The sequence below is a fragment of the Bacillus sp. ISO11 genome (assembly GCF_003458115.1).
GTDB classification, from domain to species: domain Bacteria; phylum Bacillota; class Bacilli; order Bacillales; family Bacillaceae_G; genus Bacillus_A; species Bacillus_A cereus.
The window spans coordinates 1-230,686 of record NZ_QXCO01000003.1; the positions used below are offsets into that span (position 1 = coordinate 1).

Consider the following 230,686-nt stretch of genomic DNA (forward strand, 5'->3'; position numbering starts at 1 on the left):
GTTCATACACTTCTACCAAATCGATACGGAATTTTCTGATTTTAAAACTAATATGAAATAAAGGAGAATAAAAAGAAAAACTATTATCAATCTATCAATTGAAAATAATACTTAGCAAGCATTTATCATCTTAATTCCAGGTGTATTCGTTTTGCTTCAAAATAAAGAACTTGAATAAATTTTTTCGTATCAATACGAGCAGGTAATGTTGGTTCATTATTCAATTCTGTCATCTTTCTCCTTACGGTAGTAAAATCAAAAAATCTAGAAGCATAATTTTCGAACTTCGGGTTTAAAAAATCAGTAAGTCCAAGGGATGCTAAATGGTTTAATGATTGATAAATTGCTCTCCGAATCCGTTGTTTGGAAGCTTCTATGAACCTTTTTAATTCGGCATCTTCAGCTGAATCCCCAAGTTTTTTTTGAGCCAAATTCATAAAAATCTCTTTTAGTGAGGGAAAGCCTTGTTCCAACGTGTTATCTTGTTCATATTTATATAAATAATCTAGCATATCCATTAAATCTTTACTTCCACTTTCACTGGCTATTCCTAATTCAGACAAAAGAAAATGAATGGAATTTTGAAAATGATTAAAAGTATTTAAATGTTTTTCATTACGGTATTTTTCTTGTGCACTTGAATTACTATCCAATTTTAGTACCATATTAAGCGATTCTTGAATGTTTTTTATCGATTTTTCCAAACGAATTCGTTCAATGACTTTCCGAACAACTGTTAATACTTCAATCCGGTTAATTGGCTTAATAATATAGTATTCAACACCAAGCGAATAAGCTTCAGCAATTAATTCTTTTGATTCTACTTGAGAGACCATGATGATTTTCCCTTTAAACGAAGGTTTTATTTGACGGATTGTTTTTATTCCATCTTGAATCGGCATTAACAAATCGATAAATAAAATGTCTATATTTTTAAGGATTAGCATTTGTTGCTCTAAAGATAAACCATCCTCAGCTTCTCCTATAACCTCCCCAAGATCTTCATCCTCGATAATTTGAGCCAACATTGAGCGAACCGCTTTTTCATCATCTACTATATAAAAATACATAGAATCACCCTTTCGAAATTATATGATCAATCCCTAATCTAATTATAAAAATTGATCCTTTTCCTTCGGTTCTGTCCTCAAGCGTAACATCACCTTCAAATTGTTCGACCATTTCTTTAACATACGATAATCCGATACCTGTCGATGGGTTGCCTAAATCATCATATTTAGAAGTAAACCCAGGCTCAAAAATTGAATCTTTATATTTTGAAGAAATACCAGGACCATTATCGCCTATTTGAAATTCAACAAAATGGTGGTCTTTATTAATGTCAATTGTGATGGTTCCCATACCTTGGATAGCTTCTACAGCGTTTGTAACGATATTATTTATAATAGATAAGATTGTGTAAATATGATAATGAGGATGCACACCATCAATTTTATACAAAAATTGGATGTCTTTCTCTAGCAAGCGTGCATATTTCGTATTTGCCCGTATAATGATATTTACTAGTTCATGTACAGACATATAATCTGTAAAACTTTCATCGGAAATTAGTTTTGAAAGTCCCGCAAAAATACGTTGGTTATCCTTTTTAACGTCATGGACCTCACCAGCAATTTGTAATGCCTGTTGCCTTAAATCCCCAAACTGAAAATCCATCTGTTTGTGCTCAAAAGAGTCTAAGGTTTTATATAAATCATAGGATTTTTTTGTTATATTCTCAGCATCTTGTAATGTTTTTTTTAAATGAACAGCATCTTCATATAAATTAGAGATAAGCATGAGCATGTGTTCATTTTGTTTCTTTATGTGTCTCTCCCTTGATTGCGCTTCATACAATTTCATCATATTGAAAAAGCTTAGAACTATAAAACTATGGGAACATGCGATAACAATAATCTCATTTATTGCCTCGGATGTGATTGATGTTTTTAATACGAAATATTGAATCATTAATTCCACACAGTCTGACAGTATTTCAATCATGCAACCAATAAAACCAATCATTAGTGGTTGATGATAAAAACGTTTGATTTTTGCTAAATGAAAGAGATACGAATAAGTAAAATAAAAGAAAAAACTAGGATAGTGAGTATGAAAAGCGGCTAGCCAATCCATATTTCCCTTTATAATGACATCCATTGAGATACGAAATACTACCACGACTATCGCTGTTAAAAAACCCGGTAAAAATGCTGGAATTCGTCGAAACAATAACAAAAAAAAGAAAAATGTTGGTGCGCCAAAGCTCATTCTAAATGTTTCATTTAAAGGAAATGACTTTATTTCACCTACTAAGGGTACTGTAAGTATCATTAAAACGAGAATATAGATGTCTTTTTTTACTAAATTACTAAGATTCAAAATAATCACTTCTCACTTTCGCCTAACAGTCAGTATACAAACCTATTTGCATTAATACAATACTTACTCTATTTTTTTCAAAAACTGATAAATAAGATATAAACGAAAGCATTATAGATTGTGAGTATTCATTACACCCTTCTACTTTAGAAAGATACTTTATAACTCAAAAATGTTCAGACACAATATAAGGTCTGAACACTTTTGGACTCGCTCTAACACCAAAATATCTGTGCTCCTTTTTAAAATATACTTAAATCCCATTCTTTTGCAATATGTTCTAACAACATAATTCCTGGTAAACTATTCCCATATTCATCAATGGCTGGTCCGTAAATACCAATACCACATCCATCTTGGAACGATAAATCCTTCCTAGATTTTGAGGGAACAAGTGTCATAATTCCGCCGGATACCCCACTCTTAGCTGGTAATCCAATGAAAGCAGCAAATTTTCCAGAAGCATTGTACATTCCACAAGTTAGCATTAAAGCTTTTGTTAACCTAGCTACTTCTTTAGGGAGCACTTGTTCTTTGCGAATAGGATGATATCCATCATGTGCTAGTATAAGCCCTATTAAGGCAATATCTTCTGTATTTATTTCAATCGAACATTGTTTTAGGTAAACCTCTAGTGTCTCCTCCACATCTGATTCTAGAAAACCATTCTCCTTTAAATAGTATGCTAATGCTCTATTACGATGAGCCGTTTCCCATTCTGATTGAAATACTATTTCATTAATAGCGGGACGCTTCTCTATCATTTTTTCAATTAATACGTATAGAGATTCTAATTTTTCTTGCACCGATGTCCCTGGCAAAAGTGAAGCTATCGTAATCGCTCCAGCATTGATCATAGGATTAAAAGGTTTTCCTGGTTTATGTATCTCTAAACGAATAATTGAATTAAAGGCATCTCCAGTTGGCTCTACGTCAACTCGTTCTAATACATAAGAAATACCGCGACTTAAACAAGCGGCTATAAAACCGATTACTTTTGATATACTTTGTAATGTGAAAGGTATCTCCCAATCTCCTGATTTTATCATTGTTCCATCTGGCTTTACTATACAAATACCTAACTGCGATACATTTATTTCCCCCAGAGCGGGAATATAACTGGCGCTTCGTCCCTTAGCTGCATACGCTCGATAATGAGCTACCCATTGATCTAAGCAAACTTTTTCTTGACCCTCAACTTGAACGCTAGAATCCTTTATCATTTAATCATATTCCCCCGTACTATTAACTTTATATAGAATGATTTTTTCTTTACTATAATCAATAATATTTGCACTAGAACCAAGAAAAATATTCAGACATATTGCAGTCTGAATATCCTTCTTATTACACACTTTTCTTTTTTGAAGTTTTCTCATAACTATCCCAACATTCAATATTTTCAAGCCCTTTAATGTTTTCTTTATAAAAAATAGGATCTTTACCAGCTTTTTTCTGGTTTATATAATCTTGTAACGCCGCAAATGCTACTTTTGAAAGTAAGGTAATAGCAATTAAATTAATAATAACCATAAAGCCCATAAATAAGTCCGCTAAATCCCATACAATTTGAATCTTTGCAACAGAACCAAATACAATCATAGCCAACACACTTATTCTGTATATCATTAACCACACTTTACTTGTATGTAAGAAGCGAATATTTGTTTCACCATAATAATAGTTGCCAATTAACGCACCAAATCCAAATAAAAAAACAAAGATAGCAAGACAACCCGATGCCCAAGGACCTATGTGTTCACTTAATGCTGCTTGTGTAAGTGCAATACCATTTAACCCCGGTTGTTTATATGCATCAGACAGCAAAATAATAAAGGCAGTGCTAGTACAAATGATCAGTGTATCCGTTAATACACCAAATGCTTGAATCAGTCCTTGTTTCACCGGATGACTTGTTGTTGCTGTTGCGGCAACGTTTGGTGCACTTCCCATACCAGCTTCATTTGAAAATAAACCACGTTTAACTCCATTCATAAGTGCTGCACCAATTGAACCGCCTGCTATTTGTTGAAAACCAAATGCGTTTTGAACAATAAGAGAAAGAACTTCCGGCATTTTTGATATGTTGGTAACTACAACAAATAATGCAACTCCAATGTATAATACTGCTAAAAATACCACCTTGTATTCAGCCATTTTTGCAATACGTTGTACACCACCAAAAATAATCGCAGCGAAAGCAATAGCCATGATTATCCCAACTGTTAGACGATCTGTACCAAATGAGTTTTGAAAAGCAATTGTAACTGTATTTGATTGTACTGAATTGAATACAAGACCAAAAGTAATTGTGATTAAAATAGAGAATAATACTCCCATCCAACGTTTATTCAACCCTTTTTCCATATAATAGGATGGACCACCGCGGAAACCAGTTTTATCTTTTACTTTATATATCTGTGCTAATGTGCTTTCGACAAAACTGGAGGCCGAGCTAATAATAGAAATAATCCACATCCAAAATACAGCTCCAGGACCACCTAATGCAATTGCAATCGCAATTCCTGTGATATTCCCTGTTCCAACGCGGGCTGCCATACCAATACAAAACGCTTGAAAAGGAGAGATTTGATCTTTAGAACCACTTTTCCCCTCCATTAATACACGGACCATCTCTTTTAACATTCGAAACTGTACAAAATTCAATTTAAATGTAAAATAAATTCCGCAAATAACAAGCATAATAATTAACAATTTAGACCATAAAAAATCATTTGTTGATCCGACTAACTCTACAAAAAATCTTTCCATATTATCACTCCATACCAAAAATTTATCTATCATAATCTATATAAAATCACCTATATTCCTTGGCATAAATACCTCATTCATATTCAAATACAACAAGGATAAAAATTTTCTATATTAATAGAATTGGCCTGTTTAAACAAACATCGCAACACGCAACCGCAAAACTGAATTTTCTAAAAACTTACCATTTATACACACGATGCTCTATCCCCTTCTGCAAAACTAATATTCTTATCCACTAATGTTGTTGTACTATTATGTTTGTTTCGTTTACCGGTGATTTACATTTAAATCATAATAATCTATAGTGATTAACTGGTTTTTTGTTAATTTTCTTAAGAACATGGAAATATCTCCTTTCTTACTACTAATCTCAAAAATAGGCTAGGTAAAAATTTCACAAAAAATCTATAAAGCGCTTTCAATCTTTAACTAAGAGAAGCTTGTCTTTAATTTATAATTAAAAGTACAGAATGTTACGAAAAAGTACAGGTTTTTATAAAAATAAAAAATATTTTAAGATTTTTCATCTAAAAAAACAGTGAGATTTTGTGAATTTTATACAGTATCCAAACGTCGCAGATTTTGTTCTATCTATCCTTTGACAAGCCTCTATTTTCTTCATAAAAACATGCATATTTTTTCTCTTTTAGAAGTTCATATAAAGTATTTGAAATCAAGAATCAACGGGATATTATAAGAATATTTAAAAAATAAAACATTTAATTTATTTATGGTATCATACAAAAAACATTTGTTTTCTCAATTAATCCCCCTAGTTGGATTCGTCTATATTGCACATATTTACAACATGAAAGACACTAAGAAAAAAGGATTTTGTTGAAGGGATGAAACATTACAAAACTCTTATTTAGGACCTTATGTCATCCTCTTTTCTAGCAATATCGAGTTATCCCAAAAACGTATATTTACTAACATAGATTACAGGTGGTGTATTGTGAAAGAAATAGTATTTGTTCAAAATAAAAAAAGACTCCTTATGAAATTCGAATTTTTAAAAAAGGATTTAGTACTTACCATTTCACTGATACTAGCAATTGTAAGCTGCTTAATACATTCGCCAAAGATCGAATATATTAACTTTGAAGTGTTAATTAGCTTATTTAATCTAATGGTGGCCATTAAGGCCTTGGAACAGCTAAAGATATTAGACAAACTTGCCGTTGCGATTTTAAATAAATGCAATAACAGCAGGTCAATATCTATTATTCTAATTTTGTTATGCTTTATTTGCTCCATGTTTGTAACAAATGATGTTGCTCTCCTCACTTTTGTACCAATAACACTTGTCATTAGTAAAAAAACACAAATGAACATGATGGATACAATCATCCTGCAGACAATTGCGGCAAACATCGGTAGTAGCTTGATGCCTATGGGAAACCCACAAAATTTATACCTATATTCTTACTATGGAATTAAGCTCATCCCATTTTTAGGTTCAATCCTGCTTTTAGCTGTACTTGGAATTAGTTTGTTATTTATATTTACTCAAAAACTTCAAAAAACAGATTTGAAAATAGAACTACCTGTTATTACCGTGAAAAATCGAAAAAAAGCTACCGTCTGGATTTTGATACTTATTACTATCATTGCATCTATTTTTGGTGTTATTAATTATTACATTGCGCTAATAGTCACACTGATAGCAGCATTTACGTTAGATAGAAACTTACTATTTAAGATCGATTACTTTCTTCTAATAACCTTTGTCTGTTTTTTTATTTTTATCGGAAACATTTCCCATTCCGATGCACTGGGGACATTTGCTCGCGCTAATTTAAGAGGAGATACTTCAGTCTTCTTTAGTTCCATATTTTTGAGTCAATTGATTAGCAATTTTCCTACTTCAATTCTTCTATCAAACTTTACTTCTGATTGGAAAGCTTTATTACTAGGAGTAAATATTGGAGGGCTTGGAACAATTATCGCATCTTTAGCCAGTGTAATCTCCTATAAACTATTCATTCAGGCCAATGTTAAAGAGAGTAAGGCGTATTTAATTAAATTTAGCATTTACAACTTTGCATTTTTAATCATACTTACATGTATACAATACTTTATCTTTAAATTTCTAAAAATTTTTTAAAAAATTGATTCCTTTAGAAAAACCCAAATTTCTCAGCATTAAATTGAGAAATTTGGGTTTTAATATAGGTATGTTTAAAGAGCTACAACAAAGTTACCATCAATTTAATATTTTGAGATGTTCTCACAGTGAAAATCTTTTAGCTTTTACGTTGTTTATTAGATTTCAGTTCATTTTTGAAGTCTTCTTCACAAAATCCTTAATGTCCCTCAATTTTTTCCCGCTAATATTATCTTTGATGGTTGAATCTAGTTCAATTTCTAATTTTGCAAATGCTGCTCCTACACAATTATAGATACTTAATCCCTCTATACTCTTTCAAGCGGTAATCCATTCCGATAGAAATTACAAATGACAAAATTTATCCGTTTTTCCTACTTGCTAAATTCAGCAAGTAAAATGTTTTTAAAAACTTCTGGGTTATTAAGGTTTAAACTGTTCGAATTGATAGCGAGTGTATGTTTACCTCCAAGTGTTCCACCAGCAAAAGTGGAAAACCCTGGAACGGCCCCCCTGTGTCCCCATACCGAGACACCGTTCGGAAGCTTAATTTCAAGTATTCCAAGACCATATCCGGTTCCCTCTCTATTTGTAGGAACTGTAGTAAGCATTTGTTTTAACTGCTGTTCCTTCAGTAATTTGCCACCTAGTAAGCAAGAGAAGAATTTGTTTAAGTCGTCAGCAGTAGAAATCACATCTCCATCCGAGCTACCTGGGTTAATATAAGTAACATCTTTTAGCTCACTCGCTCCGTCTAGTTGCAAATAGCCACGGGCATGCTTGGTGCCTGGAATCACGCTTGAATTACCAGGTAGAAATGTATTTGACAAATCAAGCGGTTCAATAATCCGATTTTCAACCTCTTCCGCATAGCTGTTTCCTGTTACTTTTTCAATAAGGATTCCTAGTATTACATATCCTGTATTTGAATAAGACCAACCCTTTCCTGGGGCAAAGTCTGGGGGAAGTGAAATCCCCATCTTTACAAATTCTTCAGCCGTATACGATTTTTTTATATCCGTAATATCAAAGTCTTTTGAATTTATATAGTCAGCAATACCACTTGTATGATTCAATATTTGCCGGATCGTAATCTGGTTACCATCATATCCATTTCCTTGAATAACACCAGGTAACCATTTTTCAATGGAGTCGTCTAGATTCAAACGGTTCTCTCCAGATAATTGAAGTAGAACTGTTGCAATGAACGTTTTCGTCACACTGCCAATGCGAAAGCGAAAATCTGCTTTCATTGGTTTCTTAGTTTTCAGATCCGCTACCCCAGCTGTATAACTCCAAGTTTTACCCCCCTTAGAAATTTTAGCGAGTATTCCCGGGTATCCAAGTTGCAGTTCATCTCGCATTGCTTTCTTAACGGAAGTACGATCGCTTTGCGTACTTGTTTGTAACGAACTAGATACATTTTGCGTAGATTCTGCTTTTACAACTGATGTTGGTGTTATGTATAACAGGGAACTTCCACCTATTAAAAGTGCTAGACTTGCACATGTAATTTTACTGCGTGTTTTCATAAAAAATTCCTCTTTTCTATTTAAATTGTATTGATGGCTGATAGCTGTCTCATATACTAATCACACAGCTATCAACTCTCCCAATGATAAAAGTCAACACTGAATTTGCAATCAACGTACTAATCATTATTTTCACAAACACCATTGTGTTCTAACAATCTCTAAATCACTCTTTTTCCACATACATATTAACCATAGAAATTACTTCTTTTCCTTAAAACACTCTTGTTACTGATTATTTGTTTTATATGTAGGCCGTACTTGTTCCCCCCTTCATGCCTCCTTATATTTTTATCCTACACAATGAAAATCTCTTTTTTCTTACCTATTCCTTACAAATTCCTTACATACAAAATCACTTCTACAATAGGATTGAAGTAGCATCTGTGCCCGAAAGCGCAAAAAACACCGATGCTTTTCGCTTCAGTGTTTTTGCGCTTTACATATTGTAAGATTCGTTTTACTCTTAACAGGTTAAACTGCTGATTTTTTCTAATGCGATTATTCTTCTTGTTATATAAAACAAATTTCATTGTGTTATATGACACACTATGAAATTTGTCATTACGGCACATGATTCTAAATTTATTGATGTACTTGAGATGGACTCACTTTTTGAATTTGAACAAGTATATCAAACGCTTTACCTAATGATATATCAACAGTTTTTGGTATATCAGGCCCTTCGGTAGTTATTCCAGCGAAAATTGGATGTTGTTCGTTTAACCAAGTTTTTGTCACGCCGTTCGCCTTACGTAAATCAATAAAAAATTGATCTTTTTTGACCTGTCCAAAAATGTAGTTATAACTGTTTGGATCATCCGATTTTAATGTTCCATAGGGGCCAAATTCACCATTGCTATTCTTCACATTGTATTGTCCTTCATAAACTGACGTTCCAATAGATACGTACCGTTTTCCGTAATATTCTGCTAAATGCTGCCCTGCTACTTTAGGGTATATAAAAGAAAGCATATTTGTTTTCGAAACGTGTCCATTATGTCCCCATACAATGGTTTTTCCTAAATGTTCTTCAGTCCACTTCGCATTTTCATACAATGCAATATCATGTTTCAAATAAAAATCCGCTGGTTTATCAGGAGGTGTCGCTAACATTGTAGTAAACTGTTCAATAATACGAGCATTTTGCTTTATCCATACGAACTCTTTAGATTTCCCATTTAAATGACTTTTATTTTCCTCTAATAAAGCACTAATTTGTTTAGCATCTAAAACATACTTTTCTTTTTCTTCTTTCGTAAGGCTTTCAAAAGTATTCATATCCTTTGTTACAGGAATAAGCCCTTTTATCTTCTCTTCTACTCTAGGCAACAGTTTTGAATTGTTCGCTTTAATATATTCTATTATATTATTATAAACATTTTCGTTTACTGATTGAATGTCCATCCCGATGACACGTACTTTCGATTTATGTTTTGGATTAGCATTATATTGCCGAATCCAATCAAGTAAATCTAGCATTTCTTTCGTCTTAAATACAGGTGTTAGATGTTGGTTTGGGTTTCCCTTACCAGTAAGAACATATCGATCAAGTTCCAAGGCCCTGTCCCATCCCTCTTCTAAAACTAGATTGGTAAAGCCCTTTTCAGATACTAAATACTTAACAATGCGGTGTTTCATCGTAAAAACTTCATGAGCCCCATGCGTAGCTTCACCTAAACCTACAATTGAAGCTGAACCTACCATATCCTTAAGTGGTTTCAAATCATTAAGAGATGCAGTTGGATTAGTTGTTTTTAAAGGCTTTGCATGTGCTTCTAACCATTTCGCTATTTGATTTGTATTATAGGGAGCTGTAACAGAAACCTCTGTTTTCGAATCTGCATAAGTATTTCCTACAAAATGAGTCATTGTTATAGCAGAAGCAACAATTGCAATAATTATTTTCTTTTTCATAAAAAACCTCCTGAAATATTTACTTATAGCTTTTTGACATACTCTGCCAACTTCCGTTTAAAACATTCATTTTCTTATTACTGTTAAGATACATTTATTCTAGTTCCTAAAACTCACTTATTTCTTAATAGGTTCTTAAGAAATTCTTAATTCACTTATACAAATATAAAACTAAATAAGCTTCAATTCATTGTATTGTAAATTCCTCATTGCATAACATTATAATGTGCAGATATCCGTTATAAATGATGTTATCTAAAGTATTCAATTTCAGTATGTATTATTAACGTAGTTAATATATGGTTAATATGAAGTTCCAAATTTTGATTGTTTGTAGTCTCTTTATCATAGAGTTAATTTAGGGGTTATTTTTTGTTCACTTCATTTTTTTCGGCACTCTGCATCTAGACGGTATACCCATTGGCCACAGTTAGACTATTTCAAATCAAAAAAAATAGATTACCTGCACACTAAAGAGTATAGCGCACAGGTAATCTAGTTGTTTTTGAGATTAATAAAAACCTAATTTATCTTTTGAATTCTTCCATCAATAATAGACTGAATTGGTTCTTTTGATTTTTTTATATAATCTACTAATGCTTCAAAATCAGTTGGTCCTGTTTCAGCATCTTTACCGTTTTTAAAGGATACAAATCCATCTCCCCCTGAAGCTAGAAATGCGTTAGCAACGACGCTGTAAGTTTTAGAAGGAATAATTTCTTCTCCATTCGTTAAGCGAATACTTGTTACTTTTTCTCCATTGGGCTTGTTCGCATCCCAAGTGTATTGGATTCCTGAAATTTGAAGCATTCTTGTTATGTCTTTTTGCCATTGTTGATTTAAAATATCACGAATGTCTTGACCTGTTAAATTTACTTTTATTAATTGATTTCCGAATGGTTGAATACCATATATCTCTCCCCATGTAATATCACCAGCATCTAAGTCATTACGAATACCACCAGGATTCATAAGTGCAATTTGGGATTGCATTGTTGCACGCTGGGCATCAGCAACTAAATTTCCAAGAGTAGATTCACCAGCCGTATTGAGTTTGCGATCTAGTGGCGCAATAGACTTACCTACAACTTCATTAACAAGAGGTGCGATTTTTGCTTGATATTTCTCCATCTTCTTCTTTATTTTTTTATCAGGCTCTATGCCTTCATGATAAGTTGTAACAATTTCTGCTTTTTTCTCAACAATATCTTGTGTTTTACGATCAATCTTTACATCAACATCAGCAAAAGCCATACCATATGAATTTGCTTGTACGACAAGTTTATTATTAACAGTTCCATTTACATAAGTGTGGCTATGGCCACCAAAAATAACATCGACTTCTGGATCAGTCTCATTTGCTAATCGGACGATATCACCATTTGTTACGCCGTTCCCATCTGTTATACCTCCGTTATGTGCAAGAACAACGATAGATTTAACGCCTAGTTTTTTTAATTGCTTTACGGATTTGTTAATAGCTTCAACTTCATCTGTAATTTCTACATTCTTTAGCATAGTAGGCATAACAAGGTTAGGAACATCCGTTGTTACGACTCCGATAAATCCAACAGGAACTCCTTGTACCTTTTTTATAGTGAATGGTGGTAAAAATAAACGACCGGTGGATTTATTATAGAAATTTGCAGCAACATATGGGAATTTTGCTCCTTTAAAATTCCCTGTTTTCTCATGGTATCCACCATAAATAAGGCGGTTCATTTCTTCAACACCTTCATCAAATTCATGATTCCCTATCGTTCCAACATCGAATTTCAAATCATTTAGAAATTCAATCGTAGGTTCGTCTTGTAATAATGCTGAAACAGGAGTACTTGCTCCAACAACATCTCCAGCATGTACCTTTAATGTATTCGGATTTTGTTTTTCACGATCACGTAAATAAGCCCCTAAGTACTCAATTCCCCCTGCATCTTTATTGTTAATTTTTTTTACAGTGTCTAGTTGCCCATGAAAATCGTTAATACCGAGCATTTGTACATCTATGTAGCGGTTTGATTCTGTACTTGCTTGGGCTGAAGGCATAGCAAATACACTAGTAAAAGTAACTGTACTTAATGCTAAAGCAACTGGAATAATTTTTTTCAACATAAAATTTCTCTCCCCTAATTAAAATCTGACATAATACGATGTTATTTTAATATATTAAGAGAATTATTTCTATAAAAATTCAACTAATTATAAAAATTAATAAGATTTTATTGTTTTCTGACAAAACATTTCTTTATTTTGAGGATTATTCAAAATATTATCTTGATAGTAATATAACAATACTTCTAAGAAATCTAAAAAACTCTAATCAATATATTTTAGCTGTTAAGAAGAGTATTCAATCCAAAATTAATGGAGATTTATCAACCTAACATCTCAATATCACCATTAAAAAGATGCTCCTGGATTTATCCAAGAGCATCTTTTATAAAGCTTTATTTTTTACTTGTTTATAATTTATTAATTAACAATTATATAGTTGTAATTAGTCCTTTAAAAATGATAGGAGTGCTTCATTAAATTCTTTGGCATGCGTTGCATTTAGCCCATGTGGACCACCCTTTATTAACGTTACTTTAGAATTAGGAATTGCTTCATGTGTTAATTTCCCACTATATTCATAGGGTACAGTTGCATCAGAATCACCGTGAATAATAAGAGTAGGTATATTAAACTTCTCCAAGTCTTTTCTAAAATCTGTCTTACTAAAGGCGGTAATACAATCAAGTGTTCCTTTAGGTGATGCACTGGCTGCAATATCCCAATTATATAAACGGAATGGCTCACTAACTAAATCTGTTCGATTACCAGCCGCGAAAAATCCCTTAGTAAATTCATCAAGAAATGCAAGGCGGTCATTAATCACACCACTTTTGAACGCTTCAATTGTTGCATCATCTAATGCCCCTTCAGGATGATCCTCTGATTTGTATAAATATGGAGGTACTGCTCCAGCAAAAACAGCCTTTTCAATACGATCTGTTCCATACGTACTAATATACCGGGCTACTTCGCCTCCACCCATAGAAAAACCAACAAGTGTGACATTTTGAAGCTCTAAATGTTCTAATAGTTGATGTAAATCAGAAGTAAAGGTATCATATTCATACCCTTCCCACGGCTGAGATGATTTTCCAAATCCTCGACGATCATATGTTATAACTCTGTATCCAGCCTCAACAAGAGCGGGAACTTGGTATTCCCAAGATCGACCACTTAACGGCCAACCATGAATTAGTACAACTGGTTTTCCTGTGCCATAATCCTCATAATATATCTCAATTGGTTCTTGATTTTCGGTTCCTACAGTAATTTTAGCCATGCTTCTACCTCCAAAAAATATTCTAATATGTATCCTTTTCTTCAATAATCCGGATGAATGTCATAACCTATTCATGCACGTTTATGTTGTGAACTCTAAGTATGAAACTCTATTATTCCAAAGAATTCATTTTCTCCTTTTGGAACAATCCCCCCTCTAATACCTTTTTCATCATAAAATAATTACTGAACATTACTCCTATTCAATTGTAATAACAAAAATAGGTGACTATCAATATTGTTCTATCTATAGGATGTATAGGTAAAACCAATCTATTTTATAGTGAAAACAACTATAGTTACGACCTATACGAATTATAGATAATTTAGAATTGATTAACGAATCAGTTTTCAAATACTATAAAATTGTATAGCACTTCATGTTCTGTGAATGCTGCTATAACCAATATTATTGGTCAGCTTAGTTATAAACGAAGAAACTTATGATAGTATTCGACTATTTAAACTTTCTTCGATTACTTAATTTTTAGGAGGAATACATAATGACTGATCTCTATTCTCGTATTAACAAAGATGATGCTGTCGTGCTTTTAGTAGATCATCAAACTGGTCTTATGTCCGGACTAGTACGTGACTATGGTGTTGATGAATTCAAGAACAATGTTTTAGCTCTTGCTCATACTGCTAAGTTTTTTGATTTACCAGTTATTTTAACAACAAGTTTCGAAAACGGGCCTAATGGACCTTTAATGCAAGAATTGGTTGATCTCTTTCCTCATGCACCAAAAATAGCTCGACCTGGACAAATTAACGCATGGGATAATGATGATTTTGTAAAAGTAATCGAAGAAACTGGAAAAAAACAACTTATCATCGCAGGCGTAGTTACGGACGTTTGTGTTGCTTTCCCGGCACTTTCCGCTATAAAAGCTGGATATGAAGTATTTGCTGTTACGGATGCTTCAGGAACTTTCAGTAAACAAGTTGCAGATGCTGCCAATACTCGTATGGCACATAGTGGTGTGCAACTTATGAACTGGTTTAGCGTAGCTTGCGAATTACAACGCGATTGGCGCAACGATGTCGAAGGTTTTGGCAATTTGCTTGCTAGCAATCTTCCAGGCTATCAAAATATAATTGGAAGCTATAGGGGAGCTCAGCGAGATCTTAGTAAACAAAATGCATAAAGTGAAACTTTAATCAGTGGGGGTTTTGTTCATCCCCCACTGATTATTAGTTGAACCAATCGGGCTTTTACAGGCAGTTGATCCCCCACCTAACTTCTTTGCTTCCGCTGAATTTTGAGGTGGGGGTCTTACTGCCCGTTAATGCGGGATAAATGTATTTCAAAGAAATAGCTTTAAATCACTTTCAAAAAAATGGATAGTATACATTTAGTGCTGATTAAATCAGCACTCTCTTTTAATTTAAAAGGTATAGCAAAAATTTTATTTTTACGATTACAATTTTAAACAATTAAAAAAGGAGCGTTTTATTATGGGTAATTTAGAATTGTTAAATCCGGAGAACAGTGCATTAATTTTGATTGATTTTCAACCTCAAATGACTTTTGGAGTTGCAAGTATTGATAGACAAACATTGATTAATAACGTTATGCTACTTGCTAAATCAGCAAAAACTTTTAACGTACCTACTATTCTTACTACAGTTGAGACACGCAGCTTTTCTGGTTATTTTTGGCCACAAATTCTTGATATATTCCCAAACCATGAAATTATAGAACGCAGTTCAATGAACTCTTGGGAAGATCCAAAATTTGTTGAAGCAGTTAAAGCAACAGGTAGAAAGAAATTAATATTTGCAGCACTTTGGACTGAAGTTTGCCTTGCATTCCCTGTGCTTGAAGCAATGAAAGCTGGCTATGAAGTGTATGCAGTTGATGATGCTTCAGGTGGTACTAGTCTGACAGCACATAACGCTGCTATGCGTCGTGTAGAACAAGCTGGTGCAATTCCAGTGACAGCAATTCAAGTTTTACTTGAATACCAACGTGACTGGGCACACAAAGACACTTATGATGCTGTAATGGAAATTGTAAAGGAGCACACTGGCGCTTATGGTCAAGGAGTAGAATACGCATATACTATGGTGCACGGCGCGCTTCCAAGCAGGAAAATATGAAACAAGAAGGAGTAGCTGTCGAAGAGACTTATACAGGGAACACGATGGATGCTGCTGATCCAGTAACAACGATTGTTACATGGGAAATTCAACAAGGTAAAGAAAAACAGTTTGAAACATGGAGACATGAAATCGAAGCTGCCGCTACTAAATTCCCAGGGCATTTAGGTGTAAATCTAATAGTCCCAAATAACGAATCGAGAGAGTATACTGTTATTTTTCGCTTTGATACGTATGAGCATCTACGTGCTTGGCAAGAATCAGACATTCGCCGGGATTTGTTAAAAACGGCAGAACAATTTCAAGTTACTAATCCGAGTTACAAAACTGAAAGTAGTTTGGCTTATTGGTTTGTTACTCCGAAAACGCCAGTTCCACCGCCAAAATGGAAAATGTCTATCGTTACCCTTTTGGGTGTATGGCCTCTTAGCATGTTAGTTCCTAAAGTGATAGGACCTATTATAAAACATATGAATCCTATTATATCGGCCTTTTTTGTTTCAGTATGTATAGTGTCCTTGCTATCATGGGTAGTCATGCCGATTTTCGGTAAATTATTTCATCCATGGTTACAAAATAATAGAAAGTAGACGAGGTGTGAACATGAATTTACCGGATATGATCTTATATAACGGAAAAATTACTACCCTTGACCCTTCTCAGCCTGAGGTATCTGCTATCGCCATAACTGATGGTTTAGTCACTGCAGTAGGTGGAGATGAGCTTCTTAATAGTGCCACGGAAAAAACAAAGAAAATAGACCTTAAAAGAAAGAGAGCTATTCCAGGCCTGAATGACTCTCATATACACGTTATTCGTGGTGGTCTGCATTATAATATGGAATTACGTTGGGAAGGCGTGCCATCACTTTTTATTGCTCTAGAAATGCTCAAAGAACAGGCAAGGCGTACACCTGCTCCTCAGTGGGTAAGGGTAGTTGGAGGTTGGTCTGAATTTCAATTTAAAGAGAGACGGTTGCCAACTTTGGAAGAAATTAATGCCGTTTCTGAAGACACTCCTGTATTTGTGCTACATCTTTACGATAGAGCACTTGTAAATCGTGCTGGGCTGCATGCACTGGGATATACAAAAGATACACCAGACCCTCCAGGCTGCTTAATTGAGCGGGATAAACGAGGTAATCCAACGGGCCTTTTAATTGCGAATCCTAACGCTTCTATTCTTTATTCAAGTTTGGGTAAAGCACCAGCACTTAATTTTGACGACCAGATTAATTCAACTCGCCATTTTATGCGCGAATTAAATAGATTAGGTATTACAAGTGCTATTGACGCAGGTGGTGGATTCCAAAATTATCCTGATGATTACAAAGTTGTTGAACATTTAGCCGAGAAGGAACAATTAACTTTGCGTATTGCTTATAATCTATTTACGCAGAATCCAAATCATGAATATGAAGACTTTGCTTCATGGGCAAAAATTGTTTCTCCAGGTCAAGGAACTGATAAGTATAAAATGAATGGTGCCGGAGAGATGTTAGTATTCTCAGCAGCCGATTTTGAAAAATTTCAAATGCCACGGCCTGAACTAGCTACGATGATGGAAGCTGACTTAAAGAAAGTAATTTCTCTATTGGTGGAAAACCGTTGGCCCTTCCGTTTACATGCAACTTATGATGAGTCAATCACACGTTTCTTAAATGTATTCGAGGAAGTTAACAGTGAAATTCCTTTTAATGGTCTACGATGGTGGTTTGATCATGCAGAAACAATCTCAGATCGTAGCATGGAACGTGTTAAGGCTTTAAATGGCGGTATTGCCATCCAAGACCGCATGGCTTTTCAAGGTGAATACTTTGTTGATTTATACGGAAAGGAAGCTGCAAAGCGTACTCCTCCGATTTATCGTATGTTAGACCTTGGTATACCTGTTGGCGCCGGTAGTGATGCAACTAGAGTTTCCAGCTATAACCCTTGGGTCGCTCTTTATTGGATGGTTGCCGGAAAAACCATTGGTGGACTTTCGATATACGATGAAAAAAATAAACTGGATAGAAAAGTAGCCCTGGAATTATATTCAAAAGGAAGTGCGTGGTTCTCTGGTGATGAAGGTAAAAAAGGAACCCTTGCAGTAGGTCAGTTTGCTGATCTTGCTGTATTGTCTGCTGACTACTTTACTGTGCCAGAAGAAGAAATCAAAAACCTTGAATCATTACTCACAATTATGGGCGGACAGGTTGTGTATGGAAATGATGAATTTAAAAATTTATCACCTGAATTGCCGCCAGCATCACCTGACTGGTCACCGACGGGAGTTTATGGTTATGGCGGTGCTAACCTAGCCAACACTATACTTTCTCACGATGCCCATGATAACAAGTTACATAGTTGCAGTAACCCTCTCCATCAACACACTCATACCGTAATAGGAAAAGATGGAACTAAATGGGGTATTGGTTGTACTTGCTTTGCTTTCTAAATCAAAACCACCGGTATAATGCCGGTGGTTTTCTTTCTGCAATAAGGATATGTAGATTCGAAATAGCATTGTATATCTCTATTGGAATCTATTACTATTTAATAGGACAAAAGAGTTGATAGCTTAAACTTGATTTGTTTTTTACATCCTTCTCTCCTTGCAAAGCCTACCCCTTTCCCTTAAGTAAAAGTCAAAAATCAATCACACCACACATATAAAGCCACTGCCCTTTGACTTTAATATTTGCTTTATCTTAAGACTTATAGATTTTTTCAAATTTCACACTAGAATCATTATTATTTCTATTACACTGATACTTTTTGCGAATCATTTAACTTCTGCATAAAGATGCGTGCAGCAAAACTTAAAAATTTATCATCAAAGTGAATAAGATTAATATCTTGACTTGGTGTTGGATCAGTAATACGAACTATGCTCAAAGTATCATTATTAACAAAGTTAACCAGTGAACGAGGTATTATGGCAACCCCATGTCCATTGTATACAAGGCTCAATAGAGAAATAGAAGATTTTGTTTCTATATTTGCTTCAGATAAAGATAACCCTAAACTCTCACAATATATTTTAATAGATTCACGACAACTACATGAAACCATTATTCTACTGAGCCCTACTAATTCTCGAAAAGAAACAAATGATTTTTCATTCAAAGGATGATTTTTTGGAATGACAAGGACGAGCTCTTCACTATACAAAAGGGTGTTTGTTAATGTGTCTGGAATTTGAGCACTACGTGTAATCCCGAAATCAATATTTTTGTCAACGATTTGATTTACAGCAACTTCAGATTCTATAATCTTTACTACGATGTTGGGATAATGTTGTTGAAACTTCATAATATAAGGTGTTAAATAAGTGAGATCCTCTAATAAACCTCCTATAGTAATTACACCTCTTTTTACACCCTTTAATTCAAAAATTTCATTATAAACGTCATCAAATTGTTGCATGATAAATTTTCCTTTATCAAATAGCAGCTTACCCGCTTCTGTCATTTTGATACCTCTTCCAACTCGATGAAACAAAGGTGTATCAAGTTCACCTTCTAACACACGGATTTGTTGACTTAAAGTCGGCTGTGAAACACCTAGAACTTCCGCAGCTTTAGTAAAACTATTATTATTACAAACTTGAATAAAATACTCTAAATGACGTAATTCCATTCTTGATACCCACTCTCCGCTTTATGAAAGATTTATAATGAAAAGGACGATATGTATACGTTAATATAACAACTTTATTCCCTACTGTACTAATTGAAATTATACGATTTATTCATTTTGTATTATAATACATTTACTACCACTTATTAATTTTTCCTCCTATTTATTTAATTTATATTTAATTAGGATATTACTAATTCGAGATATATTTCTAAAATTTTATAATTCTAGTGCATAATACCCTAATTTTTTCAACTTTTCGATTATCATTTTTTTCTCAATATAGTTCAAACCACCAAATATATGCCGAATCGCCTCTTTATGCTGAGGAAAAATACTATCCATTAACTGAATACCATCTGAAGTAATTGACGCATACGTGACACGGCGGTCTTTTGGACATGGTTTTCGTATTAAGAACCTCTTCTTTTCCAACTTATCCACTACATACGTGATACTACTACTTGCAAGTAATATTTTCACTCCAATTTTTTGTATAGGCTGATCGCCTTTACTATATAGTAGCTCAAGCACTGCAAATTCAGTTGGATTAAGTCCATAACTTTTTATATCCTCTTCAATACGCTTAGTAATTGCCTGTGCTGCCCTTGATAATGTAACAAATAACTTTAAAGATAAGCTCTCATCATTAATCACACTCATAATTACCAATCCTTTACAAGTTATCTTGAATTCGAGATTTATTATATTATCGTCGAAATATTATGTCAATAATTCATTTTTAGTTTTATTAAGCCCCTTATCATTTATTTCTCAACATAAGACATATGGAATTAGAAGAAAAAAATTGTTAATATATAAGTATCTCAATTACGTTATTTCTTTTAAAGAGAGCTTGTATTCTAACGCAAGTTCTCTTTTTTTATATTCTAAATTGAATCCGGACAAAGTTCACATATTGAGTCTGCCCATGTATATGATATAGTTTTTAAACAAAGATTAGAGCCCTCCTACAAGAAGGAGAGCTCTAATCTTTCATATGAATTTTCACCTTTTTTATTATTGCGGAGACATCAAAACTTTAACTTGATGGGGATATGGCACTACCCCCTCGCCATCAAGCTAAGATTTTGAGACACCCCCATAACGAAATTTTTCCCTTTACAGTTATTTGTGAAAATTTAGCCTCTATATAAAAAAGACCACTCCTTACAATAAAAGAAGTGATATTCCTAAATTATATATTTCATTAAAATCAAACTATTATAATATGGTTCCATTCAGCCATCCGTTTATAGCAATAAGGTCCATCAATACATGTAATTCTGTACCTATTAAAGCAGAAATAAAAATAATTTTTAATGAAGAGCTCTGTTTATAAGTAAACAGTTTCATTAATCTAGGTATTGTTTTAAGACCTATCATAATTAGTAAAGTCAAAACTAAAGCGCAAGCTAGTCCACCTATGAAACTCTCATCTACCGCTCCTCCTGGTATAAGCGGTACCTTTCCAATGAACATGCTTATAGCATCTGGAATCGCCATACCGAAAAATAAAGTTGTGATATTTAAATGTTTTTTATATACTAATCCTACAGTTGCGGTAACTACTGTATGTCCTATAACGCCTGCCATATGAATCCTCCGTAATATTTATATTATTTTTTAGTTAGTTTTCACCTTTTTTGGGGCTTATTATTTTATAATTGATAACGCTTCTAAAAACTGTGAATTATCTTTTCTACTCTCAATAATTTTTTGAAATTCTTTCTCCACTTGTACTGAGTTTTTATCCTCGGTATCAACAACTCCATGATTATTTCCATAAACTTTGTTAAGTTCAAAAATTCCCATATAGGTTTCTTGTATAGGAATTTGATTAAACATAGAATTATTGACAATTAAAATACACTGTTCATAATTCGAGTTACGATAATGCCCAAACCAAGTATTACTATCATATTTTACCGGTATTTCTTTGTCAGCAATTACTACTCTTTTTATATTTTTACTTTTTTCACCCGCGAATAACACAGCATTATCATTTGTTATTTTAGGCATAGACTTTATTGGATCTGAAATCGGTGTAAAATGATCTTCTCCCTCTCGTAATATCCCTTTTTTTATTACGGCTTCACCTGTTTTTTGATCCATAATAAATACTGATTCTCCATTATATTGTGCTGTTTTAACTTCATATAAATCGATAGACTTAATTTCACTTTTGTTTTCACTTCGTATATCTTGTAAAGCCTGTTTATCTCCTAACATCAAAATTCCATTTCTTGGTTCTTTAGGCGTAAACGCCAAGTATAAACCAAATAAGAGGGCTCCAATCATACATAGGTTAATGATTTTTCTCATTTCTAATCTCCTTAGAATTATTGTTTAAAAATGGTTTAACTAGTTAAGATAATTGCTGCAAATCATATATACGTATACCGTTTCTTTAATTCGTATTTGCTCCTTATATAGAATAATTGTTTTATGGAATTTTACATATTCATTTACCTTTCATTTGTATTACATTTATGTAAGGTAAAATTATTAGCAAACTACAATTATCGGGATAGCATCCTACTATTTGTATGAGCAACTGATCGCGATCCTACTCTGTTCGGCTACTATGGTTCAAATGCATCAATTACTTCTTATGAAAAGAAACAAGAACTGAGTGAATATAAGGTCATATATAGATTAAAGATTATTTTCTTCTTATTTATCAAGCCATACAGAAAAACACCTAATAGCAATCAAAGGTGTTAATTCGCCTGTTCAATCTCCTATAATAAAACGGACGAAAATCTCATCTGTATGAGAGGAAAACAATCTTTGATATATTAGGTGTCGTTTTACAATTGTACCAAGTCTAATAATTAAGCGGATTAATTAGATTTAAAAAAAGATTTCTTTTTCTTTACTCGTAATAAGTCACCTGTCCATCCTTTGAATCGCATATACATATACATCCCCCCTGTTGTGAAAATAATAAATAAGAGAGCGATTAAATAGCTATATTTCCATTCTAGTTCAGGCATGTATTTAAAATTCATACCCCATAATGCTCCTAAGGCTGTCAAAGGCGTACTCACAGCAGTTAATACAGTAAGGGCTTTCATAATTTCATTCCCACGATGAGAAGAAACAACTTCTTGCAAATGAATCATCGTGTCTAATTCTTCTTGGTACTCTTTAACGAGTTGTAATCCACGCTCTAATTTTACGCTTGTTTGTTTATAACAAAGGGTGTTTGTTAGTTTTTCTAACCAAGCTTCTTTTAGGCCTTGTAACACTTCTTGTATTAAGCGAAACACGTGTGTGTTCATAAATAATTCATGACGAATATGATAAATCCTTTCTAAAACTGCTATGTTATTATGATGATAAAAATCCCATAATACATTTCTGAAATTGTTTTCAAAGTAGTCAACCTTTCGCAAATAATGAGATATAAACATTGATAAGATAGCACATAATCCTTCAGCGGAATTATTACAATTTTTTGTACCCATAGGGAAATTATGTATTAATTTTTGGAAATCCTCTTCCTCTTTTTCCTGAACTGTTATCAGTATTCCATGAGCTACGAAATAATGAAGAAATTTTTGAATTTTGGCGTCCTTTTTATCTTGATCATATAAAAACGAACCATATACACAAGTTTGACTTGGTGATAACGTATAAACATATAATCCATTTTCACAAGGAGAACTTATTTTCTTTACAAATTGAGAGAAATAAGATGTTACATCATGAGGGATTATAGAAGAAAGTTTTTCAAGCTCACTAGTTTTCACATGATACCAACTCCATTTCGGCATTTTTATGCATTCCATATTATTCTTCCTTTCTAAATAGTTTTATGTTTAATCGAATCATAACCGTAATATGACATTTGTATGTAGGTATTCATGTCTTGGAGGAAAAGTTTTTAGATCATCTAAATTACAAAATAAATGACATAGGAGGCCTTATTCTTTTAAAAGGAAGACCCCCTATATATTAATTATTTTTATTCTCAATTTTAAACATTTCCTCTATACAATCACTTTTTATCTTTTCTTATAAAGAATTTATTATATGTGGAAAAGAAGTTACATAATTTGGCACGTCTATTCAACGCACTCCATTTCAGTCGTTATTATAATTTGGATTCATATGCAGATTGATTAGTGATGTCGTCAAATACTTGACTCCCAATAATGTAGTATCCATGAAGTGCAGCCTCTTTCGAAGCGTCTACCATACGGAAAGAAGAAATTTCACTTTGCATTTTTTTAATTCGTTTTTTGTGGAGATCTACTATTCCTCCTGTCCAAATAATAGTATCATACTGGTCTAACTTAAATTGTTCTTGTAATACACGCATGATGTCTTGGAAATGTGTATCCAACTCTTTTTGAATTAAAATATCCACCTGACTTGTCTCATAATTTTCTTCTTTATCTCCATATCCTTTTTCTAATATTTTTGGCATGTCGTTAATATGCAATTGATTACTTTCACCCACATGATTCTGCAGGATATTCTTAATATTTTTCAAAGGCTTGCTACATCCTAGTTCCGTCTCATAATGATTTAAAATGACATTCTGTTTCATATCTGTCATTTCTAATGTACGAAATCCACCATCAATAATTAAGATGCGATCTCGTTCTTGAATGATTCCCTCTTTTAAGAAATAGGCATGTAAAGCGATTGGTTGCTGAAGAATCAAAGCATTTTCCACCGTAATATGAATAAATTTCCCATCAATTTGTACGGAAGTTTCTTTTTTTAGTGCACGTTGTAATTGCTCATGCTGACTACCAAAACAAGTAACGGGAAGCCCGGTAACAACTAAAGGTAACACGACATTTTCTTTATAATCCTTTGCAATGCAACCAAATATTTGTTGTTTAAATCGTTCGCTTTCATAATAATTTTCTATTTCTTCTTCAAATGGAGGAAGAAATGAAGCGTCAGATTGATGTGCTTCATTTCCCATGTAGTATGCAAAGTCTAAGTCTATAAAACTTACCTTTGTTAAATCTTCACTTTCAGCATGATTAGGTACAGGAGCTAGTGTGGCAGCTTCACTCTTAATCGTCACCTCAGAATCTACATCCTGTCGATATGCCCGCTTAGTAAAACCAATTCCTACATCAATTGCATACAGAGATTTCATACTTTTTTCCTCACTTTCTCTTTTTAGAATTAAATCTAAGCACTCTCTTCTTTCCCTTCTTTCACATATTTCTTTTCATTTTCCGTTTTTTCTCCGTCTAGGTTCTTACTATTTTGTTTTATTTCATTATCCTTTTCATCTTTTTTCTTTTTGTTATTTTCGTTTTTTGTTAAATCTTTAATAGTAGAAATGACAACTGGTGTGGCTGTAAGCAGTTGTGGTAATGTTTGTTTTGCAACATTAGCTGCAGTTACAGAAAATTGTTTACTTGTCTCGGTTACCTTCTCTAATGTTTCCTTTATGTTTCCTTCTTGTAGTTTGTCTTTTACGCTTTTTCCTTTTGTTTGTATTGCTTTCCGATTTTCTTTTTTTAACAGAGATACCATGACTCCGGTCGTAATCCCAATCACAGCATATTTAAATATTGTATGTTTCATTTTTCTCACCCTTCTCTACTTTTATTTTCTTCCATGCTACAACCTAAAATAATTAACTTATCTATTTATTAGATATTGCAATCTATTAGAGAGAATGATAGTTTTGCGGCTGCCTATCACTCGCCGTTAGTGTTTCATCTGTTACTAGAAGTAAAATTCTCCCTTGATCTAGTTTTTCTTCATATAAGTTAGCTTCCTCCTTCGACAACCCCATTTCCTCCATTTGATTTCGGAGCTCGTCCCCTTTTTTGGAGAAAAAATTGATAATACTTGTGCCCAACCCTTGTTCTTTTACTCCAATCGTATTTGTGTTTGTATCATCCGCAATTCTTTTTGTTATATGTTTTTCATGTGTTAAGACGTAAATGTCATCTTGGCGAATCCCTTGCAATTCTAGCTCTTTTACTTTCATAACTACTTCCTGTTCATTTTGATATTCATAAACCACCGGTTTTCTTTCATTCTTATGCATCGTATTTTTCCTCCCTTAGATTTTTTATTTTCTTATTTAGTTGTTATGTAATATGTAATACACCTATTTTAAAGATGTTAAACCTAAATTTTCAAAAAACTTCACATAATAGGTTATTAATGTTTTTGAATATCAAGGAAATGTCACGAGCACTTTGCTTTGATAAAAGCGCTACAAATAACGATTTGTTTGGAAGGCAAGCCCATTGTTTTATAGAAATCATAGAAAAATAAAAAAGCACTCCTTTTCAAAGAGTGCCTTTACAAAACATATAACCTAATAAAAATATTTCTATTTTGATTACAGAAAGAAAGTCTTTATTAAAACATATAGTTGCTAATTTAATTGCGATCTGCCTTGCACCCAAGCAGCAATATCATTTATAACATACTCAGGTATATTAGCAGGACTATAATATTCATCCGGCTTACTTATTTCCCCATCGCCCTCTGTAAAGAAATGATTTAACTTTGGATATAGTCGATAATCAACGTTATTTCGTTCTTTTAATTGTTCTTTCCAAAGAGGAATTTCGATTTTTGATTGAACTTGATAGTCTCTTTCCCCTTGAATAATAAGAAGCGGTGTCTTTTGTTCCTTTGACATTTCTGCTGCTTTAATTTTCCGAATAGAATCCCAAAATACTGCTGATCCTAAGTAAAAATCTTTTGGAGGATTCTGACCAGAGAAATTTGGATCATTTAATAATTCAAATTGCGATTTGTAGAATTTATATTGCTCCTGGTTCATTGCTCCAATAGAAAAAAGATACTCAAATTGATCTAAAACAACGTCTTGAATCGTACGAGCTGGCCCACCCATTACAATTGCCCCAGCAATATTTTGATTTTGGTCTTTTTCAATCATTTTCGGAAGCATCATTCCACCTTGACTATGACCAAGAATATATATTTGATTTTTATTTATTAGAGGCTCATTTTTAAGAAATTGAGTTACAAGAAGAGCATCATCTGTTGTCTCTTTATCAACTGTATAGAAGGGACTGAATTGTGTTTTCAGCCCATGTTCATACGTTCGTTTATTATAGCGAAGGACAGCAATTCCCTTCGATGCAAGACCTTCAGCTAAATCGCGAAATGGTTTTAAAGCAAACGCTGTTTCATCCTGATCAGTTGCTCCTGATCCTTGAACAAGAATAACCGCTGGAAAAGGACCATTTCCTTTTGGAACCGACAATGTTCCTGGTAATGGAAATGCACCACTTCCAACTACTACTTCTTTATCAACAAATGATTCAGGCTTACTATATGATGGACGCTCAGCAACAGGACTAAACGACATGCTTAGTTGAAAATCGTCTATTTTTCCAGATGGATCTAGTTTAATTAGTAAAGGTACAGTCATTTTTTCAAAAACTAATTGAATCTCCACATTTGTATGAACAGGATTTGTCTCTTTTTGTGTAACCTCTCCAATTTCTATAAAAGAACCTGCTTGTAATTGAACTGGCAGTCCCTCCCAATAGCTCTTCAACCATTCTTCGGATATTATTTTCTGTAATGACCTTGAGGTTAAATCAAATGCAGATTTATAATCTTCACTATTCATATGGCGAATAAATGAAAGAGTAGTAGATATAACAGGATTTTCATCATCACTATTGTCTATTTTTTTTATATTTGTGTTTACTTCCTTTAATTTTGAAATAAATTGGTGGTTAAATGGATTATTATATGTATTAGGATATAAATTTGTTTTCAAAATTTCCGTATTCCGTGCCTTATACAAATTTGAAGAACTCTTAAAATTTTCAGGTGAAATTACTTCCTCCGCATATGAGACTGAGGGAATTGCTATTGTAAAAATTGCACTGATAAGTAATAACTTATTACTTATTCTTCTTTTCTTACCCATACTTATTGATTCTCCCTTCAAAATTTAAAATTTCTAATACAATATGCCAACTATAAGGAAAATAAAAATTACCAAAGAGATTAATAATCTATTTTACGATCCCCCTCTCAAGTTAAAAATCTATCATTAACAAACTTCAATAAAAAACGCCTTCCCCCTCTTTTTTTATTGTTGGATTTTCCAATGACCTAGAAGCACAGCACGAAATTACATGTAACCGACCCATGAGATTCTCTGTTTCAAAAGAAAAAAGCACCCCACTAGATGCTTTCTTTAATTGTTCTCACTATCATTTATTCAGGTAATTCTCTTATTACTATAAGATAAATTCATTCTATTTCCTAAACCTCACTTATTTCTTAATTCACTCATACCAATATAAAACCTAATAACCTACCATCAAAAAATAAAGAAAACAGGTTATTTGGCTATTCATTTCGTAAACTTAATGCTCAAACTAGTTTTTTTCACAAAGTTAAACTTTATTAAGAAAAACTTAAAGAATTTCCCTCTATATTCATAAGAACTTTTTTCTATACTCAAAAATGTAAATAGACAAAAGGAGAAACAATCATGAAGAAATTTGTAATTTGCATACTAGGAATAGGCCTCCCTATATACTTACTACCTTTCATATTACGTGGAGATTTAGACAGATTTAATCCGATTGCTGAAGAAAAAAATGTATATGCCGTTGCGAAAGGATATGGTGTTCCAGATTATCATCATAAAGGAAAAGCTATGTACTCACTAAAAGCTGTTGACGAATTAAGTAATGAAAAAGAATATACAGTTGGAACGAACACGCCTAATGATTTTATAAGAAAAACTTACTTAAAAATTCATGTGAAAGGAAAATATGTGTATTCTTACGATATTATTTCTAAAGAGGATATTCCGGAGAAAATAAGGGGACAATTGGAGATAGCAAATAAATAAAAGAGCCAATTCATACGATTTGGCTCTTTATTCTCTCTCCCATCTACCGTTTGGATAATTCTTTCGGTAGATTTATTAAATTCGTTATCATTGTTCCAATAACCATTGTTCAATTACTTTTACTGTTTCATCTCGTTGTGCTTTTGCCGTAATTAAACTCGCATTATCACCTTTTTGCTCACCATACATGCCAAAATGAGCATGATTTCCCCCTTTTATCATGTGCATAGTTGTATTCTTTGACATGAACTTTTTATTGTTCTCTATTTTTTCTACAGTTGCTAAAGCATCTACTTCCCCATAAATTGATAACATCGGAATCGATTTTGTAGAAAAGTCATCTGCAGGATACGAACCTAAGAAAATAATCCCGTCTACCTTGTCTTCATGTTGGAAGGCATACTTAGAAATCATAGCTCCTCCCATTGAATGCCCTGCAACATACCATTTTTGAACTTCCGGATACTTTTCAATTACACTGTCTACCTCATTTATTCCAAGTATCGCTAAATTTAATGGTAACTTAGGCATTACTACAAAGTGCCCATCTTTTGCAAGCGCTTCTCCTAAGTAACTATAAGCCTCAGCTTCTACTTTAGCTCCTTGATAAAAAATAACCCCTACTTTCGCATCTTTCGCTCCAAAAACGATATTATCTTCATCTTTTTTATCATCTACTAACGACAAAGCCTCTTTCGTCGGTTTATAAGTAAACTGAGACCAAGTCAAAAAAGTAAAACTTCCTATAATTAAAATAGCTAGTAAAGAGTACAGCATAATTTTTATCCATTTCTTCACAAAGATGACCTCCATAAGATGTATATATTCCATATTTCGGATTATCATTAACACACATAAAAACTCGAGCATTTTTATTGTGCTCAAGTTTTTAGTTCCGTCTTTAATTTATACTATAAATTGTCCAAGATAAATATGTAGCAAATGCAGACCATAAAAAATATGGTATTAGCAACCATGTCGATACTTTAGATAATTTGGAAGAAACCGCTATGAGAAGTAACGTAGTAATAGCGACAAGTAAACAATCTACTGTTGCTAAAAACAAATTCTTTTGGCTAAATTGAAAATAGCTGAACGCTTGATTGAATATATAATTTAAAAGGAATAAAAACCAAAATGTTTTTGGCTTGAATCCATAGTTGTTGTAAATAATTGCAACTGATAATGCAATAAGTCCAAATAATACAGCCCATATCATTCCGATTGTCATACCAGGAGGTGTCCAAGACGGCTTTTCTAACGCATCATACCAAGTACGATCAATAGGGAATAAAACACTAGAAACATAAAACAAACCATATGTTAGTAAAAATACTATAATACTAGATTTTTTCATAAACATTCTCCTTTTTACTAGAAGATTATAGAAACTTTATATGATTAGTATGCCCTTGTAATGGATAAAATTCTAATATTTAAATTCCAAATACATATTTTTTAACCTATTTTATACAAATTCTTTCATACTTTTATATGCACAAAGGGCTCTCTCTCGTGCTGCCTTATGATCAACAATCGGATAAGGATATGTATCCCCAAGCTTTATATTGGCCTTTTGTAAAATATGCGCAGGCGCTTCCCATGGTTTATGTATATATTTATTCGGTATATCGCTTAATTCTGGTACCCATCTTCTTATATACTCTCCATTTTTATCAAACTTTTCTCCTTGTGTGATGGGGTTAAAAATACGAAAGTACGGTGATGCATCTGCCCCACTTCCAGCAACCCATTGCCATCCCATTGTATTATTTGCAATATCAGCATCTAGTAGTGTATCCATAAACCATTTTGCTCCTTCTTGCCATGGAATTAACAAATGCTTTACAAGAAAAGAGGCTACAGCCATTCTTGCCCGATTATGCATAAAACCTGTTTGCCAAAGCTCCCGCATTCCCGCATCAATAAACGGATAACCAGTTTCACCCTTCTGCCATACGCTTAATAACTCCTCTTCCTTATCCCACGGGAAATTTTCAAAGCTCTTATTAAGAGGTTTAGATACTGTAAATGGATAATGATATAGTAAATAATAAGAAAACTCTCGCCAAATTAATTGACGTATAAAGCTATTAACTTGTTTTTCAAAAAGACTACATTGTCTTTCGGTACTTTTATTTATTAAGTAATGAAACATTAGCTTTACTGATATTTGACCAAATGAAAGATACGGTGCCAACATCGAATGGACATTTTGATCTGGAAAATCTCTTCCTTCACTATAAGAGGCTAATTTGCTAGAGAAAAATTTCTTGAATGTTTTATATGCCCCTTCTTCTGTCGGATCCCATATTGCTTCCATATGAGATGTCCACGGTATAGTCGGCAACAAGTGTAATTCTGAAACAGATAAGCTTGCTGGTAAAGAGTTTCCCCACTTTATACTCTGCACTCTGCTAATAGGTTTAGGTATTACCTGCTTTTGAAATGCATTGTAAAAAGGCGTAAACACCTTATATTCAGTGTTATCCTTCTTTTTTATAATCCACGGTTCTAATAATAAATGCGAATTAAATTCCTTACAAATAATACCTTTATCTTCTAATATCATTTTCATTTTTTGATTAGATTTTAACCTGTCTGGATCATAACAACTATTCCAATATACAGCCGTTATATCTAATTGTTTTATGAGAGAAAGTATTTCTTCCTGTGTATTTCCTTTGCGGATTATTAAAGTAGAGCCCAATGCCTTAAGTTGCTTTTGGACATCCATTATAGCATGGCGTAACCACCACTTTGCCGCACTTCCTATTGAAAAAGTTTCATCTTGTACATATACCGGAAGAACCTCCCCGGACTGAACAGCCTCAAATAGAGCTGGGTTATCATATAAACGAAAATCTTTTTGAAACATAACGATAATTTTGTTTTGCATGGCTATCCCCTCTTACTCTTAAAACATAATAGATTCTTTATGTGAATAATCCTCTTTTTTACTTTTGCATTATTATATTAATAATTCTTTGTAATCGTAAACAAACGTTTCCATAGTTATTGGACTTCTATCTAGTAAATTCGATAAATCTGATGTGACTTTTTTAGCTAACCCTAATTTTGCAGTTGTATATATTCCAATCATAACCCAAATAAAGTCACTGTTAAGTCCCTTTTGAATCATTCTTTTTCTAAATTTAAATATACTTGGATTTGTATAAGTAATATCTTTATTTATTATTTTTGAAATAATAGCAGCAACTTCATAATATGTTAATGCCTCATTTCCCGTTAAAGAATAAGCTTTAAATTCATGTCCCTCTTCGGTTAATATTTTAGCTGCAACTTCTCCAATATCCCGTACATCTATAAAACTTGTTTCCCCTTTACCAGCAGGTACTTCAATTATTTTTTTATTTCTTAATTCATCACCATGTTGTGATAATAAATTTTGCATAAAAAAACTCGGTCTTAGGAATGTGTAAGGGATCCCAGAAGCCTTTATCATAGCTTCAATTTTAGCATGAGGTACTATCGGATTTTTTTCTACACCTAATAAAGATAAAAATACAATGTGTTTTATACCTATTTCTTTTGCGGCATCTACAACAGGCTGGAAATACTTTTTTGCATCAGCTAGATGTGGTGGTCTTATTAGAAAGATTTTAGTAACACCTGTTAAAGCCGCCTTTACAGATGAAGGATTTTCAAAATCAAAATACACTCCTTCAGTTTCTCTACTGCGCGTTGTGACTTTGAAAGTAGCATTTCTTTTTATTAGGCATTTTACAACCTCTTTTCCTACATTCCCTGTAGCACCTGTTACTAAAATCATTTTAATCACCCTTTATTTTTTTGTAAATTTTGAATCATACTTTGCAAAACTCGAACTGTATTTTCTACTTCCTCTTTAGGAATACTAGCTGTAGCATTTTTTATAACTTCATCGCTTACATTTTCTATCTCCTGTATTAATGTCTTAGCTTCATCTGTTAAAAATATTAAATGTGACCGTTTATCTTTAGGATTATGTTTTATAAGAATCCATTCTTTTTGCAATAATCTTTGTATAATCCCGGTTACTGTTGGACGGTCTGCTAAGAGCCTTTCAGCAATCATAGCTGGGGTGGTTCCATTTGGATAAAGAGATATATCCTTTAACACAGACCATTGCTGAGCTGTTATTTTATATTCTTTTAATTGATTTGATAATTCTGTTTTCGTCATTATACTTACCTTGTGTAATAAATAGCCTAAATTATTCATATAACCCCCAATATAGTTAGCACACTAATTATATAGTTAGTATACTAACTATAATGTGTAATTACAAACTTCAATTAATAGTTTATATATAAAAGATATATCAAATTCTTATTTTGTACTATTTCATATTATATTTAAAATCTTCTTTAATCCTGTTTTGCATGTATTGTACACTCTATATACAAAGGTTATTCCTTGCTGTTACTTTAAATAAGCATTTACAATTGTATCTAGCATAGGTATTTCTTATTGTCCGATTAGTCATATTTATTCTTAATTCTGCAAAATAAAAAAGAAAATGGAGCGAAAGATGAAAAAACAATTTGATAAACAATCAAACTTAAATACATTTATTGATTCAACAATCCTATGGACTTTTCAAAACCAAAATGCTATAAATACACTTTTGAATGAAGGTAAGCTTATAGCCAATCCTATTTTTGTTAGTAAAGAAGATTGCAAAGCATATAAATACATTGTAAGACACATGAAACAGAAAGGTATTGACTTTACTATAGATTTCCCCATTTGGGCATGGCATTCATGCAATGGTTACCAAAAGAAGCCTACTATTATTTATAAATGCTTTATTTAAGCATTTATATTAGTTACATAATGAAAATTCTTAAATAGTTTTTAAACATTTTTTAAAAGTTGTAATTCTACATGTATCGTAAGACTATTTCCATGACTTTCAGCCCATACTTTACCCTCATGCAATTCAATTGTGCGCTTTACAATTGCTAAACCAATTCCGGATCCATGTATTTGACTCGACCGTGATTTATCAACTCGATAAAACTTCTCAAACATCTTGCTTAATTCTTGTGCTTCAAGATGATCTGTTTTATTTGTAATACAAATAAATGCCTTATCTTCTTCTTTTTTTAGTTCCACTATTACTGTTGAATTTGAAAAACTATATTTTTCAGTATTAGATAGTAAATTATCAAATACACGCACCAGTTTTTCTATATCTGCCCATACCCAAATATCCTTATTAATGATATTTAGTTTAACAATTAATTGCTGTTTTTCAAAAATCGGGATATACTCTCCTACTAGCTGACCTAACAAATTGCCCAATTCTACTTTTTCTTTTCTCAACTTAACATCAGGTAAAGATAATTTTGTGTATTCAAACAATTCATTAATGAGAGTTTTTAATTTTAATGTTAAATTATACGTATTTTGAATATACATTTCTAATTCTTCTTTATTTCGATATTGTTTTTCATTTACTAATGCTAAATATCCAATAATAGACGTTAAAGGGGTACGCAAATCATGAGAAATATTGGTAATAAATTCACTTTTACCTTTCTCAATTGCTCTCTCTTTCTCAAAACGCTCCCTTAATTGACTAGCCATCCAATTAATATTATAAGCTAAAGAAGATAATTCATCTTTTCCTTTAACACGTATGGAATGTTTCCAATCTTTTTTTACAATCTTTTGAATACCTCGTTCAATTTCTTTAATGTATCTTGTAATAGGGATCATAAACAGCAAAAATAAAAGGATGAAAATTAATATACTGCTCACCAAAGCAAGTAATAAATTTTGATTATATTGAGTTGGTGAGATTGTTTTATTCGAATTTGGAGATTGTACCATTACATATCCAATTCCATCTTGAAATGAAACTGGTGAAACAAACAATATGAACTTCTCAAACAAAGGATTTCTGACGTTTGGTGTAACATTTAATTTCTCCTGTAATAATTCCTGTGGGAGATTATCCTGCAATTGAAAATTATGTGAACGATAGATAATATGGCCTTTATAATCTAATACTAAAAACCTTAAATTTTCATTCTTCTTTTGGATAGATTGAATCATCGGTATAACTTGTTCTATATGCCCAGATTCCAAATTACGCTTTTGTATATCATTAGTTATCCCTATCGCTATTTCCCTTATTTCGGCTTCTTTTTCAATCTGTTGATTATAAGAAAGTAGATTTGCACTTTTCATTGCTATGAGAAAAAAAGTAACAACCGCAACGATGAAACAGAGCAAAAAAATTAAAATAAGCTTTATATTTAAGCGTGTAGAAAAGAATATATTATCCCTTAATTTCGTACGATCGATCATACTCTATAGCCAACTCCCCATACTGTTTTTAAATAAACAGGCTGACGAGGGTTTTCTTCAATTTTTTCCCGTATTTTAGTAATATGAACCATGACTGTATTATCTGATTTATAAAATGAATCTTCCCAGACCATCTCGTATATTTTTTCTACACTAAAAACCTTTCCTTTATTTCTCACTAATAAAGAAAGTATGTCAAATTCCTTTGGAGTTAACCTTACTTCTTCATTTCTAATGAAAACTTGTCTTGTCTCCTCGTCTACCTTAAGATGGCCTATTTCATGAATAAATTGTTTTACTTCTTCTGTTTGATAAACACGATATCTTCGTAATTGAGATTTAATTCTTGCCATTAATTCAAGTGGATTAAACGGTTTGGTAATGTAGTCTTCTGCCCCACTCATTAATCCCTGGATCTTATCTATATCCTCATCTTTAGCTGACAAAAAAATTATAGGCATTTGATACTGTTCTCTTATTTTTAAACAAGCCTCTATGCCATCCATTTTCGGTAACATAATATCTAAAATGATTAAATCAATTGTTGTATTTCTTAAAGTTTCTAAAGCTTCTATAGCATCCGATGCATCTATAATTTCATACCCTTCATTTTTTAAATAAATGGATACGATTTTTCTTATCTCTATATCATCATCTACAATCAAAATTTTTTCTTTCTGCATCATATTTTCTTCCTCTCTGACATCTCGTTCTATGCTGTAGTATTATACATTTAGTTTTACCTTACACGTATAAAGTGAAACTTTAATCAGCCCTCACCAATCGGTCTTTTACGGGAATCCCGCCCCCCACCTAACTTCTTTGCTTCCACTTAATTTTGAGATGTGGGTCTTACTACCCGTTAATGCGTGATAATACACTTTGCTTTTTTAAACATATTGAAGAAACCATCTGTTTTGCAAGTTGATTTGAACTGGGTAAAATAGCCCCCTACGATCCGAGGCCGCTTCACATACTCTTACATAAAACAAATAACATTCATAAATTCCTCTCCAATGTTAATTTAGAACATACAATCAATCTACTGAAAAAATCTTAATTTTCACCCTACAAAAATATTAAGATTTCTTAACATTGAATGGAGAATTTACATATTAAAAATGGACAGTTCCCTATACTATTAGACCTGTCCAAATTAACGTTTTTAATTTATGAATTAAAATATTATACTTTTCTTTATTTTATAATATCTGTCACTATAAACATTGATTTTCTATCTCTCTAAGTACATCATTTCCAATATTATCTATCTTTTCATTTTTTATAGTGTTATATAAACTCTGTAAAACTTTTAACTCTGTTCTTAAATGTAAAATGACACTAGATAATATATATAACTTAGCTACACTCTCTTTTCCACACTTCTCTTCATATACTTTTTGAAGGGTAGTAAGATATAACGTCAGTTGAGAAATTTTAGTTTTTAGCTGTTCTAGAATTAATTCTTCTTCCCCATATTGTGCAAAAAGTAGCGCTTCATATATAGGACGATGCATATCCTCTTTCTTTATCATTTGCTCTAATAATAAATGTTCAAATTCTTGTTTACCACTTTTAGTAATACCGTAAATAGTCCGTTCAGGACGTTGTTCATTACGAATAATATCAACAACCTCTATAAAACCCTTCTTTTCAAGTTGCTCAAATGTATAATATAAAGAGCCTTTAGTAATTTTTATATAATATTTCATTTCACTATTTTTTAAAAGTTGCTGGACTTCATACGGATGCCTATTTTTCTCCATAAGAAGACCCAGCATAAAAAGCTTTGTATTCATAACTCTCCACTCCTTAATAACCTATACCAATAGTATAAGCTAAAAATAAGTAAAGAATCTTTTTGTTTTATAAAATTTATAACTTCAAATTCACTTTATTATCCTTTGTACCAGCTTTGACATTCCCCATAAATAATATTGCCATAAACGAAACGATAATTGGAATTAAAGCTAATAGAAAAACAGTAGTAATGGAAGATGACATAGCAGCTATAACCTTTTCAAGAATAAAAGTAGGTATACTGGACCTTACATCTGAGCGAAATATTGCACTCGGATCACCTAGATTATTTAACATGCTGGAACCATGTTCTATTCCCTTAAAAGCATCCTTTAAGTTAGCTGTAAAGGTACTATTTTGAATGGAGCCAAAAATCGTTACTCCAATTGTCATACCTAGTGAACGAAAGAATGAATTTGTTGAAGTAGCTGAACCACGGAATCTCGGTTCCATATTATGAATAGAAACTGTGGGAAGCAAAGAGAACGAAAATCCAACTCCAAACCCCGTTATAATCATGTATATCGTTAAAAGTACACGGCTTGTTTGTGGATCCATCGTTCCTAACAAATACATACCTATCCCAAAGGATATTATAGATAATAACATCAAGTTGCGGTAACTAATTTTCGTTTGAAATATTCCACCAATTGCACTACCTACTACAGAACCTAACATCATTGGGGTTAAAATTAATCCAGCATTAGTTGCTGTTCCACCATATACAGCCTGAACAAAAATAGGAATAAATACTGTTAAAATAACAAATGTTGCTCCATAGAAAAACGTAATAATTTGTGATATTGCAAACTCCTTACGCTTAAACATCCAAAATGATATTATCGGATCTTTCACTTTTCTTTCTACCAATAGGAAGCCAACAAAAAATACAATAAACGATGCAAATAACCCAATGATTTGTATCGAATCCCACTTAAATTCTTTTCCTCCCAATTCTAAAGCGAACATTAAGCTAATTACTGCTATGACGAGTGTTATCGCCCCCCACCAATCAATATTTTGCTTAGTAGGTGGATTATTTTCTTTATAAGCTTTTAAAATAAAAATTAATGACATTAGACCAATTGGAATATTGACGTAAAAAATCCAATGCCAACTTATATTTTCTGTTATATACGCACCTAATAAAGGCCCTAATACACTTGAAGAACCAAATACGGCCCCTAATAACCCAGTCATTTTCCCTCTTTTTTCAATAGGAAAAATATCAAATACAATGGTAAAGGCGATTGGCATCAGTGCCCCCCCACCTATACCTTGAATTGCACGATAAATACTTAGCTGAACAATACTTTGCGCAGTACCACATAATGCAGAACCAATTAAGAAGATTAATAAACCAAAAATATAAAACCTCTTTCTACCATACATATCAGATAATTTCCCGAAAATAGGCATACCCGCCATAACTGCAACCATATAAGCAGAAGTAACCCAGATGAATTTATCCAATCCACCCAAATCTGAGACAATTGTACCAATTGAAGTGGCAACAATTGTATTATCCATTGCAGCCATTAAAATACCTAGCATTAACCCAGCTATCACTAAGCGTAAGTTGCTCTCTTTTGCAACCATACCTCTTTCCTCCTTTTTTCACACTCAACAAAATAAATAGTCTAATTAAACTATATACTCATTATAGTCTAATTAGACTATTTTTCAATAAATCATTAAAAAAAAAATAAATCCCCCCAAATATATTGGAGAGATTATAATTGTAGAATTGCTTCCTATATAAAGTAATTAAAACCGTAAAAACTATTACTTTTTTATACTACCTTGATTTTGCATACATGTAGCTTACTCATTTAGTTTTGGTCTAGTTTGTAAATATAAATTCAAATCCGGACTTGAACCGTTAATAATTATATCTCGAACAATTTTAGAAAACACCATACTATATACTAATCCATTATCTCCATACGCATAGATAAAGTGACAATTTGGAAACTCTTCATACATTCCAATTATAGGTAAACCATCATGAGTACCACCATAAAAAGCACTTAAATAAAATTCAGGTTCAACTGTTATATTGGGAAAGAGCTTATTAAATTCATTTACTAATTTCTCTTTTTTATGGATTAATTTTGAATCTCTTTCTTGAGCAATGTTTGTATCTTCATCTAACCCACCTATAATAATCCTGTTATCTGCAGTAGTTCTCATATAAATATATGGTCTCGCAGTTTCCCAAATGAGAGTACGTTTATACCAAGAAGATAAATCTTCTATAGGATTAGTAACAACTGCATATGAGCTAATCAGTGTAGCGTTCTTTTCCTTTTTAAATTCTAACCCTTCATATCCTGCAGCCACAATTACTTTATTGGCAGTAATAGAATTGCCCCCCTTTGTATAAAAGATAGCACATTCTTTCTCTAACTTTTTGCCAACAATCTCTGTATCTTCATAAATTTGAACTCCTTTATTAGAAGCTTGTTCTAATAAACTATGTGTAAATTTATAAGGATTTATTTCACCATCATTATACGTATAAATAGCTGCACGTTTTTTAAATGGATATCTCTGTCCAATTTGTTCCTCTGATAGCCAAGTCGCTTTAAAATCATGCTTATGTAAATAATACAGTTCTTTTTCTAATTTCTTTATATCCTCTTCATAACTTGCATAATATAAACTGTCACGTCGTTTAAAATCAGAGCAATAAGGCAAGTTTTGATCAGCATATTCAATATCATTAATAGCTTGTTCACATAATTTCATATGCTTAACTGCATACTCTTCTCCAAATGTATTTACAAGTTCAAAAAACATCTTGTCACCTAAATATTGAATAAGTGCTGTATTTGTAAGGTTACTCCCGTGTCCTACCTTTCTTTTATCAACGACAACAATATTTAAATCTGATTCACTCAAATAGTATGCTGATTGAGCACCTGAACTTCCTGCTCCTATTATTAGTACGTCACATTTTATATCTTCTTCCAACCGAGGATAAGAAGGTGTATTAGAAAAAGTTGTGTTCCAATATAATTTCCCTTTCTGTAAATCCATTTAAAGTGCACCGTCCTAAATAAAATAGTTATATCCCCATCTGTATCTCCAAATCATTCTTACTATATACTTCTTATCAAATTTATTTTTGCTACCATTAGATTATTAATGCAATATTTTGTTCACCCATATATGGTATTAAACTAAGCTTATAAAAAGTTAATAGTATATATATTATTTATTTTCATTTAGAAATTTAAGAACTTGGTTAAAAGCTTCTTCACCTGCTGGAGTGTTCATTTTAAATTGAAATTCATGTGCTAACTCGCCAGAGATATTTTTATCAAAGAAAAGTGTATCTACAGATACTCCTTTATTTTGTAAAGTAGAAGCTAATGCTTTACCTTGCTCTTCAAATGATGCAGTATTTCCATCTGTGATGAACGTTGGTGGGTAATCTTTTGTAACGTGTTTATAAATAGAGGCGATTTCCATTTCAGGTAATGTTTCAAATTTCTTTTTCCCAAAGTAAGCCCAGCCAGTAGTACGCATAAAGTCTTGCACTTCTTTGGATGTTTCCATTTTAGCTAATGCAGGCATATTATACGGGCCGCAAAATAGCAATATACCTTTAATTGTAGAAGGAGCAACAACAGCGTCAATCCCGGTTAATTTCGCATAATCTGGAGATGTTTGAATAGTAACAAATTGTCCAGATATTTGCGCTCCCGCAGAATCTCCTGCAAAATATAGGTCATCTAGTTTTACATTATATTTCTTTGCATTTGCTTTTATATATTCATAAGCCTCACCAAGTTGTAGTACTGGTGTAGGATACTTTCTTTTAGGAGCAAGAGCGTAATTTATATTTATCACTGTATAACCACGAGCAGCTAATTCTACTGCATAACCAGTAATGTCTGATTTATCTCCACCTACAAATCCACCCCCGTGCACCCAAAAAATAACAGGTGTTTTCCCTATAAAATTTTTGGGATAAATAATGTCTAATGTACCATCAGGAAATTTAGAATTATAATTGATATCTTTAACAATTCGTGTCTCTTTTAGAGCGTTTTTATAATTATTAGATTGAACAAACATTCCACCTTCAAATGCTTTTTTTATGAGAAACGCTTTCGGAATAGGTGAAACATTCCAAAAAACAACCCCCGCAATAATCAATCCGAAAACAATAAAAAGAGTTAGCAACATTCTTTTTTTCCATATCACTTTAGGTTTTAACTGTTTTATTCTCATAATTAAAGAATCTCCATTCTTTTTAGTAATAATCTTGAAATAAATCACAACATAAATTTTTATTTTCCGCCTGCTAATCCGTCCTTAAAATTTTATGCAAAAAGTTATATATTTTTATTATGTACATATTAGGTATCTCCTATAAAACACATTAAAAATTCAAACAAAAAGAGCAAAAGATCCCCATTTATAGAAGATTTCTTTTGCTCTTTGTAAAGGACACAAGTCCAAATAAAAGTTGCTTATCTATCGATAACTTACACATAAAAATCCATTTGTTTCAGTACTTTATTAGCAGAAACTTTAACAACCGTTTCTTTTTCACCCGTTCTATCAATTATGAAACCATGAACTTCAATATCAGAAGGTACTAATGGATGATGACGGATCATATCTATACTCTTTTCAATATTTTCACTAACATTTTTTTGTCCACTCAGCCATTGATTAAGGCTACCACTTGAAAATTCAGGCATGCAATTTTTAAAGAGATAGTCTAATTCTATATTATCTTTTATGAAATCACGTTGAGTTTGTAGATTAACTGAAGAAGTTTTTTTATCCTCTATTCCGACAACAAAAATTTCTTTAACATTTTCTTGATAAATAGCAATAATAATAGATCTCATTATATCTCCATAAGGATGTACAATTACAGAATCATAGCTGTGTATAGTCAACATGTTTTCTTGTTGAATGTTAGTTACTTGTTGGATACTAGGCTCTATTCCGTGTTCAATGTCTGTTAATAATAAAACTTTTTTATTCTTTGAATTCATATGGAGCACCCTTTCTTCATTATTGTATTTATGAAACTTTTAAGCTAGTAACAATAATAATTGTTACCAGTTTTTCCAGCTTCCCTCTGGATCAACACTTGCAAGTCTAACCCATCCATTTTGAACTTTTTCTCGAAATGTGAAATCATTATTTAACAAACGTTCTATATATTCAATAGGTGCTTGAATGACAATTAGTAAACGAAGTGGTGAATGATACGTCTCACTATCTGACTGCATAACGGATTGCCAAGGTAAGCCTGGCAACAGGTCACTAGCATTCCCTTGCATAACACCGAGACCCGCCGTTACGGTTTGGGTTGTTTTATTTCCACTACCATAATAGTGAGGAGCTACAGTTGATGCGTAATATTGTAGATTTATCCACTGCGCAACTGTTCCTGGTCCTGCAATAATATTAGCTAATATATCTCCACTTTCATCCTGTTTCCAATCATAATTATGAAGGAAAGCCCTACCTTCTAAGTCACAATCTTGAGTTAATTCACGCTTTCCGATAATAAAAGATGCATTACGCGCTAATCCCCATTCTGGACGTATTTCACTCCAATCTTCTGCAAATCGATGCGCCTCTTTACTCGGATTTTTTATTTTCGTTTTAAAATTAGGTAATTGCGTTAAACGTTCTCTATTTGCATGTTGGCTCACATTTGGCATAATCGTCTCGATACAATCAAACGCTTCTTGCGCAGTTTTCGAAAGTTCTGGGACGTAAATCCATTCCAATTCGTCCACTGTTGTTTTATGTTCAGCTGCTGCAAAAATGGTATCCTCAGGAATGTTAATGCCTTCAGCAGACAACGCCTCTCTTACTTCTGGAAGATTACATAAAGTAGCGAAAACTCTTGCATTGAATCCCCCTGCTGCGCCTCCACAAGCACCACACTCAAGTGCTGCCGCATAAGGATTGTTCGTACTTTGACTACTATGTCCACACATTACAACTAAAGGAGCAAATTTTTCTGTCAGTCCCACCATTTTTAAAGTTTGACGCACATAGTTCACTTTTTCTTCTTTCGTAAAACCGATAGGTATCTCACCTTTTGTGTCATGAACATAATTAAGCGAGAATGTTGTATCAGGTTTTTGTAACATAGTTTTACGAAGTTTACGAATGAAACCACCAACTCCTCTTGGGACAAAGCTTCTTGTCACCATCTGTAGACCAAGTAAAGGACCACTTAACTCAGGTAGCGCCATACTTGTCAGTACGTTCTGTTTCATCGTTTTAAATGTATAACGCACCGAACTGCCTACCCTCTTACGTTGCTCATAAGATTTAAATTCATTTTCATCTGTAAGCTCTTTTATTTGATGCTTCGGTTTCAGTATAACTGGCAAAGAAGGATGGCTGTCATTACTACCTAGTTCACTAGTCGCAATTGGTAACCCAAAGAAACCAGCTATTCCAAACGTTTCAAACGGACCTAGTTTTTCTAAGTGGCGACGAAACGGTTCTGAACGTACATCAATACAAAATGCTAATTGAGCTAATACACGCTTTTTATCATTGGTTGCACATTGTTTAGAAGCAATCTTCTCTCTTAATTGCTCTGCATGCGTTTGTTCCCAAGCTTCCAGCCAAAGTTTCCTGCGAATATTTTCATCAAAACGATATGCAAATGCTAACAATTCGCTTTGTTCAGCTGCAGACATTTGTGACCATTCCCGTGTTGAAATATTCCCCCAATAGATCCAAGAAGCTATAAGTGGGACGATCGAAACTTTTTTCTCAACCTTTTGATTTTTTAAAGGTAAATAAGGTTTTGCAATAGCCAGCTCCATAGAAATTCGAACTGCTAAATATTCTATTAAAAGCCCCTGTTCCTGAATTGATTGTTGTGAGCGCCATCGTATCATTCCTGCCCACCCAGGTAAAGAAAGTAAGTGCCCTTCAAGATAAGCTTGTATGTTAGATTCAGAAATTCCTAGTTCAAATAACGCTCTCGCTAAAGCTACTTCGGCATCTTGTGGCCAATCTTTTAAAACTTTACGCTCATTTTTACTGAGCGCTGGATCAAATGTAATAAGGTGTTGCCATGCACGATAAAAACCTTTCTCTCGATTTGGCATCGTCCAACTTGATCCGGAGTCATCAAGATATAATTTACACCATTTAATGATATGATAATTAAGAATATCAGATAGGTTTTCACTATTTTGATTCTCTATAAGCGAACTTATTGGCTGCATAACAGAGGCTTTCATACTCCCTGTATTTATATAACTCATTTCGTCTGCCAGTTTATTTAATTCTGGCGATGATAATAGACTAGAAGGTAATTTTTCTAACTTTAAAGCCGCTTGGCAAAATCCCTCTACTTTCTCTCGCGGAATATGAAAAGATTGTGAATCCAGCCAACGAGACAAACTACTTTGTAAAAATGATTCCTCAATCTCACCTTTCGCTTTTGCCGAATGAATCATGGAAGTACTAGGATACATATCCACATTACGAGCTTCTTTTAGCCAATTTGCGACTTGTTCAAATGATTGCTTTTCAAGTCCCATCCAAGGGTGGTGAGCTGCAAACGTAGAGATAGGCCAAAGTGGTGCAATAACTCGGCTAGCAGATGCAACTAAATCATTTATATTATTTTCTTGCATATCAATGTTTGTATCTTTCTTTAATATTGACGATATGCTCATCACGAATTACCTCCCTTTGATACATAATGTTTCAGATAGCTTGGGTGACTTTCTACTGATTTTCTTCTCGCCTCACCTACTCGAACTAACCAAAGATAAAGTACAGCGAATAAAGTAGAAGATTGATGACGAGTAACGAAAGTACTAGTAACACTACTAAATAGTAAAATACATATAACAAAGATAACGGCTGGAGCTGAAGGTTGAACACTTTGATAAATATCAGTATGCAACCATTTATAAAGAGAATTATGAACGGTAAAGTAAATGAGAGAAAATCCAATCAAAACAATTACGCCAGCAATTCGTCCCATTCTTCCCTCTCCAAAAACAACAAGCTGTTTCCATGAAAAGTATAGTGACCAGCCTAAGATTAACGCACTAACTAGTTGATACCCCTCTCCAGAAGTCATAAACCAGAAAGTAATTGCTATAAATAATCCTAAAACACGCCCGACTATAATCCATAAATTGGACATCTTTTCATTAGACTGATTCACTACCCCAAAACGTTGCACTGAAGAACCAGCTTGTAAAAACAGTGTAGCTTTAAACAAACCATGTAAAATTAAATGAATAACAGCCGCTAAATAGGCGCCTAATGCACATTGAATAAGCATAAATCCCATTTGTGCAATAGTTGAACCTACTAGCTGACGTTTATAATCAACTTGGACTAAACTAATTCCTGTACCTATCAAGACAGAAATACTAGAGAAAATAAGTAAAATGATTTGTGCAATATCATCATGAAAAAGAGGTGAAAATCTAGTTAACATGATACCGCCAGCATTTACTAAACCCGCATGCATAATAGCAGAAACAGGAGTTGGAGCAACAGCGGACTCAATTAACCATCTTTGAAAAGGCCATTGTGCTGCTGGAATCATCACCGCTAATATAATTAATAAGTTAATTCCTGTTCTCTCCAATGTTCCATGTAGCGCTACATTTTCATTCGTTAAAACTGATGTTAATTGCCACTGTCCAGTTACTTGAAAAAGCCAAATGATAGCTGATAGCAACGCAATCCAACTTATTGTAAATAAATAGCCAGAGATTTTAGTTGCTTCACTAACTACTTTCCACCCTTTATTTAGCCCTATGAGTAGAACCAATCCTATAAGCGTTGCTCCCCAACAAATGATCATGAAACGAAGATCGTCACTTAACCATGCAACCGAAGATACACCTGTAGTAAATGTAAAAAGTGCAAAGTATTTTCGATATGAGCGGTCTCCCATTAAGTAACGTACAGAAAAACGCTGAATGATTAAACCAATTGTAAGAACAAAGAAAGCCATTAACCAAGCTAAAGTATCTAGATGCCAAGGCCCCACAACTCTATCTCCATTGTTATTAACAAGTGCGAGTAAAGAAATCAATGAAGGCAAAGCAGCGATACCAATATGGATATGAACAAAACGTAAAGGCATCCTTGCATGTAAAAACAATAATCCACTTAGCCAAGAAGCACTAAGCGCCATAAAAAATAATGTTAACAGTGTTGATGAACTCAGCGAAATTAACATGTTAAATACTCCCTTCTAAGCGAAAATAACCTATAAAAATTCCTTTTAATTAAGATAATTTTTTAAATTTCAATTTTCATTCACTCTTTTTAGTGCATCGTTTTTTCCCATAAAAAAAACCGACAACTTCCATAATTCAATGATTTTATATCATCATTGAATTATGGAGATTGTCGGTTTCCCTTCAACTAACTTCAATAAAGTTTTTTGAAGAGCTCCCATTTTATAGAGGATAATAATGTATGTATTACTCCTGTTAAAAAGAAATGTATATTTCTGATCTCCTAGATTATGCAATCAATATATCAATTTATGTTATACGCTATCTTTTAATTAAGAAACTTTTTCATTTAGTCAATATTACATATTAAAAAAATGCTAAAGCCTTAATTATAGCAAGCTGTTAAAATGAGCATCTATCAATTTTTTAAAACAATTATAAGATAAACCATATTAAGCAGTTTGTCAATTTATTTATCCGTTTTTTAAGAGTTATTAGAATTAAGATTTATTATACCTAAATAACTTCAAGTTTTTAATTATTAGCCTGTTAATAAAGTGCAAAACTTGTAGGTTTCTTAATCCTTCCACTAACCTTAAGGTATTTTTAAAATTTCTCCTCAAGATTATGAAGCAATTTAAAAATCATTACTCGTTCGCCTGTACGGGAGCTTATATCCGTATGAAAGCTCTTCACTTTCTCTCCAGTTAATTCTAGTATAATCTCTTTCAGATCATCAATTCCAGATTCAACTAGCTCCGAACGATTTTTCTTTATCGTTAACATACCGTCTTTTGTTTCGCAAACACTATATTCAGCCGGCGTTAAAACACCTTGTAAATTTACGATAATCATATCCCGTAATATATCTGTCTTAACGGATATAGACCCGCGTCCTAGGTAGTCCTTTTCCCAGTGAGTAATTGCTTTGCTTATCTCTGATTCAATAGAGCCTTTTGAGCTTTTCATCTATGTATCCTCCTTCAATAAAATAAATTTACAATAACAATATAATAATCCGGATTAATTTTATTTTCAATTCCTAAGTAGAAATTATAGCAATTACAAAAAAGAACTCTTATAAAGTGAAACTTTAATCAGCCCTCACCAATCGGACTTTTATGGGCAGTTGATCCCCTACCTAACTTCTTTGCTTTCTCTGAATTTTGAGGTAGGGGTCTTACTACCCATTAAAGTGGGATAAATTTACGAGTCCTTTTTATATTGTTTCAATCAATCTTTTAATTGTTGTAGGTGGATTTTTTCATGTCTCCTTTAATATCTTTACAAAATACAGTTAAGTGCATAAACAAAAAGAAAAGCAAATGACCTTAATTATTAGATCACTTGCTTTTCTTCCATCATATACTTTCTAAACAACTCTATAAACCATTCTAATTACTTGCCTTACTTTCAAGTTTTTGAGTTGCCACTTTTTTAGGCATGAAACATGCAAAGATTAATGCTACGAAAGATAAAAATAACATGAATAGATACGCATCGCTTGAGCCGAAAATAGAGGATAATTTCGCTAGTTGAATAGCTGTAATGTTTCCATTTTCTAAAGATAACTCTGAAGCGTGTGAAGTTGCTTGAGTTGTATATATAGTAATAACAACAGCTGTTCCAATAGCACCAGCTAATTGACGAACCGTATTATTTACGGCTGAACCATGTGAACCTAATTCTCTAGGTAAAGCATTTAGTCCTGCTGTATTTAAAGGCATTGAAATGAAACTTAACCCAATCCGTAAAAGAATAGTACGCACCATTACATACATATACGTTGTGGATTCAGTTAAATCAATTACCCCCCACATCGAAATAATGATAAATACTAACCCTGTAATAAAGAGTGGTTTTGCTCCGTATTTATCATACATTTTACCTGTAATTGGTGATAAGAATGCATTAATGACCGCTCCAGGTAATAGAAGTAAACCTGATTCAAATGCAGTAAATCCTCTTCCGTTTTGTAAGTAAATCGGTAAAAGAATTAAATCAGCATACATAATCATCGTGATAAGTACATTGATCACTGATGTAAGAGTAAAAATTTTATACTTAAATACGGATAAATTTAATAATGGATCGTTAGACTTTATTTGACGTAAGCAAAATAGCGTTGTAACAAGTACCCCGGTAATAATTGTCGTAATAACAATCGGGTGATCCCATCCCTTACTTCCTGCACTACTGAATCCAAATAAAACACAACCAAAGCCAATCGTTGATAAAATGACACTTACAATATCCAATCTTGCTTTTGTCGTATCTGCAACGTTCATTAAATATTTTAGCGCAAGAATAATGACGATGAATACAAATGGAGCTAATCCAATAAATAACCATCTCCATGATACATATTCAATGATAAAACCAGATAACGTTGGAGCAATGGCTGGCGCAAAAATCATAGCAAAGCCGATAGTTCCCATAACACTCCCGCGCTTTTCACTAGGATATAAATATAAAATAACTGTCATCATGAGCGGCATAATAATTCCTGCCCCAATTGCTTGAATCATTCTTCCTGTTAATAACATGCCAAAATTGATGGCACCGGCACATAGTAATGTTCCGATCAATAAAAAAATCATTGAGCTAATAAATAATTGCCTCGTTGTAAAACGTTTCATTAAAAATGCCGTAATTGGCACTAAAACACCGTTTACGAGCATAAAACCTGTTGCTAACCATTGTACAGTTGTAGCTGTAACATCAAATACTTCCATTAATTTACTCATTGCCACATTAAGTAACGTCTGGTTTAATGTTGATAAAAAACATCCAGCAATTAGTACAAGTAATAAAATTTTCTTATTTTTTTCTGTTATTCCCTTCTCCATTTGTAAACTCCCTTTTTCTATAGTTGCATTATCGACACAGTGTCGATAAAATTCATAGTAACAAAGATACATATTCCTGACCATGAACAATTTTGTTAAAAATGTTCATTAATCGACATTGAAAATATGCTATGTCGAGAAAGTCAAAGAAAAATCTATAAAGGAGTTTCAAAATGTCTACATCTAAAAAAGAGGATCCTCGTACACTTCGTTCAAGAGAAATGTTTAAAAATGCCGTCTATTCCCTTTTACAAGAGGAATCCACTATTTCAAATTTAACAGTCCAGAAAATTGCAAACGAAGCTGGATTAAATCGGACAACATTTTACTTACACTATCAAGATATTCAGGATTTACTCATGCAACTCACTGATGAAATTTTAAACGAACTTTCTAATAAAATTACCGCTTTAATACACGTAAGCAATTTATCAGAAAAACAACAGCTAACACAATTGCTTGATTATTTATATATTCATCGAAATTATTTATCTGTTTTATTTAATATGAATCATTTTGAGGAACAATTATTTCTATTAATAAAGAAATTAGTAGAAACGCGCAGAAATAATAGTGAGACAGAGCTACCCGAAGATTATGTTGCCATTGAGATTAAAACCGCTTCATTGGTAGGAATCATTATGTGGTGGATAAAAAACGGACTTCATTTTAGTTCAGATTATATTACAAACCAAATTTATTTCATGTACAGAGGACAATGATTGCAGGCTATTTACTAATAGAATGAGGTTAGAGCATATGAGCCCTATTTCGCTACGGAGAAAAACGCGAATTTCGTACGCTAAGAGAATTTGACTAAAAAAAGTGCCCCTCGATTGTTAGACTTTGTTTAGCAATCAGGGTGCACTTCACATGTAATATAAGCTTTTTATCTGTTGGCAGTTTGTTTGATCAATTCACTTTTACTATCTCTTTGCAGCATAATTCTCCCCACCGCTATAAGAATGGTAATAATTGAAGTGCAAAGAAGAATATTCATATCGTGTGATAGATTTCCCCCACCAAAAATTATTGTTTGATATCCGTCAGCTACATAAGTTCCAGGGAAAAGAGAACCGACAATTTGGTAAAAATTGGATAGCAACACTTTTGGAACAATTACTCCATAAGTAACTAATTGTACTGACAGCGATATGATATTAAACATCATACCAGCAGGACCAAATAGAACGATAAACATTTGCGTTACGCTTAAAAAAGAGAAAAAGACAAGAGTTTGGAAGATCCATGTTTCAAACAAGCTTGTATTCAATTTAACATTAAATAAGGTCATTAATAATAACGTGATAATAGCTAAAATAACAGATACGACAATGTTAATAACTTGTCTTGATAAAAATATAGACCATTTTCCGTGCGTGTTTTTTAATATTGTTGCAACAATATTAAGATTTAAACTCATAAGCATCGCTCCAACCCATGAAGCAAGAACAATTAAAAATGGAATCATGGTTGCTGCAAAGCCATCTGTATTGTTTGTTTTTTCGACAGATGATTGCACAGAATCAATGTTTAATGAACTCATAGCTTTCGTAATGTTTTCTGATAACTTTTGGACCAATTCTTCTGACGGCATCACTGTACTTAGTTCGTTAGATAGGTTAGATGAAATAAGCTTTTGTTTATACGCATATACATTTTTATTAACTGTTTGCGTAATATCCTTTGCCGCGCCTTCCATAATCTGTTTTGCCAAAGATGAGTTTGCTTGATTGATGAAATAGTTAATCTCTGTAGTATTATTTTCTTTCAATAGACTTGAGAAATTTGCAGGAATTTGAATAACCATATCTAAGTTCCTGTTATCCATATCTTTTTGGGCGTGCGTTACCGAGCTATAGCTTTTAACTTTAAAGGGTAGATTTTCCTTCAAGCTTTTTTCAATATCGGTTCCCATTTGATTATCTTCATTAACTAATCCGACTTTTAATTGGTTTACCCGATCCGTAACACCATCGTATGCAGTCATCCACACACAAAAGAAAATTAACAGAAAGGCAAATGCTGTTGCAATTCCAATGAATGTTGGAGGGAATTTAAAGAAATTTTTTAAAGTTTTCATTGTCGTACTCCTTGTTGTTTCATTATAGCAAGTACTTACTTGCATTAGGTACAAAAAAAGACCTAGGGAGTTAGCCCCCTAGAAAATAGTTGGACACTATGTTTTAAAAAAATCTCTTTTGAATTGGAAAATAAATTGTCACCAAAGCGTGAGTTAGAAAGAAAGTAACCGAAATTCATCCAAATAAAGTTCATCGCCTGAGCTTCCATATCAGTTTCAATAAGCTTTCCCTTTTCTCTCATCTCAATGAAATATGAAACCAAATTATCTTTTAATTGTTTAGGAATTAATGCAATTTTTTCTTTGAGCTCTGGGAACATTTCAGCTTCCTGAAAACTAATCAAAATTAAATCCTTTAACTTTTCTATATATGCAAGATATCCTTCTGCAATAGATAGCAAGTCATCTTCAAGATTCCAAGTCATCTCTCCAGGCATTAATTTATTCAATTCCATATCACGCGATAAAGATTCGACAGCTTTTTCCATAATATTCTTTTTGCTTCCGAAATTCCGAAAGATCGTTACTTCGTTTACGCCCGCTAATTCCGAAATCGAGCGAGTCGTCGTTCCCTTATAGCCATGAGTGCGAAATAGTTCTAAAAAAGCCTCAATAATACGTTCTGATGTATTTGTCATTTCATTCACGTTTCATCCAACTTTCACATAATCTTTATCCAAACCCGAATGCAAGTCGTTACTTGCACAAGTAGAATAAACCTTTTTGATCAAAAAGTCAACTTTATAAAAAAAGCCGATTTCTTTATTGTATAGGAAATCGTCTTTTGGCTTAATTATTGATTTAGTAATAAAAACACCTTTTTAAAATAACTATGTTTATACTATAGACGTTGATCTTTTTGGAAGTTTAGACGAAAATGATCCTCGTCATTATATACCCCAAATTCATACCCTTGCTCTTTATAAAATTTAATAATTTCAGGAAGAGCTTGTAATGTTTGCGCCTTTTCATGCATTAATACAACTTCAACTTCTTCTGTTGTCTGTTTCTTTACATTTTCGATAATCTGAATGGGATTATCTTTTAATTTCCAATCATTTGAATCTATCGTCCAATCCCAAACTTTTATTCCTGCTTCTACGATTTTGTTACGAATGTCCTCGCCCTTTAATCCTGGTGCAGATCCATATGGGGGACGGACTAGTTTAGGAGTTGTACCCGTAATATTATGAATAAGAGCTAACGTTTCTTTCATCTCCGTTACAAATTGTCCTTTTTTGTATAGCTTATCACTATTATGTGTCATACTATGAGCACCAATATAATGTCCTTCTTTTACCGCTCGTTTTACGTTTTCCTGAAAACCTGTATTTTGTAAATTGCTACCTTGCATAAAAAATGTCGCAGCAACATGTTGCTCTTTTAGTACATCTAAAAATTTCCCAGTTAGTTCGCTAGGACCGTCATCGAATGTTAAATACACAACTTTTCCTACCGGTTTTCCATCAGGTCTTTTCTGTTTTGCTGGTGATGTTTCCTTTTTCTTTTCTTGTTGTTGCGTGTTAACTTGATTACTACTTTCGTTAGCTATTCCCTTCGCTGGGATAGAGTTCCATTTTCCAATTAAAAAGAAGGTGAAAAAGGTCGTTGCTAAAACAACTCCTAGAGATATTATTACCTTAGTTAGTCGACTTGTTTTTTTCTTACTTTGTGATTCTTTCATTATTTTTCGATCCTTTCCCTATTAATTTTTATATTCATTATTTATACAGCTGAGCATTAACTCCAGCTGATGTTTACAATAAATAGATTAATAGAGGAAGGTGAAGATAAAATGCAGATAATGTCGAATTTAGTTAAAGAATAACGTATGGCATCCACTCTTTAAAAAATATTTGTTTCTCTACTACAGTTAAATTTGAAAACTGGATATACATCCAAAATAAAAGATACTACTCTTTCTAAACAATATTTTTATATCAAGATAACAACATACTGGTATAAAGATAAAATACAAAGATAGCCGTACTATTGAAATTCTATTATAATTTTGTAATTGGAATTCATTTGAACCAAATGAAGAACTAGAAGAAATATTATTATGTGGAGGTGCCCCGATGAACCTTGTAATTAGAGAGTTAGAAACAAATGATTTAGATAATCTCCCGGAGATTGATGACAGTTTTATAGTGAATGCTCGGTTAATTCTTTCTCTTTCCAAAGGAAATAAACGTATAGAATATACAGTAGAAGACGTTCCAAGTTATGAAAAAAGTTATTTACAAAATCAAGATGATAATGAAGAACTGGCTTACAATGAATATATAAATAAACCTAATCAAGTCATTTACATAGCACTGTTACATAACCAAATCATTGGATTAATGGTATTGAAAAAGAATTGGAACCACTATGCTTACATAGAAGATATAACGGTAGATAAAAAATATCGTACACTCGGAGTTGGTAAAAGATTAGTTGATCAAGCAAAGCAGTGGGCAAAAAAAGGAAATATGCCAGGTATCATGCTTGAAACGCAAAATAATAATGTCGCAGCATGTAAATTTTATGAAAAATGTGGATTTGTAATTGGTGGGTTTGATTTTCTTGTTTATAAAGGTTTGGATAAGACAAGTGATGAAGTTGCAATTTATTGGTATATACATTTCAAATGATAATAGTTTATAACGTAAAAAACTCAAAATAAAACCCCAATTTCTCTATACTAAAATCGAGAAATTGGGGTTAAGTTATTTAAAACAAATAACTAATTAATAATCCTGCTGACAACAAGAAGCCGAAAATCGTATTTGTCATCGCTGTTGATTTCATTGCGATGCGCATATATCCAGGATCCTTTGCCCCTTTTTGGAAACTTTGAATCGCAGAAATTGGCTTTCTCAAACCTAGGAACATAACTAATGCCCAAGGGCTTATATAACCCATTAATACAATTACGGCAATCCATAAATACGCAATGAAAAAGGCTACCGCTAGTGTTACCACAGCTTTTTCTCTCCCAAGGAGGATTACTAATGTCTTTCTTCCACCTTTAATATCTTCTTCGATATCTCGGATGTTATTTGACATATTGATTGCACCTACTAAAATTCCAATTGGAATGGAAATCAATACACTTTCAATCGTTACAGTATTCGTTTGAATAAAGAAAGCAATGAGTACAAAACATGTCCCCATTAACAACCCAGAAACTAATTCTCCAAACGGAGTGTACGCAATTGGTAGTGGACCACCTGTATATAAATAGCCAACTGCCATCCCAATTAAACCAATAACCACTAACCACCAACTACTATTCATACAAATATAAATGCCAATAAAAGCTGCTACTACATACAATAAAAGCGCAACTGTTAACACATTTTTTGGCTTCAATCCATGACGGACAATTCCACCACCGATGCCAACGGATTCAGCGGTATCTAATCCACGTTTGAAATCATAGTACTCATTAAATAAGTTCGTTGCTATTTGCAATGCTAAACATGCAAGCATCATCGCAATAAATAACAGCCAATCAATTTTAGCAACATAAAGTGATGCCACTGTCCCTAAAATTACAGGAGAAAACGTCGCCGTTAACGTATGCGGGCGCGTCATCTTCCATATTAATTTAGCGGAACTAATTTCTTTTTCTGTCCCCATAACTCTGTTCAATCTCCCTACATTTTAAGTATAAATTACTAGCAGTATCTTTCTATCTATTTCCTGCCACGCATCCATTCATTATATCAATAAATGATTATCCTTTCTAACAAATCAACTTTTAATAAAGTAAAAATTATAAAATGAAACTTTAATCAGTAAGAGTTTTGGCATCCCGACTGATTATTAGTACATATGAATTGGGCTTTTATGGGCAGCCCCCCCTCCCATTTAAAATAGGATAAAAAAGAAAGCAAATTACTTCCAAACAACACCTCGCCTCTCATATTCCATTCTGTATTCAACGGCAGCCGCAATTTTAGGGCTTGCGAATCTTTCCGTGATCCAAAGCCCCAAATCAACTCCTGAAGTGACTCCTCTTGCAGTGATAACATCCCCTTGATCCGCAATTCTGTAATGAAGAAGCTCTGCCCCGTATTCACTCATTTCATCCTGTGCCAAATAGTGCATCGTTGCCTTTCGACCGTTCAATATACCAGAGGCAGCTAATAGCATACCTCCTGTACACACACCAGCAACGATTGTTCCTGCATTGTGCATCTCGCTAATCATTTTAGTCAAAGTTCCAAGCTCTGCTTGCTTTCGTGCCCCATGCTCTGCTTTATGATTCCAGCCACCACCAGGTACAATTAACAAATCTGGACGATTCTCCATTCGTAAAAAATCATGTAGTTTAACTGTAACTCCAAACGAGGTAATAACTTCCTGCTTTTGTTCACTCGAAACGAATTCAACTATAAATGGAGCCCCTTCTTCTATAGCTCTTTTCAGTACCTCAAACGGTGCGAAAGAGACAAGTTCTCCGAAACCATCAAACAATACTATTTGTATTTTCATTTTTAGAACACATCCTATGGTTTCTTATTTGAGTCCCAGACTAGGAGAATACATGTTATGTACAAGTTAATAATGAAGATAGTCTTTCTCCCCTCACTCTATAAACTTCCAAATGTTCTTCTAATTCCCTCTCATCACTTATTACACCTAGCGTTTTCTTCACAAAATTCCAATTCAAACTACCGGATAACCATAACAAGGAAGAAAATCTCTTATAATCATTTGGTGTTAAAATATTATGGGCCTTATACCCTACTAAAAATGAACTAGCAACCTTCGAACACACCTCATGAGACTGTACTCCTTCTGTTCGAGAATACCATTTTATTAAAAAGGCTAGTCCTTCAATGCGGTCAACATAACTAATAGATTCAAAATCCACAATTCCTTTTACCTTTTGACTTGAGCCCCATAAAACATTCAAAGGATTTAAATCTGTTTGTACGATAAATTCTAGTTCACTCGTATATGCGCACTCTATATGATATTTAGCAAGATCTATATACTCCCGCAATTCCTTACATGCGCTTGCCCTACTTTCTAACATATTAATAAACTCAACATACCCATCCAAATGAGATATCTTTTGAAAAATCGAGCTTTGAAATGCGCAAGAAATATCATGAATCTTTCTTGCTTCCTTTCCGAAGGCTTCTACAATGTTTTCTGTGCAATGCGTAATATGTTCTCCCTCAATCCAATTAGACAATACAAATCGGTATTGTTCATCATTCCAAGCGACAAGTGTAAATGGCTCTCCTGCCCTATTCTTGTTTATCTGCATAAAAGGAATTTCATGTTCGCGTAAATAATAGGTAAACCGTACTTGCTCTATCAGTTGTTCGTTTGATAACGCCCCAAAGGCTGGATTGATTGTTCGCTTGCTATTTATAAATCTTGCGGAATATCGCTTTCCATTTACCATTATTTTATAATGCAGATCCGTATTCCACCTATCCTTATACAATTCTTCTTCCACTGCTAGTGAATGAATTTCTTTAAAATAATTTATTAATATGTCTTTTATTATGTGTTTCATTCTATTCTCCTTTCATGCAAAAATTACAGTAGCCTTCTATCTATATAGATGAAAGAAGGCTACTAAATCTTTTTTTAAATTTAGATATTTCATAATGAATGTATTATTGATTAAATAATACATTTGTTTAATACAAGTACTCCGTAAGAAAAATTAACCGTCATAATGTAATTAACAAAGTGAGGATTTTCATTTAAATTTTATAAAACTCAAATGTATTCTTTTCTAAACATATTGTTTCATCAGAAGTTTTGATAATGATATCAAAACGCTGACTATACGAATGCATAAATACTTCATATTGAATCCGTCGTTCTTCATGAGACTGCCTTAAATAACTTATATCCGCTCCCCTTTCAGCTATATCCCGGCTTGATCTTCTCATTAGTTCCGTTTCGCCATCTGTATAAAAATAAATTTTCAAATCAAATAAATCAGGGTTAATAAATGCGGCACTCATTCCCTCCACAATCGTTACTTTATTTTTCGAAGAAATTAACTTACTTTTCATATAATGCGTATCTATCGTATAAAAATCTAGCCCAGCTCTAACCATCTGAATATCTCTTTCTAAAGCTGCCAAATGGTGTGCCGCTGGATGACAAGCTGTCATTTTATAACGATGATTTTCATTTTGATATGTATAGTGAATCACTGCATGCTTACGGATATCTGAACTGACAATGTAAGGATCTGTATTAATATAATTTGCTTCATTTTGATTTAGTAGATTTACGAGTCTATTAGCAAACGTTGTTTTTCCAGCTGCACCATGTCCTGAAATACCAATAACAATTTTTTCATCGCTCATCCTTAACCAATTTATAATTTCTTGTAACAACTTATCCATCATTCTCCCCCTTGCGCTAATATACTACCCTTTATTTCAATATCCAAAAATCCCTTTATTAAATTATACATAAAACAAGGAAGATATTGTAATTATTCATCATACCATCTCTAATTCTAAACAACTATATTATCTTTTAAATGAATTTATTATTTGTGAACACCTACATGATTAAATAGATTTCTAATTTTATCAATTCAATAGAATACCCTCTATTTTCCGGTAATTTATGCGAACCAATACAGTCATGACTATGTACAATAAAAAAAGAGCCAATCCCCTATAAGATAGAAGATTGACTCTTTCCTTTATTTACTCCCCTGTTTCAGAGAATCGCTTTATACGTTCACCAATTTCAGCACGAACACGTTGAAATTCGGACCACTCTTTTCCTGCTGGATCATCAAATCCCCAATGAACACGATTTACATGCGGCGGAGTAGATGGACAAACAGAATCCGCATGACTACACAGCGTAACGACTAAATCAGCACTATTTAAAATGTTTGCATCAATTATATCTGATGTTTGATTTGTTATGTCGATATTTACTTCGTTCATTGCTTTAATTGCATTTGGATTTACTCCATGTGCTTCAATTCCTGCAGAATATACATTCCATTTATCACCTAAATATTGTTTGCCCCACGCTTCTGCCATTTGGCTTCGGCATGAATTTCCTGTACATAAGAAATAGATTGTCTTTTTGTTTTCCATGGTATTTTCCACCTTTATTTTATATTTAGACTGGTTGGTCATTAAAATATTTACGTTTAAACCAAAAAGCAACGTTTACAAGTGCAATCATTACAGGTACTTCAACTAATGGTCCGATAACTGCTGCAAATGCTGCGCCTGAATGAATACCAAACACCCCAACTGCTACAGCAATTGCTAACTCAAAGTTATTACTACCTGCTGTAAATGCTAACGTTGTCGTCACCGGATAGTTTGCACCAATTTTTCTTCCCATAAAGAAAGATACAAAAAACATTACAATAAAATAGATTAATAACGGAATCGCTATTCTTACCACATCTAATGGTACGCTAACAATCATCTCCCCTTTTAAAGAGAACATAATGATGATTGTAAATAATAATGCAAGTAATGTAAGTGGACTAATCTTCGGTATAAACACCTTTTCATACCATTCTCTTCCTTTTAACTTAACGAGTACAAAACGTGTTAACATGCCTGCTATAAAAGGAATTCCCAAATAGATAAATACTGATTTCGCTACTTCTCCCATTGTAATATCGACAATAGCCCCTTCAATCCCTAACCATTCTGGAATGACTGTTACAAACACGTATGCATAAACGGAGAAGAATAACATTTGAAATACTGAGTTAAAAGCCACTAAACCTGCTGCATACTCTTTATCCCCATCTGCAAGATCGTTCCAAACAATTACCATTGCAATACAACGTGCTAAACCAATCATAATGAGTCCGACCATGTATTCTGGCTTATCAGGAAGAAAAATAATTGCTAAAACAAACATAAGTACAGGTCCAATAATCCAGTTTTGTACTAAAGATAAAACCAATACTTTTACATCTTTAAATACGCGGCCCATTTCCTCGTAACGAACTTTCGCTAACGGTGGATACATCATGACAATTAAACCAACAGCTAGCGGGATAGACGTTGTTCCAACTTGTAATGTATTCAATCCGTCTACTACACTAGGAAATACAAACCCTAAACCAATCCCAACAGCCATAGCTAGAAAAATCCATAGTGTTAAATATCGATCTAGAAAAGATAAACGTTTCATTTTATTTTCCATCTCCTATTAACAACAAGAATTTTGTTCTACTACGTTAGAAGTCGTGCAACAAGGTGCCTCTTCTATTTTATGAACATCACTCTGTGCTTTTGTATAAAAGAATTCCCACTCGTTCCCATCAGGATCCGTTACCCAAAACTTATCTTGAACCGCATAGCAACAAGTCGTATCCATCTCATCACGCGCAAAGAAACCTTCTTTTTCTAATCTTTCTTTATGTAACGTAATTTCTTCAGCTGTATCCACTTGGAAACCGAAATGATTTACCTGATTTCCCTTCACTTCATCTCGTACGTTTAGCGTGAAATTAAGTCCTGGCGTCTCTAATAAAAATTTTGCATAATCTACTTTCACCTTAACTGGTGACACACAAAATACCTTTTCGTAGAATTCAATAGACTTCTCTAAATCCGTAACATTTATACCGACATGAACATATCTCATAGCTTATTCCTCCTCTTTATATGTTATTAATCAATTTTTTTTGATTAATAACGCAAAATTTTAACAACAACTACCTTTGCCTGTTTTTCTAAAGATACAGCACAATTCTTCTGATAACAAATTATTCACTTCCGCATCATTTAAATCATAATAACTCCACGTACCTTTTGTTTCTTTTACAATTAAACCTGCATCTAATAAAATCTTTAAATGATAGGACAATTTAGATTGCGTCATTTCAAAAATCTCTGTTAAATCACATACACAAGTCTGGCCTCGCTGGCAAAGTTCATACATGATTTCTAAACGTTTTTGATCAGCCAACGCTTTAAACTTTTTCTCATATAACTGAAAATTTTGTGCCACTGTAGTTCACTTCCCTTCATCAACTTTTTTTGATGTTTATAGTATATACGCTAGTGAGTTTATTATGCAACTTATTAATCAATTTTTTTGATTTAGAAAAACTTCCTCCCATTATATCTTTTTACAACTTAATAGTTACAATATTTCCGAGAAATGGAGTCTCTATAACTATTTTAAATTTTAATTTGATCATTATAGAGTAGTGCCCCATCACCATCAATCTAAGAAAAACAAATACCCCAAAATGAGAAAAATCGATATAACTCTTCGGCAAATAAAGATAACTCTTGTTTTTAGTGCATAATCATAAAAAGCACGTCACCCTTTCTCATTAACATAAGAGAATAGTAACGTGCTTTCAATTTCAAAAATAGTCTAAATCCTTAAGTTGATGGTTGTGGGGCGGGCCCCAATAAGAACGGTATCTAAGATTGTATGAAAGGTGTTAGTTCCATTCAAAAGGCCTCAGCCGACGATTAACTCAAGTACCGGTTTCGGATGACCCCCATGTGATGAAGTTCGTGTCCTGCGATGCCGTACGCGAGGGCGCGCGCCGTAATGCTTAGGTTGTTGGCTGTGCCCTTGCGGGTCCACGCCTCCGCCGGTAGCCCGCGCAGCAATGTGATCGTTGATTGCCGTACAGCCCGGTAGTCTTCGGCCAATTGCTCAGTTGTCCAACTTCCGAAAGGGGGCATGAACAATTCCTGATCGAAACCAGTCAGGGGCGTCTGGTCCCCTCTTGCGAACCGGAGCAGGCGGTAGGTCATGACGCGTTCCGCGTCTGCAATGTGGCCCACGACTTCTTTCAGCGTCCATTTTCCTTCCGCATACCGATATGCGGCCTGGCTTTCGGTCAACGATGCCAGTAGCTCGATCATTTGCTTTTCCTGGGCGAACAGAATATCGATGATATTACCGTCCGGCACCAAACGGATATATTCACCGGAGCTCCCGGCGTATTCTTCTTCTGACGGTCTTTGATTCATACGTAGTCACCTCTTTATGTATATATAGAAAATTATAGGACTCGTCTATGTCTAATCAATTCGCGAAATGATAGAACTTTCCTTCTAATAATTGAGGATAAGCAACTATTTAGTCAGTCAGTCGGTCGCCACACTATCCTGATTCGTTAGCACAATAAGCAACGCTAATCAATAATGCATAAAAATTAGAAGTTATACAATATTTCAAAGTTATTAATATATTAGATTATTCCGAAACAAACATAAATATATTTTGTCGAAACTATTAAAAAGGGAGAATTTCTCTAGCTGAAGAATTAATAATTATGTTACCAATATGTAAAAATCTCAATTTAAAACTAAAGGAGAACAAAATGGGACAAATACTTGTATCGATGTACCTCTCACTAGATGGTGTCACGGAGGAACCAGCTTGGACTGCTCCATACTTCAATGAAGAAGTGGCAAAGTTTCAATCCGATTTACTGTTTGAAAGTGAAGCTCTTCTACTAGGACGAGTAACCTATCAAGGTTTTGCAGCTGCTTGGCCTTCTATGACTGATGAAGAGGGTTTTGCTGATAAGATGAACAGCATGCCTAAATTTGTTGCTTCAACAACTTTGGAAAAAACCGAATGGAATGCAAATCTTATCAAGGGTAATATTGTAGAAGAAATATCGAAACTGAAGGAACAACCTGGTCAGAACCTTTTAATCTATGGCAGCAGTGATCTTACACAAACATTAATGCAACATGACCTCATTGATGAATATCACTTTATAGTCAATCCCGTTATCGTAGGGAGCGGAAAACGTCTCTTTAAAGACCAGAACAAGACAAAAGCATTAAAACTTATAGAAACAAGAACGACCAGTTCAGGTGTCGTTATTCTTTCCTATCAGCCGGAGAAAAAAGAATAATTATTGATAAATTATCTTATGGAAAACTCTATTTATTCCATAGGAGTTGCTATTATTTTAGTAATTATCTGTGCAATGTTTAGGGGCATTATACGTATAATTCGTCGTACTAACAATTGCAAAAAGCAAGATTCAGTCGCACAAAATTAGATAAGGTTATTCAACTGTTAGAAAAACAAAACAAAGATTGACTCTTTCGAATCAGGAAAAGTTAAAATAACTTCCAATAACGAGAATAATGTAAATAAGCTGTCCATGTGGGCAGCTTATTGTTTTTTTGCTTAGCGTGCAAAATTCGCGTCTTGTTCGCGAGACCCCACACAGTACGATTTTATTTCAAAGACACAACGATCTTACTACACACTTTTTATTTATCCCACACTCTCATATGCTAGTATTACTATTTTTTATTACTAATGTTGCCGTTTCACTCGGATGGCTAAGAGGAAAATGATGGCCATATGGAACAAAATCAACTTTACCAAGATGCGATGGAGCAGAATAACCTCTGTCATAATCCCCCCAAATAATGTGAAGATTATACTTTGTTACTTCATTGAAATCACCTTGATCGTTTTTCAGTAGTAAACTGTTAAGCTGAACCGTAGTATTTAAAATTCTAGGAGAAGTAAAACTGTTCCTTATTTTTTCAATATAATGTTCAGGGATGCTCTCTATACTTTCAAACAAACCATTACTTAATAAATATCGCTCTATGAAATTAGTAGTTGCCAGTTTTAATGTCCATTTGTTCATAAATTGAGGAACATTTAGCGATTTAGCATTTTTTTTAACAACAGGTGGCTGAAGTAAAGTGATTGCATACTTCTTATCTATGTACTCTTGTACCAATGCTTCCAGAAGAATAAATGCACCGAATGAATGACCAATTAGATGTGCACCATTCGTAGCTTTCTCCAATAACTTTTTCACTACATTCAAATAGATATTTAGAAGATTTTTATCTCGTTTAAAAGGAGAACGCCCCAAACCTGGAAGATCCAAGATCCATACAGGTTGACCAGTTTTTTCATGAAGCTCTTGTGCTAAAGGAAATAAATCCTCTCCATCACTCAATAAACCATGTAATAAAATAAACGGTTTACCCTCTCCTTGTAATTGGTAAAGGGTAGTGTTATCGCATAATGTTCGTTTAAATAAATGATTATGCTGGCCATTTTGATCTATCATTCGATAATCCAGATCAGCTACTACGGCAGGGAGAAATTTCATTACACTCGTCTTCTTAAACCAATCCCCTCCCATAATTTTTTTCGCTGAAACATTTGAAAATTTTCGTTTTGTAATAAAATTCAGTCCATCAGAAGGAATTTTTGTTATTTTACTTACTCCACTATTCATAATTGTTTTCATAAGCGGCATTGGAACCGAGATCTTTGGTGCCCTCATATTCATACTTTCCGACATAATACTTAATAATTCAGCAATGTTCTGATCGTGCTGTTTGTCTTCAACAAGTGTATATGTTTGAATAGTCGGTTGCTCCAACCTGAAAACCTGCACAATAAACTTCGCAAACTCATCGTTTGAAATAAGTGGTAACCTATATCCCTTACCTCCAGGAATCACTGGCATGAGCCCTCTTCGCATACTCATCACAAGCAAACCTAATCCTGCTATCTGCTCTGTACTCCCTGTTTTGCTACTACCGACTACAGTTGGTGGATTAATTACAGAAAGCGGATAACCTACTGCTGATGCCTGCTGACGGATATAAAGATCTGCTAAAAATTTTGTTCCCTCATATGGATTTTTTATTTTCAAATAACTGTTTCCTTCTTTAAACACATCAATTGCAATCTTGCTATTTTTATCATCAAAGGGACTCATATAACCTACAACATGAATAAATTGTTGCAAGCCCTTCAATTGATGAATACTTTTAGCTAATTCACTAATATGTTTGGCACCATTTAAAAATACGGAAGCTGCCTCTTTACTTGTCGCTTGAATATCCATGGGGCCTCCTGCGTGAATAATCACATCCGTTTTCAATACCCTCTCCTTATCTTCAGCACTTAGACCTAAATCTATTTTCGTCAAATCACCTTCAATAAAGTGCATAACTTCCTTTTTTAAGATGCCTCTTTCTTGAAAAAGACGTATTGCTTTACTTTTCGACCTCACTAAAAGAAGAATTTTAACATCCTCTTTGGCTAATTCTTTCACTAATTGCTTTCCAATAAAGCCTGTTCCACCAGTTAAAAATACTGTTCTCATATAAAATCCCCCTTTTAGTACTACTCAGTACTAATTTGATGTAAAAAAAATGCTTCTTTTATCGAAGCAATTTTAAAAAATGATCTGCTGTTTTCGTGATTACAGTTGCATCCTTCAATGTTTCTGAAATAAATAACGCTCCTTCAAGATTTGTAATAAAAAGTGATGCAACCTCATCAATCTGAATCGTATTTCTAAATTCTCCATTCTCTACCCCTTGTTTAAGTAATAGAGAAACTTTCTTTTGTAATCCTGTAAAAAAAAGACCTATTTTTTCTTTTATTTGCGTGGCCTGTTTAGGACTTTGAATATAAAGAGTAATAAATGGACAGCTCCCCTTATACTCTCTCGACTGAACTCCTTGTGATAATTGCTTTAAAAACAGTTGGATACGATCTTCAACTAAAAATTGATTCTGAGAAAGTACGTCATCAATTGCAGATTGATACATTTCAATCCAATAATCAACGACTCCTTCTAATAATTGTTCCTTATTAGAAAAATGATAATACACATTAGACTTTGAAACTTTGCTTACACGTACTAATTCATCCATACTTGTATAAGCAAACCCTTTTTCTAAAAATAATGTTGCAGCTACTTCAATCACACGTCTTTGATTCATTAATTTTACCTTTGTCATAACTAGAACTATATAGTACTAATTTAAATATTACAAGTATTTATGTTAATTTTAAAAAAAGTTTGATTAAAAAAGTTCCACTAACATTGATTTTACTGCAAAAAAATCTTAGCATCAGTGTTACGCAAAAAAGAAAGGGAGTGGATCCCCCACTCCCTTTAACCATCTACCCCTGATTCTTCTGCGCTTCTCTAAACTCCTCCTTCACCTTCTCTAACAACCCTTCTTCCGTAATTAATCGATATGCCGTATTCGCTAGTGCTTTTGCCGATGTAATTAATGCTTTATCTCCAAGTTCTGAACGTGCTGCTTCTCTAAATTCATTCGTATGTGCAATTAAATCATCTGGACCGATTTTAATGTACGGATGAATTGTCGGTACGACTTGGCTTACGTTTCCTGCGTCGGTTGAACCAATCCCTACTCTTTCTTTACGATTTACATCTTCACCTAATAGTTCTAGTTCTTCCGCTACGATATCGTTATATGTTTTTGTTACGAGTAATTCATCGATTTCATTTTGGAATTGATGGATTTTTACTTTCGCACCTGTTGCTAATGCTGCTCCCTGTGCGATATTTTTTACTTTTTCTGTTACTTCTGCACATCTTTTTCGCGTTGCTGCACGGATGAAGAATCTTGCTGCGGCATAGTCAGGAATAATATTAGGTGCTTTTCCTCCCTCTGTAATGACGCCATGAATTCTCACGTCTGACGGAAGTTGTTGGCGAAGTGCGTTAATACCGTTATAGAGCTGAATAACCGCATCTAATGCGTTAATCCCTTCTTCTGGCGAAGCTGCAGCGTGAGCTGTTTTTCCGTAAAAATGAAAATCAAGCGGATCGACCGCTAGTGAAGGACTCGTTGTCGCTGTCTTTCCGCTTGGATGAATCATAAGCGCCGCATCAATGTTTTTAAATAAGCCTGCCTTTACATAACTCGATTTTGCGCTACCGTTCGGTCCTCCTTCTTCAGCTGGTGTTCCGAACACGACAACTTCCCCGCCAATTTCTTCAAGCGTTTCTGATAATGCAATTGCTGCTGCAACGCTAATTGTGCCGATTAAATTGTGACCACACGCATGGCCTAGTCCTGGTAAAGCGTCGTACTCCGCTAAAAATGCGATTGCTGGTCCTTGTTTTCCAGAGCTTTTTCGCGCGATAAATCCCGTTTCATGTCCAGCTATATTGTGCTGCAACTGAAATCCTGCACTGCCTAGCAATAAACTTAACGTTCTAGATGCATAAAACTCTTGGTTACCAATTTCCGGATTCGCATGAATATCATGACTTGTTTCTATGTACTTTTCCTTATTTCTTTCGATACTCTCTTCAATTGTTTTTCTTTGTGACGTTACTCCTGTCGCTCCCATTTCTCTTCCCCCTTATATTTTCACATAAAAAAGCCTCTTTCTAAAAGATAGAAAGAGGCTTCCGTATATACAGTCAAAATGAGCTTCTTTCTTATCTTTCAAGTTACCTTGCTGGAATTGGCACAGTATTCATAACGAATCCGCTGCCGAGGTATCATAGGGCCAGTCCCTCCACCTCTCGTGATAAGAATTTTCATAAAATTATATTAAATTATTTTTTATTCTAAGTTCATTCCAAGTAAAAGTCAAGGAATTCCTATCTGAATTTACCGAATATCTAAAAATCCTTTTAATACACCAATTGTCTCAGGTGCTTGCAGTCTTGCACATACGTACGGAAATTCCGTACTCCCCTCAAACATCATTTGAGATGTAAGCGGTGCGCCTGCCCAGAAAATTTCATCATCAATTACGATAAACGGGAATGCTTTATTTTGCCTTTGTAACTTTACATTTTTCATTGGAACTGGTCCATCACTATACACTGTTATTTGCGCATTTGTACGCATTAACGCTTGCCATACTCGTTTATCCACTTGTTTTGTACTTGGAAGTGAAATAATAATTTTTCGTTTTGCGGCTAAAATATCTTTCAATAACCCTTTCGGCTCTTCAAGATTCGTTTCCATAAACCAGCGTAAACGTTTTGAAATTTTCCGTTCCCACAATTGTCTTGATGTCGTACGATCATACACATCTCCGTGACGTTCTATATGCGCTGTTAATTGTGATAACGCTTGTTTTCTTGAAAGGTTTTTACGCATATAATGACAATCTGATAATTGAATGAACTTCCCTCTCGCCCTTGTCACTGCAACATTGACTAGGCGATGATTTTTATGGTCAAAGAATAACACACCAGGGCGTTCTTGCGGATAACTATCCACTGTATCAAAAATCATCATATCTCTTTCAGAACCTTGGAACTTATGAACTGTCGCCGCTAAAACTGGTATGTTTTGATATTTCGTTCTCTGCAACATTTCTCTAATACACGTTGATAAGAAACGTGACTGCGCCCTGTAAGGTGTCACAATACCAATTGATTGCACACCGTCTAACAATCCGATTAACATCATTTGCATCGCTACTAAACCAGACATAATGTTAAAACGTGAACCAGAAGCAGCATCTTTTAACGAAAAAGCTCCCATTTGGCTCGTATCAAATAAAATACTCGCTTCATTTGCGAACGGCTGCAATTGCGCAAGTTCTTTACGCTCTGAAACAGACGGATGATCGTATACTCTATTTTTATAAATAAACGAATTCGTAAACTTCGATATATCCGCATGCATACGTCTTTGTTCCTGCAACATAAATAGGTTTGGATGTGCTTCTGATTTATTAACAGACTCAACAATCCCAGCATGGTAAAACATATCTTCCCCAAGCCATTTGCGAACGAGTTCATGATTTGCCATCGCAATCGGAGGTAACTGTAAAAAGTCACCGCAAACGACGATACGTTTTCCAAGTGAAGCAGCTAATGCAATTTGCGGAACATATGCCATACTTACTTCATCTACAACAACTAAATCAAATGTACGCTCATAAATAAGTGAATCAATGGCACATTTCGATAAAGTTGCGCCGATTACTTTCGCATTTTCAATATATTCTTTTTCTACTTCTTTAATTTTAGCCTTTTGCTTTCGAAGATCACTTTCAATCTCTTGTATGCGCTTCTTATCAGCAGATGTTGCTTTATACGATAAGATTTTTTCACGAAGATCTTGTCGTGTCTCTTCTAAATAGAGTCTTTCCTCACCCCAAGATCCGTTCGTCGTTTCAACTAACTTCGACGCAAGTAACGTTTCATGATTTCGTATATGTTCATGTTGACTATAACCGTAACGAACAATTTCGCCAGGCGTCCATTTCTTTTTCTTCTCAATTTGCTTCGTTACTTCACTCATTAATACGTCTACTGCCGCATTACTATGAGCCAACACAAGTACCGATTTTCCTTTTTGATAATGAGCTGAAATAATACGTGATAAATTGTAAGACTTCCCTGTTCCTGGTGGTCCCCATACGTACGTCGTCGGATTGTAAAACGAACGATACGCCAATTCATTTTTCGGATTTTTCATCTTCTCAATATGTTTCGGACTGCTCGTCCCATCAACAAGACGCTTTATACGATTACGTTTCAGCTTATCTTTACGTGCTTCTTTCAACCTCTCTTGTAGTTGCTCTAAAAGTTGCCACGGTTCACTATATAAAACAGCTTCTCGTATTTCACCTTGTATATAATCATTTAATTTCAGTTCTATTTCTAATCCATGTACAGACAATACTTCTCCTGTCGCTTCCTCACCATCAAACTCAATTCGAATGGGTGAACCTTCAGGTAAGCTTACTTCCGAAATAAGCTGAAATACGTATACTGTACTTTCATAATCTGTATATAAAAAACGACCATTCATGATAGAAATTTTACTACCACCTATCGTTTTCCAATGTTTAATTTCATATGCTAATGCATAATGCCACTCTTTCATCGTTTCCGATAATGAAGGAGTTTGAGTAGTTGTATTCATCGTATAATCTCCTTCCTTCTCCCCAAACATACTTTCTCACTATACCATATAACACGCTAAAATTTGTAAGGTTTTTATCTTGCTTATTTTCTTAATTTTCAATAATATATTGTATATAATTTTCAGAAAGAAGGAATCTACATGCCAGTTAGAAGAATTGAACACGTCGGACTTATGGTTGCAAACTTAGAAACATCTATTTCATTTTATGAAGAAGTAGTCGGCTTACAGCTCATGAAACGTATGGGTCATCCGAATCCAGACTTAAAACTCGCTTTTTTAGGTGTAGAAGAATCAAAAGAAACGATACTAGAACTCATTGAAGGCTACAACTCTTCTCTTCCGGCAGAAGGAAAAGTACATCACATTTGCTTTAAAGTGGATTCATTAGAGGATGAGATCGAAAGACTGAAGAAACACGCAGTAACCTTTTTACTAGGAGAAGAAATCGAAACATTACCAGATGGAACACGTTACATATTCTTCGCTGGTCCTGATGGAGAGTGGATTGAGTTTTTTGAGACGGAGAGATAAAGCAAACCTTTATTTTGCGGAATAGAAAAGGAGCCGGAATTCCGACCCTTGTTTTTAACCAGTAACAATGAAACATACCTCCAACCTAAGAATTTACCAAGATTAAAAACACAATCATTTTGTTAGGAGGAGAGAATGGGAAATACAGTCTTTATTATTGTTTTTTGGATACTGATACTATTTCCAATCCTTTATGTAATCAAGATAAAGGATTGGAATATAAAAATAGCTGCCTTATTTGTTGGAAGGATTCTATTAAGCATTTTCTATTTCATAAATGGAATGGTGTTAGGTCTGCAACGAAATTGGGTAGAATCTCCCTATGAAACAGAATGGGATTTCTTTGTAAAGTCTTTACTAAACGGAAAAACTGATGCACTTATACACTTGTTACTTCTAATTATTATCATTACTTTGGATCTATTCTTTACATTTTATTATATCAATAAAAAGAAATAGGATATTCTATCCTATTTCTTTTTTTTATGAGTAGCGCCATATCGCTATCAAACTAATGTTTTACGCTGCCCCTAAACAATAATTTTTTACATTTTTACTATGAGAATGTCAATTTTACTATTTTTGGGGTATTTATTTTTACTAGCTTGATGGACATGGGTTTGATTTATTTTCTTAGGTTAGTAGACATGTGGTGCTATCCCATTGCTATTAAGCTAAGAATTTAAGTGTAATATCATTTAAGGTAATACTTAAGATACAAATAAAATATCTTTTCCATGTCGCACTGTTTTATTGAAGTCTATCCCGAGTTGTAGCTAGTTCAATGCGACTGTAAATTCGGAGTTCGGTGCGCCAGCAAATACAACCGTTCCGTTCTCTGGTAGTTTCACTTTGTTATTATTACTAACAACGCTAAAATTGACGCATACTCCATTCCCATCATACACCGCGAATGAACTTCCTGATGGCAACTCCACATTCATCGTTTTCCCTGCTGCCTCTTGCGGAATCGTAAACCATTTCGCATGCCCATTTTTTTGCAGTGTAACTTTCGATAATTGACCTGCATCAAGGGATTTTACGTTAGATTCACTGACGTATAAAAAGCTGGCCATCTCCATATATTCAGTACCATTCTCTGTATAGAAATGAGCTTCCTTCGTATCCCTCCCATTCATCACAGGAATCTGAATTTGATGCGTCGCCGTATTCGGACCTGTAATTTTTTTGCCGTCCCAATAACCATCCTTGATCGTAATTTGTGTGTTAAGAGGTATTTGTTGTCCTAGATAATTTATAGAATTAAATTTTTCGTTAACAAGGTAGAACTTGCCGCCCTCGCGCTTCGCCCATGCAGCAGCTGTTTTCTTCGGTAACACATTGTTTTCTAATTTCTGAGCTAAATAGTGAGTCAGCACATTTTGCCCCAATCCCGGTGATAATTCATATGTGCTCTCTCTTAAATAAACTTTTCCATTCTTCTCAGTGACGAAGTTAAGCTTGGAAGTACCCTTTTCATTTATAAAGCTTCCATCCGCCGTATATACATATTTTTCTTCCGGTTTAGTTGGTAAAAACAGTTCTCCCTTCTTCGTAATCTCTATTTTGAAATGGCTTTGGATATTTCCATACAATCCTGCTTTTTTTACCACATCTTGAGGCACTTTAGCCTTGACTGGCTTGCCGAAGGATTTATCTGGTTTTATATCCTTAATTGCCCCTTTCTCTTTAAGCCTAGCTAGCAGTAATTTATTTGCCAACAGTTGATTTGTCATGCTGCTCCCACCGGAGGACAATACAGCTGCTGCCATCTTCTGTTCTGGAAGCACGACTAATGTAGCATGTTGCAGCATCGTATCCCCACCCTTAGTCAACGCTTTTATCCCATATTCACTGAATGGGTATAGTTTCACACTATCCCAGCCAAGACCATAGTTGAACATATTTCCGCTATCTCCTGGCCACATTCCTTTTTTATATTCTTCTTGTTCCATCGCCTTGACTGCTTTATTAGAGAGAATTTCTTTTCCCAGTCCCATAAATATTTGTGAGAATCGCACCACATCTTCTGCAGTAGAGGAGATTCCTCCCGTACCAATCACATTTACCATTTCACTTGGAAGCTGTCCCTGGTATGTCGGAGAATACTGTCCAGCCCGCTTTTCGTCTTCCCATTTGTCTTGCGATGTTATCGTTTGATTCAGTTTTAATGGCTCTGTAAACTTTTGATGTAGAAATTCAGTAAAACTCATACCGCTGACTCTTTCTACCAAGATCTCAGCCAGCGTAAAACCGTCATTACAGTATACTGAAAACGCGCCAGGGTCTGCCTTCAAGTTTTGGTTGGACAATTGTTGCAACAAGATATCATGGGCATAAGCATCATTATCTTTAAATAAAAATGCATTATTGAACGTCGAACCTTGCAAACCTGAGGAGTGATTCAACAGCATACGCGGTGTAATGCGTTTATATCGTTTATCTTTCATTTTGAACTCAGGAATATAGCCAGTAACAGGAGCATCCAAATCAACTTTTCCTTCGTCTACTAGTTTCATAACAGCCGCTGCTGTATATACTTTACTGGTTGAACCAATTCCGTATAAAGTATCTTTAGTTAATGGTTCTTTCCCTTCTATGTCGTTCTTGCCTGTCTGCCCCGACAAAATAAGTTTACCATTATCAATCAGCGCATACTGCACGCTAGTCGTCTCATAGGACTTCGTGAGTAGTTCAGCGTTCTCTGCAGCAATCTTCTCCAAATCTTTGCTAGCAACTGCTTGGCTAGATACAACCGGAGCCTTACTGCTAGAAGACGCTATCGCTCCTGTTGGCAGGCTCATCGTTAGAGCTAAAGTAGCGGCTAACACCCCAGATAATTTATTTTCCATAAAAAAATGCCTCCTTAGATAAATGATTAATTTCATCTTTTATTTGTTCAATTACAAACATCACATAAACTACTATTCTGGCTTTATCCCTACTGTCGTAACAAACGGTAAAACCTCTCTTTTTCACATGTATGTTAGTACCATAAATGATTTTTTTATTTAGAATGTACTTATTACTAGTTTGGTTTTCGTATAAATAAATCCTATTTATCCTCCCTCTTTTGTGCTTCTCTATATTTGTATCCTACATAATAAAAATTTCTTTTTTCTTATGCATTTCTTACAATTTCCTTACGTTCAAATCACTTCTATAATTAGGTAGGTTTTATTTTAAAATCCCCAGGATAATAACTGCTTATATAATCCCACGATTTCATAGAAGATGGATTAATACCCCTGCGCCAAATCATCATGCACATCTCTGATATTTCCTTGCATCCCCCCTCAACCTTTACAACAGTTCCAACCGGCATCAACACTTCTTCACGTTCTTATTACTAGTAATAACTAATCAACTCCTTACCTGAAAATAAATTAATATAGAAAAAGAGAGATAAGGTTAAAATACCTTTATCTCTCCTTTTCTCTCACAAATTTTGCGAAGTTTTTTTGTTTTTGGGTTCATCTGTTTTCTTAGCTTGATGGGCATGGAACGTTAAGAAAAAGCAGACTGAAAGAATTAAAGGAGAAGAAATTATTTCAATAAAATTTCTTTAAAGTACTTTTACATCACTTTCACAAATGTAAGAACTCTCATATATTACACTTCATACATCCTTTTCCAAGGAACAATATACCGATATACAAATCCCTATTTATATAGGGATTTTTTTGTGCAAGTCCCCTCACCGTCAATTTAAGAATTAAAAAAGAGGGGATTATCCCCCCTCCTTTTTACGCTTGCTCCGACTGTCGAAATTATTTAATATACCCACGATTCAGTTCCGTTAATTTTTCATTGATGTTAAAAATTCTTACTCTAATATCTTTAACACCAACTGCTTCAAGTCTGTTCTTGTGCATTTCAGCGTATTTTTCAGCATCTTGTTTTTCCTCAAATACATAAATGCCTCCAGCTTCTTTTTTTTCTTCATTCTCAGTCCATATTTTCCAGTGAAATCCTTCTTCTTCGTTAATACTATTTGCTAAATCCCAAAATGTTTTTTCCATTTCTTCACCAAAAGGACCTTCAAACGGAAAATCAACTTGTAGTAAATATGCCACCTTCACTCACTCCTATTTTAATATAAAATTCTTCCCGTTCTTTTACTGATTATGATTCAAATGATAGTAATGTCTAAATCCGTATTGCTATTATTATTCAAGCACTAATTTGAGAATCCCCCTATTTGTAAAATAATCACATAATGATAGTAACTTGAACGCATAAAGTGAAAGTTTAATAGTTTTCGGTTATTTTTAAAAAATGTGATACAAACTTATCCCTAAACTAAGGACAAACAAAACAAGTGCAGGTATCGCTTTCTTAAAGGGATCTCTCGCTAATACAATTAGAGTTAATGCGGCTGCAAGCATCGTACCAGCTAATAACACTCCTGCCCATAAAGCTATTACTGGAATCCAGATTCCTATCAACATTCCAATCGCTCCTACAATCTCAAAAGCTCCAGTTAAGAAATTAAAAAACGAAGGTAAACCAAATCGTTTGAACTCATCTGCCATTTTCCCGGATATAATTTTCGTTCCTGTCATTAAAAAGAACAGAAACAACACTACTTTTACAATATTGATGAAAATTAAAATAGTAATCACACCTTTCTTATTATTTGGTAAAAACTCAGTATTGTTCAGATAGTAGTCACTACCTTTATCCTATTTCCTGAGATTACCCGTATGGAAGTCGCTTCAATTTACATTACCCTTTTCAATATTAAAGGGCCAGAAATTACATGCTATAGCATATATAATACAAAAAATTTGACTGGTACTAAGCAAAAAAGTGACCCTGAATCAGATATCATACAAAATAAAGTTATCTTCCCATTCGTCCAAACAAAAAATTATATGCTACAGCATATATAATACCTAAAACAAAGTTTGTTCCTTATGAATAGCATAGCATCAATAAGGAACAAATATTAATAGTGTGTATCATACAATTTGTTTAATAACGATTGTAATACTTTAATTTCTTCCTCGCTCAAATTACTCGTAACGAAATGGTGAGCGTCTTTCACTACAGGCAAGATTGTTTTCTTTAGCTCGTCGCCTTTTTCAGTTAAAAAAAGGTTATGTGAACGCCTATCTTGGTCATTCAAAGCCTTCCTTACAATCCCTTTTCTCTCCATTGACTGTATCATTCTAACAACAGTAGTTTGATCTTTATCAATAGCTTCCGCCAACTCTTTTTGAGTAGTGCTCCTTTGGCTACAAAGAACACTAATAATCCCCCACTGCTCTGGCGTAACTCCATACGGCTTTAATTTCTTCGTAAAATAATTGGTCATTTTCACATCAGTACGGTGAACAAGATAGCCTATTAAATCATGTAAGTTCATATATCACCTCTATAAATTAAGATATAAAAGGATACAGCATACCAGTCAATCATTCACAATGAATGTATTTGTTTCACCATATATATGCTATGGCACATATATTAAAGTAGATTATTTTAATTGTCAAATGATTTACCTATTATTTTTCGAAAACCAAATCGTCCCTTTAGATTATAGAAGGAATGACTAATTTGACGTATTTCTCTGGCGATTTCTCCCTTATCGTTTTATGATATGCTAATAACATTTGATAAAATATGGTATCTATAGACAGTCAAACACCTTTAAAGATACCTCATCCAGTTTTCTTGCTGTTGCAAGATAAACAGCATGTAATCAGTTAACCACCCACATTAGTAACGAAAACATAAAGAAAAGGCATTCCAAATATGAAACACCTTCTTTCGTTTTATAAAACCATCCAACACGCTGAACTTTTCAATTTAATATAATGACTCGTTTAACTAAAGAAATTGATTACGTGCATAACGCTCTTCTCACTTTTCTTGCAAAATTTAGTGGATCATCAACGTCTTCGATATTAACGTAAATTAAATTTGGATCATCACATAACCACTCATTGTGTATAGACGAAACGATTATTCCTTGTTTAATAATTGTCGCCACAAATTCAGTGACTTCTTTTTGTAAGAGTGCTACTCGGCCTAGGCATAATGCCCGTCCGGTTTTATTGTCTCGTGATTCGAATGAAAAGGAAGTTGTTACTCTAAAACGTTTTCCCAAGATTGTTGCTCGTATTTCATCTCGGTTTATTGTTGCCACGCATTTCCCACCGGCGAATCCTTCTTGACCGCCAATGATTCTTGCAAACTGTTGACAAATTGATTCCTCATTAACCGCCATACCTTTAATCATTCCTCCTTTTACTATTAGATTATGAATTCATACATAGGTCTGAAACGGCAATGAATCTAATCTATTATAAAAAAAATGATGGCAATCTACCGAAAGCTATTAACTCAATTATTCTTGATTGTATGAATTGTTATCAGAGTTTAAATGGTGCAGAATTTTTATTCTATGCTTAATGGGCATCGGAGACTGAAAGCAAAACTCAGCTATTATATGGTAAGACATTTTTAAAAAGCATAAAAAAGACACCCTAAGGTGCTATCCTCCGACTTGAGAATCGTATCTATGTATGGAGAAATTTAGAAAAAACAAATACAAAAGAGAAGATTCTAACTATAATTTATAGAACTCTTATGTCATGACTTACTTACATATTTCCTTATTTACCAGAAGAAGAATCCCAGTTACATTATTTTCTGAACAGTCTCGTTAAAGCCATACCAAGAAATCCAGCGCCCATTCCTATTAGCCATCCAGTTTGGGCATTACCTAACATAGATCCCACTCCTCCACCAAGAAACATACAGCCAACGAATACTAATCCTCCAATTCCCCAATTCGGCCGTTCCATAATTCAATCACATCCTTTCAATAAAACATATGCGATTGGCTCCCTCAACTTTCTTCCATAGGATAGTTCATTATTTTGCTTAAGTTTAGCGCTTCAAGGAATTCATAAGATGTGAAGCTTGAGCCATTTATATAGATTGTAGAAATACGGGTATCAATCGTTATTAAAAATAACTGACGCATTTTAAACATCATCGATTTTATCATTTTGGACAACCTATTCTGTTAAATTGATATACATGCGAAAAAACTATCAAAATAAAACCCCAGAAATCCAACGGTCTCTGGGGCTTCCTTATATATTTAGCTCTTTTTGCTTTTTGTTTTGTTTATGTCTATACAGCAATTTTCGGCTTATTAGAGAAATCACTAATAAGGTCAGAATTAATAAGATAAGTTGCATAAATGATAAATCAAAATATTTAGCACCTGTAACGATTAAAAGTGTAGAAATCGTGCCTTTTACAACAAAAAAAATAATAACCCATAATCCGCCTTTTTTCCAGTTCATTTTATATTACCCTTTCCTACGTTTAAATTCTTAAAATATTTAATGATAGTTCTTAAATGTGACAACTTAATAGAAATCTATTATATTAACAAAAAATTCATGTCTAATTACATGCAACGATTCTATATTAAATGAAAATGATATTCATCGTCAATTTTATTGACTATTTGAATACTTATTATTTCTTTCTACTTTGTTTCTTATAAGCAACACACTTTTATATTCAAACAAAAACACCTCCATTACATTTGCACACTTAGTATGCGAATGCAAGAGGTGTTTTTTCATATACCATCAGGTAAGATTTCCTGCTTTGTTTATTTCTTGATACGTAGCTATTTTTTAATACACAATAACTGGATCATACGTGTTCAAACTATCATATACAGTTTTTGCAACATTAGGAAGAAGGTTCACACACCCACCTGATCCTCCTGTTAAATAAGCATTATTTCCCCAGTCTTTTCGCCAGCCGGCATCGTGAAATCCTTGACCACTATTTGTGAATGGAACCCAGTAATCTACTTTAACCGCATAATCAGCTTTTCCTACTGCGTTACCTCTTAGCGTATATGGTGTTCGTTTATAAAGGACGTACCACACACCTGGTGATGTATCTTCACCAGTACTATGTTTACCAGTTACTACATTTGTTGTAACAACTAATTTTCCATCTTTGTAAATCCAAATTTGTTGCTCTGCAATTGAAACTTCTGCATACGTGTCTCCGATGCCATTATTCGATGTTGTTTTATAACCGATACCTTCCTTCTCCCAACCATTCCCGTGAATATTAGAAGCAGAAAGCGATTTGTCGCCTTTCTCAAAGGCTTGTTGAACTTGTTTAGTTTCTTTTTCAACATCTAGTGCCCAGCCGTATCCTTGTCCTTTTACTGATATGACTGAACCGGAATGAGTTTTAAATGAGAAATCTTTATTTAATGTTGATTTGGCATTATTAATTTCAGTGATTTTCTTCTTAATGTCACTCGCATCAATTGTAACTTTCATATCCTTTGACATAGAGGCATTTTGAATTAAATCTTTCGCTTTTAAAGGATAAACTTCATCCTGCACTTTATACTCAACAGACTGCCCAAGAAGATTCTGTAGTGCTTTCTCCTCTTTTTTGACAATCGGATCGTCTTCTTTAATAGGTTTTATGTATGCAGACTTCAGATGAATTTCGCTTTTATATTTTTGTTTATCATAATCTTTCAGTAGACTAGTAACATCATACTGTTTTCCTTCAACACTTTTCGAAATAACAATTTTCCCTTGTTCTAGCTTCGCCATAGCATCTTGAGGCGCTTTTAATTTCTCATTCATAGAGATGAGCTTTTCTTCTACAAGTTTTTTCATCGTTTCACTACGATACTGATCTGCCTTCTCTGGTAGCAATGAATAATTTTCTCCCTTTGAGGAAGGAAAAAATGTCCACTGACTTTTTAATAGTTTCTTAACTTGAGGCAAATCTTTTTCCGTAAGTTCCGTTTTTGTATCTTTTTCATCTAAAATTTGTTGTTGATCAACATAGACTTTGTTTGCTAGTCCAGATGTCTTTAGTTTCTGTATTGCCTGATCAGCGCTCAGACCACCAACTTTTGTGTCATTAATTGTAACATTCGAATTGAAGTGAGTTGCCTGATAATAACTCATTCCCCCAATAAGAAGTGCAATTACACCAATACCCACTGCAATAAACTTCCAATTTGTATAACGTTTTTTTGATCTTACTCGTTTTTGATCAATTTCTTCAACTGATTCATTTGTTGTATTGTTGTTCATCAATCTTTCCCCCGTATGCATTAACGTCAAACGATTTTCAACTAAAATCATAAACTAGTGTACCTTATTTTTCCTAAAATTTCATTATTTCCGAACACATTTTATCGCAATTTAATGATTAAATTTAGATTTTTTAATAGTACGATGCATTGAACAGCCCTTTACAAGTTATAAAATGAAATTTCAATCAACCGTTATACCAAGGGAATTAACTACATCTTCTTCGGAAAATTTTTTCTCTTTACGCAAAATACGAATTATATTATCCATTTTATAAACATCACCTCCTAATTTTGTCAAAAAAATAAACGATAGTCCTTCTATCTAAAATGTAGAAGGACTATCATTTTTTCAGTTAGAGTATTTGTATAATCGTTTAACTTTTTATTTCCTGAAGGTCAAACGTGATGAAAATGATGAAATTTCATCTCATAGCCTTTAAATGAAAACATTATGTTTTTTATGGCAAACCAAGTTTATTTTCTTAGCTTGATGTCCCCCACATATCCAGCAGCCTAAGATGAAGTAAGAGTCTGTTCAACTAGATTTTTTCTAATATTTTTAGGAGCATCTTATTTCGCCTCGTCATATTTCACTAATTGAATTTAAAACACATCCGTATGCTATTTAGTAAAATTTACGATTCGAGACGTAATTATTGCAGTAATTAAGATAATAATAGCGGTTATCAAGCCAGATTCTCCAACCCAAATCTCAGTTTGATATCCTGTACTTGCACGTGCGAAAGGTCCTTGAATAATGGCATTCCAAGTAGTATGGATGATAACCGAAGGCCAAACGCTACCTGTGATTAGTCGTAAATAAGCTGTAATATAACTGAATGGCACAATACAAAAATAGATGCCAAGCACTGAAAGTAGGACAGATGGTCCCTCTACATATAGACCAGCAATAACAATTGGAACATGCCACGTTGCCCAAATCAATCCACTAATAAGGATCGGCCGTGAAAACTCTGCATCGACTAGCCTTGTGAGCATATAACCTCGCCAACCCATTTCTTCTCCCAAAACTGGGATTAAGTTAAGCAAACTTCCGAAGATGCCGCTCAATACAACTAGATAAATGAAACTGAATGGTGCCGCTACATACTGAAGTCCAAGTATATTGTAGATCGGTTCTAACATACCACCTTCAGGATGCTGAAACCTCGCAATTCCGCTCAGCCGGGCGATAGAATAAGTAATTCCACAAATAATCATAGGGATTAGCAGAGCAAAACCAATCCCCTTCCATACCTTTAAGTTACCGAGACCAAAAGATACATCTTTAAACCCTTCTTTCAGTATTATGCGAGTCAAAATAGAAGAAAGTGCTGGGGTAAACATATATACCACAATAAGCGGCATACTTTTCGTAATTATTACTACTACATTTAGGATAATAGAAGTAATGATTAAAATACTCAGAAAGAGTTGAATTCCTATTTTAGCACGTTGGATTTTATCTTTATTGTGGAACGATTTTGCGTGTAATATCATTGTAATCCGCCTTCCCCCTTTCATTCACTTGTTTATCGAATTTACTTCTTGTCATTTCTACAGACACACCTTAGAATAAAAATATTTTGGCATACAGATTCATTCATCTTTAACATCACTCCCAAATTTATAATCTAGTTTTACTTGCAACTCATCCATGTAATTATTATTTATAAGTTGTCATAACCGATAGTACAAAAGTGTAATGATTAGTCTATGACCTGTGTCAATTAACCTTATGACACTATGTAACTAGAAAATATGATATGGAATAAATAACAATTGAATTAAGGCAATTGATTCGTGCAAGTACAATGAATCATTCTTGCTTTTACAAATAATTCAATTGAGGTGGAAAAAATGAATAAGAAAAAAATAATTGCAATGGTTAGTACAGCTCTATTAGTCACAGGAGGTGTAGAAGTAGGAAAGGCTCAAACAGTAGCAGTCGAAAATTCAGGTCAATCAATACAAAAAAATATAGTTAAATCCATACAATCACAGGCTTACCCATTAAAAACGATAGAGCCGTCAAAATCATTTGAGGATTTAAAACCACTTAAGAAAATGATTGGGAGCGCACAATATGTAGGATTAGGAGAGAATACTCATGGAAGCTCTGAAATTTTCACTATGAAGTTTCGCCTTGTGAAATATTTGGTTACTGAGATGGGTTTTACGAATTTCACAATGGAAGAAGATTGGGGAAACGGCTTAAAACTAAATGAATATATCCAAACAGGAAAAGGAAACCCTAGGGAATTTTTAAACTTGTTATATCCTACTGATGAAATTATAGCCATGATTGAGTGGATGAAAGATTATAATGCTGATCCATCCAATAAAAAAAAGATCCAATTTATTGGGCTCGACTTAAAGGAGTTGGACCAAGGTTGCTTTAATAAAGTGATTGATTATGTAAGACTACATCGACCAGATTTGCTGGCAAAAGTAGAAGAAAATTATAAAGAATTGTCGGCTTTTAATGGAAGTACAAAGGAATATATGGACCTTGCTCCTGAAATAAAAGAAAAGTTCAAAGCAAACGCTGAGAGAGTAGCCCAATTACTAAAAGATGAGAATGGGCAAGCCAACACAGAAATAGCTTCACCCGAGTACATCTGGGCACAAGCAACGGCAAGTGCAATAGAGAAATTTACCACAATGCTAATTCCTAACGACTATCCAAGTATGTTAAAGCTACATGAGCAATACTTGGCCGATCATGCAATGTGGGCACAAGAAACATTTGGTGGTAAAACGATGGTATGGGCACACAATATTCATATAGCTAAAGGAATTATCGATGAGAAATTATACCCTTATGTTGCGGGGCAATTTTTGAAGGAACGTTTAGACAATAATTATGTCACAATTGGTAGTACAACTACGGAGGGGAATTTTACCTTATACAGCGAATATGATCCTTCCACTGGAGGTAAGATTACAACCGACACTATTCCACAAGATGTAAAAAGTTTCAATTATACTCTCGGAAAAGTACCATATAACATGTTTTTATTGGATAACCGTCACCTTAAAGGACAAGCAGAAAAATGGGTTAAAGCAAAAAGACCATTACTAAGTATAGGGGGACAAATCTTCCCGAACGAATCGGCATACTTTGATACGTCATTGCTTGAGCAATTTGATATTATTTTTCATATTCGAAAAACAAGTCCATCTCATATTAAATAAAGTGAAACTTTAATCAGTGGGGATTTTCTTCATCCCCCACTGATTATTAGCCCTCACCAATCGGACTTTTATGGGCAGTTGATCCCCCACCTAAATTCTTTGCTTTCGCTGCATTTTGAGGTGGGGGTCTTACTGCCCATTAAAGTGGAATAAAAGTACAAAACAATCCCGTTCTTGCAGATGCAAGAACGGGATTGTTTTATGGTGATTCATATAAGCATCTTTTTTAACCAGAAGTAGGTTACTCTCCCCTTTTTATCATCATTTAAAAATGTCATATGACACTTTTACACTAGTGAGAATGACAAAAAAAGCAGTACAATTCGGTTATTACATAGATAGGAGCGATGAACTTTATGAAATCAAAATTCATCCAGAATGGTTATTTTTTATTGCTAACTTTCGTTACAGGATTATTTTATTTTTGTTTTTATCTTATAGCTCTGCTATTCAGTTTTACCCTTTCATTTACGGTAATTGGGATTCCACTAGTTATACACGTACTACAGACTACGACACCTTTTATCCAATTCGAGCGCATACAGACGAAAATTTATACTGATATTTCGACCGACTCTTACGATAAAAGTATAAAAATGGCTACATCAAACTGGACTCAGGTGAAATTAGTGCTTACAGATCGTCGCACTTGGTCTGCTGTCTTTTGGTTAATGCAGAAATTAGTGATTGGCATTTTCAGTCTCATTTGTGCAATCATTTTTTATGTAATGCCACTTATGCTCCTGTTGGCACCACTACTGTATCGATACATCGATATGAATATTATATTCATACAGATAGATACTTTTGCCAAGTCACTCTTTGTAATGTTTATAGGTATAGTATTTACCGCCATAAGTATTAGGATAGTAGAAGGTTTGACAAAGAAAATTGGGGGCTATACACGTAGTATGATTCGGCAACTAAATCAATAAAAGTTTGCAGTCTGTGAATAGTATCGTAGTTTTAAATTAAAAAGTATAATAAGGCAGGAAGGATTAAATTATAATATAGGAAGAAAATGGTAGGCTATTTAGGGGGTAAAGAACTTGTTAGATATGGTTAAGTATTGGTTTTGGTATGATTGGATTATGTTGGGGGTACGCCTACTTGCTAGTGTGTCTATCATTCTAGCTACATTAAATTTTCAGGATGGTTTAACATTACCACTTTGGAGTATTATTCTTTGGGAAATTATTGCCTTCTCTATTCCATGGGTAGCCTTACTATTCAATTATAAATATTATTTGTTCACAGAAATACTGCTGTATGGTGGACTATGTATATATTTAACCTCATTATTTCCAGGAGCTTACAACACATTTCTTATATCAGTGTTTCTAATTGCTGCGAATAGTAAGCATTTGTCCTATTATTGGACAGCTCCAATAACAGTTTTTATAACGACTGGAATTTTCTATGCGGTTGCGCCAAGTAATAGCTATTGGGTTATGGTCACCTATTATGGATTCGCATATGTAATGGGTTTCGCTTTTCATTTATTAATCGTCAATCATAAACAAAATGAATCAATTCGTAAACAAAACGCGGTACTTGAGCAATATATGTCTCAGATTGAACGCATCACACTGGCGGAAGAACGGAACAGACTGTCGAGTGAGCTTCATGATACAGTTGGTCACGCTTATACTTCTATTATTATGGGGATGGAAACGTTGCGCACCGAACTTGCTACTGAAATGGGTATACAGAGGCTAGATTCTCTGCTTGAAATGGGACGGAAAAGCATCGAGGACGTGAGAGGTTACCTACATCAAATGGATTCTCCGTGTCAATCGCCTTCCTTAATTCAATCTCTCCAAAATCTTGGAGCCGAATTTCAGGAGCACGCTCAGGTTAATGTAAGTTTTCGAGCATACGGAGAGGAATATGAATTGTCTCGGCAAGCAAAGATAGCGTTCATTCGTTGCTTACAAGAGTCCCTTACGAATGCAGTACGCCATGGTCAGGGAACTGAAATTATAGTTTCATTGCAGTTTGAACAACAATATACGAGATTAGAAATTCAAGATAATGGAAAAGGAAATGTAGAATGGCAGGAAGGCTTCGGTATGAATGCGATGAAAGAACGAGCAATGAACTTGCAAGGTCAATTGTCTGTATATACAAAGCCAGAGGAAGGAATGCTTGTTACTTGTACCATACCGCGACAAACTGAAATAAAAGATGGACTTATTCGTTTGTTAATTGTAGACGATCAGCCATTTGTCCGGGAAAGTTTGAGGACACTACTCGATAGATATGAAGATTTAAATGTAGTCGGTTTAGCTGAAGATGGCAATGAAGCCATCGATTTGTGTGGGCGCCTTCAACCCCATGTTATACTTATGGATTTAGATATGCAGCACATGGATGGAGTCGAAGCAACCAAAAAAATCAAGCAACAATGGCCACATATCCGCGTATTAATTTTCACAACGTTTCAGGATACCGAACAGGCGTTGGAATCACTTCGCAACGGTGCGGATGGTTTTTTACTTAAATCTATTGAAACGTTGGAGCTAGCCAATACGATCCGACTTATTCACAAAGGTGGGACACTAATTGATCAGGGAATGTCTCACAAAATATTTGAGAAGTTTGATGAGCAAAAAGAGACACCAGAATCAAAAGCAGCCGCTTATGAGCTAACAGCTAGGGAGATAGAAATATTACAGCTAGTAGCAAAGGGACTTCGATACACTACCATAGCATCAAGGTTATATTTATCGAATGGTACGGTCAGAAATTATGCTTCTACAGCTTATACAAAGCTAGGAGTCTGTAACAAAGAAGAAGCTGTTCAAAAGGCTCTAGAAATTGGAATTATTGAATAAAAAAGTGTTTTTTGTTTCTTTACAGCAAGGTAAAATGTAGTTACAAAATACATAGAGGATAAACTTATAAATTTAATTGGATATCATTTTTTATAGGTAAATTTCTTGAAAAATTTAACCCTGTTTAAAAAATTTAAATAGCGTTGCTACATATTGAATGTAGCAACGCTATTATTTTCTATATTAGAAATTAGACATCTTTATTATTGCTATAGGGAAAGCTGTTTCAGGTCTTTTCACATGAAGATTCCTCTAAGCCAAATGCCCCCTCCCTAATACACTTGTTGCCTCTGAAAATAACTATTTAAAAATATGGTTGCTAATTTCATTTCAATCTTCCTTGCACCCAAGTGGCAATATTATTTATAACATACTCTGGGATATTAGCAGGCTATAATATTCATTCGATTGACTTAATTCTCCATCTCCTTCTGTAAAGAAGTGATTTCACTTTCGATACAGTCGATAATTAATGTTATCTCTCTCTTAATTGTTCTTTCCAAAAAGGATTATCTATCATTCTTTATGAATAACATCATTACATTGATCTTTTTTCGAGAGTACAATTCCTTTATATAATTGAACTGTAATCAAGTAATAAATCGAGTAAATTACTACAAAAATAACAAGTGGTAACCAAATACGAGAGTACGGATTGATTAAAATAGGACTAAACATGTTCATACCAAATAATATATGAGTAATCCCGACAATTGCTGGGAATAAAAATATGAAGTATAACTCTTTATAGATTGAGTTTGTTAATAATTCTCGGCGGACAACAATTTTACGAAACGTTTGATAACGTGCCACATCTTTTGATGCTCCCGACAGAACTTTAAACATTAAGCAACTTGCCATCGTTGCTAAAAATGCAACTCCAACGAAGAACCCGATAAACATTAGTCCGCTAGCAAAATCATGACTCACAATATTGTGACGAAAAACCGGGAAAATAATAATAACTAGTTACTATTATTATTTATTTGTCACTTTTAAAGTATCTAACACTATCTTGGTTGCTTCTGCAATAAGCTTATCATCGTATTTAGCATCCTCTTTATCATGATTAGAAAGTATCGCAAGAACAATTGGTTTTTTATTTGGTGGCCAAATAATTGCGATATCATTTCTGGTTCCATAAGATCCCGAGCCAGTCTTATCAGCTACTTCCCATCCTCCTGGAACTCCGGCACGAATTAAGTTATCTCCGGTAGTATTCCTTTTCATCCAATCTATTAATAAATCCCGTTTCTCAGTTGAAAGTACATCTCCTAGCGTAAAAGCCTGAAGACTAGTAGCTAATGCCTTTGGGGTACTAGTATCACGTACGTCTCCTGGAAGCACTTCGTTTAATTCTGGTTCAAAACGTTCAGGATTTGTAACGGTGTCTCCTACTTCTCTTAGTGATTTTTTGAATTCACTAGGTCCACCTAATTGTTTAAGAATAAGATTTTGTGCAGTATTATCACTATATCGAAGAGAAGCATCTGCAAGCTCTTTCAGGGTCATACCACTATCAACATACTTTTCTGTAATTGGATTGTAATTAACAAGATCTTCACGGGTATACAAAACTCTTTGATTTAGATCTTCTATTGATTTCTTTTGTAAAAGTACTCCCACAGCTAAAGCTTTGTGAGTAGATGCGTATGCAAACCGTTCATCTGATTGATAAGTAACGGTTTGATTCGTATCAGTGTCCAATGCATAAATACCGAGTTTAGCATCAAATTCTTTTTCAAGTTTAACAAAAGAATCATTACCAGTAATTTCTTGTTTGATTTGATTTGTTTGTTTCGTTTGTTTAGGTAATTCAGATTGAGTATTACCATCGGAACAGCCTATAAGCGTTGCACATGAAAGAAATACTACAGGTACCATCTTTTTGTAATGTAAAATGTTAAAAAACTTGTTTAAGACTATCATACATTTTCAACCTCTTTCAAGAATATATGTTTTTTAGGTGTTATACATATCGATACAATTAAAGAGTGTATCGGATATCACTCTCTTGCATCTCACTTTTCATAAAATGAGTGAACTATCATGAACCCCTGTTTTATACGTATACTTAATAGACAACCTAAATAACAAGTTTGTTCCATTTTTATCAGTAGTCGTATCTAGAAACCTAAAAAAGTCCATTTAGAAAATCTAAATGGACTTTTTCACTCATATAATCCTATCTATAGTTAAACGAATAAGATTAAATAAATTTAATTTTTCTTATTTTATCTAATAAACTGTTTAGGCATTTCTTTAACGTGCTTATCGTCATCACGCCAATCATAGGTTTCTTTCTGTGAAACATCTAAAGTTTGATCTCCAATTCTAACAATATTCTTATTTACCCATTCAATATATGGATCTGTATCTGGATAGTTCCAATATATATTTTTCTCTGAATCTGTATCAAGGTTAACTAATTCACCCCTAACAGCATCCGCACTTAATGATCCTGCATTATGAAAATAAGTCTTGATGAGATATTTTCCATCTGGAGATTTCACTGTTCGAATGAATTCCCCTTTTGGAACACCTTGCAAACTAAAAAGTTTCCAATATCCAAATCCAATTATAATTACTAACATAGTAAGTATAGTTAGTAATACTTTTCTTTTTGTTTTTTTAATTTCACCTTTTGTATTTATAATACTCATTCAACTCCATTCCACAGAACGCATACCATATTATACCATTAAATAAATGGTATAATATATCAAAAATAAAAATCCTCCCGTAATAGCATTATAAAAAGGGCATGTGATGGTCTCCCTATTTATAAAGTGAAACTTTAATCACCCTCACCAATCTGGCTGCCCGTTAATGCGGGATAATCATGAAAATTCCCCTTTAAGAAAAAAATAAAAAATCAGACAGTATACTTGAATTGCTCTTCGCATGAGAATATACTAATAAAGCAGGCTATGACGTTCCTTCCTTCTAACTTCTTTGGCCAAATAGGGATGTTACTTTCCTGCTAAACACATAGGCTATGACAATTCTTCCTTCTTTGTAGAAATTTCAAATTGTTTTAGAGTTGTCAATTCCCTATGAAAAATAATTAGACTATAAAACCTCTTTCTTCTTTGGGATTGCATAAACTTTAGTTTATCAACCATTGATGTAGAGGTTTTCTTTTCTTAATTAACAAATTACCACTTAACAACTAAATGTTATATCCCTAATTTTCCACTAAAAAATAGCTATGTACCCTCTGTGCATTTTTCTACAATTAGTGTGTTTATACATATAAAAATAAAAATCTACCACTGAAAGGAGGACAGTCAGACTATTCCCCTCTTTTATAAGGCGTGAATAGCTGGCGTTCTCATGAAAAATTCTATTTACATAAGAAGAAGTTTGAAAGTAATTATAAAAAGAGAAGAAAATAAACTACCGAACATTTATTTAGCCACTGTTTTAAAAAACTTGGAAAATTTAGGATTTACTTTTTCCGAGCCTTTAATAGAAGAGTTGCAAACACTTTCGGTTGATGCATTCACATCGTTTTACAAAGAGTTGGTAAAACATTTAAAAGAAATGGTTGGAGCACATATTCAGTTTACTCCTATGTATCCAAACTTTCCGCAACAAATGATGGATTTAAGTGACGCTGATTTATACATTAATGCCATTATTCATTATGTGACGTTGCGCCTACCTGTATCAAAAGTAGAAGAACGACTCCCTCTTTTAGATAGAGTTGATTTGAAAGTTATTGACTTAGGAAGTGAAGAAGATTTCAATCAAATGATTTCTCAATTGATTAGTGCAAACAGCTCTATTTCCTCAACTGATAAGACGGATGTAGAATGGGCTATTACACACACTGAAGATGTTTCCTGTTTTCTACCTAATGTAATTCCTCATAAGGAAAATATGTCTTTTATAATTGGGGTTTTATTAATAAACAGAAAAATATCAGCCGATGCTGCTGCAAAGTATTTTAAAACAGCAACTGATGTTCTTCGCCTTGCAGTTGCTTTATCTGAAGGCGATGTGAGTTTAGCATCCTCCGTCCGATTCAAAAAGTTTAACCGAGCAGAAAGACGCTTCCTTTTAGGATTGTTAGAGCAATGCGGAAACATTACCGAAGATATGCTTCGATACAAAAAACGTTGGATTCGTTTAGGTGAAATTCTTCATCCAGCAGAATATCATACTCGTTTCCCAAAAACCCACCGAGCATTTGAGATTCTTCGCAACAACATTAAAGTTGAAACATTTAATGGAAAAATAGAAGCAGCTTTGTTGAATCGTGATATCATGACAGCGAAAAATCTTTTAAAAACTCGCCCAGGGGAATTTGCCAGACGCTTGGATCATTTAATCCGTTTATGTAGTGATAAGTCAACAGATGTTTTCAATATTCTCGAAGATTTTCTAAGTATAATAGGAAACGTTTCTACTCCTGTATTACTTCAACTCACAGCTCATTTTAAGCATCGAAATGATAAAAATGAATTTCGTACCTTTTTTCCAAAGGGAAATGTAGCAAAAGCTATAGGTATCGAAAATACACTTCCATTTATCTCAGAGGATATTTGTTTAATGATTGTAAAAATGTGTGAAGATACTTTAAAAAATCGCTTCGCAGAACTTCCAAGTCTCGGAAAAGTATTTTTGGATGAACAGTTAAAAAATCACTTAGTTCCCTTCTCTCAACGTTCAGCCAGCAAAGCGCTTCGCACATTATCTCGAGGAAGTAAAGTAGATTTGCCAGAAGGAGATACGATTCGTTTTTTCCTATGGTGGAAAGAAGGCTATGTGAATGGACAACATACAGGACGCGTTGACATTGATTTATCTGCTGCAATGTACGACGAAGATTGGCAATACAAAGAACATGTATCCTTCACGAACTTACGTTCAAAAAATTTCAAAGCCTACCATAGCGGAGATATTACTTCTGCACCAAAGGGGGCATCTGAATTCATTGATTTCGATATTCCGTCTGTGCTGAAATATGGTGCACGCTATGTAGTCATGACTTTGCTTTCTTACACAGACCAACCGTATAAAGATTTACCAGAATGCTTTACTGGTTGGATGGTTCGTCAATATCCTGGTTCAGGTGAAACATTTGAACCTTCTACTGTTCAAGATAAAGTGGATATTACTGCCGACACCCAAATCTCTATTCCAGTTATTTTAGACTTAAAGGAACGAAAATTGATTTGGACAGATTTGTCTCTTACAAGAGATCTAACTTATGATAATACCATCGAGGCTAATCAAAAAGGTATGATACTAGTTGGAAAGGCTTTAACTAATTTAGTTAAACCGAATTTATATGACTTGTTCCGATTACATATTGAAGCTAGAGGTGAACTCGTTCAAGACATCGAAGAAGCAGAAAGCATTTTTTCTTTGGATAAAGGGATTACTCCTTTCGATATTGAAAAAATAATATCTGATTTTATAGCTGACTCAAAAGGCTAACTACATTACAAACATTGATAATGCGTGGAAAATATCGATGTATAATGTCTATGTGAAACAGGACCTGATAGATGCATATCAGGTCCTGTTTTTTATTTAGTAGATACTAAATAGTCCGGTTAATCACTATTCATCTAAATACACTATACTAATAAAGTGAAATTTATTCGAAAGAAGTTCATTAGTTAATATGTATCTAATTAAGAAACAGTCATATACCAGCCCAAACATCTTTTCCATATCGCCCTTCATCTTGCACACGATCCAACCAATTTCTTGCTTCTTGTTCACTGACTTCATGAATTTCTTGATATACTTGACAAAGGGTATCTTCTACATCCGGAGCCATTTTACTTCCATCACCACATATATAAAGATGAGCTCCATTATCTAATAACGAAATTAAATTGATTCTATCTTGTTTTATTAAATGCTGTACATATGTTTTTGGATGTCCCTCTAGACGAGAAAAAGCTGTGTGTAAAGAGATTAATCCATCTCTTTCATCATTTTCTAGTTCTGTACGATAAAGATAATCTTTTTCAGGATGACGACAACCAAAATATAGATGTGCTTCTCCTAAGTTAATACCTTTTTGCTTTTGAACACGACGCGCTTGCAAGAATCCACGGAATGGTGCAATTCCAGTACCTGGCCCAACCATAATAATTGGTGTTTCTGGATCTTTAGGTAATTCAAAGTTTGATTGTGGCGTTCGAATGAAACAGATAATCTCATCTTTATTATGACGCTGAGCTAAGTAATTAGAAGCGACTCCTTCATATGTCCCTTCCCCACTCCATGCAGGCGCATTAACAACACCGACCGTAATGCTCAGACGATTCTGTGCAACGAGTGGAGAGCTTGAAATAGAATAGTAACGCGGTTTGAGCGCAGGAAGAAGTTCTAAAAAGCGTTCAAATCGGATTTCACAAGCCTCATACTTTTCAAGAAGGTCCAACATTGAAATCCGTTTCTTTAGTATTTGTTCATGGTAAACTCCTTCTTCTAATAATGCTTCCAATTCTTTTTTATGAGGAGGACATGCTGTGAATGTTACCATTTCTCGTATTTGTGCTCGAGTGGCTGCTTCTTGAACTTCAACACTATAACTAAGAAGGTCCAATAAACTAACAGGACTGTCTAAAGGTATGTGATTTATACTTCGTCCACTTGCACTCAGTATAACTTGATCCTTCCCATTTAATCCAAAACGTTTTAAAATTCGGTTGATATTTTTCTCGCTATTAACTGGCAACACTCCAAGGTGGTCTCCTTCTTTATATGTAGCGCCTTCTGGCAAGGATACCTCGATATGTCGTGTACTTCTATCACTACTGGATGATTGGAGTTCACGATTTTCTAGTATAGATGCATAAACTGCTTCATATGTTCGTGCAAGAGGAGATCCTCCAAGACGACTGACAAATTGCAAACTCAAAGTACTGCGCTCTTTTTCCATATTTTTGTTGAGCTCCAATCCAAATGCCTTCATTGCATCAGACCACATACTTTGTTTCCATTGCTCAAGCTGTTCCTCGAAATCACCACTTGCATCTGCTTCTCCGCGTTTAGAAAATCTTGTTGCTCCTTTTTGAGCCATCTGCTCATCAATGTATCTTGGAATCCGTTGATAGGTACTAGCCCAATTATGATCTCCACAACCAAAAACTGCGTATTGAACACCTTTTAGCTCATCCGGTTTTAGTTCCTCCAACCATTGCACAAACTGCCCTGCATTACTTGGTGGTTTTCCATTATAAGAAGAAGTCACAATAAGTACCGCTCCTTCTTTTGGCAAACTTCCAATTCGATCGTTAAGAGCTACCACTTCCGTTTGAACCCCTTCTAAACTAGCTGTATCCGCTAATTCTCTTGCAATACCTTCTGCTACCCCTGTATCCGAGCCATACAGAACAAGAAGTGAAAGATTATCGGCCCCAATAATAGAAGGTGTCTTCTGAACGTGCTGCTTAATTTCATCGTTTTTCAGCTTGTCCTCTGTAGGTGCAAGAGCAGTAGGATGGCTAATAGTTTGTTTTCGGGGTAGAATCCTAATCTTAAAATCACCGGGCTTTAGCGTTAATGTTTGTTTTACGTCCAGCTGATAGTTTTGATAATCAATTAATTCAAAATGTTGAAGAAGCATTCCCATTACAAGAGTGGCTTCATGAAGTGCAAATTGCATACCGATACATGCTCTCTGGCCATTTCCAAATGGCTTATAAGCATGATGAGGAACCTTATCCAGCTCTTCAAATCGTTCAGGTTGGAATTCTTCCACATTGTCTCCCCATGCATCTTTATCCCTATGTAGCTGTGGAATAAGAACAGAAATACGATCTTCTCCTTTCTTAATTGGGTATTTCCCGCCAATCACTGTATCTTCTTTTGCATAGAGACTGAATGCTGGAGCGGTAGGCCATAGACGCAGTGATTCATTTAAAATCATCCGTATATACTTCAGTTTCATAACTTGTTGGTATGTTGGAGTAGGATCTGTCAAAACACGGTCTACTTCTTCATAGGCTTTTTTCAATTTATCCGGATTCTTTAATAAAAAGTAAATTGCAAAAGATAACAATCCACTTGTTGTCTCATGCCCAGCTATTAAAAAAGTGATAATTTGGAAACGAATGTTTTCATCATCTAATTTTTCACCAGTTTCCGGATCTGACACATTTAACATACGGGAAAGTAAATCATTTTCTTCCTGATCTCCACTACTTTTACGTTCAGCAATAATATTATCTACTAAAGAAAACATAGATTGGATATCATGCTGAAATTGACGTTTCGTTCTCCACATAAGTTTGTCTTCTATATCCAGCCGCTGCAATTGGTGCATCGCCTCATCTAGAGCACGGGTCATGCTAGTAATAAAAGGATGAGGGGTCTCACGATAAAAGCTATTAAATCGGTAATTAAAACCACATAGACCAATTGTATCTAACGTAAGACGAGTCATATCCTCCGGAACATCCACGTTTTCATTCGGATTAAGCCGTGCCCATTTTTGAACGAGTTGTACAGCAATATCAACCATCATAGCATGGTAATCTTTCATTGCCCGTTGGCTAAATGTAGGCATCAAAATATTATGAGCTTTTTTCCAGTTAGGCTCGTGAGTCTCGCTTGTAAATAATCCGTCTCCAGCAAAGGCGCGAACTTTTGCTAAAGCACCCTCTATACTTTTATCGAACCGTGTTTCGTCACAGACTTCTGCTACCAGTTCATGTCCGGAAACGACAATAATGGTATCACTTAAAGTTTGAATTTGAAAAATGGGACCATACTCTTCCGCTATCTTGATAAAGGATAGGGTCGGTTTATCTTTATCGATTAATGGGAGATTACCCAGCGGTCCATATGTTTTCGGCTGAGGAATGGCAGATACTTTTTTTTCCATTTAAAACACCCTTTCAAAAAAGCATGAAATAACATATCCCATTTAATAAAGAGGAAATAGCAACTAATCGCCTGGGATAAAGATATGTAATTGATTACCTTATTTTATCTTTTCCCTAACTATTCATGATTATGATATTACGTATAAGCTTGGCAATTAGATTTATAACTTGTAGAAAAATACTAAATTAAAATGAAGCGAATAAATATAGTTGGAGCCTTTTAATGTTGGTGTTAAAAGATAATCTAAACTTGTAATGTTTATGAGAAATTGCAAACGGATCTCATCTCTTGTATTTGTTTATAAAAACGATTATTTTGATTCATTTTCTTCTAAAACACCCCAAAAATAGAGAAGTTGACGAGCTTAAGATTGTAGTATTCGAAAAATCAGTAGTTTAGTTAAACCAATACGATAAGCAAGTATACCGTGTTACTAATGAAAGAGGACCTGATATGAACATCAGGTCCTCTTTTACTATATAATTATTTCCCTGCTTCTTTTAGTTCTTTTCCAGCTTTAAATACCGGCGCCTTAGCAGCAAAAAACTTGTAGGAATCATTATCAAGCGTTTTATTTTTCTCTACCGATTTAGCTTCTCGACAGCTTCCGCACTTGTATCTACACGTTTAACGAAAAAAACTAATAGTAGTGCAACAACATTCATGCCAAGCGCTACATAAAACGAATATTGAATTCCAGATAATAAAGCCTTCTGAGTTACTATTGCCTTCGTAGTTTCTGTAAAGGTTGTTGGATCTATATGAGACATTAAACTTTCAGCTTTTGTTTTTGTTACAGAGTTCATAATCGTAACAAGAATAGCAGTACCAATCGAACCGGACACTTGTTGAGCCGTATTATTAACAGCTGTACCGTGCGGGTTTAAGCGAGTTGGCAATTGATTAAGACCATTTGTCATAAGTGGCATCATAACCATCGCCATCCCAAACATCCGCAGTGTGTAGATAAGAATAATATGTGTGTGACTAGAGTCAATTTGCAGACTTGCCAACATATAAGTTGAAACAGCTGTAATGGAAAGCCCCACTATGCCAAGAATCCGAGGACCATATTTATCAAATAGTTTACCTGTAATTGGTGACATAATCCCCATTATAACCGCACCTGGAAGCATCATCAGTCCAGAGCTCAGCGGAGAAATGCCACGGACGTTTTGTACATAAGCTGGTGTTAAAATCATACCCGAAAACATGGCCACCGCGTTGACAATTGCAATTACAGACGCAAGTGCAAACATTGGGTACTTGTAAACACGTAAATCCAATAACGGCTCATCCATTTTTAATTGACGAATAATGAAAGCAATTAGGGCAATTGCGCCTATGATTAAGGTTGTTAAGACAACTTTATTTGTCCAACCATCGGAGCTTGCAGAACTGAATCCATATAACAAACCGCCAAAACCGACAGAAGATAATAGTAATGAGAGATAATCAAGTTTTGCATTTTTGTTTTGTTTCATGACATTCTCAGATTTCCAAATCCCTAACAGTAAGCTAATGATTGCTAACGGTAAAATCATTTCAAAAAGCAAACGCCAGTCATAATACTCTACAATATAACCTGATAGTGTCGGCCCAATTGCTGGAGCTGTAATCATAACTAGTCCAAAAATCCCCATTGCTGTTCCCCTTTTTTCTCTTGGAAAGCTTACTAGCATAATATTCATTAACAAAGGTCCCATAACTGAAGAACCTGCCGCTTGAACCATCCGACCAGTAAGTAATAAACCAAAGTTAGGTGCTACAGCCGCTAAGGCAGTACCAAGAATAAAAATCACCATAGATGTAATAAATAGGCTCCTATTGGAGAAACGCGTTATTAAAAATGCTGAGGCCGGAATTAATATACCACTTACAAGCATATACCCTGTAGAAAGCCACTGGATCGTTGAATAATCTTGAATGTTTAAATCTTTCATTATTGATGGCAAGGCTACATTTAAAAGGGAGTTATTTAGAAATGAAACAAATGCCCCAATAAAAAGGATTACAAGCATTACATATGGTGGTTTTCTTTTATGTAATGTTTCACTCATATATTTAATTGCCCCTTCATTATAAATTTCATTGATTCGTTTAAATCGTTTACATATTTGCACAAGAAAATATTACCCTTGCAGTATTTTGCCAAACTCTTCGAATGGATATTCTCTTTTTAGCAATTCCACTTGCTCAACATACCATTTTAAAATCTTTTTGTTGATTAAACCTTTATAAAAATGTTTGTTAACGGAATTTAAATTAGGCTGAAATACAAAAAAGAAGCAACTGAAAATCCCCTTCTAAAATAAAGTGAAGCTTTAAATCAATGAGAATTTTACAGGCAGCGAGAAAAATCAAAAAGACTACGCACCCATTCCTTTAAATACAGGCTTGTAGATCTAGTTATGTAACCATCCATAAAAAGGAATATTACATAGGCTAAGTCTAACATTACATTTTTAAAGTGAGGAGAATAAGCGTATGGACCAATATTGGTATTTGAATTCAAAGGGAAATGGGCAACAATATACTAACCAAATTTCATTATATTCACAGCCCGAAATAACTACATCTGAGGTAATGAATGATTTGAAGCTTCCTGAGAATTGGAGTTACCGAGTCTATCCAGTTAGTTGGGATTCATCAGCCAATTATACGGGGTTCAATCCCCAACCTCCTCCCTTCTCTTGGGGGCAGCAGCCAATTAATTATGCAGAGATACTACCACAAGGTCACCCTGCTAATTGGACTCCATTACCAGGTCATGCAGGTTTTAATTTTCAAAAACCTCCCTTCCCCTGGGCGCAACCATTCAATCATACAGGGATGTTCGCACAAGGTCATCTCGCAGCTTTACTATCGCCGCCAGCTAAGGCTTTTAAATTCAATACCAATAACGGGGGGATTTTCGGAAACTCTCCAGGATGGGGTGGTCCGTGGGCCCCAATGGGATGGGGAAATAACGGAGGTAACAGTCAGCTAGGAATGCTTGGAAACTTACTTACAGCAGGAAAAGGCACCATGAGTGGAATAGGAATGATCAGTAGTCTAATCGGGATGGGGAAGTTCTTCTTTTAGTTAATTAGAACAGGAGAATGTGGCTGTAGCTTTAATCAGCCACATTTAAGGACAGTAATCTCCCACCTAACTTCCTAGCATAGCATTCGCGGAAATTTTAGGTGGATATGTATTGTTACAAGTTACTGTTTTACTTTGAGTGCTCCTTTACTTTCTTATCAAGTGCCTTACTATAAGCATCTTTGTTTTCCTGTGATAACTCATAAATTGCTTTTTTCCAATGCTCTCCGTCTACACCTGATAAAAATTCAGTACCTTTCATTGTAGCTTCTTGAATCTTCTGTTTATCTTCTTTACCAGCATCCTTAATTAACTTCGTTGCTTTTCTTACCTCTGTTACCCCTTCTTGTATGGATTTGTGAATGTCTTTGTATGTATCAGGTACTTTTATGTGTTCCATATTGTCTAAAATTTTATCTATCTCGTTTGATGTTTTTAAAACAGCTTTTGCTTTTTCTTTGTCCTTTAAGGATTCTCCTAAGTTTAGTAACAGTTCATCCTTCTTAAATTGGAACTCTACCACTTGCTCACATATGTAGTACGGATACTGTTGTTCAGAAATTACTGTTTTCGTTATTGCTTTACTAGTTTGCTCAGTCTTATGAGTAGAATCTTTATCTCCTACCTCGCATCCGACTAACAGCATAAATGGAACTGCTAACGTTACTAGTTTCTTTGCTCTCATTATGTATTCTCCTTGTAGAAAGTATTGTAAGTAATTAACATATCAAACTATAACATACATTACATTATGGTTCACTTCCATTACGCTTTTAAAATATAAAATAAGAATACACCCCATAAGCCACAAATAAGATTAATAGAATAGAAATGCCGAGTACCGTATATATAATCCATTTTAAATTTGAATTCATATCATCCTCCCGCCTCCCAACAATTCCATTATATAACAAAAAAGCATTGGATACCCAATGCTTTTTACACTTACGCAAATAAAGAAGTATTCGCATATAAAGCTGGTGAACCACCTGAATGTACGAATAAAATATTGTCTTCCTTATTAAATTTATCTTTTCTAATTAAGTCGATTAATCCCGCTACTGCCTTACCTGTATACACTGGATCAAGTAAAATACCTTCTGTTTTCGCAAGTAACTGAACTGCCTCTACCATTTCCGGCGTTGGTAACGCATAGCCTGGTCCTACATATTCATCAAAGCACGTAACAGCGTCGCGCGAGATAAAGTTTGGAATACCAACATGTGCTGAAGTTTCATCTACAAGTTTTGCTACTTTCTCTTCTTGCTCAGCTTTTCCTCTACTTACGTTAATCCCGATTACAGGAATATGGCTTTGTGTTCCAGAAAAACCAGTAACTAAACCAGCATGCATACCGCCGCTACCACTTACACAAACAACTGAACTGAAATCAATTCCTTGCTCAAATGATTGCGCCATAATTTCTTGCGCACAAGCAACGTATCCCATAGCACCCGTAGGGTTTGATCCACCAACTGGAATTACATATGGTGTATTACCTTTTTCACTTACTTCTTGTGCTACTTTATGCATTTCTTCCATAAGATCTGCTCCGTTCGGTACAACAATGACATTTTCAGCACCTAATAAGTGATATAAGAAATAGTTTCCGTTAAAGTCTCTCTTCTCTTCTGGCTCAAGCCCTTCCTCTAATACAAGGATACATTTCATTTTTTCTTTTACCGCAGCTGCCAGTGTCAGGCGGCAATGATTTGACTGAATACCACCAGCTGTAATTAACGTATCTGCACCATTTTCCTGTGCATCCGCAACTAAAAATTCTAACTTTCTCGTCTTATTGCCACCAGCTGTTAAACCAAGTAAATCATCTCGTTTAAAATAAATAGTCGGGCCACCAAGTGCTTCAGAAAAGTTGTTTAACTTTTCAATTGGTGTATATGATTCTGTATATTTTTTTCTCGGGAATTTAGCTAAATTCATTGTAACGCTCCTTTTGTACTTCTTTCACAATATATGTAACGTTACTATTATTACACGTAAAAATGGTGAAGTCATCTTTCTCGGTTAAAAATGTATTAAAATTCGGTACATGAAATTTATATCGGCGGTTTTTCAAATATATCAGCGATTTTCAATTTATATCGGCGATTTTCAAAATATATCAGCGATTCTCAATTTATATCGGCGATTTCTCAAATATATCGACTTACCGACAAAAAGTGACAAAATAAAAAGAGCCCACACATTCAAATGCAGACTCCCTCCAATCACTTATTTACCGAAAAACGAAGTAACTGTGTTAATCCCGGCTCTAAATTCATTTCACCTTTATGGCGTACGTATACGACTTTATCCCCATCAAATTTCGGAGGGTTTGCTTTACTATACGTATGCCACTCATTCGTTCCTTCTATAGAATACTCCATATATTCAGTTGCACCGACAATTATATTTCCACTATCATCTGCCGTTACATTTGGTGCCATCTGCGCAATTTTTGAATCACTAATTAATAACTTCTTTATATCCTTATCACGTTTGTAATCGTAAGCTGTCACAATTACATCGTTACCATATGCTTTCACTTGTAACCCTTGTTTAAATGAATAGCCATCTGGAGCAGTTTTCTCTCCTCCATTTGGTCCTGCTGACATCCAGCCTGTTTCAATCCCGCCCGTATTTACAACAGTGAAACCTTTTTCATCTCCACCTTTAATTTTCTTTTTACCAGCCCAGTCAGGTAAGTTTAAATCCCAATGCGTATGACTCGTGAAGAAAACAACCTGCGGATAGTCTTTTAATATATCGTACAATTTATCCACGTTTAAATAATCTTGTAAATATGGTGATTGTCTTGATCCAGATACTGTATCAGGTAAAACGTGATGAGAGAAAATAAAGATTGGTTTATTTTTATCTTTTTGACTATACTCTTCTAAATTTTGTTTTAACCAACCTAATTGCTCATCACTCATATATACTTCATCCCACATTTTTGAATCGTGGTATTTCATATATTTTTCAGTTCCTAAAAATAAAAGTGGATAGCCATCTAATTCTTTTTTATGATATACCTTTTCTTGTCCACTAAATTTCAGATAGCGGTTAAATAAAGTTTCCTCAGTTACACCATTTGGCCATGTACTTTGGGAGAGTTTCCCATCTGCTGTCCATTTACCAGCATAAAACTCATGATTCCCAACAGTAGACCATACATTTTCCGGATGCTTATTTTTATTTAACACACGCTTTACATCATCATATTGTGACTGTTGTCCAGTCGGCGTTATATCCCCATTCATAATAAGCGCTCTAGAAAGTGGCGTTACTTTATTCATATCTTTTAATACGTGATCAAAATCTCCTAAATCACCTTGAATGTCACTAATAACATTAAAAGTTGTAGCTGATTTTCGAACTTGCTCTTTCCCTTCCGCATGTGCTGAAAATGTCGGTAATAATGCCGCCATAACTGCTAACGAAGCAACTGTCTTTTTCATACAAATTCTCCCCCTAATAATAGAATGTACAAACTGACATATTCTGCTTTCTCTTAGGTGCTTGTCCAATTCATATTATAGGGGGAGATTGTAAAGATTAATGGAATAAAAAATTAAGTGTTTTTTAAGAGATTTTGTCTTTTTTCACACTCCACAATTAGCAATTCGCGCCAATATAGCTTTCTAGTCTTTTACATTACATAAATGTAAATGAATATGATGAATCTCTTAGTTTAATATGTTGTCTTTTTAATCTCTGTTATATAACCGCCACAAAATATGCTATCTTTTCAAGTTCTCTTTCTTTAATAAACGTTACTCCTCTTTTAATTAGCCTTAAAATTGTAAAGTGGCTTAATAATATGTTTAATATCAATTGTTTCTTTTGTATTCTCAATAATTTCATCCATTGGCTTATATACCATTGGCGCTTCATCTAAAGTACTTTCTGCAACAGATGTAGTCCAAACCTCTGTCATTGTATTTTGAAAATCCTCTAAGTTAAGTACTTCTTTCGCCTTCTTGCGACTCATAATACGCCCTGCTCCATGAGGGCCAGAAAAGTTCCAATCTGGATTTCCTTTACCAAATGCAATGATTGAACCATCTCTCATATTGATTGGAATGATTACTCGTTCATCTTTCTGAGCTGAAATAGCACCTTTTCTTAGAATCATATTGTCCATATCGATGTAGTTATGGATTGTAGTGAATTGATCTGTTACTTTCCAATCCATTGTAGTGACGATTTCATCAATCATTGCTTTACGATTTAACTCCGCATATTTTTGTGCAATTTTCATATCATTCATGTAATCTTTAAATCCTTGTCCTTCTAAATAAGCTAATTCTTTACGAATCACCGGTTTCTTAATTTCACGTAAAGCTTCATGTATTTCTTGTTGTCTGCCTTCTTTCGTTAAACGCTCAATAATTTCTTCTTTAATAGATTTAACGTTTATAAGTTGCTCGTAAGCAAAGTTTTGATAATACTCTGCTACTTGTTTCCCTAAATTACGCGAACCACTATGAATAACAATGTATACATTTCCTTCATCATCCTCATTCAGTTCGACAAAATGATTGCCCCCGCCAAGTGTACCAATACTTTTTTGAGCACGTTGCAATGTAAACGGGGCTCTTACACTATCAAAATCAATCATTTTTGAAAATCTATGTTCCTTATCTCGAATACGAAAACCACTTGGGACAAATTTACGTATCGTTTCGTCTAAGTAATCGAAGTTGATTTCCTCTTTTTTCTTATTAATTATAACAACCTCCATGCCACAACCAATATCGTACTTACCTCCCAGTTTCCTGAAAGTGTGGACTATATCTTCTCTACAGTCATCGAGATATGCAGTCTCTACTGTAGGCTCACCGTATTAATTATTCCTCTTCAACTCAAAATGGATGAGGAATAATTCTGTACCTTAGTCTGCTAACATGGTACAAGTCTCTGAACCATTCGATTATGTCACCATAACCACTGGCTGCTGATTGCCCTCGCCTTTTATCGTTAGGGTTCCCAGTCAATTGAGTGAGTAGTTTAAAGTCTGAGCCGATTAGTTAACCCCGACTAAATTAGGAACAATCTTATCTTGAATTGTCATTGTTGTCCCAATCGTGCAACCTGCACCCGCATGTGTATCTGGCATAATACGAATCTTGCTATCCTTTACGAATTCTTGGTTACAAAGATCAATAATTTGACCTGCTGCCGTTTCTTCTACATTCGTAGTATATACTTTCGCTTCATTGTATTTTCCTCGTAATTTCAACATCTTCTATTTCCCCTTTCCTTTAGTTTCTACAAAACATTAATTTATACATATTATACATTTACATAATATGTAATATGTATATCAATATATTTATAATTATATTTTCCACCACTACAGCTCATTTCCTTTTTTATAAAAAAAGACACAGAGATTCCTCCCCATGCCTACTAATTTCCTACCTTTTCACCGCATGCACATAATGCACTGTCTCAAAAGCTTTCAAATAATCGTTTCGTCCTTCAAAATATAATGTATTTATATCTTCTGGCGATAAATGTTCATAAATGAGTAAGCCCGCCTTCTCTAACAGTGCTTCCATTTCGGCATAAGAAAAACATGATTTCATCGGTTCTCCGCCTACCGCAGCCATTTTCACCATATTTTCAACTCGATTGGACAGTCCCTTTTCCGTAAACAAGTTTTCATCGGGATAATCGAAAACGATAGAACTTCCTGCCGGAACCACCTCAAATAAACATTCTATTAAACTAGAAAGTTCCTCTTTCGTTAAATAGTACGTTACACCTAATAGACTAAAGAACGTCTTTTTATTTTCAAATCCTTCATTCCGTAACTGCTCATAGAAAAATCCTTTCGTGAAATCCATCGAAACAAAATGAAGGTTATTTGGAACTTCAATTTCTACTTCTTTTATTCTTTCCTTCTTAAACGCCTGCGTAGAAGGATGATCCACTTCAAATATTTCTATTTTATTTTCTAATTCTCGGTGTCTAAAACTGAACGTATCTAAGCCTGCACCGAGTATGACGTATTGTTTCGCTCCTAATGTAATTTCATGTAGTAATACTCTTTCACAATATGCGGCACGTGCTAAAGGTGTTGGTGATAACTGAACTTGTGTAATCCATTTTAATATTTCTTTTGGATTGTCTTGAAACTGCTCTGCAATGTCTGTATTGAAAAAGTGAATCCCTTGAACCATGTTCGTTTCAATATTATTACGTTCTTTTTGTGAAATGAAATCTTTAGCTACATAATCATTAAAGATTTTAGGACTATCAAATTCACTATGATACGCCCTTCCGAATGCTGATACTAACGACGTTACACTTGCTTCACCTTGTTTCACGCACATACACTCTCCTTCATTTTCACAACAAAAATAGGGTTCCCCTGGCCAGGAGAACCCTATTATACACCTTATTTTTATATTGGTAAATTATAGCATAAATAAGTTTTTTTGTAAAGTTTTCAGCCTACTAACGCTCCAATAATTTGTGTAATCTCTAGCAGGAAGATTTCGATCTACACCGAATATTCCAGTTCATAACAATACAAATGGAGGGCGTCATGAAAAGATTAGTCTTCATTACAGTTGGAAAAACACACAGTGGAAAAACTACATTTGCAAGAGCATTAGAAAAAGAGTTACCCCACTCTTTCGTTATGGATCAAGATAATCAAGCTGAATTTATTAACACGCATTACGAAAAATTACAGCCGGCTAAAGGCCCTAATACATTTAAGCACGGTCTTTCAAAATTCATTGTTGATTATGCGAAAGAACATTCAAATTTACACCTTATTATTAGTAACTCCAATCGCAGTAAAAATGGAAGGTTATATTTACTAAACGAATTATTTCCACAGAATGAATATGTACGCATACTCGTTCATTTTGACATTCCAGATGATGTACTTTACGAAAGAGTGGCTCGAAGCACGCGAAGTACCAATATTTTTAGAGGTGGATATTCTAGTTTCAAAGAAGTATTTGATCGACAACAAACTGAATCACTTCACGATGATGTGGTAGATCCTATAGAAAATGAGGCTGATTATTTGTTTGTTATTCGCAATAATAAAGATATAAGCTTTACTATTGAAGAAATTGTTCATCTAGCTAAAGATTTATCCCCTACTCCAAAATAAGAGATTATAAAAATTACATAATCATAGATTATTATGCAAATACTTCCTCTAGACGGCGCAGATGGTATATAATGATGGAAGAATCTACTTCTATATGCTCATTTTTACACAAAACAGTTCATGCATATGAAAGAAAAGAGGTACAAAAATATGAAAACAAAAAAAACAATTGCTGCGTCTACACTAGCTTTAGCAATGATTGCTGGCGCGAACTCTGCTCATGCGGAAGTAAATGATGCTACTCCTCAGCAAAGTACGGGAGATCGATTAGCTGAAATTAAGCAACATAAACAAGAGTTAGATGCAAAATTGCAGCAACACAAAGAAAACGTGGATCAAACATTAAATGAACTTAACAAGGTTAAGGAAAATGTTGATACGAAGGTGAATGAACTACATGAACGTAAACAAGTTGCTGATGAAAAAATTAACGAAGTTAAACAGCATAAACAAGAACTAGATGCAAAACTGCAGCAAGACAAACAAATCGCCGAAGATAAAATCGCTGAAATTAAAGAGCATAAAAAACAAGTAGAAGATAAAGTTGCTGAAGTAAAAGAACATAAGCAAAATATCGATAACAAAGTGAATGAGATTAAAGAACATAAACAAACTGTCGATGAAAAAGTGAATGAAATAAAGCAACATAAAGAGAACATTGATCAAAAGGTTAATGAACTTAAGGAAGTTAAAAAACAAGTAGATGAAAAATTAGCTGAGTTAAAAAAAGCGAAACAAACTGCTGAGGACAAACTCGCTGAACTAAAAGAAAACAAGCCGAATACTGGTAACACGTTAGAGGAACTTAAGAAAATTAAAGGCAATTTAGACAGTCTTTCCGCTAACTTAGAACTAGCTAAACAAGATGTAAAAAACAAACTAGCTGAATTACAAAAGGCTAGAGAAGATTTACTAAATAAAATTAACGAAATTAAACAATCGAAACAAACTGTTTCAGATGATTTATCAAAGAAAAAACAAGACTTAGATATTAAAATCAACGACTTTAAGCATACTGAGAAAAAAATTGACGACAAATTAGCTGAGTTACATACAACGAAGCAAAATGTTGATAACAAGATTAATGAAGTATCACAGTCTAAACAAACGCAAGCAGATAATGGCACTAAAAACAATAACGCTAAAGAACTTCCTAACGCTGGTAGCGAGCAATCAAACAATATGGCTCTAGGAATGCTATCTGTATTAGGCGGTGTTTTATTACTTACTCGTAATAAAATTAAAACGTTATTCTCTAAATAAGTCCATAAAAAAAGGAAAACCGCACATACATGTACGGTTTTCCTTTTTTTATATTAACTGTCCATCTCGAAGCGTCAATATACGATCACATACATCAAGCATTCTTTCATCATGTGTAATCATAATTGCTGCTTTTTGGCTCTCTTTCACTTCGCGTTTCATCATTTCAACAACTTCACGTGCGCGTTTTGAGTCTAAGCTTGCCGTTGGCTCATCCGCTAATATTAAATCTGGGTTGTTCATGAACGCACGAGCGATTGCTACCCTTTGTTTTTCCCCGCCAGATAGTTGATTTGGATAATGATTCTTTCTTTCTCCTAATCCAAATGCCGCTAATAAATGATCTGCACGCTTTTCGGATTCTTGTTTACTTTCTTTTTTTAGCTTTGCAATGTAAAGTAACTGTTCTTTCACATTTAAATATGGAACAAGGTTTGCAAACTGGAAAATGAATCCAATTTTTTTCAAACGAATGTCTGTCATTTCCTTTTCTGATAACTGTGTAATATTTTGCTCACGAATGTAAATATCCCCTTTTGATGGTGATAATAATGCACCCGCGATTGATAATAACGTACTTTTCCCTGATCCAGAAGGACCGACGATTCCGATAAATTCTCCGGCTTTCACATCAAGCGATATCGGATGAAGGGCTGTTACTTCCGTATTCCCTTCTCCGTACACTTTACTTACTTTGTCTAATTTTAATAATGAAGTCATTACATCCCGCCTCCAATTGCTTCTAGCGCATCAACTTTTAATACTTGATATAACGAAATAAGTGTTCCTAAAATACTAATGACGATAAAGATTGCTGCATATTGTGCAATCATCGGTGCTGTTAATAAGAACGGCATACCTGCTGGTAAAATTTGTTCTAATCCTTGTACAAGAACAATACTAATTACCATCGCAACGACTGATAAGAATAACGCCTGTACGACTAAGCTATTTGCTAAATAAGAGTTCTTCGTACCAATTGCTTTTAATACGCCTAATTGCTGTGTTTTTTGCAGTGTAATGACGTAGAAGAATACGCCAATTAGTAATGCAGCGATAACTAGTAAGAATGCAATGATCATCGTTAATGTTCCTTGCTCTTCTTTAAATCCTGGAATACTTTGCAGTACTTCTTTTTTGTCAATTACGTGTGCATTTTTAATCTCTTTATCTGTGTTAAGTGCAATTGCACTATAATCTTTTTGGTTTGGTTGTGAAATAGCACCCCATACGTCTTCATTTACATAAACGACTGGTGTATGGCTAAACATTTGATCTTTCGTAAATCCGACGATTGTAAATTCTTTCTTTGAAACAGGATCGATAATTGTATCTCCAATATCGATTCCCTTCTCTTTAATCGATTCATCAGCAACCATCTCGTTGTTTGCTGTACCTAATTTCTCACCTTTTACAATGTTCGGTTCTAAAAATGAATCTCGTTCGCTTGAGAAAATAGCGATATCAACCTTTTTCGAACTATCTTTCTTTTCATATGTTGAAACTTTCACACGAAACGGAACGGCTTCTTTCTCGCCTACTTGATTTACTACGTTATCTACATCGTCTTTCTTAATTTGTGAACGAAGTAATTTATTTTCCGCATCATCTGCTAAAACGAACTTATTTGCCTCCATATTTTGAATCGATGAAGCATTATCATATGATAGTCCATTTGCTAATCCTGAAATAACAAGAACTAAAAATGATAATAACACCATAATCAGTCCGATTAATCCGTATCTTAATTTTGATTGTTTCAATTCACGCAGAGCTAAAAACATTTCGCTCGCTCCTTCCTCTTTCTTTCTATGCACTAATCATAAAAAAGAAATATGAACGGAATATGAACAGAAGATTACAGAGAGTAAGATTTAATTTTCAGAAAGTATTGAAAATAAATAGAATCCTTGATACAATTCAGTCAAATAATATTGACCGAGTAATTTAATTCAAGGAGTTGATCATGTTGAAGCCCGTATTAACACTAACTACTTATAGCCAACTAAAAGCATTAAGCGATCCATTACGTGCCGAAATGATGATACGTCTATGCGAACGTCCTTATACTGGACAATTACTATCTGAGAAATTCGGCATTTCAAGGGCGAAAATTCATTATCATTTAAAAGAATTAGAAAAGAATGGGCTTATAGAGATCGTTTATACAGAAGAAAAGAATGGGATTGTTCAAAAGTTTTATCAATCTGTCGCTAAAGGCTTCACCCCTGCCGCAGATCTATTACCTCATTTAGAAATATTAAGCGAATCAGGTCGCCAAATCTTTTTACAAATGATAGAAAGAACGAAAAGCCAAATTCTCGCTGCACCAGAAGAAGCTTTTACATTACAAAATGCAAGTGAAGATCCAGCTAAGTGGAATTACGTTTCATCCTGCTGGGAATTTGATGCTACGCCAGAACAATTTCAAGTGTGGGTGAAAAAGTTTTATGAATTAATGGCTGAATTAAACGAAATCACAAAAGGTGCAGATAAAGATCCGAATAGCAAACCTTATTATATTTCTACTACTGCACTTCAAATCGCTGAGAGAACAATGCAGCAATTTATTAAAAAAGAAGAAAAATCGTAATACGATTTTTTTTACCGAGACGGTCAATTTTATTTTACCGAATAAAATTATTATAAAGGAGTAGATAAAGTGGACATATTAAAAAACCGGAATTTCCTCTTATTATTTTTAGGGAGAATTTTTACAAACATAGGAGATAGCTTGTATTATGTAGCAGCAATGTGGCTCGTATACAAATTAAGTGGTAATCCTTTTTATTCTGGATTGGCTGGTTTCCTTACGTTATTACCTTCTGCATTACAATTTCTTACTGGTCCATTCGTCGATAGATGGTCAATAAAAAACACCCTCGTCATCACACAAGTTTTGCAATGCATTCTTATTTTAATCATTCCAATTACACACTACTTCGACCTACTAACAGTCCACCTACTACTCATCATCATGCCCATCTTAGCTTTTATTGAACAATTCGCCTATCCCGCACAATCGAAAGCTTTACCACTTCTACTGCATAAAACACAATTATTAAAAGGAAACTCACTCTTTTCATTTGCATATCAAGGCATTGATTTAATTTGTACGACTCTTTCTGGAATATTAGTAGCACTATTTGGCGCAATTACTTTATATGTGATCGACTCCTTTACATTCGCGATTACTGCCCTTTTGTTCTTTTCATTAAAAATGCCAAAACAAACTGAAGCAGACACAACACTTTCAACAAAGCAATATTTCTCTGATTTAAAAGAAGGCTTTTCAATCGTCTTTCGTTCATTGATGGGTGTCTTCTTAATCGGTTCCGTTGTCGCTAATTTTTCAATCGGTATGACGATGGCAATACTCCCTTCTTTCGCTGATTCTTTAGGCGGTGTGAAATTATATGGTTTCTTTTTAGCCGCTATATCCGCTGGTTGTTTAATTGGAGCACTATTCAGTTCATGGGTTGGTAAATATAATGTTGGCCGTGTCTCCATTATTAGCTTTGCAACTGGCGCTTTCTTTTGGTTTCTCTCTACGGTTGTACCGTTTCAATGGTTATCCATTTTTTTATTCGGCTTAGCTTGGATACCAATTGGTGCGACCAACATATTATTTGCAACTATTGGTCAAATTGTAATTCCAAACCAATATCTTGGACGCATCAATTCAGTCACACGGAGTATGGGCACAATTGCTATGCCGCTTGGCTCTTTAATTGGCGGATACACTGCGAATGTATATAGTAGCCAACTCATTTTCGCGCTTGCTAGTATTGGGATTTTATTCATTTCCCTCGTATGGCTACTTCATCCGAAATTACGGGCTTTGCCGAAAGCAGATGAAATTACAGCGGATACTTTTGAGCTTCAGTTTAAGGAAGAACGGGTGAAAGATACTGCTTTGTAACAGAAATGCAGTACGTGAAATTTATATCAGCGATTTTTCAAATATATCAGCGCAAATAGAATTATATCGGCGATTTTCAAAATATATCGGCGCAACTCAAATTATATCAGCGATTTTCAAAATATATCGGCGCAACTCAAATTATATCAGCGATTTTCCGATTATATCGACTTACCGACATAAAACGACAAAAAAAGAGGCCGTTCCGAAACAGCCTCTTTCTTTCCATCTATTTCGGAAGCTCCACCCGAACGGTTGTTCCTTCCCCCTTCGTACTATACACCGAAACGTTTCCATGATGCAGTTCAACAATCTTCTGCACAATCGACAACCCTAAACCGCTACCTTCTACGTTTCTCGTCCTTGCTGTATCTACTTTGTAAAAACGGTCAAAAATACGATCCATTTCTTCTTTTTCCATACCGATTCCGTTGTCTGATATAGAAATAATGACACTAGACTCTAACTCTTCGACGAAAAACTCAATCGTTCCACCATCGTTTGAAAACTTAATGCTATTCGTAAAAATGTTACTCCATACTTGATGAAGTAAGTTTTCATCACCTTTTATAGTGATATCTGGCACATCAAATTCAACGGCGATATCTTTTTCCCGCCATTTCCACTCAAGCATAAAAATGACGTCTTTAATTTGCTTCTGCAGATTGAATTCTCTTATTTGTAGAACCTTCTCTTCTTTATCTAATGACGCAAGGGTAAGTAACTGTTTACATAAACTAGACATTCGCTTACTTTCGCCCTCAATAATTTGTAAATAATGATTTCTTTCTTCCTCACTCATCTTTTCTGTTTGCAACGTTTTTGAAAAACCTTGTATGGAAGAAAGTGGCGACTGAAATTCATGTGAAACGTTCGAAACGAATTCTTGTCTCATTTCATCTAGTTCTTTAATACTCTTCGTCATCTTTTGGAAGCTTGTAGATAACGTTCCTATTTCATCTTTTCGTTTTACATCTAATTCAATTTCATATTCCCCACTCGCAATTTTTTGCGTAGCCTTCGTAAATTTACGGATTGGGCGAACGATGTAACCTGCTGCAATCGCTATAAAAATAATACTTAATAGTACGATAAACCCTAGTAATACCGCTAGAAAAATTCTCATCTCGCCGAATTGTTGTTGAACGTCAGGGCGAATGAATAAAGCGTACTGTTTATCACCGTGTTGTACTGGGACACCGACGCTATTAATTAATTCATTATCGAAAAACCCTGTAATAAAGAGGCGCGTTGGATATGTAGAAACACCATTAAACGTTTCTCCTTGCAATACTTTATGAACAGTAGCATCGCTAATAGACGTCTTACGAAACGCATTACCGATACGCTTTCCATTCTTTTGATCATCGACAATATAAATTTCATACCCTAACTTTGCAATAGAATGTAAGTACGCCTCTTGATTTTCTTCACTTTGCTTTTCATATAACGATTTAACTTCTTCAGCATACTTTAAAATCTTTTCACTGTTATACGGTTTTAACTTCACTTGATAATATACGTTCGTTAATAAAAAGCCGATAATACTACTAAGTAGCATAATGCCGACTGTCATAAATACAAATCTAGAATATAGTGATTTCATCTTATTTCAACTCCAACTTATACCCGAGGCCGCGCACTGTCGTAATTTGAAAATCATCCGTTCGTTTTGAGAAACGATCTCGCAGCCTTTTCACATGAACATCAACTGTTCGTTCATCTCCTTCAAAATCCATTCCCCATACTAATTCAATTAGCTCTTCTCTTGAAAATGTTCTTCCAGGATAACTAGCAAGTTGTGATAATAACTCAAATTCCTTTAAAGGAAGCAAAATTGTTTGACCGTTACACTTTACTTCTACACCTTTTCGATCAATTGTCGTTCCGTGCAACGTAATAATATCTGCACTCAGCATTTGATAACGTCGTAATAAAGCTTTCATACGGAAAATCACTTCAGCTGGTTCAAATGGTTTTACGATATAATCGTCCGTACCAGAAATAAATCCTTTTTCTTTATCAACTAACTGATCTTTCGCCGTTAATAAAATAACCGGTATATCATGATACTTCCGGATTTCTTCACATAACGTATAGCCATCAACGAACGGCATCATAATGTCTACGATCGCAAGATGAATATTTTCCTTCTCTAAAACGTCTTGCGCTACCTTTCCATCTTCTGCTTCAAAAACTTTAAACCCCTCTTTTTGTAAATGGTAATGCAACAACTCTCTAATATGCTTATCATCATCAGCTAATAAAATATGTATCATCTTCATTAAACCCTCTCTTGTTCATCCTTCTACATCCTTACCTTAAGAAACAATTGAATTTTTTGCAAGAAAAAGAAAAAGAATCTATTTTGAAAAAAGACTATTCAAAATAGATTCTCACGTTTTAGTATTAAAATTATTTTAATCAAAAACAATTTCTAAGCCTTCGAAATATCAACAAATCCTTCTCCGAACACATCACGAACATCGTGTATAGCGATGAACGCCGCCGGATCCGTAGTTTGAACAATCCGTTTTAGCTTCACTACTTCTTGCTTATTAATAACAACATAAAGAATATCCTTCGGCGTTTTCGTGTAATAGCCATGACCTGAATACACGGTAACCCCTCTCCCCATTAAGGTTGTCACCTTCCCGGCAATTTCATCTGGATTATCAGAAATAATCGTAATAGCCTTCTTCGGATTTAACCCTTCAATTACAAATTCCATCACTTTCGTTGCTACATATAGCATAATAATTGTTATCATCAGTTTTTCTGCACCAATGATGAAATAAGATGAAAACGCAACGATTAAATCGAAGAACAGTAGACCGTAGCTAATACTCCAGCCTAAATACTTATGCGTCATTCTTGCTAAGATCGTAGTACCTGCTGTCGTTCCACCAACGCGAATGATAAGACCAATACCACACCCGATAAATATTCCTCCGAAAATGGCATTTACAAGCATTTCATCCGAAGCAATTGTCCAGCCTTCTGTTAAATGAAGAAATAGCGAGTTAGTCACTACAGCGATAATCGTATAAATTGTTGTGATTTTATTTAAAAATTTATAACCTACTATTAACAAAATCGCATTTAAAATTAAGTTAACTAAACCTGGTGACCATTCAAATAAATAGTACGTAATAATCGTGATACCTGTTACCCCACCTTCACCAAACTCGTTCGGGATAACAAATAAATTGACACCTAACGCAAAAAGAAATGCACCAATAATAATAAAAATAATGTCTGTCGTTCTTTTTTTCATACAGTACCTCACTTCTTATGTAAATATTTATTCTGTCATAAACTCTCACCATTATATCGTGGAATATTCAAATCGAACAGTGGTTTGTTTTTATTTTAATATAAGATAAAAAATCAACATTATTTATTATGTACTGCAAATAAAATTTTGATTTCAACCGTAATTTACTCTTAAAAAGAAATGCTGAACATTGACTTGCGCAAATTTCAAATAAAAAAGTACCCATCTAATTGTCATACGCAATGAGATGGGTACTGCATGATACATTTAGTTTTTACATGTATTGTTTGGAGAAAATTGCAAATAACGACCTATACTCGCCTTATTAAGACCAAATCCATACATCATCATTATTTTCAGCGTTCGTCTTTGCTTCATGAACTTTTTCAATATGATCAACTGTGTTCCAGTTAATAGAAATACCACCCCAGCCTACATACTTCATATCAATTTTCACTTTCTCACCCGCATTAAATACTTGTCCCTTTGTTAAGAAAACATCAATAATAGCTTTCTTTCCATTTAGCGATGGATACTCAACTACAACATATTTAGTAGCACCGTCTCCCTCATCTTCCATCGTTCCTACTTTTGATACTTCTCCAATTACATAATTAGGTGAGCCATCTTCTTTCATGTGCATACCTAAATTGTTTGTTGTATTTTCAACTGCAGTTGCAACCATATATTCTGTAAAATTACGCATCATAGATCCAGTAGCTTTTACTTCATCTCCTACTTTCACATTTGAAAGTGAATCAATATACACACTAACCGGTTCCTCATATTGCTTAGATTTTACAACAATTACACCGTTATCTACTTCTACTACTCGTCCTTCTAACGTCGAGAAATTCGATTCAATAGAAGCTGCACTCGCTTTTGTTACTTCTAGTCCTGGTAAATTTGTTCCTGATAATGCTGCGATCCCTAAAGCACCTGCTAAAATTAATTTTTTCATACCCATTATGAAACATCTCCATTCATGATGATTTTATTTTTTTGATTGGTATCGACCAACCTGTAATCATTATAGTTACAGGTAGTGAAAATAACAACCGTTTTCCTCATGCAATGTTGCATACTGTAATTTTCAAATATAAATCGGTTATTCCTATATTCAACACTAAGACTGAATTCTTGAATCCCAGCAGGTAAACGGATTGATGATGAAGAAACTAATGTCATACATCATGTTTTTCAATGATACAGTTTGTATAATCGTAGTCCATTACATTATGTAGGAGCGGAGTTAACATGTTAAAAAAACCAAAGAGATTACAGCCAGGAGATACCGTGGCGACAGTAAGTCCTTCTTGGGGAGGAGCAGATAACGATATGACAGGACTCAAATAAATAAAAAACACTCCTATAAGATATGACTGTGAATTGGTACTTTTCAAATGATATGAAGATTACTTCTCTAATGATAAAGGGGGATTTACGTGTATGGACGTAACATTTACAGTAAGTAAATGGGATGAAAAACTAATTGATGATACTAGAAAAGATTTCCCTATTAATATTGCCCATGTTGAATATGATATTGATGGAGAATTAAAAGGAAAAGCTTTTGTTGAATACTTATTATATTATCTAGACTCAAATATAAATGATGGTCACTTGGCTACGGCTAAAATTTCTGGATTTTTACACTTTGAAGGAATTTATAAGGGGCAACAAGGGACATTCACAGCTATAGAGCAAGGAATATTTGATAAAGGAAATTTAGATTCCCCAGGAACAATTATTAAGGCTACCGGTAACTTAGAAAATCTGAGAGGGTCCTATAATTATCAGTTTACAGGTCAAACTAGTAAACTAATTTTAGAATTTGAACGTTAGCAAAATACCTTATAATTTAGTGGAAAGGACATTTCTTGTAATACTAGGAATGTCCTTTTTGTTGACGAGCTGATTCAACTATTTTCTAATAGTTAAGAAAAGAACAGAATATACGTTATGGGGGAATTAAAACGCTAAGCCTGAGAGGCATGGAGAACCCACTTATTCATTACTTCTCCTATTAAAGAATAATCCCCGAAAAACTTCCCTTCATAACTTCTTTTCCAACTTGATTCACACATGTAAACATCGCAATTATCTTTGTACGTTTTTTTCATCAGGTTCTAATTGTTCAATTGTTACGTCACAACGAATAGTTACTATTAATTGGTGACTTTCGATCAAATGAAAATCGCCTCTTATAGAGAGCAGTTTTACTTATATTTATTCTTATGCAAATTCTGAAGCATATTCTTCGTATGTCTTTAATGTATTAAGCAATCGAGCTGATTCAATCATGATTTCGTTCGAAGAATCAGTTACACAAATGACAATAAATCGATTATCATCTCTATCTCCAAACAATCCTTCTGATTCAAGTTCCATTAACACATTTAACGTTTCTTTCAACAGTGTATTTACTCGTATGTTAAAGTCATCTTCGACGATATTATGATATTTCTTAATAATTTTTTTCACTTCATCAAACATTCCAAAATCGTCCCATTCGCTCCACTCAACAGATCCGTATCTATAATAATTGTATAAAGGATCCGATTTATTAACTTTGATTAGTCTTTCTTCATTAGCCACTGGTCCAATGCTATTGACACAATCGTCTGTTAATATGGAGTACCCATATATTGTGTCAACACCGCACCTAGTTAAAAGTTCGTTATAATGACAACGAATTGCATTTTTCAATTCAACATAAAAACTTTTTTGAAGATGCATTTTCATCGTATTTCCTCCATTTTTTTGTAGCGACCTGCTGTTACATATTTCAATCTTAACATGAAAATCAACATTAAACGTTAACTGAGCCAAAATAAGAAAAACCGAAACTCAAATCATTTCGGTTTTTCAAAACTATAGAAGTCAATATTTACTTTAAAGAATGAACAAACAACCCACTACGCAGTTTCGGTTCAAACCACGTTGATTTCGGCGGCATGACTTCTCCGGCATCTGCGATTGCTAATAAATCTTCCATAGATGTCGGATATAATGCGAATGCTGCTTTGTATTCGCCGCTGTTCACAAGGCGTTCTAGTTCTTCTAGCCCCCGTATTCCGCCAACAAAATCAATGCGTGAATCAGAACGCGGATCATGTATTTCAAGTACTTGGCTTAATAAATGATCTTGCAGGATAGATACATCTAAACCTCTAACAAGATCATTCGCATCAAATGTTTCTTCTTTCACAGTAAGCTTATACCACTTCTCATTTACATACATTCCAAATGCTTTTGGTTCATTTGGTTTATACGGAGAAACAGGTGCTTCTTCTACATAGAAGTATTGCTTGATTTGTTTTAAAAACTGTTCTTCTGATAAACCGTTTAAATCTTTCACAACTCGGTTATAGTCCCAAATCGATAATTCATCATGAGGGAATAGAACCGATAAGAAGAAATTAAATTCCTCTTCTCCTGTGTAATTTGGATATTGTTCTCTTCTCATAAGTCCTACTTTTGCAGCTGATGCAGAACGGTGATGCCCATCTGCAATATAAAGATTAGGAATATCTTCAAATGCGTTTACTAAAGTCGTAATTACATCTTCATCTGCAATCTTCCACGCAACATGCTTAACACCGTCTTCTGCTGTAAATATATAAATTGGCGCATGCTCTTCTTTCCAGCTTCTAATTAAATGCTTTACTTCATCTTTTGTACGGTAAGTTAAAAATATCGGACCTGTATTTGCGTCACACACATCTACGTGGCGAATACGATCTAGTTCTTTTTCATGACGTGTTCTTTCATGTTTTTTAATTGTATCATCTTCATACTCATCAATAGATGTACAAACGACAAGGCCTGACTGCGTTCTTCCTTGCATCGTCAGTTCATAAATATATAGCGCTGGCTCTTCATCTTGTATGAACACTTCTTCTTGTATAAATTGCTTTAAATTGTCGCCCGCTTTTTCATACACGCGATCATCATACGGTGACAATTCAGGATCTAAATCAATTTCTGCTTTATCAACATGCAAGAAAGAATATGGATTCCCTTTTACAACTTCCCTTGCCTCTTCACTATTTAATACGTCATACGGTAAAGCTGCCACTTGTGCCGCTTTTTCCTCTACTGGACGAATGGCCCGAAACGGTCGGATTTTTGCCACATTCCTCTCTCCTTTACACAATCATTCGAACGGCTACAACACCTGTAATTTTGCTTATATTTTCTACAATATTCTCTTTTATTATATCATCAATTCCGTTATCGATATCAATCATTGTGTATGCCCAAGAATGTTTACTACGATTAATCATATCGGCAATATTAATATGATGTTCCGCTAAGCATCCTGTAATTTGCCCTACCATATTCGGGACGTTTTGATGCATAATTGTAATTCGTTTCTTTCCGATATACGGCAATTCTACGTTTGGATAATTTACTGAGTTACGAATATTTCCTGTCTCTAAATATTCACGTAATTGACGCGCCGCCATTACTGCACAATTTTCTTCCGATTCAGACGTTGATGCGCCAAGGTGAGGCGTCGCTGTTACATTTTTCATCTTTATTACATTTTCATTCGGGAAATCCGTTACGTAATGTGTAATAATATCTTCTTCTAATGCTGTTTGAAGAACCTTTTCATCTACAAGTTCTCCTCTAGAGAAATTAAATAGACGCATCCCTCTTTTCATCTTCTCTACAGCGTGTTCCCCAATGATCCCCTTCGTTTGATTCGTAAGAGGAATATGCAGTGTAATATAATCACACGTTGCAAAAATTTCATCAAGGCTAAATGCTCTTTGCACATGTGTAGAAAGACGCCAAGCTGTTTCAACTGAAATATAAGGATCATATCCGATAACATCCATGCCTAACGCTAACGCATCGTTCGCAACTAAAGCACCGATTGCACCAAGTCCGATAACACCTAGACGTTTCCCTGCAATTTCTGATCCAACAAATTGTTTTTTTCCTGATTCAACAAGCTGTGGTACTTCTTCACCCTCTAAGTTTTTCGTCCAACTTACACCATTAATAATGTTGCGTGAAGACATAATAAGACTGGCAATAATGAGTTCCTTTACTGCATTAGCATTTGCCCCCGGCGTGTTAAATACTACAATTCCTTTTTCTGTACATCGCTCGACAGGAATATTATTTACACCAGCGCCAGCTCTTGCAATCGCCTTTAAGTCTTTTGAAAACTCTTCTTGATGTAAAGAGTAGCTACGAAGCAAAATTCCATCTGGATGATTGATTCTATCTCCTACTTCATAACGTTCTTCAGTAAAAACTTGCAAGCCTTTTTCTGCAATTTGATTTAACGTTTGAACACGAAACATATCCCCATCTCCCTATCTATTCTCAAGCTCAAATTCCTTCATATAATCTACTAATCGTTTTACGCCGTGTGCTGGCATCGCATTGTAAATACTGGCACGCATACCGCCAACTGAGCGATGTCCTTTTAACGTAACAAGGCCGCGTTCCTTCGCTTTTTGTAAAAACTCATTGTTAAGTTCTTCTGACGGTGTTGTAAATGGAATGTTCATAAGTGATCGATACGCAGGATCAACTGGTGAAGTAAACAATTTAGATTCATCTAAAAAATGATAAATAAGTGAAGATTTCATTCTATTTTGTTCTTCAATCGCAGATACTCCGCCTTGCTCTTTCAACCACTCTAGTACAAGTTTTGTTACGTAAATACTAAAGGATGGCGGTGTATTATATAAGGAGTTATTTTTACTGTAAGTTTCATAATTTAACATTGTCGGACAAGAGCAATCTGCTCCCCCAATTAAATCTCTTTTTATAATAGCAATCGTTAAGCCCGCAGGTCCTAAATTCTTTTGCGCCCCCGCGTATATAAGACCAAACTTCGAAACATCATATTGTTCTGACAAAATATTTGAAGACATATCCGCAACGAGCGGCACTCTTTCTATATGTGGAATATCCACATATTTTGTCCCCTCAATTGTATTATTCGTTGTAATATGTACATAATCTAGTTTTTCATCGCTTAGTAAACCGTCCAGTTTAGGAATCGTAGTAAACTTCTCTTGCTCGGAAGAAGCAATTACTTGTACTTCCCCAACTTTTTCGGCTTCTTGCAGTGCCTTTTTAGACCATGAGCCAGTTAGTACGTATCCAGCTTTTTTATACGTATTCATTAAGTTCAGTGGTATCATAGAAAATTGTAATGACGCACCGCCTTGTAAAAATAAAACTTCATACTCATCAGGGATGCTCATTAATTCACGAAGTAAGTTACTCGCTTCCTCTATAATACTTTGAAAATAAGAAGATCGATGACTCATTTCCATAATAGACATGCCTGTCCCGTTATAATTTACAAGCTCCTTTTGCACTTTCTCTAAAACTGGCAAAGGGAGTATTGATGGTCCTGCTGAAAAATTATAGACTCTCTCCATTACCCTCATAACCTCCCTATTTCTCATTTTTATTAATTTTTAAACTTTCTGAATTATAACCCAAAATATAATACGTGGTCAATTTGTTTTCTATTATTACGGCGCAAGACGCAATGGAATCGCTTGCATGTGCAAACTATTTTTATAAACATACAAAAAAGTGTTAAGTACATAATCGTACTTAACACTCTAGTAATAAAGTATAATTGCTAATTATCCGTGAAGAACCGATCAAAAATTTGATAAATAGCAGAAAGACCAATGAGCCAATAAATAGTGTCCACAAGCGCCGGCATAGAACCAAACCATTTCTCAACTACATTGTAATCTAACGCTACAAACAACCAATTCAAACCGCCGAGAATCACCAAAATTACTGTAAGGTAAGACAAAAATTTCATTATGATTGCCCCCTAGGTGATAAGATGGTGAAAGGCCTTTCACTAGAAATATATGTAGTAAACTTCAAAACTTACCTATTTTGTAAAAATTATTTTCGGTACCAGCCGTTAATAACTGCCTCCGCTTCTTTACTATGTATTTGATACGGATGTGTACTATCATTAGAGCCAATAAACCAAATTGAAAAACCTTTAAAATATGGTTTCGGTTCTAATACATCGCGGTAAGCACGCCATCCATTTAATTGTACATCTTTCGAAAACACATTAGAAACATCTGGATTCCACGGATTTTGCAGTCCAAGTTCACGCGCTGGAACGTTAAATCCACCAAAATAAACTGGCTTTCCTGTTGCATTATGTAATTGTTCCAATTGCTGAACAACATTTTGCCCACGATTATATACTGTTGTCGCAAATAAACTTTGCTTCACTTCTTCATATGTTGGATTTCTTTTTCCTGAAACTTCAAACCAACTGTCTATGCTAACAATATCCACCTTTTTTAAATACGGGCGATTGATTTTCTCTTTAAACTTCGCTTCATAAGAAGGGTCCCAGCTTGCTGTTAACCACCAGTTCATTTGATACAAAACATTTCCTTTATACTGATTACGAACAAAATCAATTGTATCGCTCCAGTATCCTTCTGCATACTCCATATTCACGAAATTAGAAGCAATCTTTAGTCCATACACATTGTATTTACTTGTAATGGAGTTAAAAATATCTTGCAGAATAACCGTCTTCCAATTCCAGAAGAAATCATTAATGTTACTTGGGTTCCATTCTGTCTCTCCAACATTCCCCTGCTGAATATATGGGAACGGTTCCACTATAACTTGAATATTACGCTTTAATAATTCTTGAATTAAAATAATAGCTTGTTGCTTTTGCGCTTGATTAATTACCATGTTAGTAGAAGTCACATTTGGGATATCTACTTGAATCGGTACATTTACTGTATTTAAATTTAAGCGCTCCACATCCGCTAATACTTTCGCTACATTTCCAACTTCCCATACTGTTACGTTTCCTGATTTGATTTTTCCAGATTGAACAGTATTTACATCTGCCTGTACATTTCCTTGAAAACAAAAAGAAAACAACATAATAAACACTCCTAAAAAACTTATTAAACTCTTATTTTTCTTCACAACTTTCCCCCTATAATTTTTGGCTTTCTTGATTATTTTATACAACGTTTCACATTTATTCCAGAAAAAAAATGAAGTGCCGTTCAACTATATTCATATAAATCTTCTAAAAATAGTAGGAAAAATAAAAAAGGAGCAGATTTCCGCTCCTTTTTATCCTTTTACGATTGAAATTATTGAATCCCTTCTGGTAACTTAATTGAATCAAACTTTTCATATGAATCAATCTTTATACTCACAACTGCATCCAATTTTTCCTTATCTGTACTAGCTTTTTTATCTGAGTTACTTTCACTCACTTTTATAGTTGTTCGCATCTCTTCAAATTTATAATCTTTTGTTATTATATATTCAATGTTAAACGCATCCATATTAAATCCTTCCGTTAATTTTTTCATATCTCCATTAATTTTTTGTAACGTATCTACCGCTTCTTTTCCCTTTAATTCAAGTGTAAGTTTATATGTGTCTCCATCTTTCTTTGCCTTCATTTTCTTTGCCAAAGCTTCTGGTAAATCTAACTCATTAAGTAAATTTTTACTGACCATTACATCATTTACATTAAATTGATCATTAGGTATCGTAACTAACTCTCCTGTATCAGGGTTTTTCACTTGAGCAGCGACCTTTCCATCTACTTCATACGTTACAATATCTGTACCACTTATTTTCATTTCAGCTCTAGAATTCTTCAGTTTCGGCTCCATTTGTATTTTCATTTTAATTTCTTCTGATTGGCCGCTCCCCTTCATTGACATAAGAGATGTCAATGTAAGATATTCCTCTTGTTTTAATCCGTCAGCTGCTTTTTTAAAAATATCTTTCGCTACTAACTCTTTTTCTTTTTTTACAGATACTGTTTTAGGTCCACTTGTTTTTTCACTGCTACAACCAGTTGTTAAACCTACTATTAGCGCCAAACTAGATATTACAACCATTTTCTTCATACTGATTCTCCCCATTTCCCACTTAAAAATATTTTCATCCCATGTATAGTAAATCAACTGAAATAAATATATATACAATAATTATTTAACCTCTAAACGAAACCAGTTATTCAATCCGTATACTAATGTAACTAAAGCTCCTATCACACCAAAAACAACAATATTTATACCAATTGACGAACCAAATAAAACAGCCATCATTGACACCATCAGTAATAGCATAGCAATACTATTTATCTTAATTTCTACTACATCGCCATCCTTTACTTTCTTTTCTTTACTTCCAAAAAAGAATTGTTTTACTTTAATATTCGCTTCATCTAATTCAAAAGGAAGCGTATATTCTTCGTTATTCTCAAGTTTCATTACTACTTCGTTATCTACCTTTACAGCAACTCTTGCTGCTCCTCCCATTACCCCTGTTGCTCTTATTACTTTAATACTCATGCTAAATCTCCTCTCCCCCTATGGCTTCTCCATGTCATTCATTTTTGTAATTCTTCTCTTATGAAATCCTTGAATATAAAACAAAAAATGTATTTGTATGACACCGAAATCTTTTACGCTATACACCCATTTCTCGTTAAACAAAATATTCCAACAGAAATTATAACAAGTTCCTGCAAATTTTTTTGTCAAATTTTGTCGCGTTTACAAAAAAAGAGACTCTTACATATAGTAAAAGTCTTTTCTATCATTACCGTGGCTGTAACGTTAACATTTTCCCTTCTATTCCCGCTGTATTCAGTGTAGTCGTATGATAAATCATCTATTTGATCATGATACCAATCCCTTCTAAAAGGATAAAAATCCTCTTCCCCCTAATTCGCTTCTATTATGAAAGAACCTTTTGAAACATTGAAAAACCCCCTTCATTTTCCTACCAATGAAGGGGGTTTTTCTTATCGTTCGCTACGCCAACTTTCATTATGCCCAAGATTTGAATCTGTCGCTACTTGCACATCATATAACATTTCACTAAAGAAGCGTTTATCTACTTCTTTTGGTACAATGCGTCTTTCATCATCAATCTCATCGTATTCATATGAACCACGATTCACTGTACCTGCTTTATAAAATTGAATGTCAAATACACATACATCTTCTTCATCTTCATAACCAATCGGCGCTCCGCTAAATGACAATTGCACGCCTAATCCGGTACGAGTATCTTCTTTGTAAAATGTATAATACACACCGCCATCTTGAACAGACCCACGGATCCATCCAAGCTTCGTCATCTTACCGAATAACGAACGACCATTTAGTAAAATACCGCCAAATCTCTCAATAGCACTCTCATCATTCTCTTCTACTACAAACACTGGACGCTCAATTTGTAGGAACGGCTGAACAATTCCCGCACTTTCTAATTGCTCTTTCCATAATTCCTTCTCCGCCCCAGACAATTCTAACGGATGAACGAAACCAATAACAGTGCCAGATGAAAGTTCATAACTCTTCCCGTCAATTGTACAGAACACGCCACCTTCTGCATAACGGAATGCCTTCAGCAACTTCCCTTCCTTATACTCACCCCAAATGAGTGAAATAGAAAATTGCTTCATAATTGGATTATCCATAAATACAGACTTCCATGCATTATGTGACCAATAACGCTTTAATGAAAGTGCCGTTTCCAATCGTTGTTTTTGCATGGAAAGAGTATTTCGGAGTTCCTTCTTTAAAGAGGCTAATTCTTTTTTAGCCTCTTCAGCCTTTTCTACATCATCTTTTGCATTCGGCTTTGGAAGTGACTTCATACGTTTTCCTTCTTCTGTCTCTAATTCAATTTTTGACTCTGTAGTTAAAATGGCAGTAAAACTTCGATTCCCGAAATCAATTATTTTTTCACCATGTATAGTAAAGCCGAGGTCCGGCACCAATTGATCTTCCAGCTCTTCCTCTGTTATACCACGTGTTTTCGCAGCAAGACTTAGCGCTTCTTTTGCTGCATTACGTACTTGCTTATGTTTATATTTAAATGCTATTGCATGAATAGACATAAGTGCAAGCTTAGATGAAGACAAACCTAAAGCACGAACGGCATCCGCTGCTATCTTTCCTCTCATTTGAAGCACCCATTCATCAATTTGCTTTATAAGTATGTCGACCATTTTGTCGTCACTATACATTCCGTATAGCGAAAGAATTCCACGTTTCTTCACATCTGCGTCTTGAGAAATCCATATTTGATATATTGTTTGCACATATTCTTTTAAGTCCTCTTCATTTAAAGCTCTACCAATTACTTCTGCTGTTTCTTTCTTCTCAATAACAGCATCTGAAATATACTGTTGTAAATAGGCTAACGGAATTGCAGCATCAGCAATTTCATCAGAGTCACGTAAACGGATTTGTGGCTCATCCCCAATCAATTGCAGAAGTGAATTTCTTGTTTGTTCAGTTAAAATACGTGCACATAGTTCTTCTATCTTTTCTTCCTCCGTTTGAAATAAAAACGAGAATTTTCCTGCGAAAGATTCATTTTTACTTTCTTGCAAAGCTTCCTGTACAAGTTTCGTATATTTTTCAAGCTTATACTCTATAAGTATTTTCATCACATTTTCACGAACAATTTTCTTTTTATTATGAAGTTCAACTGCTACATCTGCTGCAGCTTCTACATCTTTTGAAAGCAGTTTAACTACAGACTCACGCATTTTTTTAGATGAATCTCCTAAGCTTTTAATTAAAATTGGACGCATTTTAATCATGTTATCCTTTGCTAACTCTTCTAAAATATATGCTTTGGCCACAGCAGAATACTCATTAAATCGTTCAATGATGTACGCTTGTTCTTTTACAATTACACAAACAAGCGCTTCCTTCGCCTTATTTCGCTCTTCACTGTAGCATGCAGCTTCTTCAACTGCATAAGCGATAAGCTTTTCCTTACTTAATCCATACGAAAGCAGATCTTCTAATACTTGTTTCGGTTCTACTCCTCTGACAGAACATTCGTAAAGAAGTTCGTATAAATTAACACTATCTTCATCTCCAAACTGTAGTGTAAGTACAGCTTCCCTCTTCGCTATATCATCTATATCCCAAAGAAGCGCAACCTCTAACACCGGCATACCCCAATACATACTTCTATATTTCGGATTTTTAAGTATTTGCTCCATATCCTCAAGTGACAATTTCCCTAGTAAATAATCACGATATGTATCCCGCACTGTAGACAATTTTATTTGCAAAGCAGCAACAAAAAATTCTTCTCGCATTTTCCCTATATTTAGCTCATATCCTTTTTCAGCTAACGTGCGTGCGATGATGAGATAATTCATTTTACTTACATATTGCAAAGTACGTTGAATAAATTCAGGATCTTCCTCCAACATAAAGCATAGCAATTCATATTCATACGTCTTACAAAAATCCTCACTATTTAAATCATGTTGCCTTAGACGATGCGCAAAAAATCTTTCCTTAGAAATCCAAAACTGTGTACAAAAACTTTGAATTTCTTCATATGTTTCTCTATTTACACTACCAGTTTTTTTGTAGTTTTGAGACTGACCGAGAGTGTGACACATATAACGTGTTGCATAGTTTATAAAACCCCAAACATTTTTCTTCGCCAATATTTCAATATATCGCCTCGCAACATTCGAATATTTATGAACACAAAATAATAGCCGCCAAATATGTTCCGGTAAATTCCCACCTATAAATACTTCACTATCATCTTTACCTTTTAAATACCGTTTAACTGCTTCAACCTTTTCCTTTTCCCCTAGCAGTTTCAATATAAATTCTGTATGTTCTTCTAACCTCTCATTCAATAAAGAACTATATGTACGAAACTTTTCATAATCTACATCAAACATTACAAGAAGTAATGTTACTTGCTGGTTAGTTGGTAAAGTATGTAATTCTCCCTCTATATAGTTCGGATTCTCTCTTGTTAACTCTCTAAGAAAAACATCTGCTTCATTCACATAACTTGAAATACTGGATAAATATTTACATGCGATTGCTACAAGTTTGTCCAAAGGAAGTGCACTTTTTTCTAAATAAATCTTCATTTTAGAAAAACTGACATGCGCAAAACGGACTACAAGAACATTTAATAATTGCTCCTCGAGTATATGGTAAAATAATCGAAAAAAATCCGGATTTTGTTTATGCACTTTCCTAAAATCGTTTATAAATCGCTCCGCAAAATCGCTTCTTTTTTGATCACGAATTGTCGTTAGTTGAATATCTTTTAAAATCTCTTCTTCTTTTGTCTGTAAATATCGTTGTGATAATTGTTTCTGTTCTTCTGTCATATTAATATATTGAAACAACTCAGATGTACTAGTAGTCAAACTTTGTACCCCCCGCATCTTTTTATCTATTATAAAAATACCCTTATTTAATGGTAGTATAGCATAAATCTCACAAAAACGAACATACATTCTATGTTAAGTTAATGTAAATTAAAATACACTACTCAAAATACATTTCCTTCTCTCTAAACTTCCCATTACGCACTTCTCCCCACTAAAATCCTTTAATTTTTCACTACACCAATTCCTCAAAATCCCCCTCACATAAGCTAACGTTTTCTTATTATTTTCAAACGCAATTTTAAGTACCTCTAACACTTTCTCTCCAGAAAGTCTTTGTATCCAATTCTTCAATTCCTTCACAATATATGGGGATAAACTACTAATATTTTGTTCATAAAACTTATAAACTTCACTATTTGGAACGTCCTCTTCTATGGTTTCCACCTCTATCTCTTCCGCTTCTTCTTTCTCTTCAATAACTACTTGTGAACTACTATTATCCTCTTCTTTTGGCATACCAAAATGCTGCAATAATAATGGAATCTTGTATTCTTCTTCAAGGCATTTACGTAAAAATATATGTATGAACTCATTACTTTTTATAGTCTTTAACTCACGTAATACGCACTTCTCCACATTCGTATTTGAAATAGGGTTATAGTGTAACCAATTTATTATGAATACCTCTTTCGTTTCCGTATCATATAAAATCTTTCCATACTCAACAAACCTGTTTAGCAACTTCTCAACAGTCTCCATACTATAACCTGTTTCAAGCTCTGCCACACGCTTCGGTAATATGTAAATACCACATTGCTTTGTTTTCGTACCAGTTAACAAATATATGTAAAAATAACGCTCCTCTGGCGTTAAATCTAATATGAATTCATCTTGCCAAAAGTTCACCTGCACATTACGGTATACCGCCATATGTTTCCCTCCACTCTTTGCTAGTAAATAGGAAAATTTTAATCCTTCATTATAAAGATAGGCATACGGGAATGGTTTTGGCATTCGAATTACAATTTTTTTACTACTACAACGCCGGTTTCATTTTTTCGCGCTTGTTTTGTTCTTGTTTTTGTTTTTGTTTTTTCTTAGTGATTTATTACTTGGTAGGGGCTTATAAGGGGCTTGGAAGGGCATTCTACATTACAATCTATGAAATACAATTTGTTCTTCCTACTAAATAGGAGCTATTCCAAATTATTATTTTGGATAGCTCCTTTCAAATTCTTCTTATTTTTTACTTCTACCAATGTCAGCTTCTACATACCATTTATTCTGCTATTTGCGGGCAGTAAAACTCTCATTTCAAAATTCGGTGAATAAACTGCTCGATTGCAGTGCGAGTGGCCCTCACTGATTAAAGTTTCCTTTTATTTTTGCATTGAATCTAACATCTTCACAATAAAGGCAGCTGCCTGACCACGAGTTGCTGTACCTCGGGGATCAAACTCATTATTTCCAATACCATTAACTACCTTTAGACTGTATAATCGTTGAACCGATTCTTTGTATGTTATTAAATGCTTATCTGTAAATGGTAATGCTACTAACTCACCTGTAATTCCTTTATATCGTAATGCTTTGTCAATCATAATAGATACTTCTTCACGAGTAATTGGTGAGTTAGGATCAAAAATCCCTCCACCACGACCATTAATAATTCCTACACTTGCACAACGTTTAATACCGTCATGAAGTGATGGATGTGCCTCATTAATATCTACAAATGACTTATTTCCCTCTGGTAGTTTAAGAGCATTCGAGATTAATTTCGCAAACTCCGCTCTCGTTACATTTCGATATGGCGCAAATACACCATTACCTTCGCCTTGCATAATACCTAGACTGTTTAATTTACGAATATGCTCTTCAAACCAGCCACCTGTAATATCATCTTTTGGTTTTTGTACTTCTTCCTTAGGCTTTTGTACTTCTTCCTTTGGTACATTGTAGTTAATTTTAATCCAGCTTGGGTCATAGAAAATCCATTCTCCATTACCTACTTTATACCAACCATTTTTAACCGCTAATACTTTGTAACGATCTCCGGTTGAAGCTTTACGTACAACACGATGTTCAATACCCGCATCACTACGTACATTGATGCCACTACCATTTACCACTAGTTCCATGCTAGGTTCAGCTGGATTATTTTCATTTGGATTAAATGAGTCATTTTTATCTTGTAAAGGCGTATCAATCTGCGCATTTATATTTGCATACCACTGAATTCCTTGTACGAAACCAGCCCAATTACCACGTGAAATTAAAATGTCAGGACATTTTTTCCCGCTCCATTGTTGATGCTTGTAAATATGATCTGCACCAATTCCTTCTTTGTTCATTAAATAACCTGCAAGTCGTTTTGCATTTTCTAAAGCTTTATTGTAATCACCATCTTGGTTAACCGCGATCTCGATACCGATAGACTCCCTGTTTCCTGATCCATCTCCATCTCCTGCATGCCAACCATTTTCGTTTGTTGGTAAGTGTTGATAAATTTGTTTATCGTCTACAGTAAAATGCCATGAAGCTGTTCGGAAAGTGCCTTCAGTTGCTTGCTTGTATAAATATTTCGCATGATTTTCAGCATTAGCACCAGCGGCTGTATTTGCGGTCTCATGAATTGTAATGTAACGTGCTTTCATCGGATTTGCAGGACGAATATCAGGATTTCCTGCTGGAACAATCCACTCCACAAATGGAACTCCTGCAAGTGTTCCATATTTCTTCGTACTCTGTGCACTATATTGAATACCTCTTGGCTTTGCAACAGGTTTCATTTGACGATCAGATCCATCATTTCGACCATCTACAGATTCAAATGCCTTTTCAATGTTTGAAATAGCTTCCTTTTCTGCTACTTGTCCCTTCTTAGCATTTTGCATTTTGTTTAATTCTTCTGTTTCATCATGTTTATGCTTATATTCTTCTAAAAGCATTTTTTCATTTTCAGATACTTCTGCTTCGTTAATTTGTACATGATTAGGAACTTCCAACTTGAAATTAGAATAATTTAATCCGCTCGTTCCGTGTTCTCCTTGGGCAATATTAAGTTGATCAGTTTGAGAGTTGTTTATCTCTTCTGCTGATGCTGATAAAGGTACGCTCCCTAAAATCACTAGACTTGTTGATAGTGCGATTACTTGTTGTTTGATTGTCTTATTCATTATTATAATAAATACATACACACTCCCACCGTGTATGTATCTCAACCTCCCTTTATTGTCACATTAATTTTTAAAAATATGAATCTACTATGTACTTCTATTATATTTTCTTTTTATTTATATATTTTAATTATTTTATACCCATTAAGAAAATATTTATATGTCATCCCTACAGATGAATTTCATCTAATATACTTTTTATAAAATTCGTCAACAAACATTATTTTACAACTAATTACAAATACCGTCAAAATAATCAATTTAAACTTAGACAAATAACTGGCATACAATTTCATAATAAGAGATCCTATACTATCGAAATACATCTATTACAAATTCCCTTTAACGTTTTCAACAATCTCATTTATCGTATTCCGATCAAACTTATCACTAATTTCATATGACTCACGATCTCCTACGAATTGCACGCCTACGATATCATTGCGATCCTTACCGTATTGCACTTCAATAATAGATCCACGCTCTATTTGTTTCCAAATGAGACCTGCTTCATCTTTATTATCTAAAATAATGCAGTCTTCAATATTTTCGTCAATCCCAATTAACTTATTATCATCCATATATCCAATCTCGTATTGTTGCCGTTCTTTCGCTTTGCCACTTACTAATATACCTTTGCTACCATATGAGTAATCCATATAGTCCTTTTTCTCCGTTTGTACCGCTTTCGGCTTTTGTGCTTCAGTTTTTTCAGCAGCCCCACAACCTGTAATAAGACTGATTGGGATAACCACTATTAATACTAATCTAGTAAATTTTTTTATCATTTGTAACCAACCTCATATATTTAATGCAAAACTCCATTTATTACTCTATTAAAGAATAACATGATACTAAGTAAACAGAACGAAAGATAACATATTATTTACATACTCGCACTTTAATGAAGGACCAGGCCATTTAAACCTAGTCCTACATAACTTTAACTTTGCTTCACATACTTAATTGTATTAAATGACGTCTCATTAAATAATTGCAAGTTTTCCCCATCATAATCTTGAACTTTATATGCTATTTTCTTTTTTTGAATTGTATCTTCTACACCGTCTACTAAACGTTTATTGAGATGTAAATAGATTGTAAAAGCTTCCTTATCATATTCCCAAGTTCCTTCAATATAATTCTTTTTATTTGGATACTCACCTTTACCATATGTTTCAAATGTCTTATCACCTTTTAAAATGAGTGACATATTGAAACCGTCTGTTCCTTGGAATCCCCAATTACCGATTAATTCCGTACCATCTTTCACATTCTTCATAACATTATCTGTATTAATTCCAGCTTTCTTATCTAACTCTTTCAAATCTTTAATTGATACTGTACCATCACCGATTTTAATATCCCCTTCAAGATCTTTGAATGCCTTAAGCCAGTAAATATCTCCTTCTTTCACTAGCTTTTCAGATTTCTCTATTAACTCTTTATCAGTCTTATCACCTTTTTCTCTTTTTTCTTTTCTGGTGAATACTTCATTTATTAAAGAAAAAGACTCTCTAAAATAACTAATTGCTTTTTCAAAATCTTTTTGTTGGTTTACATACTCTGTAGGGGGATCTATTGACTCAAATTTATCTAACACTTTATTTAATTCTTTCACACTATCTACTATATCTGATTTCTTTTTCTTACCGTCAAAAACCTCTCTTGTAATATTGTTATGCTCCGCAAACAACTTATCAAACTCTACTCCTAATTTATACACTTTATTAGGATAGTCTTCCTTTGAAACTTTTTCTTTCTTACTATTAGACTTCGATTCTTTTACTTTAGACTCTTCCGTTTTCTCCTGTTTAGAAGTGTTCGTTTTCTCAGAAACTCCACAACCAAATAACAACATGACCGGAACTGCTACCCCTAGTAGTTTCTTTGCATTCATGACTGATTTCTCCTTCTACTTGAATAGATTACTCTTGCTATACCCATCCTCTTTTTTTATCTTGTAATTAAAGTTACAATCGCAATAACTCCTAGAATCGGTCCCCAATATTCCATTTTTATAAAAAATAATGAGTGCTTTTTGTTAAACATAACTTTTTCACCAGTTTCGGCATCTATATAAACTTTCCCATCTGGCTTATTAATATATTTACCTAAATACCAAGACATAACCCCTGATATAATAAACATTACCGCCATTGGCCAACTATGGTCTTGAAAATATGTAGCGTCCCCCGTTATAGATCCAAAGATAGCCTTACCCAAAAGAGTATTAATAATTACAATAATTGCGACTAAAAAACCCCAACCAGACCAAATAATCATCTATTTCTCCTCCTAAAGCGTACAACTTTGTACTTTATGTTAATTTGAACTGCAAACGAAAATGTTTAAAAAACCGAATATTCAGACGTTAATAATTATATTTAGCTTACATTCGATTCTAACTTTAATGTCCTAAATGCAAATGAACCAGATATAATTTGTAAAATTGTCGGAATAAGTAAAAAGAATAATGACATAAATAACATAACTATAGGAATCACAATCATACAAACTCCATAAACTTTATTATTAACCTTGTTTACTAAACACGATAAAATGAACAATCCTATTTGAACCGTTAAAATAATAGAGTAATAAGCTAAAAGTTCGTAATCAACACCTTCCATAATATTAAACGCTACAACTATTAATATTATGGAAATAATAATTCCCAAAATGCCACCAATTAAACCTAATACGAATTCAGGTGTTCTTTTCAATTCAATCCCCCTTTTATGAACCACTAACAACTTGTATATTTTTCCCATTCACCATCATACCAAATATTCATTGGAAAAACTATACAAATGTATTTTTTATTCTACTATACTTTGCTTCTAACTATAGATAGCTTGTAGCAGTCACAAAATCAAAAGCTTCAAAATTACTAACTGGTTTTGATACCTTTAGAAAGTAGACATACCTCTTGAATACAATTAGTATTAACATATGAAATACGAAAAGCTTAAAAAGGCTTTCACATGAAGAAAGGAAGTTGCACAACTATGGATCTTAAAACAGTTATGCAAGAACTTGAAGCTCTAGGTAAGGAACGAACGAAAAAAATATACATATCTAACGGTGCGCATGAGCCAGTATTCGGAGTAGCTACAGGTGCTATGAAACCAATCGCTAAAAAAATAAAATTAAATCAAGAGTTAGCTGAAGAGCTTTATGCCACAGGTAACTACGATGCTATGTACTTTGCAGGTATTATTGCCGATCCAAAAGCTATGAGTGAGTCTGATTTTGATCGCTGGATAGACGGGGCATATTTTTATATGCTATCTGATTATGTAGTGGCAGTAACTTTATCGGAGTCAAATATTGCACAAGATGTTGCTGATAAATGGATTGCAAGTGGGGACGAGCTTAAAATGTCTGCCGGATGGAGTTGCTACTGTTGGCTTTTAGGAAATCGCAAAGACAATGAGTTTTCCGAAAGTAAAATTTCCGATATGCTTGAAATGGTGAAAGATACAATTCATCATTCTCCAGAACGAACAAAATCCGCTATGAATAATTTCCTAAACACTGTGGCAATATCATATGTACCACTACATGAAAAAGCAGTCGAGACTGCAAAAGAAGTTGGTATAGTTGAAGTCAAACGTGATAATAAAAAAAGCAGTTTGTTAAATGCTTCTGAAAGTATTCAGAAAGAACTAGATAGAGGAAGACTTGGTTTTAAGCGTAAGTATGTAAGATGTTAAAAGTATGAAGGTGTCAATCTAGGAGAGATTGACACCTTTTTTGTGGACATTACTAGACTAACGGAGCTGCAAGTTAAAGGGAACCAATCATTCATCTCCCACTATACATCTCAAACTTCTTCTTTCAATTTATATACCCTATCTCTTTTCTCATCATCTTTGATAAAAATAAGTTTTCCTTCTGTAACAAAACCTTCTAATAGTAAACATACTTGTCCATATGCTTTAGGCTTATTCGTAGTGAATCTTTCATCGGGTATTTTACCAGATCGTATTAATCGTTCACATAGCTCAAGCGCACTTATTTCTTCAGAATCAATTAATTCTAAAATATCTTTTTGTAATGGTGATAAAGGGGCTGGTACCTTACATACCTCAGCTACCTCCACCTTTTCTTTTTCTTCTTCAAATAAATCTTCAAATGAAATTTGATTCATTACATCTGTTCCTTTCTAACGATTGATTTGTATAATATGAACTGAATCCTATAGCGTATTTATTATTATGTATTACTTACCTTTTTTCATAAATCTCAAACTCATGTACATCGTTTCATATAGTATGTTTTGATTATACCAAATATACGTTCTGTTTTCTATTGTAGAATTTTCATAACAGAAATGAAAGTAATAGTAAACATTTCTCTTCTCGTTAGTTATATAGAAAACTATGTAAAAAGTTTACATAATAAAATTATAGTGATCTGTTAAATTTCTATGCAAAAAAGAAGCACTTGTTGTCTCAAGTAGACAATCAAGTGCTTTAAGTTCATATGTTTTTAAGTAACATTAAATTTGTAAATTTTATTGTAACAGTTTGACACCTTTTATATGTCGTGACAACTACTACGTTAAAACTTACGAGTTTGTACGAGTTCGTTAGTTTTATGTCTCTTCCATGCGTTTAAATGTCATCTCGCCTAAGCTCGCACCTCTTTTTCTGTTCTATCATTGTACGTAACACTCCATGATGGTACAACCATCATGGAGTATCTATTTTCAAACACCCTATTATTTTTTCTATCCACTTCACATAAAATTTATTTTTCATTCATCATTATATTTTTTAATCGTGTAATTTACTTAAAAAATCAGTAAATGTATCTGCAATGTAAAATACATTTTCTCTTGCGATTTTCTCTGCTTCTTCTGCCGTAATCCCTTCACTTTCCATCAGCGCTTCCTTTTCCCATGCATCTTCATGTTCCCAAAAAACAACAATTGGATTTTCTTCATGATTTTTATAATCAAAGCAAATTAAATTTCCTGCTGGGTCAAATGCAAACGGAATTAATTCTTTAGGTAATGTACCATTAAAGTCATTATATACTTCAACTATATATTCGTCACTATTTTCATCAAAAGATAATAAATTCCCAAAAACTCTTTCATGATTATTCACATTAAATATTTCTGGTTCCACATTAGCACCATTATTCACAGCTACACATTTTATATAATCGTTTGGAAATTTAACACCTATTTCATTACCAATTTCCCCTACAAAATCTTCACTTACAGTTGCATCAGCAAATTGCCAATCTACTTTTCTCATCTAATTCCATCTCCCCATAATTTATTTCCGCCTAAGTGATTTACTTTATGTACTTTTGAAATAACTAATTGCATCTTGCCAGGGACTTGATGGTGATGCCAAGTTAATCCTTTTATTCTTGCCTTACCAGCATTTATTTGAGCTAATTGATCTGGAGAAAACAATTCTTTTGAAATCTTGCCTGAATCAATCGCTTCTTTTAATTTCCTTGTACATTCCTTAAATTGTGCCTCATCTGGACTAATATGTAAATTCTTATCTAGTCTCATTTTCGTTTTAGTATTCGAATATGTTTCTGTTAGTCCCACAACTTCTTTAAACTCTTCAACACTATCATATCCCTTAGGCACAATTGATCTATTAATCAAATTTCCGTCTTTATCGTCATTATTTTTAATTACTTCGTCAATTTCAGATCTATGAACAGGATTACCCGTACCCTTAACCCCACCACTCTCCAAATTCGAGATCCTACTCTGAATACTCGCCTTTGAGGCATCATGGGCTTCTTGGAATTTCCCGCTATAGTTCGTTCCAGTTCTAGCGACACTTCCATCTGGCATTATTTCTACACCTTTAACGAATGGGGTTACGGTTTCCGTGTCCACAACTTTTACTAATTATATAATACTAGTAATTTGTGTTAACTTTAATTTACAAAAATATTTTTTAAAATTTTATAGTATGCCTATCTATAAAAAAAGCACTTGTTGCCTTTCGTAGACAATCAAGTGCTTTAAGTTCATATGTTTTTAAGTAGCATAAATTTGTAAGATTTATAAGATCTGTAAGTTTTGTATTAACATTACGACACCTTTTACATGCCATGACAACTACTAAGTTAAAATTGACGAGTTTGTACGGGTTCTTAGTTTAATATAACTTTCCATGTGATTATATTCATCACCCAGTAAAATGTCATCTCACCTAAGCTCGTACTTCGTTTTTTCGACGTACAATGAATTAGAGAATCTATTCAAAGTTGTATAAACTCTACCTACTAAATTAGGATTTTTTTGTTTATATAAAAACTTTGCAACAGAACCTTTAAACTAAACTTCAAATCCAATTACTATCCATTCATCAACAATGTCCCAAAAATTCATATTATATCTAGGCTTTTTATTCGTCCACCATAAAGTCGCATTATCATTATTAGAATTCTTATAATCTACTGCAACATAACCACCCATACCACTTTTAAAGAAACCAAAAGTAGTTTGTAAATCAATTTGTAAAGGTTCTTCTAACTCCTCAATAATACCCCATTCATCATCATCAAAAAAAGTTACATTTTCTAAAGGAACTAAACCCATAGATTGACTCGCATAAAAATAGAAACCATTATGAACAGTTCGATAAAAATTTCGTATTGTTGAAGGAATCTTATCCCAAGATTTTTCTAATTCTTCATTATTAAACTCATCTTTGGGATTTCCCCCTTCATAATATAGAATTTCCCCATTATCTGTTTTAATAGTGTATAAAATTGAATATCTACCATTTGTGTTCATAAGCTCTACTTCTTCAAGGTGCCTAGACAAATAAGAAATAGTGTTTCTTAATTCCACTCCTACTTGCTCTTTCCATATCGATAAAATACTCTCAACTCTCTTGTCTACATTTTCTTCTTGAAACAATTCATACCATGAATTTGGTATTTTCCCACTATCAAGTTTATTAATCTCATGGCATGATATAAGTTGTGCATTTCTTTTATATTTTCTTAAAAAACCAAGTTTTTGTTCCATAATTCTATCTCCTTTATTTATCTATATCCTTTTTATTTCCTTCAACAAAATCATCAATTTGTTTTTGTAATTTCATTTCTAATTCTTTTTCCTTCTTTATCATTTCTTCTCTAAACCTAGGATCAACTTCAATTTTTTCTTTCTTATAAATTGTCCAATCAGAATAAGATTTAGACCCCTTAGATTTATTGGCTGCTTCACTTAATCCTAGAAAATTCTCTTCATTATTTAAAACCTTAAGTTGTTGTTCTTTCGTTAATTTATCAAAATTTTCCATCTTTGCTATATTTTTCATTGATACGATATGATCAGCTTGAAGTCTGTCTGTAATATACTTACCAGGTAAAGCAGGGTCAGGCGTTCCTATTTTATCCTCAATGCCCTCATTAACTTTTTCCCGTAGCTTTGCAGTAGGCGTTCCATCTCTTAATTCATCATATAATTCCTTTGAGATTCTTCTTTCCCCGTATCGAGGAGGTGTTCCAATATCACCCGTACCCTATGTTGTAATCTTAAACCCTCACAATAAAAAAGCAAACCATGTAAACCCTTATTAAACTACTTCTTTTTCTTCCACTACTGGCAACTCATAAGCTGTTTTATATTTCATCATGCCATATACAATGTTTACAAGCCTTCTCATAATACATACCAATGCTTGTCCTTTTGTTTTTCCCTCTTTAAGTTTCTTTTGATAGTATGCATGAAACACTGGGTTTCTAGGTAACTTACTTCCTTTCGCTACTTACACTTGCTGTACTGCTAAATTATAAAATAAAGCGTGTAGCGCCCTGTTTCCTTGTTTGCTTTTGTGTGTCTTACCTTTCCCACCAGAACCAAAGTAAACAGGCGCAATCCCCGCAAATCGTGCTAATTTATTGGCATTTGGAAATCGCCTTACATCCCCAATTTCTGCAATTAATGCTGATGCCGTTACAAGTTCTATTCCCGGCATCGTCTCTAATTGATAATCTAGTAGATTTACTAACCGTTTTAATTCTCTTTCGATGTATTTCATTTCCTTCTTTTTAAACTCAATATCCCGTACAATACTTCTTACTAAAAAGTCTCGTGTTTCTTGATACTCTTTCATTGTTTGTCCATCTTCTTTTACAAGTTTTAATATGTCGCTTGCTTTCTTTACTGAACATGTATTGTTGCTAACATCTAATAAAAAAGCTGTTAATTGCTTTATATTCGCACCCTCTAAACAAAAGGGTGACGGATACTGCTGCCAAAATGCTAATGCTGTTTTTCCATCTAACTCTGAGAAAAACTTTTTATAACTTGGATAATGGTGGTTTAATTGAATATGTAATTGGTTCTTTAACGCACTTTGTGCTTTTACTAATGCATTCCTTCTTGAAACTAGTTGTTGTATCGACCAAAATAAATCGTTTGGCTTTGCATCTGGTAATTGATTTAACTTATTTATTAGTATACGGGCTACGCATTCCGCATCCCAACTATCACTTTTTTGTGTCGTCACATGGCTTTTTCGCTCTAAAAATGATAAAGCTGGATTTACTTCTTTCACTACTTGTTCATGATCTACTAAATATTTCGCTAACGCTCTTCCATAACCACCAACATCCTCTAAACCAAATACAACAGTTATCCCAGCACTCACATATGTCTCTACTTCTAATAAAAACTTCGAAAATGCAGATGGTTTATTATCAAATTGTATTTCTCCTAATTTTTCTTGCCAACAATTAATAATAACAGCCGTATGATGCTCCTTATGTAAATCTACTCCTACATACAAATAGTTCTGTCTATTATGCATAACTCATCCCTCTATTCAATGATTTAGTCATATATAAAAACGTCGGCAACCTTAGTTCGAGCGTTCATCTTCCGATGCGCATAGGTACGCAAGCCTATCCATTTTCATAATTTCATAAGTACATATAGTAAAATGAGTGATTTTTTTAAGTACGACTATTATATAATTGCTGGATGTTTACCGTTTGTTTGTATTTGCCCGTATGTATATATCCCTCGATAAAAACTCTCTCGGTCTAACATGCGTTTCACTTGTACTTTCGTAAATTGTTTTCCTTTCTCTGTACGATAACCTTCCCTATTCAGTCGTTCTGCCAATTGAGTCAGCGACCAATGTTTAAAAAAGTGTCTTAACTCAAATAGTCTACGTACAACCACTGCTTTCTCCGTATCTACTTCTAACACCTTTTGTTCTTTCTTTACTCTATAACCAAACATCACACCGCCCCCCGCATATCCACCTTGTTCTGCTTTCTTCTTTCTGCCTCGACTTAGCTTTAATGCAATCTCAAGACGTTGATATTGATCTAATAGCTCTAACATACCATTTACTAAAAAGTCATTTGGGTCATGCGTGTATATACTATAATTTGGTTGTTCAATTGCTTTCACATCTACCTTGTGTTTCTTTAGCTCTCGTTGTATTAACACTTTTGCCATATCAGAGCGCCATAACCGAGATGTATTTAGTACAATAACTTTGCTCACTTGATGATATGCCATATCCGACAATAGCTCTTGTAGACCTTCACGTTCAACTGTTAATCCATCTTCATCTACTTTCGCTCCGCTGATTCCTTTATCTTCGTATATGTGAAGCAGTTGTAGTTTATTTTCGATGCAGTACCGTTCAATTTCTTCTACTTGATACGTTAGGCTATACCCTTCACGCACTTGTCCTTCCGTTGAAACTCGTACATAACCAACTACTTTCTCTCCCATATTGAGCCCCTTCCCGTTACAGCAATTACAATCCCTGTAACGTTTACCCGTTTTTTGCGGATAACGTGTGCATAACGTCCATCCGTTAAAACGTACTTTACGATGATTTCCAAAAATAATACAACCCTTTATTTTTTCCTCTACTATCGTCGTACGCTGTACATAGCCATTACAATCTATAAAACAACAATAAAAATTTAACACTTAATACACTTATAAAATTATAATGCTCTTTTAAATTTCTACGCTTAAACGCAAAAAAGCACTTGTTGCCTTTAATTGACAATCAAGTGCTTTAAGTTCATATGTTTTTAAGTAACATAAGTTTGTAAGTTTTGTAGTAACAGTATGACACCTTTTGTATGTCGTGACAACTACTACGTTAAAACTTACGAGTTTGTACGAGTCCGTTAGTTTCATGTCCATTCCATGTCTTTATATTCGTCGCACAGTAAAATGTCATCTCGCCTAAGCTCGTAATTCTTTTTCTATTCTATCATTGCACATAATACTCCATGACGGTACAACCATCATGAAGTACGTATTTTCAAACACTCTATTTTTTTCTCTCCACACCACATATACTTTATTTTCATTGATCTTTTTATGAATTATTGTATATTTAACTTTAGCAATACAAACATTGACATATCTGCAAATGAATTAGTAAGTGTAAGTTATTAAAACTAATCCTATATATCCATTCGCATAGGAGTAAAACACTTGCTTCTTCTATTATTGGACAGGGCCCATAAACTCAGTAATAATTAGAATATGTTCCTTCAATTTCACCTTTTTTAAATTCTCTACTTTTTCTTCTCCACCAAGCCCTAGTAAAGGTGTATAACCAAAACATTCTTCATACTCTGGTTCATTATATTGTTTTATTGCCTCTGGATAAGGTAACCAACCTAATGCCCTTTGTTTAAATGCTTCTTCCTCTAAAAATCTAATAAACAAGGAGAATTTTGAGGCTAACACTTTTGTTTTACCTTTCCGATAGTTAATCATAACTATATACGACTCTTGATTTTCATCTTTCTCAAAAATTATAATATCACCTAGGGATGTAGTAAAAATAGGAATCGTTCCTTTACTCCTTAAGTATGTGTCACTTACTAAAGAACTAAAATCATCCGGATTTATTACTTTTAAATAGCCATCCATAAAAGTCCCATAGCCATAAATTCTCCATGCTTCAATCAATTCTTTAGGAAGGTATTCTTTATACTTATTTATTGTAGACTCTTCTACTTTACTATTTTTTTTAAAATCACTATAAATACTCAATTGACAATCCTCCTTTAATATGTAAGTTTAACATTTAAATACGTATTTTTCCGTTGTTCTAGGGTTAAACTCTTTTCTAATTCCTTGATTTGTTCATCAACAATATCAATTCTATACCGCCATTGACTACCTAGTGAAGAATTTATCCTTTTATCCCCCAGACCACCAATATGCAACGGATTTCCCCCTGCTATTTGATCAGGATTATGAAGTGCTGCCTGTGTTTTCAACCAACTAGCTGCTTTTCCCTCAGCTTCTTCCCAAGACATTCCACTTTCAAATAATTCTTCTATTTTTTTACTTAAGGCTTTTTCACGAGCTGCTTGTTGTGCTGCATTTCCTTCTATTGCTCTACCTTCATCAATAAATCGCTTCCGATTTTGCTGATACTCATATACGGTTAATTCATTCATACCTTTTTCTTGATCCTTTAACTGTCTTGCAAATTCTTCTGAATCGAATTTAGTTTTATAATTAAAGTTTACTTCAATTTCATCAATTCGCGGAACGTTATCTAGGTTCTTTACTTCACCCGTACCCTTAGCAAGTTGATAAGCGTCATCCTTAGCTGCCGTACTTACCTTTGAAAACTTTCCAGCTACTTCTCCAACAGTTGAAGATTCTATATAAGGAAGCCTCATTCCTATTCCAGTATCCACCATCCTAACTGCTACTGGAATAGGAGTATTTTTCATAGCATCTAGTGCATTTTTTAAAGTCTTATTTTCCTTAAGCGATTGTACCACATTTTTACCCAAATTTGGATTAAAACCAGGCATTCCTTCTTTGAATTTTAATAATTTGGCTAAATCAGCTAATTCACTCGTCCCTTTGAATGCTTTTACTCCTTTTCCTACTGCTCCAACAACTGGGATTGCATCTAATCCGCCAAAAATGATGTTTCCTACCCGCTCTTCTTGGCTCAATTTCCTATGTGTTCCCCAGTCTTCTCCGTCGATACCGCTTTTTATTTGTACACCTCCGTATACTACTGCGGCAGCGGCCCCGAGTGGTGGACAAAGGATTGTTGTGATGATGATTCCTACGCCTATTCCTATGTCTCGCACCATTTCTAGTTTTTTCTGTTCATCTTCTATCGATTTGTATTCAAATCCTCGTGTGGATGGGACTACTTTCTTGTATTCTTCATAATTTAATTTTGCATCTGGATTTTGTTTTTTTAGTTCTTTGTATTCCCCTCTCAGTACGTTATCAAATGCAGGTGAATCTCTAAAAATATCTTCTACTGTTATTTTATCTTTCTTCTTCTGTATTGTTTGTGGTACACTTCCGTAGCCTGCATGCGCACCTGGTAATACTGTCGTTGTTGTAGAGCCAATTCGGTTATTTGTTTCAAAACTGAGAATAGATGTATCTCTCATTTTTTGAGCAAATTTATCCATTTCTACTAAAAAAGGTTTATCTATATGTTCAGAGACTAATCGCCCTGCTTCTCCGCAATATTTTTGTAATGTCGAATAGCTATCAAGTAATTCCCCGATTTTTTGCGATTGATCTTTAGGATTAAAATGTATACTACCATCCGAGTCTAAATCTCGTATTCTTCCATCAATTTTTTTTAATAGTTCATTTGCGTCCCGTAATTTTATGAGTGCATCTTTTGTAATTCGATTCATACCATCCCCCATGTTTTGCCATGGTTCAGGTCTATATTTCACATCCATCTCGTTTTCATCCCCCCAGCCGTATGGTGATTTCTACAACTTACTTAATATTTCACGTAATTGTTCGTCCTTTTCAAGCATTTCTACACATACATTTCCTACAACTGTCGCTGACCTAGAATAGTGTTCAGCCAATTCTAGTGTTTTGTGTAATATATCAGGATATTTTTCAATTACTCTCATCGCTTCACCTTTTTGATAAAAATCACAGCTTAATAAACTCTCAATATTCGTTCCAATGACGTCTACATGGATTTTATATATATTTTCTAACTTCATTACTATATCAAGTAGTTCTTGAAAATTAACTAATACTTCTTCTCCACCACCAGAACCACTATCTCCCATTGATACTTGCATTATTGAATACCTCCTAACGAGAATTGTCTCGGGTCAATTAACTTTTTATATGGCATTTTTAACACGTCATACAATTTCTTATTAACCGCATAGAGGCTCACCCAGTCATATCGATTACGATCTACATCTATTTGAACGAAATCTTCTCCTTCAGTGAAATATAAGAAACATTCCCATTTTCCTCCTCTATTACTTCGAGGCCTCGTATACGTTTCTATCGCTATAACGTCTTTATTTGATAAATCTTTTTCCTCAAATGTTTGTTGTTCTGCCTCTGTCATTCTCTTTGAGAAAAATGTATCTTCTATTTCCCTCGGTTCTCTCAATAAGAAAGGAATGCGTGTTAATAATGAAAAATATACGTCCGGTTTTGGTATGTAGTCGATCTCGTATTTTTTATTTGGTTCTATTTCTGTTAATACAGCCACTCGGTCTTTATCCTCTTTTAAAAAGCCAATTAATACATTATTCATTCTCGTGTATTCATGACAATTTTCATATTCCTTTAATAGTTCAATTATTTGAAAAGCTGCAGGGGTAATTCCATTTTCACTTGTAAGTAGGCCTTTTTCTTTTAAACTCGTAGTTGCTTTCGTGACATATTCTGCATCAAGTAAAATAATTGCGTCACGGTTTGGCAATCCAAATATATCGGTAACCCCAGCTGCACCTGCGAGAACATATAATTCAGCAGGTGCAAAACTCATTTCTTTCCCCATTCTTTTATCCCTCGTTTCTCCATCACAGTTGTTTTATCGCCCTTACTTCCGATTTATCTCCGTACGTTTGAATGCTTTTATCTAACTCTTTCAAAGCTTTCGTATGTCCTTCAAATGCCTCTACCATTTCTGAATTATATTGAATGATCAAATCAAGATAACTTAAAAATGCATCTCTCGTTTTTCCATTCCATTTCGCACCTGTGACATATGCTTTTAAGTCTTTCGCTTGGTTTAAAGAATCCTTCATACCATTTTCAATGTTTTGTGCGTAAGAAATGGCACTTGCAGTGTTACTTCCTATAATTTCAACCTCTTTACCACTCATGTTCGTTCCCTCCATTCTTTGTATGCTTAATGGATAAGTTTTTCAAATTCCTTTTTCTTTTCTTCAAAAGCCTTGGTCGCTGCAGCGTATGCTGACGCTTTCTCTGCTTCTGCTTTCGCTTTATATTCCAAATACTTTGCATAAGCTGTACTTTTTGCAGATCCAACATCGCTTAATGCACTTTTAAAATAGGATACTAATGTATGTAATTCTTCATCCTTTTCATGACGTTTTTGTTCAAATTCAACTGCCGGAATTTTATTAGCTTCTAAACCATTACTTTTACTCTCATACTCTCTCTTCGCTGATTCAGCCTCTTGAATGAATTGCTTTAACTCTCTTTCTTTATCTTTTAAATAATCATGTAAATCATCATACCGATCTCGTTTCCTCGCACTTTCTGTAAAACCAGACGCATTTAAAAAAGCATTGTACAATTCATCTAACATCTTTCTCCCCCTTTAGCACAATAACTATGTAGTTAAATTCGTATATTTAAACATGAATATTCATTACATTAAGAATTAACAAATAATTATTTTTACATATTGCTATTTTATCAAAGGGATTTTAACATTTCCATATTTTATGAATGGCTTTCGCATTTTTCTTCAATAAAGTGAAACTTTAATCAATATGACTATGTATTTATTACTACCTTTTATCCAATTCATTCGTATTAAATCCTTGCTTGAGAGTAAGACCAGTTCTTTCTTATTTCATCAACAACTATTTCTGGATAATCCCAATGAAGCGTACGAGTAGGCTCCCTGATTCGTTATACTATTTCTTGGGCTGTTTTGTTTCTATATTCATTCCAATATTTTGGCTCAGTCGCTCTTAAAAGAACAATAGAAAAAGGATCTGATATGAATATCAGATCCTTAACTTTAATTTCTTAATACATACATCTTTTTACACGATAACTGGTTCGTACGTGCTCAAATTATCATACTCAGTTTTTATAATACTAGGTGGAAGGTTAACACATCCTCAGATTCACCTTTTCTTGTAGCAGTGCATAATATTTAATAAAATTAAAGCATATTTTTACTTACCAGACTTAATTTTTTCGTTATATTCTTCTAAAGTTAACCCTTTTTCTTTTAGATAAACGGCAACTTCTTTTCCTACATAACGATAGTGCCAGGGCTCATACTTAATGCCAGTAATATTCTCTTTATCTTTTGGATAGCGGAGAGTAAACCCATATTCTGCAGCATTCTTATCTAACCATTTGAATGCATCGGTAGTTTCAAATTTTGCATTTAAATCTTCTACAGTATTTTGCCATTCAACTGAAATAATGTCTAACGCTAATCCAGTATGATGTTCACTTGCACCAGGATACTGAAGATATTCCAATGCCTTAGCACTAGCCTCTTTATCCGACAAACCTTGAGATTTATAGCTTTTAACTGAAGCATCATAATAAGTTTGTTGTAATTTTATAGCTCGATAACCTGATCTTAAATAAAGATTGATTCCCTCTTTTTTTGCAGCTGCTACCATATCCTGATAGGAAGTTGCAATTCTACTATCTATTTTCATATTTGGCTTCGCATTTTGAGTGATACTTGTTAATTCAATTCCTAGTTCCTTTGATAACATATGCTCTCTATTTACAAGGATAATTCTCCAATCATTAACATCAGAGATAGGTAAAACATCTTTTTTCTTCGCATGTATTTCATTTTTATTTTTATCGTTATTATTAGTAGTTGCCTGAGATGTTTGTTTTCCACTACAAGCAGCAAGACTCCATCCCATTGCTAATACCAATGCTAAAATTATAAATTTCTTAATTGTATCTCATTCCCTTTTTGTTTATTAGTCTTTATACCAATTTCCCAACACGTCTCTAGGAATCTCCTTGAAATCCTTCAAAGAAACGGGGCCGACAAATTTTTTAATTCCATGTTTTTTAGAATTTTCATCCGAATAATCTTTTAAAAATTGAATTTTAAATTGTTTCTTACCATCGGCATAGTCGGTTACTGTCGGTACGATTGCCGCTTGTCGTATACCAAAAGTTTTATCTTCATACTTAACAAATTGTACATAAGATAATCCTCCAACTAATGTTTCTAATTTTTCTTGCGCAGAAATAAGATTTCCAAGAGAATAATAGATTAGCGTTTCATGTCCATCTTTATTTTGTTTCCACTCAATTGGTTGAATTACATGTGGATGATTTCCAATTACTACATCTACACCTAAATCTGTTAAATATTGAGCAACTTCTTTTTGTTGCTTTGAAGGTGTTGAGGTATATTCTACTCCCCAATGCACCATAACAATCACCATATCAGCGCTACTCTTTGCCTTTTCCACATCATTTTGTATCGCTTTTTTATCAATTAAATTTAAAGCCCAAGACTTATCAGCTGGAATTTTAATTCCATTCGTACCATATGTATAATTTAGTAACGCAAAACGAATACCATTTTTTGTAATCGTTTTTATTTCATTACGCTCGTTTTTACTCTCATTAATACCTACCGGGATAACATCCGGATATTTCTTCCAGTATTCTCTTGTATTCGCAACACCTTTAATACCCATATCCATAGCGTGATTTGTCGCTTGCGTCACTATATTGAATCCAGTGTCCACTAAAGATTGGCCTACTTCTTCAGGTGTATTGAAAGTCGGATATCCCTGTACTTTTAAATTATTTCCGGCAATCGGAGTCTCCTGGTTCACTATAGCAAGATCACTTGATTTAACAGCTTTTTTGATATTTTCATAAATATAATTATAATCATATGAACCGTCTTTTTGTTTGCCATCTTTAATTACTGCGTCATGATATAAATTATCACCCGTTGCTATTAAATTCACAACCGATTGTACTTTTTTATCTTCCGTAAAATTAGGAGACTGTTGGATAGGACTTTTCTCTACCCAATTTGGTGCTTTTAATGATGTATCTATATTGGATTCAGCCGGTGGTAATGAAGCTTTAGATGTCTTAACATCTGTATTACCACAAGCGGTTAAAAGCACTAAAAAAATAAGACATACTAAAAAAAACTTTTTACTTCTCTGTAAAGTATCTAACATGTGATCCTCTTTTCTGTTTTATTCCTTATAACCAGTTCTAACAAATCATTCTTTAAAACAACGTATTTTGGTTTTACCCTTAATTATGGAAGGACACTCTGTTACACCTGCTTCGGAATATACTAATAATTGTTTTCCGCTTTCTAGCAATCTATCGATTCCATCAGAAGTGATAGGTTACTAGAAAAAGATGATCCATCAGGATGTCGAATAGTTTGATATACCTATTCCAATTGCAATAACTCGTTTAATATTTAAACAAGATAGGAGAATCGTTCATATAGCCTCTTCTCTCGCTTTATGTTTAAAGTGCCTCCAAAAAAGGGATCGTTGCTGTACCCCTTTGCATAGTGCGAAATTTTTGTAACTAATTTCTTTCATTCAAGCGACAAACATTATACCGATAACAATAAGTAAGACCCAAGAACTTATTTTACCAATATACGAAAAAAGTAGCAATCTTTTGTCCCATATAAAGAAGCCCATTAGGAGAAATGAACGCGAGATTCATTCTATTCAATTCCTTCATTGATTAATAAAAAAACAAGCCATCCAACTATTGGATGGCTCTATACTATAAAGAGAATTTGTTATTGGATTACTTCAATTTCCCTTCAAAAACAATCTTCCTACCGCACGGCTCAACTACTGTTTTGCCGTCTTTCTTTACTTCATGAAAGATTGGCTCTTCCATACGACGAGACAGAGCGTAGCCTTCTTGTTCCATACGTGCTAAGCAGTCTGTAATTGTTTCATTTTCAAGTACTTCAAATTTCTTTTTATTAGGTTGTTTTGTCATGCCCTAACCTACTTTCTATTTTTCTTGATGCAAATTGATTTTTCATGTAGACCATATATAACATTGCGAGAATTCCCATTATAATCATAACCGCAATAAAAAAGCTTGTATACTGTATTTTTTCTATAAATACGCCGCCTAATACAGGTCCCATAATACTTCCTAAACTAAAAGCGATTCCGGATAATATATTACCTGCCGGTAGTAAATGTCTCGGTAATAAATCAGTCATAAATCCAAGCCCTAAAGAGAAGCACGATCCAATAACCATACCCGCTAAAAGCATGCAGGCAAAGACGATCCAGTAATATTGATCAAATACGGCGGCAAGTAGAAAAATGCCCGTACTTATGCTAAACGTCCACGTTAATATACGGTCCCTTCCGTATTTATCACTCAATATACCGAGCGGAATTTGTGTAATAATACCCCCAACTGCAAATGCTGGTAATAAGAAGGATACATCTGAAACAGACCACCCTTTACGAAGTGCGTATACTGGTAAGTTACTGTTTAACATTGCTTCAAGTACGCCATATGCAAGTGGACCTAGCAGTGCAATCCATCCTAATCCAACAACTTGTTTATAACGAGAAAATGATGATTCACTCTTCACTTCTCTTTCATCTTGCGCTGGGAATGCATTTTTTGTTGGTAATAGTAACAGCCAACCTATTAAACAAAGTATAGTAGATATAATAAATGGCGTTGCAAGACCGTACTGCACAGTGCTTGCTAAATACGGGCCAACGGCAAAACCAATTCCGAAGAATACACCGTATATCGACACTTGTCTCCCTATTTTACTTGGGTCTGATGTTGTCGTGATCCACGTTTGTGTTCCGACATGAAGCATATGATCTCCGACTCCAACTAGAAATCTAAGGATAAACCATACCCAAAACGAAAATGTTTGTGTAAAAAAGAATAATGAAATAATAACGAGAAACCCACCTATAACAATAATCGGCTTCATTCCAAACCTTTGCATCGGTTTTTCAAGAAACGGCGAAATGACTAATATCCCAATGTACAATGCCGTCGCATGAATACCATTAATACTTGAACTAACCCCTTCTTGTTCAAAAATCATTGCAATGGCAGGTAAGAGCATTCCTTGTGATAAACCCGAGATTGCTACAATCCCAACCATAATCCAAAAAGTAAAACGCATTGACATCCCTTTCCCTCTCCTTCTCACGCTTCCACTTTTCATTATAAACTGTTTCTGCAAATGCGTGTACGAATATTCATAATAAAAAAGAAGCTAAAAGAATGAACCTTTTAGCTTCCTATCCTTCCCAAACTTGCGCTTTCACATTGTAATGAAAGTGTTTAAAATATGGATTTTCATAAAATGAAGGTCCATATAAGTAATGTTGCATATGAGCTGTTAGTGGCTGCTGCATTTGTAAAGGAACTACAGCTGGTGAAACTTGCATATACATCGGATCTATCATTATTTTTGTATAGATATGATGATTATATGGCGAATAAGCGATTAAGGATGGTTTATGCATTGATAATCTCCCCTTATACATACAAATGTTATAGTATATGCAACACTTCTCATTTCGGGGATTATTTCTGTTCTAACCAATCCTCTACATGTTTTATAAATACATCTAAACAATCAATAAACGGCGAGTGTCCGCAATCTTCTAATACCTTCAACTCTGCATTTGGCAAATGTTTCGCTAATTCCTCACCGACTACTTGCGGTACGACATAATCTCTATCACCTTGTATGACGAGTGTTGGCGCTTTAATACGATGAATTTGTTTACTTCCCTCTACAACCCCATTATGTTCATCTGAAATATTAAATGTAATGAGCGCATAATTCACATCTACGAAATTACGTTGCGTTAACATATCATCTAAATACTTTTCATAACGGTCCGGTTCAGGTTGATTATGTGTATATATTAATAAATTCCATACTGTACGGTAATATAGTTTGTTCATATTTTTTATCGCATCTAATACTGGAGCGATTTGTACTGGATCTTGCGCAATTTCTTCTTTCGTCTTTACTAAACTTGATACAATCGGCTGCCCATTCGTATCTTTTTTAAAGATTGGGTATCCTTTCATTCCTACTGATTCTACTAAAATTAACTTTTCTACAAAAGTTGGGTGATTTGCTGTAAATTGCATCGCAACGCCACCGCCCATTGACCAGCCCATTAATGAGAATTTCTCTAGCTTTAACTCGTCAATAAATAATTTTACATCGTCTGCAAAGTCTTGTAATGAATCTATCGACTGATTATACGTTGATTGTCCAAACCCTCTTAAATCAAGAGCGTAAATATGGTATTGATCTTGCAACTTTTCAATAACTAAATCCCAATGTTGTGACGATGTCATGTTCCCGTGAATGAGTACAAGAATATCTGTATTTCGCCTTCCAACTTCCTGATATGCAATCGTTTCTCCGTTCGATAGTGAAATAAACTCCATTGTTGCAGGCTTAATCATCACAAGTTCCCCCATTCTATTTAATAGAAAGAAAATTCTTTACTTAATTAAAGAATAGCACGCAGAATATACGTTCGCAACATAAAACCTATAAGAATTTTTTACATAAATCAACATGTCTATTACTAGACAATTATTATAAAAAAGTATATAGTTAGCTAGGTAACTAATTTGAAAGGATCAAAATACATGGACGAAAAACAACATTTTTTTCACATCGTCAGCCAGACTTCTCGGAAGTTTACGAAGAAATTTAATGAACGTGTATCTCCAACAGGGTTATTTAGTGCGCAATGGGCTGTTATTTTCCGCATTAATCAAACTGGTTCTTGTACGCAAACAGAATTGTGCCAGTATTTAAATGTTGAATCACCAACGATGACTCGTACGTTAACACGTATGGAAACGATGGGATGGATTATTCGTACAGAAGGTAAAGATCGCCGTGAGAAGCTCATTTCTTTATCCGAAACAGCGATAAAGATGATTCCAATATGGCAAGAAGAAGTTGATACTTTCGAAGAAAAAACACTAGAAGGTATTAACGAAGATGATTTACATCAAGCATTTCAAGTGTTACAACAAATTATTAAAAATTTAGATTAAATTGGAGGGATGACGATGCAAAGTGAGAAACTTTGGACGAAGGATTTCCTCGGAACTTGTTTTAGTAGTCTATTTCTCTTCTTAACATTTTACATGCTTATGACTACTCTGCCTGTCTATGTAATAGACGGCCTAAAAGGAAAACCTGAGGAAATTGGTTTAGTTGCAACTGTGTTTCTTATTTCTTCTGTTTTATGTAGACCATTCACAGGAAAATGGCTCGATGATTTAGGAAGAAAGAAAATATTATTTATTTCACTTTCATTATTTTTAGCCGCTACTGTTATGTATTTCGGTGCGCAAAGTTTATTCTTATTACTTGCCCTTCGCTTCTTACACGGTATTGGGTTCGGGATGGCAACGACAGCTACTGGTACGATCGTAACTGATGTTGCGCCAGCTCATCGACGAGGCGAAGCACTTGCATATTTCGGCGTATTTATGAGTCTGCCGATGGTAATTGGTCCTTTTTTAGGTTTAACAATTATTTCTCATTTTTCGTTTACTGTGTTATTTATCGTTTGTTCCGTATTTTCATTACTTGCATTTTTATTAGGACTACTTGTAGATATTCCACACGAAGCACCTGTTAGCAAACAAAAACGTGAAAAAATGAAATGGAAAGACTTAATCGAACCATCTTCTATTCCAATTGCACTTACAGGATTTGTTTTAGCCTTTTCTTATAGTGGTATTTTATCCTTTATTCCTATTTATGCGAAAGAACTCGGTTTAAGTGAAATTGCAAGTTACTTCTTTATTTTATACGCACTTGTTGTTGTCATTTCTCGTCCATTTACAGGAAAGATTTTTGATCGCTTCGGTGAAAATGTACTCGTTTACCCTGCTATCATTATTTTCACAATCGGAATGTTCATATTAAGCCAAGCACAAACTTCATTTTGGTTCCTTGGCGCAGGTATGCTAATCGGTTTAGGTTACGGAACATTAATTCCGAGTTTCCAAACGATTGCGATTTCTGCCGCTCCAAACCATAGACGTGGTTCTGCGACAGCTACGTATTTCTCATTCTTTGATAGTGGTATTGGCTTTGGTTCTTTCATTTTAGGTATTGTCGCAGCGAAATCCAGTTATCATAATATGTATTTTATCGCAGCTATTATCGTTGCGTTCACTTTACTTTTATATTATGGATTACACGGACGAAAACAAAAATTCAAGAAACAACCTACAGACGGAAAAATTTCCGCTTAACGTTAATAAGGAAAGTAAACTTCCCCGTTTACTTTCCTTATTTTGTATTTCTTTCAAGACGAGCGTATACTTATAGTAGAAATAAAAAGGAGGGCCATATATGAAACTAAAAAAATCTCCCCTACTCTTACTTATACTAACATTCATATTTGTAATTACAGGGCTTGGGTTTACTTACTTCAAACAAAATAAAACGACCCCATCAAAACATAATGTGACAAAAGAAAACTGGTTAAATGACCCTTACTTACGTTGGTCATATACCCATATGAAAGAATTCACTTTAGTTAATAACGTAAAAAACAATCCTGACCAAATTGCTCACTTCCCTTCCGCATTGCAAAACTTAGACGATTTTGCTGTGGAGCGTAGATTCGGAAATACAACTCCTCTAAAAAAACTTTTAGACGATAACAAAACAGATGCTTTTGTCGTTGTACATAATGGACAACTTGTTTATGAACGATATTTCAATGGGTATAAACAGAATGAACCTCATGGTATGGCATCATTAGCAAAAGTCTTTACCGGGGCGATTATACAATCTCTCGCTGAAGAAAAACGTATTGACTTAGAAAAAACAGCTGACACTTACATAAAAGAATTAAAAAACACACCGTTCGGTAATGCCACACTTCAGCAATTAATGGACATGCAAGTGTCAGCTGAATATCCTACTCATGGATATGAGCAGCCTGGGCTAGAAAATCAAGATGCACAATTATATTTAGCTAGCAATATTTTACCCCGCGGCAAAAATTACGACGGTCCGATGAAAATTTATGATATGTTACGAGAAGCCGAAGAAACTGCACCGCCTGGTTCTTCCTTTTCTTACAATAACGGATCAACAGAAACGCTCGCTTGGATTATTAGAACTATTACTGGTAAATCACTAGCTGAAAATGTAAACGAACGAATTTGGTCTCAAATTGGTATGGAAGAAAACGCGTATTACGTTACAGATGAAACAAAAGTAGAACAAGCTAGTGCTGGATTAAATGCAACTGCTAGAGATATGGCGAGATTCGGGCAATTACTATTAAACAATGGGGAATATAACGGAAAACAAATTCTCCCTTCTTCTATTACAGAAAGTGTAAAAAATGTCCAAGAAGGTGAACTTGCAATTGGCCCTGGAGCTTCCATTTCTTATCATAATCAATGGTGGATTCCGCACAATGAACAAGGTGCTTTCGAAGTGTTAGGTAGTTACGGACAAACACTTTACATCGATCCGAAAACAAATATGGTAATCGTTCATTTCTCTTCTAATGCAACGCCAAGTAATGAAATACATTCGGTTTACTCAAATATGTATATTGATATTGCACATCATTTAGAAAAGCTTCCACAGTAGTGGAAGCTTTTTCATTACAGTACATTATTTACACTACTATACCAATTATCTTTTCGTTATTAGAAAAGATTGAAAAAACAATTACCTAAAATACACCTATCGAAAATTTTATAAGCAGTTTACAATTTTAATTGAGCGTTTAACTTATACATCCACATCTTTTGGAGAATGTATTAAAACACTTCCCTTACAAAGATTGTCTGTTCATATTGGTCGAAAATTTCTTCTATAGATGAAAATAAAGTTTCTTCCGGGATGATGAACTTTATTTTTTGACCATTTTGCAACAGTTGCTTTGAAGCCAGCTAGTAACCTTTCTCTATACTATCCCTATAAGTGCTACCCCATTTCCAACCGTTTTCTTCTAGTATATTAAAAGCAGAATCTGATACAAGGCTCTATATCAACCTATCAATAAATTATCACCCTATAAATATCTGAATTTTCTTTATATTAGAGGTTATCTCCTAAACAACCTCGAATAATTGTAATATATATACATAAGGAGGGTGATCTATTTTGTTTCGTTCCTTTACAAATGGTTGCGTCGCCTTGGTGCAACGCTTCTTGCCAGAACCGTTTATTTTATCATGTTTACTAACTGTTTTTGTTATCTTCTTTGGTATGTTTGCGACTCACCAAACCCCTGTAGAAATGATTAATCACTGGGGTAATGGAATTTGGGGACTCCTCGCCTTTTCTATGCAAATGGCACTTGTACTCGTGACTGGATCTGCTTTAGCAAATGCTCCTCTTATTAAAAAGGGATTAACGAAAGCTGCCAGACTACCAAAAACGAATGGACAAGGCATTATTGCCATTTCAATTGTAAGTTTACTTGGTGCATACATAAACTGGGGCTTTGGAATTGTTGTATCTGTTTTATACGCAAAAGAAGTGGCAAGGCAGCTGGACGGATTAGATTATAGACTAGCAATCGCCTCTTCTTACTCTGGATTTCTCATTTGGCATGCGGGTCTTTCTGCCTCTATCCCTCTTACGTTAGCAACAGGCGGTGAAACGTTAATTAAAACGACTGCTGGAAGTATTAAAGAGGCGATTCCAATAACAGAAACGTTATTCTCACCATACGCTCTCGTTCCAGTTATTATTTTTCTCATTACGATGCCTCTCATTAATAAGGCGATGCATCCAGATGAAAAACATACGATCACTGTAGATCCTAGCGTGTTCCATGAAGAAGCCGCTGCTCAAGAAGTAGAAAAAAATACATTCGCTGAAAAGATGGAAAATAGCATTATTATTACACTTTGCGTTGGATTGTTAGGTCTCATTTATATTTTCAATTACTTTTATACGAAAGGTTTTAACCTTACTCTCGATATCGTGATTTTCATGTTATTAATTGCAGGTCTTATTTTCCACCGTACTCCGATTCAGTATATTCGCGCTTTTTCAGACTCTACGAAAAGTGCTTCTGGCATTTTACTTCAATTTCCGTTTTACGCAGGAATTATGGGCATGATGATTGGAGCAAATAGTGAAGGACTTTCACTTGGAGGAGCTATTTCTAATTTCTTTATTAGCATTTCAAATGAAACGACTTTTCCGCTCTTTACATTTTTAAGTGCTGGCATTGTTAACATTTTCGTTCCATCTGGCGGCGGTCAATGGGCTGTGCAAGCACCAATTATGATTCCAGCTGGCGCTGAACTTGGTGTACCTGCTGCAAAAACAGCAATGGCAATTGCATGGGGCGATGCTTGGACGAATTTAATTCAACCTTTCTGGGCATTACCAGCATTAGCGATAGCTGGTTTAGGTGCTCGTGACATTATGGGATTTTGTGTTGTGAACTTACTATATGCGGGTTTTATCATTAGTCTATGCTTCTTATTTATTTAAACAAAAAGCTAGTTTTATACTAGCTTTTTTACATAATAAATCACTTATTTCCCACGCAATTTATAACCTTCTCCCACTCTATCTCCGTAAGATGTAATGACTCAAATGCAAAAAAATCTTCACACACTTTTTCAATTAGATGTGGATTTTCCCTCAAAAAATTCCACTGTAACGCTTTAGGAAGAAAATGCATTTCATATTCTTTACTTCCCCGTACTACCTCATCAACTTCTCTTTCACAAATTCCTCTTATCAAGTAGTCATTTCTTAACTCTATTTGAATTTGCTGAAATGTTTTACTACATTTTTTCAATTGAAGTAAACACGTAACATACTTCCGAAAAAGTTCGCCGTCATACTGAACACAGTTTATAATACGGTCGACTTCATTCATAATGTACGAGCCTTTTCTTCTCTTCATTAAATACGAGGACTGGATCAAATTGTTCTTTGTATAAATCAAGCAGCGTAACTGAATGATTTGTTTCCGGTAGTCCTTTTTGCACATGATTGAAAATCGCCGCGTTAAAACTTGAAGGATTAGGATGAGCGTATACAATTAGTACGTTCACTACATAACAACTCCCTCTATACGTTAAAGTTTCCCCTTCTTTAATAACTTCTCTACAATTTGTACGTTTTTCGAACTTTGCAATAATCGATTCAATAATATAAGTAATTCTTCTTTTTCTAAATCTTTCAGTTTCTCTTTAACTGCACTCTCACCAGCACCTTGAATATCATAAACAACTGCCGCCATATGCTTACAAAGATTCTCATATGGACATTCGCAGCTACTTTCTGAAAAATCTTCGAGATCGATAACTACTTCATAATTTCCTGCATTTCCAGTAACGAAAGCAAACACTTTTTTATCATGTATTTCAACATCTTCTACATGTCCATCTTCATAATATTCATATCCCTTATCTACAATGTACTTTGGAATCCATTTCGTTATATCTTCTAATAAGTAAGCGTACATAATTGTACGCCTTCCTTTAATTCCCTTTTGACTTCAAAAATCCTGTATGTTATTCTAATAACTGTCAAATAGCAAGTCTATATGACAAAACGACTGACACCTATTCGGCGAAGGTGTCTCTTTTCATTTGCAGCCGATATGAATTGCCTCTTTCAGGCACATTCAATTTTTGACACTACACACTCAACACCATTCCCTGTATCAGGCTGCTTTAGCAGTCTTTTACTCTACATACTCCGTTATTTTAAGAAAAAAAGAGAGCTTAGCTCCCTTTTCTCGCCTTATACAATACCCCTTTTTCAGCATAGAGATATTCATCAGCTAATGTAATTTTCCCATCCAGTTTTAGTTCGTCTAATAATCTTGATAAATAAAATTGATGCAACATCTTTTTCGTGAATTTTCCTTCATGATGCGAAACGATATGTTCTTGAATATCTAACAATGATATCGGCTTATCTTGCTCTATCATATATTCATAAACTGTACTACGCAGTTTTACGTATTTTTCGAGTGTCACAGTAATGCGCAACCCCTTTCTTCTTAATATAAATTTTCGTAATCGGTTTTTTTGCAATAAAAAAACCTCTCCGATAAGAAGAAGTTACGTATATATCTTCGTCTTATCTCCCAGAACAAATATGTTCTGCTGGAATTAGCACCTGCATCGCGGTTGCTGGGTTTCATCGGGCCAGTCCCTCCACCTCTCTGGATAAGAAAATATTCACTTAATTCTTACTATACGTAATTCCACTTTAATTGTCAAATAAATATAACAAATTATATTTTCTTCCTTACTGTTCATACTACCCATATACGAACACGCAAGGAGGATTATTAAATGCATCAAAATGCTCGCGGATATGTACAAGATTCTTTTCAATCATTACAAGAAGCTAAAAATTGTTTAGAAGAAGCGCTCGAAACAGTTGAAAAAGATTTTAATCGCGCTCGTATTGAACAATCACTTTATGCTGTTGAACAAGCTATTCAACGTTGCGAGTACACCGTTCACATTTTAGAAAAAGATTAAAAACTTCCCATCAATTGATGGGAAGTTTTTTCAAATGGCATACTTCATAATTATTGCCGTTATAATTAAAAAATATACAGAATTAGCAATTTCTAAAATTCCTACTTTTATAATAGAAATTTTTTTGCCATACAACACAATTGCTCGAATGGCACTTGGTATAAAAATAAGAGAACACCACGGATTAATCACAAATATGATTATTGTTAATACGATATGATATCCCCAAGATATAAGACGATACTTCGGGTTATTTTTTTCACGAATCATCGTTTTCACATAGAACGTACTACCTAAAAAGTATAAAAATGAAATAAGTGCAATGAATATAGCTGTATGATCGATTTGCTTCATTGAAAAGTAATAACTAATTAATCCACCGATACAAAACACAATAATCGCACAAATATCATTTAATAGTGCTCTTTCATTTTTTTGACGAGCGTAATACATATTCACTATAAATAATGGAATCATTACTATTACGAATAAAAGAATTCGCCACTCATATAATAAAGAAATCATCCCAAATAGGAACGCAATACTGAAATAAACAATGGCAGCTTGTAAAAACTCTTTTTTTCGTCTTTGCTTTATGTACGTAAGAAATGGATACGTGGCTAAATAGATAAAAAACCACGCTAAAAACAATGGAATATGATAAATAGTAGGTTTCCCAAGTATGACACTTAATAAAAAAGGAATAACAAGCATAGCCCATGCACCATGTTGCTTCGGAATAACTAACTTCATTAACTATACACCTCACTTTTGAAAAAAGTTCTCACCTACCATTATACAAATAATTTTATATAATAACGGATGTATATTAAATCGATTTTTTGACAAAAAAATGCTCCTTACAATATGTAAGAAGCATGAAAGAGGCAAACGAATATGTAAGTCGCGACCCTACCTTATATGAGTATGCTTTTCTATGTCACGTTATGCTCATCTAATATACCGTATTTCTTTTTAAATCTTGTAAGAATCGTAATCCATGAAGTACTAAATAGTAATAAGAAAATAACATTCGAAATCGCATGGCTCAAATCAAAGTAAAAACTTGCGATATAATACGAAATGACAGTTTCCCACGTTGCTTCTCGTATAAAACCGAGAAGGCCCCAGAAATTCATAATCCAGCCAAATAAAAAGCCAACAATTACTCCGTAAAGAAGTCTTCCCCATAGCTTTTTCATAAAAAATGTATTACGAAGTAGACCTGCTATAAAACCAATCATACCCCACGAAAACATTTGCCACGGTGTCCATGGACCTTGTCCTAAAAAAATATTAGATACAATTGCTGCTGTAGCACCAATCATAAAACCAGTTTCACTTCCAAATACAATTGCAGAAACGATAATGACAAAAGAAGTTGGTTGTACACTTGGTAAAATAGAAAATGGCACCCGGCTTACTGCTGCAATTGCCGCTAATACAGCAACGAGAACAATTTCACGTGAAACAAACGCCTTTCTTTCAAAACGGATATAGAAAGGTAACATAATAACCGCTAATATAAACAAACTACTTAACATGTAATAACCGTCCATGACAAGTGTCGTAAGAAGTAATGTGCCGATTATTACTGCAAAGATACTTATTATGAATGCAACATATCGTTTGGACAAGCTTCGTACACATCCTCCCACGTTAATGCATATGGCAATTCTTTTCGAATGAATCGGTTAATAGATGTTGTATAAAAGAAGTTGCCGCTAAAAAATTCTTTCGGTGCATCATTCATAATGACTGTTCCATCAAATAGCATCATACATTGATCAACGTATTTCGCTGCAAACTCAATATCATGCGTTGCCATTACAATTGTTGTACCTTCTTTTTGTAGCTTCCTAAATAGCTCTCCTACTCTTTCTTTCTTCCATGGATCTAATCCCTTTGTCGGTTCATCCAGTAATAATAAAGTCGGCTTTGATAATAACGTCGTACATAACGCAAGTAATTGTTGCTCTCCTCCGCTACAATCGTGCGGATGGCGTTCTTTAAGCGAATACAACCAAAACTGTTTTAGCGTATCTTCTGCTATTTCTTTTCCTTGTTCTCCGTATAATTCACGTGCACGTTCATAAACCTCGTCCCATACTGTATCAAATGTAAAATGATAATACGGATGCTGCGATACATACCCAATACTTTTAAAACGTTCTTTCGAATCAATTTTATGTATTACTTTTCCGTTCCACTTTACTTTCCCTCTTCTCGCTTTTTGTAATCCTGCTAAAATTGTTAACAGTGTAGACTTACCTGTACCATTCTTCCCAACGAGTGCTACCCATTTTCCTTTTTCAATCGAAACTGATAAATCACGTAAAATAAGCGGACTATTTTTTTCATATTGGAACGAAATATGCTCTGCGCTTAAAATTACCTCTTGCTTTTCACTTTGTGTTATTGGCTCATTTACATATGATATCGCTGCAAAATCATTCATTTTCATTTGCGCCTCTCGCACTGTAAACGGAATATCTCTCACATTCCACTCTAAAAATAGCCTTGGAATTTGCGGAATAAATGGACGGAATGTTTCTACTCCCCACATATCCGTAATAACAATTTTAGGACTACCATCATACATAATACGGCCATTATCCATACAAACAACGCGTGTTGCAAGCGGGATAACTTCATCTAAACGATGTTCACTTAAAATAATCGTAATTCCAAGTTCTTCATTAATCCGTTTTAATAATCCTAAAAACTCTTTTGCAGCGATTGGATCTAACTGCGCTGTCGGTTCATCTAATAATAGCAATTTCGGCTGCATAACTAATACCGCAGCTAAATTGACAAGCTGCTTCTGCCCACCAGATAACGTATGAACAGATTGGTGCAATAAATCTTGAAATCCTAAAAAGCTAATAAGCTCGGCTATTCGTTTTTGTATAACATGAGATGGTAATCCGATATTTTCTAAAGAAAATGCTAATTCTTGAATTACTGTATCCATTACGAGCTGATTTTCTGGATTTTGAAATACCATGCCAATTTCTTGGGCAGATAACAAATCCGGTACATTTTCTAATAAAGTACCATCATAATATGTATCCCCAGTACGCTTACCGATTGGAAGTAATTCCTTTTTAAAATGTTTTAATAAAGTCGTCTTCCCAGATCCCGATCCTCCAGCAAGTGCAATAAACTCTCCTTTTTGAACAGAAAGAGAAATATGCTGTAACGCTTTTTCGTTTTCATCAGCATATGCAAATGATAAATTGTTTATTTCTGCATGCGCCACCATATCCATTCCCTTCCTTCCATTATGATTGGTAAACTAATAAACATCGTAAATACGACAAACATCATCCCATCGTATTGCTGAAATAGAATCGATTCGACTTTCGGATAAATGATTAACTTTCCTCCGCCATACGTACTACATATAATAGCAATTATAAATAAAATACTTAAATAACTGAGCGTGTACCAATCGCGTCTTTCCATTCTATACCGAATATATGTCGTGCGCTTCGTTACACCAAATCCACGAGCTTGCATAGAATCTGCCGTTTGCAGTGCATCTTCTAATGAACAAATTAATAATACTTGCAATAGTTGCATACCATTTTTCACGCGTTCAATAATGGAACCTGCATCTACTTGTACACCTTTCGTTTTTTGGACGAGTGTTATTTTCTGTAATCTTCTCATAAACAAAGGAACAAATCTCACTGTAATCATCGTTAACAATGCAACTTTCGGTGAAATTCTTGAAAACAAATATAAAAATTTATGACTGGAAATAATATCATTGTATGACGCAAACGTAAACATAACTGCAACTAGTAATAACCCCATTACTATTCCAAACATAATCGCCTCAAGCTTAATACGGCTATCACCTAACCAAAATAACGTAGTTCGACCTCTATGCGTTAATAACGAATTAAATAAAATTACCATAAAGAAGAAAACAATTGTGCTCGGTAGCATCTTTCTTATCTTTTCGCTATTTCCTTGCATCACATTTAACATAATAATTAATACTATTGCTCCAATTAAAAAAAGAGGATGAAGACACATCATACATAGTATCATCACCCCGATATAATAGAAAAAATTCACAAAAGGATGTAAAGAAGAAAAACTTATTTTCATAGCCCTTTACCGAATGCCTTTCTTATTGTAATACGTATACCCACTCAATTGTATCTCCTGGTTTTACCGTAGCTACACCAGCACTATGGTTTGGAAAAGCACCGTTCACACGATATTTCCATCCACTAGTATCCGCAATATCTTTTTCATATAAATCATTAATACCTTTTACATAAATACTATCTCTAGATCCGCTTGCATCAACATCTAATCCTGTACGTTGTAATACTTTATACACAGTATCGCCATCTTGTACATCCATCTTTTTCGCACCCATTATATATCCGTTATTTCCTTTTACCGAGATTGTTACTTGTTTTGCTTGCGGTTTCGGTACTGGTACTGGATCTGGTTTTGGTGGTTCAGGTTTTGGTACTGCCGGAGTCGGTATCGTTTTCTCCGCTTTATTCGGATCTTCTTTTTGCTCCTGCTTCGGTGTTTCTTTCGGCTGATTCACAACCTTTGCTTCTTCTTTTACTCCTGATGCTTTCGGTTGTTGTTTCTCTTCTTGTACTTGTTGCTGCTCTGGTTGCTTATTTACAGCAGGTTGTTCTTTCGGTTGTTCTTTCGGTTGTTCCTGTTGTTTCTCTTCTTTCTTTACCTCTGGTTGTGCCTGTGGCTTTTCCTCTTTCGGCTTCTCTTCTACTTTTTGTTCTTGTTTCTCTTTCTGTTCTTCTTGCTGCTTTTGCTCTGATTCAGCTTGCTTTTCTTCTGTTTTTTCTTCCGGCTTCGCTTCATCTTTTTGTTCTTCTTGTTTCGCTACCTCTTCTTGCTTCGGTTCTACCTTCTTCTCAGGCTTTACAGCTGCCTCTTCACATCCGGCAAGTAGCCCGAGCGAAAGCAGTAAAGAAATGAACCATTTCACCTTACTCATCCTATCTCTCACCTTTCATACGAAAATTAGGAGCAAATATTTGCTCCTAATTTTTTGTTAAGCTGCTTTACGTCTCCATAATACATATGCAGAAGCAATACATAATACACCCATACCTACTTCTGTTGCTGCACTATGAGAAGATGCTCCTGTTTTTGGTAGACTGTTACCGTTTCCGATTTTTTTATTCTTAACCGGTTCGTTATCTACAACTACTTTTAGATTTTCATCTTTTGTTTCTTGTTGTACTTGGTCTTGTTCTTTCGGTTCTTCAATAACTTCTTTTTCTACTACATTATTTTCTTGTTCAACGACCTTTTCTGGCTCTTCAATCGGTTTTGGCTTAATTACATTACCAGCGTCTACATTAGACCAATCATAAATAGATTTTCCCATTTCCTTAAATTGAAGTAATGCTAAAAGAGCCTGTTCTGTAGCCATTCCGTTACCATTTTGATCACTTGGTAACCATTTAAATTCACCATTTGAAAGTTGATATGATAATAGGTTTTGCATTGCCTTATGAAGACGATTTTGATCTACATCTTTAACAAGCGATAATCCAATAATTGCTTGCGCAGTACTATTTGAATTTTCTTGTCCATCAGCTGAAAAACCGCCATTTTGCAACTGTTCGTTATATAAATACGCAACAGCTTTTTGTATAGCTGGTTTCACATCTGATCGCTCTTGATAAGGAGCTAATGCTGATAAAACCATACCTGTTACATCAACGCTACTAGCACTATCTTTACTACCTGAACTATTATAAGTCCATCCACCGTCTGTATGCTGATTATTTAACAGTGCTTCCACTAGAGCAACTCTGTTCCATTTTGATTCAACTGGAATCTCATACTTTTTCGTATCAAATGCAAGTAAAGCAAATGCATAACCTGTAACAGAATTCACTTTATCTGACTCATACAATTTTTGAACTAAATTATGTCCACCTACATTTTTAGGGTCTGCACTCATTGCATTCATCATAATAATTGTTCTAGCTAAATCTGTCGCTGAAAAACGGTTAATACGCTTTTCTACTTTTTCAGTTACTGACTTAACATAATTTAATTTTGCCTCAATTGGCACATTCTTTCCAGAACGAGAAAGCGCTACAGCTACCCAGTCACTTTCAATTCCATCTTGTAACATCTTGTCTGATGTTTTAGAAATGGCTTCATTTAATTGTGCACTTGGAACTTGAATGTTCTCTTGCTGTGGTTGTTCTGTTTTTTTATCATCTTGACCTTCTGGTTTTGGATCAACTGTCGGTTTACCATTTTCACCTTCCGGTTTTGGATCAACTGTCGGTTTACCATTTTCACCTTCTGGTTTTGGATCGACTGTCGGTTTACCATTTTCATCTTCCGGTTTTGGATCGACTGTCGGTTTACCATTTTCACCTTCTGGTTCTGGTTCTTCTGTTTTGCCACCGTTAGGTTCTTCTGTTTTACACGTCCCGAACTTATCTAACGTTTCTTTCAATGTTTCCTGGCTTATATTGCTCCAGTCTGAAACAAAGCGAAAGACAACAACATCTCCAGATTTTAATTTATAACTATCTGCTCCGACTTCTGCAGACTTATCATTTACATCATACAGCCAAGCACTTGTAGCCCCGGCCATTAAACCATCGATTCCTTTTACATATGTTCCAAACGACATCGTTTCAGATTCTACCTTGTCCCCCATGACCTTTTGCAGCAAACTTAAAGCTGTTTCCCCATCTTTAATTTGCTCTTCTTTCGGACATAACATAATGCCTTTTTGTGATTCCCCAATAATTGCAAGTTTTGCTGTATTTTCTTCAGCAAACGTAATATGTACTGTATTCGCAAAAGAAACAAATACAAGTGTCACTGCCATTAACGACGTAAGCAGCCACTTTTTCAACATTGCCATCCCAAAATTTCCTCCCTTACTACCATTTACACAAAAAAAGGCCCTTCAAGGGCGTGCGATTGACACTCTCTTTTTGTAAGTGTCGAACAAAAATGTACAACACCTCCTACCCGCATTATTCGCGGCTATATTTGTATAGGAAAAAATAATTTTGTTTATGAACGTATCATTGTGATAACATTCACTTTTCTTGGCACAACTTACTTCCATTTAAGTTATCGTAAAACGATAAACCTATACATTCTGTAAATTTTAAATTTCTGTATTATTTTACTATTGACAAAGAATTTTGTCCATGCTTTATCGGATTTATTTTCTAAGAATAATAACTTATTAACTCTTAACTATGTAAACTCTTTTCACTAATAATGACGCCATCTTCATCCGCATAAACATATTCTTTTGGATTCCAATCCACTTGTCCAAAATGCAATGAAATATTTCGTTCTCCTTTTCCTTCTTTCACACTTCTATTTGGCATTGTCCCTAACGCTAAAATACCAATATTAATATTCTTTAGTTCACTAGAATCACGAACATACCCATTCACAATAATTCCTGCTAGCTTTCTTTCTTCCGCAATAGCTGCCAAATTATCACCAAGTAATGCACAATTCCTAGACGCTCCGCCATCAACAACTAATACTGTTCCTTCTGGTAATGTTTGCAATCCTTCCTTCACTAGTACATTATCATCTTTCACTTTTACAGTTGCAATTTTCCCGTGGAATTGTTCTTTCTTCCCAAAAGACCGAAAAGACTGGCGACATATTTGTAATTCCTTTTCAAATTCATCACATAGATCTGTAGTTTTCCACATCTTGTTCCCTCTTTTCCTTTTTCTTTCTACATAACATATTCTTGGCTTATTATCGTTTCCCTGTCTAATATTGCAATAATTTGTATGTGCGGGAAAAGGATACAAAAACTATTGCCTTAAGAAGCTACCTTTATTATAATCTATTTCACAGATTAAATTCAGAATATTAAAAATTAACCAAGTGAAGAAGGAGGGATTTTATGCAAATACAAACTGAGGCAAAAAAACAAACTAGTAAACAAAAGTTTAAAATGCCTGATGCGTACGTACTACTATTTTTTATTGCCTTACTTTGCGCCATTGCTACTTATTTCGTTCCCGCTGGAGAATTTAAAAGAGTTACAAATGGGACCGTTACAACGACAATACCGGGAAGCTACCATTCTGTTCCGCAATCACCCGTAGGATTTGTTTCTTTTTTTACCGCTATTGAAAAAGGAATGACACTTGCTGCTCCTATTATCTTTCTAATTTTATTTACAGGTGGAGCCATTGCAATTCTTGAAAAAACAGGTGCTCTTGACGGTTTAATCTATCATGTTATTAACAAATTTCGGAATCAGCAATTACTTTTCATTTGTATAGTTGCTGCGCTCTTTTCTATTCTTGGAACGACTGGTATTATCGTTAACTCAGTTATCGGTTTTATCCCCATCGGTATCATCGTTGCACGCACGTTAAAATGGGACGCTATCGTCGGTGTAGCAATTATTTATTTAGGCACTTATGCTGGTTTTAATGCTACTATTTTATCCCCCTCACCTTTAGGCATTTCACAAAAGATCGCAGAACTTCCGATGTTTTCCGGGATTGGTTTACGCACCGCAATCTATATATCTTTTTTACTTGCCACTATCCTTTATATTAATTGGTATGTAAAGCGCTTGAAAAAATCGAATAAAGGAAGCATTCTTGGCGAAAACTGGTTTCCAAGTAACGCTCTTTCAAGCGAAAAAGAAGCGGAGAAAAAAGAAGTTCCTTGGACGATACGTCATAAATTAATTTTACTCGTTTCAGCTTTATCGTTAATTGTATTTTTAATAGGCGCTTTTCGTCTACATTGGACGGACGCAGAAATGACCGCTACTTTTATTTTCATAGCAATTACAGCCGGAATAATAGGTGGTATGAAAGCAAACGATATCGCATCTACTTTTCTAACTGGCTGCCAAAATCTTATCTACGGTGCTCTAATCGTTGGAATGGCTCGTTGTATTTCAGTCATTTTAGAACAAGGCAAATTACTTGATACTATCGTTAACCAACTCGCACAGTCTCTTGAAGGACAAAGCCCTGTATTTGGCGTTATCGGTATGTACGTAAGTAGTGCTGCATTACATTTCCTTATTTCATCCGGGACAGGAGAATCGGTTATTTTTATTCCGATATTAGCTCCATTAGCTGATTTCATGCACATTACACGCCAAGTTACAGTACAGGCTGTTATGCTCGGCGAGGGTGTAGTAAACTGCCTTAATCCAACTTCCGGTGTTTTAATGGGCGTTCTCGCAGCAAGCGGGATTTCTTATGGAAAATGGATTCGTTTCATGGCTCCACTTGCACTCATTTGGTTTATCATTGGACTTGTTTTTCTTATTGTTGGGGTGAATATTGAGTGGGGACCGTACTAAAATACCCATATATAATTAACTTGATAAAATATCTATCCTATTCTCCTCTTCAATCCTATAAAAATCATTTATTCTAGTAAAAATATAAGAAGGGATTGATCATAATGATCAATCCCTTCTATCAAAATATAATACCTTTAAAAATCTTAGTTCCAAATTTTATTTACCCATTCAGGATGATCAATAAAAGGATTGCGGTTATGTTGATATTTTGTAAAAATCACTTCATTACGCTTTCGCTCTAAATCATCGACCGGGTCTTGTTCATTCCATTTTAATAAAACCGATAGTTTCCCCATGTATGGATCTTTATTGTTATTCACTTTTTCATTTAGTTCTAAATCTATTTCGCCGTTGTCCCCCTCGTAACGAACAGCCATATAAAACAGCATTCTAGCAATATCTCCTTTTACACTATCACGAGGTTCCCAAGAATCACTATCATATTTACATTCTGTCGCTTCAGAATGATTCACACCACCATTATCAAAATCTAAATTCCCTCGTGAACTATTTACAGATACATCCGTCGCTCTTAAATGATGTAGATCTGTTCCAGGTCCTGCAGTCGTTCCAAAGTCACCGTGAGATTTTGCCCAAACATGCTCTCGGTTCCAGTTATTTACTCCTGATCCATTCGTAAGTTTCCCTTGCGAACGACCAGTATATAAGAGTATCACATTATTTTTATTATTTGGGTCCTCATCAGTATCTCTTAGCGCTTCCCAAACCGCACTGTATGATAGCTTTGTATGATTATCAATAATATTATGCAGTTCCTTCTTTAATTCTAAACCCGTTTTTCCTATTGCATTATTATAATATGTATCGTCATAATTTTTCACAATAATCTCTTGTGCTGATGCAGAAGCTACTTCACCGTGTATAGTATCTGTGAATGATAGAGATGCAGAACCTAAAATAAAAAATGAAGACAGTGTAATCATAGCAAGCTTTGTATTTCGAAACTTCATATACCCATTTCCCCTTTAAAATATAATTTGAAGCTATTCACTAAAAAATGCTTTCTAACTCCCGAAACCTTTTAGAAACCCCTACCCCTTTTCTGTTTATTTAATACAAGACTCTATCCAGTCTGTATCACTTCTAAACTTTTTATTTATTCACATTCCAAACAATTTCACTTTTAACAAGAAATATCCTTCTCCTATAAAGATTATTAAAATATTCTTTACAATTTAAAAGTAGTTTAATATTAACTTATAAATTTAAATTTATTTATGCAATAATGCATATTTGATAAATACTTAAAAAAACAGTTTGAATAAAAAGCATTCAAAGAAAACCGTGCAACAAAACAGATACAGTCTAAGACAGAAATAATAAAAATCAAGATGATAGTTCGACTTTTCCTTTTTCCATAACAGTCTTTATTTTTGTGTAAAGCCCTTCTTCCTCTAAAGAATAAGTACAAAAATAGATTGGATACCATATAGGCACCAATCTATTTTAATTAAAGAAACTGTGTCAATTCTGAGTTCACAACACGTTGTGCAGTAATAATAACATTTTCAGCTGTTAGTCCATAAACACTATATAGTCCACCAGGTTGATTAGGAACAATTTGAACTTCATATTCAAATGCTTGTCCAAAAGTAGGATGAACTAAACTTAGAGTTGCAAAAGTAGAAGCATTAGAATTCACATTGAAGTTTACCTGTTCAATTAATACTAATGAACCGTCAAGTCTAAAAACTCTAGCTACTCCAGTAAGTGGGCCCGCAGTACGGTTAAGGATCTTCACCCTAACTTTATTTGCATTAGCAGGTTGATTTCCTACGTTTTCAATTGGTCCTGTAGTAAGAGCCATATAACATCACCTCCATTATATTATTATAATATTCAATCATACGTATTAACGTTATAACCTAATTACTCAATTTATTTAAAATAAAAAGAAGCTTCAAATTCTATTATATTTAGGTCATAGATATTAAACTTAATAAAAAGGCATCTAGCTAAGATTTTGAAGTACTTCAAAATCAAAAATCTCATCTCACCACAGTTTTCTATGGGAATCCAGTGAACAGCTTATTTACATAATTTTCGTTATTGAAATTAAATACTAATAACTAAGTGTATTACTATTCTTTAAATGAGTAACAGTTCTAAAATTGATTTTTAATAGAAAAAAAGGGTTACAGATTCGATTGTAACCCTTTTTCCAAATATTTTTTGTTTTATACGATTTCTATAATGATTACAGGACTGAAGTATGATTCAAAATAGCGTTGATTATATGATTCCAATCGTCACAGTGAATCTCGTGACCCGATCCTTCTAAGGGTAATAACACAGCATGCGGAATTTCATTAACAAGAGCAAGACCATGCTCGTATGAAAGCACTGTATCTTCTGTACCATGGATAACCAAAGTAGGTATATTGATTTCTTTTAATCTCCCCTCATAAGAATCCTCACCTTTAAGAAGGGAATGATTAAACATACTGAGTAGATTATTTGCCCGTTTTATTTCGTTTTCTACCTGCTTATAAGCCCTCTTCTTATCGAATTTATGCTTTGAACCACAAAGTAATGCTGATCCTGCAACCAAGTAATTTGCAACAGATTCTTCATCCGACCAATTTAGTTTGGCCGCATTAGTATGGTAAGCGAGTATCTTTTCATCGATCGGAGGCAAATTTCGGTCGTTATCTTCAGAACCAAAAATACCTGATGCAATCAAAGTTATACTTATAACTCTCTCAGGGTTCCTTAAGGCTACAATTTGAGCAATCATTCCACCCAATGACATTCCAACAATATGTGCTTCGTCAATATGATATGCATCGAGTACCCCAATCGCATCATCAGCCATATCTACCACAGTATAGTGGGAACTCCCCGGTTCATAAGTAGTTGACCGTCCGACATCTCTATTATCATAACGAATAACATATCGGCCCGTATCAGCTAATTGTTGACAAAATTCTTCATCCCAATAAACCATTGAACACATGGCTCCCATAATTAGTAAGACTGCTGGATCTGCTGAATTGCCAAAGCTCTCTGTACATATATCAATTTTATTAATTTTAATAATCTGTTCAGTCATGATTAACTCCTCATTTCATTCGTATTTAGTTAATAAAAAAAGACACAACCAAATAAACCCACACATTTTGAAAAAAAATAGTCGGGCATAACGAATTGTGTTTAAAATTAACGTAAACGAATGAACTTGATAATCATGTTAAACACTCTCCTATATAATGAAAATAAGGATAAAACCCTTATTTTCATTATAACATAGCTCTATCAGTAGTAATATAGGTTCATTTCTTCTTATTTTATAGTTAAAAAAGTAATTTTTACTGTATGAATCTGCACTCTTAGTTGAAGAAAAGACGATGTATACAATATCCAAACCTAATTAATATAACGTCTCATTATCAGTAGTTAATACATCTAGAAGTCTAAAAAACATCCTCCAGTTAAGTACTCTGGAGGATATACATATTTCCATAATCATTCTTACAAGAAGCCACACAAAATGAAACCTCTTTAGTACCCAAAAGGCTTACTCTTATCTATTAATAACTGTACATCGTCTTGCTCCTCTACAGATTAAACGCTCGGCTTCTCTTAATGAAATTGGAACAAGTACAGCTTCATCAACATCGTCTTCTACATCAAAAACCGCAAATGCTTCCCCACCTACGATTAAAACACAAATGAATTCTACTTCTAAATCATCATGAGACCTAGGAATACAATTGGAAATAGTACAACGTTGAATACCCCCTGCTAACAATGTTCTAGCTTCTTGCTCAGATATTCGAATAAAAACAAATTCCTCTATGGCTACATTTCCAACTTCCACTTCAATTTCTACTAAAAGAAAGAATCTGTTTCTAATTCTCACTATACAATTTGCTCCAATTGAAATAATATCTTCATTCATTCTTTTCACCTCCTTTAATACTATAAAATTCACAAAGAGGTGAAATGGTGTGGACAAGCAAACAAAAAAGTTGTTTTTTTGAAATGTGAGACATTAGTTAACAACTATCATCAAAAAAACAGAAAAAATACCCTACACAACAGGAAGTTTTCTCTGTTTTTAGTCTGTATACGATATTCAAAATTAGTTAACATAACGTCTCATTATCAGTAGCAATGAAAAAGGACAACCCTGCTCTCACAAGTGACACTTCTTTTTTAGTTCTATGAATCTATACATTTTTTGTACATTCCTATCCTAACGCGGTTTTAGTGCTCTTGTTTGTTACTGGATTAGCCAAAAACTGTATAAAATCTTGCATACTCTTAGCTTAGGGGGCAAAAACACTGCCCCCAATACTTGCTTTCTTAGGGTATTTCTTGAACCCCCATTGAACACTCTCCCGTCACTTGTCTATCTTTAAGAGTAACTTATTTAAAGTTCTTGCATCGAGGCTTTACCTCCTCTCAAAGCCAAACAAACAATTCAGATTACATACCTATATCAAACTAAACATTCAATCTTTATCCAATTTGTAAATAAAAAAGGATAATCAGCCCCATAATGGACTAACTATCCTCTAAATTATTATCTAAATTCAATAAAGTGACACTTTAATCAGTGGGGGTTTTATTCATCCCCACTGATTATCAGCCCTCACCAATCGAGCTTTTACTTGCAGTTAATCCCTACCTAATTTCTTTGCTTCCGCTGAATTTCGAGGTGAGGGTCTTACTGCCCGGCAAATAGTGGGATAAAACTAGAACTTCTTTTCCTATGTATCATTATTTCGTTACTTCACCAAACTGCGCTCTCGTCACTTTCGCCAAGTCATCTACTTTCAGCTCAATTTGTATACCAATTCTCCCGCCGCTTACTATCATCGTTTCAAGCGATTGAGCACTCGCATCAATACATGTAGAAAATAACTTTTTCATTCCAACTGGTGAACAACCGCCGCGAATATATCCTGACACTTTCGTAATATCTTTTACAGGAATCATTTCAATTTTCTTTTCACTTACCGCTTTTGCCGCAGCTTTTAAATTTAGTTCCTCATCCACCGGAATAATAAACACATGATAATTTTTACTATTCCCTTGAGCGATTAACGTTTTATATACTTCTCTCACTTCTCGTCCAATTTTCTCGGCTACTGATACGCCATCAATTTTCCCATCGTCTGGATCATATGACATCATCGAATATTCAACTTTTTCTTTATCTAATATTCGCATCGCATTTGTTTTATCTTTTTTCATAACGTTCTCCTTAAAAGGTTATTTCATATTATTAAGTTTTATTATACACCCTTTTCCATTTCTCCTACATAACTTCGCGTATTTTTCAAAACTAAAAATATTGATAATTCAAAAATCATCTGATATAATTTGGAAAAACTTACGTTAAGGAGAGATTTGCAATGCGAAATGTTAATACTTCTTTCCAACTTCATCATCATACGTAACGCCGTGTATCCGAAGAAAATTTTTTTCTTCGTGGGTACAGGGCTTTTCCTGTTGACCCACGAAGCGTTCATAAAGCTATGTGGGTATTTTTATACCTGCATAGCTTTTTTTAATTTGAAAAAGGAGTGATTATGATGGAAATGAGAAATGTAAAAGGAACGAAAGACTATTTACCAGAGGAGCAAGTGCTGCGAAATAAAATTAAAAGAGCTTGTGAAGATACGTTTGAACGATACGGATGCAAACCTTTAGAAACGCCGACGTTAAATATGTATGAGCTTATGTCTTACAAGTACGGCGGTGGCGATGAAATATTAAAAGAAATATATACACTTGAGGATCAAGGAAAACGTGACCTTGCGTTACGATACGATTTAACTATTCCATTCGCAAAAGTCGTGGCAATGAACCAGAACATCCGCCTCCCTTTTAAACGGTATGAAATTGGGAAAGTATTTCGAGATGGGCCAATTAAACAAGGAAGATTTCGTGAATTTATACAATGCGACGTTGATATAGTCGGTGTAGAATCAGTCATGGCAGAAGCGGAACTCATGAGTATGGCGTTTGAGCTGTTCCGAACGTTAAACTTAGAGATAACGATCCAATATAATAACCGAAAATTGTTAAATGGTATTCTTCAGGCCATTAACATCCCTACTGAGTTAACAAGTGACGTCATTTTATCATTAGATAAAATCGAAAAGATTGGGATTGATGGTGTACGAAAAGATGTATTAGAGCGCGGAATTTCTGAAGAAATGGCTGATACGATATGTAATACTGTATTATCTTGTCTAAAGCTTACTATCGCTGACTTTAAAGAAGCTTTCAATAATCCACTCGTTGCCGATGGAGTAAACGAACTACAACAATTACAGCAATATTTAATCGCCCTTGGAATAAATGAAAATACGATATTTAATCCGTTTTTAGCGCGAGGACTCACAATGTATACAGGTACCGTATATGAAATCTTTTTAAAAGATGGATCAATTACATCCAGCATCGGTAGCGGAGGGCGATACGATAATATTATTGGGGCATTCCGCAGTGATAATATGAACTATCCAACAGTCGGTATTTCATTCGGTTTAGACGTTATTTATACAGCACTATCACAGAAAGAAACGATATCATCTACAGCGGATGTATTTATCATCCCGCTCGGGACAGAGTTACAATGCTTACAAATTGCCCAGCAATTACGTTCCACCACTTCCTTAAAAGTCGAACTAGAACTAGCAGGACGCAAATTAAAACGTGCCCTTAATTATGCCAATAAAGAGAATATCCCTTACGTGCTTATTATTGGGGAAGAAGAACTTAGTACAGAAACCGCTATGCTGCGGAATATGAAAAAAGGTAGTGAAGTGAAGGTCTCCCTTTCTTCTTTAAGTAGTTATTTATAATACGAACCACCCTCGTTTGGGTGGTTTTTTTATTTTATAGCTACCAATAATTAGTTTACATAAAACAATTATAATCCACTCAAAACTACAAATATATAATATCAAATTACCTATTATTTTTGGTGATATATATATTAATTATTTTAGGAGGATTCACTTTGAAAACCTACATACAAGCACTAAAGTGGACTACAGGGATCTATCATCTTTTATTACTTCCTTGTTATTATGTATTTCCAAGTCTTGTTAACCTATATGGGATACCTTTACTTCTATTGATTGTGTTACATATCACTACTATTTTATTAGCTAAAAAAGTAGACATGAATACGTACCCTCATTATATCGGCATTATCGTTACTCTAGTTTTGCCTTCTTTCCTTATATAGTAATCGTTCTACATATGATAGCAGCCATTTTCCTTTTATTGGATGCTCCTTCTACGAATGCAAAAGAAGTTTATGATTCATAGATGGATAAAACGAAACTTTAATCCATTGAGTTTTGAAATAGGTCAGCAAAAAGGGTTTACTTTTTAATTACTTTCCTTACTCCAGAATAATAAAAGAATATTCTGTTTAATTTTTATAAATTTCTAAATATTTATAAAACATTCAAATTAACATACATTTTAGTTATGTAAAAAATCTAAGTTTTAAGGAGATGAATCCATGCTTAAAAAGTTGATAGCAGGTGCATTATTAACTGTTTCGTCGTTAACTGGAGGAGTGGGATTAGTATCAGCTAGTACCGAAAAGGATTATTCGATTTCCTCTTTCGAATATGTAACTGTAGATGAAAAGACTGTTGATTCGTTTAACAAATTGAGTGCTCCATCAAAGGAAGACGTAAAAATAACGTTAGTTCTACCGAAACAAAATCAAAATGGAGACTGGTTATCTTATGGATTTTCGAGCAAAGAAAGTTTAGAGTCTTTTATTGAAAAAGATAAACAAAGGTTGAATAATTCAATCACTCCCCTTGGTGTTGGTGGAAGCGGACCTGGTAGTACAGACTTCTATAAACACACAAATCAAGGTAGCGAGTATTTTTCTCTAAGTAGCGGTTATAAAAACTTGTCTGCTAGTTGGCAAAATCAAATTGTTTCTGTACGTACAGCATCCCCCACTGCTAGCTATTCAACAACGCTATGGGAACGTACTTCAACGGACGGATATGGAAAAGGTGTTGTTTTTAAACACGCTGATTGGTATGGTCAAATTGCAAACTTAAATAATTTTCCAACTTCAGCAGTTGAAGTTAAAAAGTAAAAAAATTTAAAAATAAAAGGTGTTTTCACGTATGGAAACACCTTTTATTTCTACAATTATTTCTTCTATAACAATTTCAACTCTTAATTATTATTTTTCGTATTCCTACTCTCCAAAACTTTCTCCATATTATGAGTTGCCCATTCCATCATTAATAGAATCACTGGACGTAGTGATTCACCAAGATCGGTTAACGAATATTCTACTTTAGGTGGCACTTCACGGTATACTTCACGATGTATGATGCCATCTGCTTCAAGTTCTCTCAGCTGAAGTGTTAACATTCTTTGTGTGATATTAGGTTTTAATCTTTTTAATTCATTAAACCTCTTTTTTCCATCTAATAAATGATACAAAATAACACCTTTCCATTTTCCACCAATCACCTCTACCATCGCTTCAACTGGACAAGAATATTTATTTAAAAATGGGTAATTTATATTTTTTTCATTTGAACAATCCATAATAAATCCCTTCCCTTAACAATAGTATCTTTTTTGATACTATAACACATAAATGTGCGTACTTGTATCTATGTTACTTTAAAAATATAATTTACTTACAAAATAAATTAACGAAAAGAGGAACTTTTATGACAAATACAAACGAAATTACAAAAGAGAAAATTATGGAGGCTTTTCATTTCAGACATGCATGTAAAGAGTTCGATCCTATGCACAAAATTTCAGAAGAGGATTTTAAATTCATTTTAGAAACAGGCAGATTATCTCCTTCTTCTTTTGGATATGAACCTTGGAAATTTATTGTCGTACAAAATAAAGAATTAAGAGAAAAACTACAACCGTATTCATGGGGCGCTGGTGGGCAACTTGCAACAGCAAGCCATTTCGTCATTGTTCTTTCAAGAAACATTAAAGATATGCATTATGATGCAGAGTATATTAAATATATGATGAACGATATTATTGGATTGCCTGAAGACACTCAAAAAATTAGATATGAATTCTTCAAAAAGTTCCAGGAAACAGATTTTAACTTATTACAATCCGATCGTACTGTATTTGATTGGGCATCTAAACAAACTTATATTGCTTTAGGTAATATGATGACGAGCGCAGCTCAAATCGGCATTGATTCTTGTCCGATAGAAGGATTCGATAAAGAGAAAGTAGACTCCTTACTTCGTCAAGAAGGCATTATACAAGGCGATAATCTTGAAGTATCAGTTATGGTTGCCTTTGGTTACCGTAAAGAAGATCCAAAACGTGATAAAACAAGACAGACTATGGATACAATTGTTGAATGGATTAAGTAATATAGCACACACAAATAATGCTCCTAATAGCTGGATACTTATACTAAAGAACTATTAGTCGTTTTTCTTATGTATGAATTTGGTTTTTCATGGAAAGATATATTAGTATGTATGCAGTTTGAGCACTCTATTTTTTAGAGTCGAACAGGAGGAGAATGAATATGTCTGATATTGAAGTTGGCGAAGTGTTTACTCTTAGTGATGAGAATAACGAAGAGCAAGAAGTAGAAGTACTTGGAGCGATGGATGTCGAAGGCGCAGAATATATTGCAGTTGCCTTTGTTGAAGATATCCAAACAGAAACTGAGGAAGACATTGATATTTTCTTTTTAAAAGTAGAAGAAGATAATGAGTTTTCATACATTGAAAATGATGAAGAGTTTGATAAAGTATCTGCTGCGTTTGAAAAGATTTTGGATGAGCAAGAGCAAGAATAGTATGAATGAAAAACACGGGGGCGGATGTATATCCGCCCTCTTTTTATTACTCATCCAGAGACTCACGCAGTAATCGCAGTACATCTTTCATCGCAAAAGGTCCATCTTTTTTAACATGCTCCGCAAATTCTGAAACGAGACGTAATGTTCTCACACTTTCGATTGGATGTTCTCCTGATGCACTTTCAGCTGAAAGCATAACTGCATTCGTCCCGTCCAGTACAGCTTGAAACACATCAGTCACCTCAGCCCTTGTTGGAATAGAATGATCTACCATAGATTGAAGCATTTGTGTTGCTGTAATGACATATGTATTCATTCGATTACATTCCTGAATCATCATTTTCTGTAAAAGCGGAATGCATTGATACGGTAACTCTACTCCTAAATCGCCCCTTGCAATCATAATTCCATCTGCTTCTTTACATATATCTTGAAAATTCTCGATTGCTTCCATCGTTTCTATTTTTGCAATTACATTAGGTGACGTTTCTTTATACTGTTGTATAAAATCTCGTATTTCTTTTATATGACTAGGTTTTCTTACGAAAGAACACGCGATAAAATCAACATTCTCCTCTAAAAGAAACTGAATATCTTTTTTATCTTTCTCTGTAATAGCTGGTAAACGAACAGCCGCATCTGGTAAATTAACTCCTTTATGGGATGAGATATTGCCACCTGTTTTTACCTTCGTTTCTATTTTGTCCGTACTTATCTTTTCAACAATTAATTCAACTTCTCCATCATTAATCAAAATTCTACTGTCTACTTTCACATCATTCGGTATTCCTTCATAATCAACACTCGCTTCTGTATTACTCCCTGTAACTGGTTGTGTATGTAAAATAAAAGAATCTCCTGCCTGAAGTGTAATTTGCCCTCCCTTCACTTCACCTAATCTTATTTTAGGTCCTTGTACATCACCCAAAAATTTAATAGAGTCATCTAATGATTTCACTAAACGAATGATGTCTTTATGACTTTCATGCGTGCCATGCGATAAATTCAGTCGAACAATTTTCATACCATTCTTTATTAACTGTGCTAATGTTTCTTTATTATTACTTGCGGGTCCAATTGTACAAATTCGATCGATTGTCATTTTTGTCACCATCCTTTTTTTAATAAGTTTCCCATATGAACTTAAAAATAACAGAGATTATGACATGAATAGATTTAAATTTACATGAATTTCATAAAATTAAACCTGTATCCCTTGCTGGCTAAGCATTAGAAGATATATTCGCTTTTTTGCAAATGAAGACATGTTGAATCGAAAGTAAAAGAAAAGTTAAGTATGGGATAAACCATTGAGAGTTTCGAAATTTTCATATATTGTATGAATTGAGTTCGAACTCAAAAATTTAAAAAGGTGGGAAAATTAGTGAATATGAAAAAATCTTTATCGGTGACAACTTTAGGGTTAGCGGTTTTAGGTTTTGGTTTTACTAATAACGCAAGTGCTTCAGAGATCGATACTGTAGACAAGCAGCCCGTTTTAGTTGACTTTGATACAATTCAATCAACAAAAACATCTAGTGTTCCTAGTTTGACTGTTGCAGCTGCACCTAAGAATGACTCTAACATTAGCGTATATACTCCCTTTTTTGGTAACCCATATGCAGTTGCTAAATCGAAATCAACTACGACCGAAGACTATGTTTATGCAAAAGCAAGAACTTTCAATGGCGATGGCTCATTAGTAAATACGAAAAGTAATAGTGCAAAAAAATCATCCTTTGTAAGTGCTACAGCGACCAACACAAGCATTTATTATGGAGATGATTACGCTATCGGTAATCATACCTATAAATTAAGTGGTTATAATGATGTGAATCACGAAACAAAAGCTTTCTGGTAAGAAAGAGAAAAAAGATATGCATCTTGCATATCTTTTTTCTCTAATATTTTACATATATTGAGGTGCTATTTATGAAACAAATATATATTATTAGCGGTGTTTTACTTATTTCATTACTTACAATTTATATTTTGTTCAATACTTCAATCATACAACCTCATCCACCTTCCATAGAAAATAAACGAGAGCAACAAACCAATACTATTTCTTACGGATTGAAGGATAATCAAGGCCAACACATTAACAATGGCAGTACAATTACTAGTGAGGATAATAAAATTAATGTAACATTATCATTCGTACATACTATTAATGAAAACCGAAAATATGGATTAATTGTTCTAGAAGATTACGAACAAAAACCTTTTAAAATAGAAGATACTACTAATGAAATATCACACTATTTTTTTGATATGAAACCAAACAGTTCAATTACTACGAAAATCTCTTTACACACTTCTCCTAATGCAAGTGAATTAACCTTTTTAATAATTAAAAAACCTGAATACAAATTAAAAGATAATAACTTAAATAAAGCAGCTATTTTAGAAGATATTCTAAGTATGCGATATTCAATACATCCTCTTCAGAAAGAAAACAAAAAAATAAAATTCTCCCTTATAAATCCAGATGCAATTTTAAAAGATGGTCTTTACGAACCATTATTTGTTACGAACCGTGAAGAGAACTTACAAACTGTCTTCTTTGAAAAGGAAGGCAAGCAATTAATTCTATCAAACGGTAATGAAACAAATGATGAAATGACTTACGCAATCGTGGCTTTTAAAGATTGGAAACAAGTTGAAATATTTAACAATAGAAAAGTTGTTTATACTAAGCTTGCACCTGAAACGAGGCAAATCTTTAATTTCATATTGCCTTCAGTGGATCAGGAAAGTAATTTTCAACTCGTCGCTTTTCCATTTCCTTTTAAAGTTAGCGAAGAAGATTATGTCAGTCAACAAGCATTCAGTTCTTTTCGCATCGTAATTGAAAATGAAAATAAATAAGTTATACTATGCACAGTATAACAACCAAAAAAGGCCTACTCACACGAGTAGGCTTTTGAAACTACGAAAGTTTCGTCAATAACTGATTTAAATCTTTTTTCGTTTTCGTCGTTAAAGATTTCATTTTATTAATATCGATTTTTTCTTTCTCCGCTCCTACAATTAACGGATACATACTTTGACCGATTGTTTTAGAATCCGTCGGATGTGATGCCTCTAGCTCTTTTTCAATCACATCCCACTTTTCATTAATTTGTTTGCCAAGCTTATTCACTGTTTCCAATTTCGGATTAGCAGCTAACTGCTTGTCCAAGCTATCAATTAATGCTACAACTTCTTTAACATTCGTTTTCACAGCAACACTTTTCTTCGGATCTTTCGTTGTCTTTCCGTTATTGTTTGTACTTGTGCTTGAATCTGCTGTTTTCCCGCTAGTCGTTTGATCATTCGTTTTTCCTGTCGTTTCTTTTTCTTTTGTTTTTACATTTTCGTTTTGAGTTGACGTTTTGCCGTTACTTTCTGTTCCTGATGATTCTTTCGTATTTTTTGCATCCTTATCTGTTTTTTCATTTGAAGAAGTATTTGTTTCTTTTTCAGTATCTTTCGTTGTTTTTGACGCTTCATCTGCACTTGTCGTTTTTGCTTCTCCATCATTTTGCGCAGTTACTTGCTCTTTCTTTTCCGTTTCTTTATCTACTGAAGGACTACAAGCTGCCATAGTAAGCATTGTACCAATTGTAATCGATGCGATAGCGACCTTTTTCATTTTCATATAAATCCCCCTATGTTTTACATAATTTATCCTCCCCTTTACGATTCGATTCCCCCTTAAAAAATCCCTTTTCATACGAATTATCATCTTTCCGACAGTAATCTTCATAATAATACGTACAAAAACTGATAAACTCATTTTAATATTCGAGTTTCTTCTACTTCATTTTTCTGCTCGCAAGTAAAAGAAAAAGAGTATATTGTCACATTAAGAATTACTATCTTCATATGACAATATACTCTTCTATCAAATTTTTATCTTTCTTGACATTTTATTTATACAAAAAAATAAAATTTTCTTTTGTTTTTTGTTTCTCAACATTTGTTAACATAATATTTTTATGAATAACCACCATTCGAGTGAATGACTTGCCCAGTAACCCATTTCGCTTCTTCACTTACTAAAAAAGAAATTAAGCGCGCAGCATCCACCGGTTCTCCTACTTTACCTTGCGGGAATTTCCATACTAAATGATGCTTCAGCTCCTCTGTAATCCATCCTGTATTCGTCGGTCCTGGATCTACAGCATTCACTGTAATCCCCTTCTCCATTGCAACTGGTGCTACTGACTTTGTAAATGCTTCGATTGCCCCTTTCGTTGCTGCATATGCTAGTTCATCTGGCATTGGGCCTACTGACTGTCCTGAAGTAAGATTAATAATACTCCCGCCCGTTTTAAGTGAATAATGTTTTATAAACAATGAACTTAATAGCATAGTAGCCCGAACATTAACTGTATAATGTTTATCCAACTGCTCTACATCTAATTCCTCAATCCTCGTATGAGTAGAATATACTGCATTATTAACTAGAATAGATGGATCACCTAACCGTTCTGATACCATATAAAACAAACGATTTGGCGAATAAGACTGCGATAAATTGATTTCTGCCATTTCACATCGAACATCGTAACTTTCAATTTCCTTTTTCAGCAAAAAGGGTTCTTGATCACTCATTCCCCATGGCATCGCTTTATCATACTTTGGCCAGTACGTGAAAAAAATGTCTATCCCCTTTTGAGCAAGCACCTTGCATACAGCTGCACCAATTCCATTCAGACGAGTTGCCCCTGTTACAATTGCTATTTTCTTCACCTTTTTCTCCTCCATCTATACACAGATCCCCTGCATGAATACAGAGGATCTATCTTCTTATTGAATATTTGACAGTATACGTTCAGCACCTAATTTTAACATTTTAATAAAGATATAATTTACAATCGTAAACATTACAAATAAAACGATAAACATAACCCATAGTCCGACATGAAGGAAGAAGTATAATACACTTACTCCCCCCACAATAATTAAAGCTATTAAAATATTAGCCAAAAAATTCCACAAAGTGGTATATCGACTTTTAAATAATTTCTGCTCTGTATCCCAATGAATATCTGCAGTTTGTGCGTCCCAGCGTGTTCCGATTAAATTAATTAATAACAACCCGTTCGCACTTAGTAAAAACCACAGTATCATAAAGACTGGAGAAATCCCAGCTACAACTGCCATCGTAATACCGAATACCGCTAAAATGATCACATTAATTAACCAAGCAGTGATTGCTTTCGCAAAAAAGATATCCGAAGCCTTTACTGGTAAATAACGATTCACAAACCAAGAGCTTCCATCTCGCGAAAATGACGTTGTTGCAATGACGTTACTACCCATTAAAAATAACGATGCACAAAGGCCAACACCAATTGCAAATCCCGTTGTCTCTGGATTGTTAATATACTCTGTAATAAACTTTAAATTCCCATCTTGCACAAATAAAATAAAGAACAACATAATCGGCATAACGAAAGTTTGTACAATACAATTTAAGAAAAATTGTGGTGTACGGAATAACGTTTTAAATTCCTTTTTCACATACGCTTTTAAATGTGAACTTTGTACCGTTGATTTCTGTAATCCTTCGGCTGAAATGACCTCTTTTTTTGCTGTACTCGTTGAAAGTCCAATAACCCCTTTTAAATATGTACGCTCTGCAATGTAATAAAACAACACAAAAAATACAAATGAAATAAGTGCAAAGATTAATACATATAAAGGACCCTTCCAATTTGCATTTTCTACTAATGCCACTGCTCCGAAATATGTAGTTGGAAAATAGTTTGTCATTTGTACTAAAAGAGAAGATTGGTTGTTCGCAAGGTAATCCGCAATTGCATCTTCAGAAAACGAACTTTTATTTTTCCACTGTAAAAATACATTAATTCCTACAATAAATAGTATACTTACAATTCCAATAAATATATTTCCTCGGTCTTTATTTTTTGCTATATTTGTATACCTCATAATAACTGTCATCAGTAACGAAGCTAGTACTAACGGCACAATCGGGAAGAGTAAGTAAATAAAAATCATGTATATGTAATATGTAATAAATGCGCCACTTTTTAATCCGTACGTAATAAAGATTGGTAATAAAATGAATGAACTCATTACGTATTGTGTTATTAATACTGTTAAAAATTTTGCCGAAATAATCTGGGCTGGTTTTAATGGTAATGGTAGTAACATTTCAATGTCATTACTGTAGTAAAATACAGTTAAAATGTTCGTTATACTCATTAAAAATACCCATATACTCGCAATCGCAAGTCCCATTGCGATAATCATTCCTGGATCTTGCCCTAAATGTATCATTCCCTCATACATTGCGTGCGTGATAGAACCAAATAGTAAAAAGCCGACAAATAAAATGGCTGCAAATGAAAATACATACGCCCATCGCTTCTTCTTATCTGTTATAAAATCTGCATAATTTAATTTTAATAATACTTTCGTTAACGTCCAAATTTTACTCATTGCCCGTCATCTCCAAGAACATTTTTTCAAGTGATTCATTGGATTTAAAATGATCTCTCATTTCATCTAAATTCCCTTTAAACTGAAGATTCCCCTTATTAATAATTGCAACGCGGTCACATATTTTTTCTGCTACTTCTAATACGTGTGTCGAGAAAAATACAATCTTTCCTTTATCCGCATGTTCTCTCATCATTTCTTTTAAAATATATGCGGATTTCGGATCAAGCCCCGTTAACGGTTCATCTAAAATCCATATATCTGGCTCATGCACGAGCACACCAATAATAACGATTTTTTGTCTCATACCGTGCGAATAACTTTGAATTTGATCCGATAACGCATTGTAAAGATCAAATTTCTTCGCTAAAGACTCAATTCGCTCTTGTCGTACGTCTTTCGGCACTTCATACATATCTGCCATAAAGTTTAAATATTCAATTCCTTTTAATCGTAAAAACATATCTGGGCTATCTGGCACATAACCAAACGTCTTTTTCGCTTCCATCGGATTTTTCATAATATCTATACCGTTAATCGTAATTGTCCCTTTGTCCACCCCATGAATGCCAGTAATCATCTTAATTGTCGTTGATTTACCCGCACCATTCGGTCCTAAAAATCCAAAAATTTCTCCGCTAGGTACAGATAAACTTAAGTCTTTTACTGCATAGGTAGACCCATTATAACTTTTTGACACATTCGTAATTTCAATCATTCCATCCAATCCTTTCCTTAATTACCAAATAACTATATTGATATTATAGCATACTTCTATTTTAAGATTTTTACATTTTTCAGTTTATTTAACCTTTAAAATAAATATACACCCCTAATCCAACAACTAAAACGACAGCTAGTATAATATAAATCATTGTTAAGCGTTTAATATTCCCCTTTGTCGCTTTGCTATAATTTGCATCACCATTCCGCCCAATTAACACCGTCGCAATGACAGTAATCACTACAAGTAATACAACGATCATGATCCAAGTTAGCATTTCTTCCTCCCCCTCCTTACAACCATTTTACAATATTATCCTCTTTATTTCGCAGCATATTTCCTCTTTTTACTATTATTATGAAGCAAACTGGAAAACTATTATTACCATTCCTATCCAATTGCGATATATTTATAACATAACGTGACTTATTTCTAACAACATAAGGAGGACCTATCATGAAAACAACTTGGATAAAATATTTAGGATTTCTCGGTTTCTTCGGTTTCCTCGGATTTTTTTATGAAAAAGGATTGTTTACTATGTTCTGTTTCTTCTCCTTTTTCACATCGTATAGAACAGTTCAACACGATGAACTGTTTGAACAAATTGTCAATAAATCGTGTCGCAATGCCTTTATCGTTACATTACTAACTACCACAATCATTATGTTTATTGAAATGTTATTTCCAAACCCTACGCTACAAGAGATTGATATCGCTCTTATTTTCGGCACACTCATTCTTACATTCGGCTTTTCTATGTTCTTTTTCGATAAACCAATTGATGAAATGGAAGATGCACCATGGCGTTCGTAACGAAAATAAAAGAATACCGTGCCAAATTGAACATGACACAAGAAGATTTAGCGAAGAGCGTTGGTGTGCGACGTGAAACAATTAGTCATCTCGAAAAAGGTAAATACAATCCTTCCTTACAACTTGCTTACGATATAGCGAAGGCATTACATAGTACGATTGATGAGATTTTTATTTTTGAGGATAAATAAAAAATACCGTCATTCTTTCCAAGAAGAATGACGGTATTTCTCATTGATTATCCATATAAAACCGCATGAAATACGCCTAATAGTAAGTATTGATCCTGCATGTAATCTTCATCATATACATTCATCTCAATGTAATACATATCTTCCTCAAGACGAATATTCCAATCTGCAATTACATAGCCCTTTCGTAATAACTTTCCCATTCCAAATGAAGTTTTATGGACAACATATTCTTCTGCCTTATATGTAAAGGTAAATAAGAAATTTGCATCCAATAACTTTCCGTCACATACAAGTATTTCATGCTCTGCATCATGATTATCTTTGTACGTTACTAAAATCCTTCTTTGGCGCTGCCTACTTACATCCTTTGCAATGACGCGAATATTGTCCTTACTATCCTTTATTTCATAAATAATATTACTACCAATTTTCGGAATAAAATCCAGCACTCTCATCAGCGTATTTTTATAATAGCCCCTTACTACACCTACTTGCTCACTTCCATTATAAACCTCTATCGGCGTCGTATCTGCTTTGCTATCACACGGTCGTTTGTAAGAGAGCTGCATCATTCGCTCTCCTCTTAAGTACTGATCAAACGTCACAGGATATTCTATCATGCGCAGTTCCTTATTTAACTCATATAAATAGCGTTGAACGCTCTCTATTAATGTTGTAGTAGCTATACGCTCTTGAAGTTCAAATTCTTGCCAGCTGGAAAAAACATTCCATTGATTATAATCCTCTTCGTAGAAGAAACCAAGAATTACCTCTTCACGGTCAGCCGTTTCATATTTCATAGGCACGTTCTGCCCATGTTGAACTTGTTCCATCCACTGACCTAAATAAATCCCCAGCTCTGCAACCTTCATACATGATTTTTGAAAAAATACACTGTCACTCGCGCAAATCGTTACATCTCCTTCGATAAAGCCCTTTGAATAAGCATCATACCGTGGCTCATCCTTCTGCGGGAGATTCTTGTCTAACTCAAATAAAAACGTTAACATCCTTTATTCACCTCTAGTTGTTACACTAATCATACATGACATCGCATCACTCTGAGAAACTATTTATATACGCATATTTAATTCACGCATTATAACACGTGAATGATCTTGTATAGTAGCGCTATTTTTTGTTCTATATCTTAGTATATGAATTTACATGAGCGATTTTTCAAATATATCTATCACAACTTACAATATATCAACGATTTTTTCAATATATCGATTTTTCGACAAATATCAGCACAATTAAAATGAAGCTACCTTTTCTTCAGCCACTTCTACAATTTCTAAAATTTGTAGAAGACTCTCCACTTCATAAGTCGGATTAACACTCGTCTTATTCTCTTTCAAACTCGGATTATACCAACACGTATCAATGCCGAAGTCTTCTCCGCCTTTCATATCAGAAGTTAGCGAATCTCCGACCATTAGTACACTTGATTTATCCGTAATTCCAAATTTCTCAAATGCATAATCAAAAATCTCACGCGCTGGTTTTTGATGACCAACTTCTTCAGAAATAATAATGTGATCAAAGAAATTACATAAAGGCGAATTTCCGATTCTTGATTGTTGCACCTTCGTATATCCATTCGTAATAATACCTAACTTGCAATCTTGAAGATTTTCACATAATTGCACTGCACCTTCTATAAGGTGTACCTCTTTTCCTAAGTTTTCAAGATATACATCACTAAATTGCTGCGCATCTACGGCTATATTATGAAGTGCAAATAATTGTCTAAATCGCTCTACGGCTAATTCACTTAGCGTAATCATTTTATTTTCTAAATCTCTCCATAATCCATTACTAATCTCTTTATAACTTGCAAGATGATCATTATACCCTGTAGGCATGCCAAACTGTACAAACGCATTATGTAATGCGTGTCTTTCCGTTTCAGGGAAATCTAATAATGTATCGTCTACGTCGAATAATATAAATTTGTATTTCATGATGTTCTCCTCAATTCCTATTTTAAAAGCTTCGTTCTCATTGCTTATAAGTTTATATATATGTCGTGATGAAGCGCTTTAACCCGCTCTTTATAGAATACACCTTTATCTTTTATTTTCAAATGTGCTATAAATAAATTTGCTAGCATGACTGCTGTATCTAGTCTATAAAATAAACTAACAATATGAGGAGTAACATTAAAGATACTATCATTCTTATATCCATCTTTAAATTCATCCCAACTAACCTCATTTGTTTCAGCTATTCTCATAAGCTCCAGCAATGGATGACCAATTAAAGCATTATCCCAATCAACTATTGCTTTAACTTCTCCATTATACCCGATTAAATTGGCTGGTCGAATGTCCATATGTAATAAACATTTTACATGATCTGCTGTACTAAGAATATATTCAATTGTTTTTGTATCCGGAAGATTAATTTTGCAGTTCGTGATTGTATTAAACCCTTCTATCCGTTTCACAATTCGTTCTGCTATATACTTACTAATGGGCTCTCTAATATTTTGTTTGTAATACAAACCATCAATTGGCATACTATGAAGATTGCTCACTAACTCCCCTATTTTGCATGCGGAAATTGGCATATGATCAGCATACACACAATCCGAAATTAAAAAATCAAGTTCGGTTGAAAGATGCAATCCGTGTATCCTTGGTACTGGAATACCTTTTGAATGACAATACTTAGACAGCTCCGCTTCCTTTTGCAACGAAATCCGACTGTTAAATAAGTCTTCATTTATATTTTCCACTTCTCTTTCCCACGGTACTCGAAATGCCAAAGACCCCTTTTCTGAATCTCCTTGAAAAACAATATTTTGTACTCCCGTTCCAATCACCTTTAAATCTTGAATAGCTAGTTCCTTATACTCTTGACTTAGTATTGTTGCCAGCTTCTCTCTTAACCCCTCTGCTTTTACACGTGTATGAATCATTTTATCCCCCGATTCTTAAGTTCTTTTCATCCATTTTCTCCTCTGTGCACAACATCCTCATTAACAAAATTATAGCAACAATAGTAAAAGGAGGCTAATCCGCTCAGCCTCCTTCTCATTATTAATCTTCTAGCAATAACTCTTTCATTTCCTCTAACGACTCTTTCGTAAAGCCAAGAGCTTTTTCAGCGTATGCTTCAACTGATCCGTATTGCTTTTGAATTTCACCAATCGCAGCTTGCAAGTATTCAGCACGTGCTTCAAACATTGCACCTAATATCGCTCTGCTCTCATCGTTTTGTAATTTCGCACCTAAAAAGGCCATCATTTTTTCATTTAGCTTTTCACGGAATCCGTTACTTAGTAAGTAGTCTTCCATTACTGTTTTTTCTGGTACACCTAGTAAAAGTAGTAATAATGCTGAACCAAATCCAGTACGATCTTTTCCAGCTGTACAGTGGTTTACTAACGGTAAGTTTTCCGGGTTTTGCGCTAAGTTTAAGAAGCTCACGAATGCCTCGTTACCACTTACGAAATCTTGATTCATTTTCACAAGATACTCACCTGGTTTTCCTAACATAGAAAGGTCACCAACTTGGAAAAACTCATTTATATTTAAGTCTTTCGCTAAGTCTTGCATAACTGGTAAGCACACTTGACGAGCACCCGTAATTTCTGGATTCGGCTTATGCTTCACTTCAAAGTCTGTACGGTAATCGCAAATTAACTTTAAACCAGACTTTTGTAAATAGGCAATATCCCATTCAGTTAGCCCTGCTAATTCTTCAGAGCGGTATAATTTGCCCCATTTTACTTTACGGCCTTCAGTCGTTTCATATCCTCCCATATCACGGAAGTTAAACGCGCCTTGTAATGGCAGTCTACGCTCAGCTACTGTTACTGCTTGTCCATTACTTCCTACTAATCTAAAATATGGACGTTCATTTTCACTCGGGTTTTCAATTGTATATGATAATTCTCCATTTACCGTTGCAAGTAATTCTCCAGTTTCTTCAATATGTTCTGGTGAAGTACTCCAATAAATACGAACTTCTTCTATATTATTTTCCCATTTTATTTGTAACGTATTATCTTCATTTCTCTCTACAGTTGCTTGTAGCCAATTTCTTTGCTGCTCCATTCTTTCACCAACGCTTTCTCTTATAATTGAATCTTACCCTATTGTATTATGGGAATATCCATTTTGTCGTTCTCATTTTTCTTTTTATCTTACAAACAGGCGAAAAGTTCTTTTACTTGTTCAAAATTTGTACATGGATTACCGCGAAATACGTATGCGATTTGTTCATTACCTAAATCTTCGTATACAACTGTTCCGCGATTACGGTGCGGATAAAACTCTAACCCGTTTATAATTTGTTTTGGGCCATAGTTCATTGTCCATGAAGAAATAGGATAATACGCTTTGTTTTTATGTCTACAAACCCAAAGTGCATATAGTTTATTAACTTCGTCCCAGTATACATACTGCGTTTCATCATTTCCGAAACCGACCGATTCAAGTTTCCAATTTAGTTTTTCATGAATTAACAAATTTACATAGGATACGTCATCTGGAGCATTCCACTCTCTACATCTTCCTATCTCACCCATTTCACTTCTCTTCGCTTGAAAGCTTAATAAGTGAAATGATGTATGTAATATCGTTTTCCCAAGCTCCATATTTACTGGTTGTAATTCAAATAGAAATCGTTCCATTTCGTCTTGGTTTACATATCCATGATCAACAGAAATTTCAACTTGTGTTTTCCATATAGATGTAACGTAACTTTCTTTTCCTTTATAATTTATACCTTTCCAATACACAAGCCCTTTATAATGAAAACAATCTCCTTTTGCTTGAGAAATACAGCTATCCGGAAATACTGGTTCCATTATATCGAGAAAAAATTCCTTTACTCGAAACATCCCAGTTGGAGTAACAACCTGAAACCAAAAACTTCCCCACTTTTCACCTTCATAACGTTCTGAAACTTTTTCAACATTCCAGCCTTCTAACAATACATTTGGATACAATAACACGAATGAATGCATGGATTGCTTTAACATATATAGTCCCCTCCCGCTATACGAGTTCGAGAGTATACATCATTCATCCTCCTAAAACTTTCTCACATATCTCTCAGTTGAACTAAACAGCTGACATCCATTCTTTTCAAAAACATCCTTCATCCATTCATTTTGTACATTTGTCTCACCAATATAATAAGATGCACCTATTTCCTTTAAGACAAACATCGCACCTGCAAATAATGCAGCTTCATATCCCTTATTACGCATATTTGGAGTAACTGCGAAGTACATAAGTTTCCCTTCTTCTAACGTACCTCTTTCAATATGCGGAATTACAATCCCTATCGGCTCTTCACCTACACTCGCTGTTAAGCAATGTTCTTTCCACTGCTCACCAATTTCTTGTAGCATCATATGCACAAATTGATCAGGAGCGACTGGTTCTCCCGTCGCTTCATTCCACAGTGAATAAAAAGCCTCTTCTCCAACTTCTTCAATAAGCTTAAAATCCATTTCACTTTCTACATCTTCTACTTCATATATATCTTTAAATACAATCATGTTTTCCGTAACATATTCAAATGAATACGTTTCAAAACATTTTTTATACACATCATAATTTGGACTTTTTGAAGAGATTTCAAAATGTAGTTTTTCTAATTCACCTTTTTTAGCTTCAGCAACGCAATATTGCATCATTTCCTCTAATTGCTCTTCTGTAAAAATCTCTGCATTATTTTCTTTTATCATAATAGAAGAAGCACTTCTTCTTATTTTAAAATGTTTTTCTAACTGTTCTATCGTCGTCATATTCTTCCCTCATCTATATCATACTCGAATTTCTAATCGTTCTCCTTGCATGAGCAGGATTGTCCTTGAATATATAGAATACTAGAAAAGATCGCATCTTTAAAGTGCGGAGGAGGTTCTCCAGTGGATATTACAGCATTGCAACAACAGTTAGAGCTTATACAACAAAATGACTATACGCAACTACAGCATATAGACGTAAATGAGTTAACTTTGAACATGCTTCAGTATATCGGAACGACTGATAGCTACGTTCGTTACCAACTTATATATAAATGTTTTGCGCATTTCATTCATCATGAATTCCTTATGGACGATCAGCTGAAATTACTTCTGCAAACTTGTTTAAGTGATGAGTATTTATATTGTGACATTTACTCCCCACATACAGATGGGGTTTTCACACGTTCTTACACTGTTTCGTTAATTGCGTTAATACTCCAATTCGCTAATTCGCACTACTTTTGTACAGAGGAAGATATCGAAGAAATAAAAAATAAACTCATTACATACACAAACTTAGAAACAGATTTTCGGGGCTATATCGAAAATAAAGGATGGGCTCATTGTCTTGCTCACGTATCTGATGCCTTTACTGAAATTGTTCATAATACGTATACAACTTTTGAATGGTACGAAGAATTAATTCATTGTTTATTAAATAAAATCTTTATTCCATCTGACCTTTTTCATAATAACGAAGATGAGCGCATTGTTACGCCATTACTAGCAATGCTGTATCATGATTTTCCTCAAAACGAGTTAATTTCTATTATTCATAAAAAAATAAAAAGGCTTCCTCAAATTAGAAAACGCCTTTCGCTTAATGAGTATTGTATTTTATGTGCCAACATTAAAACCTTTTTACGCACATTATTTTTCAGAACGAAAGACGACCATAACTTAGCCTTTACAGCACGTAAAACAGAAAGAATGTTAAAAGAAATTCCTAACTATTATTAAATACAAGGAGCAATGACATGGGTTATATTGAAGATATGAGAAATCTAGTAGGAAATCATCCACTTATTCTAATAGGATCACACGCCATTATATTAAATGAAAAAGATGAAGTATTGCTGCAGCTCCGTACAGATTTTAACCGCTGGAGCATTATTGGTGGTGCCCTAGAATATAACGAAACGTTAGAAGATGCTTTAAAACGAGAAGTGTTTGAAGAAACTGGACTTATTATTAAAAATCCAGAACTATTCCGTACATACTCAGGGCCAGACTTCTTTCAAATCTATCCAAACGGCGATCAAGTAAACGGTGTACTCGTTGTTTATATTTGCCGAGAATTTCATGGTGAACTTGTATGCGATCAAAGTGAATCGAAAGAATTACGCTTCTTTTCACTTAATGAATTACCTAATAATCTTCCCTCTGTTATTGAGAGGATTATTACAGATTATCAAAAAAAATAAGGGAACGCTTAACGTTCCCTCTCAAATCCAATCCGTTTTTTAATTTCCGCTAAATTTACCTTTGCAATAGCGCGTGCCTTCTCAGCACCGTTTTCTAATGCTTCATATAATAAATCCGGCTCATTCATATACATTGCGTACTTTTCACGAGGTCCAGCTAACTCTCGATCTACAACGCGAAACAACTCTTTTTTTACATCGCCCCATCCGATTCCAGTCTCATATTTTTCACGTAATGACTGTATTTCGTCTTCTGTCGCAAATTCTTTATAAATTGTAAATAAGGTTTCTAGTTCTTTCGGTTCATTTGGAAGTGAAGAATCTGTTTTGATTTTAAATATTAACTTTCGTAGTTTTTCTTGCTCTGCAAATAATGGGATCACATTTCCGTAACTTTTACTCATCTTCCTTCCGTCAAGACCAGGTAAAATAGCTCCTTCTTCTTGTATGACATACTCCGGAAGTGTAAATGTCGTGCCAAATGTATGATTAAAATACGTCGCAATATCACGCGCGATTTCAATATGCTGAATTTGGTCTTTTCCAACTGGTACATGGGTAGCTTGAAATAATAATATGTCAGCTGCCATTAAAATCGGATACGTATATAACCCCATATTCACTCCTGCATCGACCTCTAACCCCGCTTCTTTATTTTGCTCCACCTTCGCTTTATACGCATGAGCACGGTTCATAAGACCTTTCGGAGTTAGGCAAGCTAAAATCCAAGCTAATTCTAGAATTTCCGGCACTTCTGTTTGCCGATAAAAAACAACATCTTCCCCAAGTCCAAGCGATAACCAAGTAGCTGCTACCTCTTTCGTATAACTGCTGAACTTTTCTGAATCATGCACAGCATTTAATGCATGATAATCAGCTATAAAGTACAATGCTTTTCCTTCATTATTCTTTGACATTTGTAATGCAGGTTTAATCGCACCAATATAATTCCCTAAATGCGGATAACCTGTCGGCTTAATTCCTGTTAACATTATTTTTTCACTCACACTAACTCCTCCTTTCGCAAAATAAAAAGAGCCCCTCATCCTTAAAAAGGACGAGAGACTCCCGCGGTACCACCTTAATTAGCTATCATTAGCTCACTTCATACTTCAATAACGTGAAGTAACCGTCTTTACCTACTCATTTCAGTTAGAAGCTCCAGAGTCCATTCCATATTCATCCCTTACTGATTCTCACCACATATCAGCTCTCTGAAAAGTTTCGAATATGTACTCTTCTCTTTCATTGCTTTTTCGTTATTTTTTACAGTTTATCACATTTCACTTCCAAACAAACCCGAATTTTCTATTTTATATAGCAGGAATTTCCACTTCAATTGTCTAATATTATATAGGTTTGCAGAAATATTCGAAACAACTTTGGAGGTTTTTTCATGGTAAAATATATATCCATTTTAGGTTCCACAGGATCCATCGGCACATCTGCATTAGATGTCGTTTCAGCTCATCCTGAACATTTCAAAATCGTCGGTTTAACCGCAAATTATAATATCGATCTTCTTGAGCAACAAATCAAAACGTTTCAACCTCGTATTGTAAGCGGATCAATGGGCGCGCCAATATGCAAATGTAATTGTTAATAAAAAAGCGCTAAAACAGTTCCCACTGTTTTAGCGCTTTTTTTCACGTATTCAACTTAACAAATCTATAACCGTGCGTAACTAACACTTTTAATATCGCATATCCTGGAATGGCTAAAATAATGCCCATAATCCCGAATAAGTTTCCGGCAGTTAAAATGATAAAAATGATAGTAATCGGATGAATATCTAACTTTTTACCCATAACTTGCGGAGAAATAAATTTACCTTCTGCTAATTGTACAACCATCATAACGATAATTACTTTTAACACCATTGCTGGCGAGTCGATGAATGCGATAATTAACGCTGGTGTAATCGCGATAATTGGTCCTACGTACGGAACGATATTTACAATCATCGCTAAAATCGCAAGTAATACCGCATATTTAATACCAATAATAAGATAACCAATTAATAGCATAATACCGATAAATAAGCTGACGATAATTTGACCTCTAATATACGAGCTAATCGCATAATGCATATCATCTAGTATTCTCATTGCTGCTGGTTGTCTTTGCTCTGAAATGAACTTTAAGAAGTGATTCGGCAATTGTTCGCCATCTTTTAAAAGATAGAACAATATAAATGGAACCATTACAAATGTTAAAACAACCTCTGTAATAGTACTCAAAAATCCAGTTACATTCCCAGTTACTGATGATAATGACTTTGTAAAATCAACTGTATAGTCTTTTACCATATTCGCAACATTAATATTTAAATTCTCCTGAATTTTACCGAGTAAATTACTTTCCCCGAATCTACGTGCTGCTTGTTCAATCTCATGGCCAAAATACGGTAAGTTATCAATTAATGCATCAATTTGATCTTTAATAATAGGGATAACCGTTACAACTAAAAATACAAATAATCCTAGTACGATTAAATATATAGAAGCTATCGATACGATTCTTGAAACACCTTTCTTTTCTAAAAGCGAAACGAATGGATGTAAAATATAGAATAGTACGCCTGCTAATAGTACTGGGAAGAAAATTGTTTTTAAAAATACGATAAACGGTGTAAAAACAAATGATATTTTTGTTAGCAATAAAATATTAATGAACAATAACGCAAATCCAAGTAATACCGCCAAATAATTTTGTTCTCTAAAAAACTTTCTTAACTTATCTCTTTTTCTTATATTTATTTTCTCCAATGAAACCACCTCTTCGAATGATGAAAAGCCCTTATTCAGGGCTCTTCATCATAATCTATATATCTATTTCTTTGCAGCTTTCACTACAAATGATACAATAAAAATTAACACGATTGCACCTAATAATGCTGGCACTACATGAATCCCACCAAATGATGGCCCAAAGGATCCAAATAATCTACCACCTAACGAAGCACCTAATAAACCTGCGATAATATTTCCGAACATACCACCTGGGAAATTTTTACCTGTTATAGAACTAGCAATTGCACCTATAATAGCACCAACTATTAATGTGATAATCCATCCCATTTTTAGTCCTCCATTTCTATTATAGTTTGTATGATTTAATACAAACATATGTATTTATCATTGCTAATCATATTTCACTATAGAAATATATTTACTACTATTTTACATATGGAGATACATATATTATATGCAAAAAAGAAAAATATTGTCAAACTCACCCATAAAGCAATTATATTCATATACCATATTTAAAGGAGGCTTCATTATCTATGATTCTTAAGTTAAATTCCACTTCTTTTGAAGTAGCAACATCCATTTTACAGGTTCAAATTCCAGCTTATAAAGTTGAAGCAGACTACTTAAATAGTACTGCCATACCTCGTTTATATGATACTGTAAACGATATTCAAAATTGCGTTGAAACATTCTATGGATATTTTTCTGAAAATAAACTTGTCGGTTTTATTTCTTTTGTACAAGAAGAAAAACTAATCGATATCCACAGGTTAGTTGTATCGCCCGATTTTTTTCAAAAAGGAATCGCAACGAAACTCCTAATTTATATATTTAACATGTTTCCCTCTTCAATGACATACATTGTACAAACAGGTAAAGCGAATACCCCTGCTATTACTTTATATAAAAAACACGGATTCATTACAGTATCAGATACAATACTTCCTGACGGTATGATTCTTACGCAATTAAAAAAGACAGAATACACAAAATAATTTGACTTGTTCGCTCCTTTATGTTATTTTTTACTTTATAAAACCTTTTGCTGAGTCCAAATTTTGGAGCGGGGGAACCATTTTTGTAGCTATGCTACTTGGGGCGAATCTTTTTTAAGTAGGGAAACTCTCACTTCCCGAGTCCGACAGCTAACCTCGTAAGCGTAATGGGAGAGGAAGGTGCTTTTTGCCTATGTTACACATTTTGCCTCCTTAATTATAAATATGGGATCGATATCAAATAGTCACCTATATTTATAGAAAAGGAGAATGTATTATGTTACGTTTATCTGATCACGCAATTAAAATGATGGAGCAAAGACTTCGAATTGAAAAACAACGCACATATCAAGCAAATAAGGTTGTAGATAACTTACATCACAAATACTTCTTTCAGCATATTTTTCAACCGAAAAGATAAAGAAAATGTTTATTTAATATTAAAAAACACAAGGAATGTCTTTGTAAGACACACCTTGTGTTTTTTATATTCTTTATAAAATTCTCACTACATTTAAGCTTGCTGTAATCGCACCTGCTATAGTAGTCACATGCCCTACACCTAACGGGCCATTTTGTAATATTAATGTTGAATTGGCACTCGTCACATTCACAAGAAGTGTATTTGAAATGGCTGGTTCGATTACTACAGTTGATGTCGTTACGTTTTGTATAAAACTCCCTGTTAGTTGCGTTCCATTTAATAGCAATCTAACAGATACTGTCTCATTCCCACCATTTGCATCCCCTTGAAAATAGTAGCTTACTAAATATATTCCTGGCGTCGTTACTGTGACTGTCGTAGCACTAGTTAAAGATACACCAGTTCCATATACAGTGGATCCAGAATTAATTGGGATGTTGGCACTTGCTGCAATTGTGCTTGTTGATGTAGAAAAGAAATATCCGCCACCTGTCGATATAGCAGATGATCCTGTTGCTCCAGTTAAGCCTGTTGGACCCGTGGCACCTGTTGGGCCTGTTACTCCTGTTCCCCCTGTCGCTCCTGTTATTCCTTGTATGCCTTGTATTCCGGTCGGTCCAGTTGCACCAGTCACTCCTGTCGCTCCTGTTGCGCCGGTTGCTCCCGTCACACCTTGTGGGCCTTGAATTCCTTGGATTCCTTGTGGGCCTGTTATTCCAGTCACTCCTGTTGCTCCCGTCGGACCCGTTATCCCTTGCGAACCTTGGATTCCTTGGATTCCTTGTGGACCTGTTACTCCCGTAGAGCCGGTCGCTCCTGTTGGGCCTGTTACTCCTTGTGGACCTTGAATTCCTTGAGGACCTTGAGGACCCGTTACTCCCGTCGGACCTGTTGCTCCAGTTGCACCGGTTGGACCCGTCGAGCCAGTTATACCTTGTATGCCTTGAGGTCCAGTCGGGCCTGTTGGACCAATCGGACCTTGAATTCCCTGTGGACCGGTTGGACCTTGTATCCCTTGTATTCCCTGAATCCCTTGCGGGCCTGTTGCACCAGTTGGACCGGTTGGACCCTCTGGGCCTTGCACTCCTTGTATTCCAGTCGCTCCCGTTGGACCTATATCTCCTTGTGGACCTTGAATTCCTTGGATTCCTTGAGGACCAGTTGGACCTGTTATACCACTTATCCCTTGCACTCCTTGTAAACCTTGAGGACCGGTTGGACCGAGTGAACCTTGGATTCCTTGTAGCCCCTGTAAACCAGTTGGACCGGTCGCTCCCCTTACTCCTTGCTCACCTTGTATGCCTTGTATCCCTTGAGGGCCGGTTGGACCGATTGGCCCCTGTGCCCCTTGCACTCCTTGTAAACCTTGAGGACCGGTTGCTCCTACCGGTCCCTGGATTCCTTGTAGACCTTGCGGACCAGTCGGACCGGTTACTCCTTGTATCCCTTGTGGACCTTGAATGCCTTGATCACCCGTTGGACCCGTTGCCCCCATTGGTCCCTGTACTCCTTGCAAACCTGTTACACCAGTTGCTCCGGTCGGTCCCTGGATTCCTTGTACCCCTTGAATTCCAGTCGCTCCTGTTGCCCCTGTTGCTCCAGTCGGACCAGTTGGACCCCCTGGTGATCCTGCTGGACCGGTTGGACCAGTTGGACCTCCTGGTGGACCAGTTGGACCGGTTGCTCCAGTCGGGCCAGTTGCAGAACCTGTCGGACCAGTTATCCCAGTGGCTCCTGTTGGGCCAGTTGGACCTGGATCACCTTGTAAACCGGTTGGACCAGTCGGACCGATTACACCTTGCACTCCTTGTATTCCTTGTATTCCTGTTGGACCTACCTGCCCCATCTCTCCCTGGGGACCTTGTAAACCTTGAACACCAGTTTCCCCTTGTGGACCCATTGGTCCTTGCTCCCCTTGAATTCCTTGAGAACCAGTTGGCCCTGTTGGACCAATCGGACCCTGTATTCCTTGTATTCCGGTTACACCTTGTAAACCACTACCTCCTAAATTACCTTGCACACCTTGTATACCAGTATTTCCAGTTGGTCCAGTCGGGCCAATTTCCCCTTGCACTCCTTGTATTCCTTGTACTCCTGTTGGGCCGGTTGGACCGATTTCTCCTTGCATTCCTTGTATGCCTTGTATTCCTGTTGGACCGGTCGGACCGATTGGGCCAGGAATTCCTTGTATCCCTTGAATACCAGTTGGACCAGTCGGACCTCTTTCTCCTTGTATTCCTTGAACACCTTGTATTCCCTGTGGGCCTCGTTCTCCCATAGGTCCTTGATTACCTTGAGAACCTTGTGGTCCAGTTAAACCAGTTGGGCCGGTTGGACCGATTGGACCTTGTACGCCTTGTATTCCTTGCGGTCCAGTTGGTCCACCTAAAGCACCAGTTGGACCGGTTGGACCAGTGGGCCCCGTAATACCTGGCGGTGGAAAAGGAATAGGTGCTTGAAACTTACTACACTTATCTTGATTCTTCACAAGCATCTCCCCCGTTATAACTAACGTATCAAACTATTTTTAATACATTTAAACTAGCTGTTATCACACCAGATAATGTCGTTACATGCCCGATAGCTAACGGACCATTTTGTAAAGACAAAGTTGCATTTGAAGAAGTAACTTCAATGACCATCGTATTCGAAACTGCTGGTTCTAATATAAAAGTACCTCCTGTAACATAAAAAATAAAACTCCCTGCGACTTGTATTCCATTTAAAGTAAGCCTCACTGAAATTGTTTCATTTCCGGCAGTTGGATCGCCTTGAAAATAATAGCTTACTAAATAAATTCCCGGCGTACTTAACGTTACAGTTGTTGCATTTGTTAAACTGACATCAGAACCAAAAACTGTAGATCCAGAATTAATTGGTATTAACGCATTCGCTGCAATTATACTCGTTGAAGTAGAAAAGAAATAACCTCCCCCGCTAGGTAAGCCAGTCGCTCCTGTCGCTCCCGCTATTCCCAAGAAACCTATTGAACCTGCACTACCAGTTGCTCCTGTCGGTCCCACCACGCCACTTGGGCCCTGACTACCTTGTGCTCCAACTGGGCCTATACTACCACTAGCACCTGTCACCCCACTTGCTCCAATTGGGCCTTGCAACCCTTGAATCCCTTGTATACCTTGTATTCCTTGCGGACCCGTTGCACCTGTATTGCCTGTCGTTCCCGTTATTCCTTGTATTCCCGTAATCCCTTGAACACCTTGCACACCTTGTAGTCCAGTTGCCCCAGTTGCTCCTGTGGCTCCAGTTTCGCCCGTTGCTCCTGTAATTCCAACATTTCCTTGTGGGCCTTGTGGGCCTTGACTACCTTGCGCTCCTTGGACTCCTTGTGAGCCTGTTATACCGACTTCCCCTGTATTTCCTTGGGGACCTCTAATTCCTTGTGCACCTGTTGGGCCGATAATTCCTTGCACTCCTTGTATTCCTTGCACTCCTTGCGCTCCTGTTGGACCCGTTATTCCTTGTAATCCTTGAGGACCTTGCAAACCAATAGCTCCAGTCGGTCCTATTATTCCTTGCACTCCTTGAGGACCTTGGGCACCTTGTGTACCTGTCAATCCGGTAGTCCCTTGTATCCCTTGAACACCTTGAGGACCTTGTGTTCCAGCTGCTCCTGTTTCCCCTTGAATTCCTTGAACTCCTTGTATACCTTGTGCTCCAGCAGGACCAGTTGCTCCTCGGATTCCTTGTGTTCCTTGAGCTCCTTCCGCTCCTGTAACACCAACTGGACCAGCTATCCCTTGTATTCCCACCATTCCTTGTGCACCTGTTGGACCTATCACACCTTGTATACCTTGAATACCTTTAGGACCTTCTGCACCTGTTGGACCAGTTACTCCCAGCGGACCTTGTATTCCTTGAGAACCTTCTGCACCAGTTGGACCTGTTATACCTTGGTTACCTTGAGGACCTTGTGCTCCTTGTACTCCAACTGCTCCAACTACACCTTGGGAACCTTGCGCTCCCCTTACACCTTGAGAACCTGTTGGACCTGTTATACCTTGCACTCCTTGCGCTCCAATTGGTCCTATCCCTCCGCTTACACCTGTTGAACCGGTCGCACCCGTTGGACCTGTTGGACCTCCTGGTGGACCGGGTGGGCCAGCTGGTCCAGTCACCCCACTAGAAGGGCCAATTGGACCGGTCACTCCCGTCGGACCGCCCGGTGGTCCTTCTGAGCCTTGAGTGCCAATACTACCCGTCGCTCCTGTTATACCTCTTATTCCCTTTATCCCTTGAAAACCTGTTGCTCCCGTTATACCTTGTATTCCTTGCACACCTTGTGGTCCTTGTAAACCTATTACACCTGTTATCCCCTTTATTCCACTTATACCTTGGGCACCTTGCATTCCAGTAGAACCAGTTGGACCCACTTCACCTTGTATTCCTTGAGCTCCTTGTGGGCCTTCTTCTCCAGTAATTCCTTGTATACCTTGGAAGCCGTCTTCCCCTTGTATACCAATAGCCCCTTGCTCTCCTTGTATTCCTTGAACACCTTGAGGGCCTTGTGGACCAGTTATACCCGAGACTCCAGTTATGCCTCTCTCTCCCTGCATTCCTTGTGCCCCTGTTTGTCCTCGCTCACCTATTTCCCCTTGTATTCCTTGTATGCCTTGTATACCTTGACTACCAGCAGGACCCGTAGCTCCTTGTATTCCTTCTAATCCTTGTACTCCAATATCACCAATTAGACCTTGGTTACCAATTAATCCTTGAGCACCTTGGAGACCAGTTGGGCCAGTTATACCTTGCTCTCCTGTATCACCAATAACCCCTTGTATTCCTTGTGCTCCTGTTGTCCCTCGGGGACCTTGTATCCCCCTGATACCTTGAGGACCTTGGGGCCCAGTTGCTCCCGTCGGTCCAGTCACCCCTGTAGGACCAACAGGACCTTCATGCCCTCCAGTTGGACCGATTGGACCACTATTACCTGTCGGACCCGTTGCTCCTATAAGCGGAAGAGGCAGTGCCACTCCAAATTTTTTGCACTTTCTATGATGACGCACAACAATCCCCCTTCCCCAAAATAATTACACCTTTTATATGAAATGCATTTTTATAAGAAAAGTACACATTTAACCTGAATTTTATTAAAATAAAGAAGCCTATCATTTGTTTGAAATGATAGGCTTCTTTTATAAAAACAGTTTATTTTCTAGCTTTAATAATAAAAGTAGTCGGCACCATTCTAGCTTTATATAAAGAATAATACTTCGTAGACGGCTCAGCTAGTTCTCCATCAAACGAGCTTGATGGTTCAGGCTCTTCTATTAATAAAAAGATTCGACCATCATATGTGACAGTCGAATCTTTTTATTTTTCATATTCAAGGTGATTATGTCTTTTACAACCAAATAAATAGCAAGCGCCTATATAATCAGTTTCAAACTCTAATCCTGGAACGTATCCAGATTTGATACGTTCTACCATTGTTTTATAACAATTATTCTCTTCTGTATATTCCTCAATTAACTCTTTCTTATCATTTTCTGTCCAGTTTTCTTCTACTTCTTCATTCTGAACATCTTCTATATCTGCTGTTTTCGCTTCGATAGATTCCCGTATAACTTCATTTATACGGGAGAAATTATTCGTTTTATATAGAGCATACACAAATATACCAATCCAATTAGGACTTTTCCAGCATTCTTTATATCCCTTTTCGAACCATTCAATTGCTTCTTTATAGCAATTCAACTCAACATATAAATCTGCTACATTAATTTCCCCTAAAAAATTATCAGATTCCCTGTTAAAAGTATCTAACTTCTCTTTTGCTTCTGTCGTTCGTTCTAAATCAATTAAACATTTTACATAGCTATACATGATATAGTCCGAATCCCCTGCAACTCGCAAGAAAAATTCTGAAGCTTTTTCCAGCTCTCCAAGGTTATAATGCGCTACAGCTACATTATGATATGCTTCATCTGATGGTTGAATCGAAATAGACTTTTGTAATGCTTCTTTCGCTTCTGTCCATTTTTCTTGTTTCATGTAAATGTCCCCTAAGATGTTATAGGGAAAGTATGAAGAAGGATTCAACTTAACAACTTCTTTTATTAATTCAAGAGCTTTCTTATCGTTCTCTTCCTCATAAAAGTACATCCAAGCCAGATTATTGAGAGATTGTACCCCTCTAGATTTATGTACTGCTTGTTGAAACAGTTCCATTGCTTCCTCATATTTATTTTGTTCAAACATTTCAATTGCCCTCTCGTTAATGTTCAAATAACTACCTCCGAAGTGAATGAATTCATCTATTCCCTATCATTATTGTAAAATGTAAAAATTGTAATTCCCACAAAAAATTTCTTTCTCCTGTCTACATTTCGATTGAACTAGAAGCTAAAACACACGAATTTACAACAATAAGTAAATTTTTCAGTCTCTCTTACATTGGATATACAGCCTTTTTTAATTTACATATTATGGTACAATAAAAAGAGTACTAGCTAAACATTTACGCTCCACACTAGCAGTCTAACAATGCCAAAATCAAAAATCACATAGAATCGGAGGGGATGTTATGAAAAGGAAATTACTTGTTCTTCTATTCACCGGAATCATACTATCAGGATGTTCAACTATAGCAGAGAATTCTTTAGAAAGCGGGAAAGGCAGTATGGAATTATTAACACCAACGATCACAGCAAAAGATAATGAGTTAGAAATTAAGACAGAAGGAATTGATGAAAATAAAGTAACTTTTATTTATGTTGCTAATAAAAAAGTGTTAGAACAAAAGCTAAAGAATGGTGAATCCTACAAGCTTAACATTAAAGATATCGAACACGCTCATCGGACAGACTACAAACCAAAAGTTCAACTTTTGCAAACGAAAGATGATAATGATGATGGAGAAATAGTAACCTTCAAACAAGTTAGATATACAGTTAAAAACTGATTTTAAAGTTGTTTCATTATAAATGTAACGAACGAAAATATACTTTTAACAGTAGATAAATGTAGGGGGTGCTAACATGAAAAAACGATGGATTTCTTGGTGGATTGGTAACATATTTTGGATTATCGTTTTTGGAATATGGGCCGCTATTATTTGGCTACGAGATGTTGATGGGGCTGGTGTTATTCAAACACCTGAAATTAAATCAATATCACTTATCGTTTTATTAATTGCGTTTATCATACCGGTATTTTTTCAAATTATATGGCTAATCATTAATTTGAGAATGAGTAAAAAAAATAATTATACGATTTAGTTTTTTTGAATTAATAGATGAATATTTTTCATAAAAAAAGAGAGAAATCTACATCAAAATAGATTCCTCTCTTTTACATTTGGACTTATACCGCACTTTTAATGCAGCACTACTCCTCTTTTTTACGATGCATGTTCATCTTTCTTTTTCATTAACGCTCTTTTCTTCATCGCCTTCGTTAAATATCCACCCTTAAACGAGCGAATTTCATACGAAGACATAAACGCTTTCGGTGCAATTTCATTAATGATTTCTAAAAGCTCTTTCTCCCTAGAACGCTTTGCGACGATATCTAAGCGATAACGTATAGAATTAATACCTTCGCCCTCAAATACTGTAACGCCAAATCCAGAGTGACGTAATTCATCTACTAATTCATTACAACGGTCTAGTAAACTAACTTGATACGTAATATAACCAATTGCTAATTTATTCTCTATATAACCGCCTAATAACAGTCCCGCACTAAAGCCAATGACATAGGCAACGATGTTCATCCAATTTGATAAATCTTGAAACACAATACCTAAACTGACAATGTAAATAGCTCCTTCTAACAATCCAACACCAGCAGCGGATCTTGTTTGATTCTTTACAAGCAAAATCGTACGGATTGTTAATATTGGAACGTAAATAATTTGAAGCACAAAAATAAGTAGCGCTTGTAACATTGGTATCCACCTCTTTCAAAAAGTCTTTTGTCATAATAACATACATAACCTTTAGAAATCGATGGGTTTTTTAAAAAATTTTTATTATTTTTCATAGTATTGAAAAACACAAAAAAGAAGCGTATTATATTTGTCGTTAATTTGGTTACTTGTACCAAATTACTAAAATAAAAAAGGAACCCGATTAGGTCCCTTTCATCATAGCTCTATGTTTTTCGAAGCATGTTCCCTTTGCTTCTCTTCTTCTTTCACTAACTGCATATTTGCATACGCTAAATTTGCAATCATTAAAAAGTGACCACCTAAAATACCTGTACCGAATGCCCACATTTCCATCTCATGCTCAATTTCATACATGATGATAGCTCCTAAAATAGCAGCTGCAAATCGGTTTAAAACTCCTAATCCAGGAGCCTTTTCCTTCATTACGATACTTTTTCCGAGTTTCTCCACTCTTCGAGCTAATAACCAAAGACAATAGGCGCTTACTGCTAATCCAATACCGAACCCTGTCACTTGTTTTCCAAACGGAGTAATCGTCCACATAAGTAGTAAACCACTAAAGATCACATACAATTGTAATCGATATACACGTAAGGCTTCTTGAATCAAAATATCCGCTCCTAAGTTCTCATTTTTTGTACTTTAGAAGAAAAGCAGCAACTTACACAGTTGCTGCTTTCTCTTCTTCTTGTTCTTGTTCCATCTTACGAATTTCAACACGTTTAATTTGGTAAGCGTCTTTTTCTAACACTTTAAATTCATAACCTTCCGCCTCAACGTGTTGTCCTTCTTCGATTTCATGATTTTGCATCATAATCCATCCACCGATTGTATCCACATCATCTTCTTCGATGTGTAATCCAAATAAATCTTTCACTTCTGAGATAAGCACTTTTCCATCAACAATGATATGTTGCTCGTTCACATGTTGAATTGGCGGTGCTTCATCTTCATCATATTCGTCACGAATTTCGCCGACGATTTCCTCCAAGATATCTTCAAGCGTTACAATTCCGGCTGTTCCTCCGTACTCATCATATAAAACAGCCATCGGAATTCGCTTCTTCTGCATTTGAAGTAATAAATCGTGAATTGGAGTCGTTTCCATCACTTCAATAATCGGACGCATATACGAGCGAATAGATGATAAATCTTTTTGATCCTCGGTCATATATCGAATAAAGAAATCTTTTACGTTGACCATACCGATAATATCATCTTTATCTTCTCCAAAAATCGGATAACGTGTGTATCGCTCATTTTGGATCACTTTCATGTGTTCTTCTACTGAATCTTCCAGGTAGAAACCAACGATTTCTGTTCGCGGTACCATAATCTCTTTTGCAATACGATTATCAAATTCAAAAATGTTATTTACATACTTGTATTCAGCTTGATTAATTTCGCCACTTTCATAGCTATCTGAAAGGATAAGACGTAATTCTTCTTCTGTATGAGCTACTTCATGTTCTGAAGCTGGCTTTAAACCGAATAAACCAGTTATCACACGAGCTGAACCGTTCAATACCCAAATAAATGGATACATTACTTTATAGAACATCATTAATGGACCTGCCAATAATAACGTTACCCTTTCAGCCTTTTGAATTGCCATCGTTTTCGGAGCTAATTCCCCTACTACAACGTGTAAATACGTCATAATCATAAAAGCAAGACCAAATGTTAATACTGATGAAATAGAAGGATTTAAGTTCCATTTCTCAAATAACGGGTGTAATAACTTTTCAATTGTCGGTTCACCTAACCAACCTAATCCCATAGCTGTAACTGTAATACCTAATTGACAAGCAGATAAATATTCATCTAAATTTGTTGTTACCTTTTTCGCTGCTAAAGCACCGCGTTTTCCTTCCGCAACAAGCTGATCGATACGGCTTGAACGTATCTTTACAATCGCAAACTCTGCTGCTACGAAAAATCCAGTAAATGCGATTAAAATCGCAACCATGACTAAATTAAATATTTCCAATGAATCCCCTTAGTTAAAAAACTAAGGTGTCCACCTCCTGTATACTATAATGTTTTCTTATTTGTTCGTTAGAAAACATAGCCCGATACAAAAATTAAAGAGGTCGGATTTCACTTATTCTATAATAATAGAGCAAGTGTCTGTATTAAAGCTGTCGTTTGACCAGATAAAGATTTCGATATTTTTTCACGTTGTGAATCAGTCAATCCATCTAAAAGCGGCTTTAACTCAGTAAGCTCCACTTCTAATTGATGAATATGGTCTGTCACTTCATTCACTTGTTTCGAAACGTGTTCATTGATACCGAGCAGCTTCTTCTTCTCCTCGATTTTCTCTTTAATCTCACAAAGCGGCATATGCATTTCTTTGCACTTCTCAATAAATTGTAATGTCTCAAATGCTGTTTCGTCGTAATAGCGATAATTAGATTGAGATCGCTCCGCTTTTAAGATACCTAGATTCGTATAATAATCAATCGTTCGTTTCGACACGTGAGCCATGAGAGCCAACTGTCCGATTCGATACACCTTCCCAACGATCTTCCCCCCTTGTTTATATTACTTACATCATACAATACATAAACTGTACAGTCAAACGTGACGGTTTATTATTCACAATTTATACAAAATCCCAATCTCCTCCTATGATGATTCAATACGAGTAATCTACACTTATACAATAAAATTACTAAACTACTACCTAATCACTACATTGTCTGCCACTTTTAACCTTTCTTATTTAAAAGCATATCCTACTAATAATGATTGCTTGTATAGGAGGGAATTAATATGAAAAAGACAATCATTTCTCATTTTTATAATGAAGAATACCTACTTCCATGGTGGCTTATGCATCACACGAAAATATTCGATCACGGCATTTTAATTAATAGAGGGTCTACAGATCGTTCCGTAGAGATTTGTAAACTATTAGCACCCCACTGGGAAGTACGAAATTCAAGATTTCTTGAGTTTGATCCAACTAATACTGATATTGAAGTGATGGAAATTGAAAGAGAAGTTTCAGGTTGGAAAATCGTTTTAAATACTACTGAATTCTTTTGTTGTAATAATACTGAAGAATTTTTTTCATCTCTTCATACACTAGGCCAAAACATGTATGCGATTAGAATGATTTTAATGATAGATAATCATAATTATAATTATTCAAAGCCTAGATATTCTATCCCCTTAGTAGAACAGCGATACCACGGTGTCTTCCCTTATAACCCAAATCTCGGATGTGCTTGGAGATTTATTCACAATCATCTAGACGGTGCATATTTACCTGGTAGACATCATTCGCGGCACGGATATATAATTTATGACTATCCTTCATTTATTTTAAAATTTTATTTTAGCCCTTGGAATGAACAATCAAAGGCAAGAAAATTACAAATTACACCTACCCTTTCAAAAAGGGGTGTTCAAATGGGACTTCAAACACATTACGGTCAATCTCCTGAAGTACTGGACATACGTTTTTTAGAGCTTAGTAACCTAACACAAGACCTCCGTCATAACCCTGAATATCAAGAATTATTCCCAAAATTCAAACCGTAATATTTTCTGCATCGTCATCACCTCAAACATTTTCATTCACTTAATCAAAAACAATCTCATTTGCATAAAACATGAATACTGTATAAATAATAAATTTTTATTTTAGGAGGAAAAAATGAAAGCTGTTATTCTTGCTGGTGGGTACGGTACAAGAATTGGGGAAGAAACACATTTAAAACCGAAACCTATGATTGAAATTGGAACAAAGCCCATTCTATGGCACATTATGAGTTTGTATAGTCATTACGGGATTACTGAGTTTATTATTTGCTTAGGCTATAAAGGATATGCAATTAAAGAGTTCTTTCTAAATTACAACTTACACATGTCTGATTTCACAATACAGTTAAACGATAATACAATTACTAGCCATTCTCATCGTGTAGAACCATGGAAAGTTACACTAATCGATACTGGTGTAAATACCGAAACGGGTGGCCGAGTGAAAAAGATTAAAAATTATGTCGGAGACGAACCTTTCTGCCTCACTTATGGTGATGGATTAAGTAATGTAAATATAAAAGAACTTATTACATTCCATAAAAAACATGGAAAAATGGCTACTGTTACTGCCGTACAACCTCCTGGTAGATTTGGTTCTCTCATATTAGATAAACAGTCTGTAACATCTTTTCAAGAAAAACCATTAGGTGATGGCGGATGGGTTAACGGTGGATTTTTCGTTTTAAATCCTGAAGTTTTCAATTACATTAGTGGAGATAAGTCTGTTTTTGAAACAGACACTTTAGTTCAGTTAGTAAACAAAAATGAATTGGCCGCATATCAACATTCTGGTTTTTGGCATCCGATGGATACATTGCGCGATAAAAATAAATTAGTCGAGCTATGGGAAAGTAATAACGCTCCGTGGAAGGTTTGGTAATATGGCTTCATCATCTTTTTGGAATAAGAAAAAAGTATTTATTACAGGACATACTGGATTTAAAGGCTCCTGGCTCACCCTTTTCTTAAGTTCTTTAGGTGCAGAAGTAGTAGGCTTTTCTTCTCATCCCCCATCCATTCCTAACACTTTTGAACAAGGTAACGTAGCAAAAGAGTGCACGACAATGAAAGGCGATATTACAGATTACCATTCTTTATTTCATGCCATGAAGCAGCATAAACCTGACATAATATTTCATTTAGCAGCTCAGCCAATCGTAACCGCTTCATACAAAAATCCTATCGATACATTCAAAACGAATGTTTTAGGTACTGTCCACGTGCTAGAAGCAGCAAAGTCCGTCGAAAGCGTACGTGCCATTATTAATGTGACAAGCGATAAATGTTATGAGAATGACGGTAGTGGCGACCGAGCGTTCGTGGAAAATGACCGACTAGGAGGTTTCGATCCTTATAGCGCTAGTAAAGCTTGCGCTGAAATAGCGGCAACATCCTATCAAAAATCATTCTTCCGCACTAATACCCAGAAACTCGCCTCAGTCAGAGCTGGTAACGTCATCGGCGGTGGTGATTGGGCAGAAGACCGATTATTCCCTGATATCATTCGGGCATATTTGCACAATCATACTTTGTGTATTCGAAACAAATATGCCGTCCGTCCGTGGCAACATGTTTTAGATCCTTTACATGGCTATATCCTTTTAGCTGAGAAACTTTGGAATGATGCTAAATATGCAGAAGCGTGGAATTTCGGCCCAATGAATGAACCTAACAGAACCGTTCATGATGTCATTGAATCTGTAATAAAATTATGGAATAACCCACTAACAATCATTTCCTCCTCTACAAATACTCCTTATGAATCACCTGTTTTAACACTCGATAGTACAAAAGCAGTAAACAAACTCGGCTGGACTCCTAAGTTATCAACAGATGATGCTATCGCTTGGACTGTTGATTGGTACAAAAAATATGCATCTGGTGAAAATATAGAATCTTTCACACGACAACAAATCGATGCATTCAAAAATTTATAAGGGGGCTATAAAATGGAACAGAAAAAATGCCGTTTTTGCCACTCATTACTAACCAACACTTTTTTAGATTTGGGCGTTTCCCCTCTTGCTAATTCATTTGTAGCTCCTGAAAGCTCATATAAAATGGAACCTTTTTATCCGCTGCACACATTTGTTTGTAACTCTTGTTTACTCGTCCAGCTAGATGAATTTGAATCCCCACAAAATATTTTTCATAACTATTTATACTTCAGCTCTTACTCCTCAAGTTGGCTACTACACGCTAAACAATATGTAGAAATGGCTATTAAGCGTTTCAACTTAACGAAACATTCAAAAGTGATTGAAATCGCAAGTAACGATGGGTACTTATTACAATACTTTAAAAAAGAAAATATCGAGACATTGGGAATTGAACCCGCGAAAAACGTAGCAGAAATTGCTATCAAAAAAGGAATTCCTACTCATGTAAATTTTTTCAGTAATGACTTAGCAAAAAAATTGCCACAAGCTGATTTAATCGTCGCAAATAACGTATTAGCACATGTTCCAAACTTGCATGATTTTGTTGCCGGTTTAAAAACGTTATTAAAACAAGATGGCACGATAACAATTGAATTCCCACACTTATTAAACCTCATATCCTTTAAACAGTTCGATACTATCTACCATGAGCACTTTTCCTACTTCTCACTTATAAGCCTTCAAAAAGTTTTAAGTTATCATCATTTACAAATTGTTGATGTAGAAGAACTTTCAACGCATGGTGGTTCCTTACGGATTTTTGTAAACCATCTAAGTGCCCAATCAACTATCCATTCCAATGTTACAAAATTAATTCAAAAAGAAGTCGACCACGGGTTAGATACTTTAGATTGCTATCTCCTTTTTTCTAAACGCATCGAACAATTGAAAATAAATATTTTAAAGTTTTTTATTGAAGCGAAAGCTTTAAACAAACAAATTATCGGTTACGGTGCTCCAGCTAAAGGAAACACCCTTTTGAATTATTGCGGGATAGGTAAAGAATTTCTAGCTTATACAGTAGATAAAAATCCTCACAAACAAAATCTCCTTTTACCAGGAACTCGTATTCCAATAAAATCTCCAGCAGAAATTAAACGTACAAAACCGGATTACATTCTTATACTTCCTTGGAATTTGAAAGACGAAATTATGAAAGAATGCTCTTTCATTCGTGAATGGGGCGGTAAATTTTTAGTGACGGTTCCAGAAATTGAGGTGATCGAGCCATGAAGAAAGTTGTTGTAACAGGTGGTAGTGGCTGGATAGGTAAATATGTTGTACATTCACTTATACAAAAGGGATATGAAGTGCACGCCACGTATAATAAAAATAACCCCTCTCACCTCCCTTGCCATTGGCATAAAGTAAACTTGCTTCGCGATGACGAAGTAAAACAATTCATTTCGGATGTTCAGCCTAGCCATCTCATTCACCTTGCTTGGGAAGCAGTGCCACCAGCATGCTATGTATCTATTAATAATTACTATTGGCTAAAGTCTAGTATTTCATTGATTCAACACTTCACAACATGCGGCGGAAAGCGTGTTGTCGTTGCAGGTACTGGCGCAGAGTACGAATGGTTTAACGGCGTATTATTTGAAGATTCACCGCTCCTTTCCTATAAAACCCCGTATTCTTTATGTAAAAATGCACTGCACTCCTGGCTAGAAACGTATGCACAACAAACAGGCCTCAGCATGTGTTGGGGCCGCATTTTTCATATGTATGGACCTCACGAACAAGGTAATCGGCTCGTTTCTAACATTATCACTTCCTTATTAAAAAACGAGGAAGCACTATGTACACATGGAAAACAATCGAGAGATTTCCTCCATGTGAGTGACGTCGCTGACGCTCTCGTAACAATATTAGAACACAGCGTTACAGGCACCATCAATATCGCTTCTGGTCAATCTGTACAAATTAAAAAGTTAGCTTCTATCATTGCTAAAAAGATAGGAAAAGAACATTTAATTAAACTAGGTGCAATCCCTTTCTCTAAAGATGAACCTTTATTTGTCGGGGTTAATGTAGAACGTTTAAAAACTGAAGTAAACTGGAAACCAACATACGATCTAAATACAGGAATTGAAGAAACAATTTTATGGTGGAAATCATTTATACAAAAACATAACGATATGCATCATTAAAACGTAAATCCTTCGTTCCTCTCGCTAATTCCTTATACCATTCTCCTAATCTTTCCGACGTAATAATATGGTGCGTCCCCATTCCCCCATGCTTACTAGCTTCAGAAAGAGTCGGACCAATTTGTAACTTTCTCTTTCTCATCGCATCGTTCCACGGACTAAACCCAAACCATAATATACAGGCAAGAGGTGGATAAATCATCGATTCATGCGCAGATAAATGTCTTCCAACCGTATAACTTCCATGCTCATGATTATGAATAAATCTACCTCTTCTCCATAACGGCCAATCTTCTGGTAAATAACCATGAAATCGCTGTTTCATTAAAGGTATTCCAAAGTTAAGGTCCGGATAGTTGTAGTTAGGATCATCAACCATAATAAGCCCGTCCAGCCAATACATCCTCCCCCCCAATTCATTTAGCGATTTCCAAAACTGATTTTTATCTTGCACGCAAAGAAACTCAGTCGTATTTAAAATCATTTTCCATCCTTGTACTTCTTGTTCTATCCTCATCACTTCATGATCTGTCGCATATGCATCAAACTCTGGATTTACAGAATCTCGCACCTCCCAATGCGGTGCGAATTTTTTACAAATCTCAACGGAACGATCTGTTGAACCTTTATTAATTAAAATACCATGATCAAAAAGTTTCGTATGATGCATAAGCCACCATGGCAATAAATACTCTTCATTGTAAAAATGTGAAATAACGGTTGTAGTTATAATAATCTCCTCCTCTTTCTCTATTAATCTACTTTTTATCCTACAACCAATATACTCATAAGCAAAAATATGTTTCCTAATTATTGATCAAATATTATTATTAATATTTTTGTAAGTTTTCCTTTGGTACCCAGCCCTTCTCACCATCTCTTCCTTCGCACCAAACCCATCCATTCAATTCTTCTAATCCGATCAATCTTTCTCCAATACTCACATTTAATTCTTTCGCAGTATATTGTTTTATAATAATTCCTGTTCCATTCATATCTTTTCTTATAATTTGCTCCGGAACCCATCCTTTCCGGTTATACTTCTCTTCGTGACAAAACATCCAGTTTTCCCAGTTTTCCGGACCAGCGTAACTCTCTATCATTTTCACTACATCCCCCTCTTCTAAGCGAATTGGATTAGGATAATTGCTAACATGTGATTTTATAACGATATATTTCATAACAACCTCTAATAATCAGAAAATTAAGTTATAATATCATTATAACTTAAAGAGGAGGAATGCACGCATGTACTACAACACTTCATTCGAAAACGATCAACCTGTAGGCCGTCTATAAACTAAGACGGGCAATCATATAACACATACACTACGCCTCGTCTTAGGGAACTCATAATACCCTAAAAATAGACGGAGGTACTTTACATGAAACAAACAATTTTAGGAGCTATATATTTATCACTAGCAGCAAGTATATGGGGCGGTATGTATGTTGTTAGCAAATACGTACTCGATTTTATCCCACCACTAAAACTCGTTTGGCTACGCTTTATTATCGCTTTTGTTGTTTTGTATGGAATTTTAAAACTAGCTGAGAAAAAGCAAAAGAAAAAAGTAACCATTCGCAAAAAAGATTGGCTCCTCTTCGCTTGGATTGGATTTATCGGCTATTTCATTTCGATCACATGCCAATTTATCGGAACAAAATTATCCGACGCTCATACAGGCTCGTTAGTTACATCAGCTACACCTGCATTTATGGTTATATTTGCAGCGCTCATTTTGAAAGAGAAACTAACTGCTCGTAGACTTTTATCTACTATAATAGCGACAATCGGTGTCATTATCGTAATCGGATGGGACATTGAAATTGGCTATTATTTTATCGGAACAATCATTTTAGTTGGAGCCGCTATTACGTGGGCTTTACTATCTATTTATGTAAAAACCGCTTCAGCTCGATTTTCATCTTTAGTTATTACAACGTATGCCATATTCTTTTCACTCTTTTTTATTACACCTTTTATGATATGGGAACTACAAACATCCTCTATCGGAACAGTAAATACGTACGTAATATTAGGCGTATTATACTTAGGAATCGTCTCAACAGCAGGTGCCTTTTTCCTTTGGAATAAAGGATTAGAATTAATGGATGCAAGCATCGGTTCCTTATTTTTCTTCTTCCAACCTATTGTTGGATCATTACTTGGCTGGCTCTTATTAAATGAGACATTAAATAGTAACTTTTTCATTGGCGGTATTCTTATTATATGTAGCGTTTTAATTACTACTTTTGAAAAGAAATAAAAAGCAGGCAGAGATTTTTAGTCTCTGCCTGTTCGCATTATTGGATCTTGGTCATGAAAACCAATACAAATCGGTATATATCATAATACTTCGCTTCTATTTGCTCTACTGCTAACGAAAAGACATCCTCTTGCATCTCTTCTAAATACTGAAATATATCCACACTAAACACTCCTCACTCTTTACGCACTCCAATGCGATGGACGGGACAATAATTTCGGTAATTTCGTATGCTTATCCCCTCTCGCAGCATTAACTTGAACTTGCGTCAGAAAAATACTATTAGTAAAATCAGCCCCGCGAATATCTGCATCTCGCAAATCTGCTCCGATGAGATCTGCTCCTCTTAAATCTGCACCATTTAAGTTAGCCGCAATTAAGTAAGCTCCTCTTAAATTTGCACCTTGTAAATTTTTCTTTTTCAGATTCGCTCCCATAAGGTCTGCTCCGCGGTGTATGATTCGTTTCTTACGCGCAGTATTCATTTCCTTCCATACTAGTTCGCTCGTTTCTAAAAGGAGAATGTTCACCTCTGCCCTATGCATTGGAACATTTATTTTCATTAACTCATCTGGATTTAAATTCGAAAGTCGCTCTGTCTCCTCAATTGCGTTCTCCAGCTCTTTATGAATTGGCTGTGTTGCCTTTAAAAGAATCGCCTCATTCAAATACCAAAGCATTTCATGAAGTTGATGCATAACTGGAAAAGCTTCGTACATTTTTCTTGCATGCTTTGCATCTTTCCGCCAATCAATCCCTTTAAACGTACCCTGAGAAATCTTCTGTCCAGCACCGAAACACTCAAATACTGTACAACCTTTATAACCTTTTCCTCTAAGATTTTTATGTATACTACATTTGAAATCTGATTGTAAGTTGGAACATGGTTTACCACCATCTTTATTCACTGCAAAATCTACCGATGCTGCGAACGGTAATGCAACGCAACATAGACCGAAGCATTTTTCGCAGTTTGCTTTTAAATGATCATTATGATTAGTCAAAATCTATACCCCCTGTTGTCTTTTGACTATTTCATAATATTCCAACTGTAATAAATAATCAATTTTAAAATAAACCGGCATCTTTCGTTTCAATTCATAACTTTATCATTCGATTTCCTTTCAATTGAAAAGGACTATTTCTATTTAATGAATTATAATTAAATTATAAATTTTCTAACTAAAAGGAGACTTATTATGGCACTAGAAATGAAAACAAACTGTCAAATTTGCGATCAATCGCTCGAACAAGATTCTGAAGCATACATTTGTGTATATGAATGTACATTTTGCGCACCATGTACAGAAGAAAGACATAACGTTTGTCCAAACTGCGGCGGCGAATTAGTACGTAGACCGAAAAAGAAATAATAAAAAGCAAAGCGATATCGCTTTGCTTTTGTTTAGGCATCTGAAATTATATATTTAAAAACTTCACACAAACAGGCTCTGGCACAACAACATCAGATTGTAAAAGTGTTAACTTACCTGTAGATTCATCTCTTGAAAATAACACAAGATTATGTGACTTTTCATTTGTAGCAACAAGAAACTTTTCAGTAGGATCTAATACAAAGTCCCTTGGCCAATTTCCTTCTGTAGATGTATGTTCCACAAATGTAAGCTGGCCTGAGTTTTGATCTACGCTATAAACAGCGATACTATTATGACCACGATTACCTGCATATACAAAGCGGCCGTCAGAAGAAATATGGATAGCACTGCCTTGACTATTTTCATCAAATTGTTCTGGAAGAGTAGAAATATACTGTAATTCTGTAAAGGATCCTTCTTCCGAGTTATATGTTAGCGCAATAACCTCTGAACTAAGCTCCGTCATTACATAAGCGTATTTTCCATTTGGATGAAAAGCAATGTGTCTTGGTCCACTTCCCGGATTCACAGACAGGTTATTCACTTCTATTAATGTACTATCTTTTACTTCATACGTAATTATTTTATCTATCCCTAAATCAACGCCCACTACATATTTTTCATCAGGAGTATATCCCGCGTAATGTGCATGTGGTTTTTCTTGTCTTTCTTTATTCGGACCTGAACCTTCATGCGCCATAATAGATGAAGCAGGATTTACAGTTCCATTTTCTTCATTTACTTCAAAAGACTCAATCGTTCCTTTATGGTAATTTGCTGTAACTACTGTATGATTTCCACTATCAACACTAATATGACAAGGAGAAGCCCCTTCTACTACTTGTCTATTTTTCGCTTTTAGTTCTCCAGTATGACTGTCAATGGAATAAGCAGCTACACCGCCAGATTCGCCTTCCTTAACAACGGAATAGAGATATTCATTATTTCGGTTAATCGTTACATATGTAGGGTTATCCAGCTTAGCAGTAAGCGTTACATTACCAATTTTTTTTGCTTCCGTGTCTAAAATAAACTTATATATTCCTTCACTATTTTCTTTCGTGTATGTTCCAATATATCCGATAAACTCTTTGTTATCCTTCATTTTCATAACCCTCTCTCCCTATATTTTTCATTCATCATACTTCTTAAAATATTTTATGTTGAAAGAGTATCCTAAAAAATCGGAGTACCTCTTTATACGTTACCATATTTTCTTGGTAAATAGCTTTTAAACCCACTTTTTTTGATACGCTGCTATACTTTCATATTCTTCTTCCAATTGACGGGACAAACGGATATAGATTGGCGTTAAATCTTTATATTTTTCCACACTTTCCATGTTTGGCTCATGATGAAAATCTGCACCTACCATTTCAGAAACTACGGATAATGTATCTATTTCACCTAAACTATATAAACCGAGGATTGCAGCTCCTAAGCAAGAGCTTTCGAAACTTTCCGGAACATATACGTCTTGATGGAAAATATCCGCCATCATCTGTCTCCAAAGTTCCGACCTTGCAAAACCGCCTGTCGCTTGAATTTTTTTCGGTTCGCCAATTAGTTCTTTTAAAGCGAGAAGAACTGTATATAAGTTATAAATTACTCCTTCTAAAACAGCACGTATCAGATGTTCTTTCTTATGATGCAATCCAAGTCCAAAGAAAGATCCTCGTGCATTTGCATTCCATAAAGGAGCTCTTTCCCCTGCTAAATACGGGTGAAATAATAAACCATCAGATCCAGGATTCACTTTTGCTGCTATTTCAGTAAGCACCTCATATGGATCTTTTCCTAAGCGCTTTGCAAGTTCAATCTCTGAAGTGCCCAATTGGTCACGAGCCCATCTGAAAATCATACCACCGTTATTAACTGGACCACCGATTACCCAATGGTCTTCAGTTAACGCATAACAAAAAATTCTACCTTTTGGATCTGTTACAGGACGATTTGTTACAGCACGTATCGCACCGCTTGTACCAATTGTAACAGCCACAACGCCAGGATCTATTGCATTTACACCTAAATTAGATAGTACTCCATCACTCGCTCCTACTACAAAAGGCGTAGAAACAAGTACATTCATCTCTTTGGCAAACTCTTCATCTAATCCTGTTAAACTGTGCGTTGTTGGAACAAGCTTTGAAAGCTTTTTATCTGTAATTCCCGCTACATGTAAAGCCTCTTCATCCCACTTTAAAGATTTTAAATTGAACATTCCTGTCGCTGATGCTATAGAATAATCAATTACATATTCTTTATATAACTTGTAAAAAACATATTCTTTAATAGAAATGAATTTATAACTTTTTGCGAATAACTCTGCTTGCTCATTCTGTAGCCAAACTAATTTCGAAAGTGGTGACATCGGATGAATTGGTGTCCCAGTACGAAGGTAAATTTCATGACCATTCATATCATTCTTTATTTTCTCCGCCCAGCTTGCACTTCTATTATCTGCCCAAGTGATACATCTCGTTAACGGCTTTCCCTTTTCATCTACAGCAATGATACTATGCATTGCCGAACTAAAAGAGACACAAAGAATATCATTCGGCTGTACACTACTTATTCGTACAGTTTCTTTAATCGTATTTATTACTGCATGAAAGATTTCTTCTGGGTCTTGTTCTGCTGTTTCAGGTGTAGGAGAATATAAAGGATATTCAATTCCATGACTAGCAATAACAGATCCATCAGTAGAAAATAGAACTGATTTTGTACTAGTTGTCCCAATATCTACACCAATCATATATTTTGAGCTCACCATCTCTTCCTCCTAACAAAAAATTGCTACAGTATCCCACCATAAAAATACATTCCTTTTATCTATTGATAACGTTGTATGCCACAATTATCTAAATAGAAACATCTTTATCTTAAACAAACATATCGAGTAGTAAAACGCCTCCAAAAGCGATAAATGAAAGTAACGTTTCTAATACTGTCCATGTTTTAAATGTTTCTTTCACTGTTAAGCCTAGGTATTCTTTTACCATCCAGAACCCAGCATCGTTTACGTGAGAAAACATTAACGCTCCTGCACCTGTTGCAATAACGAGTAACTCTAAGTTCACACCTGTCGTATTTTCAACGATTGGCGAAACGATACCGGCTGCTGTTGTTAAAGCGACTGTCGCTGACCCTGTCGCAATTCGAATTAACCCAGCTACTATAAATGCTAATACAATTGGAGATAGAGCTAAATGCTCAGACATTTGAGCAATAGCATTCCCTACCCCACTATCGATGAGAATTTGCTTAAATCCCCCACCAGCACCAATAATCGCAACAATTGAACCAATTGGTAATAAGCTATCTTCTGTTATCTTCTTAATAGCTTTTTTATCGATACCTTGACGAAATCCAAGAAAATAGAACGCCGCAAAACATGCAATCAATAGTGCAATTATAGGACTACCGATTAATGTGACAATCTTCATCAAAGTATTAGAAAGAGGCACATAAGGAGCTGCTGCAGCTAAAACCATTAACATAACAGGTAACAATATAACTAAAAATGAAACTCCTATTCCTGGTAATTTCGTTGATTTTGTATTTACACGAATCAATTCCGGCTCATTTTCAGGAATTACACGTTTGTGAATCCATTTCGCAAATATAGGACCTGCAATAATCGCTGCAAAAAATGTAATAATGAGTGAATACATTAGTACCTTCCCAAGATTCGCTTTATAAATACCAATTGCAACTATGGCCCCTGGATGTGGAGGAACAAGGCCGTGTACGACAGATAGCCCAGCAATTGCTGGTAATGCTATCAATAAAATATTTTGTTTCGTTGTTTTATGAATTGAAATTACTAACGGCAGTAATATTAAAATGCCTACTTCAAAAAACACCGGGATTCCAATAATAAAACCTGCAATTAACATCGCCCATGGTAAGTTTTTTATCCCAAAGGATTTAATAAAGAACTCTGCCACTTGCATTCCAGCACCTGACTCTGCCATCATTTTCCCTAAAATTGTACCTAATACTAAAATACCTACTAAATGCCCGAGAACACTGCCGACTCCCGTTTCATAAGCACTCACTATTTTATCCATTGGCATCCCAGACATAATTGCTAAAAACAAACTTGCAATCGTTAAACTAATAAATGCATGCCATCTCCACCACGATACCCCTAAAATAACAATTACGATTGATAATAATGTAATCATTAAAAGGTACATATTCATACGCAGTTCCACCCCTTTATGTAAACCCTTTCAAAATTGCTATACAATTAAGAGAACCTATATAGTTCTTTCATGAGTAAGAATTTATATATCGATATACAAATCATCTTCACAAAATAATAATTTATACAAAAAGAATCTCCCTTATCAGAGATACATGTTAACTCACCTCTCTGATAAGGGGATTTCTCTTCCATAATTATAATGTTATTGTGATAAACGCTTCGCGCGATCAATTTTCCCTTTTTTAAAAGTGAATGACACTTTCTTCTCTTGCTGTTTTCACGTAGTAAGACTACAAACTCAGTATCCACTTTAAACGATGAAGTTACTTAGGATTTGTCTTCTCATGAAAAACAACTTTCGGAAAGCACCTTCACTTTCATAACATTATAATTTAGGCGCTTTCGCCCAATCAGCAGCAAATTTCTCAATACCTTGGTCTGTTAATGGGTGCATAGCAAGTTGTTCAATTACTTTATAAGGGATTGTTGCAATGTGAGCACCTGCCATCGCTACACGAGTTACATGATCTGGATGTCTAACAGAAGCCGCAATAATTTGTGTATCTAGTTGATGAACATCGAATAATTCAGCAATTTTAGCAACTAATAGTACACCATCTTCAGAAATATCATCTAAACGTCCTAAAAATGGAGAAACGTACGTTGCACCTGCTCGAGCAGCTAAAAGTGCTTGGTTCACCGTGAAAATAAGTGTAACATTCGTTTTCACACCTTTTTCAGTAAGGTAGCGACAAGCTTCTAATCCTGCTAACGTCATCGGAAGTTTAATTGTAACTTTTTCATCGCCACCGTTAATTTTAATCAGTTCTTCTGCTTGGGCGATCATCTCTTCAGCTGTAACAGCATCTGGCGTTACTTCTGCCGAAACAGATTCAACTTTAGGAACTGCCTGACAAATTTCTGCAATACGGTCTTCAAATTTAATGCCCTCTTTTGCTACTAAAGAAGGATTCGTTGTAACACCAGCTAAAACTCCAAGTTTATATGCTTTTTTTATATCCTCAAGATTTGCAGTATCAATAAAAAATTTCATGATTAATTCCCTCCAGTTTTTAAACGTTGATGAGTTACATGTTTAATATGCTTATCCCGTAAAAGCCCGATTTGTGTGGAATGAAGCCCCTACTTATTAAAGTTTCACTTTATTTCTTTTCTACTGCATGTCCGCCAAATTCATTGCGCAGAGCTGCTACAACTTTTCCTGTAAATGTATCATTGTCTAATGAGCGGTAGCGCATTAATAGAGACATTGCGATAACAGGAGTTGCTGTTTGAAGGTCTAATGCTGTTTCTACTGTCCATTTTCCTTCACCAGAAGAATGCATAACACCCTTAATCTCATCCAGTTTTGCATCTTTAGAAAATGCATTTTCTGTTAATTCCATTAACCAAGAACGAATGACTGAACCGTTGTTCCATACTCTTGATACTTTTTCATAATCGTAGTCAAATTCACTTTTTTCTAGAATCTCAAATCCTTCACCAATAGCAGCCATCATACCGTATTCAATTCCGTTATGAACCATTTTTAAGAAGTGACCACTACCAGCTTTTCCAGCATATAAGAATCCATTTTCTACAGCAGTATCGCGGAAGATAGGTTCAACGATGTCCCAAGCTTCTTGATCTCCTCCGATCATGTAACAAGCACCATTACGAGCGCCTTCCATTCCACCAGAAGTTCCTGCATCCATAAAGTGAATGCCATCTTTCTTTAATTGCTCATATCGGCGGATAGACTCTTTATAATGTGAATTACCAGCTTCAATTAAAATATCTCCTTTTGATAAAAGTGGTGTAACCTCATCAATAACAGAATCAACAACAGCGTGTGGTACCATTACCCAAAGAATTCTTGGTGATTGTAATGACTGAACAAGTTCACTTAAACTAGATGTACCTGTTGCCCCGTACTCTTTCATTTCTTCTACTGCGCTCGTATTTAAATCAAACGCTACTACTTCATGTTTATGATCCATTAAATTTTTCCCTAAATTTAATCCCATTTTACCTAACCCAATTAATCCTACTTGCATAATATAATTCCTCCTCAAATCATCTTTTATTAAAAATCCATATCACTACAATCTGGAATACCTTTCAGCACTGAAATGTTAGTATGTACAGAAAGGTATTCACAGTCATAGCTTAAGAATTCAACACATTTTTTGTAATTTGAACAACATTTTCTGTCGTAAATCCAAATAGATTCATGACTTCAGCTCCAGTTCCTGAAGCTCCAAATGTTTCAATTGATAGTACTTTTCCTTCTTGTCCTACATAACGTTCCCAACCGAGAGATACACCCATCTCAAGAGATACTCGTTTCGTTATAGAAGACGGAAGAACGGATTCTTTATATTCGTTCGATTGGCGATCGAATAACTCCCAGCTCGGCATTGCAACGATGCGAACAGAAACTTGATCTTCTTCTAATTTTGCTTTCGCACTAGCAGCTAAGGATACTTCAGAACCTGTCGCAATTAAAATTACATCCGGATTTTCATTTGTTTGTGTTAATACGTAAGCTCCTTTAGAGAAATTCTCTATGTTCGCTTTCGTTTCATTAAACACCGGTAAATTTTGACGACTCAGTACTAAAACGACTGGACCATCCGTTTGCTGTAAAGCATACGCCCAAGCACTTGCTGTTTCATTTGCATCTGACGGGCGGATAACTGTTAAACCAGGAATTGCTCGAAGAGCTGCCAATTGTTCAATTGGTTCATGCGTTGGACCATCTTCTCCTACAGCAATCGAATCATGTGTAAATACGTAAGTAACAGGTAACTTTTGCAGTGCAGCCAGTCGAATGGACGGACGAAGATAATCATTAAATACAAAGAATGTACTTACGAAAGGTTTTACTCCTCCATGAAGCGCCAATCCATTCGCTGCAGCGCCCATTGCATGTTCACGTACACCGAAATATATATTTCGTCCAGCATATGATTCTACTGCATATACTGCTTCACCTTTTATATCTGTCATCGTAGAATGAGAAAGATCCGCACTTCCACCGAAAATAGAAGGAATCGATTTCACATAATGATTAATAGCTTCCCCACTTGCAACACGAGTGGAAATCGTTTTTTTAGTATCAAAAGATAGAATGTCTTTTGCTTCAATTAAAACCTCACCTGTAATCGCTTTTTCTAATTCATCTGCCAGTGTAGGATTCGCTTCTCTGTATAAGTTGAACTGCTCATTCCAGTCATTGTCTTTTTCAATACCTTTTTGTTTTAGTTCATTAAAATGAGCTTTTACTTCTTCAGGTACAAAGAAATCTTCCTCATAATCCCAACCATACACTTGTTTTGTCGCTGTCGCTTCTTCTACTCCAAGCGGATTACCATGTGCTTTGTTCGTTCCAGCAACTTTTGGACTTCCATAACCTATAATGGTTCTAATTTCTATAAGAGTAGGTTGATCCGTATTTTCTTTCGCTGATTGAATAGCTTTTGTAATCGCATCAACATCGTTTCCATCTTCAACTCTTACATATTGCCAATGTACAGATTCTGCCCTTTTCTGAATATCTTCAGAGAAAGCAATGCCTAATTGACCATCAAGTGAAATTTCATTTGAATCATACAGTACAATTAACTTACCAAGTTTCATATGTCCTGCCATTGACATCGCTTCATAAGCGACACCCTCCATTAAGTCACCATCTCCGACTAAAGCATACGTATTGTGATCTATAATAGAGTGACCATCCTTATTGAACTTCGCTGCTAAATGAGCTTCTGCCATTGCCATTCCTACAGCATTAGCAATCCCTTGTCCTAACGGGCCTGTAGTCGCTTCAACTCCAGGAGTATGCCCAAACTCAGGATGTCCAGGTGTTTTACTATTTAACTTTCTGAAATTTTTCAAGTCATCAATTGAAACGTCATATCCAGCTAAATGAAGTAGGCTATATAACAGACTAGATCCATGTCCCGCCGATAAAACGAAACGATCACGGTTAAACCATTCTGGGTGATTAGGATTGTAATTTAAATGATTCGCCCATAATGCATAAGCCATTGGTGCTGCTCCCATCGGAAGACCTGGATGACCTGAGTTTGCCGCATTAATAGCATCAATCGATAACGTACGAAGTGTATTCACTGCTAATTGATTTATGTTTTGTGTCATAGTAATCGTCCCCCTAAATGCTTTCATTAAAGAAAGTACTTATTTTTCCGTCTCTTGATCTAACCACCATTTAAATCCACTTTCTTGTAACAGTTCATTAGACGCTTCTGGACCATATGAACCAGACTCATATTCATGAAGCGGTAATAAGTTTTCCTCGAACGCTTCAAGAATTGGTTGTACCCATTCCCATGACAATTCAACTTCTCTCCAATGTGCAAAGAATGTAGCGTCTCCACTCACAGCATCATGAATGAGTCTTTCATACGCTTCAGGTACTCCCACATCCGCTTGCTCACAAGTAAAGTTAATACGCATCGGTTCAATTTCTCCATTTTTCAATGGATTTTTACTGTTTAACTGTAATGAAACGTTCTCACCTGGGCTAATTTCAATTATTAATAAGTTAGGTGCTGCATTTGGATTATTATCTTGATATTGCTGTTTTAACGTATTTTTAAATTCGATTACAATACGAGTAGACTTTTCTTTCATTCGTTTGCCTGTTCGTATATAGAAGGGAACGCCAGTCCAAAATGGATTATCGATCCACAGGCGAGCAGCAACAAATGTGTCTATGTTAGAAGAAGGATTTACTCCTGGCTCCTCTTTGTATGCTACAACTTGCCCGCCTTTTATCTCACCTGCAGCGTATTGTCCGCGAATGATATGGCTTTGAACGTCTTCTTTTTTCACTTTACGAAGCGTTTCCATTACCTTTCGCTTTTCCTCTCGAATTTCACATGCATTAACCTTTTCCGGCAGATTCATAGCAGTCATCATTAATATTTGTAACATATGATTTTGAACCATATCTCGAATGGCCCCTGCCTGGTCATAATATCCTGCCCTTTCTTCAACCCCAACTGTTTCACTCGCTGTGATTTGCACATTCGCTATATGTTCTTTATTCCAAATTGATTGGAGAACAGGATTTGCAAATTCTAATGCTTCAAGGTTTTGAATCATCGGTTTACCTAAATAATGATCAATACGGTATATCTCGTCTTCTTCAAACGTGCGACTAAGCTTATCATTCAGCTCACGAGCAGATGTAAGGTCGTGCCCGAATGGTTTCTCAATCATCAGACGTTTCCATCCATCCGTTTTATCAAGTCCGCTTTCCTTAATATTTAAAGCAATGGTCTCGAAAAATTCAGGAGCAACTGAAAGATAGAACATTCTATTCCCTTTTATATGTAGTTCTTCTTCCCTTTCACGAACGACTTGTAATAACCTCTCATAATCTTCCGGCTTACTCACATCTAATGGACAATAGCGAAAATTATCTAAAAAGCCTTCGAGTTCCGGAGTACCTTCTTCCCTCTGACGAGAAAACGTCTCTATTGATTCTTTTATTCTTTCTTGAAAATCTTCATGAGATACTTGACGTCTTCCAAGCCCGATAACAGATATTTGCTTTGGAAGCTTTTGATCTCTATATAAGTTATATAGTGCGGGGTAAATTTTGCGTTTCGCTAAGTCCCCTGTCGCTCCAAATAAAACAAAGGTCATTGATTCCAAGTTCAGTCCCCCTCTTGTTGTATAATCCTTGTCAATATTTTAAAAATGAATTGTACAGAAGCCCCTGTTTTTATAAAAAAACAAAGAGTTATCAAATTCCAATTCTTTTTATACCTTTCGCTTTCTAATTGTCCCCAATATTAATAGTGGCAATTCAAAGCATTTCTACCACAACTTACTTATTTATAGAATTCAACAAAACATTTTATATCAGATTACTTTTAGTAATTAAATAATCTTATGTATAGTATATTAACCACATAAATTATTATCGTCAATAAAAATGTCTTGAATTACATACGATTTATTTCGTAATACTTTTCTAAGTGTATTCCTAGTTACCATTCATTTTCAAAGATAATGATCATTATAATAAATATCAGTTTCATCAAAATCTTCAATTAATTTCGCATTGTAATCAAAAGGCTTCTCTACAATAAGACGATTTTATCTTTTTGTAGCCCACAATCCACTTTCTTTCCTTCATTCATATAAATCTATACTTTTCATATTTCTACTCAAAATTGATAGGCAATACTGTAACACCACATTGTTGCCTATTGTAATCGTTATAACTTTCTTTGTGCTACGAGTGTTATTATAAATCGGCCATAACATGAATAGCAGTACGTACTTTAAAGTGATGTAGGCACTTTAAAATACCTATACTAAGTGAGTAATAATAAACATAATGAATAAATCATGCTGCAAAAATAACATCTACCCTTTCTTCAAAAAGCTTTACAGTAGTTTTTAGAAGTACGTTACATTATTTCATTTCATGCACTTTCCTCTTCTTTATATAAAATTCTCACTAACAAAATTCAAAATATTATACTTATTTTTCGTACTTTGCTATGCTATAACCACAAACAGGAGGTATAAACTATGAAAGCACAAATTATCCATTCTTTTGGGGATTCATCTGTATTTCAATTAGAAGAAGTTTCAAAACCAAAACTTTTACCAGGTCATGTTCTAATCGATGTAAAAGCAACAAGTGTAAATCCAATCGATACAAAAATGCGTAGTGGGGCCGTTTCAGCCGTCGCTCCTGAGTTTCCAGCTATATTACACGGCGATGTAGCTGGTATTGTTATTGAAGTAGGAGAAGGTGTTTCGAAATTCAAATCAGGGGATAAAGTATACGGATGTGCTGGAGGTTTTAAAGAAACTGGAGGTGCACTTGCAGAATTTATGCTTGCCGATGCACGATTAATTGCTCACAAACCTAACAATTTAACAATGGAAGAAGCTGCTGCTCTACCATTAGTTGCAATTACAGCTTGGGAATCTTTATTTGATCGTGCAAATATTAAACCTGGTCAAAATGTTCTCATTCATGGAGCTACTGGTGGCGTAGGACACGTAGCCATTCAACTAGCTAAATGGGCAGGCGCTAAAGTTTTCACAACAGCTTCTCAGCAAAACAAAATGGAAATAGCCCATCGTTTAGGAGCCGATATAGCTATTAATTATAAAGAAGAATCTGTTCAAGAATATGTACAAAAACATACGAACAGAAACGGATTTGAAGTTATATTTGATACAGTAGGCGGCAAGAATCTTGATCATTCTTTTGAAGCTGCTGCGGTCAATGGAACTGTCGTAACTATTGCAGCTCGTTCAACCCATGACCTCTCTCCTTTACACGCAAAAGGACTCTCTCTGCACGTTACTTTTATGGCATTAAAAATATTACATACAGATAAGCGTAATGATTGCGGAGAAATCTTAACAAAAATAACGCAAATTGTAGAAGAAGGAAAACTTCGTCCATTGCTAGATTCTAAACCTTTTACGTTTGATGAAGTTGCACAAGCACATGAATATTTGGAGTCAAATAAAGCAATAGGTAAAATAGTTTTGAAAAACGTTTGGTAACTTTCACTAAATAATACAAATAACAAATGTTTGTTGTTGGAAAATAACAGCGAGATCGCTTCGCCTTATCTTTTTCTTAAAAGGCGTGCCACAACCTTAAAAGCTTTCCATCCTTTACAACAAGTAAAAAAATAACAGCTAAATTTTGAGGTGGGGGTCTTACTGCCCAGCAAATAGCGGGATAACATTCAAAAAAACCTTGCAGAAAAATTCTACAAGGTTTTTGTCTATAAATACAAATTAATCACTATATTAAAATGTAAGAGTTTGTAATTCATCACAATAATATTAAATATACGCTGCTTTAAAGGCTTGTTGGACAGCTTGTACTTCTAATGAGTCTTTACCATATAAGTTCGTTGCTACACGAATACAAGCTTCTTTTAATTCTTTAAAATCAGAAGTCATATTTAATTCATCCGTATTTGCATAATAGAAAATATCAAACATTTTATCTTCTCCAATGCCATGTATGTTTACTCCATTATGGCTTCCACCACTAGCAATCAAGTAAGCTACTTTATTAATAATGCTAGAGTTCGTGTGTACACCACCATGATCGTGGTCAGCATCAATAGGTAAGTTATTATAATGCCTATAATCCTCTGGATATCTAGAAGAGATAGATGATGGGTTTTTCATATCTCTAAAAATACGACCTGATTGTTCTCCCATTGTCCAATTGAACTTTCCGTTATTGGCATACTTTTCAACGGCTACTCCTAAAATATCAGATAACGCTTCATTAATTGCACCAGCTTCTCCTGCGTACTCAAGTCCAGACTCATTTCTTGTAACTGCGTGTGTAAATTCATGTCCTGCCACATCAAATGCTCTAACAATTGGATCTCCGTATACTAGCATAGCGCCATTACTAAATGCATTAAACCACTGCTTAGGATTTCCTTTATTCGTACCATTTGTGTTCCAACCATGAACGACAGAAATTACTTTTTGTCCGTTATTATCAAAGCTGTTACGTCCATATTTTTCTTGATAAAAATCATATACTTTCGTTGCTAAATAATGGGCACTAACTGCTTTAGGATCTGTAAAATTTGTAGAATTACTTGTTACTAAATCATCGAGATAACCCCATACATTTCTTCTATAATTATTATAATCTTTATAATTAGCAGTATATGTTTCAATTCCCTTACCACGAGAATAATCTGCAAGCATGTACGTTCCATCACTTCTTTGTGTAATTCCAAACGTACGATTAATACCTAAGTCATCTTTTCCTGTACCTGTTAATTTTGAAGGATCTGTTGATTTATTTGATGTCGCAGATTGGACAATACTACTCTCTACTTGTATACCCAATTTTTGAACGAGTTCTTTTAATAGATTACCACCAAAAGCATCAATTAATACTGTACCGGATACATATTCAGGTGTAGATGCACTAAAAGTAATTTGATATGCGTTTGTAGCTTTATTTGTATTTTCATCTACATATACCACTTGTTTAATTTCTGGTTCTTCGATAAATGTTAGATCATTTCCATAGATGTTGAAAAGCTGTTTCTTTGCATCCTCTTCTGATAGAGTAATAGGTTGTTTCAAATCTTCCTGTTGTTGTAAATTTTGGGCACTATCTCCCGAAACGCTCGTAAGTACACCATCATCATTAATATGTGCTGTTAGTTGATATCCGTATACATCACGTCCTTCATACGTTTGTTGAAGACGTACCAATGTAGTACCATCATAAGATTTACGACTTTGCGTAACATTATAATTAACTTTGGATTCCGTATTAACTTGCTTTGATGATAATGCTTGTTCTGTTTTTCCTTTTAGTGCATCCTTTGCTACATTTTCTGCCGAATTTTGAGAAGGTGCTGTTAAATTACCTGTTCGGAACGTATCTTCCTTTGTTTCCACTTTTAAATCTTCTGTTTCCGCATGTACTCCTCCATAAGGCATAATCGCCGATAACACCACTCCTGTAGTTAAACCTACCTTTACGAAATTATTCATATTTTTACCCCTTTATAATCGTATTATTAAATTAAATAAATGTATTTTAGAATTTTAAGCATAGATAAAAAATTTTAACTATAGCCAATCGTTTTTACATACCTCTACATACATAGGTTAATAGATTGGTTTGCTACTTTTTTAGATTCAATTCATTTCTCAAAAATTATTCATTATATAAGCTATCTTTATATTTATTCATATACGTTATTTTTTGTGGTTCTGATAACATATTTATTGCCATCCACACATTCTTTTTCATTTCTAATTTTTGCATTGGTATCTCTTTTAAAAACTGATTACCTATAATCGCTTCCATTTCTTCATCAATTCTTTGTATAAGATTTTCTTCTGGATTATTTTGCAAAGAAGTATTTTTCAATCCCCATTTTGTTATTATAAATTCATTCATTTTATTCATAGGATTAATAATAGTAGCTTTACTAGTTAATCGTTTTTTTATTTCATCATGATAGATTTTAATTCTATATCCCTCTTTTAGTGGAATGATATCTTTTACAATTGTTACATTTGTTCCTTCCATTTCCTTCGTATAAATTTTTTCACCTTTTTCATTAAAGACCTCTATCGATGCATATTTTTCACCTGCATAATAGCTATGAGGCGTTTTAGTAGTAATCGTAAAAATAGCTCGATTTTGCTCTAAGTCTGTATTTAATACGGCAAACTGGTCATCTCCTAATCCTAGGAATTGAATCGTTTCATTTACCAACTTACTCACTTTCATTTCGTTAATATCAATCTTTAGACTATTATCTTTTTCTTTTACATAGGCATAATACGAACTGAAATGGTACATACTATTCGTTTTCCCACCTGAAATTTCAACCGTATACACTCCATTTGGTACGTCTTGTAAATTGATATCTGTTGTTTCAATTGTTTTCTCTTGAATAACTGTATTCCCTTCTTTTAATTTAATTTTTCCTCCTTTTAATGTATCTATTTCATTTGTATTTAAATGGATATGCAAATTCCCTTTTAGCCCAAGTGGAGCAATTTGCTGATTCGTAACTATTTCGAAGTTGGAGTTTATCGGAATATCAGGATCAACTATAGCTCTTGCTTTCGCTAATTGTGATTCAGGCACTATATAAGCTAAAGAAGTAACAGCCGGAAAACCTTTCGCCCTATTCATCTCTATTTGTTTATGATTAAGCTTAAAACCCCACCTTTCAAAAACAGGTGTAAAATCAACTTGTCCATTCTCACTATAATACTGATTCATTAAATCTGGTAAAGAATGGTCACCTTTTTTGAAAGCAGTATTGTTAGCTAGTTTTCGATAACCTTGATACATTTTTGCAAATGCTTCATCGCCAGCTTTTTGTTTCGCCATCGTTAAAAGAATAAGTTTTTGTCGTAAATCTAAATCATCATAATTTTTATTTTCTTTCATTAGAGCATTATATAAATTCCGTTCTACCTGTTCCTTTTTCCCGAAATTAAACAACCAACCAACTTGATCTGCTTTTTTGCCGTATTTACTATATTGATATTGAACACCAAATAGATTATTAGAAACTTCTCCTGTAAATATTCCTTGATTATCAAAACCAGCTTGGTATCCATGAGCGATTTCATGTAAAGTTCCCCAACTTAGTTTATCTAACCACATCTTTGTACTATCTGTACTATTCGCTGTCCAATTTGTGCCATAATAGGCACCGCCAGCACCAGATATATCTGCTTTTAAGAAATAACGATTTTGACTTTTTTTATTTTCAAACGTTGAGCCATCTAAACCAATAATTGAATCATACATCACAAAAATATCTTCATAATACGCAATTAACTCATCCAACGATTGAAAATCTTTTAAAGATCTTACTAACTCTTTATCTTTTTTAGGTACAAATAATTGAAAACTCTCCCCTTGAAGTAACGCATACTCTCCATCAAATTGATCCCATGCACTAAAAAATTGAGATACACTTCCTTGTTGTTTATAAATGGGAAGGGGTTTAGTAGCACTTTCATTCCCTACTTGGTACTCAAGTACAGCGTGCTCTTCACCGTACGGAGTATCTATGAAAGGAACTAAAGACGTATCACCTTGGATAGTAACCCATTCATTTCCTACTTGTATGGATTTTTCATTTTTTGAGTCATTAGACAATAAACGTAATGTTAATTTGTCTTTAAAATTAGGATTTGTTTGTCTTACCTTTAATGGTGTATTTCTCCTCAAAATAAATCCTAAATCTTGTCGGTCATGATATTTCCCCTTACTTATGCCCGCCTGAAATATCCAAGTAGGCTCTTCTAAACTAGTAATTTTTTTTGCATTTATTCGTTCATCAGCATGTAAGTGTATATTTCCTATGAGGAAAAACATTGTATACATTAGGCCTATAACAAGTAACCTTTTCATTTGCATATCTCCTTCTCTATTTTTTTATATACAAAATACAATAAAGCCCTCCTTCTTCACTTATAACTGTCGTCAATAAGTTACTTATCAGTGTAATTATTATAGTTACATTAACTCGTGATTATCAATCATTAAATGTATGTAATTTTGCATATATGAATATTTTGTGATAAATTCCAAAATATCGTATAATTATCAATATTTTTTCAGACATTATTCAATAAAAAAAACATGAAGACTCTTAAGTCTTCATGTTTTTTATACATGTTATTACACTTGTGATTGAATTAATTACTAAAATCTTTTTAATCGTAAAAAATCAATTATTTTTAGGCTGATAGCCGTACCTAATCTTTTACAATTTACTCATTCTTTTTGTTCTGTAATATTAAATTTTGAAACCAATTCCGTTAATTCTTCCACCTTTTCTTTCATCTTGTTGGATTGGATTGATATTTGTTCAATTGATACGGCCTGTGATTGAATTGAATTTACAGTTTGAAGAGTCTCCTTTTTCACATCCGTTGCAGTTTCAGAAACTAGCGAAAGAGAAGCATTTACTTCTTCTGTACCAGCAGACATCTCTTCTGTCGCTGCGGATACTTCTTGAATTTGACCTGTAATCTTATCAATATCTCTCATAATAGACAAGAAGGTTTGATTCGCTTTGTAAGCAGCTTCTTTTCCTTCTACTGCCTTTTGTTGTCCTTTTTGCATGACATTAACTGTATCTTGGGTATCTTTTTGAATGGATTTTATTAAATGATTAACTTCTTTTGCAGATTCTTTAGATTGCTCAGCCAAGTCTCGAACTTCTGCGGCAACCACTGCAAATCCTT

At 34.7% G+C, this 230,686-nt stretch carries 210 protein-coding genes, 13 pseudogenes, 3 riboswitches and 1 other annotated feature (1 of these 227 cut by a window edge); of the genes and pseudogenes, 56 read left to right on the forward strand and 167 right to left on the reverse strand.

The window, feature by feature from the left end; genetic code table 11:
- Positions 1 to 125: 125 nt before the first annotated feature.
- From D1166_RS03765 to D1166_RS03780, 4 genes are all read right to left on the reverse strand, one after another.
- Complete coding sequence (locus D1166_RS03765) at positions 126 to 1,070, reverse strand: response regulator (protein ID WP_000274074.1); 945 nt, start codon at positions 1,068 to 1,070, stop codon at positions 126 to 128.
- A 4-nt stretch (positions 1,071 to 1,074) separates the two neighbouring features.
- Complete coding sequence (locus tag D1166_RS03770; protein WP_118043249.1) at positions 1,075 to 2,391, reverse strand: ATP-binding protein; 1,317 nt, start codon at positions 2,389 to 2,391, stop codon at positions 1,075 to 1,077.
- 233 nt (positions 2,392 to 2,624) lie between these two features.
- Entirely contained in the window at positions 2,625 to 3,605 is a 981-nt protein-coding gene (glsA, locus tag D1166_RS03775; RefSeq protein WP_000588648.1) for a glutaminase GlsA, read from the reverse strand.
- Positions 3,606 to 3,729: 124 nt separating this feature from the next.
- A complete protein-coding gene (locus D1166_RS03780; RefSeq protein WP_000439290.1) occupies positions 3,730 to 5,154 on the reverse strand; it encodes an alanine/glycine:cation symporter family protein in 1,425 nt (474 codons plus the stop codon).
- A gap of 958 nt (positions 5,155 to 6,112) precedes the next feature.
- Here D1166_RS03780 and D1166_RS03785 point away from each other — a divergent pair.
- A complete protein-coding gene (locus D1166_RS03785) occupies positions 6,113 to 7,264 on the forward strand; it encodes an anion transporter (RefSeq protein WP_000659286.1) in 1,152 nt (383 codons plus the stop codon).
- 165 nt (positions 7,265 to 7,429) lie between these two features.
- Here D1166_RS03785 and D1166_RS03790 read toward each other — a convergent pair.
- The 5 genes and pseudogenes from D1166_RS03790 to D1166_RS03810 all read right to left on the reverse strand — a co-directional run.
- Positions 7,430 to 7,528, reverse strand: a pseudogene (locus D1166_RS03790) (cytochrome P450); the annotation flags it as partial.
- A 110-nt stretch (positions 7,529 to 7,638) separates the two neighbouring features.
- On the reverse strand, positions 7,639 to 8,796 hold the full coding sequence (locus D1166_RS03795) for a serine hydrolase domain-containing protein (protein WP_000857810.1): 1,158 nt from the start codon (positions 8,794 to 8,796) through the stop codon (positions 7,639 to 7,641).
- A 585-nt stretch (positions 8,797 to 9,381) separates the two neighbouring features.
- Positions 9,382 to 10,713: an erythromycin esterase family protein gene (locus D1166_RS03800; RefSeq protein ID WP_000726831.1), complete on the reverse strand. Its 1,332-nt coding sequence runs from the start codon at positions 10,711 to 10,713 to the stop codon at positions 9,382 to 9,384.
- 522 nt (positions 10,714 to 11,235) lie between these two features.
- Positions 11,236 to 12,825, reverse strand: coding sequence for a bifunctional metallophosphatase/5'-nucleotidase (locus tag D1166_RS03805; protein ID WP_000913789.1), 1,590 nt, complete (start codon positions 12,823 to 12,825; stop codon positions 11,236 to 11,238).
- A 385-nt stretch (positions 12,826 to 13,210) separates the two neighbouring features.
- Positions 13,211 to 14,047 (reverse strand): bromoperoxidase, encoded by an 837-nt coding sequence (locus tag D1166_RS03810; protein WP_001074330.1) that lies wholly within the window; start codon positions 14,045 to 14,047, stop codon positions 13,211 to 13,213.
- A 502-nt stretch (positions 14,048 to 14,549) separates the two neighbouring features.
- Between D1166_RS03810 and ycaC the strand changes: the two genes are divergently transcribed.
- The 4 genes from ycaC to D1166_RS03830 all read left to right on the forward strand — a co-directional run bounded on the left by ycaC (position 14,550) and on the right by D1166_RS03830 (position 18,588).
- On the forward strand, positions 14,550 to 15,194 hold the full coding sequence (gene ycaC / locus D1166_RS03815; protein WP_000131216.1) for an isochorismate family cysteine hydrolase YcaC: 645 nt from the start codon (positions 14,550 to 14,552) through the stop codon (positions 15,192 to 15,194).
- A 310-nt stretch (positions 15,195 to 15,504) separates the two neighbouring features.
- A complete protein-coding gene (locus D1166_RS03820) occupies positions 15,505 to 16,149 on the forward strand; it encodes a hydrolase (protein WP_118043250.1) in 645 nt (214 codons plus the stop codon).
- Entirely contained in the window at positions 16,146 to 16,739 is a 594-nt protein-coding gene (locus D1166_RS03825) for an antibiotic biosynthesis monooxygenase (RefSeq protein WP_000806850.1), read from the forward strand. The genes D1166_RS03820 and D1166_RS03825 overlap by 4 nt, the downstream gene beginning before the upstream one ends.
- A gap of 13 nt (positions 16,740 to 16,752) precedes the next feature.
- Positions 16,753 to 18,588, forward strand: coding sequence for an amidohydrolase (locus tag D1166_RS03830; protein ID WP_001052852.1), 1,836 nt, complete (start codon positions 16,753 to 16,755; stop codon positions 18,586 to 18,588).
- Between the two features lie 305 nt (positions 18,589 to 18,893).
- Here the strand turns inward: D1166_RS03830 and D1166_RS03835 are convergent, their stop codons facing one another.
- From D1166_RS03835 to D1166_RS03850, 4 genes are all read right to left on the reverse strand, one after another.
- Positions 18,894 to 19,772 carry a LysR family transcriptional regulator gene (locus D1166_RS03835; RefSeq protein ID WP_000423213.1) on the reverse strand — a complete coding sequence of 293 codons (879 nt, stop codon included), beginning with the start codon at positions 19,770 to 19,772 and terminating at the stop codon, positions 18,894 to 18,896.
- A gap of 219 nt (positions 19,773 to 19,991) precedes the next feature.
- Positions 19,992 to 20,435: a MarR family winged helix-turn-helix transcriptional regulator gene (locus tag D1166_RS03840; protein WP_000111432.1), complete on the reverse strand. Its 444-nt coding sequence runs from the start codon at positions 20,433 to 20,435 to the stop codon at positions 19,992 to 19,994.
- Between the two features lie 561 nt (positions 20,436 to 20,996).
- The gene (locus tag D1166_RS03845) at positions 20,997 to 21,368 is read right to left on the reverse strand and encodes a hypothetical protein (RefSeq protein ID WP_000929330.1); all 372 of its coding nucleotides are present in this window, start codon (positions 21,366 to 21,368) and stop codon (positions 20,997 to 20,999) included.
- A gap of 60 nt (positions 21,369 to 21,428) precedes the next feature.
- Positions 21,429 to 22,097 carry a lipoprotein BA_5634 family protein gene (locus tag D1166_RS03850; protein WP_001226310.1) on the reverse strand — a complete coding sequence of 223 codons (669 nt, stop codon included), beginning with the start codon at positions 22,095 to 22,097 and terminating at the stop codon, positions 21,429 to 21,431.
- 217 nt (positions 22,098 to 22,314) lie between these two features.
- On the opposite strand from D1166_RS03850, the pseudogene D1166_RS03855 reads away from it, so the two are divergent.
- Positions 22,315 to 22,613: pseudogene (locus D1166_RS03855) on the forward strand (IS4 family transposase); the annotation flags it as partial.
- A 5-nt stretch (positions 22,614 to 22,618) separates the two neighbouring features.
- Here the strand turns inward: D1166_RS03855 and D1166_RS03860 are convergent.
- From D1166_RS03860 to D1166_RS03875, 4 genes are all read right to left on the reverse strand, one after another.
- Positions 22,619 to 23,569: a magnesium transporter CorA family protein gene (locus tag D1166_RS03860; RefSeq protein WP_025708595.1), complete on the reverse strand. Its 951-nt coding sequence runs from the start codon at positions 23,567 to 23,569 to the stop codon at positions 22,619 to 22,621.
- A 305-nt stretch (positions 23,570 to 23,874) separates the two neighbouring features.
- Positions 23,875 to 24,900, reverse strand: coding sequence for a ParM/StbA family protein (locus tag D1166_RS03865; protein ID WP_097855645.1), 1,026 nt, complete (start codon positions 24,898 to 24,900; stop codon positions 23,875 to 23,877).
- Positions 24,901 to 24,935: 35 nt separating this feature from the next.
- Positions 24,936 to 25,337, reverse strand: a complete 402-nt coding sequence (locus D1166_RS03870) for a hypothetical protein (protein WP_000683228.1) — start codon at positions 25,335 to 25,337, stop codon at positions 24,936 to 24,938.
- Between the two features lie 85 nt (positions 25,338 to 25,422).
- Positions 25,423 to 25,809, reverse strand: a complete 387-nt coding sequence (locus D1166_RS03875) for a YflT domain-containing protein (protein WP_000549441.1) — start codon at positions 25,807 to 25,809, stop codon at positions 25,423 to 25,425.
- A 119-nt stretch (positions 25,810 to 25,928) separates the two neighbouring features.
- Between D1166_RS03875 and D1166_RS32280 the strand changes: the two are divergent.
- Positions 25,929 to 26,027 (forward strand): annotated as a pseudogene (locus D1166_RS32280) (acyl dehydratase); the annotation flags it as partial.
- Positions 26,028 to 26,145: 118 nt separating this feature from the next.
- Here D1166_RS32280 and D1166_RS03880 read toward each other — a convergent pair.
- Complete coding sequence (locus D1166_RS03880; RefSeq protein WP_000516852.1) at positions 26,146 to 27,684, reverse strand: alpha/beta hydrolase; 1,539 nt, start codon at positions 27,682 to 27,684, stop codon at positions 26,146 to 26,148.
- A 573-nt stretch (positions 27,685 to 28,257) separates the two neighbouring features.
- Between D1166_RS03880 and D1166_RS03885 the strand changes: the two genes are divergently transcribed.
- Positions 28,258 to 28,623, forward strand: a complete 366-nt coding sequence (locus tag D1166_RS03885; protein WP_000714887.1) for a YxeA family protein — start codon at positions 28,258 to 28,260, stop codon at positions 28,621 to 28,623.
- An 87-nt stretch (positions 28,624 to 28,710) separates the two neighbouring features.
- Here the strand turns inward: D1166_RS03885 and D1166_RS03890 are convergent, their stop codons facing one another.
- The 5 genes from D1166_RS03890 to D1166_RS03910 form a co-directional block, all read right to left on the reverse strand.
- The gene (locus tag D1166_RS03890) at positions 28,711 to 29,421 is read right to left on the reverse strand and encodes an alpha/beta hydrolase (protein ID WP_000758813.1); all 711 of its coding nucleotides are present in this window, start codon (positions 29,419 to 29,421) and stop codon (positions 28,711 to 28,713) included.
- 103 nt (positions 29,422 to 29,524) lie between these two features.
- A complete protein-coding gene (locus D1166_RS03895) occupies positions 29,525 to 29,980 on the reverse strand; it encodes a TspO/MBR family protein (protein WP_000749743.1) in 456 nt (151 codons plus the stop codon).
- A gap of 111 nt (positions 29,981 to 30,091) precedes the next feature.
- Positions 30,092 to 31,522 (reverse strand): cryptochrome/photolyase family protein, encoded by a 1,431-nt coding sequence (locus D1166_RS03900; RefSeq protein ID WP_001179985.1) that lies wholly within the window; start codon positions 31,520 to 31,522, stop codon positions 30,092 to 30,094.
- A gap of 72 nt (positions 31,523 to 31,594) precedes the next feature.
- On the reverse strand, positions 31,595 to 32,416 hold the full coding sequence (locus D1166_RS03905) for an SDR family oxidoreductase (RefSeq protein ID WP_000604771.1): 822 nt from the start codon (positions 32,414 to 32,416) through the stop codon (positions 31,595 to 31,597).
- A gap of 5 nt (positions 32,417 to 32,421) precedes the next feature.
- Positions 32,422 to 32,847: a MarR family winged helix-turn-helix transcriptional regulator gene (locus D1166_RS03910; RefSeq protein ID WP_001061038.1), complete on the reverse strand. Its 426-nt coding sequence runs from the start codon at positions 32,845 to 32,847 to the stop codon at positions 32,422 to 32,424.
- Between the two features lie 310 nt (positions 32,848 to 33,157).
- On the opposite strand from D1166_RS03910, the pseudogene D1166_RS03915 reads away from it, so the two are divergent.
- Positions 33,158 to 33,418: pseudogene (locus tag D1166_RS03915) on the forward strand (DUF3841 domain-containing protein); the annotation flags it as partial.
- A 65-nt stretch (positions 33,419 to 33,483) separates the two neighbouring features.
- Here the strand turns inward: D1166_RS03915 and D1166_RS03920 are convergent.
- From D1166_RS03920 to D1166_RS03975, 11 genes are all read right to left on the reverse strand, one after another.
- On the reverse strand, positions 33,484 to 34,944 hold the full coding sequence (locus D1166_RS03920; protein WP_000567229.1) for a sensor histidine kinase: 1,461 nt from the start codon (positions 34,942 to 34,944) through the stop codon (positions 33,484 to 33,486).
- Positions 34,941 to 35,627, reverse strand: a complete 687-nt coding sequence (locus tag D1166_RS03925; RefSeq protein ID WP_001168370.1) for a response regulator transcription factor — start codon at positions 35,625 to 35,627, stop codon at positions 34,941 to 34,943. Before D1166_RS03925 ends, D1166_RS03920 begins: the two co-directional genes overlap by 4 nt.
- A 534-nt stretch (positions 35,628 to 36,161) precedes the next feature.
- On the reverse strand, positions 36,162 to 36,743 hold the full coding sequence (locus tag D1166_RS03935; RefSeq protein WP_001093176.1) for a PadR family transcriptional regulator: 582 nt from the start codon (positions 36,741 to 36,743) through the stop codon (positions 36,162 to 36,164).
- A gap of 76 nt (positions 36,744 to 36,819) precedes the next feature.
- The gene (locus tag D1166_RS03940; protein WP_000225814.1) at positions 36,820 to 38,343 is read right to left on the reverse strand and encodes an MDR family MFS transporter; all 1,524 of its coding nucleotides are present in this window, start codon (positions 38,341 to 38,343) and stop codon (positions 36,820 to 36,822) included.
- Positions 38,344 to 38,568: 225 nt separating this feature from the next.
- Positions 38,569 to 39,786, reverse strand: a complete 1,218-nt coding sequence (locus tag D1166_RS03945; RefSeq protein ID WP_000365644.1) for an NAD(P)/FAD-dependent oxidoreductase — start codon at positions 39,784 to 39,786, stop codon at positions 38,569 to 38,571.
- Between the two features lie 174 nt (positions 39,787 to 39,960).
- A complete protein-coding gene (locus tag D1166_RS03950; protein ID WP_001220685.1) occupies positions 39,961 to 40,986 on the reverse strand; it encodes an alpha/beta hydrolase in 1,026 nt (341 codons plus the stop codon).
- Between the two features lie 257 nt (positions 40,987 to 41,243).
- Positions 41,244 to 41,765, reverse strand: a complete 522-nt coding sequence (locus D1166_RS03955) for a carbonic anhydrase (RefSeq protein ID WP_001086250.1) — start codon at positions 41,763 to 41,765, stop codon at positions 41,244 to 41,246.
- A 63-nt stretch (positions 41,766 to 41,828) separates the two neighbouring features.
- Positions 41,829 to 44,435: a DUF2309 domain-containing protein gene (locus tag D1166_RS03960; RefSeq protein WP_000028355.1), complete on the reverse strand. Its 2,607-nt coding sequence runs from the start codon at positions 44,433 to 44,435 to the stop codon at positions 41,829 to 41,831.
- Positions 44,435 to 45,967, reverse strand: coding sequence for an NADH dehydrogenase subunit 5 (locus D1166_RS03965; RefSeq protein WP_000908923.1), 1,533 nt, complete (start codon positions 45,965 to 45,967; stop codon positions 44,435 to 44,437). The genes D1166_RS03960 and D1166_RS03965 overlap by 1 nt, the downstream gene beginning before the upstream one ends.
- A 607-nt stretch (positions 45,968 to 46,574) precedes the next feature.
- Entirely contained in the window at positions 46,575 to 46,937 is a 363-nt protein-coding gene (locus D1166_RS03970; protein WP_000842548.1) for a Na-translocating system protein MpsC family protein, read from the reverse strand.
- Positions 46,938 to 47,362: 425 nt separating this feature from the next.
- Positions 47,363 to 48,817, reverse strand: a complete 1,455-nt coding sequence (locus D1166_RS03975) for a DHA2 family efflux MFS transporter permease subunit (RefSeq protein WP_000410726.1) — start codon at positions 48,815 to 48,817, stop codon at positions 47,363 to 47,365.
- A 173-nt stretch (positions 48,818 to 48,990) separates the two neighbouring features.
- On the opposite strand from D1166_RS03975, the gene D1166_RS03980 reads away from it, so the two are divergent.
- On the forward strand, positions 48,991 to 49,539 hold the full coding sequence (locus tag D1166_RS03980; protein ID WP_000107858.1) for a TetR/AcrR family transcriptional regulator: 549 nt from the start codon (positions 48,991 to 48,993) through the stop codon (positions 49,537 to 49,539).
- A 167-nt stretch (positions 49,540 to 49,706) separates the two neighbouring features.
- Here the strand turns inward: D1166_RS03980 and D1166_RS03985 are convergent, their stop codons facing one another.
- From D1166_RS03985 to D1166_RS03995, 3 genes are all read right to left on the reverse strand, one after another.
- Positions 49,707 to 50,945, reverse strand: coding sequence for a YhgE/Pip domain-containing protein (locus D1166_RS03985; protein WP_255422322.1), 1,239 nt, complete (start codon positions 50,943 to 50,945; stop codon positions 49,707 to 49,709).
- Positions 50,946 to 50,962: 17 nt separating this feature from the next.
- Positions 50,963 to 51,547, reverse strand: coding sequence for a TetR/AcrR family transcriptional regulator (locus D1166_RS03990; protein WP_001004645.1), 585 nt, complete (start codon positions 51,545 to 51,547; stop codon positions 50,963 to 50,965).
- A 194-nt stretch (positions 51,548 to 51,741) separates the two neighbouring features.
- A complete protein-coding gene (locus D1166_RS03995; RefSeq protein WP_074595464.1) occupies positions 51,742 to 52,584 on the reverse strand; it encodes a polysaccharide deacetylase family protein in 843 nt (280 codons plus the stop codon).
- A 394-nt stretch (positions 52,585 to 52,978) separates the two neighbouring features.
- Here D1166_RS03995 and satA point away from each other — a divergent pair, with 394 nt between their 5' ends.
- A complete protein-coding gene (gene satA, locus D1166_RS04005) occupies positions 52,979 to 53,536 on the forward strand; it encodes a streptothricin N-acetyltransferase SatA (protein WP_001054993.1) in 558 nt (185 codons plus the stop codon).
- A gap of 79 nt (positions 53,537 to 53,615) precedes the next feature.
- On the opposite strand, the gene menA is transcribed toward satA, so the two are convergent.
- The 9 genes from menA to D1166_RS04050 all read right to left on the reverse strand — a co-directional run bounded on the left by menA (position 53,616) and on the right by D1166_RS04050 (position 60,865).
- On the reverse strand, positions 53,616 to 54,527 hold the full coding sequence (menA, locus tag D1166_RS04010) for a 1,4-dihydroxy-2-naphthoate polyprenyltransferase (protein ID WP_000536369.1): 912 nt from the start codon (positions 54,525 to 54,527) through the stop codon (positions 53,616 to 53,618).
- A 258-nt stretch (positions 54,528 to 54,785) separates the two neighbouring features.
- The gene (locus tag D1166_RS04015; RefSeq protein ID WP_000701553.1) at positions 54,786 to 55,385 is read right to left on the reverse strand and encodes a DJ-1/PfpI family protein; all 600 of its coding nucleotides are present in this window, start codon (positions 55,383 to 55,385) and stop codon (positions 54,786 to 54,788) included.
- A gap of 55 nt (positions 55,386 to 55,440) precedes the next feature.
- Complete coding sequence (locus D1166_RS04020; RefSeq protein WP_000680475.1) at positions 55,441 to 56,424, reverse strand: phosphotransferase; 984 nt, start codon at positions 56,422 to 56,424, stop codon at positions 55,441 to 55,443.
- Positions 56,425 to 56,617: 193 nt separating this feature from the next.
- Positions 56,618 to 57,274, reverse strand: coding sequence for a uridine kinase family protein (locus D1166_RS04025; RefSeq protein ID WP_000359532.1), 657 nt, complete (start codon positions 57,272 to 57,274; stop codon positions 56,618 to 56,620).
- A 312-nt stretch (positions 57,275 to 57,586) separates the two neighbouring features.
- On the reverse strand, positions 57,587 to 57,991 hold the full coding sequence (arsC, locus tag D1166_RS04030) for an arsenate reductase (thioredoxin) (RefSeq protein ID WP_088361164.1): 405 nt from the start codon (positions 57,989 to 57,991) through the stop codon (positions 57,587 to 57,589).
- A 25-nt stretch (positions 57,992 to 58,016) separates the two neighbouring features.
- Positions 58,017 to 59,057, reverse strand: coding sequence for an ACR3 family arsenite efflux transporter (gene arsB / locus D1166_RS04035; RefSeq protein WP_000826557.1), 1,041 nt, complete (start codon positions 59,055 to 59,057; stop codon positions 58,017 to 58,019).
- An 18-nt stretch (positions 59,058 to 59,075) separates the two neighbouring features.
- Positions 59,076 to 59,513 (reverse strand): ArsI/CadI family heavy metal resistance metalloenzyme, encoded by a 438-nt coding sequence (locus tag D1166_RS04040; RefSeq protein ID WP_050821974.1) that lies wholly within the window; start codon positions 59,511 to 59,513, stop codon positions 59,076 to 59,078.
- A 60-nt stretch (positions 59,514 to 59,573) separates the two neighbouring features.
- Entirely contained in the window at positions 59,574 to 59,879 is a 306-nt protein-coding gene (gene arsR, locus D1166_RS04045) for an arsenical resistance operon transcriptional regulator ArsR (RefSeq protein WP_000068188.1), read from the reverse strand.
- 476 nt (positions 59,880 to 60,355) lie between these two features.
- Entirely contained in the window at positions 60,356 to 60,865 is a 510-nt protein-coding gene (locus tag D1166_RS04050) for a DinB family protein (RefSeq protein ID WP_001076307.1), read from the reverse strand.
- A gap of 353 nt (positions 60,866 to 61,218) precedes the next feature.
- Here D1166_RS04050 and D1166_RS04055 point away from each other — a divergent pair, with 353 nt between their 5' ends.
- Both D1166_RS04055 and D1166_RS31690 read left to right on the forward strand, forming a co-directional pair.
- Complete coding sequence (locus D1166_RS04055) at positions 61,219 to 61,764, forward strand: dihydrofolate reductase family protein (protein ID WP_000529800.1); 546 nt, start codon at positions 61,219 to 61,221, stop codon at positions 61,762 to 61,764.
- An 18-nt stretch (positions 61,765 to 61,782) separates the two neighbouring features.
- Positions 61,783 to 61,955: pseudogene (locus D1166_RS31690) on the forward strand (DUF4083 family protein).
- Between the two features lie 193 nt (positions 61,956 to 62,148).
- Here the strand turns inward: D1166_RS31690 and D1166_RS04065 are convergent.
- The 4 genes from D1166_RS04065 to D1166_RS04080 all read right to left on the reverse strand — a co-directional run bounded on the left by D1166_RS04065 (position 62,149) and on the right by D1166_RS04080 (position 68,596).
- Complete coding sequence (locus D1166_RS04065; protein ID WP_088361166.1) at positions 62,149 to 64,005, reverse strand: alpha/beta fold hydrolase; 1,857 nt, start codon at positions 64,003 to 64,005, stop codon at positions 62,149 to 62,151.
- Positions 64,006 to 64,063: 58 nt separating this feature from the next.
- Complete coding sequence (locus tag D1166_RS04070) at positions 64,064 to 64,630, reverse strand: TetR/AcrR family transcriptional regulator (RefSeq protein ID WP_001076335.1); 567 nt, start codon at positions 64,628 to 64,630, stop codon at positions 64,064 to 64,066.
- A gap of 184 nt (positions 64,631 to 64,814) precedes the next feature.
- Entirely contained in the window at positions 64,815 to 66,020 is a 1,206-nt protein-coding gene (locus D1166_RS04075; RefSeq protein ID WP_088361167.1) for a M20 family metallopeptidase, read from the reverse strand.
- Between the two features lie 88 nt (positions 66,021 to 66,108).
- A riboswitch (SAM riboswitch) is annotated at positions 66,109 to 66,210 on the reverse strand.
- A 76-nt stretch (positions 66,211 to 66,286) separates the two neighbouring features.
- The gene (locus tag D1166_RS04080; protein ID WP_118043251.1) at positions 66,287 to 68,596 is read right to left on the reverse strand and encodes an AAA domain-containing protein; all 2,310 of its coding nucleotides are present in this window, start codon (positions 68,594 to 68,596) and stop codon (positions 66,287 to 66,289) included.
- 111 nt (positions 68,597 to 68,707) lie between these two features.
- Here D1166_RS04080 and D1166_RS04085 point away from each other — a divergent pair, with 111 nt between their 5' ends.
- The gene (locus D1166_RS04085) at positions 68,708 to 69,100 is read left to right on the forward strand and encodes a VOC family protein (RefSeq protein ID WP_001145284.1); all 393 of its coding nucleotides are present in this window, start codon (positions 68,708 to 68,710) and stop codon (positions 69,098 to 69,100) included.
- Positions 69,101 to 69,235: 135 nt separating this feature from the next.
- Positions 69,236 to 69,559: a hypothetical protein gene (locus tag D1166_RS04090; RefSeq protein ID WP_000528634.1), complete on the forward strand. Its 324-nt coding sequence runs from the start codon at positions 69,236 to 69,238 to the stop codon at positions 69,557 to 69,559.
- 317 nt (positions 69,560 to 69,876) lie between these two features.
- Here the strand turns inward: D1166_RS04090 and D1166_RS04095 are convergent, their stop codons facing one another.
- From D1166_RS04095 to D1166_RS04130, 9 genes are all read right to left on the reverse strand, one after another.
- The gene (locus tag D1166_RS04095) at positions 69,877 to 71,952 is read right to left on the reverse strand and encodes a serine hydrolase domain-containing protein (protein ID WP_000428427.1); all 2,076 of its coding nucleotides are present in this window, start codon (positions 71,950 to 71,952) and stop codon (positions 69,877 to 69,879) included.
- 918 nt (positions 71,953 to 72,870) lie between these two features.
- A complete protein-coding gene (locus D1166_RS04100) occupies positions 72,871 to 73,176 on the reverse strand; it encodes a monooxygenase (RefSeq protein WP_000323774.1) in 306 nt (101 codons plus the stop codon).
- A gap of 195 nt (positions 73,177 to 73,371) precedes the next feature.
- Complete coding sequence (locus tag D1166_RS04105; protein WP_029960785.1) at positions 73,372 to 73,722, reverse strand: DoxX family protein; 351 nt, start codon at positions 73,720 to 73,722, stop codon at positions 73,372 to 73,374.
- A gap of 329 nt (positions 73,723 to 74,051) precedes the next feature.
- Complete coding sequence (locus D1166_RS04110; RefSeq protein ID WP_001048566.1) at positions 74,052 to 74,471, reverse strand: MarR family winged helix-turn-helix transcriptional regulator; 420 nt, start codon at positions 74,469 to 74,471, stop codon at positions 74,052 to 74,054.
- A gap of 477 nt (positions 74,472 to 74,948) precedes the next feature.
- Positions 74,949 to 75,335 (reverse strand): DUF1259 domain-containing protein, encoded by a 387-nt coding sequence (locus D1166_RS04115; protein WP_001986336.1) that lies wholly within the window; start codon positions 75,333 to 75,335, stop codon positions 74,949 to 74,951.
- A gap of 418 nt (positions 75,336 to 75,753) precedes the next feature.
- Complete coding sequence (locus tag D1166_RS31155) at positions 75,754 to 75,915, reverse strand: hypothetical protein (RefSeq protein WP_000441008.1); 162 nt, start codon at positions 75,913 to 75,915, stop codon at positions 75,754 to 75,756.
- A gap of 294 nt (positions 75,916 to 76,209) precedes the next feature.
- A complete protein-coding gene (locus D1166_RS04120; RefSeq protein ID WP_001104104.1) occupies positions 76,210 to 76,425 on the reverse strand; it encodes a hypothetical protein in 216 nt (71 codons plus the stop codon).
- Between the two features lie 342 nt (positions 76,426 to 76,767).
- Complete coding sequence (locus tag D1166_RS04125; protein ID WP_001064068.1) at positions 76,768 to 78,213, reverse strand: L,D-transpeptidase family protein; 1,446 nt, start codon at positions 78,211 to 78,213, stop codon at positions 76,768 to 76,770.
- A gap of 623 nt (positions 78,214 to 78,836) precedes the next feature.
- On the reverse strand, positions 78,837 to 79,715 hold the full coding sequence (locus D1166_RS04130; RefSeq protein ID WP_000600459.1) for a CPBP family intramembrane glutamic endopeptidase: 879 nt from the start codon (positions 79,713 to 79,715) through the stop codon (positions 78,837 to 78,839).
- A 360-nt stretch (positions 79,716 to 80,075) separates the two neighbouring features.
- Here D1166_RS04130 and D1166_RS04135 point away from each other — a divergent pair, with 360 nt between their 5' ends.
- The 3 genes from D1166_RS04135 (at position 80,076) to D1166_RS04145 (ending at position 84,250) form a co-directional block, all read left to right on the forward strand.
- The gene (locus D1166_RS04135) at positions 80,076 to 81,413 is read left to right on the forward strand and encodes an erythromycin esterase family protein (RefSeq protein ID WP_001035216.1); all 1,338 of its coding nucleotides are present in this window, start codon (positions 80,076 to 80,078) and stop codon (positions 81,411 to 81,413) included.
- A gap of 356 nt (positions 81,414 to 81,769) precedes the next feature.
- Positions 81,770 to 82,348, forward strand: coding sequence for a sensor domain-containing protein (locus tag D1166_RS04140; protein ID WP_001986324.1), 579 nt, complete (start codon positions 81,770 to 81,772; stop codon positions 82,346 to 82,348).
- Between the two features lie 114 nt (positions 82,349 to 82,462).
- Complete coding sequence (locus tag D1166_RS04145; RefSeq protein ID WP_000886433.1) at positions 82,463 to 84,250, forward strand: helix-turn-helix transcriptional regulator; 1,788 nt, start codon at positions 82,463 to 82,465, stop codon at positions 84,248 to 84,250.
- Between the two features lie 325 nt (positions 84,251 to 84,575).
- Here D1166_RS04145 and D1166_RS04150 read toward each other — a convergent pair.
- From D1166_RS04150 to D1166_RS04165, 4 genes and pseudogenes are all read right to left on the reverse strand, one after another.
- Positions 84,576 to 84,767, reverse strand: a pseudogene (locus tag D1166_RS04150) (alpha/beta hydrolase); the annotation flags it as partial.
- Positions 84,767 to 85,147, reverse strand: a complete 381-nt coding sequence (locus tag D1166_RS04155) for an ABC transporter permease (RefSeq protein ID WP_098022627.1) — start codon at positions 85,145 to 85,147, stop codon at positions 84,767 to 84,769. The gene D1166_RS04155 and the pseudogene D1166_RS04150, both read right to left, overlap by 1 nt.
- Before the next feature lie 81 nt (positions 85,148 to 85,228).
- Positions 85,229 to 86,179 (reverse strand): class A beta-lactamase, encoded by a 951-nt coding sequence (bla, locus tag D1166_RS04160; protein ID WP_000636456.1) that lies wholly within the window; start codon positions 86,177 to 86,179, stop codon positions 85,229 to 85,231.
- Positions 86,180 to 86,484: 305 nt separating this feature from the next.
- Positions 86,485 to 86,913, reverse strand: coding sequence for a DUF5412 domain-containing protein (locus D1166_RS04165; protein WP_000022538.1), 429 nt, complete (start codon positions 86,911 to 86,913; stop codon positions 86,485 to 86,487).
- A 673-nt stretch (positions 86,914 to 87,586) separates the two neighbouring features.
- Here D1166_RS04165 and D1166_RS04170 point away from each other — a divergent pair.
- Positions 87,587 to 89,698 carry a TerD family protein gene (locus D1166_RS04170; protein ID WP_065845339.1) on the forward strand — a complete coding sequence of 704 codons (2,112 nt, stop codon included), beginning with the start codon at positions 87,587 to 87,589 and terminating at the stop codon, positions 89,696 to 89,698.
- A 211-nt stretch (positions 89,699 to 89,909) separates the two neighbouring features.
- On the opposite strand, the gene cypD is transcribed toward D1166_RS04170, so the two are convergent.
- Both cypD and D1166_RS04180 read right to left on the reverse strand, forming a co-directional pair.
- Positions 89,910 to 93,107, reverse strand: a complete 3,198-nt coding sequence (cypD, locus tag D1166_RS04175; RefSeq protein ID WP_097855640.1) for a bifunctional P-450/NADPH--P450 reductase — start codon at positions 93,105 to 93,107, stop codon at positions 89,910 to 89,912.
- Between the two features lie 583 nt (positions 93,108 to 93,690).
- The gene (locus tag D1166_RS04180; protein WP_000005138.1) at positions 93,691 to 95,169 is read right to left on the reverse strand and encodes a DHA2 family efflux MFS transporter permease subunit; all 1,479 of its coding nucleotides are present in this window, start codon (positions 95,167 to 95,169) and stop codon (positions 93,691 to 93,693) included.
- A 427-nt stretch (positions 95,170 to 95,596) separates the two neighbouring features.
- Here D1166_RS04180 and D1166_RS04185 point away from each other — a divergent pair, with 427 nt between their 5' ends.
- Entirely contained in the window at positions 95,597 to 96,193 is a 597-nt protein-coding gene (locus D1166_RS04185; RefSeq protein WP_044795138.1) for a hypothetical protein, read from the forward strand.
- A 130-nt stretch (positions 96,194 to 96,323) separates the two neighbouring features.
- Here the strand turns inward: D1166_RS04185 and D1166_RS04190 are convergent, their stop codons facing one another.
- From D1166_RS04190 to D1166_RS04220, 6 genes are all read right to left on the reverse strand, one after another.
- Positions 96,324 to 96,878: a hypothetical protein gene (locus D1166_RS04190; RefSeq protein WP_044795140.1), complete on the reverse strand. Its 555-nt coding sequence runs from the start codon at positions 96,876 to 96,878 to the stop codon at positions 96,324 to 96,326.
- 260 nt (positions 96,879 to 97,138) lie between these two features.
- On the reverse strand, positions 97,139 to 98,134 hold the full coding sequence (cuyA, locus tag D1166_RS04200; RefSeq protein WP_001046619.1) for a D-cysteate sulfo-lyase: 996 nt from the start codon (positions 98,132 to 98,134) through the stop codon (positions 97,139 to 97,141).
- A gap of 287 nt (positions 98,135 to 98,421) precedes the next feature.
- Complete coding sequence (locus D1166_RS04205; RefSeq protein WP_088361171.1) at positions 98,422 to 99,654, reverse strand: DUF4073 domain-containing protein; 1,233 nt, start codon at positions 99,652 to 99,654, stop codon at positions 98,422 to 98,424.
- A gap of 326 nt (positions 99,655 to 99,980) precedes the next feature.
- Positions 99,981 to 100,940 (reverse strand): RtcB family protein, encoded by a 960-nt coding sequence (locus D1166_RS04210; RefSeq protein WP_016111591.1) that lies wholly within the window; start codon positions 100,938 to 100,940, stop codon positions 99,981 to 99,983.
- Between the two features lie 282 nt (positions 100,941 to 101,222).
- The gene (locus tag D1166_RS04215; RefSeq protein ID WP_000916247.1) at positions 101,223 to 101,441 is read right to left on the reverse strand and encodes an RtcB family protein; all 219 of its coding nucleotides are present in this window, start codon (positions 101,439 to 101,441) and stop codon (positions 101,223 to 101,225) included.
- 175 nt (positions 101,442 to 101,616) lie between these two features.
- Positions 101,617 to 102,537, reverse strand: a complete 921-nt coding sequence (locus tag D1166_RS04220; protein ID WP_002098226.1) for a class I SAM-dependent methyltransferase — start codon at positions 102,535 to 102,537, stop codon at positions 101,617 to 101,619.
- A 215-nt stretch (positions 102,538 to 102,752) separates the two neighbouring features.
- Between D1166_RS04220 and D1166_RS04225 the strand changes: the two genes are divergently transcribed.
- Both D1166_RS04225 and D1166_RS04230 read left to right on the forward strand, forming a co-directional pair.
- Positions 102,753 to 103,334, forward strand: a complete 582-nt coding sequence (locus D1166_RS04225; protein WP_044307400.1) for an ATP-binding protein — start codon at positions 102,753 to 102,755, stop codon at positions 103,332 to 103,334.
- Positions 103,335 to 103,484: 150 nt separating this feature from the next.
- Entirely contained in the window at positions 103,485 to 104,597 is a 1,113-nt protein-coding gene (locus D1166_RS04230) for an LPXTG cell wall anchor domain-containing protein (protein ID WP_000850438.1), read from the forward strand.
- Between the two features lie 48 nt (positions 104,598 to 104,645).
- Here the strand turns inward: D1166_RS04230 and D1166_RS04235 are convergent, their stop codons facing one another.
- Positions 104,646 to 105,317, reverse strand: coding sequence for an ABC transporter ATP-binding protein (locus D1166_RS04235; RefSeq protein ID WP_000202597.1), 672 nt, complete (start codon positions 105,315 to 105,317; stop codon positions 104,646 to 104,648).
- On the reverse strand, positions 105,317 to 106,381 hold the full coding sequence (locus D1166_RS04240) for an ABC transporter permease (protein ID WP_000477753.1): 1,065 nt from the start codon (positions 106,379 to 106,381) through the stop codon (positions 105,317 to 105,319). Before D1166_RS04240 ends, D1166_RS04235 begins: the two co-directional genes overlap by 1 nt.
- 185 nt (positions 106,382 to 106,566) lie before the next feature.
- On the opposite strand from D1166_RS04240, the gene D1166_RS04245 reads away from it, so the two are divergent.
- The gene (locus D1166_RS04245) at positions 106,567 to 107,190 is read left to right on the forward strand and encodes an ArsR/SmtB family transcription factor (RefSeq protein WP_014895296.1); all 624 of its coding nucleotides are present in this window, start codon (positions 106,567 to 106,569) and stop codon (positions 107,188 to 107,190) included.
- Between the two features lie 69 nt (positions 107,191 to 107,259).
- The gene (locus tag D1166_RS04250) at positions 107,260 to 108,519 is read left to right on the forward strand and encodes an MFS transporter (protein ID WP_000353360.1); all 1,260 of its coding nucleotides are present in this window, start codon (positions 107,260 to 107,262) and stop codon (positions 108,517 to 108,519) included.
- A 229-nt stretch (positions 108,520 to 108,748) separates the two neighbouring features.
- Here the strand turns inward: D1166_RS04250 and D1166_RS04255 are convergent, their stop codons facing one another.
- The 4 genes from D1166_RS04255 to D1166_RS04270 form a co-directional block, all read right to left on the reverse strand.
- Positions 108,749 to 110,125 carry a sensor histidine kinase gene (locus tag D1166_RS04255; protein ID WP_000839491.1) on the reverse strand — a complete coding sequence of 459 codons (1,377 nt, stop codon included), beginning with the start codon at positions 110,123 to 110,125 and terminating at the stop codon, positions 108,749 to 108,751.
- A 1-nt stretch (position 110,126) separates the two neighbouring features.
- Complete coding sequence (locus tag D1166_RS04260) at positions 110,127 to 110,804, reverse strand: response regulator transcription factor (RefSeq protein ID WP_000781961.1); 678 nt, start codon at positions 110,802 to 110,804, stop codon at positions 110,127 to 110,129.
- 152 nt (positions 110,805 to 110,956) lie between these two features.
- Positions 110,957 to 111,796 (reverse strand): YitT family protein, encoded by an 840-nt coding sequence (locus tag D1166_RS04265; protein WP_016118250.1) that lies wholly within the window; start codon positions 111,794 to 111,796, stop codon positions 110,957 to 110,959.
- A 325-nt stretch (positions 111,797 to 112,121) separates the two neighbouring features.
- Positions 112,122 to 112,763: an ATP F0F1 synthase subunit alpha gene (locus tag D1166_RS04270; protein ID WP_025966675.1), complete on the reverse strand. Its 642-nt coding sequence runs from the start codon at positions 112,761 to 112,763 to the stop codon at positions 112,122 to 112,124.
- Positions 112,764 to 113,245: 482 nt separating this feature from the next.
- Here D1166_RS04270 and D1166_RS04275 point away from each other — a divergent pair, with 482 nt between their 5' ends.
- Complete coding sequence (locus tag D1166_RS04275) at positions 113,246 to 113,641, forward strand: DUF3224 domain-containing protein (RefSeq protein ID WP_000383503.1); 396 nt, start codon at positions 113,246 to 113,248, stop codon at positions 113,639 to 113,641.
- 390 nt (positions 113,642 to 114,031) lie between these two features.
- Here D1166_RS04275 and D1166_RS04280 read toward each other — a convergent pair whose 3' ends face one another.
- From D1166_RS04280 to D1166_RS04355, 15 genes are all read right to left on the reverse strand, one after another.
- Positions 114,032 to 114,541, reverse strand: a complete 510-nt coding sequence (locus tag D1166_RS04280; protein WP_050821991.1) for a DUF4303 domain-containing protein — start codon at positions 114,539 to 114,541, stop codon at positions 114,032 to 114,034.
- A 145-nt stretch (positions 114,542 to 114,686) separates the two neighbouring features.
- Entirely contained in the window at positions 114,687 to 115,934 is a 1,248-nt protein-coding gene (locus D1166_RS04285) for a DUF1015 domain-containing protein (RefSeq protein ID WP_088361172.1), read from the reverse strand.
- Positions 115,935 to 115,947: 13 nt separating this feature from the next.
- Positions 115,948 to 117,120 carry a 3-phosphoglycerate dehydrogenase family protein gene (locus D1166_RS04290; protein WP_000490230.1) on the reverse strand — a complete coding sequence of 391 codons (1,173 nt, stop codon included), beginning with the start codon at positions 117,118 to 117,120 and terminating at the stop codon, positions 115,948 to 115,950.
- Positions 117,121 to 117,132: 12 nt separating this feature from the next.
- Complete coding sequence (serC, locus tag D1166_RS04295; RefSeq protein WP_088361173.1) at positions 117,133 to 118,215, reverse strand: 3-phosphoserine/phosphohydroxythreonine transaminase; 1,083 nt, start codon at positions 118,213 to 118,215, stop codon at positions 117,133 to 117,135.
- A 209-nt stretch (positions 118,216 to 118,424) separates the two neighbouring features.
- Entirely contained in the window at positions 118,425 to 118,616 is a 192-nt protein-coding gene (locus tag D1166_RS04300) for a DUF378 domain-containing protein (RefSeq protein ID WP_000670803.1), read from the reverse strand.
- Between the two features lie 89 nt (positions 118,617 to 118,705).
- A complete protein-coding gene (locus D1166_RS04305; protein ID WP_000739772.1) occupies positions 118,706 to 119,773 on the reverse strand; it encodes a glycoside hydrolase family 113 in 1,068 nt (355 codons plus the stop codon).
- Positions 119,774 to 119,946: 173 nt separating this feature from the next.
- Positions 119,947 to 120,720 carry a DUF6612 family protein gene (locus tag D1166_RS04310; protein WP_000738991.1) on the reverse strand — a complete coding sequence of 258 codons (774 nt, stop codon included), beginning with the start codon at positions 120,718 to 120,720 and terminating at the stop codon, positions 119,947 to 119,949.
- 81 nt (positions 120,721 to 120,801) lie between these two features.
- The gene (locus D1166_RS04315) at positions 120,802 to 121,167 is read right to left on the reverse strand and encodes a hypothetical protein (RefSeq protein ID WP_000025026.1); all 366 of its coding nucleotides are present in this window, start codon (positions 121,165 to 121,167) and stop codon (positions 120,802 to 120,804) included.
- 455 nt (positions 121,168 to 121,622) lie between these two features.
- Positions 121,623 to 125,036 (reverse strand): DUF4132 domain-containing protein, encoded by a 3,414-nt coding sequence (locus D1166_RS04320; RefSeq protein ID WP_097861787.1) that lies wholly within the window; start codon positions 125,034 to 125,036, stop codon positions 121,623 to 121,625.
- Between the two features lie 111 nt (positions 125,037 to 125,147).
- Complete coding sequence (locus tag D1166_RS04325) at positions 125,148 to 125,930, reverse strand: DnaD domain-containing protein (protein ID WP_000312089.1); 783 nt, start codon at positions 125,928 to 125,930, stop codon at positions 125,148 to 125,150.
- 449 nt (positions 125,931 to 126,379) lie between these two features.
- A complete protein-coding gene (locus D1166_RS04335; RefSeq protein ID WP_097855648.1) occupies positions 126,380 to 128,179 on the reverse strand; it encodes an S-layer homology domain-containing protein in 1,800 nt (599 codons plus the stop codon).
- Positions 128,180 to 128,508: 329 nt separating this feature from the next.
- Positions 128,509 to 128,967 carry a hypothetical protein gene (locus D1166_RS04340; protein WP_000591634.1) on the reverse strand — a complete coding sequence of 153 codons (459 nt, stop codon included), beginning with the start codon at positions 128,965 to 128,967 and terminating at the stop codon, positions 128,509 to 128,511.
- 155 nt (positions 128,968 to 129,122) lie between these two features.
- The gene (locus D1166_RS04345; RefSeq protein ID WP_003313272.1) at positions 129,123 to 130,079 is read right to left on the reverse strand and encodes a DUF3994 domain-containing protein; all 957 of its coding nucleotides are present in this window, start codon (positions 130,077 to 130,079) and stop codon (positions 129,123 to 129,125) included.
- Between the two features lie 56 nt (positions 130,080 to 130,135).
- Entirely contained in the window at positions 130,136 to 130,465 is a 330-nt protein-coding gene (locus D1166_RS04350; protein ID WP_000587853.1) for a hypothetical protein, read from the reverse strand.
- 101 nt (positions 130,466 to 130,566) lie between these two features.
- The gene (locus tag D1166_RS04355) at positions 130,567 to 130,905 is read right to left on the reverse strand and encodes a DUF4064 domain-containing protein (protein ID WP_000831724.1); all 339 of its coding nucleotides are present in this window, start codon (positions 130,903 to 130,905) and stop codon (positions 130,567 to 130,569) included.
- A 285-nt stretch (positions 130,906 to 131,190) separates the two neighbouring features.
- On the opposite strand from D1166_RS04355, the gene D1166_RS04360 reads away from it, so the two are divergent.
- Positions 131,191 to 131,898 (forward strand): DNA alkylation repair protein, encoded by a 708-nt coding sequence (locus D1166_RS04360; RefSeq protein WP_000364670.1) that lies wholly within the window; start codon positions 131,191 to 131,193, stop codon positions 131,896 to 131,898.
- Between the two features lie 110 nt (positions 131,899 to 132,008).
- Here the strand turns inward: D1166_RS04360 and D1166_RS04365 are convergent, their stop codons facing one another.
- The 20 genes and pseudogenes from D1166_RS04365 to phaZ all read right to left on the reverse strand — a co-directional run bounded on the left by D1166_RS04365 (position 132,009) and on the right by phaZ (position 148,664).
- Complete coding sequence (locus tag D1166_RS04365; RefSeq protein ID WP_001071909.1) at positions 132,009 to 132,335, reverse strand: DUF3895 domain-containing protein; 327 nt, start codon at positions 132,333 to 132,335, stop codon at positions 132,009 to 132,011.
- A gap of 243 nt (positions 132,336 to 132,578) precedes the next feature.
- A pseudogene (locus D1166_RS32285) lies at positions 132,579 to 132,786 on the reverse strand (hypothetical protein).
- A 177-nt stretch (positions 132,787 to 132,963) separates the two neighbouring features.
- Positions 132,964 to 133,452 (reverse strand): SMI1/KNR4 family protein, encoded by a 489-nt coding sequence (locus D1166_RS04375; protein WP_001233207.1) that lies wholly within the window; start codon positions 133,450 to 133,452, stop codon positions 132,964 to 132,966.
- Positions 133,449 to 134,015, reverse strand: a complete 567-nt coding sequence (locus D1166_RS04380; protein WP_076774877.1) for an HNH endonuclease — start codon at positions 134,013 to 134,015, stop codon at positions 133,449 to 133,451. The genes D1166_RS04375 and D1166_RS04380 overlap by 4 nt, the downstream gene beginning before the upstream one ends.
- A gap of 489 nt (positions 134,016 to 134,504) precedes the next feature.
- Complete coding sequence (locus D1166_RS04385) at positions 134,505 to 135,203, reverse strand: SMI1/KNR4 family protein (RefSeq protein WP_088361244.1); 699 nt, start codon at positions 135,201 to 135,203, stop codon at positions 134,505 to 134,507.
- A gap of 13 nt (positions 135,204 to 135,216) precedes the next feature.
- Positions 135,217 to 135,498, reverse strand: coding sequence for a hypothetical protein (locus D1166_RS04390; RefSeq protein WP_088361245.1), 282 nt, complete (start codon positions 135,496 to 135,498; stop codon positions 135,217 to 135,219).
- 258 nt (positions 135,499 to 135,756) lie between these two features.
- Positions 135,757 to 136,992: pseudogene (locus D1166_RS04395) on the reverse strand (IS110 family RNA-guided transposase).
- A gap of 158 nt (positions 136,993 to 137,150) precedes the next feature.
- Positions 137,151 to 137,933, reverse strand: a complete 783-nt coding sequence (locus tag D1166_RS04400) for a recombinase family protein (protein ID WP_046392896.1) — start codon at positions 137,931 to 137,933, stop codon at positions 137,151 to 137,153.
- A 735-nt stretch (positions 137,934 to 138,668) separates the two neighbouring features.
- Complete coding sequence (locus D1166_RS04410) at positions 138,669 to 139,223, reverse strand: T6SS immunity protein Tdi1 domain-containing protein (protein ID WP_050821999.1); 555 nt, start codon at positions 139,221 to 139,223, stop codon at positions 138,669 to 138,671.
- Positions 139,224 to 139,237: 14 nt separating this feature from the next.
- Complete coding sequence (locus tag D1166_RS04415; protein ID WP_088361247.1) at positions 139,238 to 140,908, reverse strand: polymorphic toxin type 15 domain-containing protein; 1,671 nt, start codon at positions 140,906 to 140,908, stop codon at positions 139,238 to 139,240.
- A gap of 33 nt (positions 140,909 to 140,941) precedes the next feature.
- Positions 140,942 to 141,268: a hypothetical protein gene (locus D1166_RS04420; protein ID WP_001198201.1), complete on the reverse strand. Its 327-nt coding sequence runs from the start codon at positions 141,266 to 141,268 to the stop codon at positions 140,942 to 140,944.
- Positions 141,268 to 141,987, reverse strand: a complete 720-nt coding sequence (locus D1166_RS04425; protein WP_088361248.1) for a DUF5081 family protein — start codon at positions 141,985 to 141,987, stop codon at positions 141,268 to 141,270. Before D1166_RS04425 ends, D1166_RS04420 begins: the two co-directional genes overlap by 1 nt.
- A gap of 22 nt (positions 141,988 to 142,009) precedes the next feature.
- On the reverse strand, positions 142,010 to 142,315 hold the full coding sequence (locus D1166_RS04430) for a WXG100 family type VII secretion target (protein WP_000014535.1): 306 nt from the start codon (positions 142,313 to 142,315) through the stop codon (positions 142,010 to 142,012).
- A gap of 26 nt (positions 142,316 to 142,341) precedes the next feature.
- Positions 142,342 to 142,764, reverse strand: a complete 423-nt coding sequence (locus tag D1166_RS04435) for a hypothetical protein (protein ID WP_000883469.1) — start codon at positions 142,762 to 142,764, stop codon at positions 142,342 to 142,344.
- A 601-nt stretch (positions 142,765 to 143,365) separates the two neighbouring features.
- On the reverse strand, positions 143,366 to 144,097 hold the full coding sequence (locus tag D1166_RS04440; protein WP_000241986.1) for a M15 family metallopeptidase: 732 nt from the start codon (positions 144,095 to 144,097) through the stop codon (positions 143,366 to 143,368).
- 48 nt (positions 144,098 to 144,145) lie between these two features.
- Positions 144,146 to 145,381: a CapA family protein gene (locus D1166_RS04445; protein ID WP_097861786.1), complete on the reverse strand. Its 1,236-nt coding sequence runs from the start codon at positions 145,379 to 145,381 to the stop codon at positions 144,146 to 144,148.
- Between the two features lie 598 nt (positions 145,382 to 145,979).
- Positions 145,980 to 146,180 (reverse strand): NETI motif-containing protein, encoded by a 201-nt coding sequence (locus tag D1166_RS04450; protein WP_118043252.1) that lies wholly within the window; start codon positions 146,178 to 146,180, stop codon positions 145,980 to 145,982.
- Entirely contained in the window at positions 146,164 to 147,360 is a 1,197-nt protein-coding gene (locus D1166_RS04455) for an MFS transporter (protein WP_000062798.1), read from the reverse strand. Before D1166_RS04455 ends, D1166_RS04450 begins: the two co-directional genes overlap by 17 nt.
- 112 nt (positions 147,361 to 147,472) lie before the next feature.
- Positions 147,473 to 147,700, reverse strand: a complete 228-nt coding sequence (locus tag D1166_RS04460; protein ID WP_000549500.1) for a hypothetical protein — start codon at positions 147,698 to 147,700, stop codon at positions 147,473 to 147,475.
- Between the two features lie 61 nt (positions 147,701 to 147,761).
- Positions 147,762 to 148,664 carry an intracellular short-chain-length polyhydroxyalkanoate depolymerase gene (gene phaZ, locus D1166_RS04465; RefSeq protein ID WP_000594845.1) on the reverse strand — a complete coding sequence of 301 codons (903 nt, stop codon included), beginning with the start codon at positions 148,662 to 148,664 and terminating at the stop codon, positions 147,762 to 147,764.
- Positions 148,665 to 148,853: 189 nt separating this feature from the next.
- Between phaZ and D1166_RS04470 the strand changes: the two genes are divergently transcribed.
- The 4 genes from D1166_RS04470 (at position 148,854) to D1166_RS04485 (ending at position 153,711) form a co-directional block, all read left to right on the forward strand.
- The gene (locus tag D1166_RS04470; RefSeq protein WP_000343675.1) at positions 148,854 to 149,270 is read left to right on the forward strand and encodes a MarR family winged helix-turn-helix transcriptional regulator; all 417 of its coding nucleotides are present in this window, start codon (positions 148,854 to 148,856) and stop codon (positions 149,268 to 149,270) included.
- A 15-nt stretch (positions 149,271 to 149,285) separates the two neighbouring features.
- Complete coding sequence (locus D1166_RS04475) at positions 149,286 to 150,485, forward strand: MFS transporter (RefSeq protein ID WP_001190318.1); 1,200 nt, start codon at positions 149,286 to 149,288, stop codon at positions 150,483 to 150,485.
- A 100-nt stretch (positions 150,486 to 150,585) separates the two neighbouring features.
- Positions 150,586 to 151,845 carry a serine hydrolase domain-containing protein gene (locus tag D1166_RS04480; protein WP_000768750.1) on the forward strand — a complete coding sequence of 420 codons (1,260 nt, stop codon included), beginning with the start codon at positions 150,586 to 150,588 and terminating at the stop codon, positions 151,843 to 151,845.
- Between the two features lie 519 nt (positions 151,846 to 152,364).
- Positions 152,365 to 153,711, forward strand: coding sequence for a short-chain fatty acid transporter (locus tag D1166_RS04485; RefSeq protein WP_000490009.1), 1,347 nt, complete (start codon positions 152,365 to 152,367; stop codon positions 153,709 to 153,711).
- A 40-nt stretch (positions 153,712 to 153,751) separates the two neighbouring features.
- Here the strand turns inward: D1166_RS04485 and D1166_RS04490 are convergent, their stop codons facing one another.
- From D1166_RS04490 to D1166_RS04505, 4 genes and pseudogenes are all read right to left on the reverse strand, one after another.
- Complete coding sequence (locus D1166_RS04490) at positions 153,752 to 154,105, reverse strand: hypothetical protein (protein WP_001006482.1); 354 nt, start codon at positions 154,103 to 154,105, stop codon at positions 153,752 to 153,754.
- Between the two features lie 10 nt (positions 154,106 to 154,115).
- Positions 154,116 to 154,283: pseudogene (locus tag D1166_RS04495) on the reverse strand (NAD(P)H-dependent oxidoreductase); the annotation flags it as partial.
- Between the two features lie 23 nt (positions 154,284 to 154,306).
- Positions 154,307 to 154,696 (reverse strand): SWIM zinc finger family protein, encoded by a 390-nt coding sequence (locus D1166_RS04500; protein WP_000271496.1) that lies wholly within the window; start codon positions 154,694 to 154,696, stop codon positions 154,307 to 154,309.
- 262 nt (positions 154,697 to 154,958) lie between these two features.
- The gene (locus D1166_RS04505; protein WP_000171476.1) at positions 154,959 to 155,216 is read right to left on the reverse strand and encodes a hypothetical protein; all 258 of its coding nucleotides are present in this window, start codon (positions 155,214 to 155,216) and stop codon (positions 154,959 to 154,961) included.
- Between the two features lie 100 nt (positions 155,217 to 155,316).
- Positions 155,317 to 155,415: riboswitch (SAM riboswitch) on the reverse strand.
- Positions 155,416 to 155,537: 122 nt separating this feature from the next.
- On the opposite strand from D1166_RS04505, the gene D1166_RS04510 reads away from it, so the two are divergent.
- Positions 155,538 to 155,729 carry a hypothetical protein gene (locus D1166_RS04510; RefSeq protein WP_000554032.1) on the forward strand — a complete coding sequence of 64 codons (192 nt, stop codon included), beginning with the start codon at positions 155,538 to 155,540 and terminating at the stop codon, positions 155,727 to 155,729.
- Between the two features lie 30 nt (positions 155,730 to 155,759).
- Here the strand turns inward: D1166_RS04510 and D1166_RS04515 are convergent, their stop codons facing one another.
- The 7 genes from D1166_RS04515 to rraA form a co-directional block, all read right to left on the reverse strand.
- Positions 155,760 to 156,482 carry a YwiC-like family protein gene (locus tag D1166_RS04515; protein ID WP_000779980.1) on the reverse strand — a complete coding sequence of 241 codons (723 nt, stop codon included), beginning with the start codon at positions 156,480 to 156,482 and terminating at the stop codon, positions 155,760 to 155,762.
- A gap of 182 nt (positions 156,483 to 156,664) precedes the next feature.
- Complete coding sequence (locus D1166_RS04520) at positions 156,665 to 157,366, reverse strand: ECF transporter S component (protein WP_000044916.1); 702 nt, start codon at positions 157,364 to 157,366, stop codon at positions 156,665 to 156,667.
- Positions 157,339 to 159,000 (reverse strand): ABC transporter ATP-binding protein, encoded by a 1,662-nt coding sequence (locus D1166_RS04525; RefSeq protein ID WP_118043253.1) that lies wholly within the window; start codon positions 158,998 to 159,000, stop codon positions 157,339 to 157,341. Before D1166_RS04525 ends, D1166_RS04520 begins: the two co-directional genes overlap by 28 nt.
- On the reverse strand, positions 158,973 to 159,851 hold the full coding sequence (locus D1166_RS04530) for an energy-coupling factor transporter transmembrane component T (RefSeq protein WP_009326692.1): 879 nt from the start codon (positions 159,849 to 159,851) through the stop codon (positions 158,973 to 158,975). The genes D1166_RS04525 and D1166_RS04530 overlap by 28 nt, the downstream gene beginning before the upstream one ends.
- Before the next feature lie 22 nt (positions 159,852 to 159,873).
- The gene (locus D1166_RS04535) at positions 159,874 to 160,725 is read right to left on the reverse strand and encodes a DUF4430 domain-containing protein (protein WP_097861785.1); all 852 of its coding nucleotides are present in this window, start codon (positions 160,723 to 160,725) and stop codon (positions 159,874 to 159,876) included.
- Between the two features lie 57 nt (positions 160,726 to 160,782).
- Positions 160,783 to 162,630: a DUF4430 domain-containing protein gene (locus tag D1166_RS04540; protein WP_088361251.1), complete on the reverse strand. Its 1,848-nt coding sequence runs from the start codon at positions 162,628 to 162,630 to the stop codon at positions 160,783 to 160,785.
- 340 nt (positions 162,631 to 162,970) lie between these two features.
- Positions 162,971 to 163,450, reverse strand: a complete 480-nt coding sequence (rraA, locus tag D1166_RS04545) for a ribonuclease E activity regulator RraA (RefSeq protein WP_088361252.1) — start codon at positions 163,448 to 163,450, stop codon at positions 162,971 to 162,973.
- Between the two features lie 200 nt (positions 163,451 to 163,650).
- Here rraA and D1166_RS04550 point away from each other — a divergent pair, with 200 nt between their 5' ends.
- Entirely contained in the window at positions 163,651 to 165,081 is a 1,431-nt protein-coding gene (locus D1166_RS04550) for a YfcC family protein (RefSeq protein WP_074625653.1), read from the forward strand.
- A gap of 146 nt (positions 165,082 to 165,227) precedes the next feature.
- Here the strand turns inward: D1166_RS04550 and D1166_RS04555 are convergent, their stop codons facing one another.
- The 5 genes from D1166_RS04555 to ybaK form a co-directional block, all read right to left on the reverse strand.
- Positions 165,228 to 166,055 (reverse strand): endonuclease I family protein, encoded by an 828-nt coding sequence (locus tag D1166_RS04555; protein ID WP_000672200.1) that lies wholly within the window; start codon positions 166,053 to 166,055, stop codon positions 165,228 to 165,230.
- A 500-nt stretch (positions 166,056 to 166,555) separates the two neighbouring features.
- On the reverse strand, positions 166,556 to 166,912 hold the full coding sequence (locus D1166_RS04560) for a hypothetical protein (RefSeq protein WP_001229418.1): 357 nt from the start codon (positions 166,910 to 166,912) through the stop codon (positions 166,556 to 166,558).
- A gap of 390 nt (positions 166,913 to 167,302) precedes the next feature.
- Entirely contained in the window at positions 167,303 to 168,157 is an 855-nt protein-coding gene (gene mle, locus D1166_RS04565) for an alpha/beta fold macrolide esterase (protein ID WP_016118311.1), read from the reverse strand.
- A 471-nt stretch (positions 168,158 to 168,628) separates the two neighbouring features.
- Complete coding sequence (locus D1166_RS04570) at positions 168,629 to 169,006, reverse strand: hypothetical protein (protein WP_001001284.1); 378 nt, start codon at positions 169,004 to 169,006, stop codon at positions 168,629 to 168,631.
- An 824-nt stretch (positions 169,007 to 169,830) separates the two neighbouring features.
- Complete coding sequence (gene ybaK, locus D1166_RS04575) at positions 169,831 to 170,307, reverse strand: Cys-tRNA(Pro) deacylase (protein WP_088046437.1); 477 nt, start codon at positions 170,305 to 170,307, stop codon at positions 169,831 to 169,833.
- Between the two features lie 341 nt (positions 170,308 to 170,648).
- On the opposite strand from ybaK, the gene D1166_RS04580 reads away from it, so the two are divergent.
- The 3 genes and pseudogenes from D1166_RS04580 to D1166_RS04590 all read left to right on the forward strand — a co-directional run bounded on the left by D1166_RS04580 (position 170,649) and on the right by D1166_RS04590 (position 173,197).
- Entirely contained in the window at positions 170,649 to 171,926 is a 1,278-nt protein-coding gene (locus tag D1166_RS04580) for a histidine--tRNA ligase (protein WP_088361253.1), read from the forward strand.
- A gap of 158 nt (positions 171,927 to 172,084) precedes the next feature.
- Positions 172,085 to 172,398, forward strand: a pseudogene (locus tag D1166_RS04585) (hypothetical protein).
- Between the two features lie 199 nt (positions 172,399 to 172,597).
- Positions 172,598 to 173,197: a hypothetical protein gene (locus D1166_RS04590; RefSeq protein ID WP_086410529.1), complete on the forward strand. Its 600-nt coding sequence runs from the start codon at positions 172,598 to 172,600 to the stop codon at positions 173,195 to 173,197.
- Positions 173,198 to 173,280: 83 nt separating this feature from the next.
- On the opposite strand, the gene D1166_RS04595 is transcribed toward D1166_RS04590, so the two are convergent.
- Complete coding sequence (locus D1166_RS04595; RefSeq protein ID WP_065224235.1) at positions 173,281 to 173,661, reverse strand: winged helix-turn-helix transcriptional regulator; 381 nt, start codon at positions 173,659 to 173,661, stop codon at positions 173,281 to 173,283.
- Positions 173,662 to 173,789: 128 nt separating this feature from the next.
- Here D1166_RS04595 and D1166_RS04600 point away from each other — a divergent pair, with 128 nt between their 5' ends.
- Entirely contained in the window at positions 173,790 to 174,473 is a 684-nt protein-coding gene (locus D1166_RS04600) for an NAD(P)H-dependent oxidoreductase (protein WP_000185718.1), read from the forward strand.
- A 155-nt stretch (positions 174,474 to 174,628) separates the two neighbouring features.
- On the forward strand, positions 174,629 to 174,910 hold the full coding sequence (locus D1166_RS04605; RefSeq protein WP_002005464.1) for a DUF1292 domain-containing protein: 282 nt from the start codon (positions 174,629 to 174,631) through the stop codon (positions 174,908 to 174,910).
- A gap of 46 nt (positions 174,911 to 174,956) precedes the next feature.
- Here the strand turns inward: D1166_RS04605 and D1166_RS04610 are convergent, their stop codons facing one another.
- On the reverse strand, positions 174,957 to 176,015 hold the full coding sequence (locus D1166_RS04610; protein ID WP_118043254.1) for a pyruvate kinase: 1,059 nt from the start codon (positions 176,013 to 176,015) through the stop codon (positions 174,957 to 174,959).
- Between the two features lie 282 nt (positions 176,016 to 176,297).
- On the opposite strand from D1166_RS04610, the gene D1166_RS04615 reads away from it, so the two are divergent.
- Together D1166_RS04615 and D1166_RS04620 are read left to right on the forward strand one after the other, a co-directional pair.
- A complete protein-coding gene (locus D1166_RS04615; protein ID WP_088361255.1) occupies positions 176,298 to 176,774 on the forward strand; it encodes a XoxI protein in 477 nt (158 codons plus the stop codon).
- Positions 176,775 to 176,845: 71 nt separating this feature from the next.
- Positions 176,846 to 177,784, forward strand: coding sequence for a hypothetical protein (locus D1166_RS04620; RefSeq protein WP_088361256.1), 939 nt, complete (start codon positions 176,846 to 176,848; stop codon positions 177,782 to 177,784).
- A 61-nt stretch (positions 177,785 to 177,845) separates the two neighbouring features.
- Here D1166_RS04620 and D1166_RS04625 read toward each other — a convergent pair whose 3' ends face one another.
- The 5 genes from D1166_RS04625 to D1166_RS04645 all read right to left on the reverse strand — a co-directional run bounded on the left by D1166_RS04625 (position 177,846) and on the right by D1166_RS04645 (position 182,370).
- Positions 177,846 to 178,556 (reverse strand): hypothetical protein, encoded by a 711-nt coding sequence (locus D1166_RS04625; protein WP_088361257.1) that lies wholly within the window; start codon positions 178,554 to 178,556, stop codon positions 177,846 to 177,848.
- Between the two features lie 338 nt (positions 178,557 to 178,894).
- Positions 178,895 to 179,653 (reverse strand): SDR family oxidoreductase, encoded by a 759-nt coding sequence (locus D1166_RS04630; protein ID WP_000716965.1) that lies wholly within the window; start codon positions 179,651 to 179,653, stop codon positions 178,895 to 178,897.
- Between the two features lie 57 nt (positions 179,654 to 179,710).
- Positions 179,711 to 181,369, reverse strand: a complete 1,659-nt coding sequence (locus D1166_RS04635) for a putative ABC transporter permease subunit (protein WP_000036887.1) — start codon at positions 181,367 to 181,369, stop codon at positions 179,711 to 179,713.
- Positions 181,362 to 182,087 (reverse strand): ABC transporter ATP-binding protein, encoded by a 726-nt coding sequence (locus D1166_RS04640; RefSeq protein WP_000570193.1) that lies wholly within the window; start codon positions 182,085 to 182,087, stop codon positions 181,362 to 181,364. Before D1166_RS04640 ends, D1166_RS04635 begins: the two co-directional genes overlap by 8 nt.
- 88 nt (positions 182,088 to 182,175) lie before the next feature.
- A complete protein-coding gene (locus D1166_RS04645) occupies positions 182,176 to 182,370 on the reverse strand; it encodes a hypothetical protein (protein WP_000958863.1) in 195 nt (64 codons plus the stop codon).
- Positions 182,371 to 182,549: 179 nt separating this feature from the next.
- Between D1166_RS04645 and D1166_RS04650 the strand changes: the two genes are divergently transcribed.
- Positions 182,550 to 182,909 carry a DUF3796 domain-containing protein gene (locus tag D1166_RS04650; protein WP_000859225.1) on the forward strand — a complete coding sequence of 120 codons (360 nt, stop codon included), beginning with the start codon at positions 182,550 to 182,552 and terminating at the stop codon, positions 182,907 to 182,909.
- Positions 182,897 to 183,100: a helix-turn-helix transcriptional regulator gene (locus D1166_RS04655; RefSeq protein WP_044795176.1), complete on the forward strand. Its 204-nt coding sequence runs from the start codon at positions 182,897 to 182,899 to the stop codon at positions 183,098 to 183,100. The genes D1166_RS04650 and D1166_RS04655 overlap by 13 nt, the downstream gene beginning before the upstream one ends.
- Positions 183,101 to 183,147: 47 nt before the next feature.
- On the opposite strand, the gene D1166_RS04660 is transcribed toward D1166_RS04655, so the two are convergent.
- The 6 genes from D1166_RS04660 to D1166_RS04685 form a co-directional block, all read right to left on the reverse strand.
- Positions 183,148 to 184,113 carry a tubby C-terminal domain-like protein gene (locus D1166_RS04660; RefSeq protein ID WP_000955104.1) on the reverse strand — a complete coding sequence of 322 codons (966 nt, stop codon included), beginning with the start codon at positions 184,111 to 184,113 and terminating at the stop codon, positions 183,148 to 183,150.
- Between the two features lie 246 nt (positions 184,114 to 184,359).
- Entirely contained in the window at positions 184,360 to 185,070 is a 711-nt protein-coding gene (locus tag D1166_RS04665; RefSeq protein ID WP_000875414.1) for a YjjG family noncanonical pyrimidine nucleotidase, read from the reverse strand.
- 44 nt (positions 185,071 to 185,114) lie between these two features.
- Positions 185,115 to 186,029 (reverse strand): phosphotransferase family protein, encoded by a 915-nt coding sequence (locus D1166_RS04670; protein WP_088361259.1) that lies wholly within the window; start codon positions 186,027 to 186,029, stop codon positions 185,115 to 185,117.
- A 121-nt stretch (positions 186,030 to 186,150) separates the two neighbouring features.
- Positions 186,151 to 187,170, reverse strand: a complete 1,020-nt coding sequence (locus D1166_RS04675; RefSeq protein WP_044795178.1) for a tyrosine-protein phosphatase — start codon at positions 187,168 to 187,170, stop codon at positions 186,151 to 186,153.
- Between the two features lie 89 nt (positions 187,171 to 187,259).
- Entirely contained in the window at positions 187,260 to 188,099 is an 840-nt protein-coding gene (locus tag D1166_RS04680) for a hypothetical protein (protein WP_044795179.1), read from the reverse strand.
- A 51-nt stretch (positions 188,100 to 188,150) separates the two neighbouring features.
- Entirely contained in the window at positions 188,151 to 188,873 is a 723-nt protein-coding gene (locus D1166_RS04685) for a GNAT family N-acetyltransferase (RefSeq protein ID WP_088046445.1), read from the reverse strand.
- Positions 188,874 to 188,996: 123 nt separating this feature from the next.
- Between D1166_RS04685 and D1166_RS04690 the strand changes: the two genes are divergently transcribed.
- Positions 188,997 to 189,836: a DUF2785 domain-containing protein gene (locus tag D1166_RS04690; protein ID WP_000355452.1), complete on the forward strand. Its 840-nt coding sequence runs from the start codon at positions 188,997 to 188,999 to the stop codon at positions 189,834 to 189,836.
- A 17-nt stretch (positions 189,837 to 189,853) separates the two neighbouring features.
- Positions 189,854 to 190,300: an NUDIX hydrolase gene (locus D1166_RS04695; protein ID WP_030026541.1), complete on the forward strand. Its 447-nt coding sequence runs from the start codon at positions 189,854 to 189,856 to the stop codon at positions 190,298 to 190,300.
- A gap of 8 nt (positions 190,301 to 190,308) precedes the next feature.
- Here D1166_RS04695 and D1166_RS04700 read toward each other — a convergent pair whose 3' ends face one another.
- Entirely contained in the window at positions 190,309 to 191,307 is a 999-nt protein-coding gene (locus D1166_RS04700; protein ID WP_001290893.1) for a tryptophan--tRNA ligase, read from the reverse strand.
- Between the two features lie 43 nt (positions 191,308 to 191,350).
- Positions 191,351 to 191,558, reverse strand: a binding site (T-box leader).
- A gap of 138 nt (positions 191,559 to 191,696) precedes the next feature.
- Between D1166_RS04700 and D1166_RS04705 the strand changes: the two are divergent.
- Positions 191,697 to 191,864, forward strand: a pseudogene (locus D1166_RS04705) (1-deoxy-D-xylulose-5-phosphate reductoisomerase); the annotation flags it as partial.
- Between the two features lie 82 nt (positions 191,865 to 191,946).
- Here the strand turns inward: D1166_RS04705 and D1166_RS04710 are convergent.
- Together D1166_RS04710 and D1166_RS04715 are read right to left on the reverse strand one after the other, a co-directional pair.
- Positions 191,947 to 193,068 (reverse strand): AI-2E family transporter, encoded by a 1,122-nt coding sequence (locus tag D1166_RS04710; RefSeq protein ID WP_000411480.1) that lies wholly within the window; start codon positions 193,066 to 193,068, stop codon positions 191,947 to 191,949.
- A gap of 63 nt (positions 193,069 to 193,131) precedes the next feature.
- A complete protein-coding gene (locus tag D1166_RS04715) occupies positions 193,132 to 193,380 on the reverse strand; it encodes a GlsB/YeaQ/YmgE family stress response membrane protein (protein ID WP_000539730.1) in 249 nt (82 codons plus the stop codon).
- Between the two features lie 209 nt (positions 193,381 to 193,589).
- On the opposite strand from D1166_RS04715, the gene D1166_RS04720 reads away from it, so the two are divergent.
- Positions 193,590 to 194,051, forward strand: a complete 462-nt coding sequence (locus tag D1166_RS04720; protein WP_000601229.1) for a GNAT family N-acetyltransferase — start codon at positions 193,590 to 193,592, stop codon at positions 194,049 to 194,051.
- Between the two features lie 38 nt (positions 194,052 to 194,089).
- Positions 194,090 to 194,232: riboswitch (cyclic di-AMP (ydaO/yuaA leader) on the forward strand.
- A 96-nt stretch (positions 194,233 to 194,328) separates the two neighbouring features.
- On the forward strand, positions 194,329 to 194,472 hold the full coding sequence (locus tag D1166_RS31160; RefSeq protein ID WP_000945243.1) for a hypothetical protein: 144 nt from the start codon (positions 194,329 to 194,331) through the stop codon (positions 194,470 to 194,472).
- 73 nt (positions 194,473 to 194,545) lie between these two features.
- On the opposite strand, the gene D1166_RS04725 is transcribed toward D1166_RS31160, so the two are convergent.
- The 4 genes and pseudogenes from D1166_RS04725 to D1166_RS04740 form a co-directional block, all read right to left on the reverse strand.
- On the reverse strand, positions 194,546 to 196,969 hold the full coding sequence (locus D1166_RS04725; protein ID WP_098220981.1) for a BC_3345 family exosporium-associated protein: 2,424 nt from the start codon (positions 196,967 to 196,969) through the stop codon (positions 194,546 to 194,548).
- Between the two features lie 22 nt (positions 196,970 to 196,991).
- Complete coding sequence (locus D1166_RS04730) at positions 196,992 to 199,499, reverse strand: collagen-like protein (protein WP_001215804.1); 2,508 nt, start codon at positions 199,497 to 199,499, stop codon at positions 196,992 to 196,994.
- A 142-nt stretch (positions 199,500 to 199,641) separates the two neighbouring features.
- Positions 199,642 to 199,764 (reverse strand): annotated as a pseudogene (locus tag D1166_RS04735) (SAM-dependent methyltransferase); the annotation flags it as partial.
- Between the two features lie 42 nt (positions 199,765 to 199,806).
- Positions 199,807 to 200,721: a tetratricopeptide repeat protein gene (locus D1166_RS04740; RefSeq protein WP_001024487.1), complete on the reverse strand. Its 915-nt coding sequence runs from the start codon at positions 200,719 to 200,721 to the stop codon at positions 199,807 to 199,809.
- A gap of 298 nt (positions 200,722 to 201,019) precedes the next feature.
- Between D1166_RS04740 and D1166_RS04745 the strand changes: the two genes are divergently transcribed.
- Both D1166_RS04745 and D1166_RS04750 read left to right on the forward strand, forming a co-directional pair.
- Complete coding sequence (locus D1166_RS04745; protein ID WP_000823781.1) at positions 201,020 to 201,397, forward strand: hypothetical protein; 378 nt, start codon at positions 201,020 to 201,022, stop codon at positions 201,395 to 201,397.
- Positions 201,398 to 201,473: 76 nt separating this feature from the next.
- Positions 201,474 to 201,713: a DUF3923 family protein gene (locus tag D1166_RS04750; RefSeq protein WP_000747679.1), complete on the forward strand. Its 240-nt coding sequence runs from the start codon at positions 201,474 to 201,476 to the stop codon at positions 201,711 to 201,713.
- 122 nt (positions 201,714 to 201,835) lie between these two features.
- On the opposite strand, the gene D1166_RS04755 is transcribed toward D1166_RS04750, so the two are convergent.
- From D1166_RS04755 to D1166_RS04770, 4 genes are all read right to left on the reverse strand, one after another.
- Positions 201,836 to 202,384: a DUF2179 domain-containing protein gene (locus D1166_RS04755; RefSeq protein ID WP_000938438.1), complete on the reverse strand. Its 549-nt coding sequence runs from the start codon at positions 202,382 to 202,384 to the stop codon at positions 201,836 to 201,838.
- A gap of 198 nt (positions 202,385 to 202,582) precedes the next feature.
- Positions 202,583 to 202,996 carry an ATP synthase subunit I gene (locus tag D1166_RS04760; protein WP_000613876.1) on the reverse strand — a complete coding sequence of 138 codons (414 nt, stop codon included), beginning with the start codon at positions 202,994 to 202,996 and terminating at the stop codon, positions 202,583 to 202,585.
- A 52-nt stretch (positions 202,997 to 203,048) separates the two neighbouring features.
- On the reverse strand, positions 203,049 to 204,377 hold the full coding sequence (locus D1166_RS04765; RefSeq protein WP_000402258.1) for a hemolysin family protein: 1,329 nt from the start codon (positions 204,375 to 204,377) through the stop codon (positions 203,049 to 203,051).
- A gap of 119 nt (positions 204,378 to 204,496) precedes the next feature.
- A complete protein-coding gene (locus D1166_RS04770) occupies positions 204,497 to 204,904 on the reverse strand; it encodes a MerR family transcriptional regulator (RefSeq protein WP_000285635.1) in 408 nt (135 codons plus the stop codon).
- Positions 204,905 to 205,165: 261 nt separating this feature from the next.
- On the opposite strand from D1166_RS04770, the gene D1166_RS04775 reads away from it, so the two are divergent.
- The 5 genes from D1166_RS04775 to D1166_RS04795 all read left to right on the forward strand — a co-directional run bounded on the left by D1166_RS04775 (position 205,166) and on the right by D1166_RS04795 (position 210,035).
- On the forward strand, positions 205,166 to 205,939 hold the full coding sequence (locus D1166_RS04775) for a glycosyltransferase family 2 protein (protein WP_000750973.1): 774 nt from the start codon (positions 205,166 to 205,168) through the stop codon (positions 205,937 to 205,939).
- A gap of 115 nt (positions 205,940 to 206,054) precedes the next feature.
- Positions 206,055 to 206,822, forward strand: a complete 768-nt coding sequence (gene rfbF, locus D1166_RS04780) for a glucose-1-phosphate cytidylyltransferase (protein ID WP_000648800.1) — start codon at positions 206,055 to 206,057, stop codon at positions 206,820 to 206,822.
- Between the two features lies 1 nt (position 206,823).
- Positions 206,824 to 207,879, forward strand: a complete 1,056-nt coding sequence (gene rfbG / locus D1166_RS04785; protein WP_000168667.1) for a CDP-glucose 4,6-dehydratase — start codon at positions 206,824 to 206,826, stop codon at positions 207,877 to 207,879.
- A 12-nt stretch (positions 207,880 to 207,891) separates the two neighbouring features.
- Positions 207,892 to 209,115: a class I SAM-dependent methyltransferase gene (locus D1166_RS04790; protein WP_000435776.1), complete on the forward strand. Its 1,224-nt coding sequence runs from the start codon at positions 207,892 to 207,894 to the stop codon at positions 209,113 to 209,115.
- Positions 209,112 to 210,035, forward strand: a complete 924-nt coding sequence (locus tag D1166_RS04795) for an NAD-dependent epimerase/dehydratase family protein (RefSeq protein ID WP_000758375.1) — start codon at positions 209,112 to 209,114, stop codon at positions 210,033 to 210,035. Before D1166_RS04790 ends, D1166_RS04795 begins: the two co-directional genes overlap by 4 nt.
- On the opposite strand, the gene D1166_RS04800 is transcribed toward D1166_RS04795, so the two are convergent.
- Both D1166_RS04800 and D1166_RS04805 read right to left on the reverse strand, forming a co-directional pair.
- Positions 210,004 to 210,804, reverse strand: coding sequence for a glycosyltransferase family 2 protein (locus D1166_RS04800; RefSeq protein ID WP_076774856.1), 801 nt, complete (start codon positions 210,802 to 210,804; stop codon positions 210,004 to 210,006). The genes D1166_RS04795 and D1166_RS04800 overlap by 32 nt on opposite strands.
- A 61-nt stretch (positions 210,805 to 210,865) precedes the next feature.
- Positions 210,866 to 211,216: an SH3 domain-containing protein gene (locus D1166_RS04805; RefSeq protein WP_000875289.1), complete on the reverse strand. Its 351-nt coding sequence runs from the start codon at positions 211,214 to 211,216 to the stop codon at positions 210,866 to 210,868.
- A 204-nt stretch (positions 211,217 to 211,420) separates the two neighbouring features.
- Between D1166_RS04805 and D1166_RS04810 the strand changes: the two genes are divergently transcribed.
- Positions 211,421 to 212,305 (forward strand): DMT family transporter, encoded by an 885-nt coding sequence (locus D1166_RS04810; protein ID WP_097861782.1) that lies wholly within the window; start codon positions 211,421 to 211,423, stop codon positions 212,303 to 212,305.
- A gap of 37 nt (positions 212,306 to 212,342) precedes the next feature.
- On the opposite strand, the gene D1166_RS31700 is transcribed toward D1166_RS04810, so the two are convergent.
- Both D1166_RS31700 and D1166_RS04815 read right to left on the reverse strand, forming a co-directional pair.
- Positions 212,343 to 212,468, reverse strand: a complete 126-nt coding sequence (locus D1166_RS31700) for a hypothetical protein (RefSeq protein WP_255256462.1) — start codon at positions 212,466 to 212,468, stop codon at positions 212,343 to 212,345.
- A 19-nt stretch (positions 212,469 to 212,487) separates the two neighbouring features.
- Positions 212,488 to 213,309 carry a pentapeptide repeat-containing protein gene (locus D1166_RS04815; protein ID WP_000181435.1) on the reverse strand — a complete coding sequence of 274 codons (822 nt, stop codon included), beginning with the start codon at positions 213,307 to 213,309 and terminating at the stop codon, positions 212,488 to 212,490.
- 195 nt (positions 213,310 to 213,504) lie between these two features.
- On the opposite strand from D1166_RS04815, the gene D1166_RS04820 reads away from it, so the two are divergent.
- Entirely contained in the window at positions 213,505 to 213,678 is a 174-nt protein-coding gene (locus D1166_RS04820; protein ID WP_001162788.1) for a DUF1272 domain-containing protein, read from the forward strand.
- A gap of 46 nt (positions 213,679 to 213,724) precedes the next feature.
- On the opposite strand, the gene D1166_RS04825 is transcribed toward D1166_RS04820, so the two are convergent.
- From D1166_RS04825 to D1166_RS04860, 8 genes and pseudogenes are all read right to left on the reverse strand, one after another.
- Complete coding sequence (locus tag D1166_RS04825) at positions 213,725 to 214,792, reverse strand: lactonase family protein (RefSeq protein ID WP_000782206.1); 1,068 nt, start codon at positions 214,790 to 214,792, stop codon at positions 213,725 to 213,727.
- 120 nt (positions 214,793 to 214,912) lie between these two features.
- Positions 214,913 to 216,454 (reverse strand): gluconokinase, encoded by a 1,542-nt coding sequence (gntK, locus tag D1166_RS04830; protein ID WP_001986475.1) that lies wholly within the window; start codon positions 216,452 to 216,454, stop codon positions 214,913 to 214,915.
- A 109-nt stretch (positions 216,455 to 216,563) separates the two neighbouring features.
- On the reverse strand, positions 216,564 to 217,889 hold the full coding sequence (gene gntP, locus D1166_RS04835; RefSeq protein WP_001057623.1) for a gluconate permease GntP: 1,326 nt from the start codon (positions 217,887 to 217,889) through the stop codon (positions 216,564 to 216,566).
- A 390-nt stretch (positions 217,890 to 218,279) separates the two neighbouring features.
- A complete protein-coding gene (gene fsa, locus D1166_RS04840; RefSeq protein ID WP_000667676.1) occupies positions 218,280 to 218,948 on the reverse strand; it encodes a fructose-6-phosphate aldolase in 669 nt (222 codons plus the stop codon).
- Positions 218,949 to 219,057: 109 nt separating this feature from the next.
- Entirely contained in the window at positions 219,058 to 219,951 is an 894-nt protein-coding gene (gene gnd / locus D1166_RS04845; RefSeq protein WP_001195925.1) for a phosphogluconate dehydrogenase (NAD(+)-dependent, decarboxylating), read from the reverse strand.
- 112 nt (positions 219,952 to 220,063) lie between these two features.
- On the reverse strand, positions 220,064 to 222,058 hold the full coding sequence (gene tkt / locus D1166_RS04850; RefSeq protein ID WP_000193050.1) for a transketolase: 1,995 nt from the start codon (positions 222,056 to 222,058) through the stop codon (positions 220,064 to 220,066).
- 39 nt (positions 222,059 to 222,097) lie between these two features.
- Positions 222,098 to 223,582: a glucose-6-phosphate dehydrogenase gene (zwf, locus tag D1166_RS04855; RefSeq protein ID WP_000445359.1), complete on the reverse strand. Its 1,485-nt coding sequence runs from the start codon at positions 223,580 to 223,582 to the stop codon at positions 222,098 to 222,100.
- A 351-nt stretch (positions 223,583 to 223,933) separates the two neighbouring features.
- A pseudogene (locus D1166_RS04860) lies at positions 223,934 to 224,062 on the reverse strand (glucose-6-phosphate dehydrogenase); the annotation flags it as partial.
- Between the two features lie 408 nt (positions 224,063 to 224,470).
- Between D1166_RS04860 and D1166_RS04870 the strand changes: the two are divergent.
- Positions 224,471 to 225,466 carry a zinc-dependent alcohol dehydrogenase family protein gene (locus tag D1166_RS04870; RefSeq protein ID WP_000647256.1) on the forward strand — a complete coding sequence of 332 codons (996 nt, stop codon included), beginning with the start codon at positions 224,471 to 224,473 and terminating at the stop codon, positions 225,464 to 225,466.
- Positions 225,467 to 225,754: 288 nt separating this feature from the next.
- Here D1166_RS04870 and D1166_RS04875 read toward each other — a convergent pair whose 3' ends face one another.
- From D1166_RS04875 to D1166_RS04885, 3 genes are all read right to left on the reverse strand, one after another.
- Complete coding sequence (locus tag D1166_RS04875) at positions 225,755 to 227,452, reverse strand: M4 family metallopeptidase (protein ID WP_001058954.1); 1,698 nt, start codon at positions 227,450 to 227,452, stop codon at positions 225,755 to 225,757.
- A 166-nt stretch (positions 227,453 to 227,618) separates the two neighbouring features.
- Positions 227,619 to 229,847 (reverse strand): putative mucin/carbohydrate-binding domain-containing protein, encoded by a 2,229-nt coding sequence (locus tag D1166_RS04880; protein ID WP_088361423.1) that lies wholly within the window; start codon positions 229,845 to 229,847, stop codon positions 227,619 to 227,621.
- Between the two features lie 366 nt (positions 229,848 to 230,213).
- On the reverse strand, positions 230,214 to 230,686 hold the final stretch of the coding sequence (locus D1166_RS04885) for a methyl-accepting chemotaxis protein (protein ID WP_000421999.1). Its footprint extends 1,252 nt past the window's final position; 473 of the gene's 1,725 nt are visible here — the last part of the coding sequence; its start codon lies off the right edge, out of view; it ends in the stop codon at positions 230,214 to 230,216.

Coding starts and splice junctions, on each gene's coding strand:
- D1166_RS04235 (WP_000202597.1), bottom strand. CDS start 105,317: ATGACTTCATTATTAAAATTAGACAAAGTAAGTAAAGTGTACGGAGAA.
- D1166_RS04260 (WP_000781961.1), bottom strand. CDS start 110,804: ATGAAGATGATACATATTTTATTAGCTGATGATGATAAGCATATTAGA.
- D1166_RS03835 (WP_000423213.1), bottom strand. CDS start 19,772: ATGGAATTACGTCATTTAGAGTATTTTATTCAAGTTTGTAATAATAAT.
- D1166_RS04455 (WP_000062798.1), bottom strand. CDS start 147,360: ATGTCAATGCGTTTTACTTTTTGGATTATGGTTGGGATTGTAGCAATC.
- D1166_RS04400 (WP_046392896.1), bottom strand. CDS start 137,933: ATGGGAGAGAAAGTAGTTGGTTATGTACGAGTTTCAACGGAAGGACAA.
- D1166_RS03905 (WP_000604771.1), bottom strand. CDS start 32,416: ATGATTTTAGTAACAGGTGCTACAGGGAATGTAGGAAAAGAGGTTGTA.
- rraA (WP_088361252.1), bottom strand. CDS start 163,450: ATGTGGAAAACTACAGATCTATGTGATGAATTTGAAAAGGAATTACAA.
- D1166_RS04300 (WP_000670803.1), bottom strand. CDS start 118,616: ATGAAATTTTTGTCTTACCTTACAGTAATTTTGGTGATTCTCGGCGGT.
- D1166_RS04725 (WP_098220981.1), bottom strand. CDS start 196,969: ATGCTTGTGAAGAATCAAGATAAGTGTAGTAAGTTTCAAGCACCTATT.
- D1166_RS04270 (WP_025966675.1), bottom strand. CDS start 112,763: ATGGGTATGAAAAAATTAATTTTAGCAGGTGCTTTAGGGATCGCAGCA.
- D1166_RS04670 (WP_088361259.1), bottom strand. CDS start 186,029: ATGATTCATACACGTGTAAAAGCAGAGGGGTTAAGAGAGAAGCTGGCA.
- fsa (WP_000667676.1), bottom strand. CDS start 218,948: ATGAAATTTTTTATTGATACTGCAAATCTTGAGGATATAAAAAAAGCA.
- satA (WP_001054993.1), top strand. CDS start 52,979: ATGAACCTTGTAATTAGAGAGTTAGAAACAAATGATTTAGATAATCTC.
- D1166_RS04210 (WP_016111591.1), bottom strand. CDS start 100,940: ATGGAGGTTGTTATAATTAATAAGAAAAAAGAGGAAATCAACTTCGAT.
- tkt (WP_000193050.1), bottom strand. CDS start 222,058: ATGACACAAAACATAAATCAATTAGCAGTGAATACACTTCGTACGTTA.
- D1166_RS03980 (WP_000107858.1), top strand. CDS start 48,991: ATGTCTACATCTAAAAAAGAGGATCCTCGTACACTTCGTTCAAGAGAA.
- D1166_RS04090 (WP_000528634.1), top strand. CDS start 69,236: ATGGGAAATACAGTCTTTATTATTGTTTTTTGGATACTGATACTATTT.
- gntP (WP_001057623.1), bottom strand. CDS start 217,889: ATGAATATGTACCTTTTAATGATTACATTATTATCAATCGTAATTGTT.
- D1166_RS03900 (WP_001179985.1), bottom strand. CDS start 31,522: ATGCAAAACAAAATTATCGTTATGTTTCAAAAAGATTTTCGTTTATAT.
- D1166_RS04610 (WP_118043254.1), bottom strand. CDS start 176,015: ATGACAATCGATCGAATTTGTACAATTGGACCCGCAAGTAATAATAAA.
- D1166_RS04530 (WP_009326692.1), bottom strand. CDS start 159,851: ATGAAAATAAGTTTTTCTTCTTTACATCCTTTTGTGAATTTTTTCTAT.
- D1166_RS04275 (WP_000383503.1), top strand. CDS start 113,246: ATGGACGTAACATTTACAGTAAGTAAATGGGATGAAAAACTAATTGAT.
- D1166_RS04535 (WP_097861785.1), bottom strand. CDS start 160,725: ATGAGTAAGGTGAAATGGTTCATTTCTTTACTGCTTTCGCTCGGGCTA.
- D1166_RS04695 (WP_030026541.1), top strand. CDS start 189,854: ATGGGTTATATTGAAGATATGAGAAATCTAGTAGGAAATCATCCACTT.
- D1166_RS04805 (WP_000875289.1), bottom strand. CDS start 211,216: ATGAAATATATCGTTATAAAATCACATGTTAGCAATTATCCTAATCCA.
- D1166_RS03885 (WP_000714887.1), top strand. CDS start 28,258: ATGAAGAAATTTGTAATTTGCATACTAGGAATAGGCCTCCCTATATAC.
- D1166_RS04415 (WP_088361247.1), bottom strand. CDS start 140,908: ATGGATGTGAAATATAGACCTGAACCATGGCAAAACATGGGGGATGGT.
- D1166_RS03970 (WP_000842548.1), bottom strand. CDS start 46,937: ATGAAAAGCTCAAAAGGCTCTATTGAATCAGAGATAAGCAAAGCAATT.
- D1166_RS04095 (WP_000428427.1), bottom strand. CDS start 71,952: ATGGAAAATAAATTATCTGGGGTGTTAGCCGCTACTTTAGCTCTAACG.
- D1166_RS03975 (WP_000410726.1), bottom strand. CDS start 48,817: ATGGAGAAGGGAATAACAGAAAAAAATAAGAAAATTTTATTACTTGTA.
- D1166_RS04385 (WP_088361244.1), bottom strand. CDS start 135,203: ATGGAACAAAAACTTGGTTTTTTAAGAAAATATAAAAGAAATGCACAA.
- D1166_RS04425 (WP_088361248.1), bottom strand. CDS start 141,987: ATGGGGAAAGAAATGAGTTTTGCACCTGCTGAATTATATGTTCTCGCA.
- D1166_RS03805 (WP_000913789.1), bottom strand. CDS start 12,825: ATGTTGAAAAAAATTATTCCAGTTGCTTTAGCATTAAGTACAGTTACT.
- bla (WP_000636456.1), bottom strand. CDS start 86,179: ATGATAGTCTTAAACAAGTTTTTTAACATTTTACATTACAAAAAGATG.
- D1166_RS04655 (WP_044795176.1), top strand. CDS start 182,897: ATGGCGTTCGTAACGAAAATAAAAGAATACCGTGCCAAATTGAACATG.
- D1166_RS04240 (WP_000477753.1), bottom strand. CDS start 106,381: ATGTTTTTAGCTCTGCGTGAATTGAAACAATCAAAATTAAGATACGGA.
- D1166_RS03880 (WP_000516852.1), bottom strand. CDS start 27,684: ATGGGTAAGAAAAGAAGAATAAGTAATAAGTTATTACTTATCAGTGCA.
- D1166_RS04065 (WP_088361166.1), bottom strand. CDS start 64,005: ATGAGAACAGTATTTTTAACTGGTGGAACAGGCTTTATTGGAAAGCAA.
- D1166_RS04720 (WP_000601229.1), top strand. CDS start 193,590: ATGATTCTTAAGTTAAATTCCACTTCTTTTGAAGTAGCAACATCCATT.
- D1166_RS04470 (WP_000343675.1), top strand. CDS start 148,854: ATGGACGAAAAACAACATTTTTTTCACATCGTCAGCCAGACTTCTCGG.
- arsB (WP_000826557.1), bottom strand. CDS start 59,057: ATGAAACGTTTATCTTTTCTAGATCGATATTTAACACTATGGATTTTT.
- D1166_RS03985 (WP_255422322.1), bottom strand. CDS start 50,945: ATGCAAGTAAGTACTTGCTATAATGAAACAACAAGGAGTACGACAATG.
- arsC (WP_088361164.1), bottom strand. CDS start 57,991: ATGGAAAACAAAAAGACAATCTATTTCTTATGTACAGGAAATTCATGC.
- D1166_RS04775 (WP_000750973.1), top strand. CDS start 205,166: ATGAAAAAGACAATCATTTCTCATTTTTATAATGAAGAATACCTACTT.
- cypD (WP_097855640.1), bottom strand. CDS start 93,107: ATGGAAAAAAAAGTATCTGCCATTCCTCAGCCGAAAACATATGGACCG.
- D1166_RS04680 (WP_044795179.1), bottom strand. CDS start 188,099: ATGTTAAAGCAATCCATGCATTCATTCGTGTTATTGTATCCAAATGTA.
- D1166_RS03800 (WP_000726831.1), bottom strand. CDS start 10,713: ATGAAAAAGAAAATAATTATTGCAATTGTTGCTTCTGCTATAACAATG.
- D1166_RS04560 (WP_001229418.1), bottom strand. CDS start 166,912: ATGGCTCTTACTACAGGACCAATTGAAAACGTAGGAAATCAACCTGCT.
- D1166_RS04665 (WP_000875414.1), bottom strand. CDS start 185,070: ATGAAATACAAATTTATATTATTCGACGTAGACGATACATTATTAGAT.
- D1166_RS04600 (WP_000185718.1), top strand. CDS start 173,790: ATGACAAATACAAACGAAATTACAAAAGAGAAAATTATGGAGGCTTTT.
- D1166_RS04280 (WP_050821991.1), bottom strand. CDS start 114,541: ATGAAAATGCATCTTCAAAAAAGTTTTTATGTTGAATTGAAAAATGCA.
- D1166_RS04555 (WP_000672200.1), bottom strand. CDS start 166,055: ATGAAGTTTCGAAATACAAAGCTTGCTATGATTACACTGTCTTCATTT.
- D1166_RS04205 (WP_088361171.1), bottom strand. CDS start 99,654: ATGAAAAAGACAGTTGCTTCGTTAGCAGTTATGGCGGCATTATTACCG.
- glsA (WP_000588648.1), bottom strand. CDS start 3,605: ATGATAAAGGATTCTAGCGTTCAAGTTGAGGGTCAAGAAAAAGTTTGC.
- D1166_RS04115 (WP_001986336.1), bottom strand. CDS start 75,335: ATGGCGGTTAATGAGGAATCAATTTGTCAACAGTTTGCAAGAATCATT.
- D1166_RS04255 (WP_000839491.1), bottom strand. CDS start 110,125: ATGAAATCACTATATTCTAGATTTGTATTTATGACAGTCGGCATTATG.
- D1166_RS04345 (WP_003313272.1), bottom strand. CDS start 130,079: ATGAATGCAAAGAAACTACTAGGGGTAGCAGTTCCGGTCATGTTGTTA.
- D1166_RS03875 (WP_000549441.1), bottom strand. CDS start 25,809: ATGCATAAGAATGAAAGAAAACCGGTGGTTTATGAATATCAAAATGAA.
- rfbF (WP_000648800.1), top strand. CDS start 206,055: ATGAAAGCTGTTATTCTTGCTGGTGGGTACGGTACAAGAATTGGGGAA.
- D1166_RS04510 (WP_000554032.1), top strand. CDS start 155,538: ATGCATCAAAATGCTCGCGGATATGTACAAGATTCTTTTCAATCATTA.
- D1166_RS03955 (WP_001086250.1), bottom strand. CDS start 41,765: ATGAATTCAAAGAATAAAAAAGTTTTATTATTAACAGACATTGAACAC.
- D1166_RS04350 (WP_000587853.1), bottom strand. CDS start 130,465: ATGATTATTTGGTCTGGTTGGGGTTTTTTAGTCGCAATTATTGTAATT.
- D1166_RS03940 (WP_000225814.1), bottom strand. CDS start 38,343: ATGGTTGCAAAAGAGAGCAACTTACGCTTAGTGATAGCTGGGTTAATG.
- D1166_RS04790 (WP_000435776.1), top strand. CDS start 207,892: ATGGAACAGAAAAAATGCCGTTTTTGCCACTCATTACTAACCAACACT.
- D1166_RS03895 (WP_000749743.1), bottom strand. CDS start 29,980: ATGAAAAAATCTAGTATTATAGTATTTTTACTAACATATGGTTTGTTT.
- D1166_RS03845 (WP_000929330.1), bottom strand. CDS start 21,368: ATGGCAGGCGTTATAGGACATACAGTAGTTACCGCAACTGTAGGATTA.
- D1166_RS04225 (WP_044307400.1), top strand. CDS start 102,753: ATGAAAAGATTAGTCTTCATTACAGTTGGAAAAACACACAGTGGAAAA.
- D1166_RS04640 (WP_000570193.1), bottom strand. CDS start 182,087: ATGATTGAAATTACGAATGTGTCAAAAAGTTATAATGGGTCTACCTAT.
- D1166_RS04475 (WP_001190318.1), top strand. CDS start 149,286: ATGCAAAGTGAGAAACTTTGGACGAAGGATTTCCTCGGAACTTGTTTT.
- D1166_RS04070 (WP_001076335.1), bottom strand. CDS start 64,630: ATGAATCAAAGACGTGTGATTGAAGTAGCTGCAACATTATTTTTAGAA.
- menA (WP_000536369.1), bottom strand. CDS start 54,527: ATGGGGACAGAAAAAGAAATTAGTTCCGCTAAATTAATATGGAAGATG.
- D1166_RS03860 (WP_025708595.1), bottom strand. CDS start 23,569: ATGGAATGCATAAAAATGCCGAAATGGAGTTGGTATCATGTGAAAACT.
- D1166_RS03825 (WP_000806850.1), top strand. CDS start 16,146: ATGAAACAAGAAGGAGTAGCTGTCGAAGAGACTTATACAGGGAACACG.
- D1166_RS04755 (WP_000938438.1), bottom strand. CDS start 202,384: ATGTTACAAGCGCTACTTATTTTTGTGCTTCAAATTATTTACGTTCCA.
- D1166_RS03920 (WP_000567229.1), bottom strand. CDS start 34,944: ATGATCGATCGTACGAAATTAAGGGATAATATATTCTTTTCTACACGC.
- D1166_RS04635 (WP_000036887.1), bottom strand. CDS start 181,369: ATGAGTAAAATTTGGACGTTAACGAAAGTATTATTAAAATTAAATTAT.
- D1166_RS04430 (WP_000014535.1), bottom strand. CDS start 142,315: ATGAGTGGTAAAGAGGTTGAAATTATAGGAAGTAACACTGCAAGTGCC.
- D1166_RS03965 (WP_000908923.1), bottom strand. CDS start 45,967: ATGTTAATTTCGCTGAGTTCATCAACACTGTTAACATTATTTTTTATG.
- D1166_RS04375 (WP_001233207.1), bottom strand. CDS start 133,452: ATGAGAAAAGTAGATTGGCAATTTGCTGATGCAACTGTAAGTGAAGAT.
- D1166_RS04125 (WP_001064068.1), bottom strand. CDS start 78,213: ATGAACAACAATACAACAAATGAATCAGTTGAAGAAATTGATCAAAAA.
- D1166_RS04460 (WP_000549500.1), bottom strand. CDS start 147,700: ATGCATAAACCATCCTTAATCGCTTATTCGCCATATAATCATCATATC.
- D1166_RS04120 (WP_001104104.1), bottom strand. CDS start 76,425: ATGAACTGGAAAAAAGGCGGATTATGGGTTATTATTTTTTTTGTTGTA.
- D1166_RS04515 (WP_000779980.1), bottom strand. CDS start 156,482: ATGAAGTTAGTTATTCCGAAGCAACATGGTGCATGGGCTATGCTTGTT.
- D1166_RS04020 (WP_000680475.1), bottom strand. CDS start 56,424: ATGAAACACATAATAAAAGACATATTAATAAATTATTTTAAAGAAATT.
- D1166_RS04490 (WP_001006482.1), bottom strand. CDS start 154,105: ATGAATGAAGTCGACCGTATTATAAACTGTGTTCAGTATGACGGCGAA.
- D1166_RS04185 (WP_044795138.1), top strand. CDS start 95,597: ATGGACCAATATTGGTATTTGAATTCAAAGGGAAATGGGCAACAATAT.
- D1166_RS03995 (WP_074595464.1), bottom strand. CDS start 52,584: ATGAAAGAATCACAAAGTAAGAAAAAAACAAGTCGACTAACTAAGGTA.
- phaZ (WP_000594845.1), bottom strand. CDS start 148,664: ATGATTAAGCCTGCAACAATGGAGTTTATTTCACTATCGAACGGAGAA.
- D1166_RS03945 (WP_000365644.1), bottom strand. CDS start 39,786: ATGGATTTACAGAAAGGGAAATTATATTGGAACACAACTTTTTCTAAT.
- D1166_RS04525 (WP_118043253.1), bottom strand. CDS start 159,000: ATGGATATGGTGGCGCATGCAGAAATAAACAATTTATCATTTGCATAT.
- D1166_RS31155 (WP_000441008.1), bottom strand. CDS start 75,915: ATGGAACGGCCGAATTGGGGAATTGGAGGATTAGTATTCGTTGGCTGT.
- D1166_RS03810 (WP_001074330.1), bottom strand. CDS start 14,047: ATGGCTAAAATTACTGTAGGAACCGAAAATCAAGAACCAATTGAGATA.
- D1166_RS03870 (WP_000683228.1), bottom strand. CDS start 25,337: ATGAAACATACAATATTTAAATATGCTGTGATTGGGATTACGACCGGA.
- D1166_RS04745 (WP_000823781.1), top strand. CDS start 201,020: ATGAAAAGGAAATTACTTGTTCTTCTATTCACCGGAATCATACTATCA.
- D1166_RS04215 (WP_000916247.1), bottom strand. CDS start 101,441: ATGTTGAAATTACGAGGAAAATACAATGAAGCGAAAGTATATACTACG.
- D1166_RS04570 (WP_001001284.1), bottom strand. CDS start 169,006: ATGAATGAAGATATTATTTCAATTGGAGCAAATTGTATAGTGAGAATT.
- D1166_RS04645 (WP_000958863.1), bottom strand. CDS start 182,370: ATGCTAACTTGGATCATGATCGTTGTATTACTTGTAGTGATTACTGTC.
- D1166_RS04165 (WP_000022538.1), bottom strand. CDS start 86,913: ATGAGTATTATAAATACAAAAGGTGAAATTAAAAAAACAAAAAGAAAA.
- cuyA (WP_001046619.1), bottom strand. CDS start 98,134: ATGAATTTAGCTAAATTCCCGAGAAAAAAATATACAGAATCATATACA.
- ybaK (WP_088046437.1), bottom strand. CDS start 170,307: ATGAAAAAAGATAAAACAAATGCGATGCGAATATTAGATAAAGAAAAA.
- D1166_RS04675 (WP_044795178.1), bottom strand. CDS start 187,170: ATGGAGCAGCAAAGAAATTGGCTACAAGCAACTGTAGAGAGAAATGAA.
- D1166_RS03820 (WP_118043250.1), top strand. CDS start 15,505: ATGGGTAATTTAGAATTGTTAAATCCGGAGAACAGTGCATTAATTTTG.
- gnd (WP_001195925.1), bottom strand. CDS start 219,951: ATGCAAGTAGGATTAATTGGGTTAGGTAAAATGGGATTAAATTTAGGG.
- D1166_RS04315 (WP_000025026.1), bottom strand. CDS start 121,167: ATGAGTATTAAAGTAATAAGAGCAACAGGGGTAATGGGAGGAGCAGCA.
- serC (WP_088361173.1), bottom strand. CDS start 118,215: ATGGAGAGAGTCTATAATTTTTCAGCAGGACCATCAATACTCCCTTTG.
- D1166_RS03950 (WP_001220685.1), bottom strand. CDS start 40,986: ATGAGAATAAAACAGTTAAAACCTAAAGTGATATGGAAAAAAAGAATG.
- D1166_RS04820 (WP_001162788.1), top strand. CDS start 213,505: ATGGCACTAGAAATGAAAACAAACTGTCAAATTTGCGATCAATCGCTC.
- D1166_RS04380 (WP_076774877.1), bottom strand. CDS start 134,015: ATGCCAGATGGAAGTGTCGCTAGAACTGGAACGAACTATAGCGGGAAA.
- D1166_RS04500 (WP_000271496.1), bottom strand. CDS start 154,696: ATGTACGCTTACTTATTAGAAGATATAACGAAATGGATTCCAAAGTAC.
- D1166_RS04625 (WP_088361257.1), bottom strand. CDS start 178,556: ATGAAAATGAAAAAGGTCGCTATCGCATCGATTACAATTGGTACAATG.
- D1166_RS04660 (WP_000955104.1), bottom strand. CDS start 184,113: ATGTTAACGTTTTTATTTGAGTTAGACAAGAATCTCCCGCAGAAGGAT.
- D1166_RS04750 (WP_000747679.1), top strand. CDS start 201,474: ATGAAAAAACGATGGATTTCTTGGTGGATTGGTAACATATTTTGGATT.
- D1166_RS03850 (WP_001226310.1), bottom strand. CDS start 22,097: ATGAGAAAAATCATTAACCTATGTATGATTGGAGCCCTCTTATTTGGT.
- D1166_RS04340 (WP_000591634.1), bottom strand. CDS start 128,967: ATGATAAAAAAATTTACTAGATTAGTATTAATAGTGGTTATCCCAATC.
- D1166_RS04420 (WP_001198201.1), bottom strand. CDS start 141,268: ATGCAAGTATCAATGGGAGATAGTGGTTCTGGTGGTGGAGAAGAAGTA.
- D1166_RS04825 (WP_000782206.1), bottom strand. CDS start 214,792: ATGAAAATGAAGGATAACAAAGAGTTTATCGGATATATTGGAACATAC.
- D1166_RS03865 (WP_097855645.1), bottom strand. CDS start 24,900: ATGAAATCTCTGTATGCAATTGATGTAGGAATTGGTTTTACTAAGCGG.
- D1166_RS04110 (WP_001048566.1), bottom strand. CDS start 74,471: ATGAACTTACATGATTTAATAGGCTATCTTGTTCACCGTACTGATGTG.
- D1166_RS04170 (WP_065845339.1), top strand. CDS start 87,587: ATGAAAAATTCTATTTACATAAGAAGAAGTTTGAAAGTAATTATAAAA.
- D1166_RS04140 (WP_001986324.1), top strand. CDS start 81,770: ATGAAATCAAAATTCATCCAGAATGGTTATTTTTTATTGCTAACTTTC.
- D1166_RS04180 (WP_000005138.1), bottom strand. CDS start 95,169: ATGAGTGAAACATTACATAAAAGAAAACCACCATATGTAATGCTTGTA.
- gntK (WP_001986475.1), bottom strand. CDS start 216,454: ATGGTGAGCTCAAAATATATGATTGGTGTAGATATTGGGACAACTAGT.
- D1166_RS04290 (WP_000490230.1), bottom strand. CDS start 117,120: ATGTTTCGTGTTCAAACGTTAAATCAAATTGCAGAAAAAGGCTTGCAA.
- D1166_RS04080 (WP_118043251.1), bottom strand. CDS start 68,596: ATGTTTGGGGAGAAGGAAGGAGATTATACGATGAATACAACTACTCAA.
- D1166_RS04435 (WP_000883469.1), bottom strand. CDS start 142,764: ATGTTAGATGAATTGTACAATGCTTTTTTAAATGCGTCTGGTTTTACA.
- D1166_RS04795 (WP_000758375.1), top strand. CDS start 209,112: ATGAAGAAAGTTGTTGTAACAGGTGGTAGTGGCTGGATAGGTAAATAT.
- D1166_RS04390 (WP_088361245.1), bottom strand. CDS start 135,498: ATGAAAAATATAGCAAAGATGGAAAATTTTGATAAATTAACGAAAGAA.
- D1166_RS04025 (WP_000359532.1), bottom strand. CDS start 57,274: ATGGATAAGTTGTTACAAGAAATTATAAATTGGTTAAGGATGAGCGAT.
- D1166_RS04590 (WP_086410529.1), top strand. CDS start 172,598: ATGCTTAAAAAGTTGATAGCAGGTGCATTATTAACTGTTTCGTCGTTA.
- D1166_RS03830 (WP_001052852.1), top strand. CDS start 16,753: ATGAATTTACCGGATATGATCTTATATAACGGAAAAATTACTACCCTT.
- D1166_RS04135 (WP_001035216.1), top strand. CDS start 80,076: ATGAATAAGAAAAAAATAATTGCAATGGTTAGTACAGCTCTATTAGTC.
- D1166_RS03925 (WP_001168370.1), bottom strand. CDS start 35,627: ATGCAGAAAGAAAAAATTTTGATTGTAGATGATGATATAGAGATAAGA.
- D1166_RS31160 (WP_000945243.1), top strand. CDS start 194,329: ATGTTACGTTTATCTGATCACGCAATTAAAATGATGGAGCAAAGACTT.
- D1166_RS04550 (WP_074625653.1), top strand. CDS start 163,651: ATGCAAATACAAACTGAGGCAAAAAAACAAACTAGTAAACAAAAGTTT.
- D1166_RS04055 (WP_000529800.1), top strand. CDS start 61,219: ATGGGACAAATACTTGTATCGATGTACCTCTCACTAGATGGTGTCACG.
- D1166_RS04220 (WP_002098226.1), bottom strand. CDS start 102,537: ATGTGCGTGAAACAAGGTGAAGCAAGTGTAACGTCGTTAGTATCAGCA.
- D1166_RS04445 (WP_097861786.1), bottom strand. CDS start 145,381: ATGTTAGATACTTTACAGAGAAGTAAAAAGTTTTTTTTAGTATGTCTT.
- D1166_RS03910 (WP_001061038.1), bottom strand. CDS start 32,847: ATGAATAATTTAGGCTATTTATTACACAAGGTAAGTATAATGACGAAA.
- D1166_RS04810 (WP_097861782.1), top strand. CDS start 211,421: ATGAAACAAACAATTTTAGGAGCTATATATTTATCACTAGCAGCAAGT.
- D1166_RS04085 (WP_001145284.1), top strand. CDS start 68,708: ATGCCAGTTAGAAGAATTGAACACGTCGGACTTATGGTTGCAAACTTA.
- D1166_RS04015 (WP_000701553.1), bottom strand. CDS start 55,385: ATGAAAATACAAATAGTATTGTTTGATGGTTTCGGAGAACTTGTCTCT.
- D1166_RS03840 (WP_000111432.1), bottom strand. CDS start 20,435: ATGAGTGTGATTAATGATGAGAGCTTATCTTTAAAGTTATTTGTTACA.
- D1166_RS03960 (WP_000028355.1), bottom strand. CDS start 44,435: ATGAGCATATCGTCAATATTAAAGAAAGATACAAACATTGATATGCAA.
- D1166_RS04130 (WP_000600459.1), bottom strand. CDS start 79,715: ATGATATTACACGCAAAATCGTTCCACAATAAAGATAAAATCCAACGT.
- D1166_RS04650 (WP_000859225.1), top strand. CDS start 182,550: ATGAAAACAACTTGGATAAAATATTTAGGATTTCTCGGTTTCTTCGGT.
- D1166_RS04365 (WP_001071909.1), bottom strand. CDS start 132,335: ATGAATCAAATTTCATTTGAAGATTTATTTGAAGAAGAAAAAGAAAAG.
- D1166_RS04040 (WP_050821974.1), bottom strand. CDS start 59,513: ATGAGATATGTTCATGTCGGTATAAATGTTACGGATTTAGAGAAGTCT.
- D1166_RS04715 (WP_000539730.1), bottom strand. CDS start 193,380: ATGGGATGGATTATCACATTAATAGTTGGTGCTATTATAGGTGCAATT.
- D1166_RS04870 (WP_000647256.1), top strand. CDS start 224,471: ATGAAAGCACAAATTATCCATTCTTTTGGGGATTCATCTGTATTTCAA.
- D1166_RS04605 (WP_002005464.1), top strand. CDS start 174,629: ATGAATATGTCTGATATTGAAGTTGGCGAAGTGTTTACTCTTAGTGAT.
- D1166_RS04875 (WP_001058954.1), bottom strand. CDS start 227,452: ATGAATAATTTCGTAAAGGTAGGTTTAACTACAGGAGTGGTGTTATCG.
- D1166_RS04190 (WP_044795140.1), bottom strand. CDS start 96,878: ATGAGAGCAAAGAAACTAGTAACGTTAGCAGTTCCATTTATGCTGTTA.
- D1166_RS04230 (WP_000850438.1), top strand. CDS start 103,485: ATGAAAACAAAAAAAACAATTGCTGCGTCTACACTAGCTTTAGCAATG.
- D1166_RS03935 (WP_001093176.1), bottom strand. CDS start 36,743: ATGAATACAAAGCTTTTTATGCTGGGTCTTCTTATGGAGAAAAATAGG.
- D1166_RS03780 (WP_000439290.1), bottom strand. CDS start 5,154: ATGGAAAGATTTTTTGTAGAGTTAGTCGGATCAACAAATGATTTTTTA.
- D1166_RS03795 (WP_000857810.1), bottom strand. CDS start 8,796: ATGAAAACACGCAGTAAAATTACATGTGCAAGTCTAGCACTTTTAATA.
- D1166_RS04580 (WP_088361253.1), top strand. CDS start 170,649: ATGGAAATGAGAAATGTAAAAGGAACGAAAGACTATTTACCAGAGGAG.
- D1166_RS04310 (WP_000738991.1), bottom strand. CDS start 120,720: ATGAAGAAAATGGTTGTAATATCTAGTTTGGCGCTAATAGTAGGTTTA.
- mle (WP_016118311.1), bottom strand. CDS start 168,157: ATGACTGAACAGATTATTAAAATTAATAAAATTGATATATGTACAGAG.
- D1166_RS04325 (WP_000312089.1), bottom strand. CDS start 125,930: ATGGCGGTATACCGTAATGTGCAGGTGAACTTTTGGCAAGATGAATTC.
- D1166_RS04360 (WP_000364670.1), top strand. CDS start 131,191: ATGGATCTTAAAACAGTTATGCAAGAACTTGAAGCTCTAGGTAAGGAA.
- D1166_RS04880 (WP_088361423.1), bottom strand. CDS start 229,847: ATGAAAAGGTTACTTGTTATAGGCCTAATGTATACAATGTTTTTCCTC.
- D1166_RS03765 (WP_000274074.1), bottom strand. CDS start 1,070: ATGTATTTTTATATAGTAGATGATGAAAAAGCGGTTCGCTCAATGTTG.
- D1166_RS04480 (WP_000768750.1), top strand. CDS start 150,586: ATGAAACTAAAAAAATCTCCCCTACTCTTACTTATACTAACATTCATA.
- D1166_RS04265 (WP_016118250.1), bottom strand. CDS start 111,796: ATGAAAAAAAGAACGACAGACATTATTTTTATTATTATTGGTGCATTT.
- rfbG (WP_000168667.1), top strand. CDS start 206,824: ATGGCTTCATCATCTTTTTGGAATAAGAAAAAAGTATTTATTACAGGA.
- D1166_RS04335 (WP_097855648.1), bottom strand. CDS start 128,179: ATGAATAAGACAATCAAACAACAAGTAATCGCACTATCAACAAGTCTA.
- D1166_RS04050 (WP_001076307.1), bottom strand. CDS start 60,865: ATGAATCAAAGACCGTCAGAAGAAGAATACGCCGGGAGCTCCGGTGAA.
- D1166_RS04620 (WP_088361256.1), top strand. CDS start 176,846: ATGAAACAAATATATATTATTAGCGGTGTTTTACTTATTTCATTACTT.
- D1166_RS04540 (WP_088361251.1), bottom strand. CDS start 162,630: ATGGCAATGTTGAAAAAGTGGCTGCTTACGTCGTTAATGGCAGTGACA.
- D1166_RS04450 (WP_118043252.1), bottom strand. CDS start 146,180: ATGACAAAACAACCTAATAAAAAGAAATTTGAAGTACTTGAAAATGAA.
- ycaC (WP_000131216.1), top strand. CDS start 14,550: ATGACTGATCTCTATTCTCGTATTAACAAAGATGATGCTGTCGTGCTT.
- D1166_RS04595 (WP_065224235.1), bottom strand. CDS start 173,661: ATGGATTGTTCAAATGAAAAAAATATAAATTACCCATTTTTAAATAAA.
- D1166_RS04075 (WP_088361167.1), bottom strand. CDS start 66,020: ATGGGAGCGACAGGAGTAACGTCACAAAGAAAAACAATTGAAGAGAGT.
- D1166_RS04685 (WP_088046445.1), bottom strand. CDS start 188,873: ATGACGACGATAGAACAGTTAGAAAAACATTTTAAAATAAGAAGAAGT.